Here is a 230,686-nt window from a genome sequence, read left to right on the forward strand (position 1 = left end):
CTGCATGTTCGAGCCCATTAGGGCGCGGTTGGCATCGTCGTTTTCCAGGAACGGGATGAGCGCCGCCGCCACCGACACCAGCTGACGCGGCGACACGTCCATGTAATCCACGTCTTCCGGACGCGCCATGTGGAAATCGCCGGACTGCCGCACGCTGATCAGGTCATGGGCGAAGCTGCCATCCTCGTTCAGTTCCGTATTGGCCTGGGCGATGGCGAACTTGCCTTCCTGCATGGCCGACATATAGATCACTTCGTCGGTCACCTTGTGATCCACCACCTTGCGGTAGGGAGTCTCGATGAAGCCGTACTGATTGACCCGCGCATAGGTGGCCAGCGAGTTGATCAGGCCGATGTTCGGGCCTTCCGGCGTCTCGATGGGGCAGATCCGGCCATAGTGGGTCGGATGCACGTCGCGCACCTCGAACCCGGCCCGCTCGCGGGTCAGACCGCCCGGGCCGAGGGCCGACAGGCGCCGCTTGTGGGTGATTTCCGACAGCGGGTTGGTCTGATCCATGAACTGGCTGAGCTGCGACGAACCGAAGAACTCGCGCACCGCAGCGGCCGCCGGTTTGGCATTGATCATGTCGTGCGGCATGACGGTGTCGATATCGACGGAACTCATGCGTTCCTTGATCGCCCGCTCCATGCGCAGCAGGCCGACCCGGTACTGATTCTCCATCAGTTCGCCCACCGACCGGACGCGACGGTTGCCCAGGTGGTCGATGTCGTCGATTTCGCCGCGACCGTCCTTGAGACCGACCAGCACCTTGACCACTTCGAGGATGTCGGCGCTGCGCAGGGTGCGTTGGGTATCGGCGGTCTCGAAGCCGAGTCGGGAATTCATTTTCACCCGACCGACCGGCGACAGATCATAGCGTTCCGAATCGAAGAACAAGCCGCTGAACAGATTCTCAGCAGTCTCCAGGGTCGGCGGCTCACCCGGACGCATGACCCGGTAAATGTCGATCAGCGCCTCTTCGCGGGTGGTGTTCTTGTCGATGGCCAGGGTATTGCGGATGTACGGGCCGACGGTGATATGGTCGATGGCCAGGGTCGGGATCTCGGTGATGCCCGCCTTTTCCAGCGCCTCCAGAATCTCCTCGGTCAGTTCATCCCCGGCCTCGCAGAAGATCTCACCGGTCTCCTCGTTGATCAGGTCGCTGGCGATATAGCGCCCGACCAGTTCTTCGAGGGTGATGAGCTGTTCGGTCAGGCCCGCCTCAGTCAGCTTGCGCGCCAGACGCGGGGTCATTTTCTTGCCCACTTCGGCCACCACGTCGCCGGTATTGGCGTCGATCAGGTCGAAGGCCAGCTTGGTGCCGCCCAACCGCTTGGCATCGAAGGGCGTCTTCCAACCCTTCGCGCCCTTGGTGAAGGTCACCGTGTCGTAAAAATAATTGAGGATCTGTTCCGGAGTCATGCCGCCGCTGCGCCGGGCTTCCTCGCCCAGTTCGGCACCGTTGCCCAGCTCATCGGGCAGCAAGGCCAGCAACAGGGTGGTCACCGGCAATTTCCGGCGACGATCAATGCGCACGTAGACCAGGTCCTTGGCGTCGAATTCGAAATCGAGCCAGGAGCCGCGATAGGGGATCACCCGCGCCGCGAACAGATACTTGCCCGAGGAATGGGTCTTGCCCTTGTCATGGTCGAAAAAGACGCCCGGCGAGCGGTGCATCTGGGACACGATCACGCGCTCAGTGCCATTGACCACGAAGGTACCGTTGGCAGTCATCAGCGGCATGTCGCCCATATAGACGTCCTGCTCCTTGATGTCGCGCACCGAACGGGCACCGGTTTCCTCGTCCACGTCCCAGACCACCAGCCGCAGGGTGACCTTGAGCGGCGCCGAATAGGTCATGCCGCGCTGCTGGCACTCTTCCACGTCGTACTTGGGCTCCTCGAATTCGTAGGACACGAATTCCAGGGTGCCGCGCTCGGAAAAATCATTGATCGGGAAAACCGATTTCAAGACTTCCTGCAAGCCGCTTTCGCTGCGCTCGGCGGCGGGCACTTCCCGTTGCAGGAAGCATTCGTAGGAGGTCTTCTGGACCTCGATCAGATTCGGCATGGGGGCGACCACGGGGATGCGCCCAAAGCTTTTGCGGATACGTTTCCGACCGGTGAAGGAAGTGGTCATGGAGGCTCCTCGCCTGGCAGATGATACGTCCGGGCCCCACCGCCGACCGCCGTTGTCGGAAAGCGGAACCCCGAGGGTCCAAAGAAACGGGCGGCCCTTAAATCAACGGCTTTCCGTCCCATTCCCATCCGGCCTTCCCGGCCCCGGCGCGGCCAATGCTGCCCGGATGGGTTCGAAAATTATAAAACCAATAACCGGAGGCCGGTGCGCCTTGCGGTCCACCGCCCTCCGGAATTTGTTGGCTCGACGGCATCGCCGCCGAAAAATTACAGGGTTGCCCCTGCTTATTTGACCTCGACAGTGGCACCGGCCTCTTCGAGCTTTTTCTTCAGCTCGGCGGCTTCGTCCTTGTTGACGCCTTCCTTGACCGGCTTCGGCGCCCCTTCCACCAGATCCTTGGCCTCTTTCAGGCCCAGGCCGGTGATGGCACGCACTTCCTTGATCACGTTGATCTTCTTGTCGCCGACGGCGGCCAGAACAACGGTGAACTCGGTCTGCTCTTCAGCGGCTTCGCCACCGGCGGCGGCACCCGGCATGGCGGCCATGGCCACCGGGGCAGCGGCGGCGGAAACGCCCCACTTCTCTTCCAGCATCTTGGACAGCTCGGCGGCTTCCATAACGGTCAGGCTGGACAGGTCTTCTACGATTTTAGCTAGATCGGCCATTTCAAAATCACTCCTTATGGCTTGGACTCTGTAGTCGTCTCATTCGGTCAGGCAGCTTCACCCTTTTCACCGTAAGCACCGAAAACACGCGCCAGTTGGCTGGCGGGTGCCTGCAGCACCGTGGCCACGCGGGTGGCCGGAGCGGCGATAAGGCCGACAAGCTTGCCGCGCAGCTCGTCCAGGGACGGCAGCGAGGCCAGAGCTTTGATTCCCTCGGAATCGAGCATCTGATTGCCGAGCGACCCACCAAGCACGATCAGCTTGGTGTTTTTCTTGGCAAAATCCACGGCAGTCTTCGCCGCGGCCACCGGGTCGTCCGAATAGGCCATGGCCGTCGGTCCGGTGAACAGATCCTTCAATCCCTCGTAGTCGGTACCTTCGAGGGCGAGACGGGTGAGCCGGTTTTTCGTCACTTGGAACTGGGCACCTGCTTCACGCATCTTGGCCCGAAGGTCGGTCATCTCTGTCACCGTCATGCCACTGTAGTGGGTGACGACGACCAGGGATGTGCCCTCGAACGTCTGATGCATTGAAGCGACCAGTTCCTGCTTTTCAGTGCGGTCCACGGTTCGTCTCCGTTGCACGATGTCCCGTCGGGCCGAGGCCTTCGGGGACGTTAGGACTTAAGGCACCTCCACACAAACGAGGTGCCCGGTTCATCCTGTCCAGAGCAGCAGTCCAAGCCGTCTCAAGGGGAGCCTGGGCCCGATCCTTCAACGGTTTGCTCTCTGTCTGCGTGGGTTCTTCCGGTTTAAGTCCCCGCGTCTTGCGGCGCGACGACACCCACGGTCTCGGACAGGTCGGAGCCTCCGAAGAGGCCCCTACACCGCCGGATTGCTCCGGCGGCGCATTGGTGACTCCGTCCCCGGTCAGCCGACCAGGTTGGAGATGTTCAGTTTGACGCCCGGCCCCTGGGTCGAACTCAGGGCGGCGCGCAGAAAGTAGGAACCCTTGGCCCCGCTCGGCTTGGCCTTGCTGAGGGCCTGCACCAGGGCTTGGGCATTTTCCATGATCTGCTGTTCGGTGAAGCTCGCCTTGCCGATTCCGGCATGGATGATGCCCGCCTTCTCGACCCGGAATTCGATCTGACCGCCCTTGGCCGCCTTGACGGCCTCGGTGACGTTCGGGGTCACCGTGCCCAGCTTGGGGTTCGGCATCAGGCCGCGGGGACCGAGGATCTTTCCCAGACGACCGACCACCGGCATCATGTCCGGGGTGGCGATACAGCGATCAAAGGCCACTTCGCCCTTCTGGATCATTTCCGCCAGGTCGTCGGCGCCGACCAGATCGGCCCCCGCCTTCTTGGCTTCCTCCGCCTTGGCATCCTTGGCGAACACCGCGACGCGCACGGTCTTGCCGGTGCCGTTGGGCAGGGCCACCATGCCACGGACCATTTGGTCCGCATGGCGCGGATCGACGCCCAGGCAAACAGCCAGTTCGACGGTTTCATCGAACTTCGCGGTGGCCCGCGCCTTGACCATTTTCACGGCATCGGCGAGATCGTAATGCTGGTTCCGGTCAATGCCTTCGCAGGCACTGAGCAAACGCTTTCCTTTTTTAGCCATGGTCCTACTCCGTTACCTCGATGCCCATGGAACGCGCCGTGCCCATCAACATGGCAACGGCGGCTTCCGTGTCGTTGGAGTTCAGATCGGCCTTTTTCTGATCGGCGATCTCCCGCAACTGGTCCTTGGTCACACGACCCTTGACCTCGATGCCCGGGTTGGTGGCCCCCTTCGGCAGCCCCGCCGCCTTCATGATGAAGTAGCTGGCCGGCGGCGATTTGGTAACGAACGTGAACGACTTGTCTCCGTAGACGGTGATCACCACGGGAACCGGCATGCCCTGTTCCATCTGCTGGGTCGCAGCGTTGAACTGCTTGCAGAATTCCATGATGTTCACACCCGCCTGACCGAGCGCGGGGCCGACCGGCGGCGAGGGATTCGCTTTGCCGGCGGCAATTTGCAGCTTGATATAGCCGCTGATCTTCTTTGCCATTGTCTGTCCTCAGTTCCTGTGGTCACTGGGTTCGCGGTACGGCCCTGGCTGGCCTTCCGCGGATCAACCACCCGCTCATCGGGTGGAATGGGGTTTATTCTGAAATCCTATAGTTTCTCGACCTGTCCATATTCCAGGTCCACCGGGGTCGAGCGGCCAAAGATGGAGACGGCCACCTTGAGCCGCGCCTTTTCCTCGTCCACTTCCTCGACCACGCCGTTGAACGAGGTGAAGGGGCCGTCGCTGACCCGCACCTGCTCGCCGATCTCGAAGGTGATGGAGGGCTTGGGCCGTTCGATCCCTTCCTGCACCTGATTGAGGATGCGCTGCGCTTCGGCTTCCGAAATGGGGATCGGCCGCACGCCGCCACCGCCCAGAAACCCGGTCACTTTCGGCGTTTCCTTGACCAGATGCCAGGATTCGTCGGTCATCTCCATTTTCGCCAGCACATAGCCGGGGAAGAACTTGCGCTCGGCGTTGACCTTGGCCCCGCGGCGCATTTCGACCACTTCCTCGGTCGGCACCAGTATTTCCTCGAACTGCTCCTCCATACCCTTTTGGCGGATTTGCTCCTCGATGGATTGGGCGACCTTCTTTTCGAAGCCCGAATGGACGTGAATCACATACCAGCGGTAGGCCATGGTTTCAGCCTCCCAGCCCGAAAACGAATTTGACGGAGGCGGACAGAATGCCATCCACCAGCAGGAAAAACAGGGCGGCCAGAACCACCATCAAGAACACCATGCCGGTGGTGATGCTGGTTTCCTTGCGGCTCGGCCAGGTCACTTTGGACCCTTCTTGGCGAACTTCACGCAAGAACTGCGAGGGGTTGGTCTTGGCCATATTCGGTCTTTCACGTCCTTAATTTTGGGGCTTCCCCCAGGCTTTCCGGCGACAGGCCGAAAACCATGAAATTGGCAGGGGCAGAAGGGCTCGAACCCTCGACCTGCGGTTTTGGAGACCGCCGCTCTACCAACTGAGCTATACCCCTACAAGAGTTTCGCCCCGGATCGCGAGCGGTCCGGGGGGAACAGGCGGTCGGGCTCCCTTATCGAGTCCGTCCGCCTTATATAACCGCGAATGCGGGGATCGCCAACCTCTATTCAATAATGCTGGCGACGACACCGGCGCCAACCGTACGACCGCCCTCACGAATGGCGAAGCGCAAGCCTTCGTCCATGGCGATCGGGTTGATCAGTTGCACCGTCATGGCGATGTTGTCGCCCGGCATCACCATCTCGGTGCCTTCCGGCAGTTCGATGGTGCCCGTCACGTCCGTCGTCCGGAAATAAAACTGCGGGCGATAGTTGGAGAAAAACGGCGTGTGACGCCCCCCTTCTTCCTTGGTCAGGATGTAGCACTCGCACTTGAACTTCGTGTGCGGCGTGATCGAGCCCGGCTTCGCCAGAACCTGACCGCGCTCCACGTCCTCGCGCTTGGTGCCGCGCAGCAAGGCCCCGATGTTGTCGCCCGCTTCGCCCTGATCCAGCAGCTTGCGGAACATCTCAACGCCCGTGCAGACCGTCTTGGTGGTCGGACGGATACCGACAATCTCGATTTCCTCGCCCACCTTCACAATGCCACGCTCAATACGACCGGTCACCACCGTGCCCCGACCGGAAATCGAGAACACGTCTTCGATCGGCATCAGGAACGGCTGATCCTTCGGACGCTCAGGCTGCGGAATGTACTCATCAATGGCTTTCGCAAGCTCCATGATCGAGTCTTTGCCAATGGCGTCGTCGCGGCCTTCCAAAGCGGCCAGCGCCGAACCCTTGACGATCGGAATGTCGTCGCCCGGGAAATCGTACGAGCTCAGAAGCTCGCGGATTTCAAGCTCCACCAGCTCCAACAGCTCTTCGTCGTCCACCTGGTCGACCTTGTTCATGTAAACAACAATCGCCGGAACACCCACCTGACGGGCCAGCAGAATGTGCTCGCGGGTCTGCGGCATCGGGCCATCGGCCGCCGAGCAAACCAGAATCGCCCCGTCCATCTGCGCCGCGCCGGTGATCATGTTCTTCACATAATCCGCGTGACCCGGGCAATCCACGTGCGCGTAATGCCGGTTCGCCGTCTCATACTCAACGTGCGCCGTCGAAATGGTGATGCCGCGCGCCTTCTCTTCCGGCGCCTTGTCGATCTCGTCAAAGGCCATGACCTTGCCGCCGCTGGCTTCCGCCAATACCTTGGTGATCGCCGCCGTCAGCGTCGTCTTGCCATGATCAACGTGGCCAATCGTGCCCACGTTGCAATGCGGCTTATTCCGTTCAAACTTTTCTTTCGACATTTTCGCGCCTCTCGTTCCCTGGCCTTAAAAAAACGCCTTAAACTCTAAACTCTCTATCACCTGTCGCCCCGGCAGGGCGGTTGGAGCGGGTGATGGGGATCGAACCCACGTAGCCAGCTTGGAAGGCTGGAGCTCTACCATTGAGCTACACCCGCAGACCCAATCTGCCGCCTGCTCGCGCCGGATACGAAACGGTGGTGGAGGGGGTTGGTTTCGAACCAACGTAGGCGTACGCCAACGGGTTTACAGCCCGTCCCCTTTAGCCACTCGGGCACCCCTCCGGTACCGTTCCGAAACGCACGGTTTCCCGCACCCGGACAAACGGAAGCCCGGTCTATGGGATTTGAGGGGGGCTTGTCAACTGCAAAGGCCAAGAATTGCACAATTTTTCGCGATATAAACTGGTGCTACACGGGGCCTTCGCGACATGCTAAGAGTTGCCCCATGCGCAAACGTTCCCGCCCCTCCAAATCCGTGCCCAGCGCTGCCGCTTCAAGCGGCAACGGCATGTGGCTGTGGGGCACCCATCCGGTACTGGCCGCTTTGGACAATCCCGAGCGGCAGGTTTTGCGCCTTCTCGGCACCCCGGAAGCCCTGAAATCCTTGCCGCCGTTATCGGACCGACCGGCTCCCGAGGGGATCGATCGGACGGCCTTGAGTCGCCTGCTTCCAGACAATGCGGTGCATCAAGGGCTGGCCGCCTGGGTCCGTCCGCTGCCCGAAATGTTCGTCGAGGATCTGGCCGGGGAATGCGCCGATGACCCCGACGCCCTGCTGCTGGTACTCGACCGGGCGCAGGACCCGCATAATATCGGGGCCGTTTTGCGGTCGGCGGCGGCCTTTGGCGCGCGCGCCGTCCTCCTGCCCCGTCACCATGCGCCGGACGTCACCGGGGTGCTGGCCAAATCGGCCAGCGGGGCCCTGGAGCGGGTGCCGTTGATTCAGGTCAGCAATCTGGCTCGCGCCCTGGGCACCCTCAAGGAGGCGGGATTCTGGTGCGTCGGTTTGGACGGCCGGGCCGAACAGACCCTGCCCGCGGCCAATCTGAGCGGTCGCACGGCCCTGGTACTGGGCTCCGAAGGCGAAGGATTGCGCCGCCTGACCCGCGACACCTGCGACCTGTTGGTGCGCATTCCCATGACCTCGGCGGTGGAAAGCCTCAACCTGTCCAACGCCGCCGCCATTGCCTTGTACGAAATCGCCCGGAAACGGGGTTAGCCGACCGGCAACCGACGATCCGGCCCGGTGCGCTTGGGATCGTTGGAGCGCCGTCGGTTGGGACCGAAATAGGTAGCCGAACGGACAAAGGGACGCGCCTTCATGATCACCTTGACAATGGCATTGTAGAGCGACAGGGGAGAAACCGGCTTGGCCAGGATTTCGTTAACGCCGCTGTCCCGCGCCGCCTCGATGACCGAGATGCGTGACCAGGCGGTGACCAGAATGATCGGCACATAGGGATTGACGGTGATGCCGCGAGTGCGCACCTGCTTGACGAAATCGGTGCCGTTCATTTTCGGCAGCAGCCAATCGACCAGCAGAATGTCCGGCTGGAATCCGGACTTGAGAAGCACAATGGCGTCCTCGGCACTGGAAGACACTTCGATCCGTCCCACCTTCAGGTTTTTCAGAATCGAAATCGCCAGCCGGGCCGAGAACCGATTGTCCTCGACCAACATGAAAGTGACGTTCTGAAGGTTTAATGATTCCATCTAGGTCTGGCTGACGGAGCGAACGGCACCGACCTCCCATATGTTTATGATATAATTCTTCGCAGCGCCTCAACACCTATACCCATGCTGGCCCTGGGGACGCAAACAGTTTTGGCGGGGAAGAAGGAATTGCGTCGTTTTTTTCGATGATTCATCGGATTTGAACAAATTCGTGCGACAAGGGTGAAGCGGAGCGAGAAAAATGCCATAATGGGTGGCGGTATGATGTACCACCCCAAGGACCTGAAGGAGCATCTGTAACGTCGTGAAACCTCTGGTGAATAAAGATGTCCTCTATGCCTGCCCGCCTTCGGAACAAAGTTCGCTGTTCCAGGTTAGCATGATCCTGCGCGTGGCCGGGGTCGAGAAGCTGACCCAGGCCAAGCGCATCCCCGAGGCCCAGGCCCTGCTGCGCAAGGACCACTACGACATCATCCTGATCGACGAATTTTTCCCCAACGCGGAGGTCATGGCGCTGGTCAAGCAGGCCCGTACCCGCACCGGGTTGAGAGCCCCGGCGGTGGTGATGGTCACCGGCCCCGACTTCAACGACCGGCGCAAACCGGAACTGACGCAAAGCGGGGTGCAGGGATTCATTGGCAAACCGGTGGATGGCGAACGGCTGCTGTCCATGCTGGATGCCATTTTCCAGCAACGCCGGGAGGCTCAGGTGGCGGCCCGCGACAATTCCCTGGCCGCGCAGAAGGTCGAAGTCAGCCGCAAGTCCAACAACATTCTCGACCCCGAGGCATCAGCCAAGCAACTGGCCAAGAAGTTCACCGCTCGAAGCCCCAAGAAACCTGAAACGGCGGCCCCGGTCGCGACCCCGACCGTCGAAGCCCCCGAAGCTCCCGTTGAAACGGCCGCGCCGCCGCCGACCACCAGGAAGGCCGCGCCGCCGCCGAAGGCCGCGCCGCGCGAGCATTCGGAGCATCCGGACAAGATGTACCGCAAACGGCCGCGGGAACTGGAGGCCGAAGCCGCCCAGCGTGCCAGACCGGCCCGGGTTTTGCCCCTGAAGGGAAAAACGGACGCTTCGGATACGCCAGCCCCCGCCGCGCCGCCTGCGCCACAGGCCCCCGCCGCGCCGCCGCCAATGGCCGCGCCGCCTCAATATGCGCCCCCGCAGTATGCGCCCCCGCCGCCGCCCCAATACGCACCACCGCCCCTGCCACCGCAGCAACCCATGGCCTATGCGCCGCCGCCGTCCCAGGATCAACTGCTCAGTCAGTTGGGTGGGGCTTATGCGCCACCTCCGCCTATGCCGCCCGCGCCGCCACAAGTGCTGCCGCAAATGGCCCCGCCGCCCCAGAACCAGAACGACCTGTTGGCGCAATTGGGTCTGGCCCCGCCCGGCATGCCGCCACAGGCTGCCGCGCCGCAGCCCAGCGCGCCGCCGCCGCCCGCCGCCAATGCGCCGCAGACGCAGCAGGACTTGATGTCGCAACTGATGAACATGATGCAGGCCAATGCGGCTGCGGCACCCGCGCCGACACCAGCAGCCGCGCCCGCGCCGACACCGGCACCGGCACCGGCCGCCGCACCGATACCCGCGGCGGCTCCGCCTGCCCCGACCCCCGCCGCCGCAGATGGTGGCTTCTCGCAGGAGGATCTGATGCAGCAATTGGCCGCCATGCTGGGGGGCGCTCCGGTCGCCGCAAACCCGGCCCCGGCCAAAGCCCCCGCTGCGGAACAGGAACCGGCCCCGCAAACCGGGCAATCCCTGTTGGATCAACTGGCCCGCAAGAGATGACAAATTAAACGGGCCGGAACTTTCTAAGGTTCCGGCCCGTCGTTTTTCTGTGTGGCGATGAGGCCTCAGGCCGGGACGGCGCCCTCGGTCTTGGAACGCTTGTAGTAGCCATAAGCAGCCACCGCGCCCAACACGCCCAGCGTGCCGACCGCAACCGGCCCCCAGATCCCCAGACCCAGGCCGAGGCCGAGGCTCAGACCCTTGACACCGGCGGTCGTCGAACCCGTCGCAGCAGCACCCTTGGCGGCCACACCCTTGGCGACGCCAGTCCCCGTGGTATTGGCAACGGTCATGCCCATGCCCTTGGCTCCCGCCGCACCGGCATTACCCGCCGCAGCGGTTCCGGTCTTGCCGACCAGGCACTGGGCCCCGCCACCGGCACCGGCACCGGCACCCTTGCCTGCACCGGCCGCCATGCCCTTGCCAGCCATGCCCTTGCCTGCGGCAGCCTTGCCAGCCATGGCTCGGGCACCTTCGTTTTCAATCTCGCGCGCCGCGGCACCCTTGGCCATGGCAGCCTTGCCACCCGCAGCCTTGCCACCGGCGGCCTTGCCGGCCATGGCGCGAGCGCCTTCGTTTTCAATCTCGCGCGCTGCGGCACCCTTGGCCATGGTCGCCTGGGCTCCGGCACCCTTGCCAGCCACCGCGCCCTTGCCGACTACGGCACCCTTGCCACCGGCCGCCTTAGCGGCCCCGGCCTTGCCCGCGCCAGCCTTGCCCGCACCGGCCTTGCCGCCCGCCATATTGCGTGCGCCCTCGACTTCGGGGGCCTTGGCCGCCGCGCCGGTGTTGAACTGAATATCTTTCAGATCGATTTTCGCCGGACCCATGATGCTCAGGGTTTCCTTGGCGCCTAGGGTTACTGTGGCATCGGTGATCGGCATGTCGAACCTCATGGTCTAATGGTTTTTTCGCGATAATCTTTTGCACGGGGCATTGATCCTGCCTCATTGGTACCAGCAGCGGCGAAGCATTTCAATACCAATAATTACAAGTATTGGCCTACTCCAATTCATGTAACGGCAAGACGAAGAAGAGAGGTTATAATATTACATCAAGTATACAATTGATAAGCATTATCACCTACTCGATAATCATAGCGTAATGACGGACTTAGAGCGCCCCATTCTCACCCCCCCCCCGCATTTTCGGGAAAAATCAATAGTTGTCCTTCCAAGTAACGGCGCGGGCTGTCGTAAAATTTTAAGCAAAACCCAGCGTATTAAACACTCTGAAGGTGCAATCTTGCAATACCCGCGACAAAAAAAGCGCAAATCGCCCCGACCGGACGGTGCGAATCGTTGGATTAATCCTGGCTCGCTAATTCCACGTCATCGACGGCGGCGAATTCGACGGTTTCGCCGTCCCCGTTCAGATCAATGATCAACACATCACCGGCAATATTCATTTCGGGCTCGGGGTGAGTGTTGAAGTAGTTCCATATGAAACAGGCGGCCGCTTCTTCCACTGCGCCAACTGTCGCATCGGCCTCTTGTTGCATACAATCCCCGAGCACCGTCCGCGCCTTGTGCAGCTCTTCATCGCTATATTTGATATCCGAGGCCACCGTTTCCACAAAAGTGGTGAAGCGGTCTTCGGATATGGGGAAATCCCCCACGCTGCCGCAATTGAAATAAACGACGCTACGCATGTCCGGCTCCTGTGATTTGTCGGCCCCTGTTTAACGGGAAAGGCGGGGCGGCGCAATGTCATGGGTTTGTCACTTGCTTCCCCTACTAGAGTCTTGAAAATTCGGGAAAACCCTCTGGAACATGGATTTCCCCATTGCGTCTTCTCATCGCCACCGATGCCTGGCATCCGCAGCCCAATGGCGTGGTCCGGGTTCTCGATACCCTGATTGCCCGGCTGACCGCGCAGGGGCATCGCATTCAGGTCGTCTCCCCCGATCAGTTCGCCACCATTCCCTGCCCAACCTATGCGGAAATTCCGTTGGCCCTGAGTCCCGGACGCAAGGTGGGAGAAATCCTCGACAGTTTTCGTCCGGACGCCATCCATATCGCCACCGAAGGCCCCCTGGGCTGGGCCACCCGCAGCCACTGCCTGAAGCGGCAACTGCCCTTCACCACTGCCTATCACACCAAGTTTCCCCAATATATCCGCGCCCGTACCGGCCTGCCGCTCAACCTGCTTTATAAGGCCGTGCATCATTTCCATGGGCGGGCCAGGCATGTGCTGGCACCCTCGCCGTCGGTCTACCGGGAACTGACGGCGCAGGGTTTCGCCAATGTGGCCCACTGGTCCCATGGGGTTGATACGGCGCGCTTCTCGCCCCGCGACCGGGACATATTCGCCCATCTGCCGCGCCCGATCTTTCTTTATGTGGGGCGGGTGACGGTGGACAAGAACCTGCCTGCGTTTCTCGATCTCGATCTGCCGGGCAGTAAGGTGGTGGTCGGCAGCGGCCCGTTGCGCAATCGCCTCAAACGGCTCTACCCCAAGACCCTGTTCCATATCGCCCAGGGCGACGATGAATTGAGCCGCTGCTATTCGGCCGGGGATGTGTTCGTGTTTCCCAGCCGCACCGATACCTATGGGTTGGTGATGCTCGAAGCCATGGCTTGCGGCGTGCCGGTGGCGGCCTATCCGGTGGCCGGACCGCTCGACGTGTTCGAGGCCGACGGGCCGGGGGACTACGCCCATGGCTGCCTGAACGAGGATCTCGGTCTGGCGGCGCGTCAGGCCCTGGGCAAGTCCGCCCAGGCCTGCCAAGCCCATGCCCGGAACCATTCCTGGGATCACGCCATCGACCAGTTTCTCGGTTATCTGGCCCCCATTTCGGCCAAATCCTGGAGCACCTGACGGGCCAGCGCCAGGGTCACCGCCTTCTTGCGGGCCAGGGATTCCCGGTCCAGCGCCGCCACCAGATCCGCCGCCCCCTGGAACGAACGCTCCATGCGCGGCAACAGATAATGCAGCACCCCCTCTTCCACTTTCAAATGCCGATCGGCCAGCAGCTTGACCAGCAAGGCGGTCAGCAGCGGATCGTCGGGGGCCTTGATTGCCGCCGCCGGGGCACCGAGCAGTCGGGAGCGCAGATCGGGCAGCGCCACGCCCCAGGAGAGGGCCGCCCGGCGCGCCGTCAACAGCAGATGCCGGTTCAGGTCGCGGGCCGTGTTGTAGGCATGCAGCAGGCAGCGTTCCGCCGTCGAGCCGAGGACCGTTTCAGGAATTTCGCAAAACAGCACCGGGACCTGTTCGAGCAGCGCCACCGCCGTTTCCGGGGTCGCCTCGGCCAGCACCAGTTCCCGGCCCCCGGTGCGGCGCAGAAACAGGGACGCCAGATGAGTCTTGCCGCAGCCCGCCGGGCCATGCAGGATCAGCGCCGGGGCGGGCCAGTCGGGCCAGCGGTCGAGCCAGCCGACCGCCTCGCGGTTACAGGGGGCGACCAGGAAATCCTCCGCCCCCAAGGCCGGAGCGAAGCCCAATTCCAGCGGCATCTGAGGCACGGTCATGACTGGGTTTCGTCCCCGGTGTAGAGCGGACTGAGCAGGTAGCGTTTGAGGCTGTAGCGGACCAGCACCCCGATCACCGCCGCCGTCGGCACCGCCAGCAGCATGCCGGTGAACCCGAACAGCGAGCCCCCGGCCAACAGAGCAAAGATCACCCATACCGGATGCAGACCGACCCGTTCGCCGACCAGTTTGGGAGTCAGCACATAGCCTTCGAGAATTTGTCCGACCCCGAACACCAAGGCGACTAGAACAATGGGCGTCATATCGCTGAACTGCACCAGGGCGATGGTCAGGGCAGTGCCCAGACCGATCGACGCCCCGACATAGGGCACGAAGGAAATCAGCCCGGCCAGCAGCCCCACCAACAGGCCGAATTCCAAACCGACCAGCGATAACCCACCCCCATAGATGGACGCCAAAACCAGACAGACCGTCGCCTGTCCACGGACGAATCCGGCGATCATTTCATCGGTCTGGGCGATCAGGCTGCGTAGCGTCGGCGCCGCCCGGCGCGGCAGCCAAGAATCCACCCGAGCGACCATGCCGTCCCAATCGCGCAGCAGATAGAAACTGACCAGCGGCGTGATGAACAGCAAGGACAGCAAGGACAATAAAGCGACGCCGCCACTGAGCAGTTTGCGCAACAGCCCGGCCAGCCACTGCATCCCCTTGCCCGCCTCGGCGGCCAGGGTATCGTGCAGCCCCTGGGCATTCTCCGCCCCGATGCGCAGGCGCAACTGCTCCAGAAGAGGTTGCAGAGTGTCGCGCAGGCCAGCGACGTAATCGGGCAGCCGCGAGGCAAAGCCCAACACCTGGGCCTGCAACAACGGCAGCAGCAGCAGCAGGATAAGGACCAGGGTCAGCACGAAACCGCCGAGGATCAACAGCACAGCAAGAGTCCGCGAGCGCACCATGACCTGGAGCTTGTCGGCCAGCGGATCGAGAAAATAGGCCACCGCCATTCCGGCCACGAAGGGCAGCAGAACATTGCCCAGCAGATTGACGAAAAACAGCAGCAGGGCCAGCAGCAGCGTCCATACGATCGCCTGTCGATCCCGGCTCATTCCTTGCCCTCCCAGGCCGTGACTTGCGCCACCCATCGTATGACATAGGCCCCGCCGGACAGCAAGGTGAACAGGGCGACGCCGCCGGTCAGGCCGGTCACCAGGGCCTGGGCAAAGGCTCCCGCGCCGTCGTCGGCATACCACAGCACCACCCCGCCCAACAAAATCTGTAACAAGGTATTGGCCTTGCTGATGAACAGTGGCGTCATGCGCAGTCTGATATCGAGGAATGCCGCCAGCAGCGCCCCGGCGATAATCAACAGATCCCGGAACACCACCAGAATCACCAGCCAGGCGGGCAGTTCCTCCATGTATCCCAGAGTCACGTAGATGCCGACCAGCAGGGCCTTGTCGGCCAGCGGGTCGAGATAGGTGCCGATTTCCGTCTGCGCCTGCCACAGCCGGGCCAGAAACCCGTCCAGCGCATCGGACAGACCGGCCGCCGCAAAGACCCAAAAAGCCGCCGTGTAGGATTCGCCCAGCACCAGCCAGACCATCACCGGCACCGCCAGCATGCGGGCCAGGGAGATTATATTGGGAATTTGCGACAAACCAGGCATCGCCAAATCAGTTTTCGGCGCGACTCAGACGCCATTGATCGCCGTCCAAACTAAGAGTGAGGTCCGCCTGGGCGAGGGCCAGGGCCAACTGGTCAATGGTCCCCAGATGATGCAGATTGAGCCGCACCTCGTCGCGCGCCAACAGCACCACGTCCACCTCGCTGATCACCGCCACCCGGTTCAATCGGCGGCGCACCTCCAGCCAATCGGACAACGCCGTGACCGGCAGGGTGACCGCCACCACGTTGAGGGAATCATAGCGCAGCAGATTATCGCGCTTCCATTCGTCCTCTACCCGGGCCGCCACCTGGGCCACCAGTTGATCGAGGAAGGCGGCCTCGCTCTGGCCGGGCTCCGATTCGGCGAGTTCGGAAAAATTTTTGCTCATCCAGGTGGAAGAGCCGATGCGGTCGACCGTCACCGTTGCCTGATAGCGCTGGCCGGTGGGGTCCTGACCGACGGCGGCCAGCAGCACCAGCACATCGTCCGCCCCATAGCGTTGGGCCATGAGCCCCAGCGGCTCCATGGCTTTGTCGCGGGCCTGGGTGACATGGACCATGGTCATGTCCTGCAAGTCGCCGATGGGATGGACCAGCGGCACCAGTCCGTTGGTCGCGGGCAGGCGTCGCCAGGCGTCGCGCCAGGGGTTGGGTTCTTCCCAGATGACGGTCCGCCCGCCGCTCTCGTAGATCGGCAACACCAGCAACGGCTTGGAGAAGGTTTCCGCGAAGGGCACGTCGTGGGCCCGCAACAGATCGCGAATGTCCTCCTCCCGGAAGCGCACGGTGAGATCAGCCAGATAGCGCACCTGGGAGGTTTTCTCATGATCCACCGACAGGTCGCGGATGTAGCTTTGGACCTCCTCCGGCCGGACCTCGGGCAGACGCGGCCAGTCCTCGGCCAGGGTCATGCGTTCCAGCAACGCCCGGAAGGCCTTGACCTGCCCCTCGGCCAGGGCGGTCTCACGGGCGGCGGCCGCCGAATCGGCGGTCACGTCCACCGGCAGGGTCAGGGCATAGGCATCGGCAGCATCGGCGGTGGCGGCGCCAAACAGCCAGGGGATCAACACAAGCAGCCCCCAAAGGGACAGGCGGGACGTCTTTCGCGGGCTCTGGGACATTGCAAACCTTCGGAGATACGATATGTTCTGCTTCGTCATTGGGGACATCATTCACCACTTTCCTCAGGGGAGGAAGCCATTAGCGACACCCTCAGTTACAAGGACGCCGGTGTAGATATAGACGCGGGAGAGGCGCTGGTCGAGGAGATCAAGCCACTGGCCCGGTCCACCGACCGTCCCGGCACCCTCTCCGGCCTCGGCGGATTTGGCGCGCTGTTCGATCTCAAGGCGGCGGGTTTCAACGATCCGGTGCTGGTGGCCGGCACCGACGGCGTCGGCACCAAGCTGAAAGTGGCCATCGCCGCCCAACGCCACGACACGGTGGGCATTGATCTGGTGGCCATGTGCGTCAACGATCTGGTGGTTCAGGGTGCCGAACCTTTGTTTTTCCTAGACTATTATGCCACCGGCAAACTCCTTGTAGAGGAGGGCCGGGCCATCATCGGTGGTATCGCCGAGGGGTGCCGCCGCGCCGGATGCGCCCTGATCGGCGGCGAAACGGCGGAAATGCCCGGCATGTATGGCGACGGCGACTATGATCTGGCCGGATTCGCCGTCGGTGCCGTCGAGCGGGACCGCCTGTTGCGCAACGATTCGGTACGGCCCGGCGATGTGGTGCTCGGTCTGGCCTCCGATGGCATTCATTCCAACGGCTATTCTCTGGTCCGCAAGATCGTCGAACGCTCCGGACTGTCCTATGACGACCCGGCCCCCTTCGAGTCGTCCAAGTCCCTGGGCGCGGCGCTGTTGGCCCCGACCCGGATCTATGTGAAGAGCTGTCTGGCCGCCCTGAAGACCGGGGGGATTACTGGTCTGGCCCACATTACCGGCGGCGGCCTGTGGGAGAACATTCCCCGCGTACTGCCCGATGACTGCGCGACCCGACTCGATGCCGCGTCCTGGGGCATCCCGCCGGTGTTCCGCTGGCTGGCCGAGGTCGGCGGCGTTCCCCCACGGGAAATGGCCCGCACCTTCAATTGCGGCATCGGCATGGTGGTGCTCTGCGCCCCGGATCAGGCCGAGGCGGTGTCCCGGGTGCTGACCGACTCCGGAGAAACGGTGCTCCGACTCGGGCTTGTGGAGGCCCGCGACGCCGAGGGTCCGGCGGTCCTCATTGATGGACTGGACGCGGCATGGCACGGCTGAGGGTCGGCGTTTTGGTTTCCGGACGGGGCAGCAATTTGCAGGCCCTGCTCGATGCCGCCGCCGACGCCGCCTTTCCGGCCGAGATTGTCCTGGTCCTGTCCAACGTCCCCGGAGCCTTCGCCCTGGAACGGGCCGCCCAGGCCAGGGTGGCGACGGCGGTCATCGACCACAAGGCCTATGATGGACGGCAACCGTTCGAGCAGGCGCTGCACCAGACTCTATTGGATCATGGGGTGGAATTCGTTTGCCTGGCCGGGTTCATGCGCCTGCTGACCGATGGTTTCGTCAATCAATGGCACGACCGGCTGATCAATATCCATCCGTCGCTGCTGCCCGCTTTTCGCGGGGCCCATGCCCACCGGGACGTACTCGCCGCCGGGGTTCGACTCAGCGGCTGCACGGTGCATTACGTCCGTCCGGCCATGGACGATGGGCCGATCATCGCCCAGGCGGCGGTGCCGGTGCTTCCCGACGACGACGAATCGCGGCTGGCCGCCCGGGTGCTCGAACAGGAACACCGGATCTATCCGCTGGCCCTGCGGTTGATCGCCGAGGGCCGGGCCAATGTGGTTGATGACAGGGTGCGACTCGACGCGCCAGTGGCCGAAGGCGCGCTGATCAACCCCCGTCCATAAAAAAACGGGCCAAACGGCCCGTTTTTCATTGATACCTTCGACGGGATTCAGCCGACGATTTCGGTCTCGGCGAAGAAGAAGGAAATTTCCTTCGCCGCATTCTCCGGCGAATCGGAGCCATGCACCGAATTTTCCTGCACATTCTGCCCGAACAGGGCACGGATGGTGCCTTCCTCGGCGTTGGCCGGATTGGTCGCCCCCATGACCTCGCGGTTTTTAGTGACGGCGCTTTCGCCCTGCAGAACCTGAACCACCACCGGGCCAGAGACCATATATTCGGTCAGTTCACCGAAAAACGCGCGTTCCGCATGAACGGCATAGAACTGCTCGGCCTGCTTCTTGGTCAGCCACAGACGCTTTTGGGCAACGATTCGCAGCCCGTTGTCTTCGAATACAGCGTTGATCTTACCGGTGAGATTACGCGCGGTAGCGTCCGGTTTGATGATCGACAGCGTACGCTCAATAGTCATGGCGAAAAAACCTTTCGGAAACCCTTTGGAACCTTTTGTACGTCGGGCCTGGCACGGCGGAATGTCCTCATCCGGCCCGGCGCGAAGCCAGCGCCTTATATCCGCTTCACCGGGCAGAGGCAACCCGCCCGTGACCCGCAACACCGAATTCTTGAAATTCTCCCTTGTTGCGCTCATAATCCAACCTCTTCCACACCTGACCATAGAGCTGCCAAAAAAAAACGTTGACATTTATATTAGGTATCTCTAAATTAGGTGGTGCTTATATAGAGAAGCTTCGGTTGCCTCTATGATCGCTGGGTATCAGGGTTTAGGTCGCGTACCGGCCAGGTTACCCTAGTTTTGTGGGAAACTTTTACAATCGGGGGATTGTCATGAACAACATCCTTAAGACCCTCGCAGTTGCTGGTGTTCTGGCCACTGCCGCTCTGTCCGCCACGTCCGCCAGCGCCTGGTGGGGCGGCGGTCCCTGGAACAACAACGGCTGGGGTAACAACGGCTGGGGCAACGACGGTTGGGGCGACGGCTGGGGCGATGGCTCCGGTAGCTTCAACTTCGGCATGAGCGGCAACGCTCGTGGCAGCGGCTATGGTAGCGGCTACAACCGTTACAACGGCTACAACGGCTACGGCTATGCCCCGTACGGCTATGGCTATCCGGGCGCCTGGGGTGCTCCGTATGGCGCGCCTTATGGGTATGCTCCGTATGCCGCTCCGGTGGCTCCGGCTGCTCCGGCTGAAAAGAAGTAATCTGAAGATTTCGGATTTTCTTTCGAAGGCGCCGCTCCTGAAAGGGGGCGGCGTCTTTCGTCTGTCCGAGACTCCCGGGACGTGATACCTCTGCCGCACCATGCTGCATATCAACGATCTTACCTTCCGCATTGGCGGACGCCTGCTGTTCGAACAAGCGACCCTGGCCATCCCGACAGGCCATAAGGTCGGATTGGTGGGCCGCAACGGCTGTGGCAAATCGACCCTGTTCCGGCTGCTCACCCATGACCGCACCCCCGATGGCGGGTCCGTCAGTATTCGGCCACAGGCCCGAGTCGGTCTGGTGGCGCAGGAAGCGCCCTCGGGGGCCGACAGTTTGCTGGAGACGGTGCTTGCCGCCGACACCGAGCGGGCGCAGCTGCTGGCCGAGTCGGAGACCGCCACCGACCCACAGCGAATCGCCGAGATTCATAACCGGCTGGCCGATATCGACGCCCATTCCGCCGAGGCGCGGGCCGCCGCCATTCTCGCCGGATTGGGTTTCGACGATGCGGCCCAGGCCCGTCCGTGCAGCGAATATTCCGGCGGCTGGCGGATGCGGGTCGCCCTGGCCGCCGCCCTGTTCGCCCGCCCCGACCTGCTGCTGCTCGACGAACCGACCAACCATTTGGATCTGGAGGCCACCCTGTGGCTGGAATCCTACCTGGCTTCTTGGCCGGGAACCCTGCTGGTGATCAGTCACGAGCGCAGTCTGCTCAACAGCGCCGTGCAGGAGATTGTCCATGTGGACGACGGCAAGCTGGTCCGCTACCAGGGCAACTACGATTATTTCGAAACCACCCGCCGCGAACGGCAGGCCCAGCAGGCCGCCCTGCGCACCCGGCAACTGGACGAACGGCGGCGCATTCAGGGCTTTGTCGATCGCTTTCGGGCGCAGGCCACCAAGGCCCGTCAGGCCCAGAGTCGGCTGAAGATGCTGGCCCGCATGGAGCCCATCGCAACCGTCGTCGAATCGCGCACCATCAGCTTCAACTTTCCCGACCCGGACCCGTTGTCGCCGCCCCTGATCGCGCTGGAGGACGTGGCCGTGGGTTACGATCCGGCGCGACCGATTCTGCGGCATCTGGATCAGCGCATCGACATGGACGACCGAATCGGCCTGCTCGGGGCCAATGGCAACGGCAAATCGACGTTGATCAAGCTGCTGGCCGACAAGCTGAAGCCGCTGGACGGCAAGCTGCGCAAATCGAGCAAGCTGAAGATCGGCTATTTCGCCCAGCATCAGACCGAGGAATTGGACCTGAACGGGTCACCGTTCGAGCATATGGCGCGCCTCATGCCGATGGAACCGGAACCCCGGGTGCGCGCCCACCTGGGCCGTTTCGGCTTTCCCGGCGATCTGGCCAACACGGCGGTTTCCAAATTGTCTGGCGGTGAAAAGGCGCGGCTGCTGTTTGCCCTGATGAGTCGCGACAAGCCACATTTGATGCTGCTCGACGAACCGACCAACCATTTGGACGTGGATTCCCGCGAGGCGCTGCTGCATGCCCTCAACAATTATGACGGCGCGGTGGTCCTGGTCAGCCACGACCCGCACCTGCTGGCCGCCGCCTGCGACCGGCTGTGGCTGGTGGACAACGGCGCCTGCACCACCTTCGACGGAGACATGGACGATTATCGCCGCCTGCTGCTGGATCAGCGTCGCAGTGCCCGCCGCGACTCCCGCGCGCGCGGCGGCGCAACCGGTGCCAACCGCAAGGAGGACCGACGCGCCGCCGCCGAGGCGCGGGCCAAGCTGGCCCCCCTGCGCCAGCAGATCAAAGACGCCGAAAAACGTCTGGACGACTTGCATCGCCGCAAGACCGACCTCGAACACAAGCTGGCCGATCCCAGACTCTATCAGGGGTCCAGCGACTCCCTGACGGCCCTGCAAAAGGAACTGGGCGAGACGGACAAGGCGCTGGAGGAAACGGAACTGCGTTGGCTGACCGCCCACGAAGCCCTCGACGCCGCCGCCGAGGCCGACTGATCAAAAGCGAAAGTTTTAGCGCTTGATGTCCGACAAGTCTTCTTTGCGCACATGATCCATCAGCCAGGGGGCCAAATAGGATTCGACGAATTTCGGCAAATCCTCGCTTAATTGTTCCCTCTCGCTTTGCAGTCGGGACTCCAGATCCTGCAACAGATCTTCATGGGTCCGCGCATGGGATTCCGCGTCGGGACCAAAGACCTTGCGCAGATATTCCTGCTCCGCACTGAAATGCAGCCGTACCTGTCGCCGGAACTGCTCAATCAGCGACAGCGCGCCGGACTGGCTCAGAGTCTCGGCCTGCGCCACCTGATAAATCTGCTTGAGAATTTGGCACAGGGCCTGATGCTGGCGGTCCAATTCCGGAATTTCGAGCCGCACCTCCTCGGTCCACAACAGACACTCCGGCCCCCCCGTACGCTCTTCGGTATTTCTGAAAAGGGCCCAGAATTCCGCATCGTCGAGGATTTCGTGCTCGTAGATCAAGGCATCAAGAGTCTCGAAAAGCTCAATCACCCCATCATTGACGTCCGTCCCCTGCCGCAAAACTTCCAGCCGGGCTTCGATCTCCGTCTTCAACTGGGCATGGGCGACCATATGGGTCTTCCAGAATGAAAATCCGGCCGTCCGAATAACGGCGATCTCAATACTGAAATGATCCTCCATCGCCTTTGAAATCGCATTGATGCAAGAAAGGAGATGAGGCGAGGGCTCATTGCGCAGCCAACAGGCATAGGCCTCGTTGATGACCTCGGCCAGATGTCGATGGCCTTCGTCGATCAGTGCATTTCCCGTCGAGGGAATTTTTTTCACGTCAACAAAAGACATGCGAATCTCCAGCCACCCGCTTCGGTTCATACCGAGGGTGCATTATATTATATCTTTATGATATCCTATAATCAAGAATGAAAAAGACTCTCAAATGTCATGGGAAACCCTTCGGTGGTTGTGTGCCCTCATAACCGATGGAGGCCGATCCCCAGGCCACCGCCGCTTCCAGACAGCGTTCCATGTCCCAGCCCCGGGTCAGGCCGTGCAACAGACCGGCAGCGAACACATCGCCCGCCCCGGTGCTGTCCACAACCATCACGTCAGGTGCCGGAACCGCGAGGACCCGTGTGCCGTCATAGGCCGTCGCGCCCCTGGCCCCCCGGGTGAGGATCATCCAGCGCAATGCCGCTCCGGCGATGACCCGCCCGGCGGCCCAGGGATCGGCCAGAAAATCGGCTCCCAGATCCGATTCGGAAGCGACCAGCAGCGGGGCCGGGCGAAAACCCGCCTGCACCGGCGGCACATGGGCGAGAACCGGGCAGCTTTGCGCCCGCTGGCGGATGATGTCGGTCAGCCGGGGATCGGCACTGCGCACATAAAAGGCCGCTGCCGGTCGGTTTGCCAGATCCTCGGGGAACGGCACCGGGGCACGGGCCAGATTGACGATGGTTCTCTCGCCTTGCGCATCGAGCATGACCAGCGACCGGGTGGTCTCTCCGGCCTGTCGATCGACCAGACTCAAATCCACTCCGGCACCCGCCAACTGATCAAGCAGTTGGGCGCCCGCCGCGTCGTTGCCCACCGCGCTGACCACGCTGACCGCATCCCCGGCCCGCGCCAGGGCCAGGGCGGTGTTGGCCGCGCCGCCGCCGATCCGTGCCCCGCCGTCCCGTCCGGCATTATGGGACCCGGGACGCAGGGACTCTTGCAGATAAACCACCTCATCCACCGCCACCGATCCGACAACCAAAATGGGCTCCATGCCTGCGTCTCCCCTTACGACTCCGGTTGCTTTTCAGCATATCCTTTTCAGGGCTATACCTGGAGCGCGGAGACGGGTATGGGAAGACATGAGCCTCTATCTGCGCCTGTCCCTGTTCTATATCGCCTATTTCAGCATGATCGGCATGCATCTGCCGTTCTGGCCTGTATGGCTGGAATCGCAGGGACTGACGGCCCGTGAAATCGGCTTTGTCATGTCGTCAAGCATCCTGATCAAGGTGCTGACCGGGCCGTGGATCGCCGGAATCGCCGACCGTAGCGGCCACCGGCGACGGCTGATGCGGACCCTTGCCCTACTCTCCCTGGGGATCTATCTCGCCTTCCTGGGAGGTGGGGGATTCTGGCATCTGTTGATCATCAGCTCCCTGTTCATGGTCACTTGGTCGGCGCTGATGCCGCTGTGCGAGAATCTCACCCTGCTGACCATCCACGACAAAGGCCTGCAATACGGACGCATTCGGCTATGGGGATCGCTGGCCTTCATCCTGTCCGCCGTGCTCTCCGGGCAGGTGCTGGAAGATCGCGCGCCGATGCTGATCTACTGGCTGATCCTGGGGGCCGTCCTGTTCGCCCTGCTGGCCACCGGGCCGCTTCCCGATACCCGCGCCGCGCCGCCGGAAAGCGGACATCCGCCGCTGCGGACCCTGCTCAGAAACGGGCCGTTCCTGCTGCTCTGCACCAGCGCGGCGCTGATTCAGGGCAGCCACGGAGTCTATTACGCCTTCGGCACCCTGCATTGGCAATCGGTGGGGCATGGGGAAAGCCTGATCGGGGCCCTGTGGGCGGAAGGGGTAATCGCCGAGATCATCCTGTTTTTCTTCGGTGCCCGGCTGATTGACCGATTCGGAGCCATTCCGCTGGTGCTGCTCGGCGGAGCGGCGGCGGCCCTGCGCTGGACAATCACCGGACTGACCGACGACCTGTCCCTTCTGGCGTCGGTTCAGGTGCTGCACGCCTTCACTTACGGGGCGACCCATTTGGGGGCCATGACCTATATCGCACGCACCATCCCGAGCGCCCATTCGGCGACGGCCCAGAGCCTTTACGCGGCGATGGTCATGGGTCTGGGAATCGGTCTGTCCATTTTCGCCGCCGGTTACCTGTATGCGGCGCTGGCCGGACAGGCCTACCTGTTCATGGCGCTGCTCGGGTTGGCCGGACTGAGCGGGGCCCTGCTGCTGCGGCGAGGGCAGGACGGTTAATCGTCCTTGGGCAGCACCGGTTCCTTGCTGGCCTCACCACTGACGATCAGCACCTCCACTCGACGGTTCTTGGCCCGACCTTCCATGGTGTTGTTATCGGCGATGGGTTCGCTATCACCGAAGCCCTGAATGGTGAATCGATTGCCGGGGAACCGTTTATCGGCGATGAAGTGATGCACCACCGAGGCCGCGCGGGCCGCCGACAGATCCCAGTTGGTGCGGTACATGCCGCCACCGCCCAGCGGCACATTATCCGTATGCCCGGACACCACGATCTTGCCCGCGGTATTGGCCAACACGGGAGAGAGCTTGTCGAGGGTCTCGCGGAATTGATCCGTCAGGTCGCCACTGCCCGACGGGAAGGCAATTTCCGACGGGAAGCGGATAACCACGCCATTGTCCTTCACTTCAACGGACATGCCCGACCCGGCGATTTCCTTGGAGATGGCCTGCTTGATCGCCTCCTCCAACTGTTTCTTTTCCAGCTGCTGCTTTTGCTCTTCGGCCATTTCCTTATGCCGGGCAAAGGCCTCCTTCAGGTTGATGCTGACCTGGGTGCTGGTGTTTTTTTCGCGTGTCGGATCAATATTTTCGGCGAATTTCCGTTTCACCGACCCGTCCAACTCGATGATCCCCTTGAGCTTGTCATCCTTGGCGATCCCGAAGGCATTGCGGACCGAGCCTGACAGCGCCTTGTACTTGACGATATCCATCTCGGCGAAGGTCAGCAGCAAAACGAACAAGGTCAGCAGCAGCGACATCAGGTCGGCGAATGTCACCATCCATAAGGGAGCACCAGCGGGACATTTGCATTCTGCGGCCATGGAGGGGCCTACCTATTCGTCGTCGTCGGCAAGCGCCGCGCGTTTGCTGACCGGCAAGTAGACGGCGAGGATTTCCTTCAACGCCATGGGGCTTTGGTTGCCATGAATCTGGATGATGCTCTGCACGATGAGTTCGTGGTTGTCGCGGTCGGCATTGTTCTTCAACGCCATCTTGTCGGCCAGCGGAATGGCGAACACGTTGGCGATCACCGCGCCGTAAAAGGTGGTCAGCATGGCCACGGCCATGGCCGGGCCGATGGTTTTCGGATCATCCATGTTGCTCAGCATCTGCACCAGACCGACCAGGGTACCGATCATGCCGAAAGCCGGCGCGGTATCGCCAATGCCCCGGAACATGGTTTCACTGATGGATTGACGGGCGATGGTCAGATTGACCTCGGTGTCGATGGTCGCCTTGATCACGTCGATGTTGTGACCATCGGTGCAGAGCTGGATGCCCCGCTTGAAGAAATCGTTTTCAATTTCCAGGCTTTCCAGGGCCAGCAGACCATTCTTGCGCACCAGTTCGGCCATTTCCAGGGACTTCTGGACCAGCACCAGGGAATCCGTCTTGGACATCTTGAAGCCGATGCTCAGTCCGGTCTTGAACGCCCCGCCCACCACGTTCAGCGGCATTTTGATCAGGACGGCGGAAATGGTGCCGCCGAACACGATCATCAGGCTGGGCACATTGATGAAGGAGCCGAGGTCCCCACCCAGCATAATCGCCACCACAATCAGCGTAAACCCGGCCACCAGGCCAATTATTGTCCCGAGATCCATTGCGTCTCTGTCTCGTCCCGTTGCGTGTCACATCCCAGGTCCGCCCCCGCTCGCACGGAATACCGGGACCTTGCGGGCGCGAGTTTAGCCGGTATTTTGATCGGTTTGAAGTCCTTGGTGTAATTATTGTTATTGCAGCGTTTCAGGAGGCTTTGCGCTCCCAGCGACCGGTCTCGGTTTGGCGCCAGTAAGTCAGCGTATGTCCGGCCGCCTTGTAGGCCGTCCAACGCTCCCGCGCCGCCTGCACCGCGCCGGGATCTTTGCCGTCGAACAAATCGAAACAGCGCTCGAATTCGGACAGCCGCCCGGAGGTGCTCCCCTCGGTCAAAAACAGATATTCGGCCCGGTTGGGGTTTTCGTCCTGGACGGTCAACCAGATGGGTTGGTCCGCCGGGTGGCCGCCCCGCGCCGCCCCATGGGGCAGCCAGGAATCGGCTTCATAGGTCCAAAGCACCGAATCCAGGGATTCGACGCGCTCCGCCGAACCGGCCACCACCACCGCCCGCTTGCCGGTCTCCAGCGTCCGTTCCAACAGCTTGGGCAGGGCGCGTTCCAGTCCCCAGGCCGTCAAGTGATAGAACGCGACCTCGGCCATGCCTCAGGACTCTTCATAGTTGTCGGCGACCAGACAGTCGAGCAGACGCACGCCGAACCCCGTGCCGCCCTTGGGCACCGTCGGCTTGTTTTTCTTCGACCAGGTGACCCCGGCGATATCCATATGGACCCAGGGCACATCGCCGACGAAGCGTTTGAGGAATTGCGCGGCGGTGATGCTGCCGGCCCCTCGACCACCGACGTTTTTCATGTCGGCGATCTCCGATTTGATCTGCTTGTCCCATTCCTCGCCCAGGGGCATCCGCCAGACCGGCTCCCCGACCTTGTCTCCGGCCGCGCTGACCGCCTTGGCCAGATCGTCGTCATTGGCGAAAATGCCCGCCACATGCTCGCCCAGGCCGATGATGATGGCTCCGGTCAGAGTCGCCAGATCAATCATCAGGCGCGGCTTGTAGGTTTCCTTGCAGTAATGCAGGGCGTCGGCCAGCACCAGCCGTCCCTCGGCGTCGGTATTGATCACCTCAATGGTCTGTCCGGACATGGAGGTCACCACATCGCCCGGTCGCTGGGCATCGCCGGAGGGCATATTTTCAACCAGACCGATCACTCCGACCGCGTGCACCTTGGCCTTGCGCCCGGCCAGCGTCTTCATCAAGCCGGTCACCACGCCAGCCCCGCCCATGTCCCATTTCATGTCTTCCATCCCCGCAGCGGGCTTGATGGAAATGCCGCCGGAGTCGAAGCAAACCCCCTTGCCGACAAACGCCAGAGGGGCTTTCGATTCCTTGCGCGTCTTGCCCTCGAGTCCATTCCATTCAAAGCACACGAGGCGGGATTCCTGGCTGCTGCCCTGGCCCACGGCGAGCAGGGCGTTCATGCCCAGCTTGCTCAACTCCCGCTCGCCCAGAACCGTCACCCGGACCCCGAGCGATTCCAGCTTCTGGGCCTCTTCGGCAAACGCCCCGGGGGTGAGGACGTTGGCCGGTTCCGAAACCAGATTGCGGGTCAGGAAGACGCCATCGGCGATTTTGTCCAGGTCGCCAAAAGCCTTTTTGGCCGCCTCCGGGTCCGGTCCATGGATTTTCATCGTCTTGAGGCGCGGCTTGTCATCCTTGTCTTCCTTGGTCCGGTACTTGTCGAACCGGAAGGAACGCAGACGCGCCCCAAAGGCCAGATGAATCGCCATTTCGGTGTAGGACAATTTGCTGTCGTCGAGGCTGTCGAGGCAGACCGACACGCTGCTCGCCCCGCAGTGGGACAACGCCCCGACCAACTCGCCACCCACATCCTGCATGCGCAGGTCGTCCAGATCCTTGGCCTTGCCCAAACCGACCAGATACAGCCGGTCGAGACCGCTACCGGCGGGGGCCAGCAGGCTGAGTCCCTGGCCCTTCTTGCCCTTGAACCGTCCGGCCTTGATGGCCCGGGAAAGCGCCCCGGCACTTTTCTCGTCGAAGGCCTGGGCCGTGGCGGTCAGCTTACCTCCCTCCAGGGCGGTCACCACGAGGGTGCCGGAATCGGGAACGGTCGGTTTGGCGAAAGTGATTTTCATAAGGGCTCTCCTCGGCGTCGCTGAAATGTAATGTAATGCGCGCGTCGGCGAACGCAAAGGTTTGTTGTGGGGAAAGGGTATGCTACATCCCGCAGCCAGACAGCTGTGGAGCCCTTCATGACCTCGATCCTATTCTATATGCCCGGTTTGGCCGATCTGCTCGGTCTGGCGGCGGTGCTGGCGGTGATGCTGGCGCTGATCGGCATCGGTGCCCTGGTGGGCGGACGGAGCCGTTATCGGGAAGCGGATTTGTGGAGCGGCTGGGCGGCGGTTACGGTGGTTTTTACCCTGTGCGGCACCCAATTTCCGGCGCTGCCGTTCCATTATCTGGCCTATGCGCTGTTCGCCCTCGCCCTGGTCGCCGCATGGTGGTCCCGGCGGCGGGACGGGACGCTCCTGCCTGAAGACATCGGCAAACTGCTGCTGATTGCCCTGCCTCTGGTCCTGATTGTCAGCGCCATGACCCCGTCGCAGTGGGACGAATTCTCCCAGTGGCTGTGGAGCGCCAAGTACCTGATCGAGGTTGACGGGCTGCCCGCCGCCGACCGACCGGTCAATCCGGCCAGCTTCCCCGCCTATCCCTACACCCTGCCGCTGATCACCTATCTGGCCAGCAGACTCGCCGGTTTTTTTGTTGAAAACGGCGGCGGCATCTTCAATACCCTGACCCTGGCGCTGTTCGCCCTGACTCTGGTCCGCCTGATCGAGCGGGCCATGGGCAAACCGACTCAGGCTCTGGGCCGCTGGGGATTGGTCGCCCTGGGACTGCTGTTGGCCACTTTGCTGAGTCCAACCTTCGTCCGCAAGCTGGTCTTCACCGCCTATGCCGAAGTGGGCACCGCCACCGCCGTGGCCATGGCCGGGCTGCTCGGCTGGCTGATGCTCGAAGCCTTGGCCGAGAATGATCGCCGGAAAGCCACCACCTTGGCGTGGCAGAGCGGTCTGGCCCTGTTGCTCGTCGCCAACCTGAAGCAGGGAAATCTGGCCCTGCTGCTGTTGATTCCCGCCGCCATCGGGGTCGCCGGGCTGCGCCATCCCGGAGTGCGGATCAACGACCTGCTGCGCTTGATGATTCTGATCCTGGGTCCGGCGGTGGCCCTTTTCATGGTCTGGAAGGGCTATACCGAGGCCGAGGGACTGGCGGCCCAGAGCATGAAACTCCGCGCCTTCGCCGATTGGCAGTTCCAAGTCCTGCCGCTGACCCTGGCCTCGGTGGGCAAGGTCATGTCGCAGAAAGTCGGCTATTTCGGCGGCATGTGGATCAGCGTCTATTTCGGCGTTCGCGCCCTGTGGCACTACCGTGGACCGTTCCACAGTCTGGCGCTGATTACCGCCACCGTCTTTCTCGGCTACAACGCCTTTCTGATTATTGCCTATATCTCCGTTTTCGGGGGTTACGAGGCCGAACGGGCGGCCTCCTACTGGCGCTACAACACCCATCTGGGCGGCCTCATGTGGGCCTGGGGCGTGTTTGGAATGGCCCTCTTGGTGCAGCGCAAATGGGGCGGCGCGCTTTCTCCGAAAATTTACGCTCTGGCCATTGTGGTCATGCTCGTCTTGCCGTTGGCCCTGGCCCCGAAGATTCGGTTTGATGCTAATCCTGTCAAAAGACAGGTCCGCGTCATCGGCAACGAATTACGGACGCTGCTGCCCGTCGGCAGCCGCCTCGCCCTCATTGATCCCACCGGCACCGGTGAAATGCCGTTGCAGTTGCGCTATTATATTTATCCGGTTGGTCAAGAAATTTTGCGGTGGAACCTGTTTAACCGACATGAGGATATGCCTCCACTGATTGACAAACTGACCCCGGATCATGCCTGGGCCCTCAGCCAGAACCCGGTCGTCCGGGACTATTTCGGCATTGACCTACCGACCGGCGCGGCCAGCCTGCTGAAGCGGCAGGACGATGGCGTTTGGATATTGGTCAAAAGCTGGCCGTACGTCGGTTATGACGATCCGTCCAACGTCAAGGACTAAGCGTTTTCTGTTGGCATGTCCTGGGGGACGTCGGCCATGCGGTCCCGCCCCAGCGACCAAATGATCCCGCCGGGTAGGGCACAGACCAACCCGACCCCGCCAAAGACCAAGGACAACGCCAGCGCCCCTTCGGCACTGACCCCGATCATCCCGAAGGCCGTGACCATGGCCCCTTCGCGCACGCCCCAACCGGCGATGGAGATGGGCAGAGTCAGAATCAGCAGCACCGGCGGCACCAGAAGAATACAATCCAGTGGCCCCACCGGCAGCCCCATACCCAACGCCAGCACCCAGACGGCCAGCGAAACATTGACATGCCCCAGTGCCGCCACGACCAGGGAACCAACGCCGCCCTGGAGGCTGAAAAACAGGCGCCGGGAATCGCGCGCCAGGGCCGCCAGCCCGCGCACCAGTCGCATTGAGTGATAGCGCTCGGGGAGGCGGTCGAGGCTCATCAACAGGCCGATCCCCGCCACCCCGGCCAGAGCCAGCGCTGGAAAAATCCACACGACCACCGGCGCATCAATGCGGGCCAGCAACAACGGCTGCACCCCGACCACCAGCAGGATCAAGGCAAAGACCGTCGCCAGCCGTTCCAGCATGACGCCATTGAAGGCCTGGGAGAATGTCAACCCGCTCTTGAACGCCTTGTAGATGCGCACCGCGTCGCCGCCCACCGCCGAGGGCAGCACCTGATTGAAAAAGGTCCCGACCAGAAACAGTTCAATGGTTTTGGAAAACGGCAACGGCGCGTGAATGGCCCGCTGCACGATCCACCAGCGCAGACCGCCGACCACCGTTTGCAGGCCGATAATCATCAGCACCGCTCCCAGTGGCGCCATCCAGCCCATGGTCCGCACCTGAGACCACACGGCGGCGGTATCCACGTTGCGCAACAGGAACCAGATCAAACCACCCGAAACACCCAGTTTCAGGGCCAGTCCCAGCCATTTCTTCAGCATGCCGGAGCACTCCCTTGCCAATGGGGCGCAGGTTTAGCACAGGACGACGCAAGAGCGAGAATTTTTCATCGCCCGAGGTGCAGCGGCTGCCGTTTGGGCCCCCAATCCCCCGGCGGACCGTCGAAAACACCGGCACAAAGGGTGCCGCAGGACCGACAATGCCCGTCGTTGGTCAGGTTCCAGGTGGAAAGTTGATACCAGTCCCTTCCGATGAGCCGTTCCCCGCAACCGGCGCAATAGGTGCTTTCCCGTTCCAGGTCATGGACATTGCCCACATAGGCATGACGCACCCCGTTGGCGCGGGCGATATCGCGGGCGCGGATCAGGGTGGCGTGGGGGGTCCGGGGCTTATCTTGCATTTTCCAATCAGGATGAAAGGCCGAGAAATGCATCGGCAGGTCCGGCCCCAACTCCCGCACCACCCAGCGGGTCATGGCGTCGATTTCTTCCGGGGAATCGTTTTCGCCCGGAATGAGCAAGGTGGTGGTCTCCACCCACACATCCGTCTCCCGCGCCAGATAAGTGAGGGTGTCCAAAGTCGCCGCCAGGGAGCCGGTGCAGAGCCGATGATAGAAATCCTCGGTGAAGGCCTTCAGGTCCACGTTGGCCGCATCCATATGGGCAAAGAACTCCCGGCGCGGGGCGGGGCTGATGTAACCGGCTGTGACCGCCACTGTGCGAATGCCCCGGTCATGGCAAGCCCGGGCGATGTCGATCACATATTCATGAAAGATCACCGGGTCGTTGTAGGTGAAGGCGACGCTGCGACAGCCGGTGCGCGCCGCCGCCTCGGCGATGACTTCCGGCGCGGCGGGAGATTGCAGTCGCCCGCCGTCCGTTGCCCGACCGGCCAGAGACAGAATTTCCGCTTGCCCGATCCCATTATCTAGCAATCGTTCAAAAACATTTGAGGAGCGATTTGCCGACTCGACTAATGTTTTTAAGAGCGATTCCTGACCCTTGGAAATGGACCAGTTCTGGCAAAATTTACAGGTCAAGTTACAGCCGACACTGCCCAGGGAGAGTATGGGGGTGCCCGGTAAAAAATGATTGAGCGGCTTTTTTTCGATGGGGTCGATGCAAAAGCCGCTGCTTTGACCATAAGTGGTCAGGACGATTTCACCGTTCACCGCCGCCCGGTTGAAGCAGAGCCCCAGTTGACCGTCATGGAGCTTGCATTCCCGGGGACAGAGATCGCAGCGGATCTGTCCGTTATCCAACTTGGTCCAGTATGTGGTCTTGTGAAACATCGCACCACCGTGACCTTTGGGTCTTGCCCGTGAGACCTCTGAGCTATTTGACTTTGACCATCAGGGGCTTCGTTTTCAGAGATCGCTCCGTATGGTTTTCCCAGGTGAGCCGGATCTGAATACGATTTCGATTGTCCTCCTGCGACGCCGTCAATTGCAGATTCAGCAATCCCTCTGGCTGCATCTGGATTTGATCATCGGCATCACTGAACGTGACCTTGCCCTTCGCGATACCCTCGGTCAGCGCCTTCAACAGCGCCTGAACGCTCTCCTGATTTTGCAGGGATTCGTGACGGAAACTGCTTTTTTGCCGTTTCATTTCGAAGTCTCCGTCAGCATGGCGACTAAGCTTTCAATCATCGGACGGAGGTCGGATTGTTTGAGCTTGCTCGCTGCTTGTTTGGGCGATAACCAGACCCGGCCCCGGTGGATTTCCTCCCAGTCCTTTTTCGGCAGCACCCGAGTGACCTCCATGGCGAAGACCTCGCAAGTGCAGTTCGCCCCCCATTTCTCATAGCTATAGTGCCCCAGAGCCTCGTCCCGAACAATTCCCAAGACTCCCGCCTCTTCCCGGGCCTCCAGGGCAGCCGATGCTTGGGCAGTCATACCGGGCTCTTTGATGCCTTTGGGCACCACCCAATGCTTCTGGCTGCTTGAGCGCACAACAAGAATCTCAATCTTGCCTTTTCTCAGACGGTACGGGATGACGCCGGATTGGGTGTAGTAATAGGCTGGGCGGTCTCGAAGTTCCGTGCCATTCGGCCCTGGAAAAGGAAATTTCTTGGGCAAATCCTTGGCTTTGGTAATCGACAACAGATGCCCGACGCCGGACTGAAGGCTCTGCCAGTCCTCGGGCATATTGAGCACCGCCAGATCCGCCATGCCCAGTCCCGTTCCTGACTTTCCACTCAAATGGGCCAGCAGGTTCTCCAAATCGGGATTGTGGCCCACCAACAAGACCCGGCGCGCCACGGGTGGAATCTCACCCAACAGCTTCAACATATTCCCCATGGAGGCTTTATAGAGTCGTGGGTCGGCGACAATCCCCTCGTCCCCCAAGCCCATCGCCTTACAGGCTTTGCGGGCTGTCTCCAGGGCGCGCTTGGCCGGGGAACAGATCACATAGTCCGCAACGAGAGCCTGACGTGCCATCCAGACTCCCATGCGCTGCACATCCCTTTTACCCATCTCATTGATAGGGCGCTCGAAATCCTTATCCCGAGACACGTTTTCAGCCTTTCCGTGACGAAGAATCAGCAGCTCGCGGATCATGTATTTCCTCTAAATCAAATTTTCGCGACAGTAACGGGCAAGCCCCGCGAAGTCGATACGTCCTTGTGCCTCATGGACCGGAACTCCCTTAAGCGCCTCCAGATAAGCCTGCGCCTCCCTGGTTTGATCTGCGGCCAGAAAGCGTCCATCAGATGATTGATAAAATGGCCCCGGCGACTTCATAATCGCGGCCAAAAGATCCCGTCGTTCTTGGAGATCCACCTGATCGACCGTCAACGGTCGCGTTGAGTCCCGCCGCCAGTTAAGGACCAACAAACCCGCCATTTCGGCCTGGTTCAGCCACTGTCCGCCCGGATAGATTTCATCAACGGGCACATCGTATTTCTCTTCGATCTGCCATAGGTCGCCTGGCGGCAGCGCCAAAAGAGCCTGACGCCGAACAGGGGAGAGCAGTCCGTGAAGGGCCGCATTATGGACAATGGTTCCGGGGTTGACCCGGGGCAGTTTGGCGATCCCCAATGCCCGGGAGCCTCCCTTTTGCTGCTTGATGAATAGCCGGTCATTGGTCAAAAAAGAGACGCCCGGGTCGTCCATCAAATTCAGCATCAGAGTCGATTTGCCACCGCCCGAGAAGCCTGCCATGGCCAGACACCGCCCCCGCCGAACCACCCCCGAGGCATGGCAAATCAACCAATCACGATTCTGCAGCCACGTCATATATTGGGCATTGATGAAGTTGATGAGTTGATTGTCGTTGCGCCGACAAGGACCGGCGGCGATCCGCAGCGTCTCGCTTTGCAAAAACAGCATCCCGGTTTGCACTTTGCGGAGCAGCCGCGCACCGGGCAAATCCACATAGCTATCTTTGCGCCCGCTTTTCTCCGGTGCCCGCGCCCAGTCGGTAAAATCCAGCCCCAGATCAAGCGCCTCGCGCTCAATGGCGAAGATCTCGATGGGACAAGGACGGGGAGAAACCACACGTGGACCAAAATAATCCCGCAGTTGCGCCATCAGGGCGGCAGAATTTGAGCGCAGGCTCAACCCGCATTCCCCCAAGTCAAGCGTCAGAACATCCTCCACCAACGCGGCCCCATCCATCAAGACCGTGGCGATATCTTCAATGTTCAAGGTGTCGCTCACCGGCGGCGTTCCAAATCGGAAATCACATGGGTCACATAGAGCGGTGCCACATCCAGGCCCAGGCCCTCCTTGGCCCCCCGGAAGCCCCCAAAGGCCGAGACTTCAAAAACCACCGGCCCATCCTCAGTTTCCGCCACGTCGACGGTGGTAAAATCCAGATCAAACAGAGCTTGGGCCTTGTGGGCCAAGGCGATCTGTTCAGACGTCGGCTGATGGGCCGCATAATGTCCACCACAGTGGATGGTGGTCGTCCAGGTCCCTTCCCGGGACACCCGGGCATAGGTCCCCAGGTATTTGCCCGCCAGGAACATCATGCCCATGTCACGCCCCGGAAGGGTGACCATTTTCTGGATATACATCACCGGATTCTCGGCCTGAAAAGCCGTAATTTGTTGAAACACCCGATCCGCCCCCGCCGCATGGTCGATCACGCACATGCCGCGCGCCTTGGTCGAATAGAGCGGCTTGAAAACAGCACAACCAAAGGCCGCGACGGTGGCAATCGCGGCGTCTCGGTTCTCGGTCACCCGGGTTTCGGGCATGGGAATGTCCGCATTACGCAGGGTCACCGTACAGCTCAAACGGTCGATCAGGCGTAATATGCTGCGCGCCGGACTGAACAAGCGTACCCCAGCCGCCTCGGCCACACGCAGCATCTCCAGTCGGTCGAGGGTGGCTGGGCTATATGTGGCACTGATCTTCTTGATCATGATCCCATCAAGCCCGCACAGGTCAATCCCTTGGGACATTAATCGGCCCTGCGCCAAATCCAATTCGACCCCTGCCATATCGACAACCAATCGGTTGCCGGTACGGGCCGCCACCGCATCGGCAAGGATTTCGGTCGACCATTTTCCGGGAATACCGACGACCCCTATTTTGAACTCAGTCAAAAAAGATCTCCTCAAGGGGCAAGTGAAAGGAAGCGGCGTGGCGGGGACGGGTCTCCAGAACCCGTTCCATCAAATAAATGGCCCGCAGATACATGGCATGGGCCATGGTTTTATCCAGAATAAAACGGGTGGATGTCGCAAAAGAGCGGGCCAATCCAAGGGCCAGACGCCAGTCAAAGGTCGTATCCCCGGCCCGGAGGGCCTCTTCTAAAGCAAAGCCATGAAAATCCCGGGCCACTCTTAAAATTCGTTTACGCAGCCTCTGGTCATGGATCTGCAAACGGTAATTGGAAACCATAAAGACCGCAACATCCTGCACGCAATCCATATGCTGGGAACGATGCAAGTCTATGAAGTTAATGTGGTTTTCTTTTGGATCATAGATAATGTTATCGACATTGAAATCGCCGTGAATATAGACCGAGAAGGGGGCCTTGACCTTGGCTTCGGCGTCTTTTGCGGCCTTTAGCAAATCCTCGAAACGTGGGAGCTTCTGGCCACAGACCGCCATGGCTCCTTGCTGGAACTCCGGGTGAATGGCGTAAACCTCATCAAGTCGGGCCGCTAATTGGTCCATATGCTTTGCCGGGATTGATCGGGGCGTACGGGTTTCCATCCACACGGACTTCAGGGTCTTGCTCAATTGCGCAAACGCCGCATCAAGTAAAGAGCGCGACTCATGGAGCAGAATTTGCTCGAAGGTCTGCCCGGCCAGATGTTCGATCAGCAGCGAGGCCGAGGACCCATTCTTTCGATAATACAGGATTTTTGGCGCCAGCCCTGGATGGATTTCGTTCCAATTTTCAACGCCCTGACGCTCTTCTTTCAGTTTGCGTTTGACCCCATCCTTGAAGATCGCCGCGAAATCACCGTTCGATTCATCCCGGATGCCCGAGATCCCGCTCCCTGAGCGAGTCTCGGCAAGGGGCTGGAAAGAAGTCTTCTCTAGGTCCAGATGCGCCACCGAATCTTTCAGAGAATTATAGCTCTCAATATTGACTGGTTTTTTCAAAAAGGTGGAAATCAGGGTCTCACTGATTATGCGCAAGCTATCGCCCATCTGCTCGACCGCCCTGAGCACAGACAGGGCCGCAACGATATCCTCGGTATTCTTACAACGTTTCAGGTCCGCTATATACTGGTCGGACAATCTCTGCATTTCAGTCTTCATGCGGTGTTTTTTAGCACCGATTTTCAGGGCCAGATGGGCATCTTGATCGTCCATGGCTTGTTCGGTCCAGCGGACGCGCTTCGCCACTTTCTGGAGAAGGGTGCCATAGGATTTACCTCGCAGGCTGCGACGGCGGGAGATCGTCTCGGCTCCCCGGACGCAACAGCGACAGAGTTCGGCGATTCTCTCCAATTCGGTCGCAATGAATTCCACGGCGCGAACGGGCTGGGCATCGCCATCCTTGCGCAACCTCCCGACGTGAGCGAGTCCACTCTCGTGGATGCGCAACCTCAGGTGATAGGCATAACCACCACGTTCGATGATTCGTTGTTTGGCCGAAGTTGAATCGGTCGCGAGATAGCGTTTGAGATTGGCTAGTTGGGTATCGACCTCGATGATTAAGAAATGCAAATTCTCAGAGATGCTTTTTGGAAGGTCCATCAGATGGAGGGCTCCAGATCAATCGCTTGGTGAAGATAAGATATGCCCGCAAAGTCCACTTGAGGGTAGCCCTATCTGCCCCATCCTGTAAAACATGTGCCCCCAATCGTTTTCTCAACTGTTCAATGGGATGTCGGCAGATCAAAGGCAAACAGGGCACCGCCATCGGGTCGGTTGGCAGCGGTGATCTCGCCCCCATGATCCTTGATGATGCCATAACTGATCCAGAGTCCCAGACCGGTGCCCTCGCCCACCGGCTTGGTGGTGAAAAAGGGATCAAATATGCGCACCAGATCCGCTTCCTGGATGCCGAGACCATTGTCCGACACGGCGATGCGGACCCGGTCGCCTTCGGCCTGGGCGGAGACCTGGATAATCCCTTCGGGATATCCGCGTACCGCGTCCATGGCATTCTTGACCAAATTGACAATAACTTGATGAATCTGCCCCGCGTGCCCGACGGCGACTAAGTTTTCCGGCAGGTCGGTTTCAATGCGCACGCGGCTTGTCTGCCCCTTGGCGGCCCAGCGCAGCGCCGTCTGCACGGTTTCGGTCAGGTCGAAAGGTTCCGGGGCCTGCTTGCCGGAAAACGACAACCGACGCAGACTCTTGACGATCTCGCTGACCCGTCCCGCACCTTCCAGGGTGCCCGCCAGCAGCGGGTCCAGATCGGCCAGCAGGGCATCAATGCGCAGGTCGTCGCGCAGGGACTGGAGGTCGTCCATCGACTCCCCCGCGTGCACCGCCTCCAGGTAGCGGGCCAGCCGTTGCCGGTAGCCATCGAGCACATGCACATTGCCGTTGATGAAACTGATGGGGTTGTTCAGTTCGTGCGCCACTCCGGCAACCAGCCGCCCCAGGCTGGCCATTTTTTCCGACTGGATGAGCTGCGACTGCGCCGCCTTCAGTTCGGCGTGGGTTTCGTTGAGTTGCCGGTAGGCGCGACGCAGTTCCCCCATGGGACGACCGATCAACACCGTGCCAGCGACCCGTCCCACCTGATCGATCAGCGAAGAGCAATTGAACGATATGGTTTCCGAGGGCGCACCGTCGCGGGTCTTGAGCCGCACGTCCTGATAGGCCCCGTGATCCTGACTGCCAATCCGGCGCAACTGGCTCAGGGCGCGGTTGTCGGTGGGATGCACCAGATCAAGCAACGGGCGACCGACCAGATTTTCCTCGGCCTCGCCGGTGATCAGCAAACAGGCGGCATTGACCTCGCGGACCTTCTGCATCCGGTCGCAGACAATCAGCACCTCGGACATGGACGACAACACGCTGTGGATGAACAACTGCGCCTTTTCCAGTTCGTCGTTCTTGCGCTCCAGTTCCACCTCGTGGCGGATCAAGTCCGAATAAACTTCTTCCATCTTGCCGACCACCTCGACCCAGGCTTTTTCCTGGAGGTCCGACAGACCGGGTGCGACCCCGGTCAATGGGGGGCGGGACAGGCCGCTCATGCGCCGTTCCCCCGCCCGAGTCCGTAACGCTGTAATTTGTTCCTTAAGCCGACCCGCGACAGGCCGACGTCCTCGGCAACCCGGCTGATATTGCCGCTGTGACGCGCCAAAGACTCGGCGAGCAGGCGGCGTTCCAGGGATTCAACTTGATCCTTGAGCTGACCGCGACCGAATCCGTTGTCATTCCCGGAGGGTGAACAGGGAGACACATTAGGCCCGGTGAGTTTGCGCGACAGGCAGGCGGCGTCGATCTCCGGGCCATCACAGAGCACCACCAGCCGCTGGATCTCGTTTTGCATCTCGCGCACATTGCCCGGCCAGGGATACCCGTGAAAGCGGGCCGCCACCCCCTCGCCCAGACGCAGGCCCTGCCGCCCGAACGCCTCGGTGATGTCCTTCAGCAATCGTTCGGACAGCAGGGGAATATCCATTGGACGCTCGCGCAACGGCGGGACGGGCAGCGGAAAGGCGGCCAGACGATAGAACAGATCCTCACGGAACCGCTTTTCCCGCACCTCCTGTTCCAGATGACGATTGGTGGCGGCGATCACCCGCACATCCACGCGGCGTTTTTGCAGGCCACCGAGCGGGCGGATTTCCCCTTCCTGGAGCACCCGCAGCAACTTGACCTGAAACGCCGCCGAGGTCTCGCCGATCTCGTCGAGAAATATGGTGCCGCCGTCGGCCTGTTCGAACAGGCCGATACGGTCCTCATAGGCCCCGGTGAAGGCCCCCTTTTTGCAGCCGAACAATTCGCTTTCCAGCAATTCATCGGGCAGCGCGCCGCAGTTCTCGACCACGAACGGCTTGTCGGCGCGACCGGAATTGTAATGGATGGCCCGCGCCAGCAACTCCTTGCCGGTGCCCGATTCTCCAGTGATCAGCACCGACACGTCATAGCCCGCCGCCCGCGCCGCCAAACGGCAGGTGTCGTCCATGGGACTGTCCGCATGGCGGATGATGTTGTCGAAGCCAAAGTAGGATTTGAGCGCCTGCTTGCGCTTGCCCAACTCCCGGCGCAGCGGCTCGACGGCCTGTTTCATCTCCACCGAGGCATTGAACGTGTCCCGCTGCAAATCGGCCAGTTGCACCGCCGAACGGACAATGTTCAACAGGTCCGGCGGGTCCCAGGGCTTGGTGATATAGCGATAGATCCCGGCGTCGTTGACCCCCTCGATGATGTCCTCGGCGTCCGTATAGCCGGACAGAATCATCCGCACCGGGTCCGGCCAGCGTTTGCGCACGGCGCATAGGAATTCAACGCCGGTGGTCTCCGGCATCCGCTGATCGCAAAGAATGGCCCGCACCGGCTCGCGCTCCATCAATTGCTCGGCCCGGGCGGCGCTGTCCGCCGTCAGCACATTGAAGTCATCGCCCAGGACCCGGGCAAGGGTCTCTAAGGAGCGCACTTCGTCATCCACCACCAAGATGGTCGGTCGCCCGCTCATGCCACGCCGCCTCCCATGGATCGACGATGCGGCGCTATGGTCAACGGCGTGCGAGACTTGGGGACACGATTAACAAAGTTATAGCGTGCCACATGATAACTGGGATCGAAGCCGTAAAAATTCAGTTTCATATGCGCCAGTTCTTCGTCCCGGTAGGCAGTCAGCGGCTTTTCCGATTCGTCGGCGGACCGGCGGGCGGCCTTGGCGGCCAGCAGATGACCCAATTCAGGAGAAGCTGCCAGAGCCTCGGCCCGCTGGATCAATTGGGCCTCGAAATCATCGAAACTGTCGTCCAGCAGCCCCAGAGACAGCGCCTGGGCCGTCCCCATGGGCAGCCGTGCCTGGGCGAGGATTTGCGCCTGTTTGGGGCTGGTGCGTCGGGGGAGCAGATAGGTCCAGAACTCCGACCCATAGAGATTGCCCATGCCCTTGTAATGGGGATTAAGGATCACCCCGCGCCGCGCCCAGACCCGGTCGGCAGCCAGGGCCAGGAACACCCCGCCCGCCCCGGCATTGCCGCGCAAGGCGGCGATGACAAGCTTGTCGGTGCGCCGGATGATCGCTTCGGCCAGATCGTCCATGGCATTGATATTGGACCAGGATTCGTCAGCCGGTCGGTCGGCGTTCTCGATGGTATTGAGATGGATGCCGTTGCACCAGAAATCCGGCCCGCCCATCAGCACCACCAGCCTTTCCGGCCCGGCACAGGCCGCTTCGAAGGCGGACTTGAGATGTCGGCACTGCTCGGTGCTCAAGGCACCATTGTGCACGGGAAAGTGCAGGTAACACACACCACCCGCCCGGTCGCTCCATATTTCCCTATAGTGTCCCGCTGTTTCTGGCAGATCGGCCACCAAATCAGCCAGCACTTCCGTCGCCGGTAATTTGATCGCCGCTTCCCTGCCCCAATCGCGTAAACGCCCGATCCAGATCGCGCCATCCCCCGTTGCCCGACAGACGGCGGGGCCGCAACGGGCGATCAGCGCCCCCGGTTCGCCGCTGAGTTCCGTTTCTGGATGGGCATCGAAAAGCGACAGATCCCGACCGAGGCTTTTGTCCCGCACCCCCGGAAAGCCGTCGGCAGCATGAATCTTGCGCAGCACGGTTTGGGTGGAATCCCTGCCCCAGTCGATGGCCCGGTCGGCCTGGGTCATGGCCGGACGGGTGACGGATTTGGTCTGCGGCGTCCCCGGTTCGTCAAAGGCTTCCAGCGCTTCCTGCAATGCCTCGACCGCGCCCTCGGTGACCTCGTTGCGGTAGAGGCTGGCCTTCGGCGCGGGGCGCATGGGAAATGTCTGTCCGGCACGAATATTCCCGGCGTCCAGTTCAGCCGCCGCTTCCAAAAGGGTGACTCCCCAGGTCTCGGCCCCTTCTTGAATGGCCCAATCCAGGGACGACGGCCCCCGGTCGCCCACCGGTCCCGGATGAACGATCCAGCACGGAAGGCGGGTCCATAGGTCTTCAGGAATGGCCCGCTTGAGGAACGGGGCGAGCAATAAATCCGGCTTGAACAGGTCCACCGCCTCGCGGGTCACCGCGTCGTTGATGTCGAACTCCACCGCCACCTCGTGCCCCCACCCCCGCAGCTCGACGAACAACCGCTGGGCCAGGGAATTGAAGGCATGGGTGAGCAGCAAAATCCGCATCAGCAGATCCTCGGCAATTGTTCCCCGTGCAGCCAATCGACCACCCGCTGACCACCGAACAGGGTTTCCATGCGCACGAAGTGATGGGGATCGGCCACCACCTCGCCGATGATCGCCGCATTCTCGCCCAAGGGATGGGCGCGCAGGGCGGCAAGCAAAGTCTCCGCCACGTCCGGCTTGCAGATGGCAATCAACTTGCCCTCGTTAGCCACGTTAACCGGGTCCAGTCCGAGCAATTCGCAGGCCCCCTTGACCTCGGGACGCACCGGAATGGCCGCCTCGCGCAGGGTCATGCCGACCCCGGACTGTCCGGCGATTTCGTTCAGGGTTGCCGCCAAACCGCCACGGGTCGGGTCGCGCAGGCAACGCAAGCCGTCCGGCACCGCCGCAACCATCTGGTCGATCAAGCCATTGAGCGAGGCGCAATCAGACAGAATATCGGTCTCGAAGGTCAGGTTTTCGCGCTTTGACATGACCGCCACTCCATGGTCGCCCATGGTGCCGCTTACCAGTATCGTGTCCCCAGGTTTTGCCTGATCCCCGGAGAGGGTCAGCCCCTCGGGCAGAATGCCGACGCCTGCCGTGTTGATGAACACCCCGTCGCCGCTGCCCTTCTCCACCACCTTGGTATCTCCGGTGATGATCATGACCCCGGCCTCCCGCGCCGCCCGGCCCATGCTGTCGATGATTTTTTTCAGATCAGCCAGCGGCAAGCCTTCTTCGAGGATGAAACCCGCCGACAGGTATAAGGGCTTGGCCCCGGATAGCGCCACGTCATTGACCGTCCCATGCACCGCCAGCGCCCCGATATCGCCACCGGGAAAGAACAGCGGCTGCACCACAAAGGAATCGGTGGACATCACCATGCGCCCGGCGGGCACCTCGAAGCGCGCCTGATCGTTGCCCTGACGCAGCAGATCGTTGTCGAAGGCCTCGACGAACAACTCGTCAATGAGCTGCGCCATGGCCCGCCCCCCGGCCCCATGGGACATCTCCACCCGCCCCTCCCGGAGGTCCAGCTTACGGGGATATTTCTTGCGCGGTTTGTCCATGGTCACGCCGCCCCCCGGAATCGTCCATAGGTCCAATGGGCGGCGCAGGCCCCTTCGGAAGACACCATGCAGGAGCCCATGGGGGTCTCGGGGGTGCAGGCGGTGCCGAACAGCTTGCAGTCGGCGGGATGCTTGACACCGCGCAGGATGGCCCCGCATTCGCAGGCTTTATGGTCGGGAGCCGATTGGTCGGGCACGGTGAAACGCTGCTCGGCGTCCCATTTGGCATAAGCCGTCTTGAGGCGGAGGGCGCTGTAGGGCACGACCCCCAAGCCCCGCCATTCGAAGCTTTTGCGTAATTCGAAAATTTCCGCCACCAGGGCCTTGGCCTTGGCATTGCCCTCCCGGGTGACGGCGCGGGTATATTCGTTTTCCACCTCGAAGCGGCCGTCGTTGACCTGCCGAACCAGCATATGCACCGCCTGCAACACGTCCAACGGCTCGAACCCGGCAATGACTACCGGCTTGCGGTATTCCTCGGCGAAAAACTCATAGGGTGCCGACCCGATCACCGTGCTCACATGGGCCGGGCCGATGAAGCCATCCAGCGGGACCGTGCCGATCTCGCGCACATCGGGGCTTTCCAGAATGTTCTGAATCGCCGCCGGGGTCAGCACGTGATTGCAAAACACCGAGAAATTCTCCAGCCCCAGGGTCTCCGCCTGCTTGATGGCCAAGGCGGTGGGCGGCGTGGTGGTCTCGAAGCCGATGGCAAAGAACACCACCTCACGTGCCGGGTTTTCCTGGGCGATCTTCAAGGCATCGAGGGTCGAATAAACCATCCGCACGTCCGCCCCGTCGGCCTTGGCCCTAAGCAGACTGACGCCGTTTGATCCGGGGACACGAATCATATCCGCATAGGTGCAGAGAATGACATTCTCGGACTTGGCCAGATGGATGGCGGCGTCGATGCGGCCCATGGGCAGTACGCAGACCGGGCAGCCCGGCCCGTGGATCATGCGCACCTCCGGGGGCAACACATCCTCGATGCCGTAGCGGGCGATGGCATGGGTATGGCCGCCGCAAAACTCCATGAAATGATAGCGCCGGTCGGGCCGCACCTCGGCCCGGATCACCGCCGAGAGCTTGCGGGCCAGGGCACCGTCGCGAAATTCCTCGATGTATTTCATGGGGCCGCCGCCATCAGCTCACCCGCTTCGGCGAACAGGGCGAGGGTCTTTTCCGCTTCGTCGGGGTCGAGCTTGGATAGGGCATAGCCCACATGGATGATGACGTAATCGCCCACTTCGGCCCCCTCCACCAGGGCCAGGGAAACATCCTTGCCGACGCCGCCCACCTCGACGCGGGCCATGTCGTCATCGAACAAATCGGTAATCCTGCCGGGGATGGCCAAGCACATGGGAAATCCTCTATGGGGCGGCGTCGGCGGCCGCAGGGGTGGCTTCGAGACCGGCGCGCAGCCAGGCGTACCAGTCGGCCATGCCCGCGCCGCTGGTCGCCGAGACCTGAAGAACCTGCAAATCCGGTTTGATCCGGCGGGCGTAGTCGATGCAACGGTCCACATCGAAGCTCAGATAGGGCAACAGGTCGGCCTTGTTGAGCAGCATCAGGTCGGCGGCATGGAACATGTCGGGATACTTGAGCGGCTTGTCTTCGCCCTCGGTCACCGACAGCACCACCACCTTGTGCGCCTCGCCCAGATCGAACGCCGCCGGACAGACCAGATTGCCGACGTTTTCGATAAATAGCAGCGAGTGATGGGCCAGCCCCAGCCCCTCCACCGCATGGCCGACCATATGGGCGTCCAGGTGGCAGCCCTTGCCGGTATTGACCTGCACTGCGGGAACGCCGGTGGCGCGAATGCGGTCGGCATCGTTGTCGGTCTGCTGGTCGCCCTCAATCACCGCCATCGGGGCCGTGCCCTTGAGATCTGTCAGGGTGCGGGTGAGCAGGGTGGTCTTGCCCGACCCCGGCGACGACACCAGATTCAGCGCGAATACGCCGCGCCGGGCGAACAAAGCCCGGTTATGGGCCGCATGATGGTCATTCTTGGATAGGATATCCTGCTCGATCTGCACGATGCGGGCTGAATCGGTGTCTGGCGCGTGGCTGTGGTGATCGTGGTCGTGGTGAGAATGCCCATGTGTATGCTCATGGTCATGACTATGCTCACGAGCATGATCCAGCGCCTGGCCCGCCACCGTCGCTCCGCCGCCGCCGCATCCGCATGTGGTACACATCCGCCCGTCTCCTATCCCCGTGGTCCGTCGGTTGGTGGAAAGCAACGAACATGCCACGGAAGATCGGTTTCCATTTTGCACCTCCCGGGTGGCGGATATCAAGGGTTTCCGGAGCCAGCGGGGGAAAAGACCGCCGCGCCACATGCAAACATTCTTTCCAGAATGGAAACCATGTTAACAGACTCAATGCACCGTGCAGACCATGCAGGGATCGAAAGAGCGCACCACATGCTGCACGGCAAGGGGGGCGGTCTCACCGTCGCGCACCGGGGTGCCGATCAGCGCCTGTTCCAGCGGTCCGCGCAGGCTTCGGGTGTCGCGCGGCGAAAAATTCCAGGTGGTCGGGGCGATGATTTGATAGCCGTCGATGCGCCCGTTGCGCACCCGCAGCCAGTGGCCGAGACTGCCCCGCGCCGCCTCCACCAGTCCGACCCCCTCGGCGTCTTGCAAGGGGATATCCTCGGTGCAGAACGGGTCGCGCGGGGTCAGTTCCTTGGCCCAGCCTTCCATCAACCGCACAATCCGCGCGCATTCCAACAGCCGCGCCAGCACCCGATTGCGCACGTTGCCGCCCGACCGCGCCACCACGTCGGTGATCAACGGCTGACCGTCGATCAGTTGCCGGGCCAGCGCCCCCACTTCCACCGGGGCACCGTCCAGGCGCGGCGCCCGGCACCAGCTATAGGCGGCAGGGTTGGACATGTCGGGTTGGGTGGTGCTCTGAGCAGGAGGGGCCGGATCCCCACGCAGCCAGGCATGGCTGTTGTCTTCGAGAATGGAATCGAGTGGCACCGGAGACCGCACGCCGTCCCGCCACAGCCCCCCAGCGAAGGCCCCGTCGTAGGCCCCATAGCTCATGAAAGTAGGACCCGAGGGTCCGAGGCTTTGTAATTCCAGGTCGTTCGCCAAATGCAGAAACAGCGGCAGGGCGGCCCCCTGCGGCGGCCCGGACTGAATCCAGTTTTGCAGCGCGTCTTCGTTGGTCAGCGCCAGCATGTTCTCTATAGTGTCCCGATAAATATACCGCTCGATAAAGCGGCGGGTCTCGCCGATAATCGAGATCAGCCGCATCTTATCGCCCATATCAATGGCGCAGGTGGTGCCGCCGGGGCGCAGGGCCAGGCTATGGGGCCATTTTCCGGCCAGAATGCCGAGCACATGCAATAGGCGGGATCGGGCGGCCAGGGCGCGGGCACTGGCCTCGCCCCGGGTCGCCTGGTATCCCCGCTGAACCGCCTCGAACCAGGGTCTATTTGCGTAAGACTCATGGGCAAAATCGGGCATGAAGAACAAATGGAAATGGGTCAGGTGGTCGGCCAGATTCTCCGCCCCATGCACCAGATTTTGGGCCAGCAGGCCGTTGGGGGCCGGGGTCAACCCCATGGCCTGGGCCAGGGCGGCGCTGGCGGCCAGGGACTGAGAGACCGAGCAGATGCCGCAGATGCGCGGCGCGATGACCAGGGCTTCCTCCGGCGTCCGCCCGCGCAGGATCTGTTCGAAACCGCGATACAGGGAGGCACTGACCCAGGCATCGCGCACCTGTCCGTCGGCGATGTCCAGTTTGACCTCCAGGTCTCCCTCGACCCGATTGAACGGCCCGACCACCAGACGCTTACTCATTTGTCGCGATCCTTGCGGGCCGGAGGAATGCGCACATGGTCGGCCTCGGCGTTGGTCCTGACCCGGGCCGGGGTGGCCGACTTGGACAGCGCCGCCAGGGCGATGAACCAGGCCTTGGGCATGTCCAGCGGCAGGCCGACCGGAATACCGGCGACCTTCGGCGTTTTCAGGAACGAGGCCCCCGGCTCCTCGAACCCCGGGACGGTGCAGGCGATGCAGGTGAATCCGGCGTCCGGGCAGGCTCCAGAAGTGCCGTTCCAGACCCGCTGATTGCAGTCGCCCGGGGCCTGTGTCGCCTTGCAGCCCAGATGCTCCATCAAACAGCCACGCTGGGAAAAGTGTTGGGCGCTGGCCTTGAACTCGTAAAATTCGTTGCGACTGCATCCATGATGGGCCAGATGATCGGCGAAAAAACGCGGTCGGGCGTGCATATCCAGATCCTCAGACCGCAGATCCCCCGCCGCCAGCGCCATCAGGGTTTCGGCGATCCAGCCCGGATGGGGGGCGCAACCCGCCACATTGATCACCGGCACGCCGGCCCGCGACCGGAAGCCTTCCCCGAGCAGTCCCCCGGCCTCGACCCCATCCCATTGCAGCCCGGTGGCATCGGTCGGATTGGGCATCCCGGCAGGAATGCCGCCATAGGCCGCACAGGAGCCGACCGCCACCACATGGCCCGCCTGTTCCGCCAAATCGGCAATCCAATGGGCCATCGGACGACCGGTCCCGGCGAACATGTGAAAGCCGCCGCTGCCATTGGGGCCGGTCATCGCCGAGCCTTCGACGCACAGAACATCCAGGCGGGTCTTGCCGTCCAGAATATCATTCAGAATATTGAGGGTTTCGGCCCCGCACGCCGCACTGAGCGCCGGGTGCCATAGAACTTCCACGCCGTGGGGTCGCAACGCCTCGACCAGCCCCACCCCTTCGGCGTCCAGCGCCGCCATGGTGCAACCGCCGCAGCTTCCGGCTTGCAGCCAAACGACGGTGAAGGGATCGACAGTCATGGACCTCGCCTCGTGAACGTCGGTGTTGTTCTTCAGCATAAAGATCGAAACGACAAAGGTCAGGCAGATTCAGACGTCGCCGACTGGAACTTGCCGCGCAGGAACTGTCGGCGATCCACCGGGGCGGGCGCGGATTCCTCCTGCGGCTTTGTCTGCTCGAACAGCGGCGTACCCTGATCCTCGGTCTCCCCGTTGGCCGGATCATTGAGCGCCGCGAGGATCGCCTGAGCGGTCAGTCTGGCACCGTCCTGATCGGCAAACAGCCCCATGGGCGACACCAGTGAACAGGTCTGACTGCGGCCCAGACCGTCCAGATCCTGCTTGACGAAGCTGTAGCGTCCGGCGGGAAACAGGTAGCTTGCCTTGTCGCCATCGCGGAAATTCTGCCAGTCGGCCCCGTCCTGATCTTCCGGCAGGTAGAGCAGATTGAGGCACCAGGGCGTCAACAGCACCAACAGCCAGCCATCGCGCCAAGGCTGGATATCGACCACCTCCACCGACAGGGCGTCATTGCAAATCGGTACATCGGCCATGGATTCCCGGGCCACCCGCTCATAGAAGGCCGTCACCCTTTGCCGTTGAGCCTCCTCCTGCGGATTTTCCAGTCGCACGAAGCGTTCGCGCGGAGTGTCGCAGTTGGGGCAGGTCCAGTGGTCGGGCAAGGCGGAAAAGGGCGTGCCCGGCGGGATCTGCCAATAATCATCCCCCACCGCCGGGTCATAGACCCGCCAGCAGACGCCGCATTCCATGCGGGCTCCATCGGGCAGATGGGAAAAGTCCGCACCGAAATTTTCAAAGGCACCGCTCACAGATAGGCGTCCCGGATTTCGCGCAGGCGCTCGGCGGAATCCTCGAAGTCTTCGCCCGTCGCCAGCACCGCCACCGGCACATCGCCCACTTCCAGGGTATCGAGCACCACATCTCCCATCACATTGAGGAACTGTACCGACCAGACATGACGAACGCCGGTGGCCAGGACCTGACATGTCCCATAGCCTTTCGACAACAGCCGCAGACCGCCGGTGCCCAGGGTGGCGCGCAGGAAATCCATGTCCGGCTCGCTCATCGGCAACAGGGTGAAGCTGATCACATGATTGGGCTGACCGGCCCGATAGGCCCGTGCCCGTTCGCGCACTTCATGCAATAACGGCAGGGCGTTCATCGCCCCCTCGGGAGCCGCGCCAATGGCAAACGGGGGCCTCAGGCAGCCGTCTGCCGCCGCCCGAGCCGCACCGGGCACGGCGGCGATCTCCACCCCGTCGGCCAGCAGGCGGCCATCGGCGGCCACCCGGCGCACCCGCCACAGACCGGCCATCACCGATTCCTGGATGCGGGTCTCCGCGCCATCGCCCAGGATGACCCCGGAGACCTCGCCTTCACCGAGCACCTGATCAATCAGCAGCCGGTCCTTTTCTGGATAGTTCATCAGATCGACACTGAACGGCGGTTCGTCCGCAGTTTGGATGGCCAGTTGATCGGCCAGGGTTTGCAGCAGCGACAGAGCCATCGGACAATCGCGGGCCAGATCCTCCGCCGCCGACAGATCCAGGGTGCGGCTGCGCGCCTTGTCCATGACCGAAAGCAGACCGTCCCCCGCCGTCTCGCCGAGCACGGGGATAAAGGTGGTGGGGGTCTCGTCCTCGGGCCAATCGAAACGTTCCATGGTCGGTCTCCTGATGGCGGGGTTAAGCGGCGTCGCGGGCGGGATTGAACAGGGCGGACAACTCATGAAGATACACCGCCCAATCTTTCAGCCTTGGGATCACACCCAGAACCCCAGCCCCCCGCAAGGCCACCAGACTGGGATAGACCAGCACCCCGAAACGGGCCGCCAGTTCCGGCTCGTCGGCCCGGTCGATCATCGCCACCGGCAAATCGAGTCCCAACTCTGCGACCAGTTCGGGCAGAATGACTGCCAAATCCTGGGCCTCCGGGCGGCGTTCCGGATCGCCGGTAAAAAACAGCAGGCGGAGCCCGTCACCGACGAGAAACTCGTCCACCGTCGTGCTCGTGACCAGCGGGTACTTCAGACGGTCAAGCGGCTTGGTCGCCATAATCAATTCCTTTCTGTGGTCCCATCCTTCGACAAGCTCAGGATGAGGATCGCTTCCGTTTCCGTAAAACACACCTCACCCTGAGCTTGTCGAAGGGCAAGGCGAGGACGGACGCAGGTGTTCGGGCAGTTGCGGTTCCCGGTCCACCAGATCGGCGAACAGGTGATCGACGTTTTCACCACGCAGGACCAGATCCAAAGCACTGAGGGCATTGCTGATGTCTTGGGCTTCCTGATCCCCCAGAATCTGCACGGCCCGGTCCAGGTGGACCAGCACCAGCGTGCCGACAGCCGCCCCGTCGACCAAAGACAGATCGACCCGTTGCGGCACGCCATCCCGATGACAGATCGCCCAACTGCCTTCCATGGCCTCGATGCGCAGGGGAATGCCGATGCACATCAGGCCTCTCCCGGCACACTCGGACGGGCCTCGTAGCCTTGGAGATCCAGCCCGTATTGCAGCAGACCGGCGTCTTCCGGCAGCGGCTCGGCCCGCCGGATCGCCAGCACGCCCCAGTCCCGAAGCTCGGCCAGCACAAAATCTATCACCGGGTCGATGCAGGCCCGCACCGGATCGCTGAGACTGCCGCACCAATCGTCCAACAGCGCCGCCTGCACACCGATCAAGGTCTGTGCCTCGGGGCTGTCGCCCATCAAATCGGCGGCACTAAGGACTTCCTGAAAGCCGGTCTGGTGCAGGCTCATCTTCTTGGCCCCGGTGAATTTGGGTACTTCGTCCCCCCGGGCAATGACGATATCCCCCGGCCTGCGTCCGTAATCCACCGCGTCGATGACCAGCAGTTGGTCGCAGTCCTGCACATGCTGCACCAGATAGAGACCCTGGGTGCCGCCGTCCATCAGTTGGACGTTTTCCGGGAAGGCGTAGCGGCGGTGCAGTTCCTCCACCACCCGCACGCCGAACCCTTCGTCGGCCCACAGGATGTTGCCGATGCCCAGCACCAGAATGCGCGAGGTATCCATGCTCATGGCTCAGTCCTTATCGTCTTTGTAGCTGCGTACGCCGCTGATGATGGTGCTGATCATGGTCTGCCGGGACATGATGTCCTCGCGGATCGCCGCATAGACATGCAGGATGATAAAGGTGACCATCACCCACATGCCCAGATGGTGCCATGTATGCAGGTTCTGGGTATTGCCCGCGAGGTCGATGACCCAACCGAACAGGGCATGCTGCCAACTGTCCATTCCGGCCCCTTCGGCATACATGGCAAAGCCGGTCAGGATCATGAACACGGTGCAGGTCAGGAACATGCCGAACATCATCAATTGGGCCAGCGGATTATGACCCACGTACTTCTTGGGGATCTTCTCCAGGAACATGTACCATTTGAATTCGAACAGCACTTCCGACCACCATTTGACCGACCAGATGGGCAGAATGAACATCTGCCGGGCATGGTGGTTGCCGACGAAGGCCCAATAGATGCGCACCAGGAACCCGATGGCCAGCACGTAACCCGCTGCGAAATGGGCGAAGCGGATGTAGCCCATCAAGAACCAGTCGCTGGCCTCGCCGGACACGCTGGGTAGCGGACTGCCGATAAAATAGCCGGTGACGCCCAGCACCAGAATCGCCAGCACATTGACCCAATGCCACAGCCGCACCGGGGCCTCGTACACATAAATCGAGGCATGGCGCTCGCCGCGCTGTTTGAGTTCTAACGAGGATTCTTCAGCCGTGAAGCTCATGGTGTTTCTCCTCTGCCCCTAGCGGACTTTGACGTCGGCCATCTGTTGTCCGTCCGGGCTCATCACATGGGTCGAGCAAGCCAGGCAGGGATCGAAGCTATGGATGGTCCGCAACACTTCCAGCGGCTGTTCCGGATCGGCCAGGGGTGTATCCATCAAGGAAGCTTCAAAGGCCCCGATGTTGCCTGCCGGATCACGCGGCGAACCGTTCCAGGTGGTCGGCACCACGCATTGGTAGTTCTTGATCTTGCCGTCGGTAATTTCCACCCAGTGCCCCAACGCCCCGCGCGGCGCCTCGGTGAACCCGGCTCCGCGCGCGGTGGCGGGCCAGTTCTTGGGGTCCCATTTCTCGGTGTTGGCGGTGGCGGTATCACCGGCCTTGCAGGTGGCGATCAGTTTGTCCTGGAAATGCTTCAGCTTGTGCGCCGCCCATTGGCATTCGAGCCCGCGTGCCGCCGTGCGGCCAAGGGTCGAGAACAGGGCGGTCAGGGGCACGTCGAGCTTGGCCAGTACCGCGTCCACCGGTTCCTTGAATTCCGGCTTGCCCTGTACATAGCCAATGACATAGCGGGCCAGTGGCCCCACTTCCATGGCATGACCGCGCCAGCGCGGCGACTTGATCCAGGAGTACTTGGCTTCCTCGTCCAGGGACTTGATATGCTTGTGGTCGCCCACGGTTTTCGGACCCAGTTGGAAATGCGGCTCCGTATGGCCGACCGAGGGATGCAGCCCCTTTGTCTCGTCCGGGTAGTCGTACCAGGAATGGGTGACAAACTCCTGGATCTGCTCCGGGTCCATCTGATCCACCTCATGGACGGTGGACAGATCCCCGTTGATGATCGCTCCGCGCGGCAGGGTCAGGTTGGCAGCCGAATAATCGTTGGCGTTCTCCGGAATGTCGCCATAGCTCAACAGGCTCTTGCTCGACAGCCCGCCGCCATGCAGCCAGTCCTTATAGAACGAGGCGATGGCCAGCAGGTCGGGGATATAGACCTGTTCGGTGAATTCGATGCAACGGTCGATGATCGAGGTGACCATGTTCAACCGTTCCATGTTGATCGCCCCCACCGCGCCGACGCCGTCCAGGTTGATGGCGCAGGGCACGCCGCCGACCAGCCAGTTGGGGTGCGGGTTCTTGCCGCCGAAGATGGTATGGATCTTGACGATTTCCTTTTGGAAATCCAGCGCCTCCAGGTAATGGGCCACCGCCATCAGGTTGGCTTCGGCGGGCAGCTTGTAGGCCGCATGGCCCCAATAGGCGTTCTTGAACGGCCCCAGTTGCCCGGATTCGACGAATTTCTTGAGCCGTGTCTGGATGTCCTTGAAATAGCCCGGCGAACTCAGCGGCCAGTTGGAAATGGACTGGGCCAGGGTCGAGGTGGCCCGGGGGTCCGCCGACAGGGCCGACACCACATCCACCCAATCCAGGGCATGGAGGTGATAGAAATGCACCAGATGGTCATGCACCTGCAAGGTGAGCTGCATGATGTTGCGGATCGAGTTGGCATTCTCCGGGATCTGAATACCCAAAGCGTTTTCCACCGCCCGCACGCTGGTCAGGGCATGGGTGCCGGTGCAGACGCCGCAAATGCGCTGGGTGAAGGCCCAGGCATCGCGCGGGTCGCGGCCTTTCAGAATCAGTTCGATGCCGCGCCACATGGTGCCGGTGGACACGGCGTTGCGGATGACGTTGTCGGCGTCCACATTTACTTCGACACGCAGGTGCCCTTCGATGCGGGTCACCGGATCGACAACGACGCGGCGACCGCTGTTATCGAGATTGAAGCCGTTTGGCGTAGTATGAGCCATGGGTCTGTTCCTTCTGAATTTTGGGGTCAGCTATCGCTCTTGTCGGATTTCTCCGACACGCGCTTGATGATGCTGGCCGCCGCATGGGCCGCCACCGCCGCACCGGCCACACCGGCCACCGTGCCACCGACCGTGTCGGCATTTTCCTCGATGCCGAACTGGTGGATGTTGGTCAGCCGGGAATAGAACGGCCCCTTGTCCCAGAAATCGTCCTCGGAGCAACCGATACAGCCGTGACCGGACTGGATGGGGAACGACACCCCCTCGTTCCAGCGGGTGGTCGAACAGGCGTTGTAGGTGGTCGGCCCCTTGCAGCCCATCTTGTACAGGCAGTAGCCCTTGCGCGCCGCGTCGTCGTCCCATTGCTCGACGAACTGTCCGGCGTCGAAATGCGGGCGGCGATAGCATTTGTCATGAATGCGCTGGGAATAGAACATCTTCGGGCGGCCCTGGCGGTCCAGTTCAGGCATCCGCTCGAAGGTCAGGATATAGGTCACCACGGCGGTCATCACCTCGGCGATGGGCGGACAGCCGGGAACCTTGATGATTGGCTTGTTCTTGATCACCTCGTGAACCGGGGTGGCCTGGGTCGGATTGGGCTTGGCCGCCTGCACGCAGCCCCAGGAGGCGCAGGAGCCCCAGGAGATGATGGCCGCGGCATCCTCGGCCATATACTTGAGCTTATCGACGAACGGCACGCCGCCGGGAATGCAATAGATCCCATCGTCCTTGAGCGGCGGATTGCCCTCGACGGCCAGGATGTATTGGCCCTTGTACTGTTCCTTGACCTCTTCGAGGATCGCTTCGGCCTGATGTCCGGCGGCGGCCATGATGGTATCGTCGTAATCCAGCGAGATCATCGACAGCACCACGTCCTTGACCAACGGATGGGCCGAGCGGATGAAGCTTTCGGAGCAGCAGGTGCATTCAAGCCCATGCAGCCAGAGCACCGGAATGCGCGGCTTGGTCTCCATGGCATGGGCGATCTTGCCCGCGAAGGCCGGGCCGAGCCCCAACGACGCCGCCGTCAATGAACAGAATTTGAGAAAACTCCGCCGGGAAATGCCCTGGCGCCGCATGACGTCGTAAAAGGTTTCCTGATGAGACATGGTCCGCCCCCGCCTGTTGCATCCGTGGCCCGAAGGCCGGTCGAAAAGTTGTTGACCGATCAGGACTGCAACAGCCGTGCCAGGGGAGAATCATGACATTTTTTTTAACCAAGCCCCGGCAAACAAACATTTCTTACATATATTCATCGAAATAATTTTGTATATATGGACATATTGTTTCCATCCTCTGATGGAAAGTTCATTTTCATCCAGAGTCCCTTGCAAAGCCTAGCGGGCCGATTCCCCGCCCCGGCCCGAATCCGCACAGGCGAATCCCCGCTGCCTGCCGCAGATTGTGAATAGGGCGGCATCAATCCCTGTTTCCACACGCGCCTATTAACTTGTTGTAATATTACAATCTTTAAATTTCTACGCTTGAAATACGGAAGGCGGGAGGATGAATCTTTTTTAAATTGTGAAATTTCCTGATGCAAACTGTTCAATGGTTGATTAGATTTGCGTCTTATTCCCCGAACCAATCTTGATATAGGGACAAAAAATATGACTGAGCCCCTCGAAGAGAAAATCCGTCAGCGCGCCTATGAAATCTGGGAAGCCGAAGGCCAACTGAGCGGATTTGAAGCGGATCACTGGGCCCGCGCCGTGCAACAGGTCGCCGACGAGGAAGCCGCTGCCAAGCGCGCCAAGTCCGCCAAAAAGGCCGCGCCGGCCGCCAAGCCTGCCGCCAAGAAGGCCGAACCCGCCGCCAAAAAGCCTGCTGCCAAAAAGCCTGCCGCCAAGAAAGCCGCGCCCGCCAAGCCTGCGGCCTCTGCTCCGGCTGCAAAAGCGGCGCCCAAACCGGCAGCCCCGTCCTCTGTTGCTGCGGAAGTGGCCAAGGTGGCCGCGCCGTTGAAGGCACCGACCAAGGCTTCTCCCAAGAAGTAACGTCGTCTGGCCCGGGTCAAGGGCCAATGGTTGGGCCTGCACGCCCCTGTTTCAGGAGGGGAGTGAGGCTGTGCTTTTGCCGATTGTGAAAGGCCGCCATTTGGGCTATGAGGCCTATCGACCCGGGGAGGACAGATGTCCAAACATGCCGACCGCAAGATCTGGCCTGGTCGCCCCTATCCTCTGGGTGCGACATGGGACGGGCGCGGCACTAATTTTGCCCTTTTTTCAGAGAATGCGGAGCGGGTCGAACTCTGTCTGTTCGATGCGGCAGGGCGCAAGGAAGTCGAACGCATCGCGCTGTCCGAATATACCGAGCAGGTGTGGCACTGCTACCTGCCGGATCTGCTGCCCGGCACCCTGTACGGGTATCGGGTCTACGGCCCCTACGAGCCGACCGCCGGGCACCGATTCAACCCCAACAAGCTGTTGATCGACCCCTATGCCAAATCGCTCACCGGCTCGCTGCCCTGGAAACAGTCCCACTTTGGCTATCGGCTGGATAGCGCGCGGCAGGACCTGAGCTTCGATAGGCGGGACAATGCCCGCTGGATTCCCAAGGGCATTGTCACCGACACCTCGTTCAACTGGGGGGGTGACCAACTGCCCGATGTGCCATGGCAGGATTCGCTGATTTACGAGGCCCATGTGGTCGGCATGACGGCCCGCCATCCCAGCGTGCCGACGGCCCGGCGCGGCACTTTCGCCGGATTGGCCCACCCGGACATTCTTGAACATTTGGTCAAGCTTGGGGTGACCGCCATCGAGCTGTTGCCGATCCAACCCTTCGCCGATGAATCCCATCTGGTGAAAAAGGGCCTGATCAATTATTGGGGCTACAACTCCTACAGCTTTTTTGCCTCCGAGCCGCGCTATCTGGCCACCGGCCATCCCAATGAATTCCGGACCATGGTGCGCAATTTTCACGAAGCGGGCATTCAGGTGATCCTGGACGTGGTCTACAATCACTCCGCCGAAGGCAATCACCTGGGCCCGACCCTGAGCTTCAAGGGCATCGACAACAAGGCCTATTACCGACTGGTCCCCGGCGACGAACGCTTTTATGTCAACGATACCGGTTGCGGCAACACCCTCAATCTGTCCCATCCCCGGGTGTTACAGATGGTCATGGATTCATTGCGCCATTGGGTGAAGGAAATGCATGTGGATGGCTTCCGCTTTGACCTGGCCACCACCTTGGCGCGCGGGTCTGACGGGGCGTTCGATCCGCGCAGCGCCTTTCTCTGTGCCATCCGGCAGGACCCGGTGCTGTCTCGGGTCAAGCTGATTTCCGAACCCTGGGACGTGGGCATGGGCGGCTATCAGTTGGGCGGCTTCCCGCCCGGCTGGTCGGAATGGAATGATCGCTACAGGGATACGGTGCGCGCCTTCTGGATCGGTCAGGCGTCCGGCGTGGCGGAAATGGCGTCGCGGCTCACCGGCTCCAGCGACATGTTCGAGGTTCTCGGGCGCAAACCCCGCGCCAGCGTCAATTTCATCACCGCCCACGATGGCTTCACCCTGGAAGACCTGGTGTCCTACGACCGCAAGCACAATGAGGCCAACGGCGAGGATAACCGCGACGGCACCGACCACAATGTCAGCTGGAATTGCGGCGTCGAGGGGCCGACCGAGGATCCGGCCATTCTCGCCCTGCGCGACCGCCAGAAGCGCAACCTGATGGCCACGCTGTTTTTGTCCCAGGGCTTGCCGATGATCGTCGCCGGAGACGAACTGGGGCGCAGCCAGAACGGCAACAACAACGCCTACTGTCAGGACAACGAGATCAGTTGGATCAACTGGAAAAATTTGACGGAAAGCAAAAAGTCTTTCCTCGAATTCGTCCGTTTCATGAGCCAGTTGCGCCGGGATCACCCGGTTTTCCGGCGGCCCCGCTTTTTCCACGGAGAATTCCTGGAGGGCTCAACCCTCAAGGACATCACCTGGCTGTCCCCGGACGGACGCGAGTGGCGGGATGACGAATGGGGGCAACTCCATCTGCGGTGCTTCGGTTTTCACTTGGGCGGCGATACCGGAGAGTACTACTCCCGCGCCGGGGATCGGCAGTTGGACCAGCACTTCGTCGTGTTGCTCAATGGTTATCACGATCTTCTGCCGTTCCGCATGCCGCCGCAGGACCTGGGCGAGCGCTGGCAGCCGCTGCTCGACACGGCCCGCCCGAATCTAGCTGGACTGCAAGACAACTACAACGCCCTGGAAGCCTATCCGCTGGTCGACCATTCGCTGGCTGTTCTGGTTCACAAACCCCTCACCACCGACGATACTTGAAGGAAATACCGTTTTGTCCGACACACTGAGGCACCTCGCTGCCGTTGCGGGGATCGAGGAAAGCTATTGGGATATTTTCGGCACGCAACACGTGATCGACGATCCTGCGCGCCGCTTTCTGCTCGCCTCCATGGGCATCGCCGCCGACAGCGAGGACGTGGCCGCCCAGTCCCTGCGTAATCTTGAAGATCGTCCGTGGTTGCGACTGGTGCCGCCGGTGGTGGTCGCGCGCGGCGATCACCCACCGACGGTCGAGGTCTGCATTCCCGAGGAACTGGGCCATCGCAGCCTGAAATGGTCGCTGCGCCTGGAAACGGGCGAGAAACGCACCGGCGAAACCCATTGTACCAGCCTGCCCACCTGGGGGTCCCGGGACGTGAAGGGGCAACGTTACCTCAAGAAATCTCTGCGCCTGCCCGGTGACTTGCCGCTCGGCTATCATCAGTTGGAGGTCGAACTGGCGGGAAAGGCCGGTCGCGGCACCCTCATCATGGCTCCCGACCACAGCTATCGTCCGTCCTGGCTGACGCACGGCGAGCGCAAATGGGGTCTGGCCTGCCATCTTTATGCCCCCCGTCACGCCACCGATTGGGGCATCGGCGATTTCACCACCCTGCAACAGATCATCCGCATGGGCCTCGATCAGGGGGCCCATCTGGTGGGACTAAATCCACTGCATGCCCTGTTCCCGGCCAATCCGGAACATGCCAGCCCCTATTCGCCGTCCAGCCGCCTGTTCCTCAATCCGTTGTTCATCGACCTGGAAGCGGTGCCCGAATTCGAAGCGGTGCGCCAGTCCCTGCCGGCTCATCTGAGCGCCCAACTGAACCGGGCGCGGCAGGCCAGCCATGTGGACTATGGCCTGGTCTCGGAGATCAAGACCGAGGTTTTCGCCGCCCTGTTCCGGGTGTTCCGTTCCCGCAAGGGGCCGCGCTGGGAAGCCTTCGACGCCTTCCGCGCCGAACTTGGCCAGCCGCTGGAGACCTTCTGCCTGTTCGAGGCGCTGACCGAACGCTTCGACGGCAAATCCTGGACCCAATGGCCGAAAGGCTACCACAGCCCGGACACGCCGACGGTGCGCCAGTTCGCCCGCGACCACGCCGAACGGATCACCTATCATGCCTATCTGCAATGGCTGGCCGACAGTCAGCTGGCCGCAGCGGCGCAAGCGGCGACGGATGGGGGCATGGATGTGGGGCTGTATCGGGATCTGGCGGTGGGCGTCGATCCCAACGGGGCCGAGGCCTGGTGTGACCAGAAAGCCATCGCCATCGGCGTGCAGTTCGGGGCGCCGGGTGATGCCCTGAATCCGGTGGGTCAGGCCTGGGGCGCGCCGCCCTATCTGCCGCTGGCCCTGCGCGAGATGGCCTATGCACCGTTCATCGCCGTGCTGCGCGCCAACATGCGCCACGCCGGAGCCCTGCGCATCGACCATGCCATGGCGCTGCAACATCTGTTCTGGATTCCCAATGGGGCCGACGCCCGCAGCGGTGCCTACGTCTCCTACAACATGGATGAAATGCTGGCCATTGTCGCCCTGGAGAGCACCCGCCAGCGCTGTCTGGTCATCGGCGAGGATCTGGGCACCGTGCCCGAGGGCTTCCAGCCGCGCATGAACGGCGAGAGCGTCCTGTCCTATCGGGTGCTGTATTTCGAACGCTGGAACGATGGCCTGTTCAAGCGTCCGGATGCCTATCCTCGGCTGTCCCTGGCCACGCCGACCACCCATGACCTACCCACCCTGCTCGGCCACTGGCGCGGCAACGATCTGGCCCTGCGCCGCAAGTTGGGACAGTTTGCTTCTGAGGAACAGATGGCGACTGACGAGGCCAACCGCGAGACCGATCGCAAGATGATGATCTCGGCCCTCACCGACCAGGGTCTGCTGCCCGCCAATTTCCCCAGCACCCCCGACCTGTCGCCCGAGGACGGTCAGCGGCTGTTGGTCGCCGTGCACCGCTTTGTGGCGCGCACCGACAGCGCCTTGGCCTTGATCGGCATCGACGACCTGGCGGCGGAAATGGATCAGCTCAACCTGCCCGGCACGGTGGACGAATACCCCAACTGGCGCCGCCGCATCACCCCGACCATCGAAGAACTCTCCGCCCGCCCGCAGGCCCACGAGATCACCCAGGGCGCCCGCGCCGAGCGGGGATAACCGCCCGACCCTTGCGGGCAACAGCCCCCGCACCTCCTGCCGACGAAGGTCGGGCTTGCGTGCGAAAAATACTTATTGAGTGGAGTGTCATGTATCCCGGATCCGTCACAAACCCAGCCCATTTATATTCTATCTATTTGTAAACAAAAGATTCACACTGTTTTTTATGGGGCCTTCAAGAAAACAGTGTATTTTACGGAAGCTGTTTACGAACCAGGAGAAAAAGCTGGTTGTGGCGGCCTTCGACGGCGGGGCGAATGAGCTTATTCGCCCGCTTGGCCTTTTCTCGATCGGGTGGGCGGCATCGGTTATCGGACTGCTGGAGATCATACAAGCCGCCCTATTGATGAACCTTCGATCACCCAATCGTGGAGTTCGATGGACATAATTTTCCAGGGTTTTTCGGTCAGCTTGTTCCAGGCCACACAGCAGGCTTCGACGGTGTCCTCGTAAGTTTCAAAGACGCTGTTGGAGAGCCAATTTTGGCGCATGTACTGCCAAACGTTCTCGACCGGATTGAGCTCCGGGGAACGGGGCGGCAGGAAGTCGGGGCTGATGTTTCGTGGCATTTTCAGTTCTCCCCTGCCAACATTCGCACATCCAACGGCGCGTGCTGGGAAGCCTTCGACAGTCGGAAGGATCAATCCTTGGCGCGTTTGATAGTCGGAGTATTGTCGGTGTTGATCCACGGTCGTCCATTCTCATCAATGGCGATATAGTAAGCGGTAACATTATTGACTTTGTCGAAGCTATTATTCGTACTGTTCCATTTGTACAAAATGTTACTGAAATCAGTTATGTAGACCGTTCCATCCGTTTTGCCGACGGCAATCCGTCTTGCTTTCTGACCTGAGCTCGGCCGTTTTTCGAACTTTGTTCCAACCCACTGACGCACGTAGTCGTCACCGTCGGTGATCCAGAGATCGTTTCCAAAGCCGACGGCCATCTTGCTCAACTGTGTTTGAGCAAACTTTTTAAACACCTCTGAGTCCGGCGCTTTCGAATATATATAATTATCGGAACTCGAATAAAAATCCGCATAGACGGTTCCATCGGGGCCGACCGCAATGATGCTGCCGGCCGACAGGCCGCTGACGCTATACTGTTTCAGGACCTTGTTGCGTTCACGAAAAAAGCCGGTCTTGGGATTGCTTGTATGCGCCCAGATATCGCCATTGGGGGCGATGTCGAAACTTGAAATGAAGGAGCCCTCGGTCGTGAATTGCACTTCCGCGTCAATAAACTTCTTGCGGGTCGAACTGTACTTGTCCATCGCCCCGCCCGGCGTCGTCGCCCAGATCACGCCATCGACATCACTGGCCAGAAGCGGGTATTGGGAGCTACTGAGCGTCGAATAGTCCACAGTCTCAAACTGCATGTTTTTGGAAAACGTAAAGCTGGACGCGCTGCTTGTCGTCACTGTCGTGGTCGCCCCACTGCCGTAGGTGTCCCCCGTCGCGGCAGCCGCCACCGAGATATCGCCCGCTTCGTCACGTTTAAAGAATTTCGACGCCAGAGCAAGGCGGGCGTCACTGACCACCCACGGATAGCCGCTGGGACCGACCGCCACCTTCCACGGCGTGTGTCCCGGGGTCTTGACGGTTTCGAAATCCGAACCGTCGCTCTTGAGCCGCATCAGACTGTTCAGGTCCGAGACAATCCACACGCTGCCGTCGGGGCCGATGGACAGGCTGATGGCCTTTTGCTTGAAGACTTTGCACGGAAACACGTCGCAACGCTGGACCAGTTTGTCCGTGCGGATTGCCCACGGCGTCCCGTCCGGGGCCACCGCCACCGCCGCGCCGGTGCCCTTGATCAAATCGAAGCGGGTACCCGTTTCGTTCAGCTTAGCGAGCTGTTTCGAGCTGTCGGCAATCACGACCGTGCCGTCATACCCGACGGCAATGTCCACTGCCGTGACACCATGGATCTGGGCCCAGCGCGTACCATCATGGTGGAACACCCGGCCCAACGCCGACACGCCCCACGGATGACCGTCCTTGTCCACGGCGATTTGCACCAAGGTGCCGGGAAAGGTTTTGAATTTCTCCTCCGTGTTGGACCAGCGCATGACGCCACCGCCACCGTCCAGGCCGAACACGCTGCCGTCCGCGCCGATCGCCAGGGTGGTGATGATCTTTCGCGTGTTGACGAAGGTGATCTTATCCTTGGTGGTGAAGGTCGCGGCATCGCCGGCGTTTTGTGCCGTCGTGGAACTACCGGTGAGCTTGGTGGTCGCCCCGCTTGCGGACGGGGTCGGTTCCGGTGTCGATGCAGTTGGCGTTGATGCCGCGATCGTCGGTGCAACCACCTGGGACGCCTCCGCGCCGCGCGCCCGGGCTTGTGGAGCCTGCAGTTGTTTCGCCTCGCCCTCCTCCTGCGGCGTCAGCTCGCCAAGGTTCCCGTTGGCCAGAATCGTGCCGCCGCTGACGATCGCCCACGACGCGCCATCGGGAGTCACCGCGACCGACTGAACACCGACGATGCCGGGCACCGCGATCCATTGCTTCCCGGCGCCGCTCCAGGTGCGCAGGCCGCCTTCCCGGTCCGCGATCATGATGACATCCGTGCCGCCAACGGCGATGTCGTGCGCCCTCCCCGGCATCGTGTGCCAGGTCTTGCCGTCGAAGCGATGAATGGACCCGTCTGGCGCAACAGCCCATAGATCCCCCCCAGGGCTTAGCGCCAAGCGCTGCGCGACACCGCTCACGGGCCGCCATTCGTTGCGCAATGCATACCACTGTTTGATCTCGCCGTTGTGTTTGGCGATGTAGACGTGGCCTTGCGTATCCGCCGCCACGTCCGCGACCCCGGTGTCCTTGTTTTCCCACCACAGACCGTTGTAGCGATAGACCACGCCGTCGGCATTGACCGCCCACGGGCGATTACCCTCTGCGGCGGAGATGCGCGCAAACTGGCCGGACATCCGCCGCCAGCGCTGCTCGGTCATGTCCCAACGCCACGGCGTGCCGTCCAGCCCGGTGACATAGCCCTGACCGTCGGCATTGATGGAGATGTCGGCAGCCTGTCCCGGCACCTTGGTCCAGGGGGCCTTGACGGCGTCTTGCGCGACTGCGCCATATCCCAGCGCAACGCCAAGAAGGCTCAAGGCGCACAAAAGCCTGAGGTTGCGGATCATGCAACTACTCCGTCCAGGTTTTACGGATCAGCTTCCCAGCAAGCGCTTTTGCACCTGTGCGATGTGCCCCTGGGCATCGCTATCGTTTTGCCAGGACTGTATCTGCACGTCGCCGGTGCGGAATTCCTCGAAGAATTCGGGGCTTTGCAGCTTCTCTCGAATTTCATCGAACGTCGGACGCGGCGTATACCAATCGCCGTTGCGCTTTTCCAGGCGCATCAGTTCGCGTTCCAGTTCCGACATCTTCTGTTCGGTTTCTTCGCGATCCACCTGCGCCTGGCGGGTGTAGTGTGGGCGGCGCGGCGTCATGAGGATCAGGATCGAACGTTCGAACTGGCGTTGGGAGCGTTCCGAAAACAGGTATTTCAAAACCGGCACGTCCATCAGGCCCGGCACACCGTCCGCCGATTTGGAGGTTTCGCGTTCGCTCAAACCGCCCAGGACCAGCGTCTCGCCGAACTTCATGGTCACCGTCGAATTGACGTTGGTCTTTGTGGTGTCCAAGCGGAATTCGAACACGACCGAATTGGACGGGTCCGTCAAGAACGTGCGTTCCGCCACCACGTGCAGACGGATCATGTCGTCCGGCAGGATCTCCGGTTTGACCGACAGCTTCACGCCCACTTCCTTTTGCACCGACACGCTGTCGCCGCTGCCGCCAGAGACTGCGGCAGCGAGAATTTCCGTGCCGGAGAAGAATTCCGACGTTTCGCCGTTCTGCGCCACTAGGGACGGTTTGGCGAGGACATGGTTGTTTGCGTCGAGCGAATTGGCGATGTTCAGCGAGTAGGTCACAGCCGGAATGGAGATCTGGCGGGTGATCGTCCTTGTGCTTTCCGCCAGGCCGGAATCGATGTAGTCCTTGGTTCGCGTGCTCGTGTAACCTAAGCCTGCCGCACCGGTCAGGGGGTTGCCAAACTGCAGTTGCAGACCGTTCAGCAGGTTCACACCACGTGAATCGCGCACGTCGTCCTGGGTGCCGATCAGCACCACGTCGACCACCACCATGCTGGGATCGGTGAAACCCGCCCCGGCGTTCGCGTTGACGCCCTGCTGTCCCGCTTGGCCGTAATTCGATGCGCCGTAGGGGTCGGCTGGCTGACCGTAGGCATTGGACGGCTGGCCATAAGCCCCGGCGGAACCGTATGGATCGGTGCCGAACTGCGCCATCAACACCTTGGCGTCGCTTTCGTAGAAAGACTTCCAGCTGTGGATTCGGCGCTGCAATTCCGTGGCCTCGCCTTGGTCCGCGACGGCCTTGCGATAAGCCTCGGCGTATTCGCTCGCGCCTTGACGATCGTCCATGGCCGACAGCGACAGGGCTCGGGCCTTGAGAATATCCGGGCGCACCTTGGCGTCCGGCGAGACCTCCATCAGGCGCTTCAGGGCCGCCTCTGCGGTCTTCGGGTCGCGCGCGTAATAAGACGCAGAAGCCAAGCTGTACAACACCGCCGGGTCACGGTCCCAGTGCAACGCGACGGCGGAGAAGTTCCCCTGTGCCAAGTTGTAGCGGCGCTGGTCCATGTACAACAGTCCCAGCTGATAGCGTGCGGTGAGGTTGCCTGGGTCGAACTTCAAGGCCTGCTTGTAGCCCTGCTCCGCCAGTTCGAACTTTGTGGCATCACCGCGCACGCCCATTATGTGGTAGGTCAGGCCATTGAGGAATTGCAGGTCGGGATTGGTGATGTCCAGCTTCAAGGCCAGGTTGATGTAGCGCGACGCATCTTCCAGATCGCCGTCCTTGAGGGCTTTGGTGTTTTTGCGCACCAAAGCCTGAATGGCGCTGTCTTCAATCGGCGCACCAGCAGCTGCGTTGTCTGCAACCGTGGTGGGCCGGGGCGTAAAGTTCAAACCCGTCGCCTGACACCCCGCAACCAAAAACGTAGACATCAGAAGGGCGCTATAAAAAGATGCTTTCTTCATTTTGTCTTCTACCCACTTCACCCGTTTACGCTGTTCCCGCAGACAAAAGCGCCCGCAAGATCGCCGCCATAGTTTAATTCACGCCCCCAGCCGTATGCGCAGTTGCTTATCCGCAAGGAACGGGGGGGGGCGCGGCAAATTCATAAGATGTTCGCTCACACCCGTTCCTTAACGCCCAGCCCATGGCCGCCAGATTTCCTGCGCCGGATTGGTGCCGCATTTTTGCAGGATGATCCCGCCGTCCTGCTGCAAGGCGAGACAGAGTTCGGTGTTCAACTGCTGGATATTACCCTGCTGCGTCAGCTGCCACTTTTGCCCCGGATCGTTCGCACTGCAGGCCGAAATCATCAGCTGGTTTTGCTGTACAGATCTGTTGTTGTCGCCCCTTTTACCCTCATTCTGGGGGGACTTGAGCTTTTGAAGATCCGCATCCAGGCAGAACTCCCTGTCGAACACCAAAGTCCTACCCTTGGCGTCCGGCGTGATCCACATGGCCCGTTTGTCATTGCAATTTGTGGTGGTCATGGTCTGCGATGTTCCGGCGTTCTTGGTCATGCAATTGCCGGGACGGCTTGATATCTCCAAACGCATCGCTCCCTTCTGCGCCCTGGGCTTTTGCTTTTTAACGGCGATTTCGATCTGTTCCGGCAGGGAGAGCGGAGCCGGTGGGGCGACATGCGCCGTCGTCGTCGAGGTTGGGGCCGTGGTCGGAGCCGGGGTTGGGGCCGGAGATGTATTTATCCCGGGCAGCCCCCCCGACAACTGCACAGATGTCACGCCCATCGTCATGCCCGCAGAGGAAGTCCCGTGGATCGGCGCTGTCGGCGTTGTCCGCACGACATCCGGGTTGGTCCCCGCCTTGTAAGCAGCAAGGCGGGCGTTGAAATTGGCGCTCGGACGCGTTTCGGCGCCTAGGACAGCCGCCCAGTGAAACAGGAACTCATCGGGACCGTCTGCGGACTGCAGAAGGGAAGACAAATCGACGGGACGATCGGCAATCCGGATCGAATTTGCAATTTGTCCGTCGGCTTTTTCCAACGCCATGAACTTGTCGACTTCCATCGTGACGATGACTGCCGCCGCAATGGCAATCAACAGCGGTCCCGACGCGGCCGCAGTCGCCGACCCGGTCGCCCCGCTCGTGCCTTCCACCGCACCCAAAGCCACATCCTTAGCCACCTCTTTTCCAGCCTCTCTGGCGGCTTCCGCAAATGGACGAATGAAAATTTGAGCATTCTCCCAAAACGTCGTCACAAGTGCAGCAGCGACCGGACCGGCCACCCCGGCGCCCACCTGAATGGAGCCTGCAAGGATTTCGTTATAGTCCGGCGGTGTCACCATCGAGTCGGCATAGACCGCTGCCGCCCCCATTTTCGACAACGCCACCTCGTAGTAAGCCTGCGATGCTTTCACCCAGGTGTCATGGGCCTGCCTTGCCTGATAGGCAATAAATTGGCGATTCCATTGAATCAGCTGGGCGACCCTTGCCAGTAGCGCTTTTTCAGAAGCCGTTTGTTGGGCAACAGGCTTTTTCGCCAATTCGATCACAGCGACCTGCAACAAGGCCGACAGGACGGGGCTTTTCTCCGGTGATTTATTGATAACGCTCCAAACGTTCTGGCTCACAGTGGCGACAGGTTTGTTGGTCTTCAAGGCGAGCTTCGTGATCGCTTCGTCGATTTTCGTGCGATCGGCGATCATCTTCGCAAGAATGTCATCGGCGGCCTCGCCCAGGCCGAAAATGCCATAGGTCTGGCGATTGGGCATCACCCACTGCATCCTGTCCAAGCGGCACGCCGTGGCCGATTTGACGCTGTCCCAGGTGCGTTTCCCCCCATTGGGGCATTTCCAACAGGTGCCCCCATCGACGAAATCAAAAAAACCTTCATTTCCGCACGCAAAATCGCCCCTATTGATGGCTGGAGCGAAGTTTCGGTCGATCTTGCAGGCTTGGGCTCCGGTCACGGGATTGAGCGTGCGGTTGTAGTCCTCGGGACATGTCCAGCATTCGCCGCCATTGCGCGGGTCGCGGAACGAGCCTTCCTGCGGACAAGCCCTTCTGACGAACGTCGCCGAGCGTGCCTGAGCACCAAACCTGCCGCAGGCGTCCCATTCATTCACGGCGGAGAGTGTTCGACCAAAGCCCGAATCGCACCTCCAGCATTCCCCGTCGTTGCGGTCGTCATATACGGTACCGCTCGGGCATTTCCCTGAGCCCACAAACGATGCCGTCGTGGTGTGAACCGGCGCAGGCTTGGCGCAGGCGCGTTCGTGGTTGATCGGCCGAAGGGAATTGCGATTGAAGCCGTCGGGACATTGCCAACATGTGCCCAGATCCGGGAAAGCCCCTGCGGGACACCTTTTAACCGATTGCTTGATGAAATCGGCTCTGGCAAAACCGCAAGGTGGCTGCAATCTGCCGTTTTGATCAAGACCGCCACATGCGGAATGGCCTTGCAGGGTTTTCCAGGCCGCGTTCGCGAATGCAGTCTCGACATTCATGCTTAGGAAATAAAACGCCACCATGAGCAGGGTGATCACTTTTCGAAAGACTGTTGCTGCCGACGATTGCATCGCGCCCCCAATCAGCGCGAACAGCGCTGCCAAGTCGATTGATATCAATCTTACTTTTCAGCAAATCATTTCGATAATTCAACCGCTCCATATGAAGTGAGGGGCGCTTTGGCGCGGATTTTTGCGCATATCTGACAACGGCTGCGCAATCGTGCAACGCAGTGCACGGCCCCCGTCATGACCTGGGAGAGAGAGGCGATTCGGAGAATCCTAAATGTTCTTCAATCGCGTTGGCGCAGAGTCTGCGACGGCAGAACGCCAAACTGCTCCAAATATTTTTTAGAGAACCAGCCCAAGTGGATGAACCCCCACCTCAAGGCGACGTCACGGACGCTCACGCCATCCACGGCGCTGAGAAGGTCTTCGTGGGCGAAGGACAGGCGCACGTGCCTCACATAGGCCATCGGCGACATGCCGTAGAGGTCGTTGAAGGCGATTTGAAGCGTGCGATAGCCGCAGCCGGCATGGGCCGCCAGCGTCTCCAACGTGATCACTGACGCGGCATGGGCGTGAATGTAGTCGCGCGCCCGCTTGACGTAATAGGGCACGATGGGGTCTGACGGTTTCGTCGATTTCATCTGGTCAAAACAGTCATTGGGCACGCACGACAGCACGTTGGTCAGCAACAGGTCCCTTAAGCCATTGAACACGATGGCGTTGTCGCTCCCAAGCAACGGGCCGTCCAACGCGTCGGCGATGTAATGGACCGTATTGCGCACATGCCTTCCATTGGAGGTGCTCAAATCCAATGTCGGCTCGAAGGCGATATCGCGATCACCCATCTCTTTACCGTGCAGTGCTGCCGCATGCCGTTTCAAGGTTTCTTTGGGCAGTGGAACAACAAAAGTTGCAAAATCTTTTTGACGCGCCACAAGGGGGAGGCGCGCATCGCGCATCAATCCTGCCGTCGTAGAAATTTCAAATTCTTCGCCTTTGTGTCCCCCCCGAGCAGCCCCGTGGGTCAGGATGAACAGCAACAGCGTATCCTCGTCGTTCTCGTAGGTCTGCACACGGGTTGGAACCGCACCATAGGTGACATGCATCAGGTTAAAATCGCTGAAGGCTGCAGATCGCAGCGACGCATTGATTTCATGTCCCTTGCCAACGACGTCGACCTTATGGGTTTCGGTCATCTGAGCCAGAATGTCCTGCATTTCATGTAGTTCGTTCGACTTAAAGATTTCGTAGTTTCCGAGATGCGTCATCAAATTGCTCATGATCAAAAATCAAGATTCACAATCTTCCCTCAAAGCCCGCCATTTTACGCCGACGGGCACATTCTATATTGCATAGCATCCCGCTTTTTGCGGGCTTGCGCAACGACTACAATCACCACCGTCGCGCCCCGGGCTTTCGGAAGGAGCCCGGGGGGCGACTGGAGAAGGGCCGGGGCTCGGCGCGCCGAAGGGGCGGATGTCGGCCAAGCGCAAGCATGGGGCTGTACTGCGCGTGCTGCGGGGCGAGGACCTCGATCTGGGCTCGCAATCAAATCTGCGGCAAATTCCGGGATCGTCTGAGAACTGGAACGACACCATCGCCTCGGTGAAGTTCTCCAGGACGATGGAAGAGACCCTCTTCCAAACCTTCAAACGGCAATTCCCGGTCATGCCCGATGCGCAGATCCGTCAGATGATTTCTCGATCCTATGGAAGATAGACCCTTGCAGAAATTTGGAACCCAAAAAGCCATCAAAGGGGTGCGCGTCGGTCTGGCCGGTATCTGCCTGACGACCCTGTTGTCGGGATGTTTGGCGACAGGGGGGCTCCAGCCCCTGTTCGTATCCGGGGCGGATCGCCCTCAGGCCGGATCGCTGTCCGCCTTCGTCCCAGCGGGCAAATCCGATACGGAAGTGCGTCAGGTCGCAGCCGAAGGGATCAAGGCGCTGGATGAGGGGCGTCTCAAGGATGCCTCGACCGCTTTCAACGCGGCCCTGCAATTCGATCTGACCAACAGCTATCTGCTTGTCGAGACCAATGATATTGGAGGTATTCAGCCGCCAGTCGTCGGTGGCATTGGTCCGGTGTCGACTCGCTGCACAACAGACAGGTTTCACGCATCCATCACCAGGATTTGTGTAACCCCTCTTCGCCCACTGATAGAATTGGCCGTTCTTCTGTTCAGTAATCCACTTTCCAATTGACACCGACCTTGCCGGCGGAGCTGGCACCTACCTCGCTTTCGACGCTGATGCTGTCGGTGACGTCCACTTCCAAAGTGACGGCAGAGGAGCCGGGAGCCATGCCCTGGTTGACACCGACAAAAACCCCATCGGCAATATATTTGCCCGCCGTCACGCCCGGTTCGGCAGTCCCCGAAGAGGCGCGCAAGACATCCAGCCCGGTGGCCGAACGCAGTTTGTCGATCATGCCGCCGTCGCCGCTTTGCAGGGAGGCCACCGCGTCGGCGAGGGACAGGGCCTCGGCAGGTCCCAGGGCACCGGCCTGCTTGCCGAATAGTAATTGTGCCAGCACCTCGTCCTGCGGCAGGGGAGGGACGGAGACAAAGGTGATTTCCGGTTTCGAGGCTCGCCCGCCAACCCGCAAAGTCACGGTTAATCCCTTGGACTGAGTGCTGGCCGCAAAATCGAGGATCGGGTCGGGCGGTGTTGCCCCATCCAGCTCGATGCGTCCCTGGTCGATCTTGAACACTTTACCGAGAGCTGAAATCTGACCGCGCACCGACCGGATGGCACCGGATACCTGGGCCGCCGCCGCATGGCCCCCGATGTGGATATCGCCCTGCCACTCGGAATCGACGCCGCGCCCCCGCACGAAGGTACGGCCTGGCAGGCTGATAGATACATCGAGTTCGATGGGGGAGGCGGGCGGCGGCTTGGGCGGCCCGGTTGGGTCAGCCGGACCCGTACTTTCGATCACATCCAAGGTGGTGACCGACGCGGGCAGTCGGTCGAGCAGACGGATTTCCACCGGATCGAAGATCAGTGCGCCGGTGACGCGCCCGCCGCCGTCGGCCAGATCAAGCGCCAGGGTGCCGCCGCCGCGCACATCGGCCTCGTCGCGCAAAACCACCTTGAAGTCGGACAGCACCGCCGTGGTCCGCAGTGTCGGCGCGGTCCCCTCGGCGAGGGACGCCTGGCCGTCGAGGCGCAAGGTGCCGGTGTGGCCGTCCGTCGCCGTGCCTTCGAGGGTGAGGCGGCCGCTCGAGTCCCCGTTGACCGAAACGGCCATCTTTTCCAGGCGGGTGCCGAACAGCAGGTTTTCATAGGTCCCATTGATGAGATTTCCCTGCCCGGTGATCACAGGATGGGCCAGGGTTCCGCCGAACTTCAGATCGACGTCCACAGGGCCGTGGACCCGATGCCCGGAAATCGGGATCAACGGCTCGATTTCCGCCAGATCGCCGCGCCAAGTCAGGGTGCCGGAAACCGGGGCTGTCTCGACCGGTTGCGGTAATCCGCCCCGAGGCGGTCGAGTCACCGGCAAGGAGGCGCGCAGGGCTGCCGGAGCCTGCATCGGTCCGGTCAGGGTGGCGGCCATTTCCGCCAGATTGTCATTCAGTCGAAGGCTGGCCTGGAGGGCGACCGGAGGCAACGGGTCGCCGTCGGCCAGACGCAGGGCCAGACCCCGGGTCTCCAGGGTCAGCTCGGCCCGGTCCGATCCCGGAGCCAGATCAAGACTGCCCTGGATATCCAGCACACCGGCCAGGGGGGGCGCGCCAGGGAGCAGCCGGGCCAGGGCGAGCGGCAGGTCGCGGCCTTCCGTGCGGGCCGTGATCCGGTCGCCAACGTGACTTGCATCAAGGTTCAGGCTGCCGCGTCCCAGGGTCAATCGTACATCGGACAGGGTGCCACCCTCTCCCAGGGTCAGGGTTGCCGGACCCGTGAGACCGAGCGGCGTATCGGCGGCCTTGCCTTCCAGTCCAAGCACGACGATGCGGGTCGCCGTCGCCGCCTGCTCGACCCGCGCCGTGGCCGTCATGGAAAAGGGCTCCGATGTCCGCCCCTCGGCCTGTAGGGTCACGGCGAGGCGGTCCGGTGGCCCGGCGCTTTGCAGAGTCAGGCGGTCAAGATCAAGCAGACCCTTGTGCAAGCCGCGCGCCGTCAACGTGGCGTCGAGGGTCGGGGCGGCCTCGATGAGGACGACTTGCCCGTCCAGTTCGAGCCGTGAAAGGGTCAAGTCGTCGGAGGCCAAATCACGGCCGGTCAACTGGAGCCGGGCCTTCTGTAGACCGCCTTTGGGGGTTAAGTCGAGGCTCCCGCTGGCGGTGCCCGCCAACGGCAGATCGGCCAGCCTGCCAGTGGGAGCCAGATCGACGGTATCAAGGGTCAGGGTGCCGGTGGCAAGAGCGCGGTCGAGGTCGGCATTCAGGCTGCCGGTCGCCCGCCACCCAACCACGGCGAGATTGATGTCGTCCAGATTCAGATGGTCCGGAGTGCGCAAAACGTAGCCCAGAGTCAGGCTCGTGGGGCCGAGCGGTCCGTCGGCCTCCATCGAAAGCCGCCCTTGCGGCGCGCTGGTCAGGGCCACCGCATCGGCGCGCAGGGACAGGCGCGGAATGGACTGTCCATCAATGACCAGATTCCATCCCTCGGCGGCGATGGCGGTGGACGGATTATCCAGCCGACCGGCCAGACTGCCATTGAGTGCCAGCATCCCAGACAGCGGCAGGGTCGCCAGATTGGAGAGGGGAGCCAGGTCATTGATACTGAGACTGTAGGTGCCGGACAGGCTTTCAGAGACCGTCACATCGGCGGTCAGGGACAAGGGGCCGGTGGTGGCGCTGATGTCGGTTAGTCGGAAATTGTCGTTCGGCAAGGGGTGCAAGGTAAAGGCCCCGGTGAGGCCCTGGGCCATCAAATCATCGAATGCGGCGTCACCGGTCGCGATATGGTCCAGTCGCAAGCTGCCGCCCAGGTCGCCGCTGTGGCGGTCAAGTTTCAGGCCGCCGGTCAGCCGCGCCCAAGGGGTGCCAAGATCCACATTCGAAATCTCCAGGCTGGTGGCGCCGAGCAGTGCCGACCCGTCGAGCGAAACCTGGACCGGTTGCGCAAGCAAGGGGGCCAGGGATGCCAACGGTCCCCCCGTCGCATGGTCAATGTGCAAGCGGCTTTGCAAGGCGACCACCGTACCGGTTTCGCTCCAAGGCCCGGAGGGGTGGGCGGTGGCCGTGAACGCTGGCCCCTCGATAACCATATCCTGATAGCGAACCCGCTGCGCCTGACCATTTAGGGTTATGGCCGTAGCGGGCCCCTGGACTGTCATATCCAGAATCAACGAGTCGATTTGCAGACCGGGCAGCAAGTCGCGCAAACCGTCGGGGTCCGAGATGCCGAGAGTCGCCTGACCGCTGAGCGGTGCCTGCGGCTCCGGCCAGGTCACTTTTCCATCCAGGGAAAGCCCATCCGTATCAAGGGCCAGGGTCGCCGCCAGATTCCCGCCCCCCGGGTCGGCTTCCATGTTCAAGGACAAATCCTGCCGCTGACCAAGCAGGGGGCGCAGTTCCGGCGGGGCCAGGGCGGCGATATCGAGCGGTCCTTCGAGCTGTCCTTCGAGCTGTCCTGTAAGCCGATCCCCGAGCGCCAGCTTCAGATTCAGGGTCGCTTGCGCGGTCCCGGCAATGTCAGCCCTCAGATGCCCGGCCCAGGCGGTCAGCGGGCCACTGCCGACCAGATCCAGGCGGACCGCCGGGCGTTCCGGCAGATCGAGCAGAGTGGCAAGGACTCCCCCTGCCGGTTCGCCGCCGCCGATCTCCACATCCAGGGTCCGGTCCAGCAGATGGTAGCGCACCAATCCCGCAACCCCGGCCGGGGTGTCGTCGGTGCGTCGCAGGTGAAACTCTACCGCCGTGGAGCCGTCGGGCTGGGCGACCAGATCGGACTCCATCTCGAACCTCACCGACTGGCCGATGACCGGGGCCTCCAGATGCCCGCCGACCACGCGCAACCGGTCAAGCCGCAGGGCCAGCGGTGGCAGAAGTGGCGGTCCTTGCTCATCCTGCGACACCGTTGAGGCAGGGAGCCGGAACAGAACCGGCCGCTGGATGTCCAGTTGATGGATGCGCAGGGTGCCCCCGAACAGATTCAAGGGCGACCAGTGCAGGTCGATCCCGTCAATGGTGGCCACCGGTCCGTCTGCGTCGCCATAGGCCAGGTCGCGGAGAGTGATGCGCCCGGGCAGGCCCGGACCGATCGTCCCGATGCTCAGGCCGCCGACCGATTGTTCAATAATGTCGACCAGCGCGCCGCGCCCGCTCTCCGTGGTCAGCAGTGCCGCCGTCCCCCAGCCGACCCACGACCCAACCGCCAGGATGCCGGCCCATGCGGCCAGGCCGAGGTGAAGCGCGCGTCGGACCAGGGGCGACATCTCAGAACGCCTGTCCAATGCTGATATAGAATTGGAACCGCTCATCGATATCGCGCCGCCCGTTGATCGGCAGAGCGACATCGAAGCGCAACGGGCCAATGGGCGTGTGGTAGCGCAATCCCAGGCCGCCCGCCCATTGCAATCGCCCCGACAGACTGGGCAACAAGGAACCGTCGGCCACCCCCCCGTCGATGAACGGGACGAGACCGAAATCTTCGGTCAGTTTGATTCGGAACTCGACCCCCATTTCGAACACCGACAGACCGCCTTCCGGTTTTCCCTCGGCGTCCAGCGGGCCGACCATCTGATATTCGTAGCCCCGGATGGAGCCACCGCCGCCAGCATAGAAGCGTTTGTCGGCCGGGATGTCTTTTCGGGCTTCACCGAAGATACTGCCCAGGCGCAAACGCCCTGCGAGCACGAAGTCACCCTCGTTGTCCAGTGCCTGATAGACCGATCCGCGCCCTTCCAGCAGGCCGAACATCTGGAGATTGTCCGTATGGCCGACATAGGGCGTGCCATAGAGACCGAACCGGCTGCCCCGGGTGGGGTCAAGCAGGTCGTCGGTATTGTCCCATTCCAACTGGATCGGCAGGCCGAACAGTTTGCTCAGGTGGCGCCCCTCGTTGTCCTCCACCTGGCTGAGTTCCATGGTGCCGAAGACACCCGACTTCCAATGATTGCCGGAACGCCGTTCCAAACCGGCGCGCAAGCCGCCGCCGATGCGGTTGTAGGCGTCGGTATCCTGCCGGGACACGGTGGCCAGGGCGAGAAAATCCTGCCGACGGAGCAAGAAAGAGGGTTTGCGGTAGGACAGTTCCAGCGCCTGTTCGATCAGCCCGCCGGAGGAGGTCAGGCGCAGGGTCTCGCCGTTACCCCAGTAATTGCGGTGCTCCCAAAACGCCTTGGCGCTCGGTCCCTCGGCGGTGGCATAGGCGAGCCCGGCCCCGATGGACCGATGGGCTGCTTCTTCGAGGGTCAAAACCACCGGGGCTTGTCCGTTGGCCCCCTCCTGGGCGGCGACCTTGGCGGAAACGGTCGCGAACAACCCGCTCTCCCGCAATGTCCGGCGATAGGATTCAAGCAGACTGGCCTGATAAAGTTGGCCCGGCTTCCAGGGTACCAGCTTGCGCAGGTAACTTTTTTGAACCGTCTTCAGTCCGTTGAAGCGCAACGGGCCGAAACAGACTCGCGGGCCGGTGTCGACGATCAAGCGGACGGTCATCAGCCGGGTCTCGTGATCGACCGAAACCTGGCGGTCGATCACCTGGGCGTCGGGGTGGCCATGTTCAGAGAAATGAGCGACCAGCGCGCGCTCCGCGTCCACCACCGGGACGGCCTCGGCGGTCATGCCAAGGGTGATGCCCAGGTCCTTGATGTCGGGTACCGCGCCGGGGAGTGGCGGTGTGCCCTGGAATTCGAACTCGAAACGGCCCAACCGGTAGGCCTCCCCCGGCGCGACATGCAGGGTCACGGTTGCCGGATCGCCCGCCTCGATTTGCGGCGTGACCGATCCGGCATAGAAGCCCCGGGACCGCAACACATCATTCAATCGCTTGCTGTCTTCATCGGCGCGGCGACGCAGTCCGACCATGCTGGCGGGAGGCTTGTCCTGCAAGGCGATCAAATGGGAGGCCTGTTGCATGAGGTCCTCCAACCCGGCGGCCTCCGGTGCGCCTTCGAAAGACGTGACGTAGGGGACTCCGCCCGCGTCCGGAGGGGCCACCGTCGGGGCGCTGGACTCCGCGCTGTTGGAGCTGTCGGGGCCGCCCACAGGAAAGGCGGCGCACCCCGCGAGCAAAGCCAGCGAGACAAGCCCGATACCCGCAGTCACTCCAGGGGAGGACAGGAACATGAAGACCAAACCTCTCGTGAATGAAATCTGACTTGGGGTACCCATTTCAGCAGCCCGCTTGTCCCATTATCCATGCTTTCCCGAGGTTTTGAAAGGCCCATCGGATGTCCATTGTCCCCAGTGGGGCCCCATGGTCAGCCATTCCTATATGGTTTCGTGAACCGAAAATGTCATATTCTACATCATCAGGTAACGGAAACGGTCGGATGATCTGACCGTCGCGGACTATAAGTCCGCCATTTTAACGCCTTTTGTTTGATTTGGAGCGGAAGGCGGGAGATGTATCACGTGGACCTGTACAGGCGGGCGGACCTCAGGGTTTCAGGGGGAACTGCGTCATCGAAGGTTCCACCATGGGCGGAAAAGTCATCACCCGACACGGATGGCCGTCTACCGAGCAAATGTCCCCAAACCGGTCACCGCGTTGAGAATATTGAACCGGCTTGCCTCATCGACAATGTTTTCCAGCCCTTCCTTGGATACGGGGCCGTCTGCTCTGCTGCCCGAATGGCCCTGAACAACCTCGCCTATCTGGCGGGAAAGACCGATCCAGCCAAGGGCCTGGAAGCCGCCCGTCAAGCCTGGGCACTGATCCGCCGGAACCCCGAGCCCTACATTGCCGACACCTACGGCTGGCTGCTGGTGCGCTCCGGAGAGATCGACAAGGGACTGCCGCTGCTGGAGTTCGCCTACACCAAAGGCCAGGGCAGCGATCTCTCCACCACCTACCACTTCGCGGTGGCCCTGGCCGAAGCGGGTCAGAAAGTCCGTGCCAAGGCCACGCTGCTGTCAATCCTCGAACAAGATTTCCCCGAACAGGCCGAGGCCAAGGCCCTGTATGAGAAGCTGTATTTTTCGTTGTCTGGAGATAGCAGAATTGACCGTTTCAAAAATTCCGATTGAATTCCGAACCGGCATTTATGGAATTCTGGCGCAGCATCAAGAAAGGTAACTGGGGCAAAAGTCCGGGCGGTCAGGCTTCGCAGCGGGCAGCAACCAATTCCGGGAGGTGCGGCACCGGCGTAGCGACGGCCGCGCCGAGGCGGGTTCCGAGGAAGTCCCAGAACGAAATACCGAGTTTGCGGCAGGTCTTGGCGAGGCCGAGGAAGGCGTCGCGGCAGTCACGTCCGGGGTCGCTGCGGGTGGTGCCGCTGACCTTGCGGCGGATGACTTGGCAGCGGATGTCGTTTTCCGATCCGTTGGTGTGGAGCGGGATTTCCGGCCGGTCGAGGACGCGCAGCAGTTCGGTCTTGTTGGCGTGAAGGCGAGCGAGCAGGCGGTCCAGCGTGGCGAAGCCGGTGCGCCGTCGGAAGAGGCGGTCGAAACGGGTCTTCAGTTCGGCCTTGCGGCGCGGGGCCGGGGCGGCGCGGTAGGCTTTGAGGTCGGCGTAGAACCACCAGATCAGGCCACGAACCTTCTCCTTGGCGGCGCGGGCCGCCTCGGTGAAGGTGTCGAGCTTGTGGACCAGCCGCTCGGCGTGGACCCAGCATAGGGCGTGCTCGCCGACATTGAACTGGCCGGCATCGTCGGAGACGATCACAGTGCCGTCGAGGAAGCCGTGGGCAGTGACGGCGCCCCACAAGGCACCCTCGGTGGCGATCGTCACCGGGGCGGGATGGACCTTGAGGGCAGCGATGCCCAGCGCACCGAGGTGGGCCTGCCACGCGGCGTGGTCGGCGAAGCGGCGCACCGGGTGCCCCGCCAGGGTGGCGATGACCGAACCGGCAAGGCGACGATGGCGCATGTAGGCGAAAGCCTGGTCGTTGAGGACATAGTCGCCGTGGCCGGCACGCAGCAGGCCGAGGAAGTTGGCCCGGCTCTTCGATCCGGTGGTGGCGAAGAAGGTGAAGGCGTCGTTGCCGATCTGGGTGCAGACGCCGTTCTTGCCCTGGTGACGGGCGCCGGTGTCGTCCACCGAGATCCAGCCGCCGTGCGTGAGCCCCGCCCGCAGCACGTCGCGGGCCTCGGCGACGAAGGCGTCGTTGGCATCGGTCAGGATGCGCACCACCTGCCGCTTGGAGATGTCCACACCGAGCATCTGCAACAACTCGACCAGGCGTGGCACCGTGGTCTGACCCTGGTGGTATTGGGCGAGGATGAAGCGCTTGATCTCGGGCCCGAAGTGGTCGCCGATCCCGGCCGGCAGCGGCGCCAGCACCGTGCGCCCGTCCGGCGTCAGCCAGCGCTCGCAGCGATAGCGCACGACCCGCGGCTCGATCTTCAGGTCCTGGATGGTGAAGTCTTCGTAGCCCTTGAACCGCGACCCCGGCGGAATGGCGGTGGCGACGACGATCCGCTCCTCGACCGGCGCCGACGGCGCCTTCGGCCCGCGCCGCCGCTTCTCTCGCCGCGACCGCTTGTCCGTCGCCTTGTCCATCCCGGACGGCGTCGATGGTGGCTTGATGTCCGGCTTGCCCTTCAGTCCTTTCAAGCGCGCGATCTCCTCGCGCAACGCCGCATTCTCCGACGACAGCCGGGCATTCTCTTCCAGCAGCCCCAGAGCCAGCGGCTTGAGCACCAACGGTGAAAACGCATCAATATCTGGGCGTGGCTTGACCATGCCCCACAGAATCATGAAACAGTGGCCGATTCAACCAATTGTGAGTCCGTCGGCCGCCGCCGCCCGGACTTTTGCCCCAGTTGCCAAGAAAGCCCTTAACTCATTGAGTTAAGGGCTTAATGTTTGGTTGCGGGGACCTGAAACCACCGAGACTACGGACAATTTCAATCTCAGCTTTGGAGTGGAAAGCAGACAATTTGTAGACTTAATTCGAAACCGCACCTGATTATGAGCCTCATTCGCCCATCAGCTTTTCCAGGGAATTCGGTATGACCGTGCTGAACACCAAGATCTCCTGTTTTGATACCACTTGGAACCCAGCGGTCGGGTGCGACAAGGTGTCTCCCGGGTGCGACAACTGCTACGCCGAGGGGATCGCCAACCGATTCTTTGGCGGCTTCCATCTGCGACTGCACCCGGAACGTCTGGCTGAAGTGCGAAAATTCAAACCCTTGCAAACGGCGGACGGAAATCTGCTGCCGCGTCGGGTCCTGGTCAACTCGATGAGCGATCTATTCCACAAAGACATCCCAGATTCCTTCATCGACGATGTTTTCGCGACCATCGCACAGCATCCCCATACCATTTTTGCCTGTCTGACCAAGCGGCCCATGCGCCTGCGAGACTATGGCGAACGGCGCTGGGGCAATGGGGTGCCGAAGAATGTATGGCTCGGGGTATCAGTGGAAAGCGACCGCGAGCGGGGCCGTATTGATGCCATCCGCCACCTCAAGGAAGCGGTAGGGGATTTTACCGCCTGGGTCAACGTGGAGCCGCTTCTGGGGCCGGTGGATCATCACGATTATACCGGCATCGATTGGGTGGGGGTGGGCGGCGAGGCTGGCGCCCGGGCGCGCCGCTGCGATGCATCCTGGGTGCGCCAGGTGATCGACAAGGCCCATGGCGCGGGGGTCTGCGTATGGTTCAAAGCCTGGGGACGCTGGGAGAACAATCCGGCCTGGCCGTTGGCGCTGGGAAAAACCAAAACAGCCAAGAAGCAGGACCTGATCGACCGGGGACTGGAGCTATTGCCGGAAGAGAACGGTGGTGCCACTCTCGACGGGGCCTTGGTACAGGAACTTCCTCCCGCCTTCGAGCATATGGCCCGCGACCTCAATGGGAGCCGTTGAGAGTATCCTTGGCGTGGTTCTGTAAGTATTTGAGAATCAGGTGCTGGTTATCTTTGGGCAGGCCGGTCCGGGGTCCCATGATCTTGAGGTACGAGACCCACTGGTTGGCGGTGTAATGCTCCGGGATGCGGCGCACATGACAGACCGTGCAGCGGGTGGCAAATAGGTCCCAGGCCTGGGACCAGAGGATATCAAGATCCTCAACAAGTGTGGTATCCTCGATCCATCCCTCAAATGCGACGCTTTGCCAAGTGAGCTCGGTGTCCGGGTCGATCACCTGCTCCAGGGGGGATAGCCGCTCCACCGCTGACGGACTCAGGGCGGCGACCATGATCCGCTTGCCGGGCATCGCATAAAGAACGCGGGCAGCACTCTGCTGGTTCCATCCGAGAATTCTAGCCCGCACCCAGCCCTTACGCCTTTCCAAGACCTCCAGGCGGCTGGCGATCAGCAGACGACCGACAGGCGGCGTGCCCAATTCGGGGAGTGTAAAAATCCCCACCGACGCGGCGGTGAACAACTCGTCCGATGCAGCGGCTCGGGCAGAAAAGGGCAAGTGGCCGACCAGCATCAACAAGATCGCAAGCAGGCTCATGTGGATGATGCTTTTCGTCCTTCGTGCGTATGGATCTTTCGAATGCAGCATGAGGGTTGTCCCGAACATCACAAAAAAACGGAGGCCGACGGGGGGCCGGCCTCCGGAAGTCAGAGGGAAGGAAAGTTAACCTTCTTTGGGGGCTTCAAAGACGCTGACTTTGGGCAGATCGCCGGTGTATTTCTCCACATCTCCGATGGCCGTGTGGCCGCAGTTGCCTTGTGCCAGCTTGGACGTCCCCAGACCAGCAGTCAGACAGTTGACGTCACCGTAGGCATCCAGAGTCGTGACTTTGCCATCTTTAACCACTGGATCGAACCAGCCGCCTTCGGCGACCCGGACGACGCCCGGACGGATGTCATCGGTCACCACGGCACCAACCAAGATCTGGCCACGGTCGTTGAACACCCGCACCACATCGCCGCTCTGGATGCCACGGGCCGCCGCGTCCTTGGTATTGATAAGGCAAGGTTCGCGGTCGGCGACCGCATAACCAACCCGCAGCTTGGTGCCGCAAAGCTGCGAATGCAGACGGTCTATGGGATGTGCCGTATCCACGTGCAGCGGGAACTTGGCACCGGGGCCACCGATACGCTCAATGGGTTCCATCCAAGTGGGATGTGGTGGGCAGTCATCGTAGTTCATCTTCTCGATATTCTTCGAGTAGATCTCGATCTTGCCGGTCGGTGTGCCCAGCGGTTCGAGCAGCGGATCAGCCCGGTAGTCGGCATAACGGACAAAGCTCTTGGCTTCGTCGGTAATCGGGAATTCGGCCACGCCCTTGGCCCAGAAGCTATCGAAGTCCGGCACTTCGATATTTTTCGCCTGGCCCTGCTTGACGGCTTCCGCATAGAACCCCTGAATCCACTCCATCTCCGATTTACCTTCGGTGAAGGCTGCCTTCTTGCCCAGGCGGTCGGCGATTTCGGAAAAGATGTCGAAGTCGGTGCGGGACTCGAACACCGGATCAATAACTTTCTTCATCGCCAGAATGGCCTTCAGGGAATAGTCACCGATGTGTTCGATGTCGTTGCGTTCATAGGACGTGGTGGCTGGCAGCACGATATCGGCAAAGCGGGCCGTGGCGGTCCACTGGAAGTCCTGGACGACGACCGTCTCGAACTTCTGCCAAGCCTCGACCATGCGGTTGCGGTCTTGCTGATGGGAGAACGGATTGCCACCAACCCAGTAGGTCATCTTGGGTGCTGGGAACTTATCCCGCTTGCCGTTGAAGTCGAACTCTCCGCCGGGGTTTTCCAGCATTTCAACAATCCGTGACACCGGAATGGTTGCGGCACCGGCCTTGGTCAGCCAAGCCGCACCCTCGACCGCCGCACCCCCGTCAGTGATGCCAGGCAGCACCGGGCTGTTGGCCGACGGCGCACCGCCGTTAGCATAGTGGTAGCTGAGGCCGAAGCCGCCACCGGGCAAGCCAATCTGGCCGAGCATGGAGGCCAGGGTGACTAACATCCAGTGGCTTTGTTCGCCATGGTGCTGGCGCTGGATCGACCAGCCGCTGGACAGCATGGTACGTTTATCTTTGAACAGACGGGCCAGCGATTTGATCTGGTCGGCGGGCACCTCGCAAATTTCCGACGCCCACTCGGCGGATTTCGGCGTGCCGTCACTTTCGCCCATCAAGTAGGGCAGGAACTTGTCAAAGCCGAAGGTGTACTGGTCGAGGAAATCGGTGTCGTGCAGCTTCTCGGAGACCAGGGTATGGGCCATACCGAGCATCATGGCAACGTCGGTATGCGGCCGGATGGGAACCCACTCGGCATCAAAGAACTGGGCTGTCTGTGTGCGGATTGGGTCAATACAGATGACCTTCTTGCCGGTCTTCTTGAAGGCTTCCATATAGGGATAACCGTCATGGTCGGCGACGGTCCAACCGATCTGGTTGGTCTTTACGGGATCGGCACCCCAGAACACCAAAACATCGGTGCTTTCCACGACCACAGGCCAGACAGTCTGTTGTTCATAGACTTCCAATGTGCCCATGACATGCGGCATGATGACCTGGGAAGCCCCGGTGGAATAGTCGCCGGAGCTGTTGACGAAAGCCCCGTCCAGGCCGATGTTCAACATCCTGCGCAGGAGATTTTGGCAGTTATGCAGCTTGCCGGAGCTCTTCCAGCCATAGGATCCGCCGTAGACGCCGGCCTGACCGTACGTCTCCTTCACGCGCTTCAGTTCGCTCACCACGAGGTCGAGGGCCTGGTCCCAGGTGACCCGGACGAAATCGCCGTTACCCCGGCTCGCCACGTCGGCCCCGGCACCCTTTTCCAGAAAGGCGCGACGGACCATCGGATATTTGATGCGGGTCGGCGAATAGACGGAGTCCAACACTCCTTCAAGCTGACGTGTGGGATGCGGATCTCCTTCCCATGCCTTCACGGAAACCCAGCGGCCATCCTTGACGGTGGCCCGAAAAGCGCCCCAATGGGAGCCAGTCAATACTTCCCCGTCGCTCATACCCGCCGCCAGGGCGGCCCGCGAGGTCAGCAGCGAGGGAGCAAGCAGGCCCAGGGCGCCCAGAGCAGAGGCGCTCTTCAAAAAGTCTCGTCGGCTCGTATAATTTGAATGATAGATCGACATTTTAGCTGTCCCTTTCGCGTTGCCCGGATGGGCGCGCCATCCGATAAAATTCCATGCCGTGCGGTACTGGTCTCGTTGTAACAGAGCGGTGTAAACACCCTTTCGGTTAGGCTTGAACGGGATGTAAAATCACGTAAACACAATGTAAACAGACTTGTTTAGCCATCACTCAGCCACCGCCTATCCTGTTCCAGAAAGCTGACGGTGGCGGTGGCGACGGTGGCATAGAAGGGGCTGGGATCATGACGTCTACAGTCCTCACTGAACGGCCTCAGCCAAGACAGCAAGTGGGCGTCGAGCATGTCGATCTGCTTTTCCCGCCAAACATCCATGGTCACCCGGTCACCGGACCGCTCGGCAGCGTTCATCCGCTCGGCCAATTCCGCCACGACATTGAGCTGAACGGCGATATGATCGGGCGGTTCCTTCAAATCGTCGCTCAGAGAGAGTTCCAGTTCACGCAGCAGGTCCGCCATCGCTTTGGTGGGCTCTTGAAACAACGTGCCGCGCGGACTGACATAGGCAGATTCATAGGGCGGCGCCGCCCGGTGTCCCCCGACCCCGAGAAACAAGCGGGCGTAGGCACTCGCCAGGTCGAGGGAGCAGGACTGCAAGTCGTCCATTCCCTCGACAAGGGATCGGAGCGTTTCGGTGATCCCATTCAGCGTAGGATGTGCTGCCAGGGAAGAGAGGAAAGCCAAACCCTCCGGTGTGCGGTAGGTGTTCAATGCCTCGACCGCGACTTCCCTGGCGAACAGACCGGACAGCCACCGATAGATCAACGCACGCTCATCCATGACCACCGGCTCCACCCGTATCCTTGGCATGGAACTGCAAGTATTTCTGCAAGAAGCGCGTCTGTTCCTTGTCGAGAACGATGAACCGCTCCATCGCTTTCAAATTGCCGATCCATTGGTTAGCCAGCGAATGGGCGGGCGAATGCAGCGAATGACAGACACTGCACGAGGCATTGTACATCTCGGCACCATAGTCCCAGACCTTCTGCTTGTCGGCGACCAGATCTGTCTTGTCGGTCCAGGCTTCCAGGGTGACCTTGTGCCAAGTCAGCTCCGTATCCGGATCAAGCAGCGTTTCGAGACGCTGGATTTCCGGAATGAGCGGCTTGCCCAGCGCGGCGGAAAATATCCGCTTGCCCTGCAAGGCGTAGATGATCTGGTCCACCTGGTCTTGCTGCCAGCCTTCGATGCGGATTTTCAGCGCATCGCCCTGACGATCCACCACTGTGACATCGGTGGCGGCGAGCAGACGCCCGGCGGCGGACTTGCCCTCGGCAGCCGCGTCGGCATCCAAGTAGAGGGTCTTGGTCGCGAAGGATGTCAGATGCTCGGCCTTGGCACCCTCCTGGGCCGATAAGGCTTGTAGATCCTCGAACATCTTCTTGTAGCCACCGGACATGTCGGGCAGCTTGTGGGCAATGCCCTTATGACAGGAAATACAAGTTTCCTTATTCTCCATACCCTTCTTCATCTGTTTGGCACTTTTCGGCCGCTGTTTCTCGAAATCCATGGCGTGCCAGGAATGACAGTTCCGGCATTCGTGGGAGTCGTTAGCTTCCATTTCCGCCCAAACGTTTTTCGCTAATTCCAGACGTTTCGCTTCGAATTTTTCCTTCGTATCAATAGTGCCGAGGAGCTTGTGAAAGAGCTCGTTGCTCGCCTTGACCTTGCGGATCAACTTGGGAAACCACTCTTTCGGCACGTGACAGTCGGAACAGATCGCTCGCACGCCCGAGGCGTTGGAATAATGCACTGAATGTTTGTATTCTTCATAAACCGTGTCGCGCATCTCGTGGCAGCCGATGCAGAATTCCAGTTTGTTGGTGTATTCCATGAAGGTGTTGAAACCACCCCAGAAAAGGATGCCAACGATGAATGCGGCCGAGACGACCATTCCTATCGGGTACCTGGAAGATTTGCTCCACAGGGCTTTCCAGATTTTCATGGCCACTTCACTCCCTAAAATTCCATGCGGCACCGCCCGGTGCTTTGCCGATTGGGATAGAGAGTAGAACAGCCATGTAAATACCGTTTTGGGGAACTATGAATGGCCTGTAGAATGGTGTAAACAGACTGTAAATATGCTGTCCAGGAAGGACACTCATGCGCACGCGGAATCATATCCTGGTTGTCGAAGATGACTTGACCAGCCGTGTCACACTGGCCGGATATTTCGAAAAAGAAGGCTATCAAGTCACCGAGGCGATAGATGGTGATCAGATGCGCGCAGCCCTCTCCAAGGGGGGCGTTGACTTGATTATGCTCGACATCCGGCTGCCGGGCGAGGATGGGTTGACCTTGCTCAAACAGGTGCGTCAACAGTCCAATGTCGGGGTGATCATGGTCACAGGAAAATCCGACGACATCGACCGCATCGTAGCCCTAGAAATAGGCGCTGACGACTATGTGACCAAGCCGTTTAACCCGCGCGAACTGTTGGCCCGGGCCAAAAATCTGTTGCGCCGGACGGCACAGAGCGGAAGCGCAGACGGGACCGAGTCCGTAAGGCGTTTCGGGAAATGGACCCTCTATACAGAAGAACGACGACTGGAGAACGACGAAGGTGAGGAGGTCCGTTTGACTCGCGGCGAGTTCGAACTTCTGGCAGCCATGGCGCGTCATCCCGGTCGCGTGATGACTCGTGACAATCTGCTTGACGACATCAGCCACCGGGAATGGGACCCAACAGACCGCACCGTGGATGTTCTCGTCGGTCGTCTGCGCCGAAAGATTGAAAACGATCCGCAAGCGCCGTCGTTCATCCAGACTGTCCATGGCGTGGGCTATGTCTTTTTGGTCGGCCGGGAGCGGCGTTAAATCAGATCGTCCCAGGTCGCAACGAGGGCCTTCCGAGAAGAAGCAAAGGCGCCTTCCAGGGCTTCGAAAGTGTCCCGGGACATCGAGGCGTCCCGGTCTGCGGCTGCTTTTTCGAGCTGTTGCGCCAAGTTGCCGATGCGAGTCAGGCCGACATTGGAGGCGGCACCCTTCAACGTATGGGCCCCGTCGGCAAGACGCTCGAAGTCCTGTGCGTCCAGGTCGTGGCGCAGGGTCACTACAATCTTGGAAGAACTCTCGTTGAAGGCCGTCATGATCCGTGCGGCCCGGTCTCGACCGAGTAGCTCCAGGTGTTGCCGCATGACCGCTGGATTGATTACCGGATCCGGGCGATCTGCCTCCGGGGCCATTGCGACAGACAACAGCGTGGGCGCTGCATCAGAAATACAGGCCGTTATAGCGGCCGCAAGATCCTGATGTGTAAACGGCTTGCCGAGGAATCCATCGGCTCCGGCGGCAAAACAGCGCTCCATTTCGTTGCGAACGATCATGGCGCTCAACACGATGATCGGCGTTGCCGGTCGTCCGACAGCTTCCAAACGCCTCATTTCCCGAATGACTTCGAAGCCGCTCATACCGGGCATACGGAGATCCATCATGATCAGGTCGAAACGTCCTTGGGATAGTCTGTCTAAGGCTTCCTCACCGCTTTTGGCGACAACGACGCTATGGCCCATACGCAATAGAAACCCTTCGGCGACCAGAATATTCACGTCATTGTCCTCGACCAACAGCACGTCGAGGGGGCGGCATATGACATCGTCAGCCTGACGGGGCTCCTCACGGCTGTCTGGCTTTCCTTCTTGCATGGGGATGAGACAAGTGAACAGGGCACCGCCCGAGGTTTTGTTTTGGCACTCGATCCGGCCGCCCATCGCCGAAATCAGGCGCTTGCAGATAGCAAGCCCAAGACCGGTCCCACCGTACAGACGACCAGTGGCCGCATCTTGTTGAGTAAAGGGCTCGAACAGGCGTTCCGGGTTTTCAACGGGCAGACCGATACCGGTATCCTCAACCTGAATGCGCAGAGCCTCCAAGCCGGACAGAGTGCGCGAAGCCCGGGATACCCGCAGGCCAACGCGCCCGACGGTCGTAAACTTCACCGCATTTCCCAGCAGATTGAGCAGGACCTGACGGACTTTATTCGGGTCGCCTCGCAGGAAGGCGGGCAGCGTGGGATCAAGAGAGAAACGGAAGTCCAGTCCTTTTTCCGCTGCCAGGGGGGTGATCAGAACCAAGGTCTGTTCGATGAGTCGAGGCAGATCGTAATCAATGGCTTCCAGTTCCAGGATACCCGCCTCGATTTTCGAATAATCGAGAATATCGTTGAGCACCGACATCAACACTTCGCCCGAATGCGTGATCCCGTCTAAATAGCGCCGTTGAGCCTCGGACAGCGTTGTGTCGGTCAGAAGATTGGCGATCCCCAAAATCCCGTTGATCGGGGTTCTGATCTCGTGGCTCATGGTGGCCAGAAAGGCAGATTTGGCTTTATTGGCGCTTTCGGCCTGTTCTTTTGCCTTCTTGTGTTCGGTGATGTCATTGAGAATGATCACGGACCCTAAGAAACGTTCGCTAATGTCGAGCATCCTTTGAACCCGTATTTCGAAGCTCTTGAGGCCCTCCGGCGTACTGAGCGTTGTCTCGAAATGTTCGGAGCCATTCCCTTTTGACAAGATGAGGTGGATTTGCTCTTCAACCTCCGGCAGATGGCGCGGACCGTAATAAGAAGCGCCCGGATCGCGCGGACCGATGAACAATACATGAGCGGCATGGTTCATGTTCTGGATGACACCTTGATCATCGCGCAGGATGATCGGGTCATCGAGGCTTTCAAAGATGGTCAGGTACCAGTTCTTTTCGTTAGTGATGTCCCGGTTCATTTCCTGATTCTCGGCCAGCTTGGCGCTTTCGCTGGCGTTGCACCATTCGGAGCAGAATCCCAACTCGACCAGATCAAAGAACCGTACGATAAACTGGCGGAAGCGCTCCCGATCCTCGGCAGCCACGGGGTTCTCCATCACCAGATCCACATAGGCTTGGCGATAATACTTGGTCAATCCGAGAAATAAGCTCAGGGTGATCCCCCTGGCCCGGTGCTGCTTCGCCTGTTCGATACCGAAAGCCGCAATCGAATTGCGCGTATAATCCTCGCCGGGATAAAGATCTGGTGCGGCATCAAACATCTCTGTCGATGTGATCAACGGTCCAGACAGACCACAGATCGAGGCCCGCCAAGCTTCCTTGAGCGTGGAGGTAAATTCCGTGTAGCCGAGCTTGCGTGCATAGGTCAGGACCCGCCCGATAAGCCAATCCTCGTTTTCGACGATCAGCGCGCGTAGTTTATCCATCTCGACCTCCTCGCCCCCAGGCCCCTATTATAACTCATTCGGGCCTCATCGACAGACCAGGACGCCATGGACGGCAAAATTCAGTTGTTCACGATCGGATATACCAAATCTACCGCTGAAGGGTTTTTCTCTCGCTTACGCGATGCCCTAGTGACCGAGGTGGTCGATATCCGCGTCTCCAACACGTCACAGCTGGCAGGCTTCGCGAAAATGCCCGACCTGGCCTTCTTTCTCGATCGGGTGGGCGGCATCGGGTATCGCTTCGAGCCCCTGCTTGCTCCGCCACTTCAGATGATGCGGGCCTATCGAAACAAGGAATTGACTTGGGCCACCTATCGAACCGCCTATCTCGACCTGCTGACCGAGCGTGGCGCGGCCATGGCGCTAAACCCTGAACACTTCGACGGAGCCTGTCTGTTGTGCAGCGAGTCCACACCGGACCAATGCCACCGACGACTGGCGGCTGAATACCTCCAATATCATTGGTCTCGACAAGTAGAGATTTGCCACTTGTAAATGATGCCGGACGGCAAGGTCCGTTCAGACTTATTCAGCCTCAAAATCCAGGTCTAACAGGCTGCGGAAAAACGCGGAAGGTCGGCCCCTTTCCCCATCGGTCGGTGCCATTCAGTGGCCTCGGCGAGGGGGTGCGGGCCGCTTTTGCGGCCGGTTTCCCCGGACTCTGCCGATTTGAGGCAGAGTCCGGGTATCGTCATGCCGCAGCCATCAACTTCGGCAGCCTGACGAGGTTGTAGGCGGCGGCGGTCAGGGTGAAGACCCAGTCGACGCGGTCGGTGCCCTTGTGGCGGGTCTTGCGCAAATTTCCGGTGGTCTTTGCCCAGCCGAAGACCTCCTCAATCCGCTTGCGGATGCGCAAGCTGATGGCGTAGCCGGGATGGCGGGTTGTGCGGCCATCAATGGCGCTACGGCGGCGCACGTCACCGGTTTCGGTCACCTGCTCGTTCCGGGCGATATGGGGCGTGACCTTGCGGACCCGCAAATCGCGGACGAATTCGCGGACGTCGTAGGCCTTGTCGGCGCCCAGGGTGATGCGGCCCTTTGCGGCCAAGCCATCAACCAGCGACAGGGCCGCCTCGCGCTCGGCGGTGCCGGTGGCCCGGGTGACCATGGCGCCGACCACCAGGCCGTTGCGGTTCTCCATCAACACGTGGCCCATGAAGGCCATGCGCGAGGATTGGCCGTTGGCTTTGCGGTACAGCTTGGCGTCGGGATCGGTGGTCGAGGCATGGGTCTGGTTCGAGCGCTTCTCGCCGCGGAAATCGCGTTCGCCGTTGCGCCCCGGCCCCGGAGGCGGATCGCCGCCATCCTTGGGCCGGAAGCTCTTCATCGAGGCCCAGGCGTCGATCAGCGTCCCGTCCACCGAGAAATGCTCGTCCGACAGCAGGTCGCGGCCACGCGCCTGCGCCACCACCGCCGACAGAAACTTGGTCGCCACCTCGCCTTCCAACAGCCGGTCGCGATTCTTGGTGAACACCGTCACGTCCCACACCGGCGCATCCATCGACAGCCCCACGAACCAGCGGAACAGCAGGTTGTAGCCGACCTGCTCCATCAACTGCCGCTCGGAGCGGATCGAATAGAAGGCTTGCAACAGCAGGGCACGGAGCAGCTTCTCCGGCGGGATCGAGGGGCGACCCACCTTCGCGTACATCCCCTCGAAATCCGTCGACAGGACCTCCAGCACCTCATCGACGATGGCCCGGATCGGTCGGAGCGGATGGCTCGCCGGAACCCGCGCCTCGCAACTCACATACGAAAACAGGCTCTCCGTCCAAACGTCGCTGCCACGCATCTCGCCCCCCCTGTCGCTTTCAGGAGGAATCGAATCATACCCGGTCGTCAAAGGGAAGAGTTTTTCCGCAGCCTGCTAACCGTCCCGGGTGGTCTGTAAGCTTTCGACATCCACTCCGCAACGATGCTCGTGGTAAGCCCGGCCTTGAGCGGATTTGGCTCAATCTGGTTCATAGCCGCACGATCTGAAGTAGTTGGTGCATTCGGCATGAGTTTGAAAAACGCACCCTCAAATTGCGGCTGTTTGGGGGGGGAAGGTCAGTCAAATATTCCATGCCGGTTCAATTCCGAATGCTCGCAGTTGCCACTCCTGGTGCCACGGACCTACACTTCATGGCGAAAATGAAAGGTGTATTCCGCCATGGCATCGCGTTATCTTATGAAAGTGGCGTTGGTTTTCCTATCCCTGCTCGTGCTCTGCACGGGGCTTGCGCACCGAGGAGCGGAAGCGGACTCATCGCGCAATGTCAGCGGCCCTTTGGTCATCGTCACCTCTTTTCCGCCGACCCTTTTCGATAAATTCCGCACGGCCTTCGAACGACGCTATCCCAAGGTGAACGTGTTCGTGCGCAGTAAGAAAACCTCCGCTGCCATTTCGTTTATCGAAGAACGGGTAAACGAGCCGGTTGACCTGTTTTGGGCCTCTGCCCCCGATGCTTTCGAACTACTCAAAGAATCAGGGCATCTCCTGAAAGCGTTCTCCGAGAAGGAGGGCGACCTGGCCCGCATTGGTTCCTATCCCATTGATGATCCTCAAGGTTATTATAAAGGGTTCGCCCTCTCCGGGTACGGTATCTTATGGCACAAAGGATATCTGGAACGTCTTGGGTTAGCGGCACCCGCCGCTTGGCAGGACTTGACCCGACCTGCCTATCACCGACATATCGGGATATCGGCTCCCTCTCGATCCGGCACGACACATCTAATTGTGGAAAGCATTCTGCAAAGCCAGGGTTGGGAAAAAGGCTGGGCCACCCTGTTGGAAATCGGCGGCAATCTGGCGACGGTGACGGCCCGCAGCTTCGGTGTCATTGACGGCCTCCGCTCGGAACGCTTCGGGATTGGCCTGGCGATTGATTTTTTCGGACAGTCAGCAAAGGCCATGGGGGCCCCCATTGATTTCGTCTATCCAAACGGCACCGCGTTTCTTCCGGCCAACATTGCGATGGTGACCCGGGCCGAAAACACCGAAGCGGCGCGGGCCTTCGTTGATTTTGTCTTGTCGGTCGAAGGGCAGAAATTGCTGTTCGAGCCGGCGATTAGTCGGTTGCCCGTCACTGAATCCGTTTATGCGGACGCTCCGGACTTCTACCCAAATCCGTTTGACGATGCGTTGGCCAACAAGGGATTCGAGATTGATGTGAAATTGTCCCGTCGACGCTACCACCTCATTAACAGCCTGTTCGACGTGTTCATCACCTATCGCTTGCCTAACTTGCGCCGCACATGGAAGGCCATTCACGAGGCGGAGCGGGTTCTGGAGGGGAAGAATCTACCTGAGCTTGCCGAAGCGGTTCGAACCGCGCGCCATCTGGCCAGCCAAGTGCCGGTGACGGCCTCCCAATCCGCAGATTCTTTGTTTGCATCGAATTTCATTCATCATAAACCGGGCATAGGAGTGTCTGCCACGCAGGCTGAAGCCGAAGCCCAATGGGACAGATTCGCCCGCGACAACCTTGATCGGGCGTGGCTTTTAACTGTGGATGTTGTGCAACAAACGGCAAAAGTCAAACCATGAAAAGGCGCCTGCGCATTGGCATTCGAGGCCGTTTTTTTTCGGCCATCGGTTTCGTCGCGGCAGCAACTATCGTGGCGACGGGAGTGGCCTGGATTTCGTTCACGCATCTTGGGGAGACGCTGGACAGTGTTGTCGGACGCAGCATTCCGGCGATGACCTATGCGGCACAACTGGCCGAACGGGGCGGTAGCATCATCGGTGTCGCGCCGGGTCTGGTTTCCGCCCGGACGGAACAGAACCGGCAAAGCATCTGGCAACATCTGGAATCTCAGATCGAGGACATGAACCGGCTGCTTACTGAACTGGCGGGAAGCGAGACCAGCAACCGGACTTTCGACGCCTTTGGCGGGGCCATCGAAGACCTGCATTTGAATTTGACGTTCCTTAATGCGCTGGTGAGCCAACGACTGGAAAGGTCGATCCGCAAGGAAGATGTCATCGAACGACTCCGTTGGGCGTCGGCGGATTTTCTAGACGAGATCGAGCCGATGACCGACGATATCCGCTTCAACATCAGCCTCGCTCTACACCGGGACGGGTCTCCATCATTCCTCGAAGAGGAACTGGTTCGTCAGCGTGCCCTATTCAAGATCAATGCCGATGGCAACCTGTTGGCCGAATTGACCGTGCGTGCGGCCAATATCCCTGATGAAGAGGCGCTACAGGCAACCGAACAATATTACCATGAAATTGAAGGCCGGATAAAAACCAACCTTGATTTGTTCAAGTCGCAGCCCGGTGCCCTATCTCTGCGCCAATCTATTACGGATATCGAAACCTTAGCCAAGGGCCCCAATGGCGTGTTCAAGCTCCGTGCGCAGGAGTTGTCGGATCTGGATTCCGAACAACAGTTTCTGGCCAGCAACCAATCCCTTTTGCACCGCCTCGAAGTCCTCATCACCGAACAGGTGGCGGCGGAGAAACACAACGCCCTGGAAGCGGCCTCCCGTTCCCAAGAGGCAATCCGCCAGGGTCGGTTTTGGCTGATTGTTGCCGTGGTGGTTAGCTTGATTGTTGCGGTCCCCTTTGTCTGGCTATATGTGGGCCGGGGGTTGGTCGGCCGCATCCGGCGCCTGGATGAAAGCATGCGGTCTATTGCCGAGGGGCATTTGGCCACCGATGTCCCTGTGGAGGGGGGCGACGAGATCGGTGATATGGCCGTATCGCTTCGCACATTCCGCGACACCTTGTCTGAAACCCAGGCGGAATTGGTGCAAGCGGCGAAACTGGCGGCGCTCGGGCAACTGACAGCGGGCATTTCCCATGAAATCAATCAGCCGCTTTCGGCGATCCGCCATTACGCCCGTAACAGCGGTCTGTTGCTCGACAAAGGCAGAATCGACGAGGCCAAGGAAAACTTGAGCAAGATCAGTGCGCTGGTCGAAAAAGCCAATCGGATTGTTCACAATTTGCGTTCCCTGGCCCGAAAACCGCAGCGGGACTTGCGATCCATCGACATGGTTTCAGTGCTCGAGGATGTGTTGACCCTGTTGGATCGGCGATTGCGGGAGGAAGGCATTACCGTCGAAATCCAAATAGATGATGATTGCCGGAATATTTTGGCCGGACAGGTCCGGCTTGAGCAGGTGATCCTCAATCTGTTCAACAACGCCATTGACGCCATGCGGGAGTCCCCTGTCCGTCACTTGATCGTGTCCGGACGGCGAACCAAAGAGTGGATCGAATTCCAAGTCGGAGATACCGGGTCCGGCATCACGCCAAATGACATGGAGCGGATTTTTGATCCCTTTTTCACTACCAAAGAAGTGGGCCAGGGGCTTGGACTGGGGCTCTCCATTTCGTACAACATTATCAAGGATTTTGGGGGAAGCTTGTGGGCCGAAAGTCAGTTAGGCGACGGAACAACATTCTGGCTCCGGTTGCGCCCCCCGAGTTGACAGGAGAGAAACCAAATGGATGAGGTCAAACGGGTTCTGCTCGTTGACGACGAGGACGAGGTCCGGCACTCGGTCTCCCAGACTTTGAAACTGGAAGGTTTTGAAGTCGAGTCATTCGAAGATTCTCAACAGGCCCTGGCGGCGCTGTCCGCCGATTGGCGCGGCATTGTCATCACCGATCTGAAAATGCCCCGCCTCGACGGCATGGGGGTGCTCGCCCACATCATGAAACTGGATGCGGATCTTCCCGTGGTGATTCTGACCGCCCATGGGGACATTCCCATTGCCGTTCAAGCGATGCGTGACGGAGCTTACGGTTTCATGGAAAAAACCGCCGACCCCGACCATTTGATCACCATGGCCCGACAAGCGTTGGAAAAACGGCAACTGGTTCTGGAAAATCGTGATCTCCGTCGGCAACTGGAAGCCACCGGAGCGTTGGAGGGTAGGATCATTGGCAAGTCACCGGTGATGGAACGCTTGCGATCTACGGTGCTCAATCTGGCCAATACCGATGTGGATATTTTGCTGGTCGGCGAGACCGGAACCGGCAAGGAAGTTGTCGCGCGCTGTCTGCATGATTTCGGCCCGCGTGGCGAAAAACCCTTCGTGGCGTTGAACTGCGGGGCGCTGGCAGAAGGGGTGATCGAAAGTGAGTTGTTCGGTCATGAGGCCGGAGCGTTCACGGGGGCGCTGAACCGGCGCATCGGCAAGCTGGAATATGCCGAGGGCGGAACCCTGTTTCTCGATGAAATCGAAAGTATGCCGCCCTCTGTGCAGGTGCGATTGCTACGGGTGTTGCAAGAAAGATCTTTGGAGCGGGTCGGGGGCAATAAGCCGGTGGCATTGAATATCCGGATCGTCGCGGCCTCCAAGGTGGATCTGTCAAAGGCGGTGGCCGATGGTCTGTTCCGGGAAGACTTGATGTATCGTTTGCAAGTGGCACAGATCGAACTGCCCCCGTTACGGCAACGCCTGGAAGATCTGCCGCTGTTATACAGCCATTTCACGGATGTGGCGGCCCTGCGCTATCGTCGCCCCAATCCGCCGATGGAACCGGGCATGCTGCACGACTTAATGGGCCGCTCCTGGCCTGGCAATGTGCGGGAATTGCGCAACACAGCCGAACGCTCTGTACTTGGCCTCGGCGAGCCGGGAACAATCACATCTGAAATCCCCTCCGAGGATAGCCATCAATACCTCTACGCACAGATGGAACGATTTGAGCAGACCGCCATCAAAGAGGCCCTGCGGGTCCATGGCGGGCGCATCGCTGAAACGGCGGCGGCCCTGGGTCTGCACCGCAAGACTCTTTATCTGCGTATGCAGAAATACGATCTGATCAGCGCCGACTTCAAGTAACCAAATGACCTCATTCTGCTGAGGGATCTGGGGCGGTTTCGCCACATTTTTTTCATTCACGCTTTGGAAATGGCGGTGTTCCGCGTTTCCGGTGGTTTGGCACGGCTGTTGCTGTTCAAGGTTTAAAAAAGTCGAACCTGTTGGGAATCGAAAACACCGTCAGCCGTTCAGCCGTCCGGGCAGGATGCCCGAAAATCAAAAAGGGAGAGTGACAGAAATGAACAAGTTTACCGGATTATTGCTCGCATTGGCCTTGGCCATTCCAACATCAGCCTTGGCCGCATACCCCGAAGACTCCATCACCCTGATCGTCCCCTCCAAGGCGGGCGGCTCCACCGACACGTCGGCCCGTCTGTTTTCCAATGCCGCCAAAAAATTCTGGCCGGATGCCAACTTTGTCATCAAGAACGTCGGCGGATCCGGCGGCCAGAAAGGGTTTGAGGAAATTGCCCGCGCCAAGCCCGACGGCTACACCATCGGCATGGTTTTCACCACCCAGGTTGTCGCGCATATCGTTTCCAAGCGCGCCAAGTACACCCTCGACAGCTTCCATGTGATGGGCAACATGATGGAAGATCCGCTGATCATCGCCGTGCCGTCCAAGAGCCCCGTCATGTCGCTTGATGACTTCATCGCAGCGGCAAAAGCGAATGCCCTGACGGTTGCGGTCAACGGCATCGGTTCCGATGACTTTGTGGCGGCGAAAAAGTTTGAACTGAAAACCGGTGTGACCTTCAATCTCCTGCCGACCAAAGGATCGACGGAACAAAAGGCGATGATCCTGGGCGGGCATATTGATGCCAGTTTCATGAACCTGTCGCAGCTTTACGCGCAGCACAAATCAGGAGACGCTCGCGTCATCGCCATTTTGGCAAAGGTCCGCTCGCCGCTGCTGCCGGATGTCAAAACAGGGACCGAACAAGGAGTCCCCGTCGATATGACGGCGACCCGTGGGTTCGTTGCCCCGGCCGATGTCGATCCGGCAATCCTCGCCCAGCTCGACGACCTGCTGCAAAAAGTCATGGCTGACCCGCAGTTCATCGCCGATTGCGAAAAGGCAACGCAGTTCCTGCTGCCCATGACCGGCCCGGACTATTTGAGCTACCTGAAGGACCTTCAGGCCGATACCCAGATGTTCTACGACAAGAACCCCTGGTAATCGGACCATGACAAAACGTCTGACAGAGGCGCTTATTCTCTGCGGATTCCTGGTTCTTGCCGTGCTGCTTTACGACAGCACGGCAAGTTACCCCGTTTCGGTCCAAGGCTCGACGGCCCTCTATGTGCGGTTTCTGGGGCTTGCGCTGGGGATTCTGTGTACCCTTGAGCTTTTGATGTGGATGAAGAAACGGGGGCAGGATCAGCCAAAAAAAATGGTGATCGCGGAAGCGCCGGTATCGTTCTGGGGACTTTTTGTTCTGCTGGTTGTCTACTCCATCGCCTTGACACCGTTGGGCTTTTATCTCGCTTCCGGGGTGTTCCTCCCTGTTGCCATGGTCATGCTGGGCGCCAGAAATCCGTTTTCGGTTGGGCTCACGTCCGGTGGCGTTTTGCTTTTCGTCTACCTTGTTTTTGCCAAGGTTCTCGAAGTGCCGCTTCCCGAGGCAACGCTGTTTTAGAAAGGTCGCGCGATGTTATTCGAGGCATTACAGGCCCTATTTACCCCGACGTCCTTGCTGGCCGTTTTTATTGGGACGACTTCCGGTGTCATGGTAGGGGGAATGCCAGGGCTGACCGCAACCATGGCCGTGGCCCTGTTAATCCCCGTGACTTTTTCCCTGGAACCCTTAACCGGACTGCTGCTGATGGGCGGGGTCTACTGCGGTGCCATGTATGGCGGATCAATCCCCGCCATCCTTCTGCGCACCCCCGGGACCCCGGCCGCCGTCGCCACGGCGATGGAAGGCTATCCGATGACCGAACAGGGCCGGGGCGGCTTGGCGCTCAAAGTGTCCGTCGTCTCAAGCTTCGTAGGGGGTGTTTTTTCCACTTTTGTATTGCTGTTGATCGCCCCAGCATTGGCGATTTTTGCCCTGACCTTTGGGCCGCCGGAATATTTCCTATTGGCTATTCTGGGTCTGGCCGGCATCGTTTCCATGACCGACGATGAGAACCGGCTGATCAAGGCGCTGATCTCCGGTCTCTTTGGATTGATCATCGCGGTGATCGGAACCGACCCCATCTCCGGTATGTTGCGCTACACGGCGGGAGAGACAGACCTGTTCGACGGGGTGGCTTTCATGCCCGCCCTGATTGGCCTGTTCTCCATCGCCCAGATGCTCGAACTCACCGCGTCCAAGAGCATTGTTCCAGACACCTCGTTGATCACCAAGATCAAGCGGGAACCCCTGCCTAAGGGGATTGGCAAGCCGATGGGACTGGGAGCCGTCGTGGGAACCATCGTCGGCATTCTCCCTGGCGAAGGCGCGACCATCGCCGCCTTCATGTCTTACAACATCGCCCGGCGCCGGTCGAAGCACCCGGAACTGTTCGGCAAAGGCAGCCCGGAAGGAATCGCGGCAGCCGAAGCAGGCAACAATGGCTGCGTCGGCGGGTCGTTGGTGCCAACCCTAACATTGGGAATCCCTGGCAACAGTGTGGCGGCGGCATTGCTGGGTGGCCTATTGATCCATGGCTTGATCCCGGGACCGGAATTGTTCACCAAACACGGCGTTACCACCTATGCCTTTATTTTGTCTTTGTTTGTCGCCAACGTTACTTTTTTGTTGTTGGGGTTATTCATGGCGCCCTACTTCGCCAGGATTTCTCTGACCCCGATTCCCCTTCTCATTCCGGTCGTCTGTCTGTTTTCGGTGCTGGGTTCCTACGCCATGAACAACAGTATTTTCGACGTTTTTATTGCCTTGTCGTGCGGCATTGTAGGGATCGTGCTGCGAAAGGCGGGGTTCTCTCTGGGGGCCCTAATTCTCGGCCTGATCCTCGGCCCCATCGCGGAAACGGGTTTTGCTCAGGCTCTGATCATGAGCAAGGGGAGCTACTTGATCTTTTTTACTCGGCCACAGGGGCTCGCCATTTGGGCAATCATCTTACTGCTTTTGGTGCCGCCGATCATGAGCATCTACAAACAATCTCGCCAACCAAAAAATGCTCAGAATTAAAAAGTCTTATTTGGGCTATTGAAATCGCTGTATTGTTTTCATTTCCCCCGGTTTTTTTGTAGAGACCAACCCATGAAATGTTAAAAAAGATATTTCTTCCCTCAATTTTATTCATTCTATGTTATGGATTCTGGGTCAGCCCGGATTTCAAAGAGATTGCGGCGGGCGTGGCCATTTTTCTATTTGGTATGCTATCCCTTGAACAGGGGTTCCGTGCCTTTACCGGTGGGGCGCTGGAAAGAATTCTGCGTCACAGCACCAATGTGATGTGGAAAAGCCTGAGTTTCGGGTTCACCGCAGCGACGGTGATGCAATCCAGTTCGCTGGTGTCGGTAATTACCATCTCGTTTCTCAGTGCCGGTCTGATTGGTCTGATGCAGGGTCTTGGCATTGTGTTTGGGGCCAATGTGGGCACCACGACCGGTGCTTGGTTGATCGCCGGATTTGGGCTGAAGGTGAAGATTTCAGCTTACGCCATGCCACTGCTGGTGATTGGCGTCTTGTTAATCTTTCAGAAAACCAAGAACCTTGCCGGTCTGGGCTATATTCTTGCCGGGGTCGGGTTTCTGTTCCTCGGCATCCATCACATGAAGGAAGGCTTCGATGTCTTCCAGACTCAGTTCAATCTCACCGATTATGCCATGACCGGTCTGGGCGGCGTCCTGGTTTTTACTGTGATCGGCATTCTCGCGACCATCGTCATGCAATCGAGCCATGCCACATTGGTATTGGTGATTACCGCGCTGTCCACCGGGCAGGTAACCTATGAAAATGCCCTTGCCCTGACCATTGGTGCCAATGTTGGGACAACCGTCACCGCCGTCCTCGGCGCACTTTCCTCCAACGCCGATGGCCGCAGGTTGGCACTGGCGGATGTGATGTTCAAGGTCGCGGCGGGCATTGCTTTTATCATTCTGATGAATCCGGTTGTCAGCCTAGTGGATTCCATTTCCGGATTTTTTGCCATTCCCGAAACCGACTACACCCTGAAGCTCGCGGTTTTTCACACCATTTTCAATTTGACCGGCGTCATTCTCATGGTGCCGTTCATCCATCAACTGGTGGCTTTTGTCACTCGGGTCTTGCCCAGTCCCGGTGCCTCCGCTACCTACGACAAACCCAAATTTCTGTTTGATTCCGCCATGGATCTTCCGGAATCGGCGCTCGAAGCGGTGCGCAAGGAAACCCTGCATCTCTACGACAACGCTTTTGAGATCATCGCGCATGGTCTTAGTTTACACCGTCACGATATTCTTTCGGAACGCCCCATTGAAGAACTGTCCGCGATATCCAGAACGGCCATGAACATCGATATCGACGCGCTCTACAATCGCAATGTGAAAGGGCTTTATAACGAGATCGTCGCCTTTATCAGCCGCGCCCAAACCAACATGAACGCGGAACAGGCCGATGAACTGTTCGCCTTACGCGCCGCCGGGCGTGACATTGTCGAGGCGATCAAAGACACCAAGCATATGCAAAAGAATATGTCACGCTATATGGCTTCCAGAAACAAGGCCATCCGATCCGAATACGACAAACTGCGCCAGCAATTGGCTACTGTGTTACGTGAACTGGCCTCTGAGCGTGCCGCAAGCGACGACCCGATCAGCATCCTCTCCCTCAGCGTTATCAAAATGCGCATGCTTGAGGATGACTCGACCGTCAACGGCACTCTGGATCAGCTCATTCGCGACGGAAAAATTACCGCAGAGATGGCGACATCCCTTATGAAGGATGCGACCTATGCCTATGATATTACAAAGAATCTTATCGACATGGGCGAGGTGCTGTTTGCCACCGGCGATCTCTCTACAAAACAGGTGGAGCGCGAACTCACTTTGACCATCGAAGAGATTGAAAGCGAACAACTCCAAGGGCAAAAAGCCCCTGAAAAGAGTTCCAGGTCATCGGTTCAAAGACGCAAAACGCCCAAGGCCAGTAGCTGAGGTCGTTTCCCGAGCCGGAAGCCATTCGGCAAAACGCTGGTGACTTTAGATCAGGGGTGTCGCCATCGTCGCGCATTCTCAATAAAATCCGTCAGGTCGCGCAAGACGATGGGATAACGATGGACGGCGATGAACAGGCATAGACGTTTTTTCCGCCAAGAGCTTGGTCAGATGATGAAGGCGGAGAGCGACAACCGTTCGGTGAGTTTCGTGACGGCCTGTCTAACGAATTTCCGGCCGCCGTACATGAAAGTGACGAACGCGATGTGGCCGAAGATGACCCACAGCGAGGCTTCAGAGATTGCCTCGTGCGGATCCTCGAGCCAGGTCATCAGCGAGTCCGAAAGGGCACCCGTTGCCGCCGCCGTGCCGACGGTGACAAGGAGGACAGCCGCGAACACGGCGAAGAGTGGGTGGCGACCCTTACCGCCGCCGAACCAGTCGCCGAGGCCACCGAGCTTGGGGTGGGGCAATTTTAAAAGTTTGCTGTTCGGCGCAACCAACCCGGCCAACAAGCGGACAACGACGGCCACGAGAACGGCGTACCCCGCGAACAGATGCATGCCGTAGGTGTCCTCGTCTGCCGTCAGGTAGGCGACTAGGTAGCCACCGCCGAGCCAGGCGTGCCAAAAGAGAAGGAATGCCTTTTGTCGTCTTGGGGTCATCGTCCGCTCCCTGATCAGTCATCGTCGCGATCGCGGTATTTGCCGCGATATTCCGACCGTTCGCCGTAACGGCCGTGTTCGTCGTCACGTTCCTGCCAGAAGGACCATTTGCGCTCGCCGTGAGCGGCGCTGTCGGGGATGTATCCGTTGTCCGTACCTTTGATCTTGGCGCTTTCGACGCGCATGACCGGGGCGGCATTTTTCATCTCGTATCCGTCGCTGCGCCCTGAGGCATAGACGGTGGCGGCACCGCCGATGACGGCGGCACCGAGCAATCCGTGGATCAGCATTTTCTTCAGCATGGTGATGGCTCCTTTGTTGCGTTGGGAGGATGCTAGCAAAGGCAACCTGAACGAGGTCTGAGCGCCTCGTTCAGGTACCGTTCATGAAAAATTTGCTATTTTTGCCGCATGCGAAGTTTCATGATTCTTATGCTTGCCTGCATGCTGAGCACCGCCGTCGTGCATGGAGGAGGCCCGTCGCAACAAGTTCGACGTGATCTACGCCGAGGCCCTGGATAGAGTATCTCGCAATCAGGCGGACATCGCATTGATCTACCAGCATCTGCAGTTCTCCGGCGTGCGGCTGATCACCCTGGCCGAAGGGGAGATCAACGAACTGCATGTGGGCCTCAAGGGCACCATGAACGCCCTGTTCATCAAGGATCTGGCACTGAAGACCAAGCGCGGCCAGTCCGGTCGCATCAACAAGGGTCGTGCTGCTGGTGGTCTGGCCTATGGCTACCGGGTCAAGCCCGGCGTCGAGGCCGGAGACAGGGAGATCATTGAGGAAGAAGCAGAGATCATCCGTCACATTTTCACCGCCTACGCCGCCGGCGAGAGTCCCCGCGTCATTGCCCGGACCTTGAACGATAAGCAGATCCCCGGCCCCGGCGGACGCCCCTGGGGCGATACGACCATTCGCGGCCAAGTGGACAGGGGCACTGGACTGCTCAACAACAGCCTCTACGTGGGACGCCTGGAGTGGAACCGCTGTTCCTATATCAAAGATCCCGCGACCGGCAAACGTGTCGCCCGGCCCAACCCGCCGGAGGACTGGCAGGTAACCGACGTCCCTCATCTGCGCATCATCGGGCAAGATCTCTGGGAACGGGTCAAGGCCCGCCAGACAAAGGTTCATCGGGCCATGGGGCGTGACGAACTGGGCAACGCCCTGAACCGGGCGCACCGTAAGAAGTACCTGCTGTCGGGATTGCTGCTCTGCCATCATTGCGGCCATCCCTATACCATCTCCGGCAAGGACAGCTACGGCTGCAACACGCACCGATCCAAAGGCACCTGCCCCAATGACCGAACCGTCGACCGGCTCCAAGCCGAGGCCAGAATATTTGATGGCCTGCAGCACCGCCTGTTGGCCCCCGAACTGGTTTCCGAGTTCATCAAAGCCTTCCGAGAAGAAGTCCTCAAATCCGACAAGCAGCGCCATGCGCAACGTCGAGCCAACCAAAAGCAGTTGAACACCGTGATCTCACAAATCAACCAGATCATCCGGGCCATTGAGGACGGTATGTATAACCCCTCCATGAAGGACCGCATGACCAACCTGGAAGCCCGCAAGGCCGACCTGCAGGGCAAGCTGACAAAGGCCGAACCCGAGGACAAAGATCTGCTCCCCATGCTGCCGGACCTGTCCGATCTTTTCCACGACAAGATCGCCCACCTCACCGAGGCCCTCAACGACCCGGCCATTCGCTCCGAAGCCTTCGACCTGATCCGCTCCATGATCGACAAGATCGTCGTCGTTCCCAACCCGGCCTGGCCGGACGACCATATGCTGGAGATCCACGGCGCCATGGCCGAGATCCTGGCCCTTTGCGCCGGCCAGACCCCCAATCGCAAAACCCCCGCCGCGTTAGCAGCAGGGGTTTTACCGTCGGTGGTTGCGGGGATAGGATTTGAACCTATGACCTTCAGGTTATGAGACTAACGATTATATGTCCGCTAACCCATTGATGCTCATATCTTTCTTGCATTTTTTCAATAAGTTATAGATATTTGTTGTAACTGGGGCAAAAGTCCGGGCGGTCAGGCTTCGCAGCGGGCAGCAACCAATTCCGGGAGGTGCGGCACCGGCGTAGCGACGGCCGCGCCGAGGCGGGTTCCGAGGAAGTCCCAGAACGAAATACCGAGTTTGCGGCAGGTCTTGGCGAGGCCGAGGAAGGCGTCGCGGCAGTCACGTCCGGGGTCGCTGCGGGTGGTGCCGCTGACCTTGCGGCGGATGACTTGGCAGCGGATGTCGTTTTCCGATCCGTTGGTGTGGAGCGGGATTTCCGGCCGGTCGAGGACGCGCAGCAGTTCGGTCTTGTTGGCGTGAAGGCGAGCGAGCAGGCGGTCCAGCGTGGCGAAGCCGGTGCGCCGTCGGAAGAGGCGGTCGAAACGGGTCTTCAGTTCGGCCTTGCGGCGCGGGGCCGGGGCGGCGCGGTAGGCTTTGAGGTCGGCGTAGAACCACCAGATCAGGCCACGAACCTTCTCCTTGGCGGCGCGGGCCGCCTCGGTGAAGGTGTCGAGCTTGTGGACCAGCCGCTCGGCGTGGACCCAGCATAGGGCGTGCTCGCCGACATTGAACTGGCCGGCATCGTCGGAGACGATCACAGTGCCGTCGAGGAAGCCGTGGGCAGTGACGGCGCCCCACAAGGCACCCTCGGTGGCGATCGTCACCGGGGCGGGATGGACCTTGAGGGCAGCGATGCCCAGCGCACCGAGGTGGGCCTGCCACGCGGCGTGGTCGGCGAAGCGGCGCACCGGGTGCCCCGCCAGGGTGGCGATGACCGAACCGGCAAGGCGACGATGGCGCATGTAGGCGAAAGCCTGGTCGTTGAGGACATAGTCGCCGTGGCCGGCACGCAGCAGGCCGAGGAAGTTGGCCCGGCTCTTCGATCCGGTGGTGGCGAAGAAGGTGAAGGCGTCGTTGCCGATCTGGGTGCAGACGCCGTTCTTGCCCTGGTGACGGGCGCCGGTGTCGTCCACCGAGATCCAGCCGCCGTGCGTGAGCCCCGCCCGCAGTACGTCGCGGGCCTCGGCGACGAAGGCGTCGTTGGCATCGGTCAGGATGCGCACCACCTGCCGCTTGGAGATGTCCACACCGAGCATCCGCAACAACTCGACCAGGCGCGGCACCGTGGTCTGACCCTGGTGGTATTGGGCGAGGATGAAGCGCTTGATCTCGGGGCCGAAGTGGTCGCCGATCCCGGCCGGCAGCGGCGCCAGCACCGTGCGCCCGTCCGGCGTCAGCCAGCGCTCGCGGCGATAGCGCACGACCCGCGGCTCGATCTTCAGGTCCTGGATGGTGAAGTCTTCGTAGCCCTTGAACCGCGACCCCGGCGGAATGGCGGTGGCGACGACGATCCGCTCCTCGACCGGCGCCGACGGCGCCTTCGGCCCGCGCCGCCGCTTCTCTCGCCGCGACCGCTTGTCCGTCGCCTTGTCCATCCCGGACGGCGTCGATGGTGGCTTGATGTCCGGCTTGCCCTTCAGTCCTTTCAAGCGCGCGATCTCCTCGCGCAACGCCGCATTCTCCGACGACAGCCGGGCATTCTCTTCCAGCAGCCCCAGAGCCAGCGGCTTGAGCACCAACGGTGAAAACGCATCAATATCTGGGCGTGGCTTGACCATGCCCCACAGAATCATGAAACAGTGGCCGATTCAACCAATTGTGAGTCCGTCGGCCGCCGCCGCCCGGACTTTTGCCCCAGTTGCTATTTGTTCTTTATCTCCTCTTGCCTTACGATAGCAGGAAATCTATGATTTTGGCAAAACGGTGTTGACTTTCGTGTTGACTATTATGTCGGGAGATCATGGTTATGGGCAAGCGCGTTGCGGCGGAGAGGATCGAGATATCCAACCGGTCATTGGACAAGATCAGGCCGAGCGAGAAACCGCGCATCATCTGGGACAGCAAATTGACCGGATTTGGTGTCAAGGTGATGCCGAGCGGCTCCATGTCATATTTGGTCAACTATCGGGCCGATGGCGGTGGGCGAAAGGCTCCCAACCGACGCATGGTGATCGGACGGCACGGAACGATATCACCGGCCAAAGCGCGGCAAAGGGCCCAGGAAATTCTCGGCGCCGCCGCCGGAGGGAAGGACCCGTCGAGCGCGCGTCAGGAACGCCGCGCCATGCCGACCCTCGGCGATATTTTTGAAAACTACATGGCCGCCAACCCGAACCGCAAACCGCGCACCGACGCGCTCTATCGTTATGAGATGGATCGTTATCTGGGCGACTGGCAGAATAAGCCGATAAGTTCGATCACTCGCAGCGATATCCAGGACCGTTTCAATTCGATTTCCCGCCAGCATGGCCCGACCCCGGCAAACCGGGTCATGTCCCTGCTCCGCTCCGTCTATCGCAGTCCCTGCGCTGAAGATGAAGCGCTCCGCAACCCGGTGGAGATCTGGCAGGCCGGTGGCGGGCGCTTCAACAAAAAGCCCCGGCGCAAAATCGACACCCCGGCGGACATCCTGCCAAAATGGCAAAAGGGATTTGAGGCTGTTCAAAACGGCGTCATCCGCGACGCCATTTCGGCTGGGCTGTACACGGGAATGCGCTTGCGAGAGGTCCTTTGGCTTAAATGGTCGGACATCAGCGACAGCGAGTTGATCGTCGAGGAAACCAAAACCGGGGAACCGCTCCGCCTGCCGATCACCCGGCAACTAGCCGATGTTTTTGAGCGGCGCAAAAAGGACAACGAGACCGGCTGGGTGTTTCCGAACAGCGAAACCAAATCCGGCCACCATGAAGACATTCACCACGTCTACCCGACCATCACCAAAGGGGCAGGTACGAAATTTTGGTTTCACGCCCTTCGCAACAATTTCATCACCATCGCCGAGCGCGACATCGGCCTCGCCACCAGCCTAACCAAACGCCTGGTCAACCATGCCCGCCCACAAGACGTAACCGAGGGGTATGCGGCCGACTGGACGTTCGAACAACTGCTGCGCGCCGCCCAGTCGGTTGCGGATAGGATTGATGCGTTGATCGTGGCGCCCGCAAACGCCTTGTGAGAGGTGCCACGGCACTCCGTCACATGACAACAATACCTATAGCCATACTTTACTTTGAAGCATTTTTATGAAATATACCCCCTTGACTTCGCCTAAAAAATTGCAAAAATATATAGTATGGCTATAGATCGATATGGACTTCTGAAACAAGTTCTGACGCGCGCCCAACCAGGGCAGCCGCTAACGGCGGCTTGGCTTGCCGAACAGGGTGTATCGGCGCAGTTGGCATATCATTACGTTCAGTCGGGCTGGCTCACGCGGCTTGGGCATGGTTGGTTTCTGCGCACCGGAGATGAGCCGGAATTGCGGCTTTCTCTAGCAGCCCTGCCCGGCGCATTTCATGTCGGGGGCAAGACAGCGCTGGCTTGGTACGGCTTCCAACACAATCTTGCTCATAGGCCTCATACGGAGCTTTTTACCGACGACCCATTACGTCTGCCGGAATGGCTGACGGCGCGATTTACTATACAGGTCCGTCGGAGACGCCTTTTCGACGATCCGACGCTCTGCGTTAGTCCATGGGAAACACCGGGTTTGCCCGTCTCCGAGCCGGAGCGCGCCGTTCTGGAAATGCTCTGGTGTGTGCCGCAGCATCAATCCGAGGAAGAGGCCGCCCAACTCGTCGAAAGCCTGTTCGGCCTGCGTACCCCGCTGATGCAGGCATTACTGGAATCCTGCCGAAGCGTTAAGGCAGTGCGCCTATTCCTGCATCACGCCAAACAATCCTCCCTGCCCGTCTTGGATGAACTCGACCTGACCCACGTCCGCACAGGATCGGCAACACCATACGTTCGGCGCCATGCGTCCGGCACGATAAGGATATGACCATGTCCAAAAATATGGATCGCCGTTATCGGGAGACTGTGCAGCTACTGCTCGATGTCGCGCCCGTCATCTTTCAGGGCTCTGGATTCGCGATGAAAGGCGGCACCGCCATCAATCTCTTTCACCGCGACATGCCCCGGCTCTCGGTCGATATCGACGTCGTCTATGTTCGTGCGGATCAGCCGCGTGAGGAGGCGCTGAACGCCATATCCCAAGCGCTGAACCAAGCAGCAACCGATCTGGAGCGCCGCGGCTTTTCCGTCCGTCGGCAAGCGGCGACCGGGATGGGAGATATCAAGCTCTTCGTGCGCCAGGGCTTTTCAGAGGTTAAGATCGAAGTCAATCCGGTTGGGCGCGGCACACTTCACCACGTACGCATCGCCGAATTGTGTCCGTCGGCGGCGTTGGCATTCAAACGCTTGCTCAAATTGCCCGTGTTGGCATCCGAAGAACTCTATGGCAGCAAGCTCGTCGCCGCCATGGACCGCCAGCACCCGCGCGACTGGTTCGATTGTCTGCTGCTGCGACAAAACGAAGGGCTGACCACTAAAATACGCCAAGCCTTCGTCGCCTATGTCGCCGCCCATAATCGCCCCATCAACGAAATCCTGACGCCTAACCCGCAACCACTCGGGCAAATTTACAACAGCGATTTTGTCGGCATGACGCACGACGACATCAGCCTTGAGATGTTGGAAGAAACAAGGGACTGGCTGTTCAGGGCGTTACCAGAAAGCCTGACGCGGGATGAGCGGGATTTCCTTCTCAGCCTGAAAGCAGGAGAACCCGACTGGAATCTGCTGCCCTTTCCCGCGCTCCAGCACATGCCTGCTGTGAAATGGAAGCTCCAGAACATCCGCAAACTTAAACAATCCAACCCGCGCAAACATGCTGCACTATTGACTATTTTGCAGGAAAAATTGAAGCAAACATAATGATGCCAACGCAGTTCATCACTTAAAGTGCGCATTCCGACGCAAAGCGGCCACTGATTCCGATCCAAAGCGGCCACTGATTCCGATTTAATCCGGCCACCGATTCCGACGCAAAGCGGCCACTTTTGTCTGGCCTGTGATCGACCTCGTTGGGTGATCTTTTGAGGGTTACCTTCGCACCTTTTGGGAAGGAGCGGAGATGCCCAGGGAGAGGTTGCCCATGCGCAAGATTCGCGACGTTTTGAGGCTGCATGCCGAGGGCCTGTCGAGGCGGCGGATCGCCGTCAGTTTGAATATTGGCCGTACAACGGTCGGGGATTATATCGCCCGGGCCAAACAAGCGGGGTTGAATTGGCCCTTACCCGGGGACCTTTCGGAGGAAGGGCTGGAGCAGCTATTGTTTCCGCCCTTGCGGGTTCGAACGAGGGAACGCCCACTTCCGCCCGATTGGCCGTCGCTGCACCGGGAGAAAAAGAAGCCCGGCGTGACCCTGGCCCTTTTGTGGGAGGAATACCGGGCGCGGCATCCAGAGGGTTACGGTTACAGCCGGTTCTGTGATCTTTACCGGGACTGGCGGGGTAAGCTGAACCCGACCATGCGCCAGAACCATGTGGCCGGTGAGAAGCTGTTTGTCGATTACGCCGGTCAAACCGTGGAAGTGATTGACGGCTTGACCGGCGAGGTCCACGAGGCCCAGATCTTCGTCGCCACCCTGGGAGCCTCCAGTTACACCTACGCCGAGGCCACTTGGAGCCAGGCGCTGCCTGATTGGATCGGTTCGCACAGCCGCGCCTTCAGTTTTTTCGGCGGCGTTCCCAAGCAGATCGTTCCCGACAACCTCAAGTCCGGTGTCATCAAATCCTGCATTTATGATCCCGAGGTTAATCGGACCTACGCCGATCTGGCGAACCATTACGGTACGGCGGTCATTCCCGCCAGGCCCTACAAACCAAGGGATAAGGCGAAGGTGGAAGTCGGCGTTCAGGTGGTCGAGCGCTGGGTTCTGGCCCGCCTGCGCAATCGCCGTTTCTTCTCCCTGGCCGAACTCAATCAGGCAATCCGTGAACAGCTTGAGGTTCTGAATAGGCGGGTCAGCAAGCATCTGGATGCGTCCCGGCGGCAACTGTTCGAAGAACTGGACCGCCCGGCCCTCAAAGCCTTGCCCGCCGAGCCCTTCGAATACGCCGAATGGAAACAGCGACGCGCCGGCATCGATTACCATGTGGAAGTGGGCAAGCATTTTTACTCGGTCCCGCATGCGTTGGTCAAACAAACCCTGTGGGCTCGCATCACGGAACGCAGTGTCGAGATATTCCATAAAGGCAAGCGTGTCGCCGTCCATATGCGCGGCCCCGGCAATCGGCGTCATACCACGGTCCCGGAACACATGCCGTCATCACACCGACGATACGCCAGTTGGACGCCGGAGAAAATCCGCCGCATGGCTACCGCCCAAGGGGCCAACACGGAAGCCCTCGTTGACATTATTCTGCGCCGCAAGCCACACCCGGAACAGGGCTTTCGTTCCGCTATCGGCATCCTCCGCCTGGCCAAGGTTCATGGGCCGGAACGCCTGGAGGCGGCTTGCGAAAGAGCGCTTGAGATCGGCGCCCATTCCTATTCTTCCGTCAATTCCATCCTCAAGAACAGGCTTGAGGATTGCAAAACGAAACAGGCTGAGAACGGTCCCGCCATCGATCATCCCAACATCCGGGGTTCCGGATATTTTCATTAAGGAGGAAAACAACCATGTTGCAACACCCCACTCACGACCAACTGAAGCTCCTCAAGCTGACCGGTATGGCTCAGGCCTTCGCCGACCTCAGAGACAACCCCCAAGCCGAAGATCTGGCTCATGATCAATGGCTGGCTCTGCTTCTTGATCGTGAAGAAGCCGTCCGTGACGACCGCCGATTGACCTACCGTTTAAGAAACGCCCGCCTGCGCCACGCCGGGGCCTCAGTCGAGAACGTCGATTACCGCAGCCCCAGGCGTCTCGATAAATCCCTGTTCCAGCAACTGGCCCAGGGGAAATGGATCGCCCAAAAACAGAACCTGATCATTACGGGTCCATGCGGTATCGGCAAATCATGGCTCGCTTGCGCCTTGGGTCAAAAAGCTTGCAGAGATGATTATTCCGTCCTCTACAAACGCCTGCCCCGAATGTTCTCCGAATTGGAAATGGGTCGCGCCGATGGCCGTTACCCGCGTTTGTTTCGCGCCCTGACAAAACCAAACGTGCTGATCCTCGACGATTGGGGCCCGGAAAAACTCAACGCTGATCAGCGCCGCGATCTTATGGAAATCGTCGAAGAGCGTTACCAAAACGCCTCGATCCTGATCACCAGCCAACTGCCCGTCGATAAGTGGCACGACGTCATCGGCGAGCCCACCTTCGCCGACGCCATCCTCGATCGTATCGTCCACAACGCCCACAGGCTCGATCTCGACGGACCCTCAATGCGAAAGACCATGGCCACCAAAACAATTGACCAGACCTAAGGAAAATGACATCAACAAATTACCCAACGGCGTCGATCACGCCGCCAAAAACGAGCCCAGGATAAAGTGGCCGTTTTGGATCGGAATGGGTGGCCGCTTTCCGTCGGAATCAGTGGCCGGTTTCATCGGAATGCGCATGCTCTTCCAGGCGCTGTTTCTGGCGCATCTCTATGCGCTGCCGGGCGGCTTTCTCCTCGGCGGCCTTTTTGTCCTGGTGCATTTTCCAGACCGCATCCGTGTCGGCCTCGGCCTGCTTGAGAAGGTTTTCCTGTTGCGCTCGGTCGCCCGGGGACTCGTCAAGGAGGGCGTTCGTCCGGCGTGCCGGGGTGTCGAGGACGGGGTCAGAGGCAATAGGTTGCAGCGGTTCCGCATCGAAGGCCGACTTGGATTCGAACAGGGACGGCCCCTCGTCGAACGACGGGGTCGGGCGCGACGGCTTGTCATCGACAACGGAGGGGATCGGGGCAGAGGACAGGGAGTCCCCGTCGTTGCCGGGGGTGGTGCTGGATAGGCTTCCCATGACCTATGGCCGCCCCTGGCGGTTTCGTGGTGGGTCTTGCTGGAGGATGTCAGCACGGTCCAGCAGGGGGCGCGTTGCGACACATGCTTCGACAGGCTCGTGCTTTGACAGGCTCATGCTTCGACAGGCTCATGCTTCGACAGGCTCAGCATGAGGTAGGGGGGTGAAGCTCGGCATGAAGTGGATCACGGTGAGGATTTATTTTTGAAGGGATGACGTTGCCCTGAAGTCTGGGCAATGTCCCCCATTTGCCGCCTCTCAGTCCAAATCCCGGGCCACTCTGAATCCGATGTTGTAGCTCTTGACTTCGACGCCGTTGCGGTACCGGTAGGCGGAGGCGGCGAGTTTGGGGAAATAGTACCAGGAGCCGCCGCGGGTGACCGGTCGAGCACAGTCGCCGGTGGTGCGGGCCGAGCCGTCGGCGGGGGCCCCGTCATGGGTCTCGTTCCAACAGTCGGCGACCCATTCCCAGACATTGCCGTTCATGTCGTAAAAACCGAACGGGTTGGGCTTGAAGGTGGCGGCCGGGGCCGACTGGAAGCCGCTCCATTGGGTGCCGCAATCGCGACAGTTGGCGTTGCCCTGCCCCACTTCGTCGCCCCACCAGTAGCGCCCGGTGGTGCCACCGCGCGCCGCGTACTCCCATTCCGCTTCGCTGGGCAGGCGATAGGGTTGACCGGTGCTGGCGGCCAGCCAGGCCACGTACTGCTGGATTTCGCCGTAGGTGACATTGATCACCGGATAGCTGCCGCGCCCCCAGCCGTGGTCATGGGGCTCGCGTTCACAGCCCTTGGCGTCCACGCAGGCTTGCCACTGGTCGAAGGTCACCTCAGTGCGCCCGAGGGCAAAGGGCCTGGCGATGGTCACCCGATGGGCCGGCTGCACGTATTTACCCTTTTCCGCCCCCATAACATAGGACCCGGCGGGTACCACAACCATTTCCGGACAGCTCTCGCAATCGCGAAACGTGCTGCCCGGCTCCGCCGCCAGGGCCGGAAGCGCACAAAGCAGAACTGCCAGCAGCAGCCCGCTAAATGGCAAATTTCGCTTCAATGTCCACCATCGGCACGTTGCCGCTCAGGTCCGGTTGATAGAGCGGGCGCTGGGTTTGGAACAGCACCCCGATATTGAAGCCGTCGTCGGTCATCAGCATGCGTCCGGCGCGGCTGGGGTCGTCGGTGCGACCGACCGGGGCTTCGCGCACCACCTTTTTCCAATCCCGTTGTTCCGGGCGGAAGGTGATGCAGGGGCTCAACGCCTGGATCATCGCGAACCCCGGATGCTGAATGCCTTCCAGAATCAGCTTGGCCAGTCCGTTGGGATCACCGGCGAAACCGCGGGCGATGAAGGTCGCCCCTGCCGCCAGAGCAACCCCCAGCGGATTGAACGGCGACACCCCGGTGCCGTGCGGGGTCAGCTTGGAGGCGGTCCAATCCGGCGAGGTGGTCGGCGAGGCCTGACCCTTGGTCATGCCGTAAACCTCGTTGTCCATCACCACATAGGTGAGATCCACATTGCGCCGGCAGGCATGGATGAAATGGTTGCCGCCGATGGAAAAACCATCGCCATCGCCGCCGGTGGCCAGCACGGTCAGATCCGGCCGCGCCACCTTGAGCCCGGTGGCCAGAGCCAGGGCGCGTCCGTGCACGCCGTGGAATCCATAGACGCTGGTATAGGCAGGGATACGCGACGAACAGCCGATGCCGGAGATCACCGCCACGTCTTCCGTCTGCCGCCCCCATTCGGAGAGCGCCTTGGTAATGGAGGACAAAACAGAGAAATCGCCGCATCCGGGACACCAGACCGGCTTGTATTCCGACTTGAAAGCCTTTGCCGTCGGGGCGGCGGTTTGTTCGCTCCCGTCCATGGGATCAACTCCATTTCTTCAAATAGGCGTGAACCTGACCGGGGCGAATAGCCAGCGGCCCCGGTTGATGGAAAACCACCACTTCCGGCGGCAGGTCGTAATAGGCCCGCAGATAGTGATGGAACTGCCGCGAGTGACTCTGTTCGACCACCAACACCCGCTTCACCCCGTCCAGGGCGGCGTGCATGGCCTCGACCCGGGCCGGCAGCAACAGACGTGGCGCAATCAGGCGTACCGGATGTCCCTCGGCGGTGCGGCGGCGAATGGCCTCGCGGCACGGCCCGGTGGCGGACCCCCAGGTGAGAACAGCCGTATCGCCGTCGCCTTCGAGGGTCGCCCAATGGTCGCCGTAGTCGAAGGACTCTAATTTATGAGCCCGCTTGTCCAACTGCGTCGTGTGATCCTCGGTCTGGCTGGAAGGCCGTCCGTTGGGGCTGTGCTCCAACCCGTCGGCTACATATTCACCGCAGGGCGTGCCCGGAATGGACATGGGCGACACCCCGTCCGCCGTCGCCCCGTAGCGTTGATAGTTGGTCGTCCCCGCCGTCATGGTCTTGCGTTGGCCGACAAAGGCCGAATCGGCGGGTTTGTCGACCACCGCCCGGGACTGCCCCAGCGATTGGTCGGTCAGCAGGATGGAGGCGGTTTGCAGGGCCTCGGTCAGATAGACCGTCCACTGGGCGGTGAACAGGCAATCGGGGATGGATTGCGCTGCGGTGACGATATGCGGCGCATCCCCATGCAGGCCGTGCAGGGCGATATTCAGGTCGCTCTGTTCCGATTTGGTCGGAATGCCGGTGGAGGGGCCGCCCCGCTGCACATCGACCACCATGATCGGCGTCTCCGAGGTCACCGCCAGACCGATGCTTTCCATCATCAGGGCGAGACCGGGACCAGAGGTGGCGGTCATCGACGGCACGCCGCCGAACGAACCGCCGATGATCATGTTGATGGAGGCCAGTTCGTCTTCCGCCTGCACCAGACTGCCGCCGACCTTCTCCAGATTCGGGGCCAGCCATTCCAGAACCTCCGTCGCCGGAGTGATGGGGTAGGCGGCAACGAACCGCACCCCGCCGCGCAGCGCCCCGAGACCGGTGGCCTCGTTGCCGCTCATGTTCCAACGCTCCTGGGTGACATGAGCCCCGACCCCGTCCAACGGGTAAAGAACCCCCAGCTCCCCGGCCAGGGCAATCCCCGCGTCGATGGCAGCCTCACTGGATTTGATCGCCGCCTCGCCTTTGCGCTTGAGGGATTTGTGCACGATCTTGCGGAAGGCTTCTGCCGGAATGCCGGTCAGCACGCTGAGCATGCCCAACCCGACCATGTTGGGCCGACCGCCCTCGATGGCCTTGGCCGTGTTCTTGAAATCCACCGGAACGGTGCGGGCACCGCTGGCGGCGATGACCTCGGGCACATCCCCCGCCGAGGCGTCATAGATCACCGTGCTGCTGGCATCCAGCGGCAGTTCAGCGGAAAAGCGCTCCACGTTCATCCAGTCGAAGGCCATGTGAATCTGCACCAGATCCACCGCGCCCTCAATCGCATGGGCGGCCAGAGTGACGAACGCCGCCGCCTCGCCACCGCGAATTTGCGGCCCCGAGGACCGGGTCATTTGTCCCAACAATCCGGCCTCGGCCGCGGCATGCAGAAGCATCTGCCCCGCGGTCATCACGCCAGCCCCACCAGCCCCGGTCAAGGCAATCGCCACAGTATCCAATTCAGAATTCTCCTTAGCGTGCAAACCCCTATGAAACATAGGGGAATTGTTCAGGGGGAGGCCTTATTAATAGGCTCCTCGCCGGGGAATGCAAACGAAACCGGAGCCACCTCCACCCGGGGACTCCCGTCAGACGGAAGGCTACCACATAACGGCCGCTTCGGCATCATCGCTCGGGGAATTTTCGCCCATCGGAGGCCCCGCAACCGACGCGCCCCCCCATCATCTTGTCTCTTGGAATCCTGAAGCCTTGGCTATACTATCATATAGCTTTCGGTCGTCGGACCGCTGACACAAGAAGAATAGAGACCCCATGCAGCCCAGAACCCGTCCGGTCAAAATTCTGTTCGCCGAGGCCAATGCCGACGATGCCCGACGCCTGAGCGAGGCGTTCAAGTCCCTGCCGACGTCCACAGAGATCCACCATGTGGAAACCGGGAACGCCCTGCGGGATTTCGTCAATCGCAAGGACGATTCCGTGCCGCGCCCGGATCTGATCATTCTCGGTCTTGAACTGCCTCCCGATTCCGGGCGGGAGGTGCTGGCCGATCTGAAATCCGCCGAGTCCCTGCGTGCCATTCCGGTGATCATCTTCTCCCGCTCCAATTCGGTGGAGGACCGGCGCACCTGTTATGACCTGGGGGCCAACGCCTTCATCTGCAAACCGGAAGATCCCGCAGCTTTCGAGGAAGCCGTGCGGGCCTTGGAAAAATTCTGGATGCAGACCGCCCGCCTGCCGGGCCTGCAGGAGTTGAACTTCTTCTCTACCGGCGCGACCTTCGCCTGACCTGGCGCCTGATCGGGCGCCCAGCCTCCCCTCTACCGCAAGCGGTCACGGGTCGATTCAATCGTCCTGCTTGGCCGCTTTTGCCTCGACCTTTTTCGGTACGAAGGTGACTGTAGCCAATGGCGGCAGGGTCAGCACCAGCGAATGGGGCAGGTCATGCCAGGCCACGTCCTCGGCATACAGGTCGCCCTCATTGCTCACACCAGATCCCCCGTATTCGGTGCGATCCGTATTGATGCATTCGACCCAGGCGCCGCCCTCGGGAACGCCGAGCCGATAGCCGTCGCGCACCACCGGCGTGAAGCTGTTGACCACCAGCATCACCGAGCCGTCCAGGCCGTAGCGCAGATAGGCGAAGACACTCTGATCCACGTCATGGGATTCGACCCAGCGGAAGCCATTGGGCTCGCAATCCTGTTGCGGCAGCGAGGGTTCGTTGCGATAGATCCCGTTGAGATCGCGGATCAGATTCTGCACCCCCTTGTGATAGGGGTTTTCCAGCAGATGCCAATCGAGGCTTTCGGCATAGGCCCATTCCCGTTCCTGCCCGAATTCGCCGCCCATGAACAACAGTTTTTTGCCCGGATAGGACCACATGAATCCAAAATAGGCGCGCAATCCGGCGAACCGTTGCCACTGGTCGCCCGGCATCCGGCCGATCAACGAGCCCTTGCCATGCACCACTTCATCATGGGACAGGGGTAGCACGTAGTTCTCGGTATAGGCATAGAGCATGCCGAAGGTCATTTCGTTGTGGTGGTAGCGGCGATGCACCGGGTCCTTGGACATATAAAGCAGGGTGTCGTGCATCCAGCCCATGTTCCACTTGTAGCCGAAGCCCAGGCCGCCCAGGTAGGTGGGCCGCGAGACCATCGGCCAGGCGGTGGATTCCTCGGCCAGGGTAAAGGCCCCCTGTCCCCGCTCGTAGACCAGTTCGTTGAGACGGCGCAGGAAGGCGATGGCGCCCAGGTTCTCCCGTCCGCCGTGTTTGTTGGGAATCCACTCCCCTTCCTTGCGGCTGTAATCCAGATACAGCATGGAGGCCACCGCATCCACCCGCAGCCCGTCCAGATGATATTCGTTAAGCCAAAACAAGGCGTTGACTAGCAGGTAGTTGGTCACTTCCTGACGGTCGAAATTGTAGATCAGGGTGCCCCAGTCCATATGCCGCCCCTGGCGCGGGTCGGCATGCTCATAGAGATGGGTGCCGTCGAAATATTCCAGCCCGTGGGTATCGGTCGGGAAATGCCCCGGCACCCAATCGAGAATCACGCCGATTCCGGCCGCATGACAGCGATCGACGAAATAGCGGAAATCATCCGGCGTCCCGAACCGGCTGGTCGGCGCAAACAGGCCGATGGGCTGATAGCCCCAGGAGCCGTCGAAGGGATGTTCGGTGATCGGCAGCAGCTCCACATGGGTGAAGCCCAGATCCTTGACGTAGGCAACCAGCTCGTCGGCCATTTCCCGATAGGTCAGGCTGCGGTTGTCTTCTTCCGGCACCCGACGCCAGGAGCCCATGTGGATTTCGTAGATGGAAATGGGCTGTTCGCGCAGGGTGGTGTCCTGGCGCCGCTTCATCCAGGCCTTGTCTTTCCAGGCATAGCCATCCAGGGACTCGACGACGGAGGCGGTGGCCGGGGGATGCTCGCAATAGAAGGCATAGGGATCGGCCTTCAGGGGCAGGATATTGCCGAAGCGGTCCTTGATCTCGTACTTGTAGATTTCGCCCTTGCCCAGCCCGGGGATGAAAATCTCCCACACCCCGATTCCATGGTGCTTGCGCATCACATGGCAGCGCCCGTCCCATTGATTGAACGGGCCGACCACGCTGACCCGGCGGGCGTTGGGGGCCCAGACGGCGAAACCGACGCCGGACACGCCGTCGATTTTGTGCAGATGCGCCCCCATGACCTTGTAGCTTTCCAGATGGTTGCCCTCGCCGATCAGATGGGCATCCAACTCGCCGAGCAGCCCGGGGAAGCGATAGGGGTCCTCCACCTCGAAACAGGCCTGACCACGGGTGACCCGCAGGCGGTAGGACAGCGAGTCGCGCGTGCCCGCCACTTCGCCCTCGAACAGACCGTCCGGGTGAATCCTGTCCAGGACCCGCAGATCCTTGCCGGTTTTGGCATTGACCACCACCACCTCGGTGGCGTCGGCCTGAAACGTGCGGATCATGAGATGGCCTTCTCCGGCCTCATGGGGGCCGAGGCAAGAGAAAGGATCGCCGTGGTCTCCGGTCGCCAGTGCGGTGGCGGTCTTGCTGTCCAGGCTGCCCATCATCCCCATGATCTTCTCCTTCGAAACCGTTTCGTGATCTGACGTGATCCCGTTGTTGTTTAGGCTTTTCGGCGGCTCACGGCAAGGTCTGGATATATTATATTACTTTCCGTCAATAGCCGACTCCGTTTAAGGACTCGACCAAATCTCCCAGGTGAGTCTCATACCGCCGCCAGCGTCCGGCGGAGGTGGCATAGATGGGATTGCGCACCTGCGACCGGCTGGCCGTGCGGATGGCCCGATGGGATTTGTGAAACTCCAGACAGGCCGGGTCCCAGTCCAGACCGCAATGATCAAGCAGGCGGCGCACCTGCGGTTCCGGATCGGCCACCAGCTGTTCGTAATCCACATCAAGCACCGTCACCGGCAGCACCTCCCGCCAATGGCGCATCAAATCCGCATAGAGCCTCCAGGCGTGACCCTGGGCCTCCAGGTTGAAGCTGGCCGAAAGCCCGTCCTGGAAATTGGCGAAATAATTGGACAGGCAGTTGTCCATCGGATCGCGGCGGCAATGGATGAAGGTGCCCCGAGGAAACAGCAGTGCCGCCAGTCCGAGAAAGGCATAGTTGCCGGGCAGCTTGTTGGTCACCTTATCCGCCTGCGGTGCCCAATCCAGCAGTCGAAGATCGTAGGCTCGGGCCAGTCGCAGCGCCCCGTCCCGCGACAGGTCCGCCATGCAATCGGGATAGGGTTTCTTCTCCGCCGTGAGGGCGGGCAGAATCATCGCCAGATGGGGCAGGTCCATCAGTTCCCCAGCCCCCGACGCCCGCGGATGAGCGGCGATGATCTGTTCGACCAGGGTGGTGCCCGAACGGGGCATTCCGGCAATCAGGATCGGTCGTTCGCTGGCCAGCCCCCAATCCTGACGGGCGGCGTAAAAGGCGGCATCGAAGACCTCCTTCAATCGCGCCATGCGCTGTTCCTGGCCCTGGGGATCGTAGGCCCGGCCCTGCCGTTGCAGTTCCCCATGGCGCAGGGCATTGGCCCGATCAAGGGCGGCGAAGGCCCCCTCATGGTCCCCCGCCTTGTCCCGGACCGACGCCAGGGCGAAATTCAGCGCCGCCCGCTGGCGGACCGCCAGACCATCCCGTCCGGCGAGCGTCTCCAGACGTTCGGTTTCGGCATCGCCCGGTTTCAGCGCCCCCATGGAGGCCAACTCGGACAGCGCCGGGGGATGGTGGGGCATGTCCTCCAGCACGTCGCGCAGAACCTCCTCGGCGACCTCCCGATGGCCGGTGGTCAGCAGCAGGGAGCCCAGACGCACCTTCAGGTTGGCGGCGCTCGGATGGCTGGCCAGCAGGTGACAGAGAATGCGCCGCGCCTCTTCCCCCTTGCCTGCCATTTCCAGGAAATCCACCTGCGCCAACAAGGTCTCCAGATGGTCCGGGTCCTTTTTCAGCGCCTTATCCAGATACCCCCGCGCCCGGGTGAGGAATCCGCCGTCGATGAAATGCGCCGCCGCCTCGGCCAGGATATCCGGATTGTCCGGGTTGAGCTTCAACGCCTCCTGAAGCGCTTGAATCGCCGCCCGCCCCTTGCCTTCATGGCGGTACAGGTTGGCCAGATGGGCATGGGCGCGGGCGTATTTGGGGTCCAGGGAAATGGCTTTGCTGTAGGCCTCCTGCGCCTCGTCCCAGCTTTCGCGCAGATGCAAGGCCCGACCCAGGCTGTCCCAGGCCGGGGCCATGTCGGCCCGCACCTCCAGCGCCCGCCGCAACAGCTCGACGGCCGGTTGCGGCAATCCCATGTTGAGTAACAAGGTGCCCTTGTTGGCGAGAAAGGCCGGGTCTTCCGGGCGCTGGGCCAGGGCCTGATCGAAACAATCCAGGGCCAGACGGCTTTGCCCGTCCAGCATGGCGCAGCCGCCGAGCATGTGCAAAGCATCCGCATGATCGGGAATCACGTCGAGAATTTTACGGCAGATGGCGGCGGCCTCGCCCCGCTGTCCGGTCATGATATGGTGCCCGGCGATTTCCAGGGCCTTTTGCGGCGTCAGGTGGTGCTTGTTTTCCATTCAACCCTCGCAGGACAAGGAAACGGCGCGCCCATGAGATCACGAACGCGCCAAGTATAACCGATCCCTGTCTTCAGAACACCTGGATGTCATCCGCCTGTATCGAAATCGGCGATCCATCGCTGGACTGCACCGTCGCCACCAGGGAATAGGAGTTGACCGAGCCTGCATTGTTCTGGGCATACCAGAGTTGGCCGACCGAGGGGTCCGCCGGCTGCTGCATGAATTGATTTTCACCTTGCGTGAAGAACAGGAACACGCCCTGCGAAGGATTGATATCCCCATTCATCTGCGAACTGAAGGCCCAGACGGCGGCACTAATCGCGGAGACCCCGTCAGTGCTGTAGAAAGATCCCATATCGAAGAAATTATAGGCTTGGCCGCTGCTGTAGGTCGAAAGCCCGCCCATTGTGGTCAGTGCCAGATTGCTGGCCCCATCGCCGCCCGGCCAGAAGCGGAACATGTCGTTGCCGTCCTGGGTGCCGAAACCGGTGATCATATCGCCGCCTTCCAATCCCAGTTGGTCGAGCACATAGACGAACAGATCATCGCCCGTGCCGCCATCCATGAAGTCCTGAGTCTCGCCGCCGTAGAACAGGTCATTGCCGGAACCGCCACTCAGCGTATCGGTGCCCGCATCGCCGAACAGGATGTCGTTTCCGTCATAACCCGAGATGACGTCATCACCCCCCAGTCCATGCAACTGGTCGTTCGATGACGTGCCGTCGATGGTGTCGCCGATCTCATCGTTGCCCGCAAAGATATCGCCGTCGGCGTTGGAACTGACAATGAAGATGGATTCGGCCGTCATCGGACCGCCGTTGCCATCCAACTGCAACGTCGCCACTTCCGAGAAGCCGTAGTTCCCACTGCCTGAGAATGGATCGTAGCTGTCCGTGTAGTACAGATGGCCGTTGCTCGCCTCGTCTTCAAAATACAGGAATACCGGACGGTAATCCCAGCCGAACACTGGCAGGGTAATTGCCGACTGCAACCCATCCAGAGCCGCATTGAACGAGCTGACTTGAGAACTGCCCCAGGCATTGCCGTCCCAGCCGGACGGACCCGTGGTCAGGTCATGAACCGAGCCAAAGGGCAACAAACCGTTCAATTGGCTGGTCCAGAAGGCCAGAGCATCATCGGTGGGATTAAACCCGATGATCGTGTCGCCGCCCTCGGCGGCATCAAAGGCCATGCCGTTGAGGAGATAGGAAAACACGTCCTCACCCGACCCACCGGTCAGGGTATCGGCCCCCAGCCCGCCGGTCAGCCAATCGTCACCCGCCAGACCGTCCATTTCGTCATCATTGTCGGTGCCGACCAGGACATCGTTACCGGAGGTGCCCAAAATGGCATTGGAGGACCCGTCGTCAATGGCCTGATCAATCTTCAGGGTCACCGTCGCGTCGCCGGATTCGACAGCCTCATAGACCGTGTAGGTACGCCCGTAGAGGATCTCCGTGGAGCCGGTATCGGTCCATTCGCCCTCGGCCAGCAAGACCGAGGCCCCGCTGTCGCCGTTATGGCTGTTGAGAATCAGCGTCCCGCCTGAAATCCCCAGATTGGCCGCCACCTGATCGGCGGTGATGCCCGTATGGGCCTGCTGACCGCTGGTATCCTCGGTGCCGTAGAGCGTGGCCCCGCTGGACAGGGTGATGGCCTCAACCCCCAAAATCTGACTGGTGATCTGGTTGCCATCGTAGCTTTCGAAACCGACTTCGCCGCCCCATACGGCCAACTCATCGCTGCCCGCGCCGCCGTCCATCCGAAGGTCGTCGCCGTCCGTATAGAGGATATCGTTACCAGCGCCGCCGTCCATCATGTCGGCCCCGGTGCCGCCATCGAGGGTGTCGTTGCCGAGGCCGCCCATCAACCGGTCATCGGCGTTGCCACCGGTCATGTTGTCATCGCCTGACAGGCCGAACATGGCGTTCTGTACCCAGGTACCGCCGTTCAAGGCACCGCCGCCCACCGAAGCCGTGACCACCTGCGCCGAGGCATCATCGAACAGCAGGGTTTCAAAGCCGGTCAGCGTATCGGACCCGTCGGCTCCGACGACACTCAACGTCCCGGCATCATCCGCCGACAACACATAATCCGCCCAACTTCCGGAGAACCCAGCGCTGTCGGTTCCCGTACCGCCATCGAGAATATCGTCGCCGCCTTCACCGTAAAGGGTATCGTTGTCCGAACCGCCGCGCAGGATCGGGTCGGCACTGTCGGTGCCGTAAATGATGTCGTTGTAGTTGCCCGCGTCGATGGCCTCGACCCCAACGAATGCGTCGATGCCCCGGAAGTCAAAGGTGCTGGCGCTGAAGCCGAAGTCGCTGATGGTCAGCGCCCCGTCGCCCTCGAAGGTTTCCGCCGTGTTGGTGCCGAGGAAATTGTCCATGACGAGGCTGGTCCCGGCGGCATAAATTCTGTCGTTGCCGTCGCCACCGTCGAAGATCTCGTTGTTTTCAACGTTGCTGCTGACGTTGAAGGTATCGTTACCGTCGCCGCCGTAAACCGCGTCGGTGCCGCTGCCGCCTTCAAGGGTATCGTCGCCGCCTTCACCGTAAAGGGTATCGTTGTCCGAACCGCCGCGCAGGATCGGGTCGGCACTGTCGGTGCCGTAAATGATGTCGTTGTAGTTGCCCGCGTCGATGGCCTCGACCCCAACGAATGCGTCGATGCCCCGGAAGTCAAAGGTGCTGGCGCTGAAGCCGAAGTCGCTGATGGTCAGTGCCCCGTCGCCCTCGAAGGTTTCCGCCGTGTTGGTGCCGAGGAAATTGTCCATGACGAGGCTGGTCCCGGCGGCATAAATTCTGTCGTTGCCGTCGCCACCGTCGAAGATCTCGTTGTTTTCAACGTTGCTGCTGACGTTGAAGGTATCGTTACCGTCGCCGCCGTAAACCGCGTCGGTGCCGCTGCCGCCTTCAAGGGTATCGTCGCCGCCTTCACCGTAAAGGGTATCGTTGTCCGAACCGCCGCGCAGGATCGGGTCGGCACTGTCGGTGCCGTAAATGATGTCGTTGTAGTTGCCCGCGTCGATGGCCTCGACCCCAACGAATGCGTCGATGCCCCGGAAGTCAAAGGTGCTGGCGCTGAAGCCGAAGTCGCTGATGGTCAGTGCCCCGTCGCCCTCGAAGGTTTCCACCGTGTTGGTGCCGAGGAAATTGTCCATGACGAGGCTGGTCCCGGCGGCATAAATTCTGTCGTTGCCGTCGCCACCGTCGAAGATCTCGTTGTTTTCCACGTTGCTGCTGACGTTGAAGGTATCGTCGCCGTCGCCGCCGTAAACCGCGTCGGTGCCGCTGCCGCCTTCAAGGGTATCGTCGCCGCCTTCACCGTAAAGGGTATCGTTGTCCGAACCGCCGCGCAGGATCGGGTCGGCACTGTCGGTGCCGTAAATGATGTCGTTGTAGTTGCCCGCGTCGATGGCCTCGACCCCAACGAATGCGTCGATGCCCCGGAAGTCAAAGGTGCTGGCGCTGAAGCCGAAGTCGCTGATGGTCAGCGCCCCGTCGCCCTCGAAGGTTTCCACCGTGTTGGTGCCGAGGAAATTGTCCATGACGAGGCTGGTCCCGGCGGCATAAATTCTGTCGTTGCCGTCGCCACCGTCGAAGATCTCGTTGTTTTCAACGTTGCTGCTGACGTTGAAGGTATCGTTACCGTCGCCGCCGTAAACCGCGTCGGTGCCGCTGCCGCCTTCAAGGGTATCGTCGCCGCCTTCACCGTAAAGGGTATCGTTGTCCGAACCGCCGCGCAGGGTGTCGTTGCCATCGGCGGAGGTCAGACGGACCGCATCCAATCCCACCGTCTCGTTGCCCGCCGTAAAGTCGGCCGAGAATGTGACGCCGCTCACAGCACTCAGGACCGCCGCGATTTCGTCAAGGCTTGCCGGATGATCCCCATCCATCACCCAACCGGCCGTCGCATCAAGATCCACGTCGTAGGCCGTCCAGTTGGTTCCCGGTGCGGTCACGTCCAAGGTCAAGGTTCCGGCGTCGCCCTCGATGGTCACCACCGGTTGGCCGCCGTCATAAAGGTCTGACTTCATGCTGAACGATAACTGACCGTTCAGATAGCCTTGCAGATTGCCGCTGAGACCGGTCGGCGCGATGAAAGCCGGGACCGTATTCGCCTGATCCTGGATCTCGATATAGCCATTGCCATCAACGCCGCCGCTGGCCATGTAGGTCACGGGGGAATTCTGCTCGTTGGAAGTCCAACCGTCGGCGCTGCTGGCAAAGTCATAGTCGATGCTGCCATCGCCATACAGCGTGTCGTTATAGTTCCCGCCATTGATCGTATCGTCGCCACCCAGGCCCACCATCACCGATTGCGCAAAGTTGGCATCGGTCAGGGTGTCGTTGCCCGCCGTGCCGGTGAGGTTGGCCCCGACCCGGGTCTGCCCGGCCAAGTAGCTGGCTATATTGCCGTCATCAAACTGGAAGATTTCCACGTTGGAAACGAAATCGGTGCCGTCAGCACCGGAAATCGTATAGACCCCCTCGGAATGGCTGATGGTATAGTCGGCCTGGTTGCCGGAGAAAATTGCCCTATCCGTCCCCGCCCCGCCGTCGATGTTGTCGGAGGCCGAACCGCCGATAAGCACATCGTCGCCCGCGCCGCCGTTCAGCTGGTCATTGCCCGCCCCGCCATCAAGCGTATTGTTGCCCGAGTTGCCGGTGATCACATCCCCGGCGCTGGTGCCAACGACATTTTCGATATCCTTGACCTGATCCGGTTGGTTCCAACCGTCAGTGAATGTGCCGAATGACCCGGCTTCGCCCAGGGTGACCGTACCGCCGAGCCCGGAGGGGCCGTCCATGACCAACGTATCAATGCCGTCGCCGCCGTCCATTCTGTCGGTGCCGGCCCCGCCCCGCAACCAGTCGTCGCCGTCCAGGCCGTAGAGGGTGTCATTTCCCGTGCCGCCGACCAGACTCTCGGAAAGATCGGTGCCGTATATTTCGCCGGAGCCCTCGACCACCAGATTGAGTTCGTTGGCCAACAAGGTGTCGAAGCCGAACTGAAAAGCTTCGACTCCGGTCACCCAGTCCGAGCCATCGCTGCCGACATTATCGGTCACCAGATAGGTGCCGTTGGCATCCAGCGGCGTAACCGTGTAATTAGAGGCAGGTCCCGAGAACACGGCGGTATCGAACCCGGCCCCGCCATAGAGATCATCATTGCCCGCACCGCCGGTCAGTACATCATCGCCCGCGCCGCCGGTCAGCAGGTCATTGCCATTGAGGCCGCTGAGTTCCCCATTTCCGCTGACGATGAGGTCCAGATCATAGGCATCATAGGAACTGTCGCTGAACTGGAAGGTCTCCACGTTGGTCACCGTATCGGTGCCGTCCGTGCCGACCAAATCCACCACGGTGAAGGTGTCGGAGGCCCAATCGTAGCTGATCTCGTAATTGTCGCGCGGACCGGAGAAAATCACCGTATCGCCTATTTCCACATCATCGCCGCCGTCGATCATGTCGTCGCCCGCGCCGCCGGTCAGTTCGTCATCGCCGTCCAGGCCGTAAATCTCGTTGTCGTCGTCGGTGCCGACAAGATCATCGTCGTCCTCGGTGCCGATGATGACGTTCGATGGGCTTTGGCTGGATGACGTGACAAAGGTCGTCGTGTCGGTTCTTGGGCTCTCGGTCGCGCCGCCGCCGGTCGTCCCAGAGCCAGTGCCGGTGCCTGCCCCCGTGCCCGTGACCCCCCCGCCACCCGTGCCGGTGCCCGCAGTCGCCCCGCCAGCCGTCCCCGGCGCGGGCAGGAATGGGTCAGGGGCTCCCGTGCCGCCGCCACCGGTGCCGCCGGTATCGCCGCCCGCTGTCGTGTCGCCGCCCGCCGCCGTATCGAAGGCATCCAGGCCTTCGCCCAACGGCCCGTCGCCCTCGGTGAGGTCGACCTTGAAGCCGAGGGTCTGTTCGACATCCTGCACCGCCTGTTCCAGCTGCGCCTCGGCCTCCTGGGCTTCGGCCTCCAACTGCTCGGCCCGGGCGTCGTCTCCGGCCTCGCGGGCCGCGGCGGCCTGCTCACGGATCTGGTTGAGCCGGTCCATGATATCCAGGGCCTTCTCTTCCAGGGTCCGGGGCAGGAACTGATTGACCTGGGTCAGAATTGAACCCACCTGCTGCGGGCTTAACTGGAAGGAACTGGGAGTGGTATTCAGCGACGGCGTCCATTGCCAGCCGCCGCCGTAGCTGTTGATTGTCCCCAACATGTCGCCGGACGGACTCATCAGTACGATTTCACCAACCGTCTCGCCGCGCAGGGTGGATTCCGGCAGGTTCACCGCCTGGATAGAGGTACCGTCGGTATCTAAAAAGACCTTGGTGCCGCGAATACCGATGGTCGCCACGGGGGTCTGCACCACCATGGCATCCTGGCCGAATTTGGCGATCTGACCGGACACGAAAGTCGCCGCGCCGGTGAGCAGGGAGACCACCGCCTGACCCTCGGTGCCGCCCGGATCGTAAACCATCTCGTCGAGCACCATGCGCCCGCTCTCGCCCAGCGAGAAGACCGAACTGTCGGCCAGCACCACACCGATGGCCCCGTCGGGCCCGGTTTCGAGAATATCGCCCTGGAACACCGGATCGCCCTTGGCCAGTTCGACCCTTGTGCCGTCGGCGTGGGTCACGCTAACCGTGCCGTCCAGGGTATCGATGCGCCCGATGGGCTCCTGAGCGGCGGTTTCGGCGGCCTGCGCCACCTGTCCCGGGGCCAGCGGCCCGGCCAGCCGCGTCGCCAGATCACCATTGATCATCGCGCCATCGGGGGTGGTCAAGGCCGGGGGTTGGGCCTGCGCGAAATAGTCGGCAATCACCACCTGCTGGCCGTCCGGCGCAGTCAGGGTGAGGTCCGATCCGGTACGGGCATAATCCGCCGCCGCCATGGCGAACCCCTCGGGCAGGGCGATGGGCGAAAGGCCGTCGCCGCTCTCGACAGTCTGGATCAGGTCCGAATGACCCTCCAGGCTCCCGGAAGTCAGATTGATATTCATGACGTCACCCTTCCCCGACACATCCCGTTCCGCGACTTGAAATCACCCCTTTATAATACTTAACTGATGGAAACCATTCAGACCATCATCCATTGGGGGGGCTCCACCTTTTGGTGGAGTGCGCCATACCCCCATTGCATAAGGGGAATTGCTTCACCCCGGTCCGGGCAAGGTTGTTGTGGCGCCTGCCCGGAAAGTCCATTACCATGCCTGTCAGGCGGTTTTGGGTCCATACTTCAGGAAAGAACACCCGTGCTTATCGACAGCATGTACGATTTCCGCAACTACTTGCAGACCCGTGGTATCTTGTTCTGCTACAGCGGCTATGTGACCGAGGAGATCCTCAGCGGCATCGGCGACGCCATTAAGCGCAAACTGGTCATGGACGACGCCGACACCAAGACGACACGCGCCGTTTTCTCGGTCTTTATCGAGCAAATGCAAAACATCATCCGTTATTCGGCCGAAATGGAACTGACGACGTCTCCTGAAAAGGATGAATTACGCTACGGTGTGCTGCTTGTCGGCAAGAAAGACGGCAGCTTTTTCGTGACCTGTGCCAACATGATCCGTACCGCAGACGTGGCCCGGCTAGAAGATTGGCTTTCGATGGTTCAGGGCATGGACCGGCAGGAACTCAAGGACACCTACAAGAAAAAATTACGGGACCATCCACCGGAGGGCAGCAAGGGTGCCGGGATCGGATTTCTCGACATTGCCCGCCGGGCCTCCAGGCCCATTGAATTCACCTTTGAGAACATTGGCGACGAATTCACCTTCTTCACGCTCAACGCCTACGTCTGAATGACGCGAAACAAATATGAGGACGACTATGGAGAATATAAAAGTTGGCGCAACGGATCGCTCTCCTGAGGTCGATTTTGATTTCGCAAGCAACATCTTCAGTCTGCGCGGTGAATCCTATCCAGAAGATGTGACCGCCTTTTATGGACCGATGGTGGCCCAGCTCGAGGAACATCTTGCGAAGCTGAACGGCGCCACCGTGCAATTCAATTTCGAATTGATCTACTTCAACAGCTCCAGCGCCAAGATTCTCATGGGCCTGTTCGACCTGCTCGACGAAACGGCCGGAAACGGCAATTCGGTCACCATCACCTGGACCTATGAATCCGACGACGACAATATGCAGGAACTGGGCGAGGAATTCGGCGAGGATCTGGAAAACGCCACCTTCGAACTCAAGGAAATCGAAGCCTGATGGTCACCGACCTTTTCAGAGATGAACACGAGACTCTGAAAAGGGTGCGGGAGATCCTCGACCAAACCACGGCGGACAAGGAAAACCTGCGCGCCGAACTGTCCAACCTGTGCAAATCCTACGGCAAGCTGACATCGGTTGCCGAACGGCTGGTGCGGTTGAGCGACCGCAGCAGCGACAACCTATTCGGCGACAACAAGAAACTCATGCTGGCCCATGCGGAACTGGCCGAGTTGAACAGCACCCTGGCCCAACATGTGCTGGAACAGAAAACGGAATTGAGTCAGGAACAGGCCAAGCTGGCCAAGCTGGTGGAACTGGGCATCGGTCTGTCGGCGGAAAAAGACGTCAACAAGCTGATGGAACTGATCCTCATCGGGGCCAAGGAATTGACCAACGCCGATGGCGGCACACTCTATATCCGCACCGATGACGACCGCCTGCGCTTCGAGATCATGCGCACGGACTCCCTGGAGATCGCCATGGGCGGCACCACCGGCAAGGACATCCCACTGCCGCCGGTCGCCATGTACAACGCCGAGACCGGCGAACAGAATCACAACAATGTGGTGACCCACGCGGTGCTGACCGAAACCACGGTCAATATCGTCGATGCCTATCAGGACGACCGGTTCGATTTCAGCGGCACCAAGGCGTTCGACGAAAAGATCGGCTATCGCTCCACATCGTTTTTGACCGTTCCGTTGAAACCGCGCGGCGGCGAGGTCATCGGCGCGCTGCAATTGCTCAATGCCCAGGATGCGGCCCACGAGCGGGTCATTGCGTTCTCCGAAAAGGTGGTCGATTTCGTCGAGGCCCTGGCCGCCCAGGCGGCGGTCGCCCTGGACAACCGGAATCTGGTCGAGGCGCAGCGGGTGCTGCTCGACTCGTTCATCCAGCTGATCGCCGGTGCCATCGACTCCAAGTCGCCCTATACCGGCGGCCATTGTGCCCGGGTGCCCGAGCTGTCGGCCAAACTGGTGCGGGCGGCCAGTGAGGCGGACCATGGTCCGTTCGCCGACTTCAAACTGGAGTCCGCTGACGAATGGCGGGAATTCCATATCGCCGCCTGGCTGCACGACTGCGGCAAGGTCACCACGCCGGAATATGTGGTCGACAAGGCGACCAAGCTGGAGACCATCTACAACCGCATCCACGAAGTGCGCACCCGTTTCGAGGTGCTGCGCCGCGACGCAGAGATCGCCTATCTCAAGGCCCGCCTGGAGGGTTCCCGTCCAGAGGCCGACCTCAAAGCCGATTACGAGTCTGAACTGGCCCGCCTGGAGGATGATTTCGCCTTTGTCGCCGAGTGCAACGTGGGCGGCGAATTCATGGCTCCGGAAAAGGTGGAACGGCTCAACGAGATCGCCGGTCAGACCTGGACCCGTCACTTCGATGACCGGCTGGGCCTGTCTCAGGGCGAGCGGGACCGCTGCGCCGACATCCCGCCGCAACCGCTGCCGGCCCGGGAACGGCTGCTCGACGACAAGCCCCAGCACATCGTGCCGCGCCCCAGCCGCGACAACCCGTTCGACGGCGACAATCCCTTCGGCTTCCAGATCGACATGCCCGAGGCGCTGTACAATTACGGGGAGATCTACAATCTGGCCATCGCCCGTGGCACCCTGACCGCCGAGGAACGCTACAAGATCAACGAACATATCGTGCAGACCATCATCATGCTCGAACGGTTGCCGTTCCCGAAGCATCTGCGCCGCATTCCCGAATATGCCGGGGCGCACCACGAGACCATGATCGGCACCGGTTATCCGCGCAAGCTGACCAAGGACGACATGTCCATTCCGGCCCGGGTGATGGCCATTGCCGATATTTTCGAGGCACTGACCGCCACCGACCGCCCCTACAAGGCCCCGAAGACCCTCAGCGAGGCGGTGAAGATCCTCAGCTTCTTCAAGAAGGACCAGCATATCGACGGCGATTTGTTCGACCTGTTCCTGAGCAGCGGCGTCTTCAAGGACTACGCCGAGGAGTTCCTGCTGCCGGAGCAGATTGACGAAGTGGATGTTTCCAAGTACCTCTCCCCACAACCGGCGAAGACTTAAGGGGGGCCTCCATGGGTTTCGAACTCTATAAAAAAGAGCAGGCCGTCATCGACGAAGCCAAGGCGTTGATCGAGTCCTGCGGCATTTCCGATCCGAACGACGCCGCCAAATACGAGGACCTGTTCAACGAATATCAAAGGCTGTTCAAGTCCACCAAGCGGCTGGTCCGTATGAGCGACCGCAACGAAGAGGAACTCAACGGCCTCGCCAAGTCGCTGGACGAAAAGAATTTGATGCTGGAACGGCTGTCCAACAAGCTTTCCAAGTACCTGTCGCCGCAGGTCTACAACTCGATCTTCGAAGGGGACCGGGAAGTTTCGCTGGCCACCGAGCGCAAGAAGCTCACCGTGTTCTTTTCCGATATCAAGAACTTCACCCAGACCACCGAGGACATGCAGCCGGAGGATCTCACCTACCTGCTCAACAAGTATTTCTCGGAAATGTCGGCCATCGCCCTGGAGCACGGGGCAACCATCGACAAGTTCATTGGCGATGCCATCCTGGCCTTTTTCGGCGACCCGGAGACCCGGGGGGTATACGAAGACGCCCAGGCCTGTGTGCGCATGGCCATCGCCATGCAGCGCCGTCTCGCCGACCTGGAGGTGGAGTGGCATGCCAAGGGCTTCGAAAAGCCGTTCAAAATGCGAGTCGGCATCAATACCGGCTTCTGCAACGTCGGCAACTTCGGCAGCGAGGCGCGGATGGATTACACCATCATCGGCGGCGAGGTGAATCTGGCGGCACGTCTGGAAAGTCAAGCCGATCCGGGCGGCATCCTGATGTCTTATGAAACCTACGCCCTGGTCTCCGACATCGTCGATGTCGAGGAACGCCCCCCGATCACGGTCAAGGGCATTCGCCGCGAGGTACGGCCGTTTGCCGTCAATGGCATCTATGACGGAGAGGAAGGCAAAAGCCGCTACATCCGCTCCAAGCAGGACGGCCTGAACCTGATGCTCGACAAGACCAAGCTGCAAGGCGACAGCGCCAGGGACGCCATCGCAGTGCTGGAAGAAGCCATTGCCGAATTGAAAAACCGACTGTAACGGGAGGGGAGCATGGGATTTCGCCTGCTGTTGATCGTCGCCCTCATCGGGCTTTCCTGGCCCGGCCAGGCCTCCAGTCTGGGCGGCATTTCGCTGCCCATGCACGGCAACTGGTGCGGCCCTGGCCATCCCAAGAATGCCTGGCGGGCCAGCCTGCCGCCCGTCGATTCCCTGGATGCCGCCTGTCAGCGCCATGACCTGTGCTACATTCAGCGCGGCGAGTTGGATTGCGGCTGCGACATCGCCTTCATGAACGAGTTGCGCAACACCCCCTACTTCTTCGGCGATCAGCGGATCAAGGCGCGGGCCATGTACGACGCCCTGGCCATGATGCCCTGTGACGACCCCGCTGGCATGGCCTACAAGCAATCCTGCGTCTGGCGCGATTTGTTCAGCGACATGGTCAGCGGACGGGCCGCGCCCTGGGAAATGCCCCTGCGCTGGATGTACCTGGGAGACAAGACCATGGAAAACAAGAGCTGGCTCGACCGATGGGGCTGGTAAAACGCCTTGCCCTTGCCGGGCTGCTGATGGTCGTCACGGCCTCCACCGCCTGGGCCGCCCAGCCGGGTGAGCCGGTGGGCCGTGTGGTGCGAATTCAGGGCACGGCGGTCGCCCTGCTGGACGCCGTGCCCCGGCCGCTGACGGTCGGTGCCGACGTGCGCCTCGGCGAAGTACTCTCAACCGGCCCGGACGCCCGCCTGGAAGTGGAAATCCAGGATGGATCGACCCTGTTCCTGGGCGAGCAGGCCAGCCTCAATCTGGAATTCTTCGATGAACCCGCGACCGGCGGGGAAATGGTCATGCGCCTGCTGACCGGGGCCTTCTCGGCGGTCTCCGGTCGCATTGCCCAGGCCGGGGGGCGGATGGAGGTCCACACGCCGGTGGCGACCATCGGCATTCGCGGCACCACCGTCTGGGGCGGCATCATCGACGGCAATTTCCAGGTCGCCCTGCTCGACGGAGCCCGCGCCGTGGTCACCACCCGCGCCGGTCGGGTCGATCTGGTCAAGGTCGGCGACGGCACCCTGATCAAGGACCCGGACTCCGTGCCGACGCCGCCCAACAAATGGGGCGGCGACAAATTGGAGCGGGCCAAGGCGACGGTGGCCTTCCGCTAGCGTGAACGGGAATTCATCAAGAATAATTCCCATTAGCCCCGGAGACCCTATATATTAGGCACCGCAACCCGGTTTTACATATGAGGCTGAGATATGGCTCCCGATAAACCACGCCCGGTCGTTCTTTGTATCCTGGATGGTTGGGGGGCGCGCAGCGACAGCGCCAACAACGCCATTGCCCTGGCCGAGACGCCGACTTGGGACCGGCTGGTCCGCGACTGCCCGCACACCCAACTGGACGCTTCCGCCCTGGAGGTCGGGTTGCCCGAGGGTCAGATGGGCAATTCGGAAGTCGGCCACATGAACCTGGGGGCCGGTCGTGTGGTGATGCAGGATCTGCCCCGCATCGACGCCGCCATCGCCGATGGCAGTATCGTTCAGAACGTCGCCCTCAACAGCCTGATCCAGAAGATGCAGGCCAGCGGCGGCAAGGCCCATCTGATGGGGTTGATCTCCCCCGGCGGCGTGCATTCCCACCAGAACCAGATGGCCGCCATCGCGCGGACCGTTTGCCAGGCCGGGGTGCCGGTGGTCGTCCATGCCTTCCTCGACGGGCGCGATACGCCGCCTTCAAGCGCCCTGGGCTACATGGAAAAATTCCTTGCCGATTGCGCCGGTCTGGACCTGCGGGTCGGGGTGGTCTCCGGGCGCTACTACGCCATGGATCGGGACAAGCGCTGGGAGCGGGTCGGACTGGCCCACAAGGCGTTGGTCGATGCGCAAGGTGAGCGGGCGGCTGATGCCCGGGAGGCCATCCAGCAAAGCTACGACAGCGGCAAGGTCGATGAATTCGTCCTGCCCACCGTGATCGGCGATTACGCGGGCATGCAGGACGGCGATGGCCTGATCATGGGCAATTTCCGCGCCGACCGGGCGCGCGAGATCCTCGCCACCCTGGTCGATCCCGCCTTCGACGGATTCCCCCGCGCCCGCCAGGTCCAATGGGCGGCGAAAGTCGGGTTGGTGGAATATTCGAAGGACCTGAACGCCTTTCTCGACACCATGTTCCCGCCCGAGGAACTGACCCATATTCTGGGCCAGGTGGTGTCCGAGGCCGGGCGCACCCAATTGCGGATCGCCGAAACCGAGAAATACGCCCATGTGACGTTCTTCCTTAACGGCGGCAGTGAACTGGTCTTCCCCGGGGAACAACGCATTTTGATCCCTTCGCCGAAAGTGGCGACCTACGACCTGCAACCGGAAATGTCGGCCCCCGAGGTCACCGACCGGCTGGTCGAAGCCATCGACGGCGGCACCTTTGACCTGATCGTGGTCAATTTTGCCAATGGCGACATGGTCGGCCATACGGGCATTCTGGAGGCCGCCATGGCCGCCGCCCGGGCCGTCGATGCCAGTCTGGCGCGGCTCGAAGAGGCCGTCATCCGGGCCGGAGGCACCCTGCTCATCACCGCTGATCACGGCAACTGCGAACAGATGCTCGACCCGGTCAGCGGCCAGCCCCTGACCGCCCACACCCTCAATCCGGTGCCCGCCATTTTGGTCAATGGTCCGGCCTGGGCCACCGGCCTGCACAGCGGACGCCTCGCCGACGTGGCCCCGACCCTGCTGAGACTCCTGGGGTTGCCGCAACCGGCTGCCATGACAGGTCGGTCGCTGATCGTCGGAAAGGACACCCAGGTTGCCGCCGCCCAATAGGTTCCTTTGGACGCTGTTCGCGGTGGCGCTGCTGCTGGCTTCGGGTCCGTCCCTTGCCGCCCCAGCCACCCAGGAACTGGAACAGACGCAAAAGGCCCTGCAACAGGATCAGGCGCGCCAACGGGAATTGGAGGCCAAGGCCCGGCAGGTCAAGGCGGAACTGGAAAAAATGCGCCACAGTCTGGTCGCCGCCGGGAGCCGCACCCGGCTCCAGGAGCAGGCGGTTTCCGACATCGAGGATCGGCTGGCCGACCTGGAGACTGAGGAGGTCCTCAAGCGCGACGACCTGACCCGCCAACGTCAGCAATTCGACGGCTTGCTGTTCGCCCTGTTGCGCATGGCCCGATATCCGCCCGAGGCGCTGATGGCCCTGCCCTACAAGCCCGAGGATACGGTGCGCAGCGCCATCCTGCTGCGCACGGCACTGCCCGAAGTGCGCCAGCGGACGGATGTGCTGCGCCGCCAATTGGACTCCCTGACCGATACCCGCAACGCCCTGCTGCGGGAAAAGACTGAACTGCAACAGGCCCAGGGGAAATTGGATGAACAATGGCGGCAGATGGATGACCTGCTCAGGCAAAAGACCGCTCTCTACGACAGCCTGAGCCGCGAAAGCGCCGCTGCTGCCGAGCGGGTCGCCGCCCTGGCCCGCAAGTCGAAGGATCTGCACGCCCTGGTCGACAGTCTGGACCAGCAACGCCGCGCCGCCGAGGCGCAACAAAAACAGCAGCAAAACGAACAGGCCCAGCGCGCCCAGGCCGCCGCCGAACCGCTCAGTGCCTTGCGCGGAAAACTGCCGCTGCCGGCCCTGGGCCGGGTGGTGGTGCGCTACGGCGAGGTAAAACAAAAAGGCGTGACCTCCAAGGGCCTGACCATCGAAACCCGCCGCAACGCACGGGTCATCGCGCCCCATGCGGGCAAAGTGGTGTTCGCCGGTCCGTTTCGCGGTTACGGGCGGCTCTTGATCATTGAACATAGCGAGGGATACCATACGCTGCTGGCGGGTATGGACCGAATCGACAGCGCCATCGGTCAGATCGTGCTGGCCGGGGAGCCGGTCGGCGTCATGGGTGCCCCCCGCACCGGACGACCGGAACTGTATCTGGAACTGCGCAGAAACAGTCAGCCCATCAACCCCCTGCCCTGGCTGGCGGCAAACAAAGGTAAGGCAAACGGATGAAGACCAAGCTGATCGCGCTCACCCTTCTGGCGGGCCTCCTGGCGTTCGCGCCCCGCGTCCAGGCGGAAGAAGCGAAAAACCCCGCCGAGACTTATGAATTGCTCAACTTGTTCGGCGATGTGTTCGAGCGCGTGCGGGCCAACTATGTGGAAGAGACTTCGGATAACGATCTGATCGAAGCGGCCATCAACGGGATGCTGAAATCCCTCGATCCCCATTCCAGCTACATGAACAAAAAGAACTACGGGGAAATGCAGGTGCAGACCCGAGGTCAGTTCGGCGGTCTGGGCATCGAAGTGACCATGGAAAACGGCCTGATCAAGGTGGTGTCTCCCATTGACGACACTCCAGCTTTCCGCGCCGGTCTGCAAACCAACGACTATCTGACCCACCTGGACGGGGAGCCGGTGATGGGCCTGACCCTTGAGCAGGCGGTGGAGAAAATGCGCGGCAAGGTCGGCTCGGATATCACTGTGACAGTGCGCCGGGAAGGACAGGATGCCTTCGATGTCACCCTCACCCGCGCCATTATTCAACTGCGCTCGGTCCGCTCACGCGCGGAAGGCGAGGTCGGCTACGTGCGCATCACCTCGTTCAGCGAGAACACCTCCAAAAGCCTGCAAGAGGCGGTGACCAAACTGAAAGAGGAAATCGGCGACCAGCTTCAGGGCTACGTGCTCGATCTGCGCAACAATCCGGGCGGGCTGCTCGATCAGGCCATCGAAGTGTCGGATTCCTTCCTGGACAAGGGTGAGATTGTCTCCACCCGCTCCCGGGACCCGGATGAAAGCCAGCGTTTCAACGCCCATCCCGGCGATATCACCGATGCCAAGCCGCTCATCGTGCTGATCAACGGCGGCTCGGCCTCGGCCTCGGAAATCGTCGCCGGTGCCTTGCAGGACCATGGCCGGGCGCTGCTGCTGGGCACCAAGTCCTTCGGCAAGGGGTCCGTGCAGACCATCGTCCCGCTGTCTGGTCACGGAGCCATGCGGCTGACCACAGCCCGCTACTATACGCCCTCTGGCCGTTCCATTCAGGCCACCGGCATTGAGCCCGACATCCTGGTCCCGCAGGCCAGGATCGAGGCGGTGGAAACGGTCAAGGGACGGCGCGAAGCCGACCTGCGCGGGGCCCTCGACCAGGGCAAGAACCTGCCGGTGGAAGAGCCCACCGACGATCAACCGCCAACCGATCAGCCGGAGATGAAAGACTATCAATTATTGCGCGCCCTGGACCTTATTAAGGGAATCGCCATGTTTGGGAGTCAAAAATAGGGTTTCGGACGGATCTCATAGGGAGCAAGGGGTGAACTTCCTCAAAAAGCTGTTCGCCAAGAAAGGCGCCGAAGACGACGACGATTATGACGTGGACGAGGACGACGAGATCGAAAACGATCCCGATGTGCTCGACGAAGTGGACGATGAGGACGACAGCGGCGGCGGCGGCGACGACGAAGAGAGTGTCGATGGTGACGAGGACGACGAGGAGTCCTCGGGCCGTAAGTTCGACCTGTCCAAGTTCGCCAAGTACAAGAAACTGGCTCTGTTCGGCGCCGCCGGGGTGGCCGGGGTGGCGCTCATCGGCGGGCTGGCGGCGTTTTTCCTCGTGGGCTCCGACGATAAGCCTGCCAGCGGGGCGCTGGTCTCGCTGCAAATCCCCGGACGCGGCACCGACGGTGGCCTAACCCCGCCCAAGGAAGGGGCGGAAGATGCCCCCGCCACCGAGGGCGAAGCGACCCCGGAAGCGGAAAAATCCCTCAGCGATTTGGCCAAGGAGGGGGAGACCGAAGGGGCCGGAGCCGGGGTTGTCATCACCTCCACCTCCGTCACCGCCTTTGACGACATGATCGTCCCCGCCGCCGAAACCCCGTTGACCGCAGCTCCTATTCTTGATGTCACCGAGCAGGGACCCGATGGCCCCCTGCCCCTGACCTCCGCTTCGGGCCTGGAGCCTTGGCGGCTTTATGCGCGGGATTTCGAGGCGCCGCAGGACAAGCCGAAAGTGGTGGTCATTGTCAGTGACCTGGGTCTCAGCCGCACCGCAACCATGGCCGCCATCGAGAACCTGCCGGGGACCGTGACCCTGGCCTTCAGCCCCTATGGCTCGGAACTGGCGGACTATGCGGCCAAGGCGCGGGAACGGGGCCACGAAATTCTCGTCATACTGCCCCTGGAGCCGGACGATTTTCCGAAAAACGACCCCGGCCCGCTGGCCCTGCTCAGTCCGCTGGACGAAGAGGTCAACAACCAGAAACTGGACAAAATCCTGGCCACCGTTCCGGGCCATGTGGGGGTGCTGGCCTATATGGGGTCGCGCTTCACCGCCGAGGAGACGGCCACCAGCGCCCTGATGCGACACCTGAAACGCCGGGGCATCATGTGGATCGACAATCGCGCCTCGGCCAATGCCAAATCCCTGGGCATCGCCCAGGCGATGGAGGTTCCCTTTGCCGTGCTCGACATGCGGCTTGATGACGAACCGGGCAAATCGGATATCGACGCCCGTCTGGCGCAGGCCCTGGAGGCCGCCCAATCTTCCAAGGTGGTGGTCATTCTGGCAACGCCCCTGCCTTCGACCCTGGACCGTCTGAGCCGTTGGATCGCCACCCTCGACCCCACCGACCCGGTCCTTGCCCCGGTCACCGCCGTGGCCAATTTGCAGGCCCAGCCATGACCCCCAAAGCCTTCAAAAAGCGACCCTATCGGCGCGGCGTCGGGGCTGTCCTGTTCAATGCGCAAGGGCTGGTTTTCGCCGCCCAACGGATCGACACCCCGGAACCCGCCTGGCAGTTTCCGCAAGGGGGGATCGACGAGGACGAGAAGCCCAAACAGGCCTTGCTCCGGGAACTGAAAGAGGAAATCGGCACCGATCAGGCGGAGATCATCGGCAAAAGCCGCCACTGGCTGACCTACGACCTGCCGCCGGAAATCGCCGACAAGGTCTGGCACGGGCACTACCGGGGTCAGAAGCAACGCTGGTTCGCGCTGCGTTTCACCGGCACCGATGCCGATATCAATCTCAACGCCGGTCATGCGGAGTTCAGCACTTGGCAATGGATGCCGCTGCTCGACCTGCCGCGGCTGATCGTTCCCTTCAAGCGCCCGCTCTATGAACAGATTGTCGAGGAGTTCCGGCATTTGCTGCCCTGAGCAAGTCCGGGGATGACATCCCCTCCGATCCCACTATATATTTTCTTCATCTCCTCCATTTGGATATCCCGACATGACCTACTTGTTGATTGCCCTGGGTTTTGTGCTGCTTCTGGGGGGCGCGGAAGTCATGGTCCGCGGCTCCGTGGCCGTCGCCCGCAAACTCGGCATTTCGACCCTGGTCATCGGCATGACCGTCGTCGCCTTCGGCACCTCGGCCCCGGAACTGGTGGTTTCCCTGCAAGCCTCCCTGAGCGGCTTTGGTGGCATGGCCCTGGGCAATCTGGTTGGCAGCAACATCGCCAACGTCCTGTTGATTCTCGGGGCAGCGGCGATCCTCAAGCCCATCGCCACCGGCCACGGCACCATGCTGCGCGATGGCACCGTTTTGGTGTTGGGGACGATTTTGTTTACCGGACTGGTGCTGCTGCGTGAAATCGACATCTTTGGCGGAGCGGTCCTGCTCGTGGCCTTCGCCATTTTCCTGCGCATCACCCTGAAGGGCGACAAGGATGATGGCCTCGGCGAAAGTCTGGTCGAGGAAGTGGAGGAAATGGGACAGTTCAAAGGCCCGATCCTGCTCGCCTGGCTGATGATGATCGCCGGGCTGGGGGCCTTGCTGTACGGGGCCGATCTGCTGGTCGAAGGGGGAACCATTCTGGCCCGTCAGTTCGGCGTTTCCGAGGAAGTCATCGGTCTGACGGTGATCGCCTTCGGCACATCCCTGCCCGAATTGGCGGCTTCGGTGGTGGCGGCCGTGCGCGGTCATTCGGATCTGGCCCTGGGCAACGTGGTGGGCTCCAACCTGTTCAACATCCTCGGAATCGCCGGCATCGTGGCGGTGGTTTCTCCGATCCCGGTGCCCGATCAGATCTTCTATTTCGATATCTGGGTGATGCTTGGCGCAACTTTGTTGATGCTGCCCTTTGCCCTTACCAGCCGTGAGTTCTCTCGCCTGGAAGCGGCCATCTTCCTGGTCGGATACGGCGGATACGTGGTGGCCCAGGCGACCCGATTCCCGGATCGGATCGTGGGCTATTTCGCCGCATGAACCGGGCGGCGCTGGTCACCGGAGCCGGTCTCCGTATCGGTCGCGCCATCGCGCTTGATCTGGCCCGACAGGGCTGGGCGGTGGCGGTCCACTACAACCGTTCCGTCGAATCGGCGGAGCAGGTGGTGCAGCAGATCCTCGCCGACGGCGGTCGTGCCGTGGCGGTAGCGGCGGATCTGGCCGATGAATCCCAGGTGGAGAGTCTGATTCCACGCGCCGCTGCCCAGTTGGGGCCGATTTCCTGTCTGGTCAATAACGCCTCGGTCTTCGAGCAGGACGCCGCCTTGACCGCCACCCGCGACTCCTGGGACCTGCATATGGAGGTCAATCTGCGCGCCCCCTTCGTGCTGACCCAGGCGCTGGCCCGCCAATTACCCGACGGACTGGAAGGCCAGGTGATCAACCTGATCGACCAGCGGGTATGGAATCTGACCCCCCATTTCACCTCCTATACCCTCAGCAAGGCCGGTCTGTGGACATTGACCCAGACCCTTGCCACCGCCCTGGCGCCGAGGGTGCGGGTCAATGCCATCGGCCCGGGACCGACCCTGCCCAGTCCGCGCCAGACCCCGGAACAATTCGAACAGCAGTGGCAGGCCATGCCGCTGCGCCGTCCCACCGGACTCGATGAGATTTGCGCCGCCTTGCGCTTTATTCTTGCCGCGCCCGCCCTGACCGGGCAAATGATAGCGCTCGATGGCGGCCAGCACCTGGGTTGGGTCCATCCGCCCCACGATGCGCCGCCCGAAGAATAGGAACACCGCCCAATGACCGCCGGTCCCGCCCAGATTATCCAGCCGCGACACTTTGCAGACGCCCGGGCCTCGGTCCGTCATGTGTTCATTCGCGACCTGGTGCTCCCCTGCTCCATCGGCATCCATGAGCACGAGAAGAAGGCGCCGCAGCGAATCCGCGTCAATCTCGACCTGGCGGTGCACGAGGAACGGGCCGACCTGGGCGACGACATTCGCAACGTGGTCTGTTACGAGGGCATCGCCAACAGCATTCGGGAACTGGTGTCACGCGGTCATGTGCATCTGGTGGAGACGCTGGCCGAACAGGTGGCCGACATCTGCTTTACCGATTCTCGGGTCCGGGTGGCCCGGGTACGCATTGAAAAGCTGGACGTTTTTATCGACGCTACCAGCGCGGGCGTGGAAATAGAGCGCCTCAACCATCGCACGCCCCTCGAAGCCTGATTCCTATTCCGGTAAAAAACCATGTGATTCGAGGGTTCTAGGGCACTCGATCCGATAAGTTGTGCACAGGCCACAAAACCGCGACGACTCCCCTTTTTGAACCGGATTGGGCTGTCAAGAGACATACATACCCCATTCGAAAAAATATATTAACTTTTTGAATCAATGCATTAGAAAAATGACTAATATTTGTGCAACATATAGAAAGCGAAGGCTGGCATTGAGTCACGGGTTTGTCATGCGGGTTGCGCACAAGCTTATCCACAGGAATCGTGGATAGTTGGCGGGGCTTGACGACACCGCTTTGGGGCCGGTAAATCAGCCCATGAGCGAAACCCCTATAAACAAGAAGGAAATTCCCGAATCGGCGACGGGGGCGGCCCTGATCGCCGAGAAAATCGCCCAATTGCCGACCACCGCCGGGGTCTATCGCATGCTTGATGGCGCGGGGCGGGTGCTTTATGTGGGCAAGGCCAAGAGCCTGCGCAAGCGGGTGGTCGCCTATACCCACCCGGAGCGCCAAGGGCCGCGCATCCGGCGCATGATTTCCGAGACCCGGGGGCTGGAAATCGTCACCACCCATACGGAAGCCGAGGCCCTGCTGCTCGAAGCGGACCTCATCAAGAGTCTCAAGCCGCGCTACAATATCCTGCTGCGCGACGACAAGAGCTTCCCGGAAATCCAGATCACCCGCGACCATGCCTTTCCGCGCGTCCTCAAGCATCGCGGCAGCCACCAGCCCGGCCCGCTCTATTTCGGTCCCTTCGCCTCGGCCTGGGCGGTCAATCAAACCCTGCAAGTGCTGCAACGGGCCTTTCTGCTGCGCACCTGCTCGGACAGTATTTTTGCCGGGCGGACCCGGCCCTGCCTGTTGCATCAGATCAAGCGTTGCTGCGCCCCCTGCGTGGATTATGTCTCGGCCGCCGACTATGGCGAACTGGTCGATCAGGCCGAGGCCTTTTTGCGCGGTCGCAGCCAAGAAATACAACAGCATCTGGCAGGGTTGATGGCCGAAGCCTCGGACGCCCTGGAATTTGAACGGGCGGCACAATACCGCGACCGGTTGCGCGCCCTGACCAAGGTGCAGGCCCATCAGGAGGTGGATCTGTCCAGCGTCGCCGAAGCCGACGTCATCGCCCTGCATCAGGACGGCGGGCAGACCTGCGTGCAGGTATTCTTTATCCGCAGCGGACGCAATTACGGCAACCGGGCCTATTATCCCCAGCATGGGCGACACGACGGGGCCGCCGAGGTTCTGGAAGCCTTTATCGGTCAATTCTACGCCAATCGCCCGCCGCCGCCGCTTATTCTGCTCGACCGCCGCCTGCCGCACGCCGATTTGGTGAGTGAGGCGCTCGGTGTGCGCGCCGGACGCCCCATCCGGCTATTGGTCCCGCAACGGGGCGACAAGCGCGACGCCGTGCGCTATGCCGCCCGCAATGCCCAGGAAGCCCTGTCACGCCGCCTCTCGGAAACCGGCTCTCAACGCAAGCTGTTGGAGAGTCTGGCCGATACGCTTGGCCTCGACGGCCCCCCGCAGCGCATCGAGGTTTATGACAATTCCCATACCCGGGGCACCCAACAAGTCGGCGGCATGATCGTCGCCGGGCCGGAGGGTTTCGACAAAAAGGCCTATCGCAGCTTCAATATCAAAAGCGCCATCGCCCCCGGCGACGATTACGGCATGATGCGCGAGGTGCTGACCCGCCGCTTTGCCCGCGCCCTGAAAGAAGACCCGGACCGCCAGTCGGGGCAATGGCCGGACCTGCTGCTGATCGACGGCGGCAAGGGTCAGCTCAACGTGGTCCTGGAGGTCTTCGCCGAATTGGGGATTGAGGATGTGGCCCTGGTCGCCGTGTCCAAGGGGCCGGACCGCAATGCCGGACGGGAACGGCTGCACCGCCCCGACCAACCCGTCCTTGAATTGGACGCCCGCGATCCGGTGCTCTATTTCATACAGCGATTACGTGACGAAGCGCACCGGTTTGCCATCGGCAGCCATCGCCACAAACGCGCCGCCCGTACCACTCAATCGCCGCTGGACGAAATTCCCGGTATCGGGGCCGGACGCAAAAAGGCCCTGTTGCATCATTTTGGCTCGGCCCGGGCGGTGGCCGAGGCCGGTTTGGCCGATTTGGAGGCGGTTTCGGGAATCTCCGCCGCCTTGGCGAAGAAACTCTATGACTGGTTCCACGGACAAGGCTAGAATGCCGCTCCCGTCCCGACCTGACAGCGAACGCTTTCGATGCTGAAAACCCTGCCCAATATTCTCACCATTACCCGTATCCTGGCCATTCCGGTGGTCATTGGGCTGTTTTTCCTGCCCTATCCGCTCAACCACTGGGCCCCGTTCGGTGTTTTCACCTATGCTGCCATCACCGATTTCTTCGACGGCTATCTGGCCCGTGCCTGGAATCAGCAATCTGCTTTCGGGCGCATGTTCGATCCCATCGCTGACAAACTGCTGGTGGCGGCGGTGCTGCTCATGCTGGTCGGCTTCGAGCGGCTGGGCGGCCTGCACATTCTGCCCGCCGCAGTGATTCTCTGTCGGGAAATCCTGGTCTCGGGGCTGCGCGAGGTGTTGGCCGAAGCCCGGGTCGGCCTGCCGGTCAGCCTGTTGGCAAAGTGGAAAACCACCTTGCAGATTCTCGCCCTGGGCTTTCTCATGGTCGGCACCGCCGGTCCCGATTTCGGACCGCTGACGACCACCGAAATCGGCATCTGGGGTTTGTGGATCGCCGCCGCCCTGACCCTGATCACCGGCTTCGATTATTTGCTGGCCGGTTTGCGCCACATCCGCGAGATGGATGCCGCCGCCGCCGAGCCCGGGGAGATGCCATGAAGGCGTTTGGCCTGATTGGCTGGAGCGGCAGCGGCAAGACCACCCTGATCTGCCGCTTGTTGCCCGAACTGATCGCCCGCGGCCATCGGGTCTCGACCATCAAGCATACCCACCACAAGTTCGATTTGGACACTCCGGGCAAGGATTCCTTTCGCCATCGGGAAGCCGGGGCCACCGAGGTCATGGTCGCCTCGTCGCAACGCTGGACCCTGATGCACGAGTTGCGCGACGCGCCGGAACCGGACATGGAAAGCCTGCTGGAGCGCATGGCCGACGTGGATCTGGTTCTGGTCGAAGGGTTCAAATTTCACCCCTATCCGAAATTGGAAATTCATCGTCCGGCCACCGGCAAACCCTTGCGCGGCACCGAGGACCCGACGGTGGTCGCCATCGCCTCGGATGCGCCGCTGGACGGACTGACCCTGCCGCTGCTCGACTTGAACGACGTGGCGGCCATCGCCACCTTTATCGAAACCCATATGCAACTGGGAAACGCCCGATGAAGCTGCTGTATTTCGCCTGGTTCCGGGAACAGATCGGCACCGGAGAGGAAGACGTCACGCCGCCGCCGGAGGTTGCCACGGTGGGGGATCTGCTGGCCTGGCTGAAGTCCCGGGGCGATGGCTTTGGCCGTGCCTTGTCCGATCCCAAGCTGGTGCGGGTGGCGGTCAATCAGGATTATGTGGGGCTCGATGCTCCGTTACACGCCGGGGATGAAGTGGCTCTGTTCCCCCCGGTCACCGGGGGCTGAAATGACGGTCCGGGTGCAACGAGAGGATTTCGATATCGGGGCCGAACTGTCGGCCTTCACGGCCCGCAACACGGCCATCGGCGGGGTATGCCTGTTCGTCGGCCTGGTCCGCGACATGACCGGTCACGAGGGGGCGATGACCCTGGAACATTACCCGGGCATGACGGAAAAACAATTGCAGCGCATCGAGGCCGAAGCCCGGGACCGCTGGCCGCTGGAAAATACCCTGATTATTCACCGGGTCGGACGATTGGAGGCGGGAGAACAGATTGTCCTAGTCGCCGCTGCCTCGGCCCACCGAGAGGCGGCCTTCAAGGCCGCTCGATTCTTGATCGACTGGCTTAAAACTCAGGCCCCGTTCTGGAAATTGGAACACGGCCCCGACGGCGACCGCTGGGTGGCGGCCAAGGATGACGATGAACAAATCGCCCGCCAATGGGAGGCCCCATGAGCCGCCAAGACGACCGACCGGAACTCTATTACCTGGATGACGAGTTCCTGGAATCCCGCGATGCCCGCCCCCTGCGCATTCTGTCCGAACATCTGGGGCCACAGAGTCGATTTGAAAAATACCATATCACCGACACCATCGTCTTTATGGGCTCGGCCCGCACCCTGCCCCGCGAAACCGCCGAAACCCAACTGGCGGCGGCGCGCGCCAACGGATCGCCCGAAGCCCTCGAACGGGCTGAAATGGATCTGCGCATGTCGCGCTATTATGAGGAGGCCCGGCAGCTGGCGTTCCGCATAACCAATTGGTCAAAAACCCTGGACCGTCCCCGACGACGCTTCGTGGTCTGCACCGGCGGCGGTCCCGGCATCATGGAAGCCGCCAACCGGGGGGCCTCGGAAGCCAAGGGGCTGAATGTGGGACTGAACATCAAACTGCCGCACGAGCAGGGGGGAAATCCCTACACGACTCATCATTTATCGTTACAGTTCAACTACTTCTTCATGCGCAAATTCTGGTTCATGTATCTCGCCAAGGCGCTGGTCATCTTCCCAGGCGGCTTCGGCACCCTGGACGAACTGTTCGAAACCCTGACCCTTGTGCAAACGGAAAAGCTCAACAAACCGCTTCCCATCGTGCTCTATGGCACCGCGTTTTGGGACGAGGTGGTGGATCTGGAGGCCATGGCGCGATACGGCACCATCGACCTTAAGGACCTCAAGCTGATGCACCGTTCGGATACGGTGGATGACGCCTTCGAGTATCTGGTCAAGCAGCTCACCCGACACGCCGTCGCCGACCCGGGCGGCGGGCTCTAACCCCACAGGCGGGCCAGATCCCCGTATAGCTTCTGGGCCTGACGCTGTTCCGGCGTATCCGGCAACTTGCGCGACACGCCCTGGGCCAGCCGGTCCAGTTCGGCCAGAATTTGCCGCTTGTGCGGGTCGGCGACACGGCTCTCGATCCAGGTCACCGCCGCCAATCGCACGCCGGAGGTGACTTCCAGCACTTCATGCGGCGTGCCAGTGGGATAGAGAATGGCATCTCCCTTCGGCAGCTTGATCCGTTGCGGTCCAAGGTCGGTGGCCGCCACCAGATCTCCCCCCGCATAGGAGTCCGGATCGCTGAGAAAAATGGTGCAGGAGATGTCGCTGCGCAGGCGGCCCTGGGGGGTGTCGATGAACGGATTGTCGGCATGAATGCCATAGCTCATGCCGGTCTCGTATTTTGAAATCATCGGTGCCATGACCCGAGTCGGCATGGCCACCATGCGCACCAGCGGATGGCGGCTGAGGGCCTGACTGAGCAGGCTTTCCAACTCCTGGGCTTCGGGGGTCTGCTGACGGTCCAGTTGCAGGTTGTTCTTGACCTTGCGGGCTTGCGGACCGGCTGTTCGCGCGCCCTCGACAAAAGCCGCGCCGGACAGAATCTCCTCGACCCGCGCCAGCATCTTTTCGTTTAAAAGATTCGGAATCCGAACGTACATCGCCGCCTCCCCGATTGTAGGTGGATCATTGTGCGGGATATTCGCGGCCTGAGCAATCGGCGGATTACAGCTTGGCCTGAATCTTGGCCCAGCTGTCGCGCAGGCCGACCGTCCGATTGAACACCAGATGACCGGGGCGGCTGTCCGGGTCGGCGCAGAAATAGCCCTGACGCTCGAACTGCACCACCTCGCCCACTTTCATTTCAGCCAACGACGGCTCCACCCTGGCCGTCGTCTGCACGACCAGCGACTGCGGATTCATATCCTCTAGAAAGTCGCCCTCGTCCCCCGGATTCTCCTTATTGAACAGATGATCATAAACCCGCACTTCCGCCGGAATGCCATGGTCCGCCGAGACCCAATGGATCGTGCCCTTGACCTTGCGACCGTCCGGCGAATCGCCGCCCCGAGTGGCCGGATCGTAGGAACAGCGGACCTCGATCACTTCCCCGGCATCGTTTTTCACCACGCCGGTACAGGTGACGAAATAGGCATAGCGTAGCCGGACTTCACGACCCGGCGCGAGGCGGAAGAATTTTTTCTGCGGCGCTTCCATGAAATCGGCCCGTTCGATGTAGAGTTCGCGACCGAAGGGTACGTCACGGCTGCCGGCGCTGTCATCCTCGGGATTGTTCACCGCGCTCAAGGCCTCTTCCTGGCCTTCGGGATAGTTCTCGATCACCAGCTTCAACGGGTCGAGCACCGCCATGCGGCGCGGCGCGGCGGTGTTGAGATAATCCCGGATGCAGCTTTCCAGCATCGCCACTTCCACAGTGGCATTGGATTTGGTCACCCCGATGCGCTGGGCGAAATCGCGCAGGGCGGCGGCGGGCACGCCGCGCCGGCGCAACCCGGAGAGCGTCGGCAGGCGCGGATCGTCCCAGCCCGACACATGGCCGTCCCGCACCAACTGGATCAGCTTGCGCTTGGACAGCACCGTATAGGTCAAATTGAGGCGGGCAAATTCGTACTGACGCGGCGTCGAAGGGACCGGCAGGGTCTGAATGCACCAGTCATAGAGCGGCCGATGGTCCTCGAATTCCAGAGTACAGATGGAATGGGTGATCCCCTCAAGGGCGTCCGACTGGCCGTGGGTATAATCGTAGGTCGGGTAGATCTTCCAGGCGTCCCCGGTGCGCGGATGGGCCGCATGGAGGATGCGATAAAGCACCGGATCGCGCAGGTTGATGTTGCCCGAGGCCATGTCGATCTTGGCCCGCAGCACCTTGGCTCCGTTGGGAAACTCACCAGCCCGCATGCGCCGGAACAGGTCGCGGTTTTCGTCGATGGAACGCTCGCGGTAGGGGCTGGGCCGGCCCGGTTCGGTCAGCGTCCCGCGATAGGCGCGGATCTCGTCGGCGCTCAGGTCGTCCACATAGGCCAGCCCCTGATCAATCAGATATTCGGCCCAGGCGTAGAGCTGTTCGAAATAATCGGAGGCAAAATACAGATGATCGCCCCAGTCGAAGCCGAGCCAGCGCACGTCTTCCTGGATCGAATGGATAAATTCCATTTCTTCCTTGACCGGGTTGGTGTCGTCGAAGCGCAAATGGCAACGCCCGCCGAAATCCTGGGCGATGCCGAAATTCAGGCAGATCGACTTGGCATGCCCGATATGTAGGTAGCCGTTGGGTTCCGGCGGAAAGCGGGTGACCACTTCCGTGCAGCGCCCGGCCTCCAGGTCGGCGCGGATGATGTCGCGGATGAAATCCCGGTTGATCTCCAAAGAGGCGCTGTCGGTGGGCTCGCTGGCCATGCTCGGTCCTTCGTTGCTGTGCTGCCCGTTGTTTAGCGCCGCCGTCGCCGGGCGTCCAGCCCTACGAGGCGTGACGATGGGACAGTAAGACGAAGTCGTACAAGTCCGAGAGCATGAAATTGCGGTTTTCCGGCGCTTTCATATGGGCCAGGGTCTCCGCGTGGCCTTCCATGTAGCGCCGTGCGGTGACCCGGAACGGCTCGGGCAGGCGGCTGTTGAACTCCGAATGCCGGACCAAAAGCCGCACCACCTGTTCGAACAGCAAGGCGTAGCGCTTTTCATCGGTCTCCAGGTAGATATCGGACATGTCCGTTCCATACATCTGGAACAGGTGCAGATAGTCCTCCACATCCGGATGGCTGGTCATAAAATCCCCGTCGTTCTTGGTTATTCTTTCGTGTTTCACAGAAGGCCATAAGCCAGGACCAAGGTCAAACAGGAATCTCCTCTGTTACTCGGGGTTTTCCCCAACTGCGTCCTTCGCTACACTGCATGTCATGCGCTGGCTGATTCTCTTTTTTGGACTTTTGGCGGCGGCACCGGTCCGGGCCGCGCCGTCGGTCAGCTTCGCCTTGCCTTTGGATTGCACGCCGGGGAAAACCTGCTGGATCGCCAACTATGTGGATATTGATGCCTCGACAGAGGCCCATGACTATGCCTGCGGCCTGCGCAGCTATGACACCCACAGGGGCACCGATTTCGCCTTGCGTGATTTGGGCGTCATGGAACAAGGCGTCAATGTGCGCGCCGCTGCGCCGGGGGTGGTCGCCGGAACCCGCGACGGCATGGCCGATGTGAATTTCAAAAAGATCGGACGCCAGGCCATTGCCAACAACGAATGCGGCAACGGCCTGACCATCGACCACGGCAACGACTGGATGACCCAGTATTGCCATATGAAAAAGGGCTCCCTGCGGGTCAACAAGGGGGACATCGTGACCACCGGCCAGGTGCTGGGACAGGTCGGCCTGTCCGGTCTGACCGAATTCCCGCATCTGCATTTCGAGGTCTGGCGCACTGGCAAAACCGAGGACAACAAGTTCCATCGGGAGGTCATCGACCCGTTCCTCGGCCTCACCGGTCCCGCCCATGGTACCTGCGGGCTGGGCCAGGAACCGTTGTGGGCCCCTGATACACTGGAAATGCTCAAGTACAGTACTTCGGATATATTTAATGCTGGATTTGCCTATCGTTTACCCAAACCCGATGAAGTTCGCCAAGGGATTTTTAACATAAAGGAGTTGTCTGTTCTTTCCAAAGATTTGGTTTTCTGGACGGATATTTACGGGATTCTCAAAGGAGACATTGTGATCATGCAGATCGCAGGGCCGGACGGCACCGTTCTCGCCAAGGCGAAAGCCGCTATAAAAAAGACCCAGGCCCGCCGCGTTATTTCACTTAAAGGTAAGAAGAAAAACAGCGACCCCTGGCCTGCCGGAAGCTATACTGGAACAGTATTGGTCCTCCACCCCACCACCGGCAAAAAAGGCACCGGCGTCAGGATGCAGCGCAGCGTGGTGTTGGAGTAAGGGAAATCACTTCCCCTGACGCTCCAACCCCACCCGCCAGTCTTCGACGAAATCTTGCAGGGACTCGATGAACTCCGGGTCATGGTCGGGGCGGTTGATGGTGCAATGAATGACCGTTGCCGTGGGGTCGGGCGGCAAGCCGGTGGTGATGCTCCAGGTCACGGCATTGGGGCAGGTAGGCAGAACGAAACGCACCCCGCCGCGGATCGGCGCGCGCTGCACTTTAAACTGTCCCCAGATGGAATAGATCTCGCCGGTTTCCCCGTCGCCGGGGTCGATGATCTCGGTGATCGAGGCGCAATGCTCGGCCAGCCGGGCGAGGGTCAGGCGGTCGCGCAGTTCGGTCTCGGTCCATGTGCCCCGAGCCTGGGCGAAAAATTCCATGGTGTGTCCTTCCCTATTCTGCCGCCGCGACGCGGGCTCCAAAAACACGCTGCCGCAGGTGGCCGAAATCATTCAGCACGGCAAGCAGGCAGGGCACCACCACCAGCACCAGCAAAGTCGCCACCATCAGTCCGAAGACGATGGTCACCGCCATGGGAATCAGGAACTTGGCCTGCAAACTGGTTTCGAACAGCAACGGGGTAAGCCCGCCGACGGTGGTTGCCGAGGTCAGAATCACCGCCCGCAGACGGTCCCGCGCCCCATCCAGGATGGCTTCCATGGTGTCCTCGCCCCGTTCCTGATATTCGGCAATGGTGCTGACCAGGATGATGGAATCATTGACCACGATCCCCGACAGGCCAATCAGCGCCACCATGGACAGGATGGTCAGATCATAGCCGAGCAGCCAATGCCCCAGTGTCGCCCCGACGAAGCCCAGCGGAATCACCGACATGACCACGATGGGCCGGGAATAGGAGCCAAACACCCAGGCCAGGATGATATAGATGGCGGACAGGCCGATCATCGCCCCGACCCGCATGTCGCCAAAGGTGCGGGCCTGTTCCTCGGCCTTGCCGGCAAAGCGGATGCTGACCCCCTGGGCGGCGGCAAGTTGGTGAATGCCGTCCCGTTCCAGGGCCTCGATGACCTTGTCCGTCGCGGTGATGTCCTTGTTGATCTCGGCCACCACCGCCGCCTCGCGCACGCCATTCTCGCGGCGAATGCTGGCGAATCCATCCTTCTCACGCCAACTGACGATGCTGTCCAGGGGCACCTCGGTGCCATTGGCGGCGGTCAGGTAAAGGTCCCGCAAATGACCATAACCGGTGTCCGCGCGCGGATGACGGACCCGCACCACCACTTCCTCGTCGCCCCGGGCGAAGCGTTGCGCGATGGCGCCCTCGAAGGCGTTGCGCACCTGCCGCCCCACGGATTCGGTGGTGAACCCCAGCGCCCGACCACGCGGGGTCAGTTCGAGGACGGCTTCCTGCTTGCCCCAGGGGAGATCATCATCAGGCGCGCTCACCCCCGGATATTGCCGCAGCAGTTCGATCACCGCCCCGGTGGTGGTTTTCAGGGCCTCCAGATCATTGCCGACGACGCGAATATCCACGTCGCGACCCGGCGGACCAACTTGCGCCGGAACGATGCTCAGGCTGTCGAGCCCCGGCAGCTTGCGGGCTTCTGCGGCCCAGGCCTCCATGATGGTGCTGGTGCGGATGTCCCGCTTGTCGCCTTCGGTCAGTTCCACATAGAGACCGCCCTGATTGTCGCCGCTGGCCGGGTTGCTGCGTGGATCGCCGCGCCCGACCCCGGTACCGAGTTTGACGATATAGGCGACCACCAGTCCGCCTCGGCCCTCGGTCAGACGGTCCTCGACCGTGCGCAATGCCCGTTCCACTTCGTTGACCATACGCGCCGTCTCGGCCCGCGAGGTCCCGGCCACCATCTGCACATTGCCATACAGCCGGTCGGCCTCCGGTCCCTTGAAAAACTGAAACCCGACCCGCCCTCCGGCCACCATGCCAATGCACAATATGAACAAGGCCAGCGTGGTGGCCAGGGTGGCATAGCGCCATTCGAGACAGAAGTGCACCAGACGGGTGAACGGTCCCTGACGGAAGCGGTCGAATGCCCCGTCGAAGGCCTGCCGGAAGCGCCCCCGGTCCTCGTGACTGGCACGCAGGGCATGACGCATGTGACCCGGCATAACAAAAAAGCATTCCACCACGCTGGCCAGGATCACCGCCACGATGACCAACGGAATGGCGACGATCATCTGCCCGATGATGTCACCGACCACAAACAGCGGCATGAAGGCGGCGATGGTGGTCAGCGACGAGGCCATCACCGGCACCGCCATGCGACTGGCCCCCATTTCCGCCGCCTCCAGGGCCGCCATGCCCCGGCGGCGCAGGAACTCCCCATGCTCGCCGACGACGATGGCGTCATCCACCACGATGCCGATGGCCATGATCAAGCCGAACAGGCTGATCATGTTGATGCTCTGACCGCTGGCCAGCATGACCAGCAAGGTGGCGGCCAGGGACACCGGAATGCCCACCGCTACCCAGAAGGCAACTCGGGCGTTCAAAAACGCGAACAGCACCGCCAACACCAGGATCAACCCGCTCGCCCCGTTATTGAGCAGCAAGTCGATGCGGGATCGGATGAGATCGGATTCGACCGTGTACTGGGTCACCGACAGGTTGCTCGGCAGGGTCGGCAGCACCTCGGCCAGATAGGCCTCCACCCGGTCGGCCACCTTCAGCGCATCGGCGGTATTGGAACGTTGGATATGCAGTTCGATGGCCGGTTGTCCCTTGAACAGAGCGACCGGGGCGGCTTCGTCGAAATCCTCGCGCACCCGGGCGATATCCCCCAGATATATTTTCTGGCCGTCGTTGGTGGCGAGGACTTCAACGGTTTTCATCCCTTGGGCAGTCTTGACCTGTCCCAGGCTGCGGATCTGCCGTTCGGCCCCGCCCTGGGTCGATCCCGACGGCAGGTCGCGGCTGGTCTGGGCGATCCGCTCGCCAATATCTGATAACGTCAAATCCAGGCGTCGCAAATCGGCCTCGGAGATTTCGACCCAGATTTCCTCATCCCGGGCCCCGAACATATCCACCTTGTCGACGCCCCGATTGAGCAAATCGTCACGGATGCGTTTGGCATAGACTTTCAGCGCCGCCTCGGAATAGGGGCCGGAAATGACCATGCGCGAGATGGTGTCGTAGCGCACCACCCGGCGGATTTCCGGGGTCTCGGCATCCTCGGGCAGGGTGGTCACCTGGCCCAGCGCCGTTTCCACGTTGGACAGGGCGGACTGCATGTCGCTGCCAGGCACAAACTCGACGGCGATGCTGGCCCGGCCCTCCACCGAAGAGGAGCGCACCTTGTCGACGCCATCCAGGAAGCGCACTTCCGGTTCGATGGCCTGGACGATGGTCGAATCCACATCCTCGGCACTGGCCCCCGGCCAATTGACGGTGATTTGCACCTGATCAATGCCGGTATCGGGGAAAAACTGGGTGTTGATCTTGTACAGACCGAACGCCCCGCCGATCAACATCGCCACCATCAACAGGTTGGCTGCCGTCGGATGGCGGGTGAACAGGCGGATCAGGCCGCCCCCATGATCGGGATGCAGAACAGGAGACATGGCTTGTTCCTATGGCTTCTTCACCGGATCGACCCGGACTCCCGGCCCCATTTGCGGGAACCGGGTGGTGACGATCATCGCCCCGGCGTCAAAATCGCCGCGCACCAGCAGCCGGTCATCGTCGCTGGTCGCCACCTCCACCGGAACCGCGACCAGCCGCCCCTCGGTCGCCACATAGACCAGGCGTCCGCCGTCCCCGGCATCGTGCAGCGCCTGTTCGGGCAGGGAGATCACATCTTCATGGGGCTGGTCGCGCAGGCCGATTTGGACGAAGGCTCCGGGGCGCAGGGGAACCCCTTCCGGTATCGTCCCGAGCACGGCGCGCAGCCATACGCCGCCGCTGGTGGCGTCGATCTGGCCCTCGGTGCGCTCCAGTCGGGCCTCCAACGGGAAACTGTCCCGGCCCATGGTCCAGATGATTCGGACCGGACGCCCTTCATATCCGCCCCCGGCCAGGACCCGGGCGAACTGCCGGTCACTGAGCAGAAAGCGGGCTTCCATTCGGTCGGCGGCGATCAGCGAGGCCACCCGGTCGTTGCTGCTGACTTGTCGGCCAACAGCGGCATTGACGTCCTTCAGAAAGCCGTCATGGGGGGCCAGCAAACGGGTATTGAGCAGATCCCGTTCGGCCCGGGAGAGGGCCACCGCCGCCTGTTCCACGGCGGCCCGCGCCTGCTCCACCCGCGCCGCCTTGATTTTCAGGGATTGCTGGCGCGAGGTCAGCCGCTGTTCGGCGGTGCTCAGGGATAGCCGGGCATCATCAAGGGCCTTCTGGGTGCCCGCCCCGGTCTTGAGCAGCCGCTCCCGGCGCTCGGTCTCGGTGCGGCTCAGTTTCAATTGCCGTTGATCCTCTCCCAGCAGCCGTTGCTCGCCGCTCAGGTCGCCTTCCAGTTCGGCCTGTCGGGCCTGCGCCTCGGCCCATTTGGAGCGCCGGTCGGTCACCGCCGCTTGATAGTCGAAAGGATCAATCGCAATCAGCAAATCCCCAGCTTTGAGGCTGCCGCCCTCGACCACATTCTCGCCCATCTCGACAATACGCCCGGCCACCAAGGGGCGCATTTCCGCGTCACGACCGGAAACGATCTCACCATAGACCCGGATTTCCGGGGTCACCGTGACCGGCTGGGCGACCACCGTCGCCACCGGCCAACTGCGTTCGACCACCGGCTGATTCTCCAGGGTCGGCTTGGTCGCCTTGAGCACCACGGCCGTGACCACGGCAAGCCCCAGGATCAGCGGCGGCAGAACATATTTGAGCGGCAGTTTCATGTGGAATGTCACCGTTGGAAAGCTTGACAGAGACAGAACTGTACCGTACGGTACGGAACTTGCCAAATCGTTTTTTGTAACAGTTCGTAACCATGCGAGGCAGCTAGGTGAATGCACCGACGGACAAAGACTTGCGACGGCAGGAAATTCTCGGAGCAGCCTTCGAGGTGCTGGCGGAAAAGGGGTTTCGCGGCACCAGCATGCTGGCCATCGCCCGCCATGCCCATTGTTCCAAGGAAACTCTCTATAGCTGGTTCGGTAGCAAGGAAAATTTGATCGAGGAAATCATCGGTTGGAAGGCCAACAGTCTGCAAACCGCCCTCGAACAGGCCATCGACACCGATCCGGCGGACGTGGGGGCGGTGCTGGTCAATTTTGGGCGCCTGTTGCTCACCACCTTCGTCAGCGACCCGGCGCTCTCGCTCAACCGCATCGCCATCGGCGAGGCGCAACAGGCCCCGGTGCTGGGGCAGATCATGATTGACCGGGGTCGAAACCGGATTCTGCCGCGCCTGCGCGATTACTTGACCGCCATGCGCGAGGCGGGCGTGCTCCATTTCGATGACCCGGAACAGGCCCTCGACCTGTTCATCGGTGTATTGCAGGGGGATCTGCGCATTCGGGTGCTCATGGGGGCCGAGCCGACCCCCGAGGCATCTGTCATCGACCGTCGCGCCCGTTGGGCCAGCCATTGTTTCATGGCCCTGTTCGGTCCCTCGGCAAAAAAAATATAAAAAATCAGAAAAATTTTCGGCATGCCTACGTAACATATTGAAATTATTGTTATGTGACGGTCATCACAGTGATTGGGATCACTGTGAGCGCCGGTCGTGCGGGCTATTCTGGGATCATAAGAACAACAACAAGCACCACAGACGATCACGGAAAATAAAAACAACAAGGCAGCCAGCGGCTGACACAAAAAGAAGAATAGAACCCACCGCGCCCGCCTTCGAACGCACGACAGCACGACACTCTAGGAGAGACAAAATGTTGGTACAGGTCAAAAATCACACCGATCACAGCAACACCTGGTGGAATCCCGTGCATCGGTCGAGTGGCAGCAAGGCCAACGCCATGAGCATGGTTCTCAGCCTGTCCGGTCGGGTCCGTAAAAACATGGAAAGCAAGGCCTGGAAGACCGGCACGCCGATCACCTTCGTCCATACCAACGCCTTCGGCACCCTGTCCTGACTCAGGCCGTTTCGGTGCCGGCGCGACGCAGCATGAGCAGTCGCGCCGCGCCATAGGTTCTTTCATCCCGTCTTTCGAATTCCGACCCCACGGCCAGCGATTCCGCGGCCCCCATTTCCACCACCACCCAGGCCCCCGGCGCCAGCCAGCCCTGCTGGTCCAGACTCCGCAACGCCGGTTCGCTCAGTCCCTTGCCGTAGGGGGCATCGAGAAAGGCCAAGGCGCAGGGCGCGGCAACGGCAGCCGGCGGCACCGGCAACCGGGTGGCATCCATCTTCAGACAGAGCACCCGCTCGGTTTCACCCAGCGTCGCCGCGTTGTCCCGCACCACGCGCAGGGCCTGCCGATCCAGATCAACGAAGGTGGCCCGGGCCGCCCCACGGGACAGGGCCTCCAGCCCCAGCGCCCCACTTCCGGCGAACACATCGAGCACCGCAATGCCTTCGAAGCGCACCCCCAGCCCGTGAATCAACACATTGAACAGGGATTCGCGGGTGCGGTCGGCGGTCGGTCGGGTGCTGCGGCCCGGCGGAGCCTGCAACGAACGTCCCTTGTGTCGACCGGCAATGAGTCTCATGAATGGCGTTTGCTCTTGTCGGCTTTGAGTCCCAACTGCTCGCGCAGCACCTTGGGCCGCACCTCCTCCACCTGCCCGCGTTCCAGCTTGCCCAACTGGAACGGGCCGTAGGCGGTGCGAATCAGCCGTCCGACCGGATATCCGAGATGCTCCAGCACTCGCCGCACTTCGCGGTTCTTGCCTTCGGACAGGGACAGGGTGAGCCAGGCGTTGGCCCCCTTCTGCACATCAAGGGTGGCCTGAATGGCCCCATAGCGGATGCCGTCAACGGTGATTCCCTGGGCCAACTGGGCCAGCTTGGCCTCGTCTATGCGGCCATTGACCCGTACCCGGTAGCGCCGCAGCCAGCCGGTGGTCGGCAGTTCCAGTCGCCGCGCCAGACCGCCGTCATTGGTCAGCAGCAGCAGACCTTCGGAATTGAGATCCAGCCGCCCGACCGAAATCACGCGCGGCAGGTCGGCGGGCAGTTTCTGAAAGATGGTCGGTCGCCCCTCCGGGTCATTATGGGTGGTCAGCAGACCGGCCGGTTTGTGGTATCGCCACATGCGCGGCTCTTCGGTTTCCGGCAACGGCTGCCCATCGACGGTCACCACATCGGCCTCGGTGACCGTCACCGCCGGGCTGTCCAGGGTCTTGCCGTTGACCGCCACCCGTCGGGCCTCGATCCAGCGTTCGGCCTCGCGGCGGGAACAGAGTCCGGCGCGGGCCAAAACCTTGGCGATGCGATCCCCCTTCATGGCTTCATTCATGATGCAGCATACTCCCGGGCCGCCTCTACAAAGGCGGTGAACAGCCGCACGTCGGCGGTGGTGATATGAAATTCCGGGTGCCATTGCACGCCGATACAGAACGCCCGTTCGGACAGTTCGATCCCTTCGATCACCCCGTCCGGGGCCAAGGCATTGACGGTTACCCCATCCGGAGCATCGGCGGCGGCCTGATGATGCGCCGAATTGACCGCGAAGTCGGTTTCGCCGACAATGGCCTGCAAGCGCGTACCGGCCACCACCCGTACCGCATGACCCGCCTCGTCGCGCGGGTTGGGCTGCTCATGGGCCAGACAATCGGGGATCGTATCCGGAATATGTTGAATCAGACGTCCGCCCAGAGCCACATGCAGCAATTGCTGTCCGCCGCAAATGCCCAACAAGGGCATCTGGCGTGCCAGAGCACCGCGCACCAGGGCCAGCTCGAAAGCGGTGCGGATGTCCTTGGTCACCACCGTCGGATGCCGCCCCCCCGCGTCGCCGAACAGCGCCGGGTCCACATCGAACGCCCCGCCGGTCACCAGCAATCCATGCAGCTTGTCCAGGTAGGTCTCGGCCAGATCCAGATGATGGGGCAGCGGCAGCGGCAATCCGCCCGCCTCGGCCACGGCGGTGCAATAGTTTTCGCGCAGGGCATACCAAGGGAACTTGGAATAGCCGCCCGGGGCCTCGTGGTCGAGGGTGATGCCAATCAGGGGTGTGCTCATGAGGCGCACCATAAGCCCGCCCGGTCGCGGCGGCAAGCACCGGACAAGGTTACGCCATGACCCCCATGGAATTGGCCTTCCAACAGGCCGTCCTGGCCGCCGAACGGGGCGAGGTGCCGGTCGGCGCGGTGCTGGTGGAACGCGCCACGGGGCGCGTGCTGGCCGCCGACGGCAACCGTACCGAAGAACGTCACGATCCCACGGCCCATGCGGAAATACTGGTCATTCGCGCTGCCACGGCCCAACGCGGCGCACCCCGCCTGCCCGATTGCGATCTCTATGTGACCCTGGAGCCCTGTCCCATGTGCGCCACGGCTCTGTCGTTCGCCCGCATCCGCCGCCTCTATTTTGCCGCCTACGACCCCAAGGGCGGCGGCGTCGAGCACGGCCCGCGCATCTTCCAGCAAGCCACCTGTCATCACCGGCCCGAAGCCTATGGGGGGCTGGACGAGCGCCGCGCCGCCGAACTGTTGCAAGAGTTCTTCCGGCAGCGCCGGGTTAGTCCGCCCGAGGCAACGTGACATAAAAAGTACTGCCCACGCCCTCTTCGCTCTCCACCCAGATCCGTCCGCCATGATGCTCGACGATCTTTTGACAGACCGCCAGACCGATGCCGGTGCCGCTGTATTCCTCGCGCCCGTGCAGCCGTTGAAAGATGATGAAAATCCGCTGGTGATGTTCCGGATTGATGCCGATCCCGTTGTCGCGGAACGAGAACGTGACCATGCCATCGGCCTCCTTCGCCGCCACCCACACCTCGGGGGAGCGATCCGGCGCATGGTATTTCAGCGCATTTTCGATCAGATTCTGGAACAGCCGCAGGATCTGGTGGCGGTCGCAGAATAGGCTCGGCAACGACGCCTCGGCATGCACCTTGCCGCCGGTCTCCACCAGGACGGAATGCAAATTGTCGCGGGCATCTTGCAGGATGTCCTCTGCGCTTACGGGTTGGAATGCCTCGCCGTGGGTTTCCACCCGCGAATATTCAAGTAGATCCCGGATCAGCGAGTCCATGCGCATGGCCCCGCCGACGGCGAATTTGATGAACTCCCTGCCGTCGGAGTCAAACACATCTTCGTACTTTTTTTCCAGCAATTGCAGGTAGCTGGTCACCATGCGCAACGGTTCGCGCAAATCGTGGGATGCCACATAGGCGAATTGTTGAAGCTCGTTGTAGGACCGTTCGAGCTTTTTCATGGCCGCCACGCGCTCGGTGATATCGCGCACCATCCATAACACCTGGGTTTCATTCCCCAGATCGATCAGCCCGCTGCTCACACCCACCGGCACCAGTTCGCCGCTTTGGGTTTTCATCTGGGTTTGGAAAGAACGGGACGACGATTTGTCGTGCCCCATGTAGGTTGCAGCAAACTGCTCGGGGGTCTGATCGGGTACGATCGCGTCGACTGTCAGCTTCAATAGATCGTTCACAGCATAGCCGAGGATTTCACCGGCCAGCAGATTGGCCTCGCAAATGCGCCCCTGCGCATCGAAGGTCAACAGACCCTCCCCGGCCTGTTCCACCACGCGCCGGTATTTCTCTTCCTGCCGCCCCAACTGTTCCTGACTTTTTTGCTTCAGTTCCGCATAGGTCGCATCAAGTCGCTCCAAAACGGTATTGAACGCCCGGCTGAGGCTGGTCACCTCATCGTTGCCGTCGATCTCGAAGCGGCCCGTCGCCCGACCGTCGTGAACAATCTCCATGGCCCCGGCCTCCAGGCGGCGCAACCTTTTGGTCAGCTTTCGGGCCAGCAGCAAACTGCTCAGCATGACCAGCAAGAACGCTCCAATTCCAAGCAATACGTAGGTGAGAGACAACTCGCGCAATTGCGCGTCCCGTTCCGTGGTATCCGCCACAAGGACCAAACTCAGCCCCAAATTGGCGGCCAGACTGCCCTGGGCAAAGACGGCATTGCGATCCGGGCGGGTCTGCGACGTGGGGCGTGGGGGAACGGAAAAACGCTGGCCGGTTCGGGAATAGGTCCCGACCAGCGAAATCTTCCGGACCGGCAATTCGGAAAACATATGCCGCGTTTCCAGGGCAAGATCGAGCACATCCGCAAGCCTGAACCGATAGACGAGAGCCCCTTCCGGCAACCCTGTGTTGGCAAAAATGATGGGGGCCATGATCACCACGTTCGGCTCGCCGTTTTGTTCCACAACATCGGCAAGGAAGCGGTTGTGCTCGATGCTTTGGGCGACCCGCGCAGGTTCGATCAGCAGCGTTGCCGTTTCCCGATTGGCGGCAAAGGGAACGCCGACGAAATTGGTCACCAGGATGTCGAGGGGGACGCCTGCCACCTGCTGGTATCCGGCCAGGAAATTGGACAGATAGACATCGCGCCCCAAATCATCGACCAGGGCATTGCCGATCAATGTATTGTTCGCTAGATCGCGGGCGTCGCGGCCGATTGCCTCCAGCCTGTCCGACAGGTTGAGCAACATCATGTCCCCGGCATGGCGCACCATGTTTTCCATGTGGGCCGAGGTGCTGTTGCGCAGGGCCTGAAAGGAGACCACGCCCAATCCGACCACGAACAGGCTGACCAACAGAGCCGCCACCATGGCGATCTTGGATGTGAATCTCCAGTTCACGGCGACCCGTTTCAAACCTCACTGTTTCTGCACGGGACGGATGGTCCCATCGGATAAATAGCGCGCCACGAACACATCGTTCAATTCCAAAGCATCGTGATCCGTGGCGGAAAACGGGCGATCATAGCGCCGGACCAGTCCTTGATACACGGATAGATTTTCCAGTGCATCCCGCACCTTTTCCCGTTCCGCCGTTCCGGCCGCCTCAATGGCCTGCGCCAGCAGGTGAACAATATCATAAGCATGACCGAAGCCAACCGGCGAGTCCACGTCTTCGATCCGCTCAATGCCGAACATTTCCTTGGCTCGCGCCATGACCCGGGCGCGGATTTCCGGGTCGGCGGTGAACAGGCTGAATGTCTGCACCACGTACAATTCGACTTTTTCCAGCGCCCCGCCGCAGGCCTCGACGAAATGCCCGCCGGTAATGCCCCAATGGCTCATCACGGGCAGGCGCTCATTCTCTGGAAGCTCCGCCATTTGGCGCACCAACAAGGAGCCCTCGATATCGTTGGCCACCAGAACAAGCGCCTCCGCTCCCGCCTGACGGAGCCTCTGATAATGGGGGAACAGATCCTGATCGCCCCAATTATACCATTCCGTGCCGACAAGCAGCGGGTCCGGATTCTGCGCCGCGTAGCGTTCCGCCGCCGCGGCATTGCTGCGCCCCCAGCCGGTATTGGGCAGCAGCAAACCGACCTTTTTCGCCCCGCTGCTCAGCGCCTGACGGAGCAGGGTCGGCATGGCGAACTGGTCCTTCAGCGAGACCCGGAAGCTGTAGCTCGGCTGATAGGTATGATCGGTGATGCCATCCGCCGACCCCCAGGCATCGAACAGAATCACCTTGCGCTCGTGGACGATGGGCAATTCCTGGAGCAGTACCGGGCTGAAACGCCCGCCGACCACCGCGACCAGATCCGGGTTGTCGGCGAACTGTTTGATGTTCTCGATGCCGCGCGCCGGGACCGAGCGATTATCGAGGGTCAGAAGTTCCAATGGGCGACCGCCGAGCACCCCGCCACGCTCATTGATTTCCGCTATGGCCAAGCGCAACCCCTTCTCGATGGCTTGCGCCGAGGTGCTGTTTTTGAGGCCGAATTCACCATCCAATCCGACGAAAACCGGCCTGATCTCCTGGGCTGCCGAGGCGAATCCCAGGTGCGCCAAAAAAACCAAGACGCCGATACCGATCCGCATGATCCATCCCCCCGCTTCCTCACCAAAGGTATATTATACTTTATCATTGTTGGCGATGCGAGCCGAAAGCTTCTGGCTTTCATGGTTCAACTTGCTCTTCACTGTGATATGATTTTATCGTACAATTGCAGTGCTGCATTTAGAAGATTTCGGCAGGGTGGCTATACAAGAAGAATAAGGGGTAAAGCCGTGAGCGATATTGGTTGGGACGAGTCCCTGGAAATCGGGATAGGCGAGCTTGACGCGGATCATCGCAGGCTCTTTGCCATGCTGGATGAGTTTAGTCGTCTGGCGCAGAAAGGTGCGCCCACGGCAAAGCTTTTGGAACACCTCCACGAAATCCGCGCCTTCTTTTTGGCCCATATCCACAAGGAAGATCGGATCATGTCGCAATTCACCTCCAACCTCTCCCTGGATCACAAAGAGAAGCACGAACAGGAACATGGAACCTACGTCTATGTTCTGGATCAGGTGCGGGGCATGCTGGAAACCGACCAGTGGAAATCCGCCCAAGACAATATGAATGACCTGAAAAAGCTCATGTTTTTTCGCGAATTGGTCAAAACGGATTATGAGATGGTCCGCTGCATGATTCAGGAAGGACTGATGGTTCCGGCGTGAGGACCGTCGCCGCTTTTTCCCAGCAGAGCCCCGAAGCCGGTCGGGGTGGTGCGCCCCTTGACCGTCACCTCGCCTTTTGGATCGACGATGAACCCTGCACCGGCGGCGGTTATGGTGGACTGGGTGGCCAGCACATAGGTGCCGTACTGCTTGTTCAGTTGCTCCAGGCGGGCCGCCACGTTGACCTCATCCCCATAGACGGTAAACATCAGGCGCTCCCGTGAGCCGAAGGCCCCGACCACCACGTCGCCGGTATTGACCCCGCAGCGGGTGCGAAAGGTCAGTTGATCCGCACCAAAACCGCGCGACGCCACCAATTCCTGAATGGCCAGACAGACCTCCAGGGCGTGACGGGCATGGTCCGCATCGGGCCGCGAGGCGTTGAAGGTGATCAACAGAGCATCCCCCTGATACTGGTCGATGACCCCGTCATGGGCTTCGATGACCCGGGAGAGGGCATCGAAATAATCGTTCAGGCCGCTCATCAGTTGCGCCGGGGAGATCCGCTCGGCAATGGTCGAGAAACCCTCGATATCGGTAAAGACAATGGATGCGGTGCGCATTTCGCAGGTGCCCGGCTGAATCTCCAGGTCGTCATGGGTCACCCGGTGCGCCACTTCCTGGGTCACGAAGCGTGACAGATCGCGGGCCGCCGTCCCCGAGGCCACCGCCCCATGGAGCAGCCGCTTGGCCCGCACCAGAGTCAGGGCGAGTACGGCGGTCACGGTGAGAATGACAAAAATCTTGTCCATCTCGGCCCCGATCAGCACCTTATGGGAAGTGGTGTATTCGGCGAAGTTGCGGGTGATGACCCCCATCCGATCAGGCGCGGTAACGATGGCATAGACAACCAGTCCGGCCCAGCCGAGAGCCGCCGTCACGCCCCCCGCCACGACGAACACCGGATCGAAACGCAGCGCCCGCAGCGCAATGAAAATGAACACATAAAGCAACGTCGGGGCCTTCAAATAGAACGGCGCGGGCTGCATATACTGAATATGGAACACCCAGATCAGCGCCATCAGCAAAACAATATCCATCGCCACCGCAAACAACGACAGACCGCGCGGGAAGACCCCATGGTGAATCAGCCCCAGACGCAGGATCGAAAAGACGAAAAAAATACCGATGGCCCAGGGCACCGGGGCAAACTCGGTATTCATGAAGCCCTTGGGCGAGAGGACATACAGCACCCCGAACAGGATGATGACCGCCAATTGCACCCAGGCGATCAGCAACTCGCTGCCGTGCTGTTGCCGCTCGATGGCCAGACGCACCCGCTCGGGCAACTGGCCCTCTGGGCGTTCACCGAACATGAAACGGGAAAGACGCGCGCGCATGACACACCTTTAATGAGCTGCGGGAAGGGTCATTATGTGGACCATTGCCCGTCTTTCACATACAAAACTGTGTGACGTGACTTTGAGAGGCCCCGCCGTGATCCGCTTTTTGCTGCTCTTGACCCTGCTCTTGGCACCCGAAGCGGGAGCCGCCGACCTGCTTTCGGGCGGTGCGGCGCAGGTGATCGAAGTGGTGGACGGAGACACAGTCATTCTTGATCAATCAATTCAGAATTCAAGGGAAGTACGTCTGGTGGGTATCCAGGCCCCCAAGCTGCCGTTGGGGCGCAAGAACTTCAAGACCTGGCCGCTGGCCGATCAAGCCAAGGCGGCTCTGGAGGCGCTCTGTCTGGGACGGCGGGTGCGCCTGGCCCATGGCGGACGGCAGATGGACCGCCATGGACGCCTGTTGGCGCATCTGTATCGGGTCGATGATGGCCTGTGGCTGCAAGGCGACATGCTGGACCAGGGGTTGGCGCGGGTCTACAGCTTCCCCGACAACCGGGCTCTGGTGACCGAGATGCTGACGCTCGAACGGCAGGCCCGACAGAACCGGCGCGGCATCTGGGGCCATCCGTTTTATGCCCTGCGTCCTCCAGAAGGCCTGGAGGGCGACATCGGAACCTTTCAACTGGTGGAGGGCACAGTACATAGCGCCGCCAACGTCCGAGGCACGGTTTATCTGAATTTTGGCCCCGATTGGCGGACCGATTTCACCCTGCGTCTAAATGCCAAGGCGCGCCGGACCTTCGAGGCCGATGGCCTCGATCCCCTGAGTTTCAAAGGACAATCCGTTCGCGCGCGCGGCTGGGTGCAGAAAAACAACGGGCCAATGATTGATATCTCGCATCCCGAACAACTGGAACTTCTGGCCCTTCCGCCGCCACGAAGGTAAGGTCACACACCCTACAGGGAGAATATTCATGCGGCTGTCGCGTCGTCAGTTCACCACTGGTTTGTTGGCCAGCAGCGCCATCTGCACGCTGCCGGGATGTCTGGCGACCAACCCGGCGACCGGGCGGACCAGCTTCACCGGCGTCTATTCCCTCGAAGATGACATCGCCCTGGGCCAGAAGGAACAGCCCAAGATGGTCGAGTCCTTCGGCGGACGGTACGAAGACCCGCGCCTGGAATCCTATGTCACCGACCTCGGCAACCGGCTGGCCCAGCACACGGAGTTCCAGCAACTCCCCTACAGCTTCACCATCCTCAACAGCCCCATCGTCAACGCTTTCGCCCTGCCCGGCGGTTATGTCTCGATCACTCGCGGGTTGATCGCCCTGGCCTCCAACGAGGCCGAACTGGCCGGGGTGTTGGCCCATGAACTGGGCCACGTCACCGCCCGCCACACGGCGGAACGTCTGAGCCAGTCCATGCTGGCGCAAATCGGACTGACGGTATTGGGGGTGGCCACCGGCTCTTCGGCGGCGTCGCAGATCGGCGGATATGCCGCCAACGCCTACCTCCAGAGCTACAGCCGCGATCAGGAACTGGAGGCCGATACGCTGGGGGTGCGCTATCTCACGCGCAGCGGCTACGATCCCGACGCCATGGTCAGTTTCCTCGACACCCTGCGCGACCACAGCCAGTTGGAAGCGGAAATGAAGGGCCTCCCCGCCGGATCGGTGGATGAATACGACAGCATGTCCACCCACCCCCGAACCATCGACCGGGTACGGGCCGCCATCGCCAACAGCAAGGACCAACACCCGGTCAACCCGGTCTTGAACCGGCAGCGTTTTCTCGATCACATCGACGGCATGCTGTTCGGCGACGACCCGGAACAGGGATTGGTTCTCGGCCGGCGCTTCGTGCATCCGAAGCTGCGGATGGAATTTACCGTGCCCGAGGGATTTCTGATCAAGAACTCGGATCAAAAAGTGGTGGCCAAACATCCCAAAGGGTCGGCCATCGTGTTCGACATGGGCGGGATCAAGCACAACCGGGATCTCCTGAGCTATCTGCGTGACGATTGGGGGAGCAATGTCAGCTTCCGCGACCTGGAAAACCTGAACGTCAACGGCCTTCAGGCGGCCACCGGCGTGACCCGAGTGTCCAACAAGGATGTCCGGGCACTGGTCTTCCGCAATGACGACAAGACGGTATTCCGGCTGCTGTTTCTCACCCCGACGGAACAAACCGAGTCGTATAATCTGGCCTTCCGTCAGACCACCTACAGCTTCCGGCGTCTGAGCGTCCGCGAGGCGGCGGCGGTCAAGCCGTTGCGCATTCATATCCGAGCGATCCGATCGACCGACAGCCTGGAAAGCCTGGCTGCTCCCCTGCCCTATGGCGACTTCAACCGTGGCGCCTTTTTGCTGCTCAACGATCTCAAGCCGGGGCAGTCGTTGCCCGAGCAGGGGCTGATCAAGGTCATCGACCTGTGAGCGGAGACCCCCATCTTTTCCCCGACGAGGGGGCGCGCCGAAACGGCACCCTGGCGCTGGACGGCCTGCACCACATGTACTGGGAGGAAAGCGGCCAGCCCGACGGGGTGCCGGTGGTCTTTCTGCATGGCGGACCGGGGGCCGGAGCCAGCCCCATCCATCGGCGCTTTTTCGATCCGCGCTACTACCGGGTGATCCTTTACGATCAGCGCGGGGCCGGTCGCTCGCAGCCGCACGGCGAGACCCGCGACAATACCACGCCCCATCTGATCGCCGACCTGGAGCAGCTGCGGTGCCATCTGAACATTGAGCGCTGGATGCTGTTCGGCGGCTCCTGGGGCTCCACCCTGGCCTTGGCCTACGGCATCGCCCATCCGCAACGCTGTCTGGGGTTCGTGTTGCGAGGCATTTTTCTGGGCCGCGATTTTGAACTGGAATGGTTTTTGAACGGCCTTCGGGTCGTCTTTCCGGAAGCCTGGCGCCAGTTCCGGGAATTCCTGCCCGAGGCAGAACGCGAAGACCTGTTGCAGGGCTATCGGCGACGGCTGATGGACCCGGACCCGGCCCGGCATATGCCCGCCGCCCGAGCCTGGCGCGACTACGAATCCAGTTGCTCGACCCTGCTGCCCCGACGTCCGGAGGTGTTGGGGCAAAGCGATGCCGGGGCCTTGAGTCTGGCCCGGCTGGAACTGCACTATTTTCTCAATGGCATGTTTCTGGACAGGCCGCTCCTGGAGGAGATCGGGCGCATCACCCATTTGCCCGCCACCATCGTCCAGGGGCGCTACGACATGATCTGTCCGATTTGCAGTGCCGATGAACTGTCCCGGGCCTGGCCTCGGGCCGCGTATCGAATCATTCCCGATGCCGGTCATTCGGCCCTGGAGCCGGGTATCCTGTCAGCCCTGGTGGCCGCCACGGAAGCGATGAAATTTAAATTTTAAGTATCCTGCTCAGGGTCGGCATAGCGATCACGAATATCCAGGATCACCTGAAGATTTTCGTTGAACAGGGTGACTAATTGGGGGTCCAGATGGCGCCCCGCCTGTTCGTTGATGAACTTCAGAGCGTCCTGAACGCTCCAGGCTTTTTTGTACGGTCGTTCAGATGTCAGGGCGTCAAACACGTCGGCAACAGCCGCGATACGCCCCTCGATGGGGATATTCTCACCCGACAGACCTTTGGGGTACCCGGTCCCGTCCCATTTCTCGTGATGGCTCAAAGCGATGCTGCGGGCCAGATTCATGATCGGGGAATCATTGTCGCTGAGAATGGCGGCCCCGATTTCGGCATGGGTTTTCATGATTTCCCATTCCTCGCCCTCCAGCTTGCCCGGCTTCAGGAGAATATGATCGGGAATGCCGATCTTGCCCACATCATGCATCGGGCTGGCATTCAGGATCATCTCGGCCATGGCCTCGTCCATGCCATGGGCAAGGGCCAGAACCTGACAGATTTTGGACATGCGGATCACATGCATGCCGGTTTCGTTGTCCCGGTATTCTCCGGCCCGGCCCAGTCGCCGGATGATCTCCAAACGGGTCTCTTCCAGTTCCCGGGTCCGCATTTGTACTTTTTGTTCAAGAATCTCGTTCTGCTTGGTCCGCTCCTTGTAGAGCAGGTGAACTTCCAGCATGTTGCGGATGCGGTGCAGAACCTCCACCCGGTCGAAGGGCTTGGTCAGGAAATCCCGCGCCCCCGCCTCCAGGGCCCGATGCTTGGTTTCCACGTCGATTTGTGCCGTCAATACGATCACCGGCAGATAGTCGCCGCCCAGATGTGCGCGCATGCGGGCCATCACCCCATGACCGTCGAGTTCCGGCATGCGGATGTCCAGCAGCACCAGATCGTGATGGACCTGCTCGAACAGGGCGAGCCCTTGCAGCGGGTCCGTTCGGCTGTCGATTTGCGCGAACCCCTCGTCTTCAAGGATTTCTTCCAGCAGCGCCACATTGACCGGATTGTCATCGACGATCAGGATACGGGCCTGCGTGACATCAAGGGGGGACGCCTCGGGGGCCATTATGTCTCTTCTCCCAGAGCATTATTCAGTGTGGTCAATAGTTGATCAAGTTCAACGGGTTTTGTCAAATAGGCAAGGAACCCGGCTTTTTTTGCCGCCTGCTGTGTGGCCCTTGTGGCATCCGCCGAAAGGGCGATCACCGGTATATCTCGGGTTGCCGGGTCGGCCTTTAACTGCGTCGTGGCGTCGATTCCGCCCTTGCCGGGAAGATTGATGTCCATCAGAATCACGTCCGGCCGTGTCGCCAGAGCCAGTCCCAGGCCGCTCTCGGCATCCGGGGCGACCAACAGTTCCAACCCAGGTAAATTATCGAAAATCTCCTCCATCAGGGACTGGTTGGCCTGATCGTCTTCCACGTAAAGGACCCTGCGCGGGGATGTGGAGAACTGGAAAACGTTTTGGGTCGCCGTGTTGCCCCGGGATCGGCCGACGACCAAGAGATTCAAGCCAACCGCCATCTCGATCCAGAAGGTACAGCCCGCGCCGGGCGGGCTTTCGAATCCGATGCGCCCCCCCATATGTTCGATCATCTTGCGGGTCAGCGCCAAACCGATTCCCGTGCCTTCCACGCTGCCCACGTCCGCCCCCAGGCGATTGAACGGCTCAAAGACCTTGTCCTGATATTCGGGGGCGATGCCCTGACCGGTATCGGTGACGGACAGTCGGATGAAGCCCTCCTGCGGGTCGCCGATATTGATGACCACCGATCCGCCCTCGTTATTGTACTTGATGGCATTGGACAGCAGGTTCAAAAGCACCTGACGGAGCCGGGTATAATCCGCCATGACGGTCCGCGAACCGCTTCGATCATCCTCCAATTGCAAGGAAATGTCGCGATCATCGGCCAGGGTCTGGACCAGGGCCAGGGATTCCCGCACCACCCGCGACAGACTGATCGGCTCCATGGTAATCGACAGATTGCCCGCCTCGATCTTGGCCAGATCAAGCACCTCGTTGATCAGTTGCAGCAAATGCTCGCCACTTTTTCGGATATGAACCACTTGCCGTTTCTGCTTCTCGTTCAGGGCATCGCGGTTGCTCGATTCAAGCAGTTGCGAGAATCCGAGGATGGCATTCAACGGGGTACGCAGTTCATGGCTCATGGAAGACAGGAATTCGGACTTGGCGTTGTTGGCGGCCTCGGCGGATTCGCGGGCCTGTTGCAGTTCCAACTGGGTCCGTTTCATCTGAGTGATGTCCGTACGAACGCCAACCCGGTCGCCTTCGGGGGTCAGTTGCTCATTGACCAGAATCCAGCGGCCATCATGGAGCTGCTGCTCGAAGGGGGCTCCGGGATGGGCGTATCTTTGCAGACGCTCGGTCACGAAATCCTCCTCGCGCCCCGCCGCTTCCGGATACTGACCATGGGCAATCCCGTATCGAAGAATGTCCTCGAAGGACCGCCCTTCCTCCATAATCGGGGCGGATTTTTTGTACATGTCCCGGTAGTTCTGATTGCATACCCGCAGTCGTCCGTCGAAATCATAGAGGGAGAACCCGACATTCAACGCCTCCACGGCGTTTTGCAGGCGTTGGCGGCTGAGTTCCAATTCCTTTTCCACCCGCTTGCGCCGGGTGATATCGACGACGATGGCCCGGCCTTCGGTGACCCGGCCAGTGGCGTCGGTACGCGGGCGAACAGATAGGCTGACCCAGATGCGGGCCCCATCCTTGCGCCGCATTTCCAATTCGGCACTGTGAATTTCGTGACCCCGCCGCACCAGATCCATGGCTTGAACGGCACGCTGCCGCCCCTCCTCGCTCTCGGTATAAAGATCGAGAACCCTACGCCCCACCAGTTCCTCCCCGCTGTAACCAAGCAGCTCGATGAGCGCCTGATTGTGGCGCTGGATGGTGCCGGTTCTCAGGTTCACCGTCACATAAGCCGAGGGAGCGTTCTCATAGAGGTCTTCTAGTTCTTCCGTGTTACGCAGGAGTTCGGCCTCGGCGGTCTTGACCTGATGGATGTCCTGCACCACTCCGAGCATGCGCAGCGGCGTGCCGTCCTCGGCCCGCACCACGTCGCCCTTTTCCTGCAGCCAGCGCACCGTCCCGTCGGGCCAGATTACCCGGTGTTCGATATCGTATTCGGCGCCGGTCTCGACGCAGGCCTTGACCGCCTCCTGGAGCATTTGCCGATCTTCCGGATGCACGGCTGCCAGGAAATTCTCGTAGCTGGTTTCCAGATCTCCGGCCGGATAGCCGAACAGCGGCGCAATGCGCTCCGACCAATACAGGCTGCCATCGGCGATGTTCCAGTCCCAGGTGCCGATGTTGGCAAAGCTCTGACTGATCGACAGCCGGGACTCGCTAAGGGCCAGATTCTCCTGAGTCTTCTGCCGCTCGAACAAGGTGCCGACCCAGCGCCCCATCATGCGCAGAAAGGCCCGGTCCCCCTCGTCAAAGGCCCGCCCATAGGGATGCGGCGATGAAAAGTTGATGGTCCCGGCCAACCGCTCCCCGATGAAATAGGAAACGCCGATGTAGGCCTCCAGATGAAAAGCCTGGTAGCAGGGATGCGCGGCATGGACGGAACCGCCCATATGGTTGATGGTCACCACATCATTTTTGGCCAGGGTGATGTCGCAATAGGTCTGACCGAGAGAGAAGTGCTGACCGTTCTGCAAGGGAACACCTTCAGGAGCGACAAAATGGAGCACGGTGTAATCGTCGCCTTCGATCCGGCTGACGATGCCGATTTCCAGATCCATGTGACGGCAGCCCAGATCCAAGGCCAGTGTCACCTGTTCAGCGATGGAGACATTGCGCAGGGCCGTCACCTCGTTCAAGGCTTCGAGTCCCGCATTATGGCGCTGCAAGGCCAGTTCCGCCTTTTTGCGTTCGGTGATGTCCTGTACCGTGCCGATCAGCCGCAGCGGCTGACCGGCTGCGTCGAACTGCATCTGTCCCCGTTCATGGATATACCGTTCACTGCCGTCGGGCAGCACGATCCGATGTTCCACGTCATGCGGCGCGCCGGTCTTGGTCCGTTCCTCCGAGGCCAGAACCGCCGCCCGGTCCTCCGGATGAATCTGTTCCTGGAACGCCGCATAGGAGGGCTCGAAGGTCACCGGGTCGCGACCGAAAATGTGATAGATTTCTTCCGACCAGAAAAGGTTGCCGGTCGGCACATCCCATTCCCAGTTTCCCAGATGCGCCAGCTTTTGCGCCTCCACCAGCCGGGCTTCGGAATAACGCAGTTCCGCCTCGGCCTGCAGGCGCTCGCTGATGTCGCGGATGATACCCAGAAAACCCAGCACCTCGCCATTTTCATCGCGGATGGCGCTGCCGAGGGTTTCACCGGAGAAGACCCGGCCTCCCTTGGTGCGATATTGCACCACGTAGGGCAACAGCTTGTCTTCGGCACTGAGGTTGTAGCGTTCCCGCCCCTGTCGTTCGAACTCTTCCAGGCTTTTATATAGCATGGAGGTCGGATGCCCCGCCATTTCGTCCAGAGTGTACCCGAACAGCAGGGTCGCCGCCGGATTACACAGCACGATTCGACGTTCCGAATCGGTCATCATCAGGGATTCGCCCATATGATTGACGATGCCCTGGAACAGGGACTTTTGCCGCGCCAGTTCCGTTTCCGCCCGCTTGCGCTCGGTGATGTCGCGCACCACGCCGGTAAAATAGCGTTTGCCGTCGAAGAACGCTTCGTTGACCGCCAGATCCATGGTGAACGCTCGACCGCTCTTGTGGCGGGCCGTCACTTCCCGTCCGCTGCCGATGACTTTGGCCTGACCGGTGCGGACGAAGTTGGCAAGGTAGGAATCATGCCGTCCCCGATCCGGTTCGGGCATCAGCATCTTGATGTTCTGACCGATCACCTCAGCGGCGGTATAGCCAAAGATCTTTTCGGCGGCGGCATTGTATTCCTCGACGATGCCGAATTCCGTAATCACGATGATGCCGTCGACGGTGTTTTCGACAATGCCCTTATGGCGCTCCCGACTGGCCCGCAAGCGGTCCTCGGTCTGGTAGCGCCGGTTGGTCTGTTGCAGCAAATAGGCGAGAATCCCACTGCCGACCATGCAGGCCAGGGTCAAGGGGAGGGCTGAATGCGCGAAAATCATCCGTCCGATGTTCGGGTCCGGGGCCAGAAACCAGGCAAACAGGGCCATAAACTGGATGCCCCCGGCGCTCAGGGCCACCACCCAGGGGTGCTTCCGCTCCCCCCGAGGCAGCCACCGGGCGGCCAGCAGCGCCAACGCCGCGATCTGAAGGGTGATACCGATGGCAATGGGGAGAAATACCGCCCCGTCCTGCACTCCGGCGACCTGAAAGCCGACGACCAGGGCGGTGGTGACCAGGGTCGTCAGCCCGCCCCCGAAGAAGGCGGCAATGACGATCATCACATGACGACCGTCAATATCCACCCCGGATACCGCCGGAATGTGATGTGTCATGCTGAACCAGGCCAGCAGACCGAAAGAAATCCCAAGTAATCCCTCGCGTAGCGCCGGTTGGATGACCCGGTCCTTGATCATCTGGTACAGCAACAGGGCCATGACAAAGATGGCCATGCTTTCCAGGAGCTGTAACAGGAGGTCGAGGGATTGAGCCATTTCGGTATTCACACCTTGTACTGCGGCGCTTGACGCGCCTTCCCCGCCCCGGCAACGAAACGGCAGCTAGAATTGGGTTCATTGCCAGACGCTGACAATGCGGACCGGAATGACTCTCATTCCACAACTCTGGGGCATTATGTGAGAATCGCCAGGTGACCTCAAGCACCATTCGTTGTGTTAAATCCGCGCAGGTCTTGCATCTTTCGGCCCATGATCTAAGATGCGGGTCCTCTTCGGTATCCTCTGGGGGAATAGGGTCGATGGTGAAACGCGGCATGATATTGGCGCTTCTGGCGGGTCTGTTCGGCGCTTCCGAACAACCGGCGACGGCGCAGACCGATGATCCCGATTTTCTGTCGATCGGTGCGGGCTGGTTCGATTTCAACCGACGCAAGGACCCCGGGGCCGAGTTCCGGATCGAATACCGTTCCGGCTACAAGGTGCCCTATGTGCAGTTCAAACCCTTCGTGGCGCTGGGGGGGGCCACGTCGGGTCATGGCTTTATCGGGGCCGGTATCCTGTGGGATGTGTATTTCGGTCGTCGCTGGGTGGTGACGCCGAGCTTCGCGCCGCATTTCTATACCGGCAGCAAGGATAAGCTGGACATGGGCCACGCCCTGGAGTTCCGCTCGCAACTGGAAGCAGCCTATCGGTTTGACGACCGCTCCCGCCTCGGCTTGGCCATTTCCCACTATTCCAATGCCGGTCTGGGAGACAAGAACCCGGGCACCGAGACCCTGTCGGTCTATTATTCCCTGCCAATCAATTAGAACGAGCATTCAATAACAGGAAAAAGCAAAGGGGCCATCACGTGGCCCCTTGTCTCTTGTTCATCAAGCAGCGAGGTCAGGAGGAACCGATCTCGACCGTACCCTTTTGCGGGGCGGCACCGCAGGTGGCTGCCGAGCCGCTACAGCCACAGCCGCCGCCACAGGCCGCAGCTCCGGCAGCGGGGCGTACCATGCGGTAGACCCGGCGGCCCACATAAGTCAGACAGGCCAGCAAAATGGCGATCAAAACGACGGTATCGGTATCCATTAACCCAAAGTCTCCTTTAATGGCCCCGCCTTATCGACGGATGCGAGGATATTTCTGCTCAGCCCCTTTGTGAAGCTTGCGGTTATAAATCATCAAGAGGGGGGCGGCGATGGCGAGGGTAATGAGTTCCATGGGTGGTGCTCCTGTTATGACGACTCTGCAAGACAGCCCATCCTGGGCGGTTTTGCAAAACTTATAGATAATGATAATCATTAGCAAGAACTTTATTCGCACCTCATTTTTGGGAGGTTGTCGGACAAACCCCCGGCAGCCCCCTTCCCTCGAATCAGTCGAAAAGCCGATTACTGGAGCTGCACCTGTGCCGCTTCCTGATTGCGCAGACTGAGCATATAGCCCATCAGACGGTACACGCGCGGATCACCCAGAGGGGCCGCCTTGTCCACCACGATTTCAGCCCCGCGAATGACCCCCAAAGCCGACAGACGGCGCTTCAGGGAATCGTTGCCGGTCACGCAGGCCACCAGCGCCCGTTCACCGGGCTTCAGTTGGGCCAATGTGCGCCCACTTTTTACCTGGCTGGGCAACGGCGTTACGGTCTGAGTCGTCTCGGCAACGGGCGCTGACTGTTCAAGCATGGAAATTCGCTCCTTGGTTCAAGCTGTCTCATGTTCCCTGACCGGCTGGCTTTTTCTGGTATAACATACTGATATCCCAGTCCGTTTGTCGGATAACCAGAATCCAATCATGGTTTTTTTATATCGGCAATGAGACTTATTATCAAGATCGAAAGTTGCCAATGCCCGTATTTTTTTTGCGTCCATTGGAAACAACTGTCAGGGACTTGGGACGATTGACATAGGCCCTTCCCCGTTTCTCTTCGAAGGTCGTCGTGGCCATTTTTGCTTATCTTTTTGCAGCATGCTCTTTTATGTTTATACGGGGGAAGTAGGGAAACCATGGCGAGATGAGCATCAACCAGAGCATTCGGGAAGAGTTGGCGGGGGTCGACTCCTCTTCACGCTTTGTGCTGGGGCTGGGACTGCTCACAGCCTTTGCCCTGCTGGTCGTTTGGTCGGTGATCAGTTACGAAATCTTTCATGGCCGCACCACGGCCCTGCAAACGGTGAAAGAGTCTTCCGAGCAATTAGCCCGGGGGCTGGCCGCCTACGCGGACCGTTCCTTTTCACTGATCGAAGCGCGCCTGGAGGTTCTGGAACTGAGCCTGCCTCCCTGCGACGGTACCGCCCGTTTCGACAAAGAGGTTTCCAGTCGGCTGGCGGAAATGGTGCGCCATGGGGACATGCTTTTCAGCGCCGAACTGATTGATGCGGAGGGATGGGCCTGTCAGAGTGCCAGGCCCGAGGCGGCGCTGACCTTCTCCCTCGCCGATCAGCCCTATTTCAAGAACCTGCGACAGGACCGGCAGCGCGCGTTCGCATTCGGCCTGCCGCGCCTTGACCCCACGACCGGCAACTGGCTGCTCCCAATCGCCAAAAGCCGCTGGAGCCTCCAGGGGACGTTTCAGGGGGTGATTCTGGCGACTATCGAACTGCAACAGCTCAACCGATTCTTTTCTCCCTTCGACCTGCAGGCCGGAGCCACCCTGGAACTGGTGCATGAGGAAGGCTATATGGTGGCGCGGGCCCCCTTCGCGGCCGAACTGATGGGACGATCTTTCGCCCACGGCCCGCTGTTCAGCCACCTGAAACAGGCCCCCCGGGGGAGTTACGAGACCCACACCGTGACCGACGGGCAACATCGGATCATCACCTACCAGAGCCTGGAACATCGCCCCTTGCTGGCCGTCGTCGGTCAGGCAACGGATGTTGTGCTGGCCCCCTGGCGTTACTCCCTGCTGGAGCATGTGGCGGTGGGGCTTTTCTTTTCGGTCATCATACTGCTTCTGACTGGAATGCTGATCTGGCTGCACCGGCAGCGCGACCTCGCCGCCCAGGCCCGCCTCGGGGCTCAGAGCCGAATGAACGAGGTTATTCTGTTCACCGCCCCGACGCCGCTGGTTTTCCTTGATCACGATTTGAAAATTGATCAATTCAACCAGGCTTTCTGCGACCTTCTGCAACAGCCTCCCGCCTTTCTGGAACATCGCGACTTCCTGTATTTCCTTGATCAGGAGGGAAGAGATCAATTTGATGCGATCCTTCAGGCGGCGTTGACCGGTTATGTCACCACCGACCACGAACTGACGGCGACCTTCAAGGACCGGGGGCCGCGCACCCTGCTGCTCGCCACGGCCCCTCACCGGGACCTGGACGACAGGGTGACCGGCGTCATGGTGGCCCTGACCGATATCAGCCGACGCAAGGAAATGGAGCGCGAGCAGAACCGCATCATGGCTCTACTCGAAGAATCCAATGCCGACCTGAACCAGTTCGCCTATGTGGCCTCCCATGACCTGCGCGAACCCATGCGCATGGTGGCCAGCTATGTGTCCCTGCTGGAACGCAATTACGCCAAACAGCTTGATGCCAGTGGCCGGGAATATATCGCCTATGCCCGGGAAGGGGCGGTGCGCCTGGATCAACTGGTCAAGGACCTGCTGCAATACGCCCGGGTCGGACATACACCCATGTCGAACAGTCCGCTCTCCCTGGCCGCCATCCTGAATCAGGTCATGGGCAGCCTCGGCCCGCAGATCGAAGCGACCGCCGCCACCCTCCGGCTCCCGGACATCTATCCCACCCTGACCTGCCATTTCGATGAAATGGTACAACTGTTCGAAAACCTGTTCGACAACGCCCTCAAGTTTCGCCACCCGGACCGTGCCCTGCGGATCGAACTGACCATCAGCCGACGGGATCGAGACTGGCTGTTCCAGGTCCAGGACAATGGCATCGGCATTGATCCGGCCTATCACGACAAGGTGTTCGTCATCTTCCAGCGCCTGCATATGCGGGAAAAATTCGAAGGCACGGGCCTCGGGCTGGCCATCTGCCGCAAGATCGTCTCCCGCCACGGCGGGCGCATCTGGATCGACCCCGAATTCACGCAGGGGAGCCGAATCTGTTTTACCCTGCCCATGTCCTAGGTATCGGGATCTTCAGAATTGATGAATGAAAATCTGTAAATATCTTGGCGCTTTTGCCACCCAAGATTTGACCAAAAAGTTTGCGCATCAGAGTTTGTGACAAGCACATCAACGTGGGATTTCTTAATCTCCAATTTTTGTAATGTATCAATGCAGCGAGCCACTAATCTTCTAGCGATCCCTTGATTGCGAAAAACAGGATCGACCACCAGATGTTGGAGATATCCGCGCCGCCCATCATGACCACAGAAGATGCAGCCAACGATCTTTTTCTCGCTCACAGCGACAAAGCTCAAACCTGGATTGCGTGCCAGATAGCGTAAAGTGGAGTCACGGGAATCTGCTTCACGAACACTGACTCCAGGTGTTTCAGAAAATAACTGAAAAACGGCATCGTAGTCCGAGATATCCATTGTCCGAATTTCAAACACGGCTCTTCGACCTTGATATTATTGACTCGTTCCAGCTTAAGTTTAGCCGCCCCTACCCCAACTTCCCAAACCAGAATTCCAGGCCATTGTTCAGAAATTCGTCGTGGCGGATGTAGTGCGAGCCGTCGCAGGAGAAGTTCAGGGAAACCATGCCGTTGCACACATTCAGCGACCCGGCGCGCAGGTAGATGTTGTCGTCGGCGAAGCGCAGTTCGCGGAACATCTCGAAAATCGCCGGGATATTGGCGGCCGGGACGATGGCCCGCTCGGTATAGGGGCGATGCGGATAGGCAAGGCAGATGTCCGGATCAATCAGGTCATTGAAATCCAGAATGCGGTAGCTGAAGGGGTCGTCCACCTGCCAGATGGTGGCCCGGTTGGACGAGAAATGCAGCTTGCCATGAAACACCCCATGCTGGGTGATCAGTTCCGACATCAGGGGCAATACGTCATCCAGGCGACGGTCCATCTGGCTCTCAACCCGGCATTGGGCAAACAGCGCCCCGCGTATGGAGGGATCGCCCTTGATTTGCCGCCAGGCCCCGGATTCCTCATACAGACCACGGGTCATCGGCAATTCTCGCAGATCGTAGTCGGCCCCCAGAAAGCCCACATGATGGCTTTCCCGGTCGCGGATGACGCGGATGGCGGTCAGCGAAGGGCGCTTTGAATTCCGACTGATGTAGGCTTCTGAGAGGCGAAAGTTGGTGGTGCCCAAAATACCGATCATGTAGGGGCGCTTGGAGCGGTCGCGCCCGAAATGGGCCGGATCGGGACCGGCGCGGGTGATATTGTCGGTGATCTGCACCCCGGCCCGGTCCATCACATAAAGATGCTTGACGGAAGTCATATCTTCCAACGCTCGGGTCAGCAGCGCCTCCAGTGCCGCCCGGTCGCCCATCACATCGACGCAGCCGTGCGACAGCTTGCGCATGGCGCGGCTGATCATCGAGGTCAGCATTTCCCGCTGTTCGCGGATGGCGGTGCGCAGATCCGGAGCGGCGTCGGTCATCAGTCCGAACCGTCCGGCGTCCAGCGCAGGTTGGGCGTGCGGGCGGCCTGGGTTTCGTCAAGCCGCCGACGCGGCGTATGGATGGGGGCCTGCTGGAAAAAGCTCAGATCGCCCTGCTTGGCCCGTTGCGCCAGACGGATTACCAAATCGGCAAACTGATCCACCGAGGCGCGGCTTTCGGTCTCGGTCGGTTCCATCAACAACGCCCCGCGCACCACCAGCGGGAAATACATGGTCATCGGATGCACCCCCTCGTCGATCATCGCCTTGGCGAAGTCGAGGGTGGTGACGCCGGTGCCCTTGAGAAAGCGGTCGTCGAACAGGCATTCATGCATGCAGGGTCCGGCAAAGGACGGGGTCAACTCGCCGTCCAATCGCGTCATCAGATAATTGGCATTGAGCACCGCATCCTCGGCCACCTGACGCAGACCGTCCGCCCCCTGGCTCATCATATAGGCCAGCGCCCGGACAAATACCCCGAACTGTCCATGGAAGCCCTTCACCCGGCCAATGGGATCGCCGCCCGTTGCGGCACCGGTTTCGGCCAGGGTCAGGCCCTCGGAACCGTGCACCACCCAGGGCAACGGCGCATAGGGGGCCAGCGCCTCCGACAGCACCACCGGGCCGCTGCCCGGACCGCCGCCGCCGTGCGGGGTGGAAAAGGTCTTGTGCAGATTCAGGTGCATGCAGTCGATACCCAGATCCCCCGGCCGCACCCGACCGACCAGGGCATTGAAGTTGGCCCCGTCGCAATAGACGAAGCCGCCCGCCTCGTGCACCGCGTCGGCGATGCGCAGCATGTCCGGCTCGAACAGGCCGCAGGTGTTGGGGTTGGTGATCATCACCCCGGCCACCGTCTCATCCAGCCGCGAAACCAGCGCCTCCAGATCGACCCGCCCGCGCGCGTTGCCCGGGATGGACTCCACCATATAGCCGCAGGCGTGGGCGCTGGCCGGATTGGTGCCATGGGCCGAATCCGGGACCAGAACCTTTGTTCTGGCATCGCCGCGCGCTTCCAGGGCGGCGCGCATGCACATCAGCCCGGTCAACTCCCCATGCGCCCCGGCGGCCGGCGACATGGCCACGGCAGGCATGCCGGTGAGCACCTTCAGCCAATGGGCGCAGGCGTCGATCAATTCCAGCGCCCCCTGCACCGTGCTCTGTGGCTGTAACGGGTGCAGGTCGCCGAGACCGGGCAGCCGGGCCAGCCGTTCGTTGAGACGCGGATTGTGCTTCATGGTGCAGGAACCGAGCGGATAAAAGCCGCTGTCGATGGCGTAATTCTTGGAGGACAGGCGCATGTAATGCCGCACCACCTGCGGTTCCGACAACGACGGCAGACCGATCGGCCCGGCGCGTTCCAGGCCGCCCAGATAAGCGGTCGTCATTTCCGGTTCGGGCAGATCGACGCCACAGGTGCCCGGGGTGTCCTGTTCGAAGATCAGCGGTTCCTCGATCTGCAAGCCGCGATTGGCGGGCAAGGAATCTGGCTTCTGGTCGCTCATGACAGCACCTCCGCCAGGGCCTGGGTCAGCGCCGCCCGATGGGCCGGTGTGGTGGTTTCGGTAGCCGCCACCAGCAACAAATCGTCAAGCCCGGCATTGGGCAACAAGCGCGAGACCGGCACCCCGCCAAGAATGCCCCGTTCGGCCAGGGCCTCCACCACTGCGGCGGCATCTTTGGGCAGGCGCAGGGTGAATTCATTAAAGAAACTGTCGTTCACCAAGGAGACTCCGGGCAACGCCGCCAGCTCAGTAGCCAGCACGGCGGCATTGGCATGGTTGATCCGCGCCAGCCGCTTCAAACCCACTTCGCCGAGCAGCGTCAGATGAATGGTGAAGGCCAGGGCGCAGAGCCCGGCATTGGTGCAGATATTGGAGGTCGCCTTCTCGCGCCGGATATGCTGCTCGCGGGTGTTGAGGGTCAGCACCCAGCCGCGCTGGCCCGCCACGTCGGTGGTCTGTCCGGCCAGCCGTCCGGGCATCTGGCGCAGCAGCTTTTGGCGGGTGGCGAACAACCCCACATGGGGTCCGCCAAAGCCGGTGGGATTGCCCAGCGACTGGCCCTCGGCGGCAACGATGTCGGCCCCCATGTCCCCCGGCGCGCGCAACAGGCCCCAGGCGAGGACTTCCGTATTGACCACCACCAGCAACGCCCCGGCGGCGTGGCAGGCCTCGGCCAGCGCCGTCACGTCGCGGATCTGCCCGAAGAAGCTCGGCACCTGTACCACCACGCAAGCGGTCTCCCCGTCGATGCGCGGCAACAGATCTTCGGCGGCCAGCGGGTCGGCGGGCAGAACTTGCGCTTCGAAGCCATAAAAGCGGGCGTGGGTCTCCACCACTTCTCGGTAGTGGGGATGCAGGCCGCCGGACAGCACCGCCTTGGAACGGCGGGTGACCCGCAAGGCCATCAGCACCGCCTCGGCGGTGGCGGTCGCCCCGTCGTACATGGAGGCATTGGCCACCTTCATGCCGGTCAGCAGCGCCACCTGGGACTGAAATTCATAGAGATATTGCAGTGTCCCCTGAGAGATTTCCGGCTGATAGGGAGTATAGGAGGTGAGGAACTCCCCGCGCTGGATGAGATAATCCACCGCCGCCGGTACATGATGCCGATAGGCCCCGGCCCCGAGAAAACTGGGTACCCGCGACGGGCTCAGATTCTTTGACGCCATGCCGACAAAGGCCTGCTCGACGGCCATTTCCCCGGCATGGGTCGGCAGGTCCACCAGACCGGACCGGCGCGCCGCCTCGGGAACGTCCACATAGAGATCATCCACCGAATCAACACCGATGGCGGCCAGCATGTCTCGGCGGTCGGTCTCACTGAGGGGCAGGTAGCGCATCAGCCGAGCCCGGCGACGTAACCCAGATACGCTTCCTCGTCCATCAGGTCCTCCAACTCCGTCTCGTCGGCGATGGTCATGCGGAAAAACCAGCCACCGTCCATGGCCGAGCTATTGACCAACGACGGGTCCCCTTCCAGGTCCTCGTTGACCTCCAGCACGTCACCACTTATGGGCGCGTAGATCTCGCTCGCCGCCTTGACCGATTCGACCACCGCCGCCTCGTCACCGGTTTCCAGGGTGGTGCCGGGTTTCGGCAATTCGACGAACACCACGTCGCCCAATTGCTCCTGGGCATAGTCGGTGATGCCGACGGTTCCTTCGTCCTCTTCGATGCGAATCCATTCATGGTCTTTGGTGAATTTCACGGTTGCCATGGTCTTCCCCTCTCTCTCAACCCCGAAAATAGCGCTGTTCGACAAACGGTAACTTGCTCACCTGGCCGGGCAGAATTTTGCCCCGCACCGAAAGTCCGATTTTGCTGCCGACCTCGGCCAGCGCCATGGGCACATAGCCCATGGCCACCGGACCACCCACCGTGGGGCCGAAGCCGCCGCTGGTGACCTCGCCGATGATTGCCCCCTCGGCATCGGTGATTTCCGTATGGGCGCGGGCCGGGGCCTTGCCGTCCGGGCGGAGGCCGACCCGACGGCGCGACGGCCCCTCGGCAATCTGTTGACGCAGCACCGCATCGCCGGGGAATCCCCCCTCGGCCCGGCGGCGCTTGGAGATGCTCCACAGCAATCCCGCTTCCACCGGGGTGGTGGTTTCGTCAATGTCACTGCCATACAGGCAGAGCCCGGCTTCCAGGCGCAGGGAATCGCGTGCGCCGAGACCGACCGGGGCGACTTCCGGTTCCGACAACAGGCGCTCGGCCAGGGCGACGGCGGCGATGGCGGGCACCGAGATTTCATAGCCATCTTCGCCCGTATAGCCCGACCGGGAGACCCGGCAGGTCACCCCCATCAGATCCACGAGCCGCGCCGTCATGAAGCGCATCGCCGCCACCTCCGGGGCCAGCCGGGCCAGCACTTGCGCCGCCTTCGGTCCCTGCACGGCGATCAGCGCCCGGTCGTCGAGAATGTCCAGCGCGCATGACCCCGGCAATCCGTCGCGCAGCAGGGCGAAGTCATGGGCCTTTCGCGCCGCGTTGACCACCAGGAACCAGTGATCCTCCATCCGGGTAATCATCAGGTCATCGAGAATGCCCGCCCGGGCATTGGTGAACTGGGTATAGCGCATGGCCCCCGGGGTCAGGCTCTGGAGGTCGCCGGGAACCAGCCGTTCCAGCGCCGCCCCGGCGTCGGCCCCGTGAAGGATCGCCTGTCCCATATGCGACACATCGAACAAACCGCTCTCGGCACGGCAATGCAGGTGTTCCTTGAGGATTCCCATAGGATACTGCACCGGCATGTCATACCCGGCAAACGGCACCATTTTGCCGCCCAGACTTTCGTGCAGGCCGTGCAAGGGCGTTTTCAACAGAGCGGAGGCATCGGCGTTGCTCATGCTATCCCTCGCCCCGCGCCGGTCAGCGGACTTGTTTCAGGCGCTTGCGGTTGAAGTCCACCTGCGCCTGATCCAACTGGAATCCCACATAGACATGATAGGACGTGCCACCCTTTTTCGGCCCCACCGGCACTTCGATGCTGACCGGCTTGTCCTTGACCACCATCCGCGACACATTGCCGGGAAACTCGGAGGTGAAGGAATAGATCTGCTTGTCGCGCACCGACTGGCCGGATTCGGTAATCGCGATGAAATAGCTCAACGCCGCCTTGCCGTCCTTGTTGGCATTGCCGCGCTCCACTTCGATCATCGGGGCGACCAGGAGCTTCATGGTGCCTTCCTTGGTCTTCTTGTGGATATCGAAGACGCAGGAGGTATCCACATCACGGATATGACCGCCGTAGTTGACGTCGATCAGATCCCGCCCGGCTCCTTCGAAAATCACCATGTCGGCCAAGTCCATCGGCACACTGACCCCGGCGCAATACTGGCGCTCCGGCTTGTCGAACAGCGACGAGCAGCCCGTCAGCACCCACAGGGCCGACAGGCAGACCACGTGGCGCAGGCCCCGGTGTGTCGCGATGCGCATCTTGTCCTCCTTGTGACTTTGGCCGACTGTAGAAAACATCGCTCCGTCGCACAAGGTGACATTGACTTGTGCCCCCCGTGTGCAGGGGTCAAGCTGTGGGCAAAACCACCCTCGGATTCGGGAGACCCCCCATGCAGCTTCGTGACAGCACCCTGTTCCGCGCCCAAGCCTATGTGAATGGCCGCTGGATCAACGCCGACCACAGCGGCGACTTTCCCGTCACCAACCCGGCCAATGGGCAACAATTGGGCCGGGTCCCCGACATGGGGGCAACGGAGACTCGTCGCGCCATCGAAGCCGCCTACGCCGCCCAGCCGGGCTGGCGGGCCTTGACGGCAAAACAGCGGGCCGTCCTGCTGCGCCGCTGGTACGACTTGATCCTGGAAAATCAGGACGATCTGGCGATGCTGATGACCGCCGAACAGGGCAAGCCCCTGGCCGAATCCCGGGGCGAGGTGATCTACGGGGCCGGATTCATCGAATGGTATGCCGAGGAAGGCAAGCGGGTCTATGGCGACACCATCCCGACCCATGCGGTGGACAAGCGGATTCTGGTCTTCAAGGAACCGGTGGGCGTGGTCGCCGCCATCACCCCGTGGAATTTTCCCAATGCCATGATCGCCCGCAAATGTGCTCCGGCCCTGGCCGCCGGCTGCACGGTGGTCATCAAACCGGCCGAGGACACGCCGCTGTCGGCCCTGGCCATGGCCGAGTTGGCCGACCGGGCGGGCTTTCCGCAAGGCGTGATCAACATCGTCACCGGGCGCGACCCGGCGGCCATCGGCGGGGAACTGACGTCCAATCCGTTGGTCCGCAAGCTGTCATTCACCGGCTCCACCGAGGTCGGAAAGCTGCTCATGCGGCAATGTGCCGACACGGTAAAAAAGATCAGCCTGGAACTGGGCGGCAATGCGCCGTTCATCGTGTTCGACGATGCCGAACTGGATGCGGCGGTGGCCGGGACCCTGGCTTCCAAATACCGCAACACCGGACAGACCTGCGTCTGTGCCAACCGTATTCTGGTGCAGGCCCGAGTCTATGACGCCTTCGCCGACAAGCTGGCGGCGGCGGTCGGCACTCTGCGCGTCGGCCCCGGTCTCGACGGGGACAGCCAGCAAGGCCCGCTGATCAACGAAGAGGCCCTGGAGAAAGTGGAACGGCTGGTTGCCGATGCCGTTTCCAAGGGCGCGCTTGTGCGCAGCGGCGGGCGGCGTCACGAGCTGGGCGGCACCTTCTATCAGCCGACCATCCTCACCGGTGTCACTCCGGACATGGCCTGTGCCCAAGAGGAAATCTTCGGCCCGGTGGCGCCGCTGTACCGCTTCGAGACCGAGGCCGAGGCCGTCGCCCTGGCCAACGACACCCCCTATGGTCTGGCCGCCTATTTTTACGGGCGCGATATCGGGCGCGTGTTCCGGGTCGCCGAGGCTTTGGAATACGGCATCGTCAGCGTCAACGAAGGCATCTTCTCCACCGAAGTGGCCCCGTTCGGCGGCATGAAGGAATCGGGCATCGGCCGCGAAGGCTCCAAATACGGAATCGATGAATTTTTGGAGACCAAGTTCGTCTGCCTGGGCGGCATGTAGGGTCCGCCCCCCCGCGCCCAAATATACTCAGATCATGAAATTGAGGCAACCCTATCCGCCAGGATAGTGGACAACATAACCTTTGACGTTCATACTTTAGGTAATCCTAATATGCTGGTTATTGAAAAAACAAAGAAATTCAAAGGGGTCAAGAACATGAGTGTGCACCAGGAAACATCAGGAAACAGCAACCCCGCCGTGGCCTATGCCGCCTCGACGGAAGTCCCGTGCAGCCGATGGCTGGAAACCATGTCGGCCCATCTGTTCCAGGATAATCTGGACATGGTGAAGGCCTCCCTCCGTTTCTGGAATGGCTGCGCCGACGACCGGCCCGAAGTCTGCGGCCATATCGGCGACTGCCCGGTGGAAGTGGCCAAACAGATGCTGGCCGACCATGGCCCCGAGGACTCACTCACCCCCGAAGAGATCGAGGCCGTGTTCGAGCGCGCCCTGGCTCCCTATGTGGAGCGTCCGGACCCCCTGATCACCGGCTGACCCGAAAAGACCGGCAGGGTTGAACCTACCAGCCCTGCTGGGCTTTCCAGGTGTTGATCCGCTCGCGGTTGGCATTGAGTTTCAGCCGGGCGGCCTCCCCCACCACCAGATCGACTTCTTCCTTGGTCTCGTCCTTGAATTCCATATAGCGGAACGAGGTCATGACCGGACGGAAGAATTCACGGCAGAACAGCGGATCAGCGAGCAGTTTGCCGCAATCGTCCCCCAGCACGTCGGGAAATGCCGTCAGCAGCGGCTCGAGAATGCGCACCGGGACCTCGGTGGCCTCGATCAACGCTTCCAGAGACAGATCCACCAGCAACGGACCGATGGCCCGCAGGTCCAGATGGCTGATATTCAGCACCTCGACCACATACTGTTTGTCGCGGGCGAAGAAATCCCAGATCCGTGGCCCGACCGCGCGCTCGATGCGCTCCAGGGTCTTTTGCACATCGTCCTTGATCAGCGCGACGCCACCCAATGCCTTGGGATTGGCGTGCAGCATTTCCGGGAACCGGTCCCCCAGAACCTCGCGCGCCGCGTCAATTTCACGCGGACCGAAATCGGCGATCTGATGGACCGCCTTGGCATCGCGCAGCAGCAGCACATCGCGACCCAGATAGCGCAAATGGGCGAAATTATAGTTTTTCTTGAAGATGGGGAGCAGCGGCAACTGCCAGGCAAAGGCCAGAAACGGGCGCAATTGCTTGTAGACCGGATCAATCTTTTTGTCGGAATTTTTGGCCGGGACGCCGCCGAAATACTTGTTGGCGCAGGTGGTGACCAGCAGTTTTTCCACCTGTTCCAGGGTCGGTCCGCAAACCAGCGGCGCCGCGCTGTCATGAGGCCCCACCGGGCGGCCCTTGGGGCTCACCACCAAATCCTTGCCGAGGCCGGGGTCGGCCTTGAACGCCTTGAAGCAGGTATCCAGCATCTCCGGCGAGGCCACCACGACACTGTATCCCTTGTCTTCCGGGATCAGTCCTTTTTTGTGAATGCGCCCGAGAATGATCTTCACCGCGCCGATCAGCACTTTCTTGCGATCCAGGTCGATTTCCGCCGAATCGGGTATCCGGTAGAGTGGCTCCAGGGCGGCGGAAGAAAGGGGACGTTTGGCTTGGTTCATGATCCATGCAGTGTCATTGAAGGTAGGTATCCTCGAAAAAAACAAACTACGCGCCGCCCACCACGTCATAGGCGAACCTATACCTTAGTCTATCGAGAATTCGTTACCGGGTAAATAACAGCCGAAAAAATGATTGATCTTTACGCCGCTTGATTGCCCCGGGGTCCGCCCCCTATGCTGCAATAAATTTCGGAGCGCGCGCCCCATGCCGGACAGTCTGCGGATCGCCACCTTCAACCTGGAAAGCCTGGGGGCCGACGACCTGGACGAGCGCATTGCCATCCTGCGCCCGCAACTGGCCCGCCTGCGGGCCGATGTGCTGTGCCTCCAGGAAGTGGATGGCCAGCGTGGCGCAAGCGGCAAGCAGCGGTCCCTCACCGCGTTGGAGGCCCTGCTCGCGGAAACCCCCTATGCCACGTACCATCATGCGCATACCCGCAGTCTCAGCACCGGCGGTGCCCGGGACCGTCACAATCTGGTGCTGCTGAGCCGTTTTCCGCTGCGCCAGTATCGCCAGGTGCGACATGATTTCGTGCCCGCCCCGTCCTACAGGTCCCCGGGCGAGCCATCCGCCGCGCAGCCCATCGAATGGGATCGCTCCCTTCTACAGGCCGAGCTGGCCCTGGACGGCGGGCGGACCCTGCATGTTCTCAACGTCCATCTGCGCGCCCCGCGTGCCGCCTATGTGCCCGGCGGAAAAACCCACCCCCCGGCCTGGGATGGCATGACCCAATGGGCCGAGGGCATGTTTCTGGCCGCCGTCAAACGGGCCGGTCAGACGTTCGAGGCCCGGCTGCTGATCGACCAGATCCTGGACCGGGAGCCGGAAGCCTTGATCGCCGTTTGCGGTGATTTCAACGCCGATCTGTATCAGACTCCGGTGCGCACCATTCGCGGCGACGAGGAGGATGCGGCCAACCCCCATCTGGTCGGACGGATCCTGGTGCCCCTTGAAAAGAGCCTCTCCCATTCCCAAAGATATTCTGTCGTTCATCACGGGAGACCGCAAATGCTGGATCACGTCCTGGTTTCCCGGCCCCTGCTCGGCTGGTACCGCCATAGCGAGATTCACAACGAAGCCCTGGGCGATGAACTGGTCGGTTCTCATGCGGTGCCCGGTGGCCCGGAATCCTATCACGCTCCGGTGGTCGCTGAATTCGAGATCCCCGATGCCTGAAATTCGCCATGACGCCTTCGCGGGCAGCCTGATCGGTCAATGTGTTGGGGATGCCCTGGGCTTCATTGTCGAAGGGCAGTTGGACACTGTCTGCCGGGGTCATGTAGACGCCGTGCTGGGCGGCGCGGTGGGCAGTCACGACCCCCACGGGCGCATTCCCGAAATCTATCGCGGCATCTATCCCATGGGCCAATATTCCGACGATTCCCAGTTGGCCCGCGAGTTGCTCATCAGTTTCCGCGACCGGCGCGGGTTCGACGCCGACGACTATGCGCTTCGCATCAGCGACATTTTCGCCCGTCAGGGCGTGGTCGGTGGCGGGCGGGCCACCCGCGAGGCGGCGCTGCGGCTGCATCAGGGCATTCCCTGGCGCGAGGCCGGTGCCCCGGCCCCGGAGGCGGGCAACGGCAGCGCCATGCGCGCCGGACCGGCGGGACTGCTGTTTCATGACGATCCAGAAAAAATGATCCGTTGCGCCGTCGATCAGGGCCGCATCACCCATGCCGACCCCCGCTGTGTGGCCGGGTCGGTGGCCATTGCCGGGGCCGTTTCCCTGGCCATCAGCGAAGACGCCATCGTGCCGCGCGATTTTCTCGCCCGGCTGGGACAATGGACCGACCCCATCGACAGCGAGACCAGCGATGCCTTGCACCGGCTGGGCGATTGGCTGACCCTGCCCCCGGCGACGGCGATCCGCTTCATCTCCCGCGCCGGACGCCCGGCCGACCATCGGGACATGTGGCTGGGCATTTCGCCGTTCGTCATCGGCTCGGTGCTGTGGAGCCTGTACAGCTTCCTGCGCAGTCCCGACGATTTCGACGAAACCCTGCGCACGGCCATCTCCGTCGGCGGCGATGTGGATACCACCGGGGCCATGGCCGGGGCCATTTCAGGCGCCCGCAACGGACTGGCGCAGATCCCCTGGGGCCTCGCCGACCGCCTCAACGATCAGGGCAGTTGGGCCACCGATGCCCTGATCCAGTTGGCCAACGAGTGCCAGGAGATCGCACGAACCGCATGCTGAAAAAGGTGTGCCTATGGCGGCTTGCCTATTTCATTGGTGGTCCTGAGCCCGTATCCTTTTGTCCTGAGTGGTTGGCGATGTTGCGCTGTTCATTCTTCAATGGGATCGGAGAATCGTATGGGGAACATATTACGACTGACCGTCGTCCAGGTGATCCTGACGGCGCTGGTCTACTATCTGTTGGCCCAGATGGCCATACGACTGACCATCATGCCCGAAGGCATCGCCTCCTTCTGGCCCCCCAACGCCGTGATTATCGCCGCCCTGATTCTGTCCCCGACGCGCCGCTGGCCGTTGTTTGTCGCCGCCGGGATCGCCAGCGAATTTTTGGCCGATATCGGCCATTTTCCGCTCTGGCAGATCTTCGGGTTCGCCATGGTGAATGCGGGAGAAGCACTGTTTTCCAGCGCGCTTATTCGCTTTGTTGTACTCAAGGGGAAACCTTTTCAGGGGCTGACCGTGAACCTGTCCCTGGCCTTGGCCGTCATCTTTCTTTTCATGGCCACGCCGCTTGCCGCCCTGGGCGGCGCGGCTCTCTACTACATCGGTGACGACACGCTCTCGTATTGGGAGTTCTGGCGGGTCTGGTGGTTCGGCGATGCCATCGGCCTGCTGCTCATCACCCCCCTGTTGCTGACCTGGCTGACCCAGGATAGACAGTCGCTTTTTCATTTTCGAGCCCCCTTGAGCGAGTTTCTGGTCGCCGCAACCGCCATCCTGGTGCTTTCCGGCATTGTTTTTCTGTCCCCCGCCTCATGGCCGCAATGGACGAACACTCCGTCGCTGGTTCTCCCGCTTCTGGCTTGGGTCGCCCTGCGTTTCGGTCCGCGTGAGGCGGCAACGGCACTGGTCGGGGTGGCCTTCATCGCCGCCGCGGGGACGACCAACGGCCTGGGGGCCTTCGCAGGGGCCGGCACCCAGGCACATATTGTGATTCTTTTGCAGGAGTTTCTGCTGACCGCCGCCGCCCTGTCCGTCCTGCTCGGCACGGCGTTCCGTCAGTTGTCGCTGGCCCACTCCGATTTGCGGCAGGAACGGAATCTGCTCGAAGAGCGCGTGAAAGAGCGAACCAGGGAACTTCATGACGCGAAACAGTCGGCTGAGATCCTGTCGCGCACCGATGGGTTGACCAAACTCAACAACCGCCGCGCTTTTATGGACGAATGCGACGAAGTGAACAGCCGGGCTCTCCGGTATGGTCATCCCTATTCGTTCATCATGATCGATTTGGATTTTTTCAAGACGGTCAATGACAACCACGGCCATGCCATGGGCGATGCGGCGCTTAAGATCGTGGCGACGATCATCAAGGAATCCATCAGAAATCTCGATATTGCCGGACGCCTCGGCGGCGAGGAGTTCGCCATCTGCCTGCCTGACACGTCCTCCGATGCGGCGGAAATCCTTGCTGAACGGCTGCGCAAAACGATTGCCAATACCCCTGTCACAGCCCAAGGGAAAGAGACATCCCTCACCGCCAGCCTCGGCGTCAGCACGTTCCAGGCTGAGGACAAAGAATTCGAGACGGTTCTTAATCGTGCCGACAGCGCGCTGTACAAAGCCAAAGATAGTGGACGGAACGCTGTCGTGGTGGCCTAAAGCCTCCAGGTTCCAGGTAATCCCTTCATTTCCGATGGGGTTGTGCGCCGCCGGTCAACTCCGGATGATCGGCGTGGCCGTAACCGCATTCAGCCAGTCCAGAGCGGCGCCATCAAGCAGCGGTGCCAGCTCCCGACGCACCCGCTCGTGATAGGCCTCCAACCAACGCCGCTCCTCTTGATTGAGCAGCTCCATGGCGATCAGGTTGCGGTCGATGGGGCACAGGGTCAGGGTCTCGAAACCGAACAGCGGGCGTTCGGCTCCGGGCGGTGGCGGCACCTCGGTGACCGCCACCAGATTTTCGATCCGGATGCCGTATTCCCCTTCCCGGTAATAGCCCGGCTCGTTGGACAGGATCATGCCCGGTTCCAGGGCGATCTTGCCCGGAATCTTGGAAATGCGCTGTGGACCTTCGTGCACGCCGAGGAAATGCCCCACTCCGTGACCGGTGCCGTGGTCGTAGTCCAGCCCGGCCTGCCACAGGGGCAGACGGGCCAGCACATCCAACTGGCTGCCCGTGGTGCCGCCAGGAAACCGGGCCGAGGCCAGGGCGATATGCCCCTTGAGGACGAGGGTGAAATGCCGTTGCTGGGCCGCCGTCGGCTTGCCCATGACGACGGTCCGGGTCACATCGGTGGTGCCATCCAGATACTGCGCCCCGGAATCAATCAAGAAGATGTCCCCCGATTGCAGCTTGCGGTCGCTCTTAGGCGTCACCCGGTAATGGACAATGGCCCCGTTGGGACCGCTGCCGACAATGGTCGGAAAACTGAGTCCCCGGAAATGTGCGTTCTGCTGACGCAGGGCTTCCAGACGGTCCGCCGCGCCGCTTTCGGTGACTCCCTCGTCGAGCCCGAAGGAGCCCAGCCAATACAGAAAGCGCACCAGCGCCGCGCCGTCGCGCCGATGGGCGGCCCGGATGCCATCCAGTTCCACCGGGTTCTTGCGCGCCTTGGGCAGCAGGCAGGGGTCGACGTTCCGCGAAACGGTCGCCCCAACCGCATGCAGGCGATCAAAAAACCATTGGCTCGCCGTGGCCGGGTCCAGCCGTACCCTGGCCCGGGCGGTGCCCAATTTCTCCAGGGCCGCAGCCAGGGCTTCCGGCGGTTGCAGGGTGAGCCCGTCCTGAGCCTCACCGGCGACCCGCTCCGGGTCGGCGAACAGAATCACCTGCCCGTTATCCGCATGTAAAATCGCAAAGGCCAGGGCGACCGGTGTATGGGGCAAATCGCTGGCCCGCAGGTTGAGCAGCCAGGCGATGGATTCCGGCACCGTCAGGATGACCGCCTGTTCGCCGTGCCGGTTCAACTCGGCGACAATCTCGGCCCGCTTGTCCGCAAAGTCCCGACCGGCGAAGTCCAGCGGAAACGGCTCAATGGAAGAACGCGGCTTGGCCGGACGATCCTCCCACACCCGGTCGAGGGGGTTGCTGTCGATGGGCACCGCCTCGCCGTCCCGGTCCCGGCAGGCCCTGCACAGACGGGCCAGACCGTCGGCCGTATGCAGCCACGGATCGTAACCCAACTTCCCCCCGGACGGCAGATGTGTGGCGATCCATTCGGAGGGCGGTTGATCGGTCAGATGACACAGCGAAAACAGGGTCTCGTCCACCTCGTCCCGGGCTTGCAGGGTGTAGCGTCCATCAACGAACAGGGCCGCCTTATCGGCCAGCACCACCGCCAACCCCGCCGAGCCGGAAAAGCCACTGAGCCATTCCAACCGCCGCTCCGAGGGCGGTACGTACTCCCCCTGATGGGCATCGGCCAAGGGAACCACGAAGCCATCCAGATTCAGGGCAACCAACTCCTGGCGCAAACGGGCGAGACGGTCAGCATGAAGGGAAGGTCGGAACATGAACGGGAAATCCTTTGGGCTGGTTGTCGAATTTAGTCACTACCAAGGCGAATGTCATGCCAAACCCGCATTGCTGCAATGCAGCATCAGGGCTACTCATCCAGCCTTATGAGTATATATGAAGCGCATCCCCCCTCTTCTAGAAAGATTACAAAATGATGAATATCTCATTCGATACACAGTTGCAGGTCCATGACCTCGCTGACGCCATTCTCAGCGGGCGTCTTTCCGCCTCCGAAGCCGAACCCCTGTTGCGCAGGATGCATCAGCGCGAACGCAATCGCTGGTACCGTCAGGCTCTGCGTGACTTGACAGGGCATGCGCGGCGGCGGGTGGCCCGCCTGCTTCAGGCCCTGGCCCATCCGGCGTAGAGATTACCGGATGAATTTACCCATGCAGTCGTCGAACAGGTCGGACGTGGTCAAGACGCTCTTAATGTCGCGAGGCGCCGACCCCCGATCGACCATGGCGGCGAGCTGCTTGACCACCCGCACGATCACCTGCACCCCGGCCGGTGTCTTCATGTGGGTTTCCACGTAGTCGCGCCCGAGTTTGTACCACAGCCCCTCGACCAGACCGATCCGCTGTTCGAAGGGCAGGGGAAGCAGCGCCTCCAGGACCGCGCCGTTCATGTGCGGCAGGTAGTCGGCGATCTTCGATATTTCGGCATTGGTCCAATGTCCGGCCTCGCGGATCACCTCCGGCGTGCAGGACAGGAGGACATCGAACTTCCGGCCCAACAGGGCCTTCACCTGGGCAATACGGGTTTCCACCTGCGGCTGGCGTTGCTTTTTTTTCTTTTTCTTTTTCTTTTTTTCCGTCTCGTCGGATTCCGCTTCAGTCGGCATCGGCAACTCGCGCATGGACCAGGTCCCGAAGGCGCGCACCACCTCGGGGTCCTCGATCAACAGCAGGTGTTCGCCCAGAGCGATGATCTTGGCCCCGTGGTCCAGCCCTTCCGCCACCGCTTCCAGGAACACCGAATCCCAGACGAACAGGCGTTCGAAATAATTGTTCAGCCCCAGCCGCAAGGCACGCAGGAACCCGATAGGATGCAGCTTGAGCAGCGCATCAAGCAGCCATTCCTGCTGATCGAGCATTTTTTCCAGATGGCCGTGCAGCCCATGGCTCAGTTCCGACAGGGCCACCGGGTGAAAATGCGACATCTGGCGCAATCGGGGCAACTGATCGAGGTCCCGGATCGCCATCTGCGACAAGCGTTCGGCCAGATGGCCCTTCACCTTGATCTTGAAATGGCTCTGTCCCTTGTCGAGGACCAACTGGGTCAGCCTGTGGTAATGATGATGCCGCACCTCCGCCCAGGTCATGCCGCAGGCCCCCAACGGCCCCTCGGGCGGCCCCGGCTCCGAGGAGCCTTCCCGGCCGTCGATCTCAAACCGCAACAGCCCCTGGGCCAGGGCCTTGTCGGTCAGCCGCAACGCCGCCTCCAGGAGGATCGGATCATCCTCCACATCCGAGACATGCCTGCCCTTCAGTTTCCGGGCCGCCGGATCATCGAGCTTTTGCAGCAGCGGCAGGACCCGGTGACCGGTCACCCGGCGCATCCGCATCAGCCGCAACGCCGCCACCCGGCGCCACATGGCGTCTGGATGCTCCCAGGGCTGGGCACCGGTAAGCGCGTCAATGATCAGGGGAGGCGGGGGCGCGTCGTTCATCCCCACAGCCTGCCCCAAGTGCCCGGGGAAATCAATTTTCAGGTGGAACAGGCGGCCAAAAAGAGCTTGTTGTCGCGGGCGATGGGATGCCAGTCAGGTTGTTGAGGCAAACCGTCGTCGGCGAACGCCGTGGTCGGGCCGATATCCATAACCCGGGCCTCGTCACAATCAATCATCTGCGTCACCACACGGGTCGGGTCCTGCTTCTTGACCAGAATCATCTCGGTCATGACCATTCCCGGGAGTTTCCCATTACGCCGGGTTTCGGCACGATTGATGGCGATGAAACGGTTGGTGCGCGGCCAGGCATAGGTCCAGGGCTGCCAGAATGCCGTCGTCTGGAATGAATCGACGACCTGAATATGCGGCGGGAGTTTCTCCGCCATGCGCTCGAACCAGGTATAGTCGTCCCATGTGGCATAACAAAGGATGGTCACGCCGGCGACCGTCGGCAACAGATAGCGGGGCGGCTTGCGGCGCAGAATCTTGAAGCTGGACCACACCAGCATGACCGTGCCGAAGGCCACACCGATCACCGACAGAAGATAGTACATGGCTTGAAATCCCAGGGACGGTTAAACCAACATGTCGCGCAGTGGGCGGGGTTTGTCCATCGACTTCTTGGCCGCCTGGGCCAGGAACAACTCGCCGCAGGCGATGGCGTCAATGAGCGCGTTATGGGCTCGATATCGGGGCAGATTATAGGTTTGCCGGACCTTGTCCAGTCGCAGATCCCCTTTATGGATCTCCTGGTTGCGCGCCCGGAAGGCCCGCTGTTCCAAAACCATGGTATCGACGGTGGGAATTTCGAACGGCGCCCCATAGACCTTGCGGCAGGCGGCATCGAGAAACTGCCATTCGATCCGCGCATGATGGGCCACCAGCACCCGCCCGGCAAGGACCGGAAGCACCTGCGCCAATCCCTCTTCCAGGGATTTGGCCTGTTCCAGGTCATCATGGGTGATCTGGTGAATGACCGCCGATTCATCGGTCAGCCCTTCCGTGGGGCGCACCAGTTGGTGCATGGATTGGCTGAGGTCCAATTTCTGTTGGCGGATCACCACCCAGCCGATGCTGACGATTTCGTGGTGCTTGGCTTTCAGTCCGGTGGTTTCCAGATCCAGGGCCACGTATTCCACGTCGCGATAGTCGATTTTCGGCTGTGCGCAAACGGCGGCATAATAGTCCTTCAGCGGACCGGGCGCGGCCCGGCGGCCCAACCATTCCCGGCGCAGGCCCCAGGTGCACATAAATCGAAACATGGGTCGCCTCCGGTCGATCAGTCGCTGATGTGGTGGGCGTTGGCCATGGCCGACTGCATGGTTTTGACCACCGAGAAGGCATCCCGCAGGTGATTGCGCTCGAAGCTGGATAGGGCGTCCGGGTCCATGAAGTTGTTGGCCTTCTCGCCGCTGCGAATCTGCTCCGCCTGGTGACGCAGGCGGGTGATGGCGATGAACTCGTAGGCATCGAGCAGGTCCGCCGCCCCGGAACGGCTGAGCGGACCGCCCCCCTGCACCGCCTCCAGGCGTTCATTGGTATTGACCGCCTTGATGCCCATTTCCAAGGCATTGATTCGCGCGATATCGACGATGGGCACCACGCCGGTATGTTTCAGATCGAACTGATTCTTGTATTCGCCGGAAAAACTGAGCACGAAATTGCGGAAGAAGCCGACCGGCGGCCTGTGGGTCAGGGCGTTTTGCACCATGTGAAGCTGAAAAATGCCGTTGGTCTTGGCTTTTTCCAGGATCATTTGTTGCAAGTCATTATACAGGCTCATTTCCCCCCAGACGGGTCGTAAGTCGAAGAAGATGCACGACAGCATTAAGGCCTTGGGTTCCGGTTCCTCGATCCAGCCGGAGAAATAGCGCCGCCACTGGGCCAAGGGCTGCCGCCATTTGGGCGTCTGTGCCATCATCTCGCCGGGGCAAAAGACATAACCGCTGGTATTCAAACCCTCGCAGACGAACCTGGATAGGGCCTCAAAGTAACCGGCATGCTCCTCGGCCCGATAGTCGTCGTGCAGGATCATGCAGTTGTCCTGGTCCGAGACCCCGGTCTGTTCCTGCCGGGCCTGCGAGCCACTGGCCAGCCACAGATAGGGCACCGGCGGCGGCCCCAGCTTGTCCTCGGCCAGCCGCAGCAGCCGCATGGTCGCGGCGTCGGCGATGCTGGTGATGATATGGCCGATGTTATGGGCCGAGGCGCCGGCATCCACCAAATGAACCAGCAGATGCGGGATTTGCTGCACCACTTCGGCGATTTCAGAAGCATTGTTGCGCTTGTAGATGTCTCCGACCATGAAAACCGCCGACATGGTCTGTTTGCGCACCAGGCTGGTGTTGGTGATGACCCCGACCACTCTGTCGCCGCGCAACACCGGCAAATGGCTGATATTGTGCCGCGTCATGGTCAACAGGGCATCGAAGGCAAAGCCGTCGAATTGCAGGGTGAAGGGATCGGGGGTCATGACCTCCGAGACCGGGGTCTTGAAATCGTAGCCCCCGGCGACCACCCGATTGCGCATGTCGCGGTCGGTGATGATCCCGCTCAGACGTCCCTCGTCACAGACCATCAGACAGGACACATTGTTGTCGCGCATTTTGATCGCCGCATCCTGGACCGTGTCCTCGGGGAAAATGATCACCGGGTCGCGGGCCAGCAGATCCTCCACCCGGACCGCCGCCATCAGGCTCAGTTGCACGTCGGGCCCGCCCGTGCCGTGAGCGTGGGCGCTGCGCAGGCGCTCCGCCCCCACCGGGGCGAAGAAATAGGCAAATTGCGGAAAATCATGCTTGAGCCTATCGAACTCCGATTTGGGCAGAAGATAGATCAGCGAATCCTCAATGGCAGTATTGCGGTTGGCCGCCTTGCCGGTTCCCATGCCATGGTAACCGAAGGAATCCCCGGCCCCCAGACGGGCCAGCAATTGACCGTTCGGGGCATGGGTCTCCACCGCGCCGGAGCGAAGAATATGAAGATGGTCGTTGCGTTGACCGGGCTCCAGAATCACCTTGCCGCGCCGGGCGTAGGTGGTCTGCATCCGTTCGGGCAATGCCCGCAGCACTTCGCGGGGCAACATGTCATAGGGATGAAACCCGCCCAGAAAGTCACTGATTTCAAGAAGTTCGATATCCATCTTCACTCTCAATCCATGTCCCATATGGAAACGGACCCCACCGGTTGGCGGGGTCCGCTGTCTCGAGTCGCGTCACCGGGACGCGAAAGTCGGTTCGGCCGTCTTAATGGCCGGTCGCTTCACCGGCACCGCGCGGCACGCGGATGCTTTCCACCAGATGCTGGATATGTTCCGGCGGCGGAGCGGTCACCTTCGACACCGTGAGCGCCACGGCGAAGTTGATCATCGCACCGACGGCACCAAAGGCCTCCGGCGAAATCCCGAACATCCAGTTGTCGGGTTTGTTCGGCAACATTTCCGTCCCCGGGATGAAGAACCAGCCCTTGAACCAGAAGATGTAGACCAGGGTCGTTCCAATACCGGCCAACATACCCATGACGGCACCGGTGTTGTTCACCGATTTGGCGAAGATGCCCATCATCAAGGCCGGGAAGATCGACGACGCCGCCAGACCGAAGGCCAGGGCCACCACCTGAGCCGCGAAGCCCGGCGGGTGCAGACCGAAGTAACCGGCCACGCCAATGGCACCGGCCATGGCGAGGCGGGCGGCCATGAGTTCGCCCTTCTCGGAAATATCCGGGTTGACCATCGACTTGACGATATCGTGCGAAATGGCCGTCGAAATGGCCAGCAACAGACCGGCCGCCGTGGACAGAGCCGCAGCAAGACCGCCCGCCGCCACCAGGGCGATCACCCAGTTGGGCAGATTGGCGATTTCAGGATTGGCCAGCACCATGATGTCCCGGTCAACCGTAAGCTCCGAGCCCTTCCAGCCGAATGCCTCGGCCTTGGCACCTAAGCCCTTGGCATCGTAGTACTGGACCCGGCCATCGCCGTTCTTGTCCTCGAACTTCAGCAGACCGGTGGTCTCCCAGTTCTTGAACCAATTCGGGCGCTCTTCGTAGAGCATCGATCCTTCAGGGCTGCCGACGGCACCCGGCTGAATGGTCTTGGACAGGTTGTAGTAGGCCATCGCGCCAACCGCCGGAGCGGTGGTGTAGAGGATGGAAATGAACACCAGCGCCCAACCGGCGGAAGCGCGCGCGTCACGCACTTTCGGCACGGTGAAGAAGCGGATAATCACGTGCGGCAAACCGGCCGTACCGATCATCAGCGAGAAGGTATAGAGCACGATGTCCAGGGTTTCTCGTTTCTGGGCCGTATATTGCTTGAAGCCCAAATCGGTCAGGATCTGATCCAGCTGGGCCAACAAAGGCGTCCCATTGGACAGGTCGCTGAACATGCCGATCTGCGGCAACGGCACATCGGTCAACTGCATGGAGATGAAGATGGCCGGAATGGTATAGGCCATGATCAGCACGCAATACTGGGCGATCTGGGTATAGGTGATGCCCTTCATGCCGCCGAGCACCGCGTAAACAAACACGATGGCCATGCCGGTGAACAGACCGGTTTCATAGTCCAGTTGCAGGAAGCGGGAGAAGGCCACGCCAATGCCCTTCATCTGACCGATCACGTAGGTCAGGGAGGCAATGATCAGACAGGCCACGGCCACGATGCGCGCACCCTGGGAATAATAACGGTCACCGATGAATTCCGGCACCGTGTATTTCCCGAATTTACGCAGGTACGGGGCCAGCAACATGGCCAGCAGCACATAGCCACCGGTCCAGCCCATCAGGAAGATGGAGGCGTCGTAGCCCATGAAGGCGATCAGACCGGCCATGGAAATGAACGAGGCCGCCGACATCCAGTCCGCCGCCGTCGCCATGCCGTTGGCCACCGGGTGAATGCCCCGACCGGCGGTATAGAACTCGCCGGTGGTCCGGCACGCGCCCAGACGGCAATGCCGATGTAGAGGGCGAAAGTCAAGCCCACCACAATAAAGGTTAAGGTTTGGAGATCCATTATCCAGCTATCCCTTCTTAATCTTCGTGGACGTCAAATTCGCGGTCCAGCTTGTTCATTTGGCTGGCGTACACGAAGATGAGAATCAGGAACACGTACATGGAGCCTTGCTGGGCGAACCAGAAGCCGATGTCCGTGCCACCAATTTTGATGGATTCCACCATCGGCCGGAATACAATCCCCAGACCGTAGGAAACGAAGGCCCAAATGACCAACAAAATGGCCATCAGGCGGAGGTTCGCCTTCCAATAGGCTACCCCAGGTGCGTTGTCAGGCATGAATCTAGTGCCTCCCTGTTATCATTAAATCGGCCCTGCCCCCCGCAGCGCCTCGGTTCAACTACGCCATGCCCTGGCCCCCTCCCTTGCTTATCCACGCCCGAAGGCTTGGCCGAGGTGTCACCAGGGTCACCCCTGGTAAATAGCAAATTCGCACGCGCAAAAAAACGTAAAAAATACACAGCAGGTGAGATTCTTTTGTTTTTTTTTAAAATACCGTATTTTTTCCAATGGATAGACGATTTGTTGGAATTAAAATTAATTCCACACTTTTTCTAAGCAATTGGTTTTTTTCCAGAATTCCGAGCCAATCGGCCTTGCGCTGCGAAACAAACCGACTCCTTAGGCTAGGAGTCTCCGTTCAAAAACCCCTGACGATCCTGAGTTGACCCGCTCTCGCATCCCCCGTTCCTTTGTGTAATAGTTCTTGGATGCGATATCAAGACGATCACGGCGTGCCTTGATCCTATCCGAGGCACCCCAATGGTGGGATCCCATGACCGCGCCGACTGCTGAAGAATGGCCCCGTCTACTCGATGCCCTGCGGGCCGCCGGTTTTTCTCCCCCCGTGGCTTTCCTGGAGGCGCGGCGACTGGGCGGCGGCGAACATAACCCGGTTTTCGGGTTACGCTGGGATCGGCGGCGAGTCGTTGTCCGGTTGCCCGACGCGGGCCGCAGCCGTCGTATTGACCGCCAACAGGAACTCGCCAACGCGCAAGCTGCGGCCCGGCTCTCCGTGGGTCCGAAAGTTCTGTACGGCTCTGCCCAGGATGGCACCCTGGTGATGCCCTGGATCGTCGGTCGAGTCCCCAGCGAGGAGGATTTTCGCGATCCGGGCCTCATTGATCGTGCCGCCCAGGTGCTCCGTCGATTGCACCGTTCTTCCCTGGTGTTCAGGGGCGAACAGCCACCCCTGGCCTTCGTGGATCGTCAGCAGGACCGCATGCAAAGAAACGGGCTCGCCTATCCCGAGGACTTGCGAAGCCAAGATCCCGCCTTCTCGCACATGCGGTCCTGGCTGACGGCCCACCCCGGTCGCCCGGCCCCCTGCCATCTGGACCCCATCGCCGCCAATACGGTGGATACGGGGCGTCGAGTCTTGTTGCTCGACTGGGAATACGCCGCCGTCTCCGATCCCATCTGGGACTTGGCCAATCTGGGCGCGCGCAACGACTTCACGGCCGAGGACGACGACCGGCTGCTGGCCGCCTATGGCCGAAACGATCCCCAGCCGGACCTCTGGCAGCGCTACCTGTTCTACAAAACCCTTTGCGCCCGCAACTGGGCCCTGGTCTATGTGATCGAGGAATCCAGGGGGTTCCAGGCTGATGGGCCACGGCACAAAAGTTCCTGGTGGATCAAGACCGTCCGCCGGTCCCTTGAGCGCGCCCGCGCCCTGGGATTCTTGAAATAACACGCTGGAGTCCCGAAGAAATGTCGCTTGGAGATAGCGCCCTTGAAGCCAACACCCTGTGTACCGAATGCGGCCTTTGTTGTACCGGGTTGCTGTTCAGCCATGTGAGCGTGAGCGAGGCCGAAGTCGAAAGGTTGCGCAAGAGAGGTCCCGCTCTGTTCAAACGATCCAACGGAAAGCGCGCCTTTCGGCTACCCTGCTCCTGTTTTTCCAAGGGACGCTGCACCATTTACGACGCCCGGCCCGCCATCTGCGCGAATTATTACTGTACGTTACAAAACCAGGTGATGAATGGCAGCCTGGCCTTGGACAAGGCCCTGAAAATCGCATCGTTGGTGAGATGGCAGGCGGGCTGGCTGTTCCGCAACGCTCCGGTTTCCGGGGGCCGCGAGCAACCGGCCTTGAATCTGCGGGACTTCATGTATGCCTTCCATGACCGGATGACCCATGAGCTGGGAGACCGCCCCCCGACCGAAGCCGAGCGGGACTATATCGTCAAAACCTTTGAATGCCTCAAGCTGGTGGATCGTTTTTTCGCCAAAACCAGCCGACTGTCCCGGTACGCCCGACTGATCCAATCCCTGCCCCTGCGAGACCGCCAAGACCAAACGGCCGGGGAAGTCCCCGGCCGCCTGGAATTTTAGGAAGATCTATGCGGCATCATCCCCAGGTGATGTGCTCCATGTTGTCGAAGTCGAGCCGGTCGCCGTCCTCGGTGACGATATAGCCGCTGGCATCGTCGCCGATATCAAGGGTGCTTTGCCCGTTGTTGTTGGCATTGATCGCATCTTGGGTCATGTCCTGACCGTCGACTACCAGGGTCCAACCATCTCCGGCATCGCCGAAGGTGCTGCTGTCCATGTGGACGCTGTCGGTCCAGCCGGAGCCGCCGTCTGCGGTGTCCTGGCCGCCGCCCCAGGTGAACAGGTCATCGCCCGCGCCACCCATCATGACGTCATCCCCGGAGCCGTCGAAGAGGCTGTCGTCACCGTCACCTCCCATCAGGGTATCATCACCCGCCCCGCCTTGCAGGATGTCGTCACCCGAACCGGCGTCAATCATATCGCCACCGTCACCGGCGGATATGAAGTCTTCCGACGAACCTCCCACCAGGGAGTCATCACCGGTAGAGCCAACCAACGTATCCGTATCCGACACCGTATCGGCCAGAATGTCTTCGACCGGCACCGAAATCTCGGAAACGACCGTCGACGTGTCGCCGCCGTCCGCTTCGGTCGCGGTAGCGGAGATGGTCAGGCTGAAATCACTGCTCACGTCATCGGAGGAGAAGGACATGGACAGATCATCCAGATCGGATTCGGTCAGGGTCCAGGTGCCGTCCTGGTTGTCGGTACCCGCCGACAGTTCAACACCGTCCGGCACGCCGTCGATGGTGATGGTCAGGCTTTCCGAACCATCCAGATCGCCCAGGCCCGCCATCAGGTTGAGCGGAATGACCACGCTGCTGGAACCACCATCACCAGCACCGTCACCGCCGCTGGAGCCGCCGTGGCCCTTGCCGCCACTGGAACCGCCATGGCCCTTGCCTCCGCCGGAGCCGCCGGAACCACCCTTGCCCTTGCCGCCGCTGGAGCCGTCGGAACCACCCTTGCCCTTGCCACCGCCAGAACCGTCGGAACCGCCGTGCCATTTGCCGCCGCCGGAGCCATCGGAGCCGCCGTGACCCTTGCCGCCGCCGGAACCATCGGAGCCGCCGTGACCCTTGCCGCCGCCGGAGCCGTCGGAACCGCCGTGCCATTTGCCGCCGCCGGAACCATCGGAACCGCCGTGACCCTTGCCACCGCCAGAACCATCGGAACCGCCGTGACCTTTGCCGCCGCCGGAACCGCCGTGACCTTTGCCGCCACCGGATCCATCGGAGCCGCTACCATCCGTTGTCACCTGGGCATCGCCCAGGGAGACGGTCAGGGTCGGCGCATCGGCCACATCGTTCACCGTCACCGAGAGGGTGCTGGTGGTGGTTGCGATGTCGCCATTGCCTTCCATGGCCGTGGCGGTCACCGTCAGGTCGAAATCCGCCCCCGAGTCATCGGCCGGGGTGATGGTCAGGCCATTCAGGTCGTCCGCCGTCAGGGTCCAGGTGCCGTCATCGTTTTCGGTCCCCGCCGACAGGCTGGCACCGTCCGGCACGCCGTCGATGGTCACCACCAGAGTCTCGGAACCATCCGTGTCGCCCAGGGCCGCCCCGATATCCAAGGCAATGGCCGTGTCTTCGTCGCCGGAGGCATCAGCCACCGTCAGGGTCGGGGTATCGGCTTCCGCATCCACATTCAACGTTACCGTTGCCGTGTCGGTACCGCCCTGGCCATCGGAAATGGTGTAGGTGAAGGTGGTCTCGCCACTGAAATTCTCATCAGGGGTGAATGAGACGGTCCCGTCATCGTTCAGGGTCACGGTTCCGTCCGTCGCATCCTGCACCGAGATGATACTCAAGGCATCCCCGTCCGCATCGGTATCGTTGCCAAGCAGGGCATCGGCCTGAATGGTCAACGTCGTGTCTTCGGTTGTGGTGATCTCGGTCGACCAATCCTCACCGCCGGTAATGGTGAAGTTGTCGATCAGGACATGTTCATCACTGCCCGTGGTATCGGCATTCAGTTCGAGAACCACCTGCCCATTGGCGTCGGTCTGCACCTCGAAACTGTAATGGCTGCTCCCGGGACCCATGGTGTCATGGGCGATTTCGGAGCCATTGGCCGTGATATTGAAGAAGTCCTGGAGGTACCCCGAGGCATCCCAAGTGCCTTCAGCGGTCATGTCGAATTCAATGACCACAGTCTGATTGGCATGGTCACTGCCGAAGTCGAAGGTCTTGCTAGCGGTTTCGTCCATGGCGATGTCCATCTTGCCTTCGACAAAGGACACATCGCCACCCCAATCGGAGCTTCCGCTGTTGAAGTCCTCACTGACCAATGTCGCCCCCGATCCGTCGGTGCCGCTGTCGTCGGTGGCCACCGGGCCGGTGTTGGGATCCACCAGATCCCCCGCCGCCACATCGCCATCGGCAAAGGAGAAGTTCTCGACATTGACGAAGGTGTCTTCGCCATCGGTGCCCCGATCATCAATGACCGTATAACTGCCGTCATCGTTGAGGGTGATGGTGTAGTCGTCAAAATTCCCACTCAGAACGGCGGTATCGAAATCCGCCCCGCCGTCAATCAGATCGTCCCCGGCCCCGCCGATGATCTGGTCATCTCCGGCTCCGGCATCGAAGTAGTCGTCGCCGTCGAAGCCGAAGGCGCTCATGTCGTCGGCCAGGGTGATGATATCGTCACCGCCCAGGGCGTCGTTATAGGACTCCATGGAATAGGAACCCGGCAGAATTTCGCCGAAGTCCACCGTGTCGTTGCCCGATGTGAACAGATCGGGCACTTCGCTGGGATCAATGGTCAGGGTCGCGGTCGAGGTGTCCCCATCGGCATCGCGGATGGTGTATTCGAACTGGTCTGCACCGATTGCGGTCCCCGGAGTCTCGCCTTCGATATATTCGAGGTGGAAGTCCGCTCCCGCCTCGGCACCGCTGAACACGATTTGGTCAAAGCCTCCATCTACCGAGGCGGTAAATGCGAGCCTTCCGTCCGAGGCGCTGCCGTCCGCATCAAAAGTTCCGCTGCCGACCTCCACACCGTCCCGGTAGGCGGTCCATTGCCCGGTCTCCACCCCGTCGGCGACCTGTCCCTCGGCGAACAGTGCGCGCACGCCAATGGTCAAATCATTGACGTTCATGCCGTCAAAGTCGACACGCATGGCCTCGTTGCCGTCGATTTCCGCATCACCGCCACCGGCAACGCCGATACCTCGCACCACATCCCCCTGGTATTCGAAGCCGTAATCACCTTCCGACCCATCCGCTTTGAGCGGCGTCACGGAAATCTGATGGCCGTCAATTTCCTGGTTCCACAGGGTATTCACATCGTAGTCGGCCCGTGCCACATCGTGGCCGCCCAGGGAGAAGGCCGAGCCCTCGGTGGAGGTTTCCGTCACTGTGTAGGTATAGTCGCCGTTCTCGTACATGACGAGGCTGCCGCCGTCACCGTCAACCTGGACAAACCGCGCTCCAGAGTCATCCGTCTGGGCATGGTCGTCGAAACTGATCGTCTGATCACCAAAGGTGACCTGAGTGACGACGTTGGTGCCATCCTGGCTCAGCGAATCCGCCTGGATATTCGCCCCGTCACTCCCCTCCACGTCGGTGCCCAAAAGGACATTGCCACTGGTCGTGCTGCCAACACGGCTTGCCACCGTATCAACGTCGTCCACCGCCACCGGCCCGTCGTCGAGCACCTGCACCGTGAAGCTGTCGCTGACCACATCGCCGTCACCGTCCGTCGCCGTCACCGTGAAGTCCAGGTTCACCGCATCGTTGGCGTCCGTCCCGTCGGGATGGGCAATCTGATCCAACTGGGTGAAGGTATAGGTGCCGTCATCGTTGACCACCACCTGATAGGTCCCGTCGTCCGCCGTCAGCGTGTTGCTGTCGGCGTCCCAGGTCGCCCCGTCGGCGCTCAGCTCAATGCTCGCAATGCCGTCGGTCCCGGCCACAATGCCCAGATCCCCGGTCACGCTGTCCAGGCCGCCGGTCTCGTCCACCGTCGCGTCCGCCGCGTTGGCGGTGATCCCCTCGTCGCCCACCGTCAGGGTCAGCGTCGAGCTGCTGGTGGTCCCGTCGGCGTCGGTGATCTCATAGGTGAACGTATCCGTCAGATCGCCGCCGCTGTGGTCCAGGCCGTCGTTGGCCGTATAGGTGTAGCTGCCGTCCGCGTTCAGTTCCAAGGTCCCGTAATCGCCGGTAAAAGTCCCCGCCGTCACCGGATTGGCCGCCGCGCCATCGGCCCCGAAGGTATCGTCCCCGGCTCCGCCGAGAACCGTCCCGCTCACCGATTGACCCTCGATCACGCTGTCCGTATCGGCCACCGCCGTCGGACCGGTGTCGGTGATCTCGATGCCCTGGGTCGCCGTCGCCGTATCGCCGTCGCCGTCGGTCACCGTATAGGTGAAGCCGTCCGACAACGGCGCACCGCCGTCATGGGTCTCCGCCGCATCAGACTCATAGCTCCAAGAGCCGTCCGCATTGACCGTCAGTTCACCGTATTGGGTGTCGACCGTCGATCCGGCCTCCGCCGTCTGGGTGTCGCCGTTCTCGTCGGTGTAGCTGAAGCTGGTCAGCGTGCCGCCGTCCAGGCCCAGGTCGTCGTTGCCCAGAACGTTGCCGGTCGCCACGACGCCGCCTTCGTCCATCTGCACCGTGCCGTCGTCGAGCACCACCGGCCCGTCGTCGAGCACCTGCACCGTGAAGCTGTCGCTGACCACATCGCCGTCACCGTCCGTCGCCGTCACCGTGAAGTCCAGGTTCACCGCATCGTTGGCGTCCGTCCCGTCGGGATGGGCAATCTGATCCAACTGGGTGAAGGTATAGGTGCCGTCGTCGTTGACCACCACCTGATAGGTCCCGTCGTCCGCCGTCAGCGTGTTGCTGTCGGCGTCCCAGGTCGCCCCGTCGGCGCTCAGTTCAATGCTCGCAATGCCGTCGGTCCCGGCCACAATGCCCAGATCCCCGGTCACGCTGTCCAGACCGCCGGTCTCGTCCACCGTCGCGTCCGCCGCGTTGGCGGTGATGCCCTCGTCGCCCACCGTCAGGGTCAGCGTCGAGCTGCTGGTGGTCCCGTCGGCGTCGGTGATCTCATAGGTGAACGTATCCGTCAGATCGCCGCCGCTGTGGTCCAGGCCGTCGTTGGCCGTATAGGTGTAGCTGCCGTCCGCGTTCAGTTCCAAGGTCCCGTAATCGCCGGTAAAGGTCCCCGCCGTCACCGGATTGGCCGCCGCGCCATCGGCCCCGAAGGTATCGTCCCCGGCCCCGCCGAGAACCGTCCCGCTCACCGATTGACCCTCGATCACGCTGTCCGTATCGGCCACCGCCGTCGGACCGGTGTCGGTGATCTCAATGCCCTGGGTCGCCGTCGCCGTGTCGCCATCCCCATCGGTCACCGTATAGGTGAAGCCGTCCGACAACGGTTCGCCGCCGTCATGGGTCTCCGCCGCATCGGACTCATAGCTCCAAGAGCCGTCCGCATTGACCGTCAGTTCACCGTATTGGGTGTCGACCGTGACGCCGTTGTCACCCACCTGTGCCGATTGCAGTTCGCCGTTTTCGTCCGTATAGGCAATGGCCATGACGGAGATCCCGTCACCGCCGTTGACATCGTTGTCCAGAATATTCCCGGAAATCGTGTTGCCCCCTTCCTCAAGGGTCTGGGTGGCATCGTCCACCGCCGTCGGGGCGGTATCGACCAGATTGATTTCCTGGGTCGCTTCCGTGATGTCGCCGTCGTTGTCCTGGACGGTATAGGTGAAGCCTTCGGACAGGCTGTCCGATGCCGTGTGGTCGGCGTCGGCTGGCGGCTCATAGGTCCAGGTGCCATCTTCGTTGACGGTCAGATTGCCGCCGTTTTCGGTGATCACTGTCGATCCGGCATCGGCAGTCAACTGTTCACCGTCCGGGCCGGTATAGGTGAAGGACAAAACCTGCCCGCCATCGGCACCCAGGTTGTCGTTGTCCAAAACGTTACCGCCGACCGCATCAGCCCCTTCGGAGACCGTGACTGCCGCGTCATTGACCGCCTCGGGAAGGGCGTCCTCGATTGAAATCTGGAAGTCGGTGGTCACCCGATCGCCGTCGGCGTCGGTCACCGCTATCTGTAACGGCAGGTCCAGAAGATTGGCCCCCGCACCGTCCGCATGATCCAGGTTGTCGAGCAGATTGAAGGTATAGCTGTAGACACCGCCGATATTCGACAGTTCAACGGTGAAAACGTCCCGACCGTCTTCGGTGTTGGCGGTCAGCATGCTGCCATCGGCGCTGAGGGTATAGGCCAGCGGGTCGCCATTGGACGTCAGCCCCATATTGATGAGGTCCTGGGCGACGATCAGTTCGACACTGCCCCCCCCATCGGAACCGAAGTCGATGTTCAGATCCCCGGTCACGCTGCCCAGATCCGCTTCGTCAATGGAAACGGAGGCGGCGGTGGCCTCGGGCGTGCCATCGACCACGGTCGGCTCGACGACAGGTTCGGTCAGCGGCTCCTCATTGGTCGCCGCCGGGGTCGTGGTCGGCTCGGACGTCGCCGACGCTTCAAGATTGTTGGACTCCTCGGTCACCGGCTGCTGCTCTTCGACCGGGCCTTCCTGCTGCGGGGTCTGCGGTTGCTCCACCGCGACCTGCGCCGCCGCAAGCTCCACGTCGGGTTGCTCGGTCGGTTCGCGCGGCTCGGAGACGTTCGAATCCTGATTGAGATTGAGATCCCGCGCATCCGCCTGCTGGGTCGGCGTGAAGCCCTGGGTTTCGGTCTCGGTTTCCGCCAACCCATCGACGGAACCGACCGGCTCGGAAGCAATACCAGAATGCTCGACGACGGTTTCGCCTTGCTGGACGATACCTTCTTCAATGGCTTCCTGGGTCAAGCGCTGGGTGGATTGGACGTTGCCCATCTGGACGAGTTGCTCGCCCTGACCATCGTCATCCGCCCGAACGACCAGTTGCTCTTCGCCGTCTTCGAGAGTGGTGAACCCTTCGCCTTCGAGGAAGACATCATCACCGGCCCCGGACTGACCGTCTGTCTGTTCCCGGGTATCTTCTTCTTCGAAATCCTGGCTATTCACATTTTGCGGTTTTTCTTGTTCAGCCATGACACGCTCCATTTATCGAGGATGTGGTATTCGCAATCGATCACGCGGCCGTACCACCAGGGCAAGCCGTTGATAACTCAATGAAATATTCGTTTGCGCTAGGCGCAAGGCAAAACTCCCTTCCGAGTCGTTCGATTGCATATGGGGCAGTATAGCACATTGTTTTCCAATCGTAACGATTTTTTTTCATTAGCGTTCGTGGAAGGCCTGTTGCAGTGAGACGAAGATCGGTTTGAGCAGATATTCCAGCAGGGTCTTGTGGCCGGTAATCACGTCGGCCTGGACCGTCATGCCGGGCAGAATGGGGTTCTCGCCCGCCCGCTCGCCCACGAAGGGCTTGGCCAGTTCGACCATGCCCTTGTAGAAAGGCGTCCCGTCATTCGGATCGAGAAAAGTGGTGGCGGAGATGGACTGCAAGATGCCTTCGACACTGCCGTAGCGGGCGAAGTCGTAAGAGGTCACCTTGACCTTGACCGGCAGCCCGACGTTCATATGGCCCACGTCGCGGGTGGAAATCTTGGCCTCGACCATCAGGATATCGTCCACCGGCACGATTTCCATGAGCACGCCGCCCGCCGGGAGCACCGCCCCCACGGTTTTGATCTTCATGTCCTGAACGAAACCGTTGACCGGCGAAATGACCTCCAGGCGGCGCACCCGGTCCTCGATCTGCTCCACCGACCGCTCCACCTGCGCCAGTTCGGCGCTCACCGTCCCCAGTTCCGTCAAGGCATCCTGACGCAGACTGGAGTCCTGATCAAGCAGGCGGTTTTCCACCTCCAGGACTTCCTCCAGGGTGCCAGCCTCCTGCCCCAGCAGCCGGGAGAGCTCGCCCTGGGTCGTGGCATATTCCCGCTTCACGTTGAGCAACAGGACCTTGGAGGTCAAACCCTGGGCGACCAGGGTTTTCCGCATCTCCAATTCCTCTTCCAGCAATTTGAGCTGGGAGCGGACGGATTTCTGTTGTTCGCGCACCGTGTTGAGAGAGGATTTCTTCTGCTGCAACTGATTGCGCAACACATCTTGCTGCGCTTGCAGGGTCTTGATCTGCTGCTCGTAAATGGCCTGCTGGTTGAGAACCTGCCGTTCGTAGCGCGGCAGCCAGGGAGCGAAGTCCGGCTCGCGCAGCTGGGCAAAGGCCTTCAGACGCTCGGCCCGCAACTCCAAGGACGCCTGACGGGCCTGCACCTGGGCCAGTTCCGCCTGCGCCTGGGCCGGATCGAACCGCACCAGGACCTGACCGGAACGGACCAGCGTCTTTTCCTCGACCAGGATGTCGCGGATAATACCGCCCTCCAGATGCTGCACCACCTGCACCGATCCGGAAGGCACCACCTGTCCCTGCGCCACTGCCACTTCGTCGACCCGGGTGAAGGCCGACCAGACGACGAAGGCCGTGACCACCCCAGCGATCAGGAAAATGGCCAGCCGCACCAGGCGGGCCGTGCCCGATTCCTCCAACAGCACCGATTGCGCCATGTAGCGGATCTGCCGGTCGCCCCGCTGGATTTTCATGTGCTTCGGCGACGGCGCGGCGGCAGTTTCGGCGGCAACGAGATTTTTTTCGGTCATCGGCACACCCTCAGAACAAACCGGGCGGGATTTTTGCCCGCACCTGCTCGGCAGGACCCGCCATGCGCACCAGACCGCCATCCAGAATGACGATTTTATCCATCAAAGCCAAATGACTGGGCCGATGGGTCACCAGGAAGGCCGTGACTTTGCCGCGCATGGATTCCAGAGTCCGCATGTATTGTTTGTCGCCCTCGAAATCCAGTCCATTGACCGGCTCGTCGAACAGCATGACCGAGGCCCGCTTGAGATACGCCCGGGCCAGGGAAATCTTCTGCGAAAGGCTGGCCGGGAACTGCTCCGTGCGGCCATCGCCGACCCGGGTCCAGAACCCATCGGGCATGGCGCGAATATCGTCGAGCAACCCAGCCTGTTCACAGGCCCATTCCAGTTCCTCGTCGCTGGCAATCGGGTTGGACAGGCGCAGATTCTGCGCGATGGTGCCAAAGAACAACTGGCACTGCTGCGGTACATAGGCCACCGCGTGGCGCAATTCGATGGGATCAATCTGGCGGATATCCACGTTGTCAATGCGCACACTGCCCGCCTGGGGCTGGTACATGCCGCCAATCAGCTTCAGCACTGTGGATTTGCCGCAACCGTTCGGGCCGATCACCGCGCAGAGCTCGCCCGGCGCGACGTCGAACGTCACCCCGACCAGGGCCGGATCGGCATCCGGCGAATAGCGCAACGACACGCGGCTGAAACTGACCGCCCCCTTGAAGCGCTTCAGGGGCTGGATCTTGGTATTGGGATCGCGTTCCGGCTTCAATTGCATCAGATTGTCGATCTGGCGCACCGAGGCCCGCACCTGTTCGATCTGGGTCATGGTCAAAAAGCCGGTCTGCATCGGCCCCAGAATGCGCCAAACCAGGATCATCGAGGCGATCAACCCGCCCACCGTCATGTCTCCGTCGAGCACCTTCAATACGCCCCAGCCCAGGGTCGCCATGCCCGAAGAAACGATGAACACATGGGCCATGGTGGTGGCGATGGCCTGTACCCGGCTGGTCGCGTAGCTGCGCATGGCGGTGCGGGCCGAGATTTCCTTGTAGCGCTCGCGCCATTGCGCCTCCGCCCCGGCGTATTTCAGGGACCGCATCTTGCCCAGCGCCTCGACCAGGAATTCCTGGCGCTGCGACTCGGCGCGCGAGGTGGCGGCCACCTTGGCCCGCAGAATGGGCAACATGATCCAGGCCAAAATGATGAACAGAATCAACGTCACCAACGGCACAAAGGCCAGAGTGCCGCCCAACAGCCCCATGACGATCACGAAGATGAACACGAAAGGCGCTTCCAGCACGATGCTGGCCATCGGCCCGGTAAAGAATTCACGGATGGATTCGAAATCCTTCAGCCGGGCCACCTGAGCCCCGATGGTCGCCCGCTCGGTGAACGAGGGCGCCAAATGTAACAATCGTTCAAAAATCGCATTGCCGATGATATGGTCCAGCCGCGCGCCGATGAACGCAATCATCCGCGAGCGGATTCCGCGCAGGCTGACATCGCCGATCAGGGCGATGGACACCCCGGCGACCATCCAGGCCAGGGTGGTCATGGAACCGCTGGCCACCACCTTGTCATAGACCGCCATGATGAACAGCGGCGTCGCCAGGACCAGCAAATTGGAAAAGAAGCTGACAGCAAGAATCTGATAGATCAGCGGCCGGAACCGGTCGGTCATCTTGCTGACGTAGTTTTCCGTCTTGGATTGACGGCGGGGATCGTCATCCTCCAGGGGATGAAACAGATAGACGACGCCGCCGCCGCGCGGACGCTCGACATTCTTGTATTGCTCTCCGGCGCTGTCGAACATCGACAGGGCGTGACCATTGCTGCCGAGAATGACCTGGGCGAAACCGCGCCGGGGCAGATAGAGGCAGGGCATCAGTCGAGGGTCCAGGTTGTTCAGGCGGACCTTGGTGGAGCGGCTGGAATAGCCCAGGTTGGCCATCACATTGAGCAGGGCGGTCAAGTCCAGGGTATCGGCAAAATGCGGCAGGGCCTCGACCACATGGCGGGGATTGCCGCGCCAGCCCAGGGCCTTGAGCAGCGGCAACAGGCAGGCGGCCACGTCAGTCGCCGCCTTGAAGCCGCCCAGTCTGCCACTGGTGATCTGGTCGTCGCTCAGTTGCAGGCTGGATTCCGAACCGGTGTCCCAGGACAGCTCAGGCGACGGCTGGACCGCTTGTATGTCGGGCATATTGTTCATGCGGATTTCTCCGCCGCCACTTGCGGTTTTTGGGCCGACGAGGGGAGCGTACCGCCGCCCGAGGGGCCGCTGCGGGGGGCCGACATGTCGCGCGGAACCAGGGTGCCGTCCTTGAGATCGAACGCCCGGTTGGCCAGCCGCAGCAGGGACGGGCGCGGGGTAACCAGAATCAGGGTACAGACCCCTTTCAGGCGTTCCAGCGTCAGCCGAAGATAGGCATCGCCGGTGCCATCCACCGCCGTATTTGCTTCATCGAACAGCACGATTTTCGGTTCGCCGACCAGGGCCCTTGCGATGGCGATGCGCTGGCGAATGCCGCGCGGCAGGGATTCATAGGCGGCGTCGCCAACCCGGGTGTCATATCCGTAGGGCAGGGTCGCCACCACGTCGTCGAGCCCCAGCAGGTTGGCCACTTCTATCGCTTCGTCCTCCAGCTCCGGCCGGTACATGGTCAGATTTTCCAGGATGCTGCCCTGGAAGAGCTGTCCCTCCTGCGGCAGATAGGCGATGCCGCCATGCTTGAGGATATACGGATCATGATGATGCAGCGGAATGCCGTCGATCAGGACCTCGCCCGCGGTGGGATTCAAGGCCCCGGTCATCAGGCCGAGCAATGTGGATTTACCGCTGCTGTTGGAACCGGCAATACCGACACATTCCCCCGGCTGCACATCCAGATTGATGTCGGTCATGATCTCCGGCAGATTTTCCCCGTAGCGGAATTTCACCCCGCGCAGTGTCAGTGCCCCCTCGATCGGGTCTCGATTGATGTCTGCCGGCAGTTCCTGCTGCGGCAGGGTGAAAATCTCCTTGAGCCGGGTCCGCGCCAGCCGCACGGTCTGAAACCGGGTCCACAGCCCCACCGCCCGCTGCAACGGCTGCAAGGCGCGCCCGGATAACAGGGTGCAGGAGGCCAGCATACCGACGGTAATCACGTTGTCGACCACCAACGTAGACCCATAGGCGGCGACGGAAATCATGGTCAATTGCGAGAAAAACACCCCCGTGCTCATGGCTCCGGCATTTTCCAACGCCACCTGATAGTCGGCCTCGGCCGTCGCTTCCTGAAGCCGGGAATAGCGGCGCATCATCAAGGATTCCATGGCCATGGCCTTGACCGAATGGACGCCACCGAGCACTTCGATGGTGAAGTTGAGGCGGCGGTCGCGGGCCTGGGTGTAATTGTCGATCGCCCGTTTCAGGGTGCCCGACTTGATGATGGTCACCACCGCGAAAATCCCCAGGGTGGTCATCGGCACCCACACCAGATTGCCGCCGAGCATCCAGATCAAGGCCATGAACAAAATCACGAACGGTAGATCAAGAACGGCGGTCACCGCCTGACCGGCATAGAACTCCTTGACCGTGCGCAAGGAACTGATGCGTTCCAATTGCACACCGGAACCGACCCGTTCGAAATCCTGAAGGCTTGTTCCCATCATGTGATCGAAGGCGGCACAGCCGGCGCGATGCTCAAAACGCGCGCCAATCCAGCCGGTAATGCTGGACCGGGCAATGCGCAGCAACGATTCCAGAAGCAGTGCCGCAATCACCCCGAAGATCAACATCAGCAGCGTGCCGCGCGAGCTGTTGGGCACGATGCGGTCATACACCTGCAACAGGGCCAGCGGCAGGGCAAGCGACAGGATGTTCAAAAACAACGACGAAATGAACAGTTCTGGAAAGGCCTGCCACAGCCCCCCAAAATTGCTCAACCGCACTCTTCTTTTATTGCGTTTATCGTCTTTCATCGGCCCTGACATCACCGTGCGACAACACCACGCCGCGCCTCACGATCCCATAAGGCGAGCAAGCCCCGCCGTTCCGAGAATGATCTATCGGTACTCTCACAATCCGAAGTCTAACGAACCCGGGTTAACCCGAGACTAACACCCGCACAAACTATACCGCCCCACGCATACCCCCGCATACGTATAGGAACGGTTGTCCACAGTATCCTGGAGTCTTATCGAATTTTAGCCTGTGAAGAAAGGTAAATATGATACCAAAGGGTCAATTCAGACTCTCATCCGTCTTTGGCCCGTATCAGGTCTTCTTGCAGAATTTCCAACTCCAGCCACTCATCCTCGGCGTTTTTGAGCAAGGCTTCTTTTTCGGCAATGCTTTCTGTGGTTTTCTGAAACTGCTCTGGGCTTTTTTGATACAGGCCAGGATCGCCCATCTGCGCATGCAGGCGCGCCAATTCGGCGTGCAGGGCCTCAATCCGCAGCGGCAACTCCCGCAACGCTGTCTGCTGCTTGTAGGTCAATTTCGCGGGCTTGCGGGGCATCGCGGTTCGGTCGGGGGCGGGCTTGGCGGCGGCGTTTTTTTTCGGTGCCTCCGCCATCGTCTCCCGGGCCTGGCGTTGGCGGAGATAGTCCGCGTAGCCGCCGGGATATTCGGTAATCTCGCCGTCGCCTTCGAGGACAATGGTCGAGGTGACGATGCGATCAAGAAAATCCCGGTCGTGGCTGACCAGCAACAAGGTGCCCTCGAAATCGGTCAACATCTCCTGCAACAGATCCAGGGTGTCCATGTCCAGATCGTTGGTCGGCTCGTCGAGGATCAGAAAATTGCAGGGGCGAGTCAGAGCCTTGGCCAACAACAGCCGGTTGCGCTCGCCCCCCGAGAGGGCATTGACCGGCCCGCGGGCCTGTTTTTCGTCGAACAGGAAATCCCGCAGATAGGCCACCACATGGCGTTGCCGCCCCTGCACCATGACCATGTCGCCGCCCCGTTCGCACAGGGTGTCCCACAGGCTCTTGTCCAAATCCAGGCTGTCGCGGTTCTGGTCCAGATAGACCGTCTGCAGATTGGTGCCCAGACGCAACCGTCCCGCATCGGGGGCCAGGTCGCCAGTCAGCATCCGCAGTAACGTGGACTTGCCCGCCCCGTTGGGTCCGATCAGCCCGACCTTGTCGCCGCGCAGGATGCGGGTCGTGAAATTCTTGACGATGACCCGCTCCCCGTAGGCCTTGCGCAGCCCCTCGGCCTCCACCACCAGCTTGCCGGAACTGTCGGCCCGGTCGGTTTCCAGCTTCACCGAACCGGTGCGGGCGATCTGGCTGGCCCGCTGCGCCCGCAGTTCATAAAGATGGCGCAGGCGGCCCTGGTTGCGCTTGCGGCGAGCCGAGATTCCCTGATGCGACCAGCGGGTTTCCTCGGCGATCAGCTTGTCCATCTTGTGCCGTTCCACCGCCTCGCGCTCCAAAATGCCCTCCGACCAGCCCTCGAAATCAGCAAATCCCTTGTCCATGCGCCGCACCCGCCCCCGGTCGAGCCACAAGGTGGCGCGGGTCAGCATATTGAGAAACGCCCGGTCGTGGCTGATGGCGACAAAGGCCCCGTTGAAGCGGCCCAGCACATCTTCAAGCCATTGGATGGCTGACAGATCCAGATGGTTGGTCGGTTCGTCGAGCAGCAGGATGTCGGGCTCGCTGACCAGGCCCCGCGCCAGGGCGGCCCGTCGGCGTTCGCCCCCGGAGAGACTGGCCGTCGCCGCCCCACCGTCGAGGCGGAGATCCTCCAGCCAGGGCTCGACTATATGCGCGTCCTCGGCCGAATGGTGGGGCAGGCCATCGACCACATAGTCAAGCACTGTGGCAAAACCGCTGAGGTCGGGTTCCTGGATCAGATAGGTCACATGCAGTCCCGGCTGGTGAAACACCTCCCCGGCATCCGGCTCAACCAGTCCGGCCATCACCTTCATCAGGGTCGATTTGCCGCAGCCGTTGCGCCCGACCAGGCACAGGCGCTCGCCCCTGGAGATCGACAGATCCACCCCGTCGAACAACGGCGCGCCCCCAAAGCCGAGGCGAATGTCTCGTAATATCAGCAACGGTGGGGCCACGGGATCAGCTCTTCCAGAAATGACGGGTGAACAGGATCAGCACCGTGAACAACTCCAACCGCCCGAGCAGCATGCCGGCGCTCATCAGCCATTTGGCCATGTCGGGCAGGGTCTGGAAATTGCCCGCCGGACCGACGATCGGGCCCAGACCGGGGCCAACATTGGCTATGGCCGTGGCGGCGCTGGACACGGCGGTGATGAAATCCAAGCCCAGCATGGCCAGTGCGATGGACAGCAGGGCGAAACAGACCCCGAAAACGAAAAAGAAACTGAGCACCGAGGTGATGACCTCGTCGGGGATGCGGCGTCTGTTGTAGTAGGGAATGAACACCCCATGAGGATGCACCAGATGACGGAACTGGGTGCGGGCGGCGGAGAACAGCACCTGAAAGCGGAAGATCTTGATTCCGCAACTGGTCGAACCGGCACAGCCGCCAATGAACATGAGGAAATAGAACATCGGGTTGGCAAAGGCCCCCCACAGGCCATAATCGCTGGTGGCGTAGCCGGTGCCGGTCATCACCGAGATCACGTTGAAGCTGCCGAAGCGGAGCGCCTGAATGGGATCGAGCCCCTGGAGCACCCACAGCAGGATGGAGGCCACCAGCGCCGCCGATCCGGCAATAGCCAGGAACCAGCGCACCTGCTCATCCTGTGCCAGGGGAACGAAATCCCCCTGCAAGGCCCGCAGATAGAGCAGAAACGGCAGACTGCCCGCGACCATGCCGCCGACGGCGATGAAGTCGATGGTCATGCTGTCGAAATGCCCCATGGAGGCATCCGACGTGGAATAGCCGCCGGTGGCGATGGTGGTCATGCCGTGGATGATCGCCTCGAACCCGTCCATGCCCGCCGCCCAGTAGGCCGCAGCGCACAGGCTGGTGAACACAATATAGATGCCGGTAATGCCGAGGGCGATCTGATAGGCCCGCGGCAGGGCCTTTTCCGCCGTTTCCGAGGATTCCATCTGGAACAGCTGCATGCCGCCGACCCGCAGCATGGGCAGGATGGCGATGGCCATGACGATAATCCCGACACCGCCCAGCCATTGCAGCAGGCCGCGCCACAGCAAAATGCCCGGCGGCGCGTTGTCCAGCCCGACAATCACCGTCGAGCCGGTGGTGGTGATACCCGACATGGATTCGAAAAAGGCGTCGGTCAGACTCAATCCCAACTCACTGAAGGCGAACGGCAAGGCGGCGAAGGCGGTCAGCACGGTCCAGGCCAGGGTAGTCATGATGAAGGCTTGGCGCACATTCATGCGGGTGCCGCCCACCCCGAAGGCGAGCACCAGCGACAATCCGATGAACAGCGTCACTGCCGCCGACACGGCAAACACCTGCCAGTCCGGATGACCGATCGCCGCATCAACCACCGCCGGCACGCACATGCCCAGGGACAGAATCGACAACAAAATGCCGATAACCATGAAGATGGGCCTAAAATCAATCACTTGGGCACGCCGTCCGCTATTCCAATCGCCGCTGATGAGACCCCGCCCACGGGGGCAGGTCAAGTCCGAAGGTGAGCCTTAAAGCCGTTGTCGCAGCAGTGCCGTGATTTCGTCGGGTTCCAGCACCAATGGGTTGGTCTTCATGGAATTCCCCCCCGAGGCCTCGGCCACCTGCGCCAGATGCAATTCACTCATGCCATATCGGGACAAACGCGGCAGCTCCAGCTTATTTGTCCAGTCATTCAATAATGTGATCAGGGCGTCGTGCGCCTCTGCCTCGCGGTCATAGCTTCGGTGGGTCAGCAACGCCGCCGCCCGGGCGTATTTGCCCAACGCCGGACTCTCGGGCAGGCGGGCGCGCAGGGCCTGAATATTGACCGCCGTCGCCGCCCCGACCAGAGTGCCGCAGACCACTCCGTGCGGGATCGGGAACAGCGCCCCCAGCGGCGAGGCCAGCCCATGCACCGAGCCGAGCCCGGTCTGCGCCAGATTGATACCCGAGAGCAATGCCGCATAGGCCATTTTGGCCCGCCCGGCGGCGGCCGCTTCGCCGCTGCCATCGAGCATGTCCCAGAAACCGTCGCGGAAAGCCTCCAGCCCCGACCAGCCCAGCGCATCGGTCATCGGATTGGCGCGGGTGGAAACCACCGATTCCAGCAATTGGGTGAAAGCATCCATGCCATTGGCGGCAATCACCGGACGCGGGCAGGAGGCCAGCAGATCCGGGTCGATGACCGCGACCCGGGCCACCAGTTGCTCGTCGCGGAAGGATTTCTTGAAGCCTTCCGGACCGCGCCGCGACAAGACCGCGTTCTTGGTCGCCTCCGAGCCGGTGCCCGCCGTGGTCGGCACGGCGATGAAGGGCAGGGCCGGACCGACATAGGGCACGCCCCGCCCCACCCCTTCCAGATGATCCATCACCGAATTGCCGGTGACCAATAGGCCGGTGATCGCCTTGGCCGCATCCAGGGCACTGCCGCCGCCGACGGCGATCACCACTTCGACCCCCAGATGACGGAACTCCGCCACCGCCTCGTCCACCATGTCCGGCGAGGGTTCGTCAGTCACCGACATTTCGGCGATGGCCAACCCGGCGTCGGCCAGACCTTTCAGCAAGTCGGCCCAATGGGAGGTCTCGCGGAACGACCGGGCTCCGGTGACCACCAGGGCATGACGGCCCAGCGCCGCCGCCTCGGCCGGGACCCGGGCCAGACTGCCCGCCCCGAACAGAATGCGCGGCAGGCGGGCGATCTCGAACGGCGCGATCATGCGTCGGCCTGGGGGTAGAGTCCGTCATAGCGGATACCCCGGCGCGGTTCGGCCATCATGTCGGCCACCGTCTCCCGCCATTCCAAATAATGGGCGGTATCCTTGTGCGCCCGCGCATCCTCCTCGCTGGCATAGGCCTCGTAGAGCACGAAGTGGCAGGGATCGTCGGGCGATTGCAACACGTCGAACCGCCGGTTGCCCGGCTCCTTGACCGAATGTTGGTGATTTCTGGCCGTCGCCTGAACGAAGGCCTGCAAATCCTGCGGTTTCACCTGCACATGGACCAGCGTCACATACATCCATCCATTCTCCTGAAATTGCCCATCAGGGCGAAGAATAACAGGTGCCAGACGGCCTGTAAGCCGGGTTCTGTCCCCGCCCGTGAAGGCGATGGATGGCCATTCGTCTGGGACGCCCGTTACCGGACGCCTCGCGCGACACACCCGGACGACGGCGCGAAAATCCGCCTGTCGGCACAAGGCCGACCTGTCGTCCCTACTCGGTCTTGCTCCCGGTGGGGTTTACCATGCCTCCCCCGTTGCCGGGGGAGCGGTGCGCTCTTACCGCACCCTTTCACCCTTGCCGTGGGGCCGAAGCCTGCACGGCGGTTTGCTTTCTGTGGCACTTTCCCTAGGGTCGCCCCCGCCGGGCGTTACCCGGCACCGTATTTCCGTGGAGCCCGGACTTTCCTCCCCGAACCGAAATCCGGGGCGGCCATCCAGCCGTCTGGCACCGGGGGCAGGCTAGTCCCGCCGGGTCTCCATGACAAGTTCCCTGAGCGCCCAGATCAGGCCAATGGTTTCCGGATCGGCCATCCCATCCACCCGCGCCGGACGGTAATGGCGCTGAAAGGCGGCGATGGTGGCGCTCAGATCCTCGATTTCATAGCCGATGTCCAACAACGCCTCGGCAAAATCATCTTCCGGGGCGACCGGACCATAAGGCCACAGACCGATGCCCTGCGACGCCAAGGCCCACCAGTTGAACAGTTCGCCCGGGTCCTGCTTGCGGCGCGGCGCCACATCGGAATGACCGACGATGTTGCGCGGCGGGATGGGATGATGACGCAAAATCCGGTGGCACAGGGAGATCAGGGCCATCATCTGCGGCACCGTGAAGGGCCGATAGCCCAGTTCGTGCCCCGGATTGACCAGTTCGATGCCGATGGAGCGGGCATTGATATTGTCATGGCCGCGCCACTGGGCAACCCCGGCGTGCCAGGCCCGGCGGCCCTCGGAAACCAGCCAGTGCACCTGCCCCGATTCGTCGATCAGATAATGGGCGCTGACCTGGGAGGCGGGGTCGCACAGACGGGCCAGCGCGCCCTCGCCCGAATGCATGCCCGTGTAATGCAGGATCAGCATATCGACTACCGCGCCGTCGCGGCTGTCATGATTGGGGGATGGATAGGAGATCATGCGGTTCCCGTCTTGCGCCCCCGGTTCAATTCGATCATCGCCACCCCGAAAATGGTCAAGGCTCCGCCGGCAATCTTGGCTATTGTCAGCGGCTCGTCAAGCAGCGGCGTTGCCAGCAGCACGCCGAGCACCGGCACCAACAGGATCATCGGCACCAGCCGACTGACCGGATGACGCTCCAGCAGCCAGTACCAAAGTCCATAGGCAATCAGCATGGAGCCCAGGGCCTGAAAGAGCACCGATCCCCAGCCTGACCAGCCAGCCGTCGCCAGTGCCGTCATTTGTCCCTCCTCAAACACCCAACTGGCCACCAGTTGCACCGGCAGCGCGAACAGGGCGACCCAGGCATTGAGCACGAAAACATCAATCTTGCCCAGCCGTTTGATCAAGATGTTCGCCAAAGCCCAGGCGAAAGCCCCGGCCCCGACCAGCAACAAAGCCCCCCATTGATCGTCGAAACGCGGCCCCTCGGCCAGCACGAAGGCCCCGCTGAAGGCGATGACCATGCCGACGATCTGAATGGGGCGTAAGCGTTCATGCAAAACCGCCCAGGCGAGCAACGCGCTGAACGGGATCGACAATTGAATGACGATGGCCGCCGCTCCGGCGTCGGTCCCCGACAGCCCGCCCATCAACAAGCCGAAATGCGCCCCGCCCAGACAGAGCGCCGCCAGCAACAGCCGCCCCATGGGCACGGCGGGCCGCCGTCTCAGGAACGGCGCCAGCAGGGGCAGCAGAATGGCAAACCGCAAGGCCACCATCATCAACGGCGGAAAGCTCTCCGTGCCGATCTTGGCGACACTGAAATTGGCCCCCCAGATGACGATAACCAGGCTCAGAAAGAACAGATCCTTGGCGGGCATGTCGATCACTTCGCGCGGCGGGACCCCCCGATTCGGGGCGTCGGTGCCCCACCATGCGCAGGGGGGCGGATGAATGCCACTGAAAATCCCGTTTGGCCGACTCACAGACCCCGGCGGCGCTTGAGCTCATCGTAGGCGGCATTGATCGCGGCCATTTTCTCATGCGCCAGATCCATGAATTCCTGCGGCAGACCCTGGGCGATCAGGGTATCGGGATGATGTTCGCGCACCAGCTTGCGATAGGCAGACTTCAGTTCCTCATCCGTACAATCCGGCCGGATGCCCAGGATCACATAGGGGTCGGACTGGGTATTCGGCATGGCCCCCATGCGGGTCTCGCGAATTTGTTCGAATTCCGCATCGGTGAAGCCGAAAATGTTGGCCACCCCCTTCAGAAAGTCGATCTCCGTCTGATGAATCACCCCGTCGGCCTTGGCGATATGGAACAGACCGGCCAGCAGTTCCTCCAGGATGGCCGGATTGCCCCGAAACATATCAGAGATTTGTCGGGCATAGGCCTCATAGCCCTCGGAAGAATGCTTGGCCTGATCGAACAGCTTGCCGACACTTTTCATTTCGCCCGGCGGAATCTGGAATATTTCTTTGAAAGCATTGACCTCGTCGCGGGTCACCTGACCGTCGGCCTTGGCCATCTTGGCCCCCAGGGCGATCATGGCGACGGTGAAGGCGGCCTGTTTGTAGGCGGTCAGTTCCTCGGGACCGGAAGGCGGCAGTCGGTCCAAACCTCCGGCCTCGCGCTTCTTGTCCACATAGTGACCCGCTGCCGCGCCAATCAGCGCGCCGAGTGGCCCGCCCAGCAAGGCGAATCCGGCCACGCCGCCGATCACCTTGCCCCACATTCCCGTCATGTCCACCGTCATCCTCCGTTCTTGCGCGGCAGAGGATACTCCCTAGCCGACCATTTTTCGATACCCCAGGCCATCGCCATTGCTATAAATCCCCCCCATGACCGAGCACGCGGACCGCTGGCAGTTCTGGATCGACCGGGGAGGCACCTTCACCGACGTGGTGGCCCGTGCCCCCAATGGCGCGTTGCGGACCCACAAGCTGTTGAGTGAAAACCCGACCCGCTACCCGGATGCCGCCGTGCAGGGCATTCGTGATCTGATGGGGCTGACCGCCAACGACCCGATTCCCGCTGACGCCATCGAAGCGGTGAAAATGGGCACCACGGTGGCGACCAATGCGCTGCTCGAACGCAAGGGCGAACCCACCTTGTTGCTCACCACCCGGGGTTTCGGCGACGCTCTGCGCATCGGCACTCAAAACCGGCCCCGGCTGTTCGACCGCCATATTGTAGTACCGGACATGCTTTATGCGCGGGTCGCCGAGGTGCCGGAACGGATCGGCGCCCACGGCGAGATCCTCCGTCCGCTCGATGTCGCGGCCACGACCCAAGCCTTGCAAGACGCCTTCGATTCCGGTTTGCGCGCCGTCGCCATCGTGTTTATGCATAGTTATCGCTTTCCGGCCCACGAACGGCAGGCCGCCGCTCTCGCCGAGGCGGTCGGATTCTCCCAGATTTCCCAAAGCCATCAGGCCAGCCCATTGATGAAGCTGGTCGGTCGCGGTGACACCACGGTCTGTGACGCCTACCTGTCGCCGATCCTGCGCCGCTATGTGGACCGGATCGCGGCGAACCTGGGCGGCGCGCGGCTGATGTTCATGCAGTCGCACGGCGGCCTGACCGATGCCCGACTGTTCCAGGGCAGGGACGCCATCCTGTCCGGACCGGCGGGCGGCGTGGTCGGCATGATCCTCACCGCCGAGGCGGCGGGATTCCACAAACTGATCGGGTTCGACATGGGCGGCACCTCGACCGATGTTTCCCATTATGCCGGGGTTCTGGAACGATCATTCGAAACCCATGTGGCCGGGGTCCGGTTGCGCGCCCCAATGATGCAGATTCACACGGTGGCGGCAGGCGGCGGCTCAATCCTGTTCTATGACGGGGCGCGTTTTCGGGTTGGACCGGACAGCGCTGGGGCCGACCCCGGTCCGGCCAGCTATCGGCGCGGCGGCCCGCTGACAGTGACCGACTGTCAGGTCATGCTCGGTCATCTGCATCCCGACCATTTTCCCCGGCTGTTCGGGCCTCATGGCGATCAACCTTTGGATGCCGACGGGGTGCGCGGGCGGTTTGCCGACCTGGCTGCAAAGATCGGCGACGGACGCGGCCCGGAACAGGTGGCCGAGGGCTTTCTCACCATCTCAGTGGAAAACATGGCCGCCGCCATCAAGCAGATTTCCGTCCAACGGGGCTACGACATCACCGACTATACCCTGTGCTGCTTTGGCGGCGCGGGCGGGCAACATGCCTGCCGGGTCGCCGACGCCCTGGGCATGGAACGGATATTCCTGCATCCACTTGCCGGGGTTTTGTCGGCCTACGGCATGGGATTGGCCGATTTGCGCAGCCTGCATCAAACGGCAGTGGAAGCGCCACTCACCGAATCTGTGGTTTTTGACCTTCCATCCCAGTTTAACATTTTGGAAAAGCAAGGCCGCGACAGCCTGCGCCAACAGGGTATTGCCGACGCTCAAATGTCCGCTCTGTGGCAGGTGCGGTTGCGCTACGCCGGAACCGACACGGCGCTCGATATTCCCTTCGGCGACAGGGCAGAGCTGCAACAAGCTTTCACCGAAGCCCACCGGACCCGCTTCGGCTTCGCCATGACCGAGCGGGAGCTGGTGATCGAGGCGCTATCGGTGGAAGTGGTCGGCCAGACCCACCGCCCCGAAGACGCCCCGGAGCCCACCGCATCCATTGCCCCGCTACCGCCCCCGGTGTTTCACGACGCCTGGATCGACGGCAAGAGTCAATCCGTGCCGTTTTTTGATCGTTCAGACCTGAACCCCGGTCATCGGGTTGAGGGACCGGCGGTGATCGTCGAGGCGGTAGCGACTACGGTGGTGGATCGGGGTTGGCGGGCCGAAGTCACCGACCGCCGGGATCTGGTTTTGACCCGCGTGCGCCCGCGTCCGAGCCTACAGGCCATCGGCACCGCCGTGGACCCGGTGCGGCTGGAACTGTTCAACAACCTGTTCATGTCCGTCGCCGAGCAGATGGGGGCGACCCTGGCCAACACGGCCTATTCGGTCAATATCAAGGAGCGGCTGGATTTTTCATGCGCCCTGTTCGACGGCGAAGGGCGGCTGGTGGCCAATGCGCCTCATGTGCCGGTGCATTTGGGCTCCATGGGCGAGAGCGTGCGCAGCGTGCTGCGGGCGCGGGCCGACGACCTGTGCCCCGGCGATTCCATCGTTCTCAATGCGCCTTACAACGGCGGCACCCATCTGCCCGATGTCACGGTCATCACCCCGGTCTTCGATGCAGCGGGACGGGAGGTGCTGTTCTGCCTCGGCTCGCGCGGCCATCACGCCGACATCGGCGGCATCTCACCCGGCTCCATGCCGCCCTTCTCGACCCATATCGACCAGGAAGGGGTGGTGCTGGAAAACCTGTTGCTGGTGCGCGACGGCCGGTTTCTCGAAGCCGAGATGCGGCAAATTCTTGCCAGCGGTCCCTACCCGGCCCGCGCCATCGACCAGAATATCGCCGACCTGAAGGCGCAGGTGGCGGCCAACGAACGCGGCGCCCAGGAATTGCGGGCGATGATCGCCCATTTCGGCCTGCCCGGCGTGCGCGCCTACATGGGTCATGTTCAGGACAATGCCGAGGAATCGGTGCGCCGGGTTATCGACCGGCTTCAGGATGGGGCCTACGAACGGGTCATGGACGGCGGACAAAAAATTCGGGTGCGGATTTCCGTCGACCGGGAGCGTCGCGCCGCCCGCATTGATTTCACCGGCACCTCGCCGCAGGACCCGGGCAATCTCAACGCCCCCCGGTCGGTCACCCGGGCCGCCGTGCTTTATGTGTTCCGCTGTCTGGTGGACGACGACATCCCGCTCAACGAGGGCTGTCTAGCCCCCCTGGAGATCCATATTCCAGAGGGCTTGCTGCTCGATCCCCGCCCCCCGGCGGCGGTGGTGGCAGGCAATGTGGAAACCAGTCAGGCGGTGGTGGATGCTCTGTTTGGGGCCACCGGCAGCCTCGCCGAAAGCCAGGGCACCATGAACAACGTGACCTTCGGCGATGCCACCACTCAGTATTACGAGACCCTGTGCGGCGGTGCCGGAGCCGGTCCCGGTTTTGCCGGGGCCAGTGCCGTACAAACCCATATGACCAACTCGCGGCTGACCGATCCTGAAGTGCTGGAATGGCGCTTCCCGGTTCGGGTCGAGGCCTTTCGCCTGCGCCGGGGGTCCGGCGGACTGGGGGTCTTCCCCGGCGGTGACGGGGTGGTGCGTCAATTGCGATTCCTGGAACCGCTGCAAGCGGCGATTCTGTCTCAGCGGCGGGAGGCTGGACCGCGCGGCCTAGCCGGAGGGGGCGACGGACAGCCTGGACGCAACGCCGTCCAACGGGCCGACTGCACCGTCGAGGAATTGTCGGGAACCGCCGAAATCCTCATGCAGGCCGGGGATCTGCTGATCATCGAGACGCCCGGCGGCGGCGGTTGCGGAAACACGTGAATTTGATCGGCGAGGGGTGTTTCTCGGCGCGCATTGGAGTACACTGCGGCGGCCGGATGAAACGGCCAACGACGAGAGGTCGAACGGAGGTCTCCTGTGAAGAAAGTGGTGTTGATTCCCGTAGCGGTATTTGTCCTGCTGCTGGCGGCGTTGGTGGTCATTCCCGGTTTCATCGACTGGAACGAATACAAGGAAGAAGCCCGCACCCTGGTGCGCAATGCCACCGGACGGGACTTGCAGATTGGCGGCGACATCAAACTGACCCTGCTGCCGGCCCCGGCCCTGTCGGCCACCGACGTGCGTCTGGCCAATGCCGAAGGGGCCGCCGATGCCGATATGGTGTCCCTGCAAACCCTGGAAGTGCGGATCAAGGCGCTGCCTTTGCTGGGCGGCGACATCCAGGTGGAATCCGTGCGCCTGATTGACCCGGTGATCGCCCTGGAAAAACTCCCCGACGGGGGCTGGAACTGGGCTTTCGAGAGCCCCGCGAGTGCAACCCCGGAAGCCGCCCCGACGGCGACGGAGAGCCCGGCTGTGGAGACCTCTCAGGCCCTGCCCGGAATCCGGTTGGACAGTTTCATCATCCGCAATGGATCGGTGGTGATTCGGGATCAGGCCGCCGGGACGGCGCAACGTATCGATGGCATCGACGCCGAAATCAAGGCGGCCTCTCTACTCGGTCCCTTTGAGGCCGAGGGATCGCTGACCGCCCAGGGCATTCCCCTGGCCTTTTCCCTCAGCACCAGCAAGGCCATTCACGGCCGCACCCTGACCTTCACCAGCAATTTGGATTTCGGACACAAAGCCGCCCTGGCCCAGATTTCCGGCACTCTGCTCAATCTGGCCGAAGCGCCGGGGGTCAAGGCGAAGATTCAGGTCAGTGGCGAGAAATTATCCACCCTGTTGCGGCTGTTCGGCGATCAGGGCACCCTGCCCGGCGCGCTGGCCCAGCCGTTCGATCTGCAAGCCCGGGTCGAGACCTCGGACACCCTGGCCGACGTTTCCGAAATCACCATCAGTCTGGGCACGCTCAAGGCCACCGGCACTTTGGTCGCCACCCTGGCCGAGAGGACCGCCATCGAGGCACATCTGGCCATCCCTCATGTGGACCTGGACAAGCTGCTCGCCCTGCCGCCGGAAACCGCCAGCGGCAAAGCATCCGACGCCGGGACCAGCGCGCCTCAAGCAAGCATCGCCCTGCCCCAGTCAACGCCGACTGAATCTCCTTCGGCCCCCTTTGCCCTGCCGCAGGATCTTGATGCCACCCTCGAAATCACCCTGGATGCCCTGACCTATCGGGGCGGCCTAGTGCGTCAGGCTCGGGCCAGCGGGGCCTTGGCCGACGGGGCCTTGACCCTTGATCAGGTTTCGGCCCTGCTGCCCGGCGGCTCCGAAGTGGCGATGTTCGGCTTTGTCAATTTCCCTGAAGGAAAGCCCCGTTTCGAGGGTAGCCTGGACGGCATGGTCGCTGATTTACGGGGCGTCCTGAAGTGGCTCGACATAACCCCGCCCGAGGTGGCCGCAGACCGGCTGCGCAAGCTCACCCTCAAGACCCAGGTGGTCGCCACGGCGGACGAACTGCAATTGCCCGGTCTCGACGTGACCCTGGATTCGTCGCGTCTCACCGGCGGCGTCACCGTTGCCTTGCGCGACCGTCTGGCGTTCGGGGTCGATGTGGAACTGGACCGCCTGAACCTTGATGCCTACCTGCCGCCCGAGACCGCCGCCAACGGCCAAGCTGCGTCGGGTCCCTCCGGTGCCGGGAATGCGCCCGCCAAGGCTGCCCCCAACACCGCCGCCGGGCCGGATCTGTCGGCCCTGAGCACCGTCGATGCCAATCTGCGGGCACGGGTCAAAACCCTGACCTATCAAAAGCAGCCGATCCATGATTTGGTCATCGACGGCACCCTGTATCAGGGGGCGCTGACCCTGCGACAGGCCAGCGTCAAGGATCTGGCCGGCGCCTCGGCCAATTTGAACGGTACGATCAAAAACCTCGATTCCATTCCGGTATTGCAGGATTTCGCCTATGACATCGGAACCGGGGATGCCACCGGGCTGTTCAATCTGGCGGGCATACAGCCGCCCATGCCGCCGAAACAATTGGGACGGGTGAGCCTGATCGGCACCGCCAACGGGTCGCTGAGCGGGCCGACCCTCGATCTGACGGCGAAGGCCGCCGAGGCCACCCTCAAGACCGCCGGCAAGGTGACCCTGCTATCGCTGACCCCCGGATACGAGGGGGATTTGTCCTTTGCCCATGCCAATCTGACCGACCTGATGGATCGGCTGAACCTGGGCTATCGCCCCGGCGGCAAAGTCGGTGCCATCGACCTGAAAACCAAGCTCAAGGCGACCGCCCAGGCGATTTCCCTCGACGCCCTGACCCTGAAGGCTGGCGAGGCGGCAATTGATGGTCAGGCCACGGTGCTATTGAACGGCCCGCGCCCGAAAGTGGCGAGCAAACTGACCATTGGGCATCTGCTGCTCGATCCCTTCCTGCCCGCCGAAGGGCGCAAGGGAGCTTCGCTCACCGGTCGAGCCCGTTTTGCCGAACTGGCTCCCCGGACGACCCCGGTGGCGGCCAAGGGCACCGCCCCCTGGTCCACTGAGCCGCTGGATCTGGGCGCGCTGGGATTGCTTGACGCGGATCTGGATTTGACCGCCCAATCGCTGACCTTTCAGAACTACCGCCTGGATGCGGCAGAACTGGCGGCGACCCTGGCCGGGGGCAAGCTCGATACGCAAAAGCTGGCCGGACGCCTGTTCGGTGGCGCTTTGAACGGGCGGCTGGCGGCCGATGTGACCGGCCCGCAGCCCAAGATGGGGCTCGATCTCACGGTGACCGGGCTGGATATCGCCAAGGCGCTGATTGCCGCCCAAGGCGAAGCCAAGGGGTCCGGACGGGTCGATCTGAATACCGCCCTGACCACCTCCGGCGGGTCGGTGGCGGCGCTGATCCAGGGACTCAACGGCGACGGCAAGCTGGCACTGACCGGCATCGACTCCAAAGAAGGCGCGGAAGTGGATCTGCCGTTGATCGGCGCCATCCTCAAGCTGGCCCGGACGCTCGATGGCGGCCTGGGCGGACTGACCGGGGCGCTGGGCGGCAACGATAAGAAGGGGCTGCTGGATGCCGGGGGGGCCTTCACCGTTTCCAATGGTGTTTTGTCCATGCCAGCCCTGCGGTTGCTGACCACCGCCTATCAGGGTGACGCCAACCTGAACTTGGACCTGCCTGCCTATACCATGGCCGCCAACGGCACCTTGAGCCTGAACCAGAATCTGGTCGGCGCGCTGCTGTCGCAGATCAAGGAAGTGCCCAAGTCCATCCCGTTTTCGGTCAGCGGTCCGCTCGACAATCCGACCAATGTGAAGGTCGATACCGGCAGTCTACCGGGCGGCAAGCTGACCCTGCCCGGCAAACTGGGCAAGGGCAAAACCGGCGATCTGCTGCAACAGATACTGCCGGGGATTTTGGGCGGCGGCGCGGCCCCACCGAGCCCCTCCGCCCCGTCTCCGGCACCAACTCCGGCCCCCTCCGGCGACGGCAGCCTGCCGCCTCCGCCGCCACCACCACCTTCATCCGGTGGTCAAAGCGGCAGCAGTGGCAACAAGACCCAGGATCTGTTGCGCAATATTTTGGGGAATATCAAATAAGGCCTTGCAGGTTTTTCAGCACGAAGACCCGCAATTCGCTCGACAGATTGCCGACCCGCCCCTCGTCCACCTCGGAGACCAACTCGTTGAGGCTGAGACGTCGGGCCTTGGCGATTTTCTTCAACTCCTCCCAGAACTCTTCTTCCAAAGAGATGCTGGTGGAGTGACCCGCGATATTGACTGATCGTTTTTCCAACATGGACCTATGCGCCTCCCCTTACTTTTTTTTCGGTTTTGATCCGCGCCGCGAAGCCTCCCAGGCTCGCTGCGCCCAGACCCCCAGAGCCTCCGAATCCTCCATCACATCGGGCGGCACCTCCCAGTAGGACATGGGAAAGGGCTTGTCTGCAAAAGGAACAAACGGCCCCATGCCCGCCCGTTCAAAATCCGGCCGGTTGCCGTCATCGGCTTTGAAGTACAGCACATCGTCGGCCACCAGACCGAAAATGGTCCCGTCTAAATAAAGACCCGCGCCGCCAAACATGCGCCGGGCGGTCACCTCTCCCAACGGTGAGAGCAGATCCTGCACATGTTCGAGATAATCGGCGGAAACGGACATGGCTCACAATCCCCCCATGAAAGCGGCCACCTGCTCGATGGCCTGTTGCCAGTTCTGCATTTCCGTGTACCCAGAGGCTTTGCGCGGTTTGAAGCCATGGTCGCCGTCCGCCAGGAAATGGGTCTGCACCGCAGGCGGCAGGCCATAGCTCTCGATCTCGGCCCGAGTGCCCATGCTGTCGCGCTCGCCCTGACAGATCAGGGCCGGTGTGCTCAAGGTCAGCATATGATCAAGGCGGTTAGGGCCGATGGGCCGCCCGGGACCATGGAACGGATAGCCGAGACAAACCAACCCGCGCACCGGCTTATGTTCCGCCTCCAGGTCCGCCGCCAGCAGACTGGCCATGCGCCCGCCCATGGATTTGCCGCCGATCACCAGCCGCCCCGGTCCGCCCAGCGACTCGATGACTTGCCGCCAGGTTTCCAGCAATATCGGCGCCCGATCCGGTGGGCGCTTGCTCCCGCCAGTGCGCCGCAACGCCATGTAGGGAAATTCGAAGCGCACCACCCGCAGTCCCAGCCCCCCCAATCCCTCGGCAAAGGCGACCATGAACGGCGAATCCATCGGCGCCCCGGCCCCATGGGCCAGCACCAGAAGCGGGCCGTCGTCGGGGCCGCTGGTCAACAAAGGGATTGAATGCACCATCACACCCTCATTCTCGAACGGATGGAGACCGAATGAACCTCAATTTCCTCGATTCTATGGCTCAGATAGGACTTTCGGCAAGTCCCGCGCCATGTGGAGCACCCGCAGCACCAGCGGGGACCGGACGTCGGCGTCATAGACCAGGACATAGGGGAATCCGCTCAATACCAAGAAACGAACAGGGAGATGAGTGAGGGTGGGTTTGGCAGTGCCACTGTCGGGGTAGTCCCCCAAGCGCCGGATCGCGCGTTCCACCGTATCGCGCAGTTCCCTTGCCGCTCCTGGATTGTCCTGCGCGATCCAACGGAGGACCATGAGCAGGTCACGTCGCGCCCTCGGGGACAGGCGGGCAGGCATCAAAGGTTGGCCCGCTCGATGATCCTGTCCATTTCCGCGAGCACATCGTCGATGTCATGGGTTCCCTCCCGCGCCGCCTCCTCACGGACCGCCTCCAGCATGGCATCGAACGAACGTCGGCTTTCCTCGCTATCCTGGAGCAGCCGGAGGCCCGCTCGCACCACCTCGCTGACGCTGTTGTAGCGTCCACCCTCGACGCAGGATCGAGCAAAGGATTCCAGCTCGGTTGTCAGATGCACATTGGTCGCCACGGCAGCCTCCATGTCAATGATTGACATATGGTGGATCAACCCTCAACGGGGCGCAAGGGCTTAAATCCCGAATTCCTTGAAGAAGTCGTTGCCCTTGTCATCGACCACGATGAAAGCCGGGAAGTCTTCGACCTCGATTTTCCAGATGGCTTCCATGCCCAGTTCCGGATACTCGACGCATTCCATTTTCTTGATGCAATCCTGGGCCAGTCGCGCCGCCGGGCCGCCGATGGAGCCCAGATAAAAGCCGCCGTGTTTCTGGCAGGCCTCGGTCACCGCCTTGGAGCGGTTGCCCTTGGCCAGCATGACCATGGAGCCGCCGTGGGACTGAAACAGATCCACATAGGCGTCCATGCGCCCGGCGGTGGTCGGACCGAAGGAGCCGGAGGCGTATCCGTCTGGAGTCTTGGCCGGTCCGGCGTAATAGACAGCGTTTTCCTTGAAGTAGTCGGGCAGCCCCTGGCCGGCATCGAGCCGCTCCTTGAGCTTGGCATGGGCGATGTCGCGGGCGACGATCAGAGTACCGCTGAGGCTGAGCCGGGTCTTCACCGGATGGCCGCTGAGCTGTGCCCGGACCTGATCCATGGGCCGGTTCAGATCAACCTTCACCACCTTGCCCTGCAAATCGGCGGTGCCGACCTCGGGCAGATAATGGGCCGGATCCTGCTCCAGAGCCTCCAGGAACACCCCCTCGGCAGTGATCTTGGCCTTGATCTGGCGGTCGGCGGAACAAGACACGCCGATCCCCACCGGGCAGGACGCCCCATGACGCGGCAAGCGGATGACCCGCACGTCGTGGCAGAAATACTTGCCGCCGAACTGCGCCCCGATGCCCATGTCACGGGTCATTTGCAGGATTTTGTCTTCCCATTCCAAATCCCGGAAGGCCTGACCGTATTCATTGCCCACCGTCGGCAGGCCGTCCAGATAACGGGTACTGGCCATTTTGACGGTTTTCAGGTTGGCTTCCGCCGAAGTGCCGCCGATGACCACCGCCAGATGATAGGGTGGGCAGGCGGCGGTACCCAGGGTGCGGATTTTCTCGTCGAGGAATTTGAACAAGCTGTCCGGATTGAGCAGCGCCTTGGTCTGCTGGAACAAAAAGGTCTTGTTGGCCGAGCCGCCGCCTTTGGCCATGAACTGAAACTTGTAGGCCGCGCCGTCGGTGGCGTAGAGGTCGATCTGGGCTGGCAGATTATCGCCGGTATTCCTCTCGGTGAACATATCCAGCGGGGCGACTTGAGAATAGCGCAGATTGGTTTCCAAATAAGTCCGTGCCACGCCACGGGCCAGCGCCGCTTGATCGTTGCCCTCGGTCCAGACCTGTTGCCCCTTCTTGCCCATGATGATGGCGGTGCCAGTATCCTGGCACATGGGCAGCACCCCCCCGGCGGAAATGTTGGCGTTTTTCAACAGATCCAGGGCGACGAAGCGGTCGTTGGGCGAGGCTTCCAGGTCATCG

At 61.2% G+C, this 230,686-nt stretch carries 189 protein-coding genes, 3 tRNA genes, 1 other RNA gene and 2 pseudogenes (2 of these 195 running past the window's edge); 73 read left to right on the forward strand and 122 right to left on the reverse strand.

Annotation, left to right across the window (positions count from 1 at the left end):
* The 11 genes from rpoB to ACYQ1P_RS01200 form a co-directional block, all read right to left on the reverse strand.
* A protein-coding gene (gene rpoB / locus ACYQ1P_RS01150; RefSeq protein WP_460018549.1) for a DNA-directed RNA polymerase subunit beta crosses the window boundary here: on the reverse strand, positions 1 to 2,139 show its 5' portion. It extends 2,016 nt beyond the left edge of the window; the window shows 2,139 of its 4,155 coding nt (coding positions 1-2,139); the start codon lies at positions 2,137 to 2,139; its stop codon lies off the left edge, out of view.
* A 284-nt stretch (positions 2,140 to 2,423) separates the two neighbouring features.
* Entirely contained in the window at positions 2,424 to 2,804 is a 381-nt protein-coding gene (gene rplL / locus ACYQ1P_RS01155) for a 50S ribosomal protein L7/L12 (protein WP_460018550.1), read from the reverse strand.
* A gap of 47 nt (positions 2,805 to 2,851) precedes the next feature.
* The gene (gene rplJ / locus ACYQ1P_RS01160) at positions 2,852 to 3,370 is read right to left on the reverse strand and encodes a 50S ribosomal protein L10 (protein ID WP_460020112.1); all 519 of its coding nucleotides are present in this window, start codon (positions 3,368 to 3,370) and stop codon (positions 2,852 to 2,854) included.
* A 303-nt stretch (positions 3,371 to 3,673) separates the two neighbouring features.
* Positions 3,674 to 4,369, reverse strand: coding sequence for a 50S ribosomal protein L1 (gene rplA, locus ACYQ1P_RS01165; RefSeq protein ID WP_460018551.1), 696 nt, complete (start codon positions 4,367 to 4,369; stop codon positions 3,674 to 3,676).
* Positions 4,370 to 4,373: 4 nt separating this feature from the next.
* Positions 4,374 to 4,802: a 50S ribosomal protein L11 gene (rplK, locus tag ACYQ1P_RS01170; protein ID WP_460018552.1), complete on the reverse strand. Its 429-nt coding sequence runs from the start codon at positions 4,800 to 4,802 to the stop codon at positions 4,374 to 4,376.
* 107 nt (positions 4,803 to 4,909) lie between these two features.
* On the reverse strand, positions 4,910 to 5,443 hold the full coding sequence (nusG, locus tag ACYQ1P_RS01175) for a transcription termination/antitermination protein NusG (RefSeq protein ID WP_460018553.1): 534 nt from the start codon (positions 5,441 to 5,443) through the stop codon (positions 4,910 to 4,912).
* Between the two features lie 4 nt (positions 5,444 to 5,447).
* Positions 5,448 to 5,645: a preprotein translocase subunit SecE gene (secE, locus tag ACYQ1P_RS01180; protein WP_460018554.1), complete on the reverse strand. Its 198-nt coding sequence runs from the start codon at positions 5,643 to 5,645 to the stop codon at positions 5,448 to 5,450.
* Positions 5,646 to 5,717: 72 nt separating this feature from the next.
* Positions 5,718 to 5,793, reverse strand: a tRNA-Trp gene (locus ACYQ1P_RS01185).
* Positions 5,794 to 5,901: 108 nt separating this feature from the next.
* Entirely contained in the window at positions 5,902 to 7,092 is a 1,191-nt protein-coding gene (gene tuf / locus ACYQ1P_RS01190; RefSeq protein ID WP_460018555.1) for an elongation factor Tu, read from the reverse strand.
* Positions 7,093 to 7,173: 81 nt separating this feature from the next.
* Positions 7,174 to 7,247, reverse strand: a tRNA-Gly gene (locus ACYQ1P_RS01195).
* A gap of 40 nt (positions 7,248 to 7,287) precedes the next feature.
* Positions 7,288 to 7,373 (reverse strand) — tRNA-Tyr (locus tag ACYQ1P_RS01200).
* A gap of 163 nt (positions 7,374 to 7,536) precedes the next feature.
* Between ACYQ1P_RS01200 and rlmB the strand changes: the two genes are divergently transcribed.
* The gene (gene rlmB / locus ACYQ1P_RS01205; protein WP_460018556.1) at positions 7,537 to 8,310 is read left to right on the forward strand and encodes a 23S rRNA (guanosine(2251)-2'-O)-methyltransferase RlmB; all 774 of its coding nucleotides are present in this window, start codon (positions 7,537 to 7,539) and stop codon (positions 8,308 to 8,310) included.
* On the opposite strand, the gene ACYQ1P_RS01210 is transcribed toward rlmB, so the two are convergent.
* Positions 8,307 to 8,804, reverse strand: coding sequence for a response regulator (locus ACYQ1P_RS01210; RefSeq protein WP_460018557.1), 498 nt, complete (start codon positions 8,802 to 8,804; stop codon positions 8,307 to 8,309). The two genes, rlmB and ACYQ1P_RS01210, sit on opposite strands and share 4 nt — an antisense overlap.
* Positions 8,805 to 9,081: 277 nt before the next feature.
* Between ACYQ1P_RS01210 and ACYQ1P_RS01215 the strand changes: the two genes are divergently transcribed.
* The gene (locus ACYQ1P_RS01215; RefSeq protein ID WP_460018558.1) at positions 9,082 to 10,557 is read left to right on the forward strand and encodes a response regulator; all 1,476 of its coding nucleotides are present in this window, start codon (positions 9,082 to 9,084) and stop codon (positions 10,555 to 10,557) included.
* Between the two features lie 65 nt (positions 10,558 to 10,622).
* Here the strand turns inward: ACYQ1P_RS01215 and ACYQ1P_RS01220 are convergent, their stop codons facing one another.
* On the reverse strand, positions 10,623 to 11,441 hold the full coding sequence (locus ACYQ1P_RS01220; RefSeq protein ID WP_460018559.1) for a hypothetical protein: 819 nt from the start codon (positions 11,439 to 11,441) through the stop codon (positions 10,623 to 10,625).
* 422 nt (positions 11,442 to 11,863) lie between these two features.
* Entirely contained in the window at positions 11,864 to 12,208 is a 345-nt protein-coding gene (locus ACYQ1P_RS01225) for a hypothetical protein (RefSeq protein WP_460018560.1), read from the reverse strand.
* Positions 12,209 to 12,342: 134 nt separating this feature from the next.
* Here ACYQ1P_RS01225 and ACYQ1P_RS01230 point away from each other — a divergent pair, with 134 nt between their 5' ends.
* Positions 12,343 to 13,377: a glycosyltransferase family 4 protein gene (locus tag ACYQ1P_RS01230; RefSeq protein ID WP_460018561.1), complete on the forward strand. Its 1,035-nt coding sequence runs from the start codon at positions 12,343 to 12,345 to the stop codon at positions 13,375 to 13,377.
* Here ACYQ1P_RS01230 and ACYQ1P_RS01235 read toward each other — a convergent pair.
* Genes ACYQ1P_RS01235 through ACYQ1P_RS01250 form a run of 4 tightly spaced genes read right to left on the reverse strand, consistent with a single transcriptional unit; the run spans position 13,338 to position 16,774 of the window.
* A complete protein-coding gene (locus ACYQ1P_RS01235; RefSeq protein WP_460018562.1) occupies positions 13,338 to 14,030 on the reverse strand; it encodes an HdaA/DnaA family protein in 693 nt (230 codons plus the stop codon). The genes ACYQ1P_RS01230 and ACYQ1P_RS01235 overlap by 40 nt on opposite strands.
* Complete coding sequence (locus ACYQ1P_RS01240) at positions 14,027 to 15,094, reverse strand: AI-2E family transporter (RefSeq protein ID WP_460018563.1); 1,068 nt, start codon at positions 15,092 to 15,094, stop codon at positions 14,027 to 14,029. The genes ACYQ1P_RS01235 and ACYQ1P_RS01240 overlap by 4 nt, the downstream gene beginning before the upstream one ends.
* The gene (locus tag ACYQ1P_RS01245) at positions 15,091 to 15,654 is read right to left on the reverse strand and encodes a CDP-alcohol phosphatidyltransferase family protein (RefSeq protein ID WP_460018564.1); all 564 of its coding nucleotides are present in this window, start codon (positions 15,652 to 15,654) and stop codon (positions 15,091 to 15,093) included. Before ACYQ1P_RS01245 ends, ACYQ1P_RS01240 begins: the two co-directional genes overlap by 4 nt.
* Before the next feature lie 7 nt (positions 15,655 to 15,661).
* A complete protein-coding gene (locus ACYQ1P_RS01250; RefSeq protein ID WP_460018565.1) occupies positions 15,662 to 16,774 on the reverse strand; it encodes a DUF2066 domain-containing protein in 1,113 nt (370 codons plus the stop codon).
* Positions 16,775 to 16,852: 78 nt separating this feature from the next.
* On the opposite strand from ACYQ1P_RS01250, the gene purM reads away from it, so the two are divergent.
* Together purM and purN are read left to right on the forward strand one after the other, a co-directional pair.
* The gene (gene purM / locus ACYQ1P_RS01255; protein ID WP_460020113.1) at positions 16,853 to 17,920 is read left to right on the forward strand and encodes a phosphoribosylformylglycinamidine cyclo-ligase; all 1,068 of its coding nucleotides are present in this window, start codon (positions 16,853 to 16,855) and stop codon (positions 17,918 to 17,920) included.
* On the forward strand, positions 17,908 to 18,555 hold the full coding sequence (purN, locus tag ACYQ1P_RS01260) for a phosphoribosylglycinamide formyltransferase (protein WP_460018566.1): 648 nt from the start codon (positions 17,908 to 17,910) through the stop codon (positions 18,553 to 18,555). The genes purM and purN overlap by 13 nt, the downstream gene beginning before the upstream one ends.
* Positions 18,556 to 18,602: 47 nt before the next feature.
* Here the strand turns inward: purN and ndk are convergent, their stop codons facing one another.
* The gene (ndk, locus tag ACYQ1P_RS01265) at positions 18,603 to 19,025 is read right to left on the reverse strand and encodes a nucleoside-diphosphate kinase (RefSeq protein ID WP_460018567.1); all 423 of its coding nucleotides are present in this window, start codon (positions 19,023 to 19,025) and stop codon (positions 18,603 to 18,605) included.
* A 374-nt stretch (positions 19,026 to 19,399) separates the two neighbouring features.
* On the opposite strand from ndk, the gene ACYQ1P_RS01270 reads away from it, so the two are divergent.
* A complete protein-coding gene (locus tag ACYQ1P_RS01270) occupies positions 19,400 to 19,774 on the forward strand; it encodes a sulfur globule family protein (protein WP_460018568.1) in 375 nt (124 codons plus the stop codon).
* Between the two features lie 100 nt (positions 19,775 to 19,874).
* On the forward strand, positions 19,875 to 21,764 hold the full coding sequence (locus tag ACYQ1P_RS01275) for an ABC-F family ATP-binding cassette domain-containing protein (RefSeq protein ID WP_460018569.1): 1,890 nt from the start codon (positions 19,875 to 19,877) through the stop codon (positions 21,762 to 21,764).
* Between the two features lie 15 nt (positions 21,765 to 21,779).
* Here the strand turns inward: ACYQ1P_RS01275 and ACYQ1P_RS01280 are convergent, their stop codons facing one another.
* Together ACYQ1P_RS01280 and ACYQ1P_RS01285 are read right to left on the reverse strand one after the other, a co-directional pair.
* The gene (locus ACYQ1P_RS01280) at positions 21,780 to 22,592 is read right to left on the reverse strand and encodes a hemerythrin domain-containing protein (RefSeq protein ID WP_460018570.1); all 813 of its coding nucleotides are present in this window, start codon (positions 22,590 to 22,592) and stop codon (positions 21,780 to 21,782) included.
* 97 nt (positions 22,593 to 22,689) lie between these two features.
* Positions 22,690 to 23,517 (reverse strand): carbohydrate kinase family protein, encoded by an 828-nt coding sequence (locus tag ACYQ1P_RS01285; RefSeq protein ID WP_460018571.1) that lies wholly within the window; start codon positions 23,515 to 23,517, stop codon positions 22,690 to 22,692.
* Between the two features lie 88 nt (positions 23,518 to 23,605).
* Here ACYQ1P_RS01285 and ACYQ1P_RS01290 point away from each other — a divergent pair, with 88 nt between their 5' ends.
* Positions 23,606 to 24,739 carry a 3-phenylpropionate MFS transporter gene (locus ACYQ1P_RS01290; protein WP_460018572.1) on the forward strand — a complete coding sequence of 378 codons (1,134 nt, stop codon included), beginning with the start codon at positions 23,606 to 23,608 and terminating at the stop codon, positions 24,737 to 24,739.
* Here ACYQ1P_RS01290 and ACYQ1P_RS01295 read toward each other — a convergent pair.
* From ACYQ1P_RS01295 to ACYQ1P_RS01310, 4 genes are all read right to left on the reverse strand, one after another.
* A complete protein-coding gene (locus ACYQ1P_RS01295) occupies positions 24,736 to 25,563 on the reverse strand; it encodes an OmpA family protein (protein WP_460018573.1) in 828 nt (275 codons plus the stop codon). The genes ACYQ1P_RS01290 and ACYQ1P_RS01295 overlap by 4 nt on opposite strands.
* 12 nt (positions 25,564 to 25,575) lie before the next feature.
* Positions 25,576 to 26,319, reverse strand: coding sequence for a MotA/TolQ/ExbB proton channel family protein (locus ACYQ1P_RS01300; RefSeq protein ID WP_460018574.1), 744 nt, complete (start codon positions 26,317 to 26,319; stop codon positions 25,576 to 25,578).
* A 169-nt stretch (positions 26,320 to 26,488) separates the two neighbouring features.
* Complete coding sequence (locus ACYQ1P_RS01305) at positions 26,489 to 26,941, reverse strand: DNA polymerase III subunit chi (protein WP_460018575.1); 453 nt, start codon at positions 26,939 to 26,941, stop codon at positions 26,489 to 26,491.
* 3 nt (positions 26,942 to 26,944) lie between these two features.
* Positions 26,945 to 28,453, reverse strand: coding sequence for a leucyl aminopeptidase (locus ACYQ1P_RS01310; protein ID WP_460018576.1), 1,509 nt, complete (start codon positions 28,451 to 28,453; stop codon positions 26,945 to 26,947).
* Between the two features lie 117 nt (positions 28,454 to 28,570).
* Here ACYQ1P_RS01310 and ACYQ1P_RS01315 point away from each other — a divergent pair, with 117 nt between their 5' ends.
* Complete coding sequence (locus ACYQ1P_RS01315; RefSeq protein WP_460018577.1) at positions 28,571 to 30,430, forward strand: hypothetical protein; 1,860 nt, start codon at positions 28,571 to 28,573, stop codon at positions 30,428 to 30,430.
* Here the strand turns inward: ACYQ1P_RS01315 and ACYQ1P_RS01320 are convergent.
* From ACYQ1P_RS01320 to ACYQ1P_RS01435, 24 genes are all read right to left on the reverse strand, one after another.
* On the reverse strand, positions 30,427 to 31,392 hold the full coding sequence (locus ACYQ1P_RS01320) for a lysylphosphatidylglycerol synthase transmembrane domain-containing protein (protein ID WP_460018578.1): 966 nt from the start codon (positions 31,390 to 31,392) through the stop codon (positions 30,427 to 30,429). The two genes, ACYQ1P_RS01315 and ACYQ1P_RS01320, sit on opposite strands and share 4 nt — an antisense overlap.
* A gap of 65 nt (positions 31,393 to 31,457) precedes the next feature.
* Positions 31,458 to 32,642, reverse strand: a complete 1,185-nt coding sequence (amrS, locus tag ACYQ1P_RS01325) for an AmmeMemoRadiSam system radical SAM enzyme (protein ID WP_460018579.1) — start codon at positions 32,640 to 32,642, stop codon at positions 31,458 to 31,460.
* 43 nt (positions 32,643 to 32,685) lie between these two features.
* A complete protein-coding gene (locus ACYQ1P_RS01330) occupies positions 32,686 to 32,961 on the reverse strand; it encodes an amphi-Trp domain-containing protein (RefSeq protein ID WP_460018580.1) in 276 nt (91 codons plus the stop codon).
* Positions 32,958 to 33,914 (reverse strand): histidine phosphatase family protein, encoded by a 957-nt coding sequence (locus tag ACYQ1P_RS01335; RefSeq protein ID WP_460018581.1) that lies wholly within the window; start codon positions 33,912 to 33,914, stop codon positions 32,958 to 32,960. The genes ACYQ1P_RS01330 and ACYQ1P_RS01335 overlap by 4 nt, the downstream gene beginning before the upstream one ends.
* A gap of 9 nt (positions 33,915 to 33,923) precedes the next feature.
* A complete protein-coding gene (locus tag ACYQ1P_RS01340) occupies positions 33,924 to 34,955 on the reverse strand; it encodes an HprK-related kinase B (protein ID WP_460018582.1) in 1,032 nt (343 codons plus the stop codon).
* 56 nt (positions 34,956 to 35,011) lie between these two features.
* Complete coding sequence (locus tag ACYQ1P_RS01345; RefSeq protein WP_460018583.1) at positions 35,012 to 35,908, reverse strand: GAK system ATP-grasp enzyme; 897 nt, start codon at positions 35,906 to 35,908, stop codon at positions 35,012 to 35,014.
* Complete coding sequence (locus ACYQ1P_RS01350) at positions 35,901 to 37,520, reverse strand: phosphotransferase (protein ID WP_460018584.1); 1,620 nt, start codon at positions 37,518 to 37,520, stop codon at positions 35,901 to 35,903. Before ACYQ1P_RS01350 ends, ACYQ1P_RS01345 begins: the two co-directional genes overlap by 8 nt.
* 122 nt (positions 37,521 to 37,642) lie before the next feature.
* On the reverse strand, positions 37,643 to 38,980 hold the full coding sequence (locus tag ACYQ1P_RS01355; RefSeq protein ID WP_460018585.1) for a sensor histidine kinase: 1,338 nt from the start codon (positions 38,978 to 38,980) through the stop codon (positions 37,643 to 37,645).
* Positions 38,977 to 40,428, reverse strand: a complete 1,452-nt coding sequence (locus tag ACYQ1P_RS01360) for a sigma-54-dependent transcriptional regulator (RefSeq protein ID WP_460018586.1) — start codon at positions 40,426 to 40,428, stop codon at positions 38,977 to 38,979. The genes ACYQ1P_RS01355 and ACYQ1P_RS01360 overlap by 4 nt, the downstream gene beginning before the upstream one ends.
* A complete protein-coding gene (locus ACYQ1P_RS01365; RefSeq protein ID WP_460018587.1) occupies positions 40,425 to 42,074 on the reverse strand; it encodes a hydrogenase maturation protein in 1,650 nt (549 codons plus the stop codon). Before ACYQ1P_RS01365 ends, ACYQ1P_RS01360 begins: the two co-directional genes overlap by 4 nt.
* Positions 42,074 to 43,126 carry a hydrogenase expression/formation protein HypE gene (gene hypE, locus ACYQ1P_RS01370; RefSeq protein WP_460020114.1) on the reverse strand — a complete coding sequence of 351 codons (1,053 nt, stop codon included), beginning with the start codon at positions 43,124 to 43,126 and terminating at the stop codon, positions 42,074 to 42,076. Before hypE ends, ACYQ1P_RS01365 begins: the two co-directional genes overlap by 1 nt.
* A gap of 2 nt (positions 43,127 to 43,128) precedes the next feature.
* Positions 43,129 to 44,256: a hydrogenase formation protein HypD gene (hypD, locus tag ACYQ1P_RS01375; protein ID WP_460018588.1), complete on the reverse strand. Its 1,128-nt coding sequence runs from the start codon at positions 44,254 to 44,256 to the stop codon at positions 43,129 to 43,131.
* Entirely contained in the window at positions 44,253 to 44,486 is a 234-nt protein-coding gene (locus tag ACYQ1P_RS01380; RefSeq protein ID WP_460018589.1) for a HypC/HybG/HupF family hydrogenase formation chaperone, read from the reverse strand. Before ACYQ1P_RS01380 ends, hypD begins: the two co-directional genes overlap by 4 nt.
* 10 nt (positions 44,487 to 44,496) lie before the next feature.
* Positions 44,497 to 45,327 (reverse strand): hydrogenase nickel incorporation protein HypB, encoded by an 831-nt coding sequence (gene hypB / locus ACYQ1P_RS01385; RefSeq protein WP_460018590.1) that lies wholly within the window; start codon positions 45,325 to 45,327, stop codon positions 44,497 to 44,499.
* A gap of 183 nt (positions 45,328 to 45,510) precedes the next feature.
* The gene (locus ACYQ1P_RS01390) at positions 45,511 to 46,947 is read right to left on the reverse strand and encodes a nickel-dependent hydrogenase large subunit (RefSeq protein WP_460018591.1); all 1,437 of its coding nucleotides are present in this window, start codon (positions 46,945 to 46,947) and stop codon (positions 45,511 to 45,513) included.
* A complete protein-coding gene (locus ACYQ1P_RS01395; RefSeq protein WP_460018592.1) occupies positions 46,944 to 47,954 on the reverse strand; it encodes an NADH-quinone oxidoreductase subunit B family protein in 1,011 nt (336 codons plus the stop codon). Before ACYQ1P_RS01395 ends, ACYQ1P_RS01390 begins: the two co-directional genes overlap by 4 nt.
* A 59-nt stretch (positions 47,955 to 48,013) precedes the next feature.
* The gene (hybE, locus tag ACYQ1P_RS01400; protein ID WP_460018593.1) at positions 48,014 to 48,763 is read right to left on the reverse strand and encodes a [NiFe]-hydrogenase assembly chaperone HybE; all 750 of its coding nucleotides are present in this window, start codon (positions 48,761 to 48,763) and stop codon (positions 48,014 to 48,016) included.
* On the reverse strand, positions 48,760 to 49,617 hold the full coding sequence (locus ACYQ1P_RS01405) for a hydrogenase expression/formation protein (RefSeq protein WP_460018594.1): 858 nt from the start codon (positions 49,615 to 49,617) through the stop codon (positions 48,760 to 48,762). The genes hybE and ACYQ1P_RS01405 overlap by 4 nt, the downstream gene beginning before the upstream one ends.
* 22 nt (positions 49,618 to 49,639) lie before the next feature.
* On the reverse strand, positions 49,640 to 50,008 hold the full coding sequence (locus ACYQ1P_RS01410; RefSeq protein WP_460018595.1) for a thioredoxin domain-containing protein: 369 nt from the start codon (positions 50,006 to 50,008) through the stop codon (positions 49,640 to 49,642).
* Between the two features lie 75 nt (positions 50,009 to 50,083).
* On the reverse strand, positions 50,084 to 50,407 hold the full coding sequence (locus ACYQ1P_RS01415) for a HypC/HybG/HupF family hydrogenase formation chaperone (RefSeq protein WP_460018596.1): 324 nt from the start codon (positions 50,405 to 50,407) through the stop codon (positions 50,084 to 50,086).
* On the reverse strand, positions 50,407 to 50,994 hold the full coding sequence (locus tag ACYQ1P_RS01420) for a HyaD/HybD family hydrogenase maturation endopeptidase (protein ID WP_460018597.1): 588 nt from the start codon (positions 50,992 to 50,994) through the stop codon (positions 50,407 to 50,409). The genes ACYQ1P_RS01415 and ACYQ1P_RS01420 overlap by 1 nt, the downstream gene beginning before the upstream one ends.
* 3 nt (positions 50,995 to 50,997) lie before the next feature.
* Positions 50,998 to 51,717, reverse strand: a complete 720-nt coding sequence (cybH, locus tag ACYQ1P_RS01425) for a Ni/Fe-hydrogenase, b-type cytochrome subunit (protein ID WP_460018598.1) — start codon at positions 51,715 to 51,717, stop codon at positions 50,998 to 51,000.
* 18 nt (positions 51,718 to 51,735) lie between these two features.
* A complete protein-coding gene (locus ACYQ1P_RS01430) occupies positions 51,736 to 53,526 on the reverse strand; it encodes a nickel-dependent hydrogenase large subunit (protein ID WP_460018599.1) in 1,791 nt (596 codons plus the stop codon).
* A 26-nt stretch (positions 53,527 to 53,552) separates the two neighbouring features.
* Entirely contained in the window at positions 53,553 to 54,635 is a 1,083-nt protein-coding gene (locus ACYQ1P_RS01435; protein WP_460018600.1) for a hydrogenase small subunit, read from the reverse strand.
* Positions 54,636 to 55,136: 501 nt separating this feature from the next.
* On the opposite strand from ACYQ1P_RS01435, the gene ACYQ1P_RS01440 reads away from it, so the two are divergent.
* The 3 genes from ACYQ1P_RS01440 to malQ all read left to right on the forward strand — a co-directional run bounded on the left by ACYQ1P_RS01440 (position 55,137) and on the right by malQ (position 59,967).
* The gene (locus ACYQ1P_RS01440) at positions 55,137 to 55,520 is read left to right on the forward strand and encodes a DUF2934 domain-containing protein (RefSeq protein ID WP_460018601.1); all 384 of its coding nucleotides are present in this window, start codon (positions 55,137 to 55,139) and stop codon (positions 55,518 to 55,520) included.
* A gap of 135 nt (positions 55,521 to 55,655) precedes the next feature.
* A complete protein-coding gene (glgX, locus tag ACYQ1P_RS01445; protein ID WP_460018602.1) occupies positions 55,656 to 57,809 on the forward strand; it encodes a glycogen debranching protein GlgX in 2,154 nt (717 codons plus the stop codon).
* Positions 57,810 to 57,822: 13 nt separating this feature from the next.
* A complete protein-coding gene (gene malQ, locus ACYQ1P_RS01450) occupies positions 57,823 to 59,967 on the forward strand; it encodes a 4-alpha-glucanotransferase (RefSeq protein WP_460018603.1) in 2,145 nt (714 codons plus the stop codon).
* Positions 59,968 to 60,293: 326 nt separating this feature from the next.
* Here the strand turns inward: malQ and ACYQ1P_RS01455 are convergent.
* From ACYQ1P_RS01455 to ACYQ1P_RS01475, 5 genes and pseudogenes are all read right to left on the reverse strand, one after another.
* Positions 60,294 to 60,545 (reverse strand): annotated as a pseudogene (locus tag ACYQ1P_RS01455) (transposase); the annotation flags it as partial.
* Between the two features lie 62 nt (positions 60,546 to 60,607).
* Positions 60,608 to 63,106 (reverse strand): hypothetical protein, encoded by a 2,499-nt coding sequence (locus ACYQ1P_RS01460; protein ID WP_460018604.1) that lies wholly within the window; start codon positions 63,104 to 63,106, stop codon positions 60,608 to 60,610.
* 27 nt (positions 63,107 to 63,133) lie between these two features.
* The gene (locus ACYQ1P_RS01465) at positions 63,134 to 65,029 is read right to left on the reverse strand and encodes a hypothetical protein (protein ID WP_460018605.1); all 1,896 of its coding nucleotides are present in this window, start codon (positions 65,027 to 65,029) and stop codon (positions 63,134 to 63,136) included.
* A 168-nt stretch (positions 65,030 to 65,197) separates the two neighbouring features.
* Positions 65,198 to 67,636 carry a ricin-type beta-trefoil lectin domain protein gene (locus ACYQ1P_RS01470; RefSeq protein WP_460018606.1) on the reverse strand — a complete coding sequence of 813 codons (2,439 nt, stop codon included), beginning with the start codon at positions 67,634 to 67,636 and terminating at the stop codon, positions 65,198 to 65,200.
* Between the two features lie 188 nt (positions 67,637 to 67,824).
* Complete coding sequence (locus tag ACYQ1P_RS01475) at positions 67,825 to 68,820, reverse strand: AraC family transcriptional regulator (protein ID WP_460018607.1); 996 nt, start codon at positions 68,818 to 68,820, stop codon at positions 67,825 to 67,827.
* 196 nt (positions 68,821 to 69,016) lie between these two features.
* On the opposite strand from ACYQ1P_RS01475, the gene ACYQ1P_RS01480 reads away from it, so the two are divergent.
* Together ACYQ1P_RS01480 and ACYQ1P_RS01485 are read left to right on the forward strand one after the other, a co-directional pair.
* Entirely contained in the window at positions 69,017 to 69,259 is a 243-nt protein-coding gene (locus ACYQ1P_RS01480; RefSeq protein WP_460018608.1) for a hypothetical protein, read from the forward strand.
* 4 nt (positions 69,260 to 69,263) lie between these two features.
* A complete protein-coding gene (locus ACYQ1P_RS01485; RefSeq protein WP_460018609.1) occupies positions 69,264 to 69,743 on the forward strand; it encodes a hypothetical protein in 480 nt (159 codons plus the stop codon).
* Here the strand turns inward: ACYQ1P_RS01485 and ACYQ1P_RS01490 are convergent.
* Complete coding sequence (locus ACYQ1P_RS01490) at positions 69,721 to 73,926, reverse strand: translocation/assembly module TamB domain-containing protein (RefSeq protein WP_460018610.1); 4,206 nt, start codon at positions 73,924 to 73,926, stop codon at positions 69,721 to 69,723. The genes ACYQ1P_RS01485 and ACYQ1P_RS01490 overlap by 23 nt on opposite strands.
* A gap of 1 nt (position 73,927) precedes the next feature.
* On the reverse strand, positions 73,928 to 75,781 hold the full coding sequence (locus ACYQ1P_RS01495; protein WP_460018611.1) for an autotransporter assembly complex protein TamA: 1,854 nt from the start codon (positions 75,779 to 75,781) through the stop codon (positions 73,928 to 73,930).
* 507 nt (positions 75,782 to 76,288) lie between these two features.
* On the opposite strand from ACYQ1P_RS01495, the gene ACYQ1P_RS01500 reads away from it, so the two are divergent.
* Positions 76,289 to 76,684: a hypothetical protein gene (locus tag ACYQ1P_RS01500; RefSeq protein ID WP_460018612.1), complete on the forward strand. Its 396-nt coding sequence runs from the start codon at positions 76,289 to 76,291 to the stop codon at positions 76,682 to 76,684.
* A 70-nt stretch (positions 76,685 to 76,754) separates the two neighbouring features.
* On the opposite strand, the gene ACYQ1P_RS01505 is transcribed toward ACYQ1P_RS01500, so the two are convergent.
* Positions 76,755 to 78,356, reverse strand: a complete 1,602-nt coding sequence (locus ACYQ1P_RS01505) for an IS66 family transposase (protein ID WP_460018613.1) — start codon at positions 78,354 to 78,356, stop codon at positions 76,755 to 76,757.
* Positions 78,357 to 78,610: 254 nt separating this feature from the next.
* Here ACYQ1P_RS01505 and ACYQ1P_RS01510 point away from each other — a divergent pair, with 254 nt between their 5' ends.
* Complete coding sequence (locus tag ACYQ1P_RS01510) at positions 78,611 to 79,471, forward strand: DUF5131 family protein (protein ID WP_460018614.1); 861 nt, start codon at positions 78,611 to 78,613, stop codon at positions 79,469 to 79,471.
* Here ACYQ1P_RS01510 and ACYQ1P_RS01515 read toward each other — a convergent pair.
* From ACYQ1P_RS01515 to torC, 4 genes are all read right to left on the reverse strand, one after another.
* On the reverse strand, positions 79,455 to 80,066 hold the full coding sequence (locus ACYQ1P_RS01515; RefSeq protein WP_460018615.1) for a hypothetical protein: 612 nt from the start codon (positions 80,064 to 80,066) through the stop codon (positions 79,455 to 79,457). The genes ACYQ1P_RS01510 and ACYQ1P_RS01515 overlap by 17 nt on opposite strands.
* 126 nt (positions 80,067 to 80,192) lie before the next feature.
* Complete coding sequence (torA, locus tag ACYQ1P_RS01520; RefSeq protein WP_460018616.1) at positions 80,193 to 82,664, reverse strand: trimethylamine-N-oxide reductase TorA; 2,472 nt, start codon at positions 82,662 to 82,664, stop codon at positions 80,193 to 80,195.
* A gap of 158 nt (positions 82,665 to 82,822) precedes the next feature.
* The gene (gene torD / locus ACYQ1P_RS01525) at positions 82,823 to 83,461 is read right to left on the reverse strand and encodes a molecular chaperone TorD (RefSeq protein WP_460018617.1); all 639 of its coding nucleotides are present in this window, start codon (positions 83,459 to 83,461) and stop codon (positions 82,823 to 82,825) included.
* Positions 83,454 to 84,626, reverse strand: coding sequence for a pentaheme c-type cytochrome TorC (gene torC, locus ACYQ1P_RS01530; RefSeq protein ID WP_460018618.1), 1,173 nt, complete (start codon positions 84,624 to 84,626; stop codon positions 83,454 to 83,456). Before torC ends, torD begins: the two co-directional genes overlap by 8 nt.
* 158 nt (positions 84,627 to 84,784) lie before the next feature.
* Between torC and ACYQ1P_RS01535 the strand changes: the two genes are divergently transcribed.
* A complete protein-coding gene (locus ACYQ1P_RS01535) occupies positions 84,785 to 85,498 on the forward strand; it encodes a response regulator (protein WP_460018619.1) in 714 nt (237 codons plus the stop codon).
* On the opposite strand, the gene ACYQ1P_RS01540 is transcribed toward ACYQ1P_RS01535, so the two are convergent.
* Positions 85,495 to 87,867 (reverse strand): ATP-binding protein, encoded by a 2,373-nt coding sequence (locus ACYQ1P_RS01540; protein ID WP_460018620.1) that lies wholly within the window; start codon positions 87,865 to 87,867, stop codon positions 85,495 to 85,497. The two genes, ACYQ1P_RS01535 and ACYQ1P_RS01540, sit on opposite strands and share 4 nt — an antisense overlap.
* Before the next feature lie 66 nt (positions 87,868 to 87,933).
* Here ACYQ1P_RS01540 and ACYQ1P_RS01545 point away from each other — a divergent pair, with 66 nt between their 5' ends.
* Positions 87,934 to 88,383 (forward strand): DUF488 domain-containing protein, encoded by a 450-nt coding sequence (locus ACYQ1P_RS01545; RefSeq protein WP_460018621.1) that lies wholly within the window; start codon positions 87,934 to 87,936, stop codon positions 88,381 to 88,383.
* 196 nt (positions 88,384 to 88,579) lie between these two features.
* Here the strand turns inward: ACYQ1P_RS01545 and ACYQ1P_RS01550 are convergent, their stop codons facing one another.
* On the reverse strand, positions 88,580 to 89,680 hold the full coding sequence (locus tag ACYQ1P_RS01550) for an IS5 family transposase (RefSeq protein WP_460018622.1): 1,101 nt from the start codon (positions 89,678 to 89,680) through the stop codon (positions 88,580 to 88,582).
* A gap of 360 nt (positions 89,681 to 90,040) precedes the next feature.
* On the opposite strand from ACYQ1P_RS01550, the gene ACYQ1P_RS01555 reads away from it, so the two are divergent.
* From ACYQ1P_RS01555 to ACYQ1P_RS01585, 7 genes are all read left to right on the forward strand, one after another.
* Entirely contained in the window at positions 90,041 to 91,417 is a 1,377-nt protein-coding gene (locus ACYQ1P_RS01555; RefSeq protein ID WP_460018623.1) for an ABC transporter substrate-binding protein, read from the forward strand.
* Positions 91,414 to 93,315, forward strand: a complete 1,902-nt coding sequence (locus ACYQ1P_RS01560; protein WP_460018624.1) for an ATP-binding protein — start codon at positions 91,414 to 91,416, stop codon at positions 93,313 to 93,315. The genes ACYQ1P_RS01555 and ACYQ1P_RS01560 overlap by 4 nt, the downstream gene beginning before the upstream one ends.
* 15 nt (positions 93,316 to 93,330) lie before the next feature.
* Entirely contained in the window at positions 93,331 to 94,677 is a 1,347-nt protein-coding gene (locus ACYQ1P_RS01565; protein WP_460018625.1) for a sigma-54-dependent transcriptional regulator, read from the forward strand.
* Between the two features lie 91 nt (positions 94,678 to 94,768).
* Positions 94,769 to 95,836 carry a tripartite tricarboxylate transporter substrate binding protein gene (locus ACYQ1P_RS01570; RefSeq protein WP_460018626.1) on the forward strand — a complete coding sequence of 356 codons (1,068 nt, stop codon included), beginning with the start codon at positions 94,769 to 94,771 and terminating at the stop codon, positions 95,834 to 95,836.
* Positions 95,837 to 95,843: 7 nt separating this feature from the next.
* A complete protein-coding gene (locus tag ACYQ1P_RS01575) occupies positions 95,844 to 96,296 on the forward strand; it encodes a tripartite tricarboxylate transporter TctB family protein (protein WP_460018627.1) in 453 nt (150 codons plus the stop codon).
* A gap of 12 nt (positions 96,297 to 96,308) precedes the next feature.
* Entirely contained in the window at positions 96,309 to 97,796 is a 1,488-nt protein-coding gene (locus ACYQ1P_RS01580; protein ID WP_460018628.1) for a tripartite tricarboxylate transporter permease, read from the forward strand.
* Between the two features lie 77 nt (positions 97,797 to 97,873).
* The gene (locus tag ACYQ1P_RS01585) at positions 97,874 to 99,745 is read left to right on the forward strand and encodes a Na/Pi cotransporter family protein (protein ID WP_460018629.1); all 1,872 of its coding nucleotides are present in this window, start codon (positions 97,874 to 97,876) and stop codon (positions 99,743 to 99,745) included.
* 167 nt (positions 99,746 to 99,912) lie between these two features.
* Here the strand turns inward: ACYQ1P_RS01585 and ACYQ1P_RS01590 are convergent, their stop codons facing one another.
* Both ACYQ1P_RS01590 and ACYQ1P_RS01595 read right to left on the reverse strand, forming a co-directional pair.
* Entirely contained in the window at positions 99,913 to 100,410 is a 498-nt protein-coding gene (locus ACYQ1P_RS01590) for a hypothetical protein (protein ID WP_460018630.1), read from the reverse strand.
* Positions 100,411 to 100,424: 14 nt separating this feature from the next.
* Positions 100,425 to 100,712 carry a hypothetical protein gene (locus ACYQ1P_RS01595; protein ID WP_460018631.1) on the reverse strand — a complete coding sequence of 96 codons (288 nt, stop codon included), beginning with the start codon at positions 100,710 to 100,712 and terminating at the stop codon, positions 100,425 to 100,427.
* A 163-nt stretch (positions 100,713 to 100,875) separates the two neighbouring features.
* On the opposite strand from ACYQ1P_RS01595, the gene ACYQ1P_RS01600 reads away from it, so the two are divergent.
* Positions 100,876 to 102,351 carry a recombinase family protein gene (locus tag ACYQ1P_RS01600; RefSeq protein WP_460018632.1) on the forward strand — a complete coding sequence of 492 codons (1,476 nt, stop codon included), beginning with the start codon at positions 100,876 to 100,878 and terminating at the stop codon, positions 102,349 to 102,351.
* A 104-nt stretch (positions 102,352 to 102,455) separates the two neighbouring features.
* Here ACYQ1P_RS01600 and ACYQ1P_RS01605 read toward each other — a convergent pair whose 3' ends face one another.
* A complete protein-coding gene (locus ACYQ1P_RS01605; protein ID WP_460018633.1) occupies positions 102,456 to 104,057 on the reverse strand; it encodes an IS66 family transposase in 1,602 nt (533 codons plus the stop codon).
* 173 nt (positions 104,058 to 104,230) lie between these two features.
* On the opposite strand from ACYQ1P_RS01605, the gene ACYQ1P_RS01610 reads away from it, so the two are divergent.
* The 5 genes from ACYQ1P_RS01610 (at position 104,231) to istB (ending at position 109,701) form a co-directional block, all read left to right on the forward strand.
* Positions 104,231 to 105,439, forward strand: a complete 1,209-nt coding sequence (locus tag ACYQ1P_RS01610; protein ID WP_460018634.1) for a tyrosine-type recombinase/integrase — start codon at positions 104,231 to 104,233, stop codon at positions 105,437 to 105,439.
* Positions 105,440 to 105,556: 117 nt separating this feature from the next.
* On the forward strand, positions 105,557 to 106,264 hold the full coding sequence (locus tag ACYQ1P_RS01615; RefSeq protein WP_460018635.1) for a type IV toxin-antitoxin system AbiEi family antitoxin domain-containing protein: 708 nt from the start codon (positions 105,557 to 105,559) through the stop codon (positions 106,262 to 106,264).
* Between the two features lie 2 nt (positions 106,265 to 106,266).
* On the forward strand, positions 106,267 to 107,199 hold the full coding sequence (locus ACYQ1P_RS01620; RefSeq protein ID WP_460018636.1) for a nucleotidyl transferase AbiEii/AbiGii toxin family protein: 933 nt from the start codon (positions 106,267 to 106,269) through the stop codon (positions 107,197 to 107,199).
* A 220-nt stretch (positions 107,200 to 107,419) separates the two neighbouring features.
* Positions 107,420 to 108,934 (forward strand): IS21 family transposase, encoded by a 1,515-nt coding sequence (gene istA, locus ACYQ1P_RS01625; protein WP_460018637.1) that lies wholly within the window; start codon positions 107,420 to 107,422, stop codon positions 108,932 to 108,934.
* A 14-nt stretch (positions 108,935 to 108,948) separates the two neighbouring features.
* On the forward strand, positions 108,949 to 109,701 hold the full coding sequence (istB, locus tag ACYQ1P_RS01630; RefSeq protein WP_460018638.1) for an IS21-like element helper ATPase IstB: 753 nt from the start codon (positions 108,949 to 108,951) through the stop codon (positions 109,699 to 109,701).
* Positions 109,702 to 109,810: 109 nt separating this feature from the next.
* On the opposite strand, the gene ACYQ1P_RS01635 is transcribed toward istB, so the two are convergent.
* From ACYQ1P_RS01635 to ACYQ1P_RS01650, 4 genes are all read right to left on the reverse strand, one after another.
* Positions 109,811 to 110,221 carry a hypothetical protein gene (locus tag ACYQ1P_RS01635; RefSeq protein WP_460018639.1) on the reverse strand — a complete coding sequence of 137 codons (411 nt, stop codon included), beginning with the start codon at positions 110,219 to 110,221 and terminating at the stop codon, positions 109,811 to 109,813.
* A gap of 258 nt (positions 110,222 to 110,479) precedes the next feature.
* A complete protein-coding gene (locus ACYQ1P_RS01640; protein WP_460018640.1) occupies positions 110,480 to 111,262 on the reverse strand; it encodes a formylglycine-generating enzyme family protein in 783 nt (260 codons plus the stop codon).
* On the reverse strand, positions 111,252 to 112,088 hold the full coding sequence (locus ACYQ1P_RS01645) for a 2-oxoacid:ferredoxin oxidoreductase subunit beta (protein WP_460018641.1): 837 nt from the start codon (positions 112,086 to 112,088) through the stop codon (positions 111,252 to 111,254). Before ACYQ1P_RS01645 ends, ACYQ1P_RS01640 begins: the two co-directional genes overlap by 11 nt.
* Positions 112,089 to 112,092: 4 nt before the next feature.
* Complete coding sequence (locus ACYQ1P_RS01650) at positions 112,093 to 113,796, reverse strand: 2-oxoacid:acceptor oxidoreductase subunit alpha (RefSeq protein ID WP_460020115.1); 1,704 nt, start codon at positions 113,794 to 113,796, stop codon at positions 112,093 to 112,095.
* Positions 113,797 to 114,118: 322 nt separating this feature from the next.
* Here ACYQ1P_RS01650 and ACYQ1P_RS01655 point away from each other — a divergent pair, with 322 nt between their 5' ends.
* Positions 114,119 to 114,592 carry a response regulator gene (locus tag ACYQ1P_RS01655; RefSeq protein WP_460018642.1) on the forward strand — a complete coding sequence of 158 codons (474 nt, stop codon included), beginning with the start codon at positions 114,119 to 114,121 and terminating at the stop codon, positions 114,590 to 114,592.
* Between the two features lie 57 nt (positions 114,593 to 114,649).
* On the opposite strand, the gene glgB is transcribed toward ACYQ1P_RS01655, so the two are convergent.
* The 3 genes from glgB to ACYQ1P_RS01670 all read right to left on the reverse strand — a co-directional run bounded on the left by glgB (position 114,650) and on the right by ACYQ1P_RS01670 (position 125,886).
* Entirely contained in the window at positions 114,650 to 116,878 is a 2,229-nt protein-coding gene (glgB, locus tag ACYQ1P_RS01660; RefSeq protein WP_460020116.1) for a 1,4-alpha-glucan branching protein GlgB, read from the reverse strand.
* Between the two features lie 109 nt (positions 116,879 to 116,987).
* Positions 116,988 to 118,889 (reverse strand): tetratricopeptide repeat-containing sulfotransferase family protein, encoded by a 1,902-nt coding sequence (locus tag ACYQ1P_RS01665; protein ID WP_460018643.1) that lies wholly within the window; start codon positions 118,887 to 118,889, stop codon positions 116,988 to 116,990.
* A 73-nt stretch (positions 118,890 to 118,962) separates the two neighbouring features.
* Complete coding sequence (locus ACYQ1P_RS01670; protein ID WP_460018644.1) at positions 118,963 to 125,886, reverse strand: FecR domain-containing protein; 6,924 nt, start codon at positions 125,884 to 125,886, stop codon at positions 118,963 to 118,965.
* Between the two features lie 252 nt (positions 125,887 to 126,138).
* Between ACYQ1P_RS01670 and ACYQ1P_RS01675 the strand changes: the two genes are divergently transcribed.
* The 20 genes from ACYQ1P_RS01675 (at position 126,139) to ACYQ1P_RS01770 (ending at position 144,432) form a co-directional block, all read left to right on the forward strand.
* Positions 126,139 to 126,690 carry a SiaB family protein kinase gene (locus tag ACYQ1P_RS01675; protein WP_460018645.1) on the forward strand — a complete coding sequence of 184 codons (552 nt, stop codon included), beginning with the start codon at positions 126,139 to 126,141 and terminating at the stop codon, positions 126,688 to 126,690.
* A gap of 28 nt (positions 126,691 to 126,718) precedes the next feature.
* Entirely contained in the window at positions 126,719 to 127,105 is a 387-nt protein-coding gene (locus ACYQ1P_RS01680; RefSeq protein ID WP_460018646.1) for a DUF1987 domain-containing protein, read from the forward strand.
* Positions 127,105 to 129,168 carry an HD domain-containing phosphohydrolase gene (locus ACYQ1P_RS01685; protein WP_460018647.1) on the forward strand — a complete coding sequence of 688 codons (2,064 nt, stop codon included), beginning with the start codon at positions 127,105 to 127,107 and terminating at the stop codon, positions 129,166 to 129,168. The genes ACYQ1P_RS01680 and ACYQ1P_RS01685 overlap by 1 nt, the downstream gene beginning before the upstream one ends.
* An 11-nt stretch (positions 129,169 to 129,179) precedes the next feature.
* Positions 129,180 to 130,214, forward strand: coding sequence for an adenylate/guanylate cyclase domain-containing protein (locus ACYQ1P_RS01690; RefSeq protein WP_460018648.1), 1,035 nt, complete (start codon positions 129,180 to 129,182; stop codon positions 130,212 to 130,214).
* 12 nt (positions 130,215 to 130,226) lie between these two features.
* Complete coding sequence (locus tag ACYQ1P_RS01695; protein ID WP_460018649.1) at positions 130,227 to 130,718, forward strand: phospholipase A2 family protein; 492 nt, start codon at positions 130,227 to 130,229, stop codon at positions 130,716 to 130,718.
* Positions 130,706 to 131,335 carry a FecR family protein gene (locus ACYQ1P_RS01700; protein ID WP_460018650.1) on the forward strand — a complete coding sequence of 210 codons (630 nt, stop codon included), beginning with the start codon at positions 130,706 to 130,708 and terminating at the stop codon, positions 131,333 to 131,335. The genes ACYQ1P_RS01695 and ACYQ1P_RS01700 overlap by 13 nt, the downstream gene beginning before the upstream one ends.
* 93 nt (positions 131,336 to 131,428) lie before the next feature.
* On the forward strand, positions 131,429 to 132,991 hold the full coding sequence (gpmI, locus tag ACYQ1P_RS01705; protein WP_460018651.1) for a 2,3-bisphosphoglycerate-independent phosphoglycerate mutase: 1,563 nt from the start codon (positions 131,429 to 131,431) through the stop codon (positions 132,989 to 132,991).
* A complete protein-coding gene (locus tag ACYQ1P_RS01710) occupies positions 132,975 to 134,171 on the forward strand; it encodes a murein hydrolase activator EnvC family protein (protein ID WP_460018652.1) in 1,197 nt (398 codons plus the stop codon). The genes gpmI and ACYQ1P_RS01710 overlap by 17 nt, the downstream gene beginning before the upstream one ends.
* Positions 134,168 to 135,445, forward strand: a complete 1,278-nt coding sequence (locus ACYQ1P_RS01715) for a S41 family peptidase (RefSeq protein WP_460018653.1) — start codon at positions 134,168 to 134,170, stop codon at positions 135,443 to 135,445. Before ACYQ1P_RS01710 ends, ACYQ1P_RS01715 begins: the two co-directional genes overlap by 4 nt.
* Positions 135,446 to 135,476: 31 nt before the next feature.
* Entirely contained in the window at positions 135,477 to 136,844 is a 1,368-nt protein-coding gene (locus tag ACYQ1P_RS01720; RefSeq protein WP_460018654.1) for a divergent polysaccharide deacetylase family protein, read from the forward strand.
* Entirely contained in the window at positions 136,841 to 137,320 is a 480-nt protein-coding gene (locus ACYQ1P_RS01725) for an RNA pyrophosphohydrolase (RefSeq protein ID WP_460018655.1), read from the forward strand. The genes ACYQ1P_RS01720 and ACYQ1P_RS01725 overlap by 4 nt, the downstream gene beginning before the upstream one ends.
* Positions 137,321 to 137,393: 73 nt before the next feature.
* Positions 137,394 to 138,371, forward strand: coding sequence for a calcium/sodium antiporter (locus ACYQ1P_RS01730; RefSeq protein WP_460018656.1), 978 nt, complete (start codon positions 137,394 to 137,396; stop codon positions 138,369 to 138,371).
* Complete coding sequence (locus ACYQ1P_RS01735; protein ID WP_460018657.1) at positions 138,368 to 139,126, forward strand: SDR family oxidoreductase; 759 nt, start codon at positions 138,368 to 138,370, stop codon at positions 139,124 to 139,126. The genes ACYQ1P_RS01730 and ACYQ1P_RS01735 overlap by 4 nt, the downstream gene beginning before the upstream one ends.
* A gap of 12 nt (positions 139,127 to 139,138) precedes the next feature.
* Positions 139,139 to 139,570 (forward strand): dihydroneopterin aldolase, encoded by a 432-nt coding sequence (folB, locus tag ACYQ1P_RS01740; protein WP_460018658.1) that lies wholly within the window; start codon positions 139,139 to 139,141, stop codon positions 139,568 to 139,570.
* 325 nt (positions 139,571 to 139,895) lie between these two features.
* Positions 139,896 to 141,776 (forward strand): excinuclease ABC subunit UvrC, encoded by a 1,881-nt coding sequence (uvrC, locus tag ACYQ1P_RS01745; protein WP_460018659.1) that lies wholly within the window; start codon positions 139,896 to 139,898, stop codon positions 141,774 to 141,776.
* 39 nt (positions 141,777 to 141,815) lie between these two features.
* Positions 141,816 to 142,412: a CDP-diacylglycerol--glycerol-3-phosphate 3-phosphatidyltransferase gene (pgsA, locus tag ACYQ1P_RS01750; RefSeq protein WP_460018660.1), complete on the forward strand. Its 597-nt coding sequence runs from the start codon at positions 141,816 to 141,818 to the stop codon at positions 142,410 to 142,412.
* Positions 142,409 to 142,915, forward strand: coding sequence for a molybdopterin-guanine dinucleotide biosynthesis protein B (gene mobB, locus ACYQ1P_RS01755; RefSeq protein WP_460018661.1), 507 nt, complete (start codon positions 142,409 to 142,411; stop codon positions 142,913 to 142,915). Before pgsA ends, mobB begins: the two co-directional genes overlap by 4 nt.
* Positions 142,912 to 143,163 carry a molybdopterin converting factor subunit 1 gene (gene moaD, locus ACYQ1P_RS01760; protein WP_460018662.1) on the forward strand — a complete coding sequence of 84 codons (252 nt, stop codon included), beginning with the start codon at positions 142,912 to 142,914 and terminating at the stop codon, positions 143,161 to 143,163. Before mobB ends, moaD begins: the two co-directional genes overlap by 4 nt.
* Before the next feature lies 1 nt (position 143,164).
* Complete coding sequence (locus tag ACYQ1P_RS01765; RefSeq protein ID WP_460018663.1) at positions 143,165 to 143,614, forward strand: molybdenum cofactor biosynthesis protein MoaE; 450 nt, start codon at positions 143,165 to 143,167, stop codon at positions 143,612 to 143,614.
* Positions 143,611 to 144,432 carry an LOG family protein gene (locus ACYQ1P_RS01770; protein WP_460018664.1) on the forward strand — a complete coding sequence of 274 codons (822 nt, stop codon included), beginning with the start codon at positions 143,611 to 143,613 and terminating at the stop codon, positions 144,430 to 144,432. The genes ACYQ1P_RS01765 and ACYQ1P_RS01770 overlap by 4 nt, the downstream gene beginning before the upstream one ends.
* Here ACYQ1P_RS01770 and ACYQ1P_RS01775 read toward each other — a convergent pair.
* The 3 genes from ACYQ1P_RS01775 to ACYQ1P_RS01785 all read right to left on the reverse strand — a co-directional run bounded on the left by ACYQ1P_RS01775 (position 144,429) and on the right by ACYQ1P_RS01785 (position 147,223).
* Positions 144,429 to 145,100 carry a Fe2+-dependent dioxygenase gene (locus tag ACYQ1P_RS01775; RefSeq protein WP_460018665.1) on the reverse strand — a complete coding sequence of 224 codons (672 nt, stop codon included), beginning with the start codon at positions 145,098 to 145,100 and terminating at the stop codon, positions 144,429 to 144,431. The genes ACYQ1P_RS01770 and ACYQ1P_RS01775 overlap by 4 nt on opposite strands.
* A 64-nt stretch (positions 145,101 to 145,164) precedes the next feature.
* The gene (locus ACYQ1P_RS01780) at positions 145,165 to 146,856 is read right to left on the reverse strand and encodes a glutamine--tRNA ligase/YqeY domain fusion protein (RefSeq protein ID WP_460018666.1); all 1,692 of its coding nucleotides are present in this window, start codon (positions 146,854 to 146,856) and stop codon (positions 145,165 to 145,167) included.
* A 61-nt stretch (positions 146,857 to 146,917) separates the two neighbouring features.
* Positions 146,918 to 147,223: a hypothetical protein gene (locus ACYQ1P_RS01785; RefSeq protein ID WP_460018667.1), complete on the reverse strand. Its 306-nt coding sequence runs from the start codon at positions 147,221 to 147,223 to the stop codon at positions 146,918 to 146,920.
* Positions 147,224 to 147,353: 130 nt separating this feature from the next.
* Here ACYQ1P_RS01785 and ACYQ1P_RS01790 point away from each other — a divergent pair, with 130 nt between their 5' ends.
* On the forward strand, positions 147,354 to 148,385 hold the full coding sequence (locus tag ACYQ1P_RS01790; RefSeq protein WP_460018668.1) for a M23 family metallopeptidase: 1,032 nt from the start codon (positions 147,354 to 147,356) through the stop codon (positions 148,383 to 148,385).
* 6 nt (positions 148,386 to 148,391) lie between these two features.
* Here the strand turns inward: ACYQ1P_RS01790 and ACYQ1P_RS01795 are convergent, their stop codons facing one another.
* From ACYQ1P_RS01795 to ACYQ1P_RS01805, 3 genes are read right to left on the reverse strand one after another with little or no spacing between them, the layout of a single operon-like run.
* A complete protein-coding gene (locus ACYQ1P_RS01795) occupies positions 148,392 to 148,769 on the reverse strand; it encodes a hypothetical protein (protein ID WP_460018669.1) in 378 nt (125 codons plus the stop codon).
* Between the two features lie 13 nt (positions 148,770 to 148,782).
* On the reverse strand, positions 148,783 to 151,932 hold the full coding sequence (locus tag ACYQ1P_RS01800) for an efflux RND transporter permease subunit (protein WP_460018670.1): 3,150 nt from the start codon (positions 151,930 to 151,932) through the stop codon (positions 148,783 to 148,785).
* Positions 151,933 to 151,941: 9 nt separating this feature from the next.
* Entirely contained in the window at positions 151,942 to 153,201 is a 1,260-nt protein-coding gene (locus ACYQ1P_RS01805) for an efflux RND transporter periplasmic adaptor subunit (RefSeq protein WP_460018671.1), read from the reverse strand.
* A gap of 107 nt (positions 153,202 to 153,308) precedes the next feature.
* Here ACYQ1P_RS01805 and ACYQ1P_RS01810 point away from each other — a divergent pair, with 107 nt between their 5' ends.
* Positions 153,309 to 153,935 (forward strand): TetR/AcrR family transcriptional regulator, encoded by a 627-nt coding sequence (locus ACYQ1P_RS01810; protein ID WP_460018672.1) that lies wholly within the window; start codon positions 153,309 to 153,311, stop codon positions 153,933 to 153,935.
* A gap of 256 nt (positions 153,936 to 154,191) precedes the next feature.
* Complete coding sequence (locus tag ACYQ1P_RS01815) at positions 154,192 to 154,395, forward strand: hypothetical protein (RefSeq protein ID WP_460018673.1); 204 nt, start codon at positions 154,192 to 154,194, stop codon at positions 154,393 to 154,395.
* Between the two features lies 1 nt (position 154,396).
* On the opposite strand, the gene rsmD is transcribed toward ACYQ1P_RS01815, so the two are convergent.
* The 3 genes from rsmD to ACYQ1P_RS01830 are packed head-to-tail and all read right to left on the reverse strand — an operon-like array spanning position 154,397 to position 156,446.
* Positions 154,397 to 154,972 carry a 16S rRNA (guanine(966)-N(2))-methyltransferase RsmD gene (gene rsmD / locus ACYQ1P_RS01820; RefSeq protein ID WP_460018674.1) on the reverse strand — a complete coding sequence of 192 codons (576 nt, stop codon included), beginning with the start codon at positions 154,970 to 154,972 and terminating at the stop codon, positions 154,397 to 154,399.
* Entirely contained in the window at positions 154,969 to 155,721 is a 753-nt protein-coding gene (locus ACYQ1P_RS01825) for a pseudouridine synthase (protein WP_460018675.1), read from the reverse strand. Before ACYQ1P_RS01825 ends, rsmD begins: the two co-directional genes overlap by 4 nt.
* Positions 155,718 to 156,446, reverse strand: a complete 729-nt coding sequence (locus ACYQ1P_RS01830) for a gamma-glutamyl-gamma-aminobutyrate hydrolase family protein (RefSeq protein ID WP_460018676.1) — start codon at positions 156,444 to 156,446, stop codon at positions 155,718 to 155,720. The genes ACYQ1P_RS01825 and ACYQ1P_RS01830 overlap by 4 nt, the downstream gene beginning before the upstream one ends.
* A gap of 65 nt (positions 156,447 to 156,511) precedes the next feature.
* On the opposite strand from ACYQ1P_RS01830, the gene ACYQ1P_RS01835 reads away from it, so the two are divergent.
* Positions 156,512 to 156,967 carry a nucleoside deaminase gene (locus ACYQ1P_RS01835; protein WP_460020117.1) on the forward strand — a complete coding sequence of 152 codons (456 nt, stop codon included), beginning with the start codon at positions 156,512 to 156,514 and terminating at the stop codon, positions 156,965 to 156,967.
* Here the strand turns inward: ACYQ1P_RS01835 and ACYQ1P_RS01840 are convergent.
* Both ACYQ1P_RS01840 and ACYQ1P_RS01845 read right to left on the reverse strand, forming a co-directional pair.
* A complete protein-coding gene (locus ACYQ1P_RS01840) occupies positions 156,945 to 159,041 on the reverse strand; it encodes a sensor histidine kinase (RefSeq protein WP_460018677.1) in 2,097 nt (698 codons plus the stop codon). The genes ACYQ1P_RS01835 and ACYQ1P_RS01840 overlap by 23 nt on opposite strands.
* Before the next feature lie 18 nt (positions 159,042 to 159,059).
* Positions 159,060 to 160,238 carry an ABC transporter substrate-binding protein gene (locus ACYQ1P_RS01845; protein ID WP_460018678.1) on the reverse strand — a complete coding sequence of 393 codons (1,179 nt, stop codon included), beginning with the start codon at positions 160,236 to 160,238 and terminating at the stop codon, positions 159,060 to 159,062.
* Here ACYQ1P_RS01845 and ACYQ1P_RS01850 point away from each other — a divergent pair.
* Positions 160,200 to 160,859 carry a bacteriohemerythrin gene (locus ACYQ1P_RS01850; RefSeq protein ID WP_460018679.1) on the forward strand — a complete coding sequence of 220 codons (660 nt, stop codon included), beginning with the start codon at positions 160,200 to 160,202 and terminating at the stop codon, positions 160,857 to 160,859. The two genes, ACYQ1P_RS01845 and ACYQ1P_RS01850, sit on opposite strands and share 39 nt — an antisense overlap.
* Here ACYQ1P_RS01850 and ACYQ1P_RS01855 read toward each other — a convergent pair.
* Positions 160,832 to 162,199 carry an adenylate/guanylate cyclase domain-containing protein gene (locus ACYQ1P_RS01855; protein WP_460018680.1) on the reverse strand — a complete coding sequence of 456 codons (1,368 nt, stop codon included), beginning with the start codon at positions 162,197 to 162,199 and terminating at the stop codon, positions 160,832 to 160,834. The genes ACYQ1P_RS01850 and ACYQ1P_RS01855 overlap by 28 nt on opposite strands.
* A gap of 97 nt (positions 162,200 to 162,296) precedes the next feature.
* Between ACYQ1P_RS01855 and ACYQ1P_RS01860 the strand changes: the two genes are divergently transcribed.
* From ACYQ1P_RS01860 to pip, 3 genes are read left to right on the forward strand one after another with little or no spacing between them, the layout of a single operon-like run.
* Positions 162,297 to 163,094 carry a thermonuclease family protein gene (locus ACYQ1P_RS01860; RefSeq protein ID WP_460018681.1) on the forward strand — a complete coding sequence of 266 codons (798 nt, stop codon included), beginning with the start codon at positions 162,297 to 162,299 and terminating at the stop codon, positions 163,092 to 163,094.
* A 28-nt stretch (positions 163,095 to 163,122) separates the two neighbouring features.
* Complete coding sequence (locus tag ACYQ1P_RS01865) at positions 163,123 to 164,586, forward strand: M48 family metalloprotease (protein ID WP_460018682.1); 1,464 nt, start codon at positions 163,123 to 163,125, stop codon at positions 164,584 to 164,586.
* The gene (gene pip / locus ACYQ1P_RS01870; RefSeq protein ID WP_460018683.1) at positions 164,583 to 165,530 is read left to right on the forward strand and encodes a prolyl aminopeptidase; all 948 of its coding nucleotides are present in this window, start codon (positions 164,583 to 164,585) and stop codon (positions 165,528 to 165,530) included. The genes ACYQ1P_RS01865 and pip overlap by 4 nt, the downstream gene beginning before the upstream one ends.
* On the opposite strand, the gene ACYQ1P_RS01875 is transcribed toward pip, so the two are convergent.
* Together ACYQ1P_RS01875 and ACYQ1P_RS01880 are read right to left on the reverse strand one after the other, a co-directional pair.
* A complete protein-coding gene (locus ACYQ1P_RS01875) occupies positions 165,527 to 166,609 on the reverse strand; it encodes an HD domain-containing phosphohydrolase (RefSeq protein WP_460018684.1) in 1,083 nt (360 codons plus the stop codon). The genes pip and ACYQ1P_RS01875 overlap by 4 nt on opposite strands.
* Positions 166,609 to 171,177: a PAS domain S-box protein gene (locus ACYQ1P_RS01880; RefSeq protein ID WP_460018685.1), complete on the reverse strand. Its 4,569-nt coding sequence runs from the start codon at positions 171,175 to 171,177 to the stop codon at positions 166,609 to 166,611. The genes ACYQ1P_RS01875 and ACYQ1P_RS01880 overlap by 1 nt, the downstream gene beginning before the upstream one ends.
* A gap of 263 nt (positions 171,178 to 171,440) precedes the next feature.
* On the opposite strand from ACYQ1P_RS01880, the gene ACYQ1P_RS01885 reads away from it, so the two are divergent.
* Positions 171,441 to 171,950, forward strand: a complete 510-nt coding sequence (locus tag ACYQ1P_RS01885; RefSeq protein WP_460018686.1) for an acyloxyacyl hydrolase — start codon at positions 171,441 to 171,443, stop codon at positions 171,948 to 171,950.
* Positions 171,951 to 172,026: 76 nt separating this feature from the next.
* On the opposite strand, the gene ACYQ1P_RS01890 is transcribed toward ACYQ1P_RS01885, so the two are convergent.
* Both ACYQ1P_RS01890 and ACYQ1P_RS01895 read right to left on the reverse strand, forming a co-directional pair.
* Positions 172,027 to 172,218: a FeoB-associated Cys-rich membrane protein gene (locus ACYQ1P_RS01890; protein ID WP_460018687.1), complete on the reverse strand. Its 192-nt coding sequence runs from the start codon at positions 172,216 to 172,218 to the stop codon at positions 172,027 to 172,029.
* Positions 172,219 to 172,520: 302 nt separating this feature from the next.
* Entirely contained in the window at positions 172,521 to 172,814 is a 294-nt protein-coding gene (locus ACYQ1P_RS01895) for a FeoA family protein (RefSeq protein ID WP_460018688.1), read from the reverse strand.
* Between the two features lie 329 nt (positions 172,815 to 173,143).
* On the opposite strand from ACYQ1P_RS01895, the gene ACYQ1P_RS01900 reads away from it, so the two are divergent.
* Complete coding sequence (locus ACYQ1P_RS01900) at positions 173,144 to 175,225, forward strand: ATP-binding protein (protein ID WP_460018689.1); 2,082 nt, start codon at positions 173,144 to 173,146, stop codon at positions 175,223 to 175,225.
* Here ACYQ1P_RS01900 and ACYQ1P_RS01905 read toward each other — a convergent pair.
* The 7 genes from ACYQ1P_RS01905 to ACYQ1P_RS01935 all read right to left on the reverse strand — a co-directional run bounded on the left by ACYQ1P_RS01905 (position 175,222) and on the right by ACYQ1P_RS01935 (position 181,611).
* Positions 175,222 to 175,638 carry a GNAT family N-acetyltransferase gene (locus ACYQ1P_RS01905; RefSeq protein ID WP_460018690.1) on the reverse strand — a complete coding sequence of 139 codons (417 nt, stop codon included), beginning with the start codon at positions 175,636 to 175,638 and terminating at the stop codon, positions 175,222 to 175,224. The two genes, ACYQ1P_RS01900 and ACYQ1P_RS01905, sit on opposite strands and share 4 nt — an antisense overlap.
* Before the next feature lie 70 nt (positions 175,639 to 175,708).
* Positions 175,709 to 176,668: a PDC sensor domain-containing protein gene (locus tag ACYQ1P_RS01910; protein WP_460018691.1), complete on the reverse strand. Its 960-nt coding sequence runs from the start codon at positions 176,666 to 176,668 to the stop codon at positions 175,709 to 175,711.
* Positions 176,668 to 178,173, reverse strand: a complete 1,506-nt coding sequence (gene gcvPB, locus ACYQ1P_RS01915) for an aminomethyl-transferring glycine dehydrogenase subunit GcvPB (RefSeq protein WP_460018692.1) — start codon at positions 178,171 to 178,173, stop codon at positions 176,668 to 176,670. The genes ACYQ1P_RS01910 and gcvPB overlap by 1 nt, the downstream gene beginning before the upstream one ends.
* Entirely contained in the window at positions 178,170 to 179,513 is a 1,344-nt protein-coding gene (gene gcvPA, locus ACYQ1P_RS01920) for an aminomethyl-transferring glycine dehydrogenase subunit GcvPA (RefSeq protein WP_460018693.1), read from the reverse strand. Before gcvPA ends, gcvPB begins: the two co-directional genes overlap by 4 nt.
* Entirely contained in the window at positions 179,513 to 179,890 is a 378-nt protein-coding gene (gcvH, locus tag ACYQ1P_RS01925) for a glycine cleavage system protein GcvH (protein WP_460018694.1), read from the reverse strand. The genes gcvPA and gcvH overlap by 1 nt, the downstream gene beginning before the upstream one ends.
* 16 nt (positions 179,891 to 179,906) lie before the next feature.
* Complete coding sequence (gene gcvT / locus ACYQ1P_RS01930; RefSeq protein WP_460018695.1) at positions 179,907 to 181,022, reverse strand: glycine cleavage system aminomethyltransferase GcvT; 1,116 nt, start codon at positions 181,020 to 181,022, stop codon at positions 179,907 to 179,909.
* 22 nt (positions 181,023 to 181,044) lie between these two features.
* On the reverse strand, positions 181,045 to 181,611 hold the full coding sequence (locus ACYQ1P_RS01935; RefSeq protein WP_460018696.1) for a hypothetical protein: 567 nt from the start codon (positions 181,609 to 181,611) through the stop codon (positions 181,045 to 181,047).
* Positions 181,612 to 181,742: 131 nt separating this feature from the next.
* Here ACYQ1P_RS01935 and ACYQ1P_RS01940 point away from each other — a divergent pair, with 131 nt between their 5' ends.
* Both ACYQ1P_RS01940 and ACYQ1P_RS01945 read left to right on the forward strand, forming a co-directional pair.
* A complete protein-coding gene (locus ACYQ1P_RS01940; RefSeq protein ID WP_460018697.1) occupies positions 181,743 to 183,197 on the forward strand; it encodes an NAD-dependent succinate-semialdehyde dehydrogenase in 1,455 nt (484 codons plus the stop codon).
* Positions 183,198 to 183,353: 156 nt separating this feature from the next.
* Complete coding sequence (locus ACYQ1P_RS01945; RefSeq protein WP_460018698.1) at positions 183,354 to 183,692, forward strand: hypothetical protein; 339 nt, start codon at positions 183,354 to 183,356, stop codon at positions 183,690 to 183,692.
* A gap of 25 nt (positions 183,693 to 183,717) precedes the next feature.
* Here the strand turns inward: ACYQ1P_RS01945 and ACYQ1P_RS01950 are convergent, their stop codons facing one another.
* Entirely contained in the window at positions 183,718 to 184,818 is a 1,101-nt protein-coding gene (locus tag ACYQ1P_RS01950; RefSeq protein WP_460018699.1) for a hypothetical protein, read from the reverse strand.
* Positions 184,819 to 185,023: 205 nt separating this feature from the next.
* On the opposite strand from ACYQ1P_RS01950, the gene ACYQ1P_RS01955 reads away from it, so the two are divergent.
* From ACYQ1P_RS01955 to ACYQ1P_RS01965, 3 genes are all read left to right on the forward strand, one after another.
* Positions 185,024 to 185,995, forward strand: a complete 972-nt coding sequence (locus ACYQ1P_RS01955; protein WP_460018700.1) for an endonuclease/exonuclease/phosphatase family protein — start codon at positions 185,024 to 185,026, stop codon at positions 185,993 to 185,995.
* Positions 185,988 to 187,019 carry an ADP-ribosylglycohydrolase family protein gene (locus ACYQ1P_RS01960; protein WP_460018701.1) on the forward strand — a complete coding sequence of 344 codons (1,032 nt, stop codon included), beginning with the start codon at positions 185,988 to 185,990 and terminating at the stop codon, positions 187,017 to 187,019. The genes ACYQ1P_RS01955 and ACYQ1P_RS01960 overlap by 8 nt, the downstream gene beginning before the upstream one ends.
* A gap of 150 nt (positions 187,020 to 187,169) precedes the next feature.
* Positions 187,170 to 188,618 carry a sensor domain-containing diguanylate cyclase gene (locus tag ACYQ1P_RS01965; RefSeq protein WP_460018702.1) on the forward strand — a complete coding sequence of 483 codons (1,449 nt, stop codon included), beginning with the start codon at positions 187,170 to 187,172 and terminating at the stop codon, positions 188,616 to 188,618.
* A 54-nt stretch (positions 188,619 to 188,672) separates the two neighbouring features.
* Here ACYQ1P_RS01965 and ACYQ1P_RS01970 read toward each other — a convergent pair whose 3' ends face one another.
* The gene (locus ACYQ1P_RS01970; protein WP_460018703.1) at positions 188,673 to 190,472 is read right to left on the reverse strand and encodes an aminopeptidase P family protein; all 1,800 of its coding nucleotides are present in this window, start codon (positions 190,470 to 190,472) and stop codon (positions 188,673 to 188,675) included.
* Between the two features lie 155 nt (positions 190,473 to 190,627).
* On the opposite strand from ACYQ1P_RS01970, the gene ACYQ1P_RS01975 reads away from it, so the two are divergent.
* A complete protein-coding gene (locus tag ACYQ1P_RS01975) occupies positions 190,628 to 190,843 on the forward strand; it encodes a hypothetical protein (protein WP_460018704.1) in 216 nt (71 codons plus the stop codon).
* Between the two features lie 3 nt (positions 190,844 to 190,846).
* On the opposite strand, the gene ACYQ1P_RS01980 is transcribed toward ACYQ1P_RS01975, so the two are convergent.
* From ACYQ1P_RS01980 to ACYQ1P_RS02005, 6 genes are all read right to left on the reverse strand, one after another.
* On the reverse strand, positions 190,847 to 192,148 hold the full coding sequence (locus tag ACYQ1P_RS01980; protein WP_460018705.1) for a hypothetical protein: 1,302 nt from the start codon (positions 192,146 to 192,148) through the stop codon (positions 190,847 to 190,849).
* A 38-nt stretch (positions 192,149 to 192,186) separates the two neighbouring features.
* Positions 192,187 to 192,702, reverse strand: a complete 516-nt coding sequence (locus tag ACYQ1P_RS01985; RefSeq protein WP_460018706.1) for a hypothetical protein — start codon at positions 192,700 to 192,702, stop codon at positions 192,187 to 192,189.
* A gap of 21 nt (positions 192,703 to 192,723) precedes the next feature.
* On the reverse strand, positions 192,724 to 193,410 hold the full coding sequence (locus ACYQ1P_RS01990) for an exonuclease domain-containing protein (protein ID WP_460018707.1): 687 nt from the start codon (positions 193,408 to 193,410) through the stop codon (positions 192,724 to 192,726).
* Positions 193,411 to 193,427: 17 nt separating this feature from the next.
* Positions 193,428 to 195,290 carry a putative nucleotidyltransferase substrate binding domain-containing protein gene (locus ACYQ1P_RS01995; RefSeq protein ID WP_460018708.1) on the reverse strand — a complete coding sequence of 621 codons (1,863 nt, stop codon included), beginning with the start codon at positions 195,288 to 195,290 and terminating at the stop codon, positions 193,428 to 193,430.
* Positions 195,291 to 195,393: 103 nt separating this feature from the next.
* On the reverse strand, positions 195,394 to 197,034 hold the full coding sequence (locus ACYQ1P_RS02000; protein ID WP_460018709.1) for a sodium:solute symporter family protein: 1,641 nt from the start codon (positions 197,032 to 197,034) through the stop codon (positions 195,394 to 195,396).
* 142 nt (positions 197,035 to 197,176) lie between these two features.
* Positions 197,177 to 197,437, reverse strand: a complete 261-nt coding sequence (locus ACYQ1P_RS02005; protein WP_460018710.1) for a DUF4212 domain-containing protein — start codon at positions 197,435 to 197,437, stop codon at positions 197,177 to 197,179.
* Positions 197,438 to 197,933: 496 nt separating this feature from the next.
* Between ACYQ1P_RS02005 and ACYQ1P_RS02010 the strand changes: the two genes are divergently transcribed.
* Both ACYQ1P_RS02010 and ACYQ1P_RS02015 read left to right on the forward strand, forming a co-directional pair.
* The gene (locus ACYQ1P_RS02010) at positions 197,934 to 198,851 is read left to right on the forward strand and encodes a choline/ethanolamine kinase family protein (protein ID WP_460018711.1); all 918 of its coding nucleotides are present in this window, start codon (positions 197,934 to 197,936) and stop codon (positions 198,849 to 198,851) included.
* A 20-nt stretch (positions 198,852 to 198,871) separates the two neighbouring features.
* Complete coding sequence (locus tag ACYQ1P_RS02015) at positions 198,872 to 199,495, forward strand: YkgJ family cysteine cluster protein (RefSeq protein WP_460018712.1); 624 nt, start codon at positions 198,872 to 198,874, stop codon at positions 199,493 to 199,495.
* A 16-nt stretch (positions 199,496 to 199,511) separates the two neighbouring features.
* Here the strand turns inward: ACYQ1P_RS02015 and ACYQ1P_RS02020 are convergent, their stop codons facing one another.
* The 12 genes from ACYQ1P_RS02020 to ACYQ1P_RS02075 all read right to left on the reverse strand — a co-directional run bounded on the left by ACYQ1P_RS02020 (position 199,512) and on the right by ACYQ1P_RS02075 (position 220,061).
* Positions 199,512 to 206,555 (reverse strand): Ig-like domain-containing protein, encoded by a 7,044-nt coding sequence (locus ACYQ1P_RS02020; RefSeq protein ID WP_460018713.1) that lies wholly within the window; start codon positions 206,553 to 206,555, stop codon positions 199,512 to 199,514.
* Positions 206,556 to 206,744: 189 nt separating this feature from the next.
* Positions 206,745 to 208,127, reverse strand: coding sequence for an HlyD family type I secretion periplasmic adaptor subunit (locus ACYQ1P_RS02025; protein ID WP_460018714.1), 1,383 nt, complete (start codon positions 208,125 to 208,127; stop codon positions 206,745 to 206,747).
* A 10-nt stretch (positions 208,128 to 208,137) separates the two neighbouring features.
* Positions 208,138 to 210,339: a peptidase domain-containing ABC transporter gene (locus ACYQ1P_RS02030; protein WP_460018715.1), complete on the reverse strand. Its 2,202-nt coding sequence runs from the start codon at positions 210,337 to 210,339 to the stop codon at positions 208,138 to 208,140.
* Positions 210,336 to 212,054 carry a peptidase domain-containing ABC transporter gene (locus ACYQ1P_RS02035; protein WP_460018716.1) on the reverse strand — a complete coding sequence of 573 codons (1,719 nt, stop codon included), beginning with the start codon at positions 212,052 to 212,054 and terminating at the stop codon, positions 210,336 to 210,338. The genes ACYQ1P_RS02030 and ACYQ1P_RS02035 overlap by 4 nt, the downstream gene beginning before the upstream one ends.
* A 311-nt stretch (positions 212,055 to 212,365) precedes the next feature.
* Positions 212,366 to 214,189, reverse strand: a complete 1,824-nt coding sequence (locus ACYQ1P_RS02040) for an ATP-binding cassette domain-containing protein (protein WP_460018717.1) — start codon at positions 214,187 to 214,189, stop codon at positions 212,366 to 212,368.
* Between the two features lie 4 nt (positions 214,190 to 214,193).
* The gene (locus tag ACYQ1P_RS02045) at positions 214,194 to 215,618 is read right to left on the reverse strand and encodes a TrkH family potassium uptake protein (protein WP_460018718.1); all 1,425 of its coding nucleotides are present in this window, start codon (positions 215,616 to 215,618) and stop codon (positions 214,194 to 214,196) included.
* Between the two features lie 102 nt (positions 215,619 to 215,720).
* Positions 215,721 to 216,911 (reverse strand): iron-containing alcohol dehydrogenase, encoded by a 1,191-nt coding sequence (locus ACYQ1P_RS02050; RefSeq protein ID WP_460018719.1) that lies wholly within the window; start codon positions 216,909 to 216,911, stop codon positions 215,721 to 215,723.
* Positions 216,908 to 217,210 (reverse strand): antibiotic biosynthesis monooxygenase, encoded by a 303-nt coding sequence (locus tag ACYQ1P_RS02055; RefSeq protein WP_460018720.1) that lies wholly within the window; start codon positions 217,208 to 217,210, stop codon positions 216,908 to 216,910. The genes ACYQ1P_RS02050 and ACYQ1P_RS02055 overlap by 4 nt, the downstream gene beginning before the upstream one ends.
* Before the next feature lie 43 nt (positions 217,211 to 217,253).
* Positions 217,254 to 217,641, reverse strand: an RNA gene (rnpB, locus tag ACYQ1P_RS02060) — RNase P RNA component class A.
* A 13-nt stretch (positions 217,642 to 217,654) separates the two neighbouring features.
* Positions 217,655 to 218,329 (reverse strand): N-acetylmuramoyl-L-alanine amidase, encoded by a 675-nt coding sequence (locus ACYQ1P_RS02065; protein WP_460018721.1) that lies wholly within the window; start codon positions 218,327 to 218,329, stop codon positions 217,655 to 217,657.
* Complete coding sequence (locus tag ACYQ1P_RS02070) at positions 218,326 to 219,192, reverse strand: DMT family transporter (protein WP_460020118.1); 867 nt, start codon at positions 219,190 to 219,192, stop codon at positions 218,326 to 218,328. Before ACYQ1P_RS02070 ends, ACYQ1P_RS02065 begins: the two co-directional genes overlap by 4 nt.
* 101 nt (positions 219,193 to 219,293) lie before the next feature.
* Complete coding sequence (locus tag ACYQ1P_RS02075) at positions 219,294 to 220,061, reverse strand: TerB family tellurite resistance protein (protein ID WP_460018722.1); 768 nt, start codon at positions 220,059 to 220,061, stop codon at positions 219,294 to 219,296.
* 97 nt (positions 220,062 to 220,158) lie between these two features.
* On the opposite strand from ACYQ1P_RS02075, the gene ACYQ1P_RS02080 reads away from it, so the two are divergent.
* The 3 genes and pseudogenes from ACYQ1P_RS02080 to ACYQ1P_RS02090 all read left to right on the forward strand — a co-directional run bounded on the left by ACYQ1P_RS02080 (position 220,159) and on the right by ACYQ1P_RS02090 (position 227,412).
* Positions 220,159 to 223,752, forward strand: coding sequence for a hydantoinase B/oxoprolinase family protein (locus tag ACYQ1P_RS02080; RefSeq protein WP_460018723.1), 3,594 nt, complete (start codon positions 220,159 to 220,161; stop codon positions 223,750 to 223,752).
* An 87-nt stretch (positions 223,753 to 223,839) separates the two neighbouring features.
* Positions 223,840 to 225,120: pseudogene (locus ACYQ1P_RS02085) on the forward strand (AsmA family protein); the annotation flags it as partial.
* Between the two features lie 912 nt (positions 225,121 to 226,032).
* Positions 226,033 to 227,412 (forward strand): AsmA family protein, encoded by a 1,380-nt coding sequence (locus ACYQ1P_RS02090; RefSeq protein WP_460020119.1) that lies wholly within the window; start codon positions 226,033 to 226,035, stop codon positions 227,410 to 227,412.
* Here ACYQ1P_RS02090 and ACYQ1P_RS02095 read toward each other — a convergent pair.
* The 6 genes in view from ACYQ1P_RS02095 to ACYQ1P_RS02120 are tightly spaced (at most 54 nt apart) and all read right to left on the reverse strand, a layout consistent with a single transcriptional unit that may run on beyond the window.
* A complete protein-coding gene (locus tag ACYQ1P_RS02095) occupies positions 227,405 to 227,611 on the reverse strand; it encodes a ribbon-helix-helix domain-containing protein (protein ID WP_460018724.1) in 207 nt (68 codons plus the stop codon). The genes ACYQ1P_RS02090 and ACYQ1P_RS02095 overlap by 8 nt on opposite strands.
* Positions 227,612 to 227,629: 18 nt before the next feature.
* Complete coding sequence (locus ACYQ1P_RS02100) at positions 227,630 to 227,971, reverse strand: TfoX/Sxy family protein (RefSeq protein WP_460018725.1); 342 nt, start codon at positions 227,969 to 227,971, stop codon at positions 227,630 to 227,632.
* Between the two features lie 3 nt (positions 227,972 to 227,974).
* Complete coding sequence (locus tag ACYQ1P_RS02105; RefSeq protein WP_460018726.1) at positions 227,975 to 228,616, reverse strand: alpha/beta family hydrolase; 642 nt, start codon at positions 228,614 to 228,616, stop codon at positions 227,975 to 227,977.
* A gap of 54 nt (positions 228,617 to 228,670) precedes the next feature.
* Positions 228,671 to 228,973 carry a type II toxin-antitoxin system RelE/ParE family toxin gene (locus ACYQ1P_RS02110; RefSeq protein ID WP_460018727.1) on the reverse strand — a complete coding sequence of 101 codons (303 nt, stop codon included), beginning with the start codon at positions 228,971 to 228,973 and terminating at the stop codon, positions 228,671 to 228,673.
* A complete protein-coding gene (locus ACYQ1P_RS02115) occupies positions 228,973 to 229,251 on the reverse strand; it encodes a type II toxin-antitoxin system ParD family antitoxin (protein WP_460018728.1) in 279 nt (92 codons plus the stop codon). Before ACYQ1P_RS02115 ends, ACYQ1P_RS02110 begins: the two co-directional genes overlap by 1 nt.
* A 33-nt stretch (positions 229,252 to 229,284) precedes the next feature.
* On the reverse strand, positions 229,285 to 230,686 hold the 3' portion of the coding sequence (locus ACYQ1P_RS02120; RefSeq protein WP_460018729.1) for a fumarate hydratase. The gene runs 215 nt beyond the window's last position; only the last 1,402 of its 1,617 coding nucleotides appear in the window; its start codon lies beyond the right edge, outside the window — the gene reads right to left on this strand; the stop codon is at positions 229,285 to 229,287.

The sequence above is a fragment of the Magnetospira thiophila genome, from assembly GCF_054657015.1.

Coding starts and splice junctions, on each gene's coding strand:
- rplL (WP_460018550.1), bottom strand. CDS start 2,804: ATGGCCGATCTAGCTAAAATCGTAGAAGACCTGTCCAGCCTGACCGTT.
- rplA (WP_460018551.1), bottom strand. CDS start 4,369: ATGGCTAAAAAAGGAAAGCGTTTGCTCAGTGCCTGCGAAGGCATTGAC.
- rplK (WP_460018552.1), bottom strand. CDS start 4,802: ATGGCAAAGAAGATCAGCGGCTATATCAAGCTGCAAATTGCCGCCGGC.
- nusG (WP_460018553.1), bottom strand. CDS start 5,443: ATGGCCTACCGCTGGTATGTGATTCACGTCCATTCGGGCTTCGAAAAG.
- secE (WP_460018554.1), bottom strand. CDS start 5,645: ATGGCCAAGACCAACCCCTCGCAGTTCTTGCGTGAAGTTCGCCAAGAA.
- tuf (WP_460018555.1), bottom strand. CDS start 7,092: ATGTCGAAAGAAAAGTTTGAACGGAATAAGCCGCATTGCAACGTGGGC.
- rlmB (WP_460018556.1), top strand. CDS start 7,537: ATGCGCAAACGTTCCCGCCCCTCCAAATCCGTGCCCAGCGCTGCCGCT.
- ACYQ1P_RS01210 (WP_460018557.1), bottom strand. CDS start 8,804: ATGGAATCATTAAACCTTCAGAACGTCACTTTCATGTTGGTCGAGGAC.
- ACYQ1P_RS01220 (WP_460018559.1), bottom strand. CDS start 11,441: ATGCCGATCACCGATGCCACAGTAACCCTAGGCGCCAAGGAAACCCTG.
- ACYQ1P_RS01225 (WP_460018560.1), bottom strand. CDS start 12,208: ATGCGTAGCGTCGTTTATTTCAATTGCGGCAGCGTGGGGGATTTCCCC.
- ACYQ1P_RS01235 (WP_460018562.1), bottom strand. CDS start 14,030: ATGACCGTGCCTCAGATGCCGCTGGAATTGGGCTTCGCTCCGGCCTTG.
- ACYQ1P_RS01240 (WP_460018563.1), bottom strand. CDS start 15,094: ATGAGCCGGGATCGACAGGCGATCGTATGGACGCTGCTGCTGGCCCTG.
- ACYQ1P_RS01245 (WP_460018564.1), bottom strand. CDS start 15,654: ATGCCTGGTTTGTCGCAAATTCCCAATATAATCTCCCTGGCCCGCATG.
- ACYQ1P_RS01250 (WP_460018565.1), bottom strand. CDS start 16,774: ATGTCCCAGAGCCCGCGAAAGACGTCCCGCCTGTCCCTTTGGGGGCTG.
- purN (WP_460018566.1), top strand. CDS start 17,908: ATGGCACGGCTGAGGGTCGGCGTTTTGGTTTCCGGACGGGGCAGCAAT.
- ndk (WP_460018567.1), bottom strand. CDS start 19,025: ATGACTATTGAGCGTACGCTGTCGATCATCAAACCGGACGCTACCGCG.
- ACYQ1P_RS01270 (WP_460018568.1), top strand. CDS start 19,400: ATGAACAACATCCTTAAGACCCTCGCAGTTGCTGGTGTTCTGGCCACT.
- ACYQ1P_RS01275 (WP_460018569.1), top strand. CDS start 19,875: ATGCTGCATATCAACGATCTTACCTTCCGCATTGGCGGACGCCTGCTG.
- ACYQ1P_RS01280 (WP_460018570.1), bottom strand. CDS start 22,592: ATGTCTTTTGTTGACGTGAAAAAAATTCCCTCGACGGGAAATGCACTG.
- ACYQ1P_RS01285 (WP_460018571.1), bottom strand. CDS start 23,517: ATGGAGCCCATTTTGGTTGTCGGATCGGTGGCGGTGGATGAGGTGGTT.
- ACYQ1P_RS01290 (WP_460018572.1), top strand. CDS start 23,606: ATGAGCCTCTATCTGCGCCTGTCCCTGTTCTATATCGCCTATTTCAGC.
- ACYQ1P_RS01295 (WP_460018573.1), bottom strand. CDS start 25,563: ATGGCCGCAGAATGCAAATGTCCCGCTGGTGCTCCCTTATGGATGGTG.
- ACYQ1P_RS01305 (WP_460018575.1), bottom strand. CDS start 26,941: ATGGCCGAGGTCGCGTTCTATCACTTGACGGCCTGGGGACTGGAACGC.
- ACYQ1P_RS01310 (WP_460018576.1), bottom strand. CDS start 28,453: ATGAAAATCACTTTCGCCAAACCGACCGTTCCCGATTCCGGCACCCTC.
- ACYQ1P_RS01315 (WP_460018577.1), top strand. CDS start 28,571: ATGACCTCGATCCTATTCTATATGCCCGGTTTGGCCGATCTGCTCGGT.
- ACYQ1P_RS01320 (WP_460018578.1), bottom strand. CDS start 31,392: ATGCTGAAGAAATGGCTGGGACTGGCCCTGAAACTGGGTGTTTCGGGT.
- amrS (WP_460018579.1), bottom strand. CDS start 32,642: ATGTTTCACAAGACCACATACTGGACCAAGTTGGATAACGGACAGATC.
- ACYQ1P_RS01330 (WP_460018580.1), bottom strand. CDS start 32,961: ATGAAACGGCAAAAAAGCAGTTTCCGTCACGAATCCCTGCAAAATCAG.
- ACYQ1P_RS01335 (WP_460018581.1), bottom strand. CDS start 33,914: ATGATCCGCGAGCTGCTGATTCTTCGTCACGGAAAGGCTGAAAACGTG.
- ACYQ1P_RS01350 (WP_460018584.1), bottom strand. CDS start 37,520: ATGGACCTTCCAAAAAGCATCTCTGAGAATTTGCATTTCTTAATCATC.
- ACYQ1P_RS01355 (WP_460018585.1), bottom strand. CDS start 38,980: ATGAGCGGCCTGTCCCGCCCCCCATTGACCGGGGTCGCACCCGGTCTG.
- ACYQ1P_RS01360 (WP_460018586.1), bottom strand. CDS start 40,428: ATGAGCGGGCGACCGACCATCTTGGTGGTGGATGACGAAGTGCGCTCC.
- ACYQ1P_RS01365 (WP_460018587.1), bottom strand. CDS start 42,074: ATGCGGATTTTGCTGCTCACCCATGCCTTCAATTCCCTGGCCCAGCGG.
- hypE (WP_460020114.1), bottom strand. CDS start 43,126: ATGGACAAACCGCGCAAGAAATATCCCCGTAAGCTGGACCTCCGGGAG.
- hypD (WP_460018588.1), bottom strand. CDS start 44,256: ATGAAATACATCGAGGAATTTCGCGACGGTGCCCTGGCCCGCAAGCTC.
- ACYQ1P_RS01380 (WP_460018589.1), bottom strand. CDS start 44,486: ATGTGCTTGGCCATCCCCGGCAGGATTACCGATTTGTTCGATGACGAC.
- hypB (WP_460018590.1), bottom strand. CDS start 45,327: ATGTGTACCACATGCGGATGCGGCGGCGGCGGAGCGACGGTGGCGGGC.
- ACYQ1P_RS01390 (WP_460018591.1), bottom strand. CDS start 46,947: ATGAGTAAGCGTCTGGTGGTCGGGCCGTTCAATCGGGTCGAGGGAGAC.
- ACYQ1P_RS01395 (WP_460018592.1), bottom strand. CDS start 47,954: ATGACTGTCGATCCCTTCACCGTCGTTTGGCTGCAAGCCGGAAGCTGC.
- ACYQ1P_RS01405 (WP_460018594.1), bottom strand. CDS start 49,617: ATGGAACGTTTCGATTGGCCCGAGGACGAGACCCCCACCACCTTTATC.
- ACYQ1P_RS01410 (WP_460018595.1), bottom strand. CDS start 50,008: ATGGCGACCAAGCCGCTTGACCGTCTGAAGTACCCGCTGGTCACGAGC.
- ACYQ1P_RS01415 (WP_460018596.1), bottom strand. CDS start 50,407: ATGTGCATCGGCATTCCCCTGCGCATCGAGGCCATGGAAGGCAGTTGG.
- ACYQ1P_RS01420 (WP_460018597.1), bottom strand. CDS start 50,994: ATGAGCATGGATACCTCGCGCATTCTGGTGCTGGGCATCGGCAACATC.
- cybH (WP_460018598.1), bottom strand. CDS start 51,717: ATGAGCTTCACGGCTGAAGAATCCTCGTTAGAACTCAAACAGCGCGGC.
- ACYQ1P_RS01430 (WP_460018599.1), bottom strand. CDS start 53,526: ATGGCTCATACTACGCCAAACGGCTTCAATCTCGATAACAGCGGTCGC.
- ACYQ1P_RS01435 (WP_460018600.1), bottom strand. CDS start 54,635: ATGTCTCATCAGGAAACCTTTTACGACGTCATGCGGCGCCAGGGCATT.
- ACYQ1P_RS01440 (WP_460018601.1), top strand. CDS start 55,137: ATGACTGAGCCCCTCGAAGAGAAAATCCGTCAGCGCGCCTATGAAATC.
- glgX (WP_460018602.1), top strand. CDS start 55,656: ATGTCCAAACATGCCGACCGCAAGATCTGGCCTGGTCGCCCCTATCCT.
- ACYQ1P_RS01460 (WP_460018604.1), bottom strand. CDS start 63,106: ATGATCCGCAACCTCAGGCTTTTGTGCGCCTTGAGCCTTCTTGGCGTT.
- ACYQ1P_RS01465 (WP_460018605.1), bottom strand. CDS start 65,029: ATGAAGAAAGCATCTTTTTATAGCGCCCTTCTGATGTCTACGTTTTTG.
- ACYQ1P_RS01475 (WP_460018607.1), bottom strand. CDS start 68,820: ATGAGCAATTTGATGACGCATCTCGGAAACTACGAAATCTTTAAGTCG.
- ACYQ1P_RS01480 (WP_460018608.1), top strand. CDS start 69,017: ATGTCGGCCAAGCGCAAGCATGGGGCTGTACTGCGCGTGCTGCGGGGC.
- ACYQ1P_RS01490 (WP_460018610.1), bottom strand. CDS start 73,926: ATGTCGCCCCTGGTCCGACGCGCGCTTCACCTCGGCCTGGCCGCATGG.
- ACYQ1P_RS01495 (WP_460018611.1), bottom strand. CDS start 75,781: ATGTTCCTGTCCTCCCCTGGAGTGACTGCGGGTATCGGGCTTGTCTCG.
- ACYQ1P_RS01500 (WP_460018612.1), top strand. CDS start 76,289: ATGGCCCTGAACAACCTCGCCTATCTGGCGGGAAAGACCGATCCAGCC.
- ACYQ1P_RS01505 (WP_460018613.1), bottom strand. CDS start 78,356: ATGATTCTGTGGGGCATGGTCAAGCCACGCCCAGATATTGATGCGTTT.
- ACYQ1P_RS01510 (WP_460018614.1), top strand. CDS start 78,611: ATGACCGTGCTGAACACCAAGATCTCCTGTTTTGATACCACTTGGAAC.
- ACYQ1P_RS01515 (WP_460018615.1), bottom strand. CDS start 80,066: ATGAGCCTGCTTGCGATCTTGTTGATGCTGGTCGGCCACTTGCCCTTT.
- torA (WP_460018616.1), bottom strand. CDS start 82,664: ATGTCGATCTATCATTCAAATTATACGAGCCGACGAGACTTTTTGAAG.
- torD (WP_460018617.1), bottom strand. CDS start 83,461: ATGGATGAGCGTGCGTTGATCTATCGGTGGCTGTCCGGTCTGTTCGCC.
- torC (WP_460018618.1), bottom strand. CDS start 84,626: ATGAAAATCTGGAAAGCCCTGTGGAGCAAATCTTCCAGGTACCCGATA.
- ACYQ1P_RS01535 (WP_460018619.1), top strand. CDS start 84,785: ATGCGCACGCGGAATCATATCCTGGTTGTCGAAGATGACTTGACCAGC.
- ACYQ1P_RS01540 (WP_460018620.1), bottom strand. CDS start 87,867: ATGGATAAACTACGCGCGCTGATCGTCGAAAACGAGGATTGGCTTATC.
- ACYQ1P_RS01545 (WP_460018621.1), top strand. CDS start 87,934: ATGGACGGCAAAATTCAGTTGTTCACGATCGGATATACCAAATCTACC.
- ACYQ1P_RS01550 (WP_460018622.1), bottom strand. CDS start 89,680: ATGCGTGGCAGCGACGTTTGGACGGAGAGCCTGTTTTCGTATGTGAGT.
- ACYQ1P_RS01555 (WP_460018623.1), top strand. CDS start 90,041: ATGGCATCGCGTTATCTTATGAAAGTGGCGTTGGTTTTCCTATCCCTG.
- ACYQ1P_RS01560 (WP_460018624.1), top strand. CDS start 91,414: ATGAAAAGGCGCCTGCGCATTGGCATTCGAGGCCGTTTTTTTTCGGCC.
- ACYQ1P_RS01565 (WP_460018625.1), top strand. CDS start 93,331: ATGGATGAGGTCAAACGGGTTCTGCTCGTTGACGACGAGGACGAGGTC.
- ACYQ1P_RS01575 (WP_460018627.1), top strand. CDS start 95,844: ATGACAAAACGTCTGACAGAGGCGCTTATTCTCTGCGGATTCCTGGTT.
- ACYQ1P_RS01580 (WP_460018628.1), top strand. CDS start 96,309: ATGTTATTCGAGGCATTACAGGCCCTATTTACCCCGACGTCCTTGCTG.
- ACYQ1P_RS01585 (WP_460018629.1), top strand. CDS start 97,874: ATGTTAAAAAAGATATTTCTTCCCTCAATTTTATTCATTCTATGTTAT.
- ACYQ1P_RS01590 (WP_460018630.1), bottom strand. CDS start 100,410: ATGACCCCAAGACGACAAAAGGCATTCCTTCTCTTTTGGCACGCCTGG.
- ACYQ1P_RS01595 (WP_460018631.1), bottom strand. CDS start 100,712: ATGCTGAAGAAAATGCTGATCCACGGATTGCTCGGTGCCGCCGTCATC.
- ACYQ1P_RS01600 (WP_460018632.1), top strand. CDS start 100,876: ATGGAGGAGGCCCGTCGCAACAAGTTCGACGTGATCTACGCCGAGGCC.
- ACYQ1P_RS01605 (WP_460018633.1), bottom strand. CDS start 104,057: ATGATTCTGTGGGGCATGGTCAAGCCACGCCCAGATATTGATGCGTTT.
- ACYQ1P_RS01610 (WP_460018634.1), top strand. CDS start 104,231: ATGGGCAAGCGCGTTGCGGCGGAGAGGATCGAGATATCCAACCGGTCA.
- ACYQ1P_RS01615 (WP_460018635.1), top strand. CDS start 105,557: ATGGCTATAGATCGATATGGACTTCTGAAACAAGTTCTGACGCGCGCC.
- ACYQ1P_RS01620 (WP_460018636.1), top strand. CDS start 106,267: ATGTCCAAAAATATGGATCGCCGTTATCGGGAGACTGTGCAGCTACTG.
- istA (WP_460018637.1), top strand. CDS start 107,420: ATGCGCAAGATTCGCGACGTTTTGAGGCTGCATGCCGAGGGCCTGTCG.
- istB (WP_460018638.1), top strand. CDS start 108,949: ATGTTGCAACACCCCACTCACGACCAACTGAAGCTCCTCAAGCTGACC.
- ACYQ1P_RS01635 (WP_460018639.1), bottom strand. CDS start 110,221: ATGGGAAGCCTATCCAGCACCACCCCCGGCAACGACGGGGACTCCCTG.
- ACYQ1P_RS01645 (WP_460018641.1), bottom strand. CDS start 112,088: ATGGACGGGAGCGAACAAACCGCCGCCCCGACGGCAAAGGCTTTCAAG.
- ACYQ1P_RS01655 (WP_460018642.1), top strand. CDS start 114,119: ATGCAGCCCAGAACCCGTCCGGTCAAAATTCTGTTCGCCGAGGCCAAT.
- glgB (WP_460020116.1), bottom strand. CDS start 116,878: ATGATGGGCAGCCTGGACAGCAAGACCGCCACCGCACTGGCGACCGGA.
- ACYQ1P_RS01665 (WP_460018643.1), bottom strand. CDS start 118,889: ATGGAAAACAAGCACCACCTGACGCCGCAAAAGGCCCTGGAAATCGCC.
- ACYQ1P_RS01670 (WP_460018644.1), bottom strand. CDS start 125,886: ATGAATATCAATCTGACTTCCGGGAGCCTGGAGGGTCATTCGGACCTG.
- ACYQ1P_RS01680 (WP_460018646.1), top strand. CDS start 126,719: ATGGAGAATATAAAAGTTGGCGCAACGGATCGCTCTCCTGAGGTCGAT.
- ACYQ1P_RS01685 (WP_460018647.1), top strand. CDS start 127,105: ATGGTCACCGACCTTTTCAGAGATGAACACGAGACTCTGAAAAGGGTG.
- ACYQ1P_RS01690 (WP_460018648.1), top strand. CDS start 129,180: ATGGGTTTCGAACTCTATAAAAAAGAGCAGGCCGTCATCGACGAAGCC.
- ACYQ1P_RS01695 (WP_460018649.1), top strand. CDS start 130,227: ATGGGATTTCGCCTGCTGTTGATCGTCGCCCTCATCGGGCTTTCCTGG.
- ACYQ1P_RS01700 (WP_460018650.1), top strand. CDS start 130,706: ATGGGGCTGGTAAAACGCCTTGCCCTTGCCGGGCTGCTGATGGTCGTC.
- gpmI (WP_460018651.1), top strand. CDS start 131,429: ATGGCTCCCGATAAACCACGCCCGGTCGTTCTTTGTATCCTGGATGGT.
- ACYQ1P_RS01715 (WP_460018653.1), top strand. CDS start 134,168: ATGAAGACCAAGCTGATCGCGCTCACCCTTCTGGCGGGCCTCCTGGCG.
- ACYQ1P_RS01725 (WP_460018655.1), top strand. CDS start 136,841: ATGACCCCCAAAGCCTTCAAAAAGCGACCCTATCGGCGCGGCGTCGGG.
- ACYQ1P_RS01730 (WP_460018656.1), top strand. CDS start 137,394: ATGACCTACTTGTTGATTGCCCTGGGTTTTGTGCTGCTTCTGGGGGGC.
- ACYQ1P_RS01735 (WP_460018657.1), top strand. CDS start 138,368: ATGAACCGGGCGGCGCTGGTCACCGGAGCCGGTCTCCGTATCGGTCGC.
- folB (WP_460018658.1), top strand. CDS start 139,139: ATGACCGCCGGTCCCGCCCAGATTATCCAGCCGCGACACTTTGCAGAC.
- uvrC (WP_460018659.1), top strand. CDS start 139,896: ATGAGCGAAACCCCTATAAACAAGAAGGAAATTCCCGAATCGGCGACG.
- pgsA (WP_460018660.1), top strand. CDS start 141,816: ATGCTGAAAACCCTGCCCAATATTCTCACCATTACCCGTATCCTGGCC.
- mobB (WP_460018661.1), top strand. CDS start 142,409: ATGAAGGCGTTTGGCCTGATTGGCTGGAGCGGCAGCGGCAAGACCACC.
- moaD (WP_460018662.1), top strand. CDS start 142,912: ATGAAGCTGCTGTATTTCGCCTGGTTCCGGGAACAGATCGGCACCGGA.
- ACYQ1P_RS01765 (WP_460018663.1), top strand. CDS start 143,165: ATGACGGTCCGGGTGCAACGAGAGGATTTCGATATCGGGGCCGAACTG.
- ACYQ1P_RS01770 (WP_460018664.1), top strand. CDS start 143,611: ATGAGCCGCCAAGACGACCGACCGGAACTCTATTACCTGGATGACGAG.
- ACYQ1P_RS01775 (WP_460018665.1), bottom strand. CDS start 145,100: ATGTACGTTCGGATTCCGAATCTTTTAAACGAAAAGATGCTGGCGCGG.
- ACYQ1P_RS01780 (WP_460018666.1), bottom strand. CDS start 146,856: ATGGCCAGCGAGCCCACCGACAGCGCCTCTTTGGAGATCAACCGGGAT.
- ACYQ1P_RS01785 (WP_460018667.1), bottom strand. CDS start 147,223: ATGACCAGCCATCCGGATGTGGAGGACTATCTGCACCTGTTCCAGATG.
- ACYQ1P_RS01790 (WP_460018668.1), top strand. CDS start 147,354: ATGCGCTGGCTGATTCTCTTTTTTGGACTTTTGGCGGCGGCACCGGTC.
- ACYQ1P_RS01795 (WP_460018669.1), bottom strand. CDS start 148,769: ATGGAATTTTTCGCCCAGGCTCGGGGCACATGGACCGAGACCGAACTG.
- ACYQ1P_RS01800 (WP_460018670.1), bottom strand. CDS start 151,932: ATGTCTCCTGTTCTGCATCCCGATCATGGGGGCGGCCTGATCCGCCTG.
- ACYQ1P_RS01805 (WP_460018671.1), bottom strand. CDS start 153,201: ATGAAACTGCCGCTCAAATATGTTCTGCCGCCGCTGATCCTGGGGCTT.
- ACYQ1P_RS01815 (WP_460018673.1), top strand. CDS start 154,192: ATGTTGGTACAGGTCAAAAATCACACCGATCACAGCAACACCTGGTGG.
- rsmD (WP_460018674.1), bottom strand. CDS start 154,972: ATGAGACTCATTGCCGGTCGACACAAGGGACGTTCGTTGCAGGCTCCG.
- ACYQ1P_RS01825 (WP_460018675.1), bottom strand. CDS start 155,721: ATGAATGAAGCCATGAAGGGGGATCGCATCGCCAAGGTTTTGGCCCGC.
- ACYQ1P_RS01830 (WP_460018676.1), bottom strand. CDS start 156,446: ATGAGCACACCCCTGATTGGCATCACCCTCGACCACGAGGCCCCGGGC.
- ACYQ1P_RS01835 (WP_460020117.1), top strand. CDS start 156,512: ATGGAATTGGCCTTCCAACAGGCCGTCCTGGCCGCCGAACGGGGCGAG.
- ACYQ1P_RS01845 (WP_460018678.1), bottom strand. CDS start 160,238: ATGCGGATCGGTATCGGCGTCTTGGTTTTTTTGGCGCACCTGGGATTC.
- ACYQ1P_RS01855 (WP_460018680.1), bottom strand. CDS start 162,199: ATGCGCGCGCGTCTTTCCCGTTTCATGTTCGGTGAACGCCCAGAGGGC.
- ACYQ1P_RS01865 (WP_460018682.1), top strand. CDS start 163,123: ATGCGGCTGTCGCGTCGTCAGTTCACCACTGGTTTGTTGGCCAGCAGC.
- ACYQ1P_RS01875 (WP_460018684.1), bottom strand. CDS start 166,609: ATGGCCCCCGAGGCGTCCCCCCTTGATGTCACGCAGGCCCGTATCCTG.
- ACYQ1P_RS01880 (WP_460018685.1), bottom strand. CDS start 171,177: ATGGCTCAATCCCTCGACCTCCTGTTACAGCTCCTGGAAAGCATGGCC.
- ACYQ1P_RS01885 (WP_460018686.1), top strand. CDS start 171,441: ATGGTGAAACGCGGCATGATATTGGCGCTTCTGGCGGGTCTGTTCGGC.
- ACYQ1P_RS01890 (WP_460018687.1), bottom strand. CDS start 172,218: ATGGATACCGATACCGTCGTTTTGATCGCCATTTTGCTGGCCTGTCTG.
- ACYQ1P_RS01895 (WP_460018688.1), bottom strand. CDS start 172,814: ATGCTTGAACAGTCAGCGCCCGTTGCCGAGACGACTCAGACCGTAACG.
- ACYQ1P_RS01900 (WP_460018689.1), top strand. CDS start 173,144: ATGAGCATCAACCAGAGCATTCGGGAAGAGTTGGCGGGGGTCGACTCC.
- ACYQ1P_RS01905 (WP_460018690.1), bottom strand. CDS start 175,638: ATGGATATCTCGGACTACGATGCCGTTTTTCAGTTATTTTCTGAAACA.
- ACYQ1P_RS01910 (WP_460018691.1), bottom strand. CDS start 176,668: ATGACCGACGCCGCTCCGGATCTGCGCACCGCCATCCGCGAACAGCGG.
- gcvPB (WP_460018692.1), bottom strand. CDS start 178,173: ATGAGCGACCAGAAGCCAGATTCCTTGCCCGCCAATCGCGGCTTGCAG.
- gcvPA (WP_460018693.1), bottom strand. CDS start 179,513: ATGCGCTACCTGCCCCTCAGTGAGACCGACCGCCGAGACATGCTGGCC.
- gcvH (WP_460018694.1), bottom strand. CDS start 179,890: ATGGCAACCGTGAAATTCACCAAAGACCATGAATGGATTCGCATCGAA.
- gcvT (WP_460018695.1), bottom strand. CDS start 181,022: ATGAGCAACGCCGATGCCTCCGCTCTGTTGAAAACGCCCTTGCACGGC.
- ACYQ1P_RS01935 (WP_460018696.1), bottom strand. CDS start 181,611: ATGCGCATCGCGACACACCGGGGCCTGCGCCACGTGGTCTGCCTGTCG.
- ACYQ1P_RS01940 (WP_460018697.1), top strand. CDS start 181,743: ATGCAGCTTCGTGACAGCACCCTGTTCCGCGCCCAAGCCTATGTGAAT.
- ACYQ1P_RS01945 (WP_460018698.1), top strand. CDS start 183,354: ATGAGTGTGCACCAGGAAACATCAGGAAACAGCAACCCCGCCGTGGCC.
- ACYQ1P_RS01950 (WP_460018699.1), bottom strand. CDS start 184,818: ATGAACCAAGCCAAACGTCCCCTTTCTTCCGCCGCCCTGGAGCCACTC.
- ACYQ1P_RS01955 (WP_460018700.1), top strand. CDS start 185,024: ATGCCGGACAGTCTGCGGATCGCCACCTTCAACCTGGAAAGCCTGGGG.
- ACYQ1P_RS01960 (WP_460018701.1), top strand. CDS start 185,988: ATGCCTGAAATTCGCCATGACGCCTTCGCGGGCAGCCTGATCGGTCAA.
- ACYQ1P_RS01970 (WP_460018703.1), bottom strand. CDS start 190,472: ATGTTCCGACCTTCCCTTCATGCTGACCGTCTCGCCCGTTTGCGCCAG.
- ACYQ1P_RS01975 (WP_460018704.1), top strand. CDS start 190,628: ATGATGAATATCTCATTCGATACACAGTTGCAGGTCCATGACCTCGCT.
- ACYQ1P_RS01980 (WP_460018705.1), bottom strand. CDS start 192,148: ATGAACGACGCGCCCCCGCCTCCCCTGATCATTGACGCGCTTACCGGT.
- ACYQ1P_RS01985 (WP_460018706.1), bottom strand. CDS start 192,702: ATGTACTATCTTCTGTCGGTGATCGGTGTGGCCTTCGGCACGGTCATG.
- ACYQ1P_RS01990 (WP_460018707.1), bottom strand. CDS start 193,410: ATGTTTCGATTTATGTGCACCTGGGGCCTGCGCCGGGAATGGTTGGGC.
- ACYQ1P_RS01995 (WP_460018708.1), bottom strand. CDS start 195,290: ATGGATATCGAACTTCTTGAAATCAGTGACTTTCTGGGCGGGTTTCAT.
- ACYQ1P_RS02005 (WP_460018710.1), bottom strand. CDS start 197,437: ATGCCTGACAACGCACCTGGGGTAGCCTATTGGAAGGCGAACCTCCGC.
- ACYQ1P_RS02010 (WP_460018711.1), top strand. CDS start 197,934: ATGACCGCGCCGACTGCTGAAGAATGGCCCCGTCTACTCGATGCCCTG.
- ACYQ1P_RS02015 (WP_460018712.1), top strand. CDS start 198,872: ATGTCGCTTGGAGATAGCGCCCTTGAAGCCAACACCCTGTGTACCGAA.
- ACYQ1P_RS02020 (WP_460018713.1), bottom strand. CDS start 206,555: ATGGCTGAACAAGAAAAACCGCAAAATGTGAATAGCCAGGATTTCGAA.
- ACYQ1P_RS02025 (WP_460018714.1), bottom strand. CDS start 208,127: ATGACCGAAAAAAATCTCGTTGCCGCCGAAACTGCCGCCGCGCCGTCG.
- ACYQ1P_RS02030 (WP_460018715.1), bottom strand. CDS start 210,339: ATGAACAATATGCCCGACATACAAGCGGTCCAGCCGTCGCCTGAGCTG.
- ACYQ1P_RS02045 (WP_460018718.1), bottom strand. CDS start 215,618: ATGGTTATCGGCATTTTGTTGTCGATTCTGTCCCTGGGCATGTGCGTG.
- ACYQ1P_RS02050 (WP_460018719.1), bottom strand. CDS start 216,911: ATGATCGCGCCGTTCGAGATCGCCCGCCTGCCGCGCATTCTGTTCGGG.
- ACYQ1P_RS02055 (WP_460018720.1), bottom strand. CDS start 217,210: ATGTATGTGACGCTGGTCCATGTGCAGGTGAAACCGCAGGATTTGCAG.
- ACYQ1P_RS02065 (WP_460018721.1), bottom strand. CDS start 218,329: ATGATCTCCTATCCATCCCCCAATCATGACAGCCGCGACGGCGCGGTA.
- ACYQ1P_RS02070 (WP_460020118.1), bottom strand. CDS start 219,192: ATGCCCGCCAAGGATCTGTTCTTTCTGAGCCTGGTTATCGTCATCTGG.
- ACYQ1P_RS02075 (WP_460018722.1), bottom strand. CDS start 220,061: ATGACGGGAATGTGGGGCAAGGTGATCGGCGGCGTGGCCGGATTCGCC.
- ACYQ1P_RS02080 (WP_460018723.1), top strand. CDS start 220,159: ATGACCGAGCACGCGGACCGCTGGCAGTTCTGGATCGACCGGGGAGGC.
- ACYQ1P_RS02090 (WP_460020119.1), top strand. CDS start 226,033: ATGGATCGGCTGAACCTGGGCTATCGCCCCGGCGGCAAAGTCGGTGCC.
- ACYQ1P_RS02095 (WP_460018724.1), bottom strand. CDS start 227,611: ATGTTGGAAAAACGATCAGTCAATATCGCGGGTCACTCCACCAGCATC.
- ACYQ1P_RS02100 (WP_460018725.1), bottom strand. CDS start 227,971: ATGTCCGTTTCCGCCGATTATCTCGAACATGTGCAGGATCTGCTCTCA.
- ACYQ1P_RS02105 (WP_460018726.1), bottom strand. CDS start 228,616: ATGGTGCATTCAATCCCTTTGTTGACCAGCGGCCCCGACGACGGCCCG.
- ACYQ1P_RS02110 (WP_460018727.1), bottom strand. CDS start 228,973: ATGCCTGCCCGCCTGTCCCCGAGGGCGCGACGTGACCTGCTCATGGTC.
- ACYQ1P_RS02115 (WP_460018728.1), bottom strand. CDS start 229,251: ATGTCAATCATTGACATGGAGGCTGCCGTGGCGACCAATGTGCATCTG.